219 protein-coding genes and 3 tRNA genes (1 of these 222 only partly in view) are annotated in these 227,762 nt (G+C 59.2%); 108 read left to right on the top strand and 114 right to left on the bottom strand.

The window, feature by feature from the left end:
• Positions 1 to 512: 512 nt before the first annotated feature.
• On the top strand, positions 513 to 1,289 hold the full coding sequence (locus HUO14_RS01385; protein WP_176278096.1) for an SDR family oxidoreductase: 777 nt from the start codon (positions 513 to 515) through the stop codon (positions 1,287 to 1,289).
• A 49-nt stretch (positions 1,290 to 1,338) separates the two neighbouring features.
• Here the strand turns inward: HUO14_RS01385 and HUO14_RS01380 are convergent, their stop codons facing one another.
• Entirely contained in the window at positions 1,339 to 2,226 is an 888-nt protein-coding gene (locus tag HUO14_RS01380) for a DMT family transporter (protein ID WP_176278095.1), read from the bottom strand.
• Between the two features lie 271 nt (positions 2,227 to 2,497).
• Between HUO14_RS01380 and HUO14_RS01375 the strand changes: the two genes are divergently transcribed.
• Entirely contained in the window at positions 2,498 to 4,021 is a 1,524-nt protein-coding gene (locus tag HUO14_RS01375; RefSeq protein ID WP_176278094.1) for a fumarate hydratase, read from the top strand.
• 161 nt (positions 4,022 to 4,182) lie between these two features.
• On the opposite strand, the gene HUO14_RS01370 is transcribed toward HUO14_RS01375, so the two are convergent.
• Both HUO14_RS01370 and HUO14_RS01365 read right to left on the bottom strand, forming a co-directional pair.
• Positions 4,183 to 4,407, bottom strand: a complete 225-nt coding sequence (locus HUO14_RS01370; protein ID WP_176278093.1) for a hypothetical protein — start codon at positions 4,405 to 4,407, stop codon at positions 4,183 to 4,185.
• Positions 4,408 to 4,503: 96 nt separating this feature from the next.
• Positions 4,504 to 6,711, bottom strand: a complete 2,208-nt coding sequence (locus tag HUO14_RS01365) for an EAL domain-containing protein (RefSeq protein WP_176278092.1) — start codon at positions 6,709 to 6,711, stop codon at positions 4,504 to 4,506.
• 280 nt (positions 6,712 to 6,991) lie between these two features.
• On the opposite strand from HUO14_RS01365, the gene HUO14_RS01360 reads away from it, so the two are divergent.
• From HUO14_RS01360 to HUO14_RS01330, 7 genes are all read left to right on the top strand, one after another.
• Positions 6,992 to 7,261, top strand: a complete 270-nt coding sequence (locus HUO14_RS01360; protein WP_176278091.1) for a hypothetical protein — start codon at positions 6,992 to 6,994, stop codon at positions 7,259 to 7,261.
• Positions 7,262 to 7,400: 139 nt separating this feature from the next.
• A complete protein-coding gene (locus tag HUO14_RS01355) occupies positions 7,401 to 9,506 on the top strand; it encodes a TonB-dependent receptor plug domain-containing protein (RefSeq protein WP_176278090.1) in 2,106 nt (701 codons plus the stop codon).
• Between the two features lie 64 nt (positions 9,507 to 9,570).
• Positions 9,571 to 11,379: an ABCB family ABC transporter ATP-binding protein/permease gene (locus HUO14_RS01350; protein ID WP_176278089.1), complete on the top strand. Its 1,809-nt coding sequence runs from the start codon at positions 9,571 to 9,573 to the stop codon at positions 11,377 to 11,379.
• Between the two features lie 79 nt (positions 11,380 to 11,458).
• Positions 11,459 to 13,237, top strand: a complete 1,779-nt coding sequence (gene recQ / locus HUO14_RS01345; protein ID WP_176278088.1) for a DNA helicase RecQ — start codon at positions 11,459 to 11,461, stop codon at positions 13,235 to 13,237.
• A gap of 104 nt (positions 13,238 to 13,341) precedes the next feature.
• Entirely contained in the window at positions 13,342 to 13,767 is a 426-nt protein-coding gene (locus tag HUO14_RS01340) for a protein tyrosine phosphatase family protein (protein ID WP_176278087.1), read from the top strand.
• 47 nt (positions 13,768 to 13,814) lie between these two features.
• Entirely contained in the window at positions 13,815 to 14,780 is a 966-nt protein-coding gene (locus HUO14_RS01335) for a sterol desaturase family protein (RefSeq protein ID WP_176278086.1), read from the top strand.
• Entirely contained in the window at positions 14,714 to 16,300 is a 1,587-nt protein-coding gene (locus tag HUO14_RS01330) for a GMC family oxidoreductase (RefSeq protein ID WP_176278085.1), read from the top strand. The genes HUO14_RS01335 and HUO14_RS01330 overlap by 67 nt, the downstream gene beginning before the upstream one ends.
• A gap of 187 nt (positions 16,301 to 16,487) precedes the next feature.
• Here the strand turns inward: HUO14_RS01330 and HUO14_RS01325 are convergent, their stop codons facing one another.
• From HUO14_RS01325 to HUO14_RS01270, 12 genes are all read right to left on the bottom strand, one after another.
• A complete protein-coding gene (locus HUO14_RS01325) occupies positions 16,488 to 17,798 on the bottom strand; it encodes an ammonium transporter family protein (RefSeq protein WP_176278084.1) in 1,311 nt (436 codons plus the stop codon).
• Positions 17,799 to 17,814: 16 nt separating this feature from the next.
• Positions 17,815 to 18,153: a P-II family nitrogen regulator gene (locus tag HUO14_RS01320; RefSeq protein WP_176278083.1), complete on the bottom strand. Its 339-nt coding sequence runs from the start codon at positions 18,151 to 18,153 to the stop codon at positions 17,815 to 17,817.
• A gap of 142 nt (positions 18,154 to 18,295) precedes the next feature.
• Positions 18,296 to 19,126, bottom strand: coding sequence for a patatin-like phospholipase family protein (locus tag HUO14_RS16355; RefSeq protein ID WP_176278082.1), 831 nt, complete (start codon positions 19,124 to 19,126; stop codon positions 18,296 to 18,298).
• Positions 19,123 to 19,335 carry a putative signal transducing protein gene (locus tag HUO14_RS01310; protein WP_176278081.1) on the bottom strand — a complete coding sequence of 71 codons (213 nt, stop codon included), beginning with the start codon at positions 19,333 to 19,335 and terminating at the stop codon, positions 19,123 to 19,125. Before HUO14_RS01310 ends, HUO14_RS16355 begins: the two co-directional genes overlap by 4 nt.
• A 6-nt stretch (positions 19,336 to 19,341) precedes the next feature.
• The gene (locus HUO14_RS01305) at positions 19,342 to 19,896 is read right to left on the bottom strand and encodes a pyridoxamine 5'-phosphate oxidase family protein (protein ID WP_176278080.1); all 555 of its coding nucleotides are present in this window, start codon (positions 19,894 to 19,896) and stop codon (positions 19,342 to 19,344) included.
• 13 nt (positions 19,897 to 19,909) lie between these two features.
• Positions 19,910 to 20,416 (bottom strand): CPBP family glutamic-type intramembrane protease, encoded by a 507-nt coding sequence (locus tag HUO14_RS01300; RefSeq protein ID WP_176278079.1) that lies wholly within the window; start codon positions 20,414 to 20,416, stop codon positions 19,910 to 19,912.
• A gap of 5 nt (positions 20,417 to 20,421) precedes the next feature.
• Complete coding sequence (locus HUO14_RS01295; RefSeq protein WP_217907878.1) at positions 20,422 to 20,955, bottom strand: DUF924 family protein; 534 nt, start codon at positions 20,953 to 20,955, stop codon at positions 20,422 to 20,424.
• Between the two features lie 36 nt (positions 20,956 to 20,991).
• Positions 20,992 to 22,419 carry a metalloprotease TldD gene (gene tldD / locus HUO14_RS01290; RefSeq protein WP_176278078.1) on the bottom strand — a complete coding sequence of 476 codons (1,428 nt, stop codon included), beginning with the start codon at positions 22,417 to 22,419 and terminating at the stop codon, positions 20,992 to 20,994.
• Positions 22,420 to 22,467: 48 nt separating this feature from the next.
• Entirely contained in the window at positions 22,468 to 22,677 is a 210-nt protein-coding gene (locus HUO14_RS01285; protein ID WP_176278077.1) for a zinc-finger domain-containing protein, read from the bottom strand.
• A gap of 47 nt (positions 22,678 to 22,724) precedes the next feature.
• Positions 22,725 to 23,273: a DUF4402 domain-containing protein gene (locus HUO14_RS01280; RefSeq protein ID WP_176278076.1), complete on the bottom strand. Its 549-nt coding sequence runs from the start codon at positions 23,271 to 23,273 to the stop codon at positions 22,725 to 22,727.
• 86 nt (positions 23,274 to 23,359) lie between these two features.
• The gene (locus tag HUO14_RS01275; RefSeq protein WP_176278075.1) at positions 23,360 to 23,875 is read right to left on the bottom strand and encodes a DUF4402 domain-containing protein; all 516 of its coding nucleotides are present in this window, start codon (positions 23,873 to 23,875) and stop codon (positions 23,360 to 23,362) included.
• A gap of 151 nt (positions 23,876 to 24,026) precedes the next feature.
• Complete coding sequence (locus tag HUO14_RS01270) at positions 24,027 to 24,545, bottom strand: DUF4402 domain-containing protein (RefSeq protein ID WP_176278074.1); 519 nt, start codon at positions 24,543 to 24,545, stop codon at positions 24,027 to 24,029.
• A gap of 168 nt (positions 24,546 to 24,713) precedes the next feature.
• Between HUO14_RS01270 and HUO14_RS01265 the strand changes: the two genes are divergently transcribed.
• Together HUO14_RS01265 and nadB are read left to right on the top strand one after the other, a co-directional pair.
• The gene (locus HUO14_RS01265; RefSeq protein WP_176278073.1) at positions 24,714 to 25,652 is read left to right on the top strand and encodes an ABC transporter ATP-binding protein; all 939 of its coding nucleotides are present in this window, start codon (positions 24,714 to 24,716) and stop codon (positions 25,650 to 25,652) included.
• Positions 25,649 to 27,241: an L-aspartate oxidase gene (gene nadB / locus HUO14_RS01260; RefSeq protein ID WP_176278072.1), complete on the top strand. Its 1,593-nt coding sequence runs from the start codon at positions 25,649 to 25,651 to the stop codon at positions 27,239 to 27,241. The genes HUO14_RS01265 and nadB overlap by 4 nt, the downstream gene beginning before the upstream one ends.
• 122 nt (positions 27,242 to 27,363) lie before the next feature.
• On the opposite strand, the gene HUO14_RS01255 is transcribed toward nadB, so the two are convergent.
• On the bottom strand, positions 27,364 to 29,568 hold the full coding sequence (locus HUO14_RS01255; RefSeq protein ID WP_176278071.1) for a penicillin acylase family protein: 2,205 nt from the start codon (positions 29,566 to 29,568) through the stop codon (positions 27,364 to 27,366).
• Between the two features lie 149 nt (positions 29,569 to 29,717).
• Here HUO14_RS01255 and clpB point away from each other — a divergent pair, with 149 nt between their 5' ends.
• Together clpB and HUO14_RS01245 are read left to right on the top strand one after the other, a co-directional pair.
• Positions 29,718 to 32,312, top strand: coding sequence for an ATP-dependent chaperone ClpB (clpB, locus tag HUO14_RS01250; RefSeq protein WP_176278070.1), 2,595 nt, complete (start codon positions 29,718 to 29,720; stop codon positions 32,310 to 32,312).
• Between the two features lie 37 nt (positions 32,313 to 32,349).
• Positions 32,350 to 33,396, top strand: a complete 1,047-nt coding sequence (locus HUO14_RS01245; RefSeq protein ID WP_176278069.1) for a hypothetical protein — start codon at positions 32,350 to 32,352, stop codon at positions 33,394 to 33,396.
• A gap of 16 nt (positions 33,397 to 33,412) precedes the next feature.
• On the opposite strand, the gene HUO14_RS01240 is transcribed toward HUO14_RS01245, so the two are convergent.
• The 3 genes from HUO14_RS01240 to HUO14_RS01230 form a co-directional block, all read right to left on the bottom strand.
• A complete protein-coding gene (locus HUO14_RS01240) occupies positions 33,413 to 33,742 on the bottom strand; it encodes a hypothetical protein (protein ID WP_176278068.1) in 330 nt (109 codons plus the stop codon).
• Positions 33,743 to 33,795: 53 nt separating this feature from the next.
• Entirely contained in the window at positions 33,796 to 34,107 is a 312-nt protein-coding gene (locus tag HUO14_RS01235; RefSeq protein WP_176278067.1) for a hypothetical protein, read from the bottom strand.
• A 252-nt stretch (positions 34,108 to 34,359) separates the two neighbouring features.
• Positions 34,360 to 37,341: a TonB-dependent receptor domain-containing protein gene (locus HUO14_RS01230; protein WP_176278066.1), complete on the bottom strand. Its 2,982-nt coding sequence runs from the start codon at positions 37,339 to 37,341 to the stop codon at positions 34,360 to 34,362.
• A gap of 354 nt (positions 37,342 to 37,695) precedes the next feature.
• On the opposite strand from HUO14_RS01230, the gene HUO14_RS01225 reads away from it, so the two are divergent.
• Positions 37,696 to 38,268 carry a hypothetical protein gene (locus HUO14_RS01225; protein WP_176278065.1) on the top strand — a complete coding sequence of 191 codons (573 nt, stop codon included), beginning with the start codon at positions 37,696 to 37,698 and terminating at the stop codon, positions 38,266 to 38,268.
• A gap of 19 nt (positions 38,269 to 38,287) precedes the next feature.
• Here HUO14_RS01225 and HUO14_RS01220 read toward each other — a convergent pair whose 3' ends face one another.
• The 3 genes from HUO14_RS01220 to xseA form a co-directional block, all read right to left on the bottom strand.
• Positions 38,288 to 39,148 carry a M23 family metallopeptidase gene (locus HUO14_RS01220; protein ID WP_246255132.1) on the bottom strand — a complete coding sequence of 287 codons (861 nt, stop codon included), beginning with the start codon at positions 39,146 to 39,148 and terminating at the stop codon, positions 38,288 to 38,290.
• 8 nt (positions 39,149 to 39,156) lie between these two features.
• Complete coding sequence (locus HUO14_RS01215) at positions 39,157 to 39,366, bottom strand: DUF2093 domain-containing protein (protein WP_176278064.1); 210 nt, start codon at positions 39,364 to 39,366, stop codon at positions 39,157 to 39,159.
• Between the two features lie 82 nt (positions 39,367 to 39,448).
• Positions 39,449 to 40,915, bottom strand: a complete 1,467-nt coding sequence (gene xseA, locus HUO14_RS01210) for an exodeoxyribonuclease VII large subunit (protein ID WP_176278063.1) — start codon at positions 40,913 to 40,915, stop codon at positions 39,449 to 39,451.
• Between xseA and purD the strand changes: the two genes are divergently transcribed.
• Positions 40,914 to 42,194: a phosphoribosylamine--glycine ligase gene (gene purD, locus HUO14_RS01205; protein WP_176278062.1), complete on the top strand. Its 1,281-nt coding sequence runs from the start codon at positions 40,914 to 40,916 to the stop codon at positions 42,192 to 42,194. The genes xseA and purD overlap by 2 nt on opposite strands.
• Positions 42,195 to 42,734: 540 nt before the next feature.
• Here the strand turns inward: purD and HUO14_RS01200 are convergent.
• From HUO14_RS01200 to HUO14_RS01190, 3 genes are all read right to left on the bottom strand, one after another.
• Complete coding sequence (locus HUO14_RS01200) at positions 42,735 to 43,838, bottom strand: PepSY-associated TM helix domain-containing protein (RefSeq protein ID WP_176278061.1); 1,104 nt, start codon at positions 43,836 to 43,838, stop codon at positions 42,735 to 42,737.
• Positions 43,838 to 45,889, bottom strand: a complete 2,052-nt coding sequence (locus HUO14_RS01195; protein ID WP_176278060.1) for a TonB-dependent receptor — start codon at positions 45,887 to 45,889, stop codon at positions 43,838 to 43,840. Before HUO14_RS01195 ends, HUO14_RS01200 begins: the two co-directional genes overlap by 1 nt.
• 143 nt (positions 45,890 to 46,032) lie before the next feature.
• Complete coding sequence (locus HUO14_RS01190; RefSeq protein ID WP_176278059.1) at positions 46,033 to 46,434, bottom strand: DUF2946 family protein; 402 nt, start codon at positions 46,432 to 46,434, stop codon at positions 46,033 to 46,035.
• A gap of 182 nt (positions 46,435 to 46,616) precedes the next feature.
• On the opposite strand from HUO14_RS01190, the gene HUO14_RS01185 reads away from it, so the two are divergent.
• Positions 46,617 to 47,903 (top strand): OmpP1/FadL family transporter, encoded by a 1,287-nt coding sequence (locus HUO14_RS01185; RefSeq protein WP_246255122.1) that lies wholly within the window; start codon positions 46,617 to 46,619, stop codon positions 47,901 to 47,903.
• 31 nt (positions 47,904 to 47,934) lie between these two features.
• Here HUO14_RS01185 and HUO14_RS01180 read toward each other — a convergent pair whose 3' ends face one another.
• Entirely contained in the window at positions 47,935 to 49,125 is a 1,191-nt protein-coding gene (locus HUO14_RS01180; protein ID WP_176278058.1) for a potassium/proton antiporter, read from the bottom strand.
• A gap of 185 nt (positions 49,126 to 49,310) precedes the next feature.
• Here HUO14_RS01180 and HUO14_RS01175 point away from each other — a divergent pair, with 185 nt between their 5' ends.
• On the top strand, positions 49,311 to 50,549 hold the full coding sequence (locus tag HUO14_RS01175; RefSeq protein ID WP_176278057.1) for a mechanosensitive ion channel family protein: 1,239 nt from the start codon (positions 49,311 to 49,313) through the stop codon (positions 50,547 to 50,549).
• A 13-nt stretch (positions 50,550 to 50,562) separates the two neighbouring features.
• On the opposite strand, the gene HUO14_RS01170 is transcribed toward HUO14_RS01175, so the two are convergent.
• On the bottom strand, positions 50,563 to 52,044 hold the full coding sequence (locus HUO14_RS01170; protein ID WP_246255121.1) for a UdgX family uracil-DNA binding protein: 1,482 nt from the start codon (positions 52,042 to 52,044) through the stop codon (positions 50,563 to 50,565).
• A 5-nt stretch (positions 52,045 to 52,049) separates the two neighbouring features.
• Positions 52,050 to 53,291: a putative DNA modification/repair radical SAM protein gene (locus tag HUO14_RS01165; protein ID WP_176278056.1), complete on the bottom strand. Its 1,242-nt coding sequence runs from the start codon at positions 53,289 to 53,291 to the stop codon at positions 52,050 to 52,052.
• Positions 53,292 to 53,466: 175 nt separating this feature from the next.
• Here HUO14_RS01165 and HUO14_RS01160 point away from each other — a divergent pair, with 175 nt between their 5' ends.
• Together HUO14_RS01160 and HUO14_RS01155 are read left to right on the top strand one after the other, a co-directional pair.
• The gene (locus HUO14_RS01160; RefSeq protein WP_176278055.1) at positions 53,467 to 54,693 is read left to right on the top strand and encodes a BtaA family protein; all 1,227 of its coding nucleotides are present in this window, start codon (positions 53,467 to 53,469) and stop codon (positions 54,691 to 54,693) included.
• Between the two features lie 5 nt (positions 54,694 to 54,698).
• Positions 54,699 to 55,400: a class I SAM-dependent methyltransferase gene (locus tag HUO14_RS01155; RefSeq protein ID WP_217907877.1), complete on the top strand. Its 702-nt coding sequence runs from the start codon at positions 54,699 to 54,701 to the stop codon at positions 55,398 to 55,400.
• A gap of 6 nt (positions 55,401 to 55,406) precedes the next feature.
• On the opposite strand, the gene HUO14_RS01150 is transcribed toward HUO14_RS01155, so the two are convergent.
• Positions 55,407 to 56,855 (bottom strand): M20/M25/M40 family metallo-hydrolase, encoded by a 1,449-nt coding sequence (locus HUO14_RS01150; RefSeq protein WP_343046037.1) that lies wholly within the window; start codon positions 56,853 to 56,855, stop codon positions 55,407 to 55,409.
• A 227-nt stretch (positions 56,856 to 57,082) separates the two neighbouring features.
• Between HUO14_RS01150 and HUO14_RS01145 the strand changes: the two genes are divergently transcribed.
• From HUO14_RS01145 to HUO14_RS01135, 3 genes are all read left to right on the top strand, one after another.
• Entirely contained in the window at positions 57,083 to 58,834 is a 1,752-nt protein-coding gene (locus HUO14_RS01145) for a vWA domain-containing protein (RefSeq protein ID WP_176278054.1), read from the top strand.
• 207 nt (positions 58,835 to 59,041) lie between these two features.
• Positions 59,042 to 59,803, top strand: coding sequence for an OmpA family protein (locus HUO14_RS01140; protein ID WP_176278053.1), 762 nt, complete (start codon positions 59,042 to 59,044; stop codon positions 59,801 to 59,803).
• Positions 59,804 to 59,952: 149 nt separating this feature from the next.
• Positions 59,953 to 60,546, top strand: coding sequence for a hypothetical protein (locus HUO14_RS01135; RefSeq protein ID WP_176278052.1), 594 nt, complete (start codon positions 59,953 to 59,955; stop codon positions 60,544 to 60,546).
• A gap of 13 nt (positions 60,547 to 60,559) precedes the next feature.
• On the opposite strand, the gene HUO14_RS01130 is transcribed toward HUO14_RS01135, so the two are convergent.
• A complete protein-coding gene (locus HUO14_RS01130) occupies positions 60,560 to 61,876 on the bottom strand; it encodes a hemolysin family protein (RefSeq protein WP_176278051.1) in 1,317 nt (438 codons plus the stop codon).
• A gap of 155 nt (positions 61,877 to 62,031) precedes the next feature.
• Between HUO14_RS01130 and HUO14_RS01125 the strand changes: the two genes are divergently transcribed.
• Both HUO14_RS01125 and HUO14_RS01120 read left to right on the top strand, forming a co-directional pair.
• Positions 62,032 to 62,706 carry a YiaD family glycine zipper/OmpA-like lipoprotein gene (locus HUO14_RS01125; protein ID WP_176278050.1) on the top strand — a complete coding sequence of 225 codons (675 nt, stop codon included), beginning with the start codon at positions 62,032 to 62,034 and terminating at the stop codon, positions 62,704 to 62,706.
• 72 nt (positions 62,707 to 62,778) lie between these two features.
• Positions 62,779 to 63,546, top strand: a complete 768-nt coding sequence (locus tag HUO14_RS01120; RefSeq protein ID WP_176278049.1) for an SDR family NAD(P)-dependent oxidoreductase — start codon at positions 62,779 to 62,781, stop codon at positions 63,544 to 63,546.
• A 9-nt stretch (positions 63,547 to 63,555) separates the two neighbouring features.
• Here HUO14_RS01120 and HUO14_RS01115 read toward each other — a convergent pair whose 3' ends face one another.
• Positions 63,556 to 64,788 (bottom strand): UbiH/UbiF/VisC/COQ6 family ubiquinone biosynthesis hydroxylase, encoded by a 1,233-nt coding sequence (locus HUO14_RS01115; RefSeq protein ID WP_176278048.1) that lies wholly within the window; start codon positions 64,786 to 64,788, stop codon positions 63,556 to 63,558.
• Between the two features lie 172 nt (positions 64,789 to 64,960).
• Between HUO14_RS01115 and HUO14_RS01110 the strand changes: the two genes are divergently transcribed.
• The 5 genes from HUO14_RS01110 to HUO14_RS01090 all read left to right on the top strand — a co-directional run bounded on the left by HUO14_RS01110 (position 64,961) and on the right by HUO14_RS01090 (position 70,660).
• Positions 64,961 to 67,270 carry a DNA translocase FtsK gene (locus HUO14_RS01110; RefSeq protein ID WP_176278047.1) on the top strand — a complete coding sequence of 770 codons (2,310 nt, stop codon included), beginning with the start codon at positions 64,961 to 64,963 and terminating at the stop codon, positions 67,268 to 67,270.
• Between the two features lie 94 nt (positions 67,271 to 67,364).
• On the top strand, positions 67,365 to 67,994 hold the full coding sequence (locus tag HUO14_RS01105) for a LolA family protein (protein WP_176278046.1): 630 nt from the start codon (positions 67,365 to 67,367) through the stop codon (positions 67,992 to 67,994).
• Positions 67,995 to 68,285: 291 nt separating this feature from the next.
• Positions 68,286 to 69,080: an exodeoxyribonuclease III gene (gene xth / locus HUO14_RS01100; RefSeq protein WP_176278045.1), complete on the top strand. Its 795-nt coding sequence runs from the start codon at positions 68,286 to 68,288 to the stop codon at positions 69,078 to 69,080.
• Positions 69,077 to 70,156 carry a GTP cyclohydrolase II gene (gene ribA, locus HUO14_RS01095; RefSeq protein WP_217907876.1) on the top strand — a complete coding sequence of 360 codons (1,080 nt, stop codon included), beginning with the start codon at positions 69,077 to 69,079 and terminating at the stop codon, positions 70,154 to 70,156. Before xth ends, ribA begins: the two co-directional genes overlap by 4 nt.
• Before the next feature lie 42 nt (positions 70,157 to 70,198).
• The gene (locus HUO14_RS01090) at positions 70,199 to 70,660 is read left to right on the top strand and encodes a DUF3237 domain-containing protein (protein WP_176278044.1); all 462 of its coding nucleotides are present in this window, start codon (positions 70,199 to 70,201) and stop codon (positions 70,658 to 70,660) included.
• Here the strand turns inward: HUO14_RS01090 and HUO14_RS01085 are convergent.
• Both HUO14_RS01085 and HUO14_RS16350 read right to left on the bottom strand, forming a co-directional pair.
• Entirely contained in the window at positions 70,636 to 70,797 is a 162-nt protein-coding gene (locus tag HUO14_RS01085) for a hypothetical protein (RefSeq protein ID WP_176278043.1), read from the bottom strand. The two genes, HUO14_RS01090 and HUO14_RS01085, sit on opposite strands and share 25 nt — an antisense overlap.
• On the bottom strand, positions 70,781 to 70,903 hold the full coding sequence (locus HUO14_RS16350; RefSeq protein ID WP_281365369.1) for a hypothetical protein: 123 nt from the start codon (positions 70,901 to 70,903) through the stop codon (positions 70,781 to 70,783). Before HUO14_RS16350 ends, HUO14_RS01085 begins: the two co-directional genes overlap by 17 nt.
• Before the next feature lie 97 nt (positions 70,904 to 71,000).
• Between HUO14_RS16350 and HUO14_RS01080 the strand changes: the two genes are divergently transcribed.
• Positions 71,001 to 71,486: a DUF2165 family protein gene (locus tag HUO14_RS01080; protein ID WP_176278042.1), complete on the top strand. Its 486-nt coding sequence runs from the start codon at positions 71,001 to 71,003 to the stop codon at positions 71,484 to 71,486.
• A gap of 252 nt (positions 71,487 to 71,738) precedes the next feature.
• On the opposite strand, the gene ssb is transcribed toward HUO14_RS01080, so the two are convergent.
• From ssb to HUO14_RS01060, 4 genes are all read right to left on the bottom strand, one after another.
• Positions 71,739 to 72,266 carry a single-stranded DNA-binding protein gene (gene ssb / locus HUO14_RS01075; protein WP_176278041.1) on the bottom strand — a complete coding sequence of 176 codons (528 nt, stop codon included), beginning with the start codon at positions 72,264 to 72,266 and terminating at the stop codon, positions 71,739 to 71,741.
• Positions 72,267 to 72,312: 46 nt separating this feature from the next.
• Positions 72,313 to 74,172: a ferrous iron transporter B gene (feoB, locus tag HUO14_RS01070; protein WP_176278040.1), complete on the bottom strand. Its 1,860-nt coding sequence runs from the start codon at positions 74,170 to 74,172 to the stop codon at positions 72,313 to 72,315.
• Positions 74,173 to 74,175: 3 nt separating this feature from the next.
• Positions 74,176 to 74,445 carry a FeoA family protein gene (locus tag HUO14_RS01065; protein WP_176278039.1) on the bottom strand — a complete coding sequence of 90 codons (270 nt, stop codon included), beginning with the start codon at positions 74,443 to 74,445 and terminating at the stop codon, positions 74,176 to 74,178.
• A gap of 120 nt (positions 74,446 to 74,565) precedes the next feature.
• Positions 74,566 to 75,231, bottom strand: a complete 666-nt coding sequence (locus HUO14_RS01060) for a COQ9 family protein (protein ID WP_176278038.1) — start codon at positions 75,229 to 75,231, stop codon at positions 74,566 to 74,568.
• 130 nt (positions 75,232 to 75,361) lie between these two features.
• On the opposite strand from HUO14_RS01060, the gene HUO14_RS01055 reads away from it, so the two are divergent.
• A complete protein-coding gene (locus tag HUO14_RS01055; protein ID WP_176278037.1) occupies positions 75,362 to 76,462 on the top strand; it encodes an alkene reductase in 1,101 nt (366 codons plus the stop codon).
• Positions 76,463 to 76,477: 15 nt separating this feature from the next.
• Here HUO14_RS01055 and HUO14_RS01050 read toward each other — a convergent pair whose 3' ends face one another.
• Together HUO14_RS01050 and HUO14_RS01045 are read right to left on the bottom strand one after the other, a co-directional pair.
• Entirely contained in the window at positions 76,478 to 76,933 is a 456-nt protein-coding gene (locus HUO14_RS01050; RefSeq protein ID WP_176278036.1) for a DUF1465 family protein, read from the bottom strand.
• Positions 76,934 to 77,091: 158 nt separating this feature from the next.
• Positions 77,092 to 77,289 (bottom strand): YdcH family protein, encoded by a 198-nt coding sequence (locus HUO14_RS01045; protein ID WP_176278711.1) that lies wholly within the window; start codon positions 77,287 to 77,289, stop codon positions 77,092 to 77,094.
• Positions 77,290 to 77,392: 103 nt separating this feature from the next.
• On the opposite strand from HUO14_RS01045, the gene HUO14_RS16455 reads away from it, so the two are divergent.
• The 6 genes from HUO14_RS16455 to ftsH all read left to right on the top strand — a co-directional run bounded on the left by HUO14_RS16455 (position 77,393) and on the right by ftsH (position 85,105).
• Positions 77,393 to 77,641 (top strand): YdcH family protein, encoded by a 249-nt coding sequence (locus HUO14_RS16455; protein ID WP_335645984.1) that lies wholly within the window; start codon positions 77,393 to 77,395, stop codon positions 77,639 to 77,641.
• Positions 77,642 to 77,744: 103 nt separating this feature from the next.
• Positions 77,745 to 80,027, top strand: coding sequence for a phosphoenolpyruvate--protein phosphotransferase (ptsP, locus tag HUO14_RS01035; protein ID WP_176278035.1), 2,283 nt, complete (start codon positions 77,745 to 77,747; stop codon positions 80,025 to 80,027).
• Positions 80,028 to 80,200: 173 nt separating this feature from the next.
• Positions 80,201 to 81,031 (top strand): RodZ domain-containing protein, encoded by an 831-nt coding sequence (locus HUO14_RS01030; protein ID WP_176278034.1) that lies wholly within the window; start codon positions 80,201 to 80,203, stop codon positions 81,029 to 81,031.
• A 133-nt stretch (positions 81,032 to 81,164) separates the two neighbouring features.
• Positions 81,165 to 82,028, top strand: coding sequence for a tetratricopeptide repeat protein (locus HUO14_RS01025; RefSeq protein WP_176278033.1), 864 nt, complete (start codon positions 81,165 to 81,167; stop codon positions 82,026 to 82,028).
• Positions 82,029 to 82,031: 3 nt separating this feature from the next.
• A complete protein-coding gene (tilS, locus tag HUO14_RS01020) occupies positions 82,032 to 82,985 on the top strand; it encodes a tRNA lysidine(34) synthetase TilS (RefSeq protein ID WP_176278032.1) in 954 nt (317 codons plus the stop codon).
• Between the two features lie 167 nt (positions 82,986 to 83,152).
• On the top strand, positions 83,153 to 85,105 hold the full coding sequence (gene ftsH, locus HUO14_RS01015) for an ATP-dependent zinc metalloprotease FtsH (RefSeq protein ID WP_176278031.1): 1,953 nt from the start codon (positions 83,153 to 83,155) through the stop codon (positions 85,103 to 85,105).
• 128 nt (positions 85,106 to 85,233) lie between these two features.
• Here the strand turns inward: ftsH and rpoZ are convergent, their stop codons facing one another.
• The gene (rpoZ, locus tag HUO14_RS01010) at positions 85,234 to 85,581 is read right to left on the bottom strand and encodes a DNA-directed RNA polymerase subunit omega (protein ID WP_176278030.1); all 348 of its coding nucleotides are present in this window, start codon (positions 85,579 to 85,581) and stop codon (positions 85,234 to 85,236) included.
• A gap of 160 nt (positions 85,582 to 85,741) precedes the next feature.
• Here rpoZ and HUO14_RS01005 point away from each other — a divergent pair, with 160 nt between their 5' ends.
• Complete coding sequence (locus tag HUO14_RS01005; protein ID WP_176278029.1) at positions 85,742 to 86,953, top strand: phospholipase D-like domain-containing protein; 1,212 nt, start codon at positions 85,742 to 85,744, stop codon at positions 86,951 to 86,953.
• A gap of 158 nt (positions 86,954 to 87,111) precedes the next feature.
• A complete protein-coding gene (locus HUO14_RS01000) occupies positions 87,112 to 88,200 on the top strand; it encodes a serine hydrolase (protein WP_176278028.1) in 1,089 nt (362 codons plus the stop codon).
• Positions 88,201 to 88,203: 3 nt separating this feature from the next.
• On the opposite strand, the gene HUO14_RS00995 is transcribed toward HUO14_RS01000, so the two are convergent.
• Together HUO14_RS00995 and HUO14_RS00990 are read right to left on the bottom strand one after the other, a co-directional pair.
• Complete coding sequence (locus HUO14_RS00995; protein ID WP_176278027.1) at positions 88,204 to 88,398, bottom strand: hypothetical protein; 195 nt, start codon at positions 88,396 to 88,398, stop codon at positions 88,204 to 88,206.
• Between the two features lie 89 nt (positions 88,399 to 88,487).
• Positions 88,488 to 88,757, bottom strand: a complete 270-nt coding sequence (locus HUO14_RS00990) for a circumsporozoite protein (protein ID WP_176278026.1) — start codon at positions 88,755 to 88,757, stop codon at positions 88,488 to 88,490.
• 233 nt (positions 88,758 to 88,990) lie between these two features.
• Between HUO14_RS00990 and HUO14_RS00985 the strand changes: the two genes are divergently transcribed.
• The 5 genes from HUO14_RS00985 to HUO14_RS00965 all read left to right on the top strand — a co-directional run bounded on the left by HUO14_RS00985 (position 88,991) and on the right by HUO14_RS00965 (position 95,791).
• Complete coding sequence (locus tag HUO14_RS00985; RefSeq protein ID WP_176278709.1) at positions 88,991 to 90,010, top strand: ArsR/SmtB family transcription factor; 1,020 nt, start codon at positions 88,991 to 88,993, stop codon at positions 90,008 to 90,010.
• A complete protein-coding gene (gene metF / locus HUO14_RS00980) occupies positions 90,007 to 90,963 on the top strand; it encodes a methylenetetrahydrofolate reductase (RefSeq protein WP_246255119.1) in 957 nt (318 codons plus the stop codon). The genes HUO14_RS00985 and metF overlap by 4 nt, the downstream gene beginning before the upstream one ends.
• Positions 90,960 to 92,009, top strand: coding sequence for a homocysteine S-methyltransferase family protein (locus HUO14_RS00975; RefSeq protein WP_176278025.1), 1,050 nt, complete (start codon positions 90,960 to 90,962; stop codon positions 92,007 to 92,009). The genes metF and HUO14_RS00975 overlap by 4 nt, the downstream gene beginning before the upstream one ends.
• Positions 92,010 to 92,096: 87 nt before the next feature.
• Complete coding sequence (metH, locus tag HUO14_RS00970; RefSeq protein WP_176278024.1) at positions 92,097 to 94,712, top strand: methionine synthase; 2,616 nt, start codon at positions 92,097 to 92,099, stop codon at positions 94,710 to 94,712.
• A gap of 134 nt (positions 94,713 to 94,846) precedes the next feature.
• Entirely contained in the window at positions 94,847 to 95,791 is a 945-nt protein-coding gene (locus HUO14_RS00965) for a right-handed parallel beta-helix repeat-containing protein (protein WP_246255117.1), read from the top strand.
• 15 nt (positions 95,792 to 95,806) lie between these two features.
• On the opposite strand, the gene HUO14_RS00960 is transcribed toward HUO14_RS00965, so the two are convergent.
• Positions 95,807 to 97,480, bottom strand: coding sequence for an alkaline phosphatase family protein (locus HUO14_RS00960; protein WP_343046036.1), 1,674 nt, complete (start codon positions 97,478 to 97,480; stop codon positions 95,807 to 95,809).
• 84 nt (positions 97,481 to 97,564) lie between these two features.
• Between HUO14_RS00960 and HUO14_RS00955 the strand changes: the two genes are divergently transcribed.
• Both HUO14_RS00955 and HUO14_RS00950 read left to right on the top strand, forming a co-directional pair.
• Positions 97,565 to 99,655 (top strand): protein-disulfide reductase DsbD family protein, encoded by a 2,091-nt coding sequence (locus tag HUO14_RS00955; protein WP_176278022.1) that lies wholly within the window; start codon positions 97,565 to 97,567, stop codon positions 99,653 to 99,655.
• A gap of 42 nt (positions 99,656 to 99,697) precedes the next feature.
• Complete coding sequence (locus HUO14_RS00950; protein WP_343046035.1) at positions 99,698 to 100,312, top strand: redoxin domain-containing protein; 615 nt, start codon at positions 99,698 to 99,700, stop codon at positions 100,310 to 100,312.
• Between the two features lie 632 nt (positions 100,313 to 100,944).
• Here HUO14_RS00950 and HUO14_RS00945 read toward each other — a convergent pair.
• The 4 genes from HUO14_RS00945 to uvrB all read right to left on the bottom strand — a co-directional run bounded on the left by HUO14_RS00945 (position 100,945) and on the right by uvrB (position 104,756).
• Positions 100,945 to 101,742, bottom strand: a complete 798-nt coding sequence (locus tag HUO14_RS00945) for a class I SAM-dependent methyltransferase (protein WP_176278021.1) — start codon at positions 101,740 to 101,742, stop codon at positions 100,945 to 100,947.
• Between the two features lie 121 nt (positions 101,743 to 101,863).
• Complete coding sequence (locus tag HUO14_RS00940; protein ID WP_246255115.1) at positions 101,864 to 102,145, bottom strand: HigA family addiction module antitoxin; 282 nt, start codon at positions 102,143 to 102,145, stop codon at positions 101,864 to 101,866.
• A 7-nt stretch (positions 102,146 to 102,152) separates the two neighbouring features.
• Entirely contained in the window at positions 102,153 to 102,440 is a 288-nt protein-coding gene (locus tag HUO14_RS00935; protein WP_176278019.1) for a type II toxin-antitoxin system RelE/ParE family toxin, read from the bottom strand.
• A gap of 141 nt (positions 102,441 to 102,581) precedes the next feature.
• A complete protein-coding gene (uvrB, locus tag HUO14_RS00930; protein WP_176278018.1) occupies positions 102,582 to 104,756 on the bottom strand; it encodes an excinuclease ABC subunit UvrB in 2,175 nt (724 codons plus the stop codon).
• 140 nt (positions 104,757 to 104,896) lie between these two features.
• Here uvrB and HUO14_RS00925 point away from each other — a divergent pair, with 140 nt between their 5' ends.
• From HUO14_RS00925 to pal, 10 genes are all read left to right on the top strand, one after another.
• Positions 104,897 to 105,439, top strand: coding sequence for a DUF3617 family protein (locus HUO14_RS00925; protein ID WP_176278017.1), 543 nt, complete (start codon positions 104,897 to 104,899; stop codon positions 105,437 to 105,439).
• Positions 105,440 to 105,632: 193 nt separating this feature from the next.
• The gene (locus tag HUO14_RS00920; protein ID WP_176278016.1) at positions 105,633 to 106,025 is read left to right on the top strand and encodes a VOC family protein; all 393 of its coding nucleotides are present in this window, start codon (positions 105,633 to 105,635) and stop codon (positions 106,023 to 106,025) included.
• Positions 106,026 to 106,049: 24 nt separating this feature from the next.
• Positions 106,050 to 107,393 (top strand): amidohydrolase, encoded by a 1,344-nt coding sequence (locus HUO14_RS00915; protein ID WP_176278015.1) that lies wholly within the window; start codon positions 106,050 to 106,052, stop codon positions 107,391 to 107,393.
• Positions 107,394 to 107,395: 2 nt separating this feature from the next.
• Positions 107,396 to 107,743, top strand: coding sequence for a TraR/DksA family transcriptional regulator (locus HUO14_RS16205; RefSeq protein ID WP_343046034.1), 348 nt, complete (start codon positions 107,396 to 107,398; stop codon positions 107,741 to 107,743).
• A gap of 194 nt (positions 107,744 to 107,937) precedes the next feature.
• Positions 107,938 to 108,402: a YbgC/FadM family acyl-CoA thioesterase gene (locus HUO14_RS00905; RefSeq protein ID WP_176278014.1), complete on the top strand. Its 465-nt coding sequence runs from the start codon at positions 107,938 to 107,940 to the stop codon at positions 108,400 to 108,402.
• Between the two features lie 64 nt (positions 108,403 to 108,466).
• The gene (tolQ, locus tag HUO14_RS00900; protein WP_176278704.1) at positions 108,467 to 109,114 is read left to right on the top strand and encodes a protein TolQ; all 648 of its coding nucleotides are present in this window, start codon (positions 108,467 to 108,469) and stop codon (positions 109,112 to 109,114) included.
• Positions 109,115 to 109,116: 2 nt separating this feature from the next.
• Complete coding sequence (gene tolR / locus HUO14_RS00895) at positions 109,117 to 109,569, top strand: protein TolR (RefSeq protein ID WP_176278013.1); 453 nt, start codon at positions 109,117 to 109,119, stop codon at positions 109,567 to 109,569.
• 15 nt (positions 109,570 to 109,584) lie between these two features.
• Positions 109,585 to 110,415 (top strand): cell envelope biogenesis protein TolA, encoded by an 831-nt coding sequence (locus HUO14_RS00890; RefSeq protein ID WP_176278012.1) that lies wholly within the window; start codon positions 109,585 to 109,587, stop codon positions 110,413 to 110,415.
• A gap of 10 nt (positions 110,416 to 110,425) precedes the next feature.
• The gene (gene tolB / locus HUO14_RS00885; RefSeq protein WP_176278011.1) at positions 110,426 to 111,766 is read left to right on the top strand and encodes a Tol-Pal system beta propeller repeat protein TolB; all 1,341 of its coding nucleotides are present in this window, start codon (positions 110,426 to 110,428) and stop codon (positions 111,764 to 111,766) included.
• A gap of 75 nt (positions 111,767 to 111,841) precedes the next feature.
• On the top strand, positions 111,842 to 112,345 hold the full coding sequence (gene pal / locus HUO14_RS00880; RefSeq protein WP_343046054.1) for a peptidoglycan-associated lipoprotein Pal: 504 nt from the start codon (positions 111,842 to 111,844) through the stop codon (positions 112,343 to 112,345).
• A 76-nt stretch (positions 112,346 to 112,421) separates the two neighbouring features.
• Here the strand turns inward: pal and HUO14_RS00875 are convergent, their stop codons facing one another.
• The 3 genes from HUO14_RS00875 to HUO14_RS00865 form a co-directional block, all read right to left on the bottom strand.
• Entirely contained in the window at positions 112,422 to 112,718 is a 297-nt protein-coding gene (locus HUO14_RS00875) for a hypothetical protein (protein WP_176278009.1), read from the bottom strand.
• Between the two features lie 51 nt (positions 112,719 to 112,769).
• On the bottom strand, positions 112,770 to 115,679 hold the full coding sequence (locus HUO14_RS00870; protein ID WP_176278008.1) for a M16 family metallopeptidase: 2,910 nt from the start codon (positions 115,677 to 115,679) through the stop codon (positions 112,770 to 112,772).
• Between the two features lie 112 nt (positions 115,680 to 115,791).
• Positions 115,792 to 116,388: a class I SAM-dependent methyltransferase gene (locus HUO14_RS00865; RefSeq protein ID WP_176278703.1), complete on the bottom strand. Its 597-nt coding sequence runs from the start codon at positions 116,386 to 116,388 to the stop codon at positions 115,792 to 115,794.
• Between the two features lie 135 nt (positions 116,389 to 116,523).
• Between HUO14_RS00865 and HUO14_RS00860 the strand changes: the two genes are divergently transcribed.
• Together HUO14_RS00860 and HUO14_RS00855 are read left to right on the top strand one after the other, a co-directional pair.
• Entirely contained in the window at positions 116,524 to 116,844 is a 321-nt protein-coding gene (locus HUO14_RS00860) for an antibiotic biosynthesis monooxygenase family protein (RefSeq protein WP_176278007.1), read from the top strand.
• A gap of 17 nt (positions 116,845 to 116,861) precedes the next feature.
• Positions 116,862 to 118,229 (top strand): MFS transporter, encoded by a 1,368-nt coding sequence (locus HUO14_RS00855; protein WP_246255113.1) that lies wholly within the window; start codon positions 116,862 to 116,864, stop codon positions 118,227 to 118,229.
• 10 nt (positions 118,230 to 118,239) lie between these two features.
• Here the strand turns inward: HUO14_RS00855 and HUO14_RS00850 are convergent, their stop codons facing one another.
• Complete coding sequence (locus tag HUO14_RS00850) at positions 118,240 to 120,567, bottom strand: CDC48 family AAA ATPase (protein WP_343046033.1); 2,328 nt, start codon at positions 120,565 to 120,567, stop codon at positions 118,240 to 118,242.
• A gap of 345 nt (positions 120,568 to 120,912) precedes the next feature.
• On the opposite strand from HUO14_RS00850, the gene HUO14_RS00845 reads away from it, so the two are divergent.
• Positions 120,913 to 121,791: a LysR substrate-binding domain-containing protein gene (locus tag HUO14_RS00845; protein WP_176278700.1), complete on the top strand. Its 879-nt coding sequence runs from the start codon at positions 120,913 to 120,915 to the stop codon at positions 121,789 to 121,791.
• An 18-nt stretch (positions 121,792 to 121,809) separates the two neighbouring features.
• Here HUO14_RS00845 and HUO14_RS00840 read toward each other — a convergent pair whose 3' ends face one another.
• Positions 121,810 to 122,373 carry a carboxymuconolactone decarboxylase family protein gene (locus HUO14_RS00840; protein ID WP_176278006.1) on the bottom strand — a complete coding sequence of 188 codons (564 nt, stop codon included), beginning with the start codon at positions 122,371 to 122,373 and terminating at the stop codon, positions 121,810 to 121,812.
• Between the two features lie 10 nt (positions 122,374 to 122,383).
• Positions 122,384 to 122,833: a peptidylprolyl isomerase gene (locus tag HUO14_RS00835; RefSeq protein WP_176278005.1), complete on the bottom strand. Its 450-nt coding sequence runs from the start codon at positions 122,831 to 122,833 to the stop codon at positions 122,384 to 122,386.
• Between the two features lie 162 nt (positions 122,834 to 122,995).
• Between HUO14_RS00835 and mgtE the strand changes: the two genes are divergently transcribed.
• Together mgtE and HUO14_RS00825 are read left to right on the top strand one after the other, a co-directional pair.
• Positions 122,996 to 124,405: a magnesium transporter gene (gene mgtE, locus HUO14_RS00830; RefSeq protein ID WP_176278004.1), complete on the top strand. Its 1,410-nt coding sequence runs from the start codon at positions 122,996 to 122,998 to the stop codon at positions 124,403 to 124,405.
• A gap of 8 nt (positions 124,406 to 124,413) precedes the next feature.
• A complete protein-coding gene (locus HUO14_RS00825) occupies positions 124,414 to 124,929 on the top strand; it encodes a GNAT family N-acetyltransferase (protein WP_176278003.1) in 516 nt (171 codons plus the stop codon).
• Positions 124,930 to 124,980: 51 nt separating this feature from the next.
• Here the strand turns inward: HUO14_RS00825 and HUO14_RS00820 are convergent, their stop codons facing one another.
• Positions 124,981 to 125,397 (bottom strand): hypothetical protein, encoded by a 417-nt coding sequence (locus HUO14_RS00820; protein ID WP_176278002.1) that lies wholly within the window; start codon positions 125,395 to 125,397, stop codon positions 124,981 to 124,983.
• A gap of 155 nt (positions 125,398 to 125,552) precedes the next feature.
• On the opposite strand from HUO14_RS00820, the gene HUO14_RS00815 reads away from it, so the two are divergent.
• Positions 125,553 to 125,966: a DUF1489 family protein gene (locus tag HUO14_RS00815; RefSeq protein ID WP_176278699.1), complete on the top strand. Its 414-nt coding sequence runs from the start codon at positions 125,553 to 125,555 to the stop codon at positions 125,964 to 125,966.
• On the opposite strand, the gene HUO14_RS00810 is transcribed toward HUO14_RS00815, so the two are convergent.
• From HUO14_RS00810 to HUO14_RS00795, 4 genes are read right to left on the bottom strand one after another with little or no spacing between them, the layout of a single operon-like run.
• On the bottom strand, positions 125,963 to 126,985 hold the full coding sequence (locus HUO14_RS00810; protein WP_176278001.1) for a glutathione S-transferase N-terminal domain-containing protein: 1,023 nt from the start codon (positions 126,983 to 126,985) through the stop codon (positions 125,963 to 125,965). The two genes, HUO14_RS00815 and HUO14_RS00810, sit on opposite strands and share 4 nt — an antisense overlap.
• 1 nt (position 126,986) lies before the next feature.
• Positions 126,987 to 127,892 carry an NAD(+) diphosphatase gene (gene nudC, locus HUO14_RS00805; RefSeq protein WP_176278000.1) on the bottom strand — a complete coding sequence of 302 codons (906 nt, stop codon included), beginning with the start codon at positions 127,890 to 127,892 and terminating at the stop codon, positions 126,987 to 126,989.
• Between the two features lie 56 nt (positions 127,893 to 127,948).
• On the bottom strand, positions 127,949 to 129,292 hold the full coding sequence (locus HUO14_RS00800) for a serine hydrolase domain-containing protein (protein ID WP_176277999.1): 1,344 nt from the start codon (positions 129,290 to 129,292) through the stop codon (positions 127,949 to 127,951).
• On the bottom strand, positions 129,289 to 130,356 hold the full coding sequence (locus tag HUO14_RS00795) for an A/G-specific adenine glycosylase (protein WP_176277998.1): 1,068 nt from the start codon (positions 130,354 to 130,356) through the stop codon (positions 129,289 to 129,291). The genes HUO14_RS00800 and HUO14_RS00795 overlap by 4 nt, the downstream gene beginning before the upstream one ends.
• Before the next feature lie 27 nt (positions 130,357 to 130,383).
• Between HUO14_RS00795 and HUO14_RS00790 the strand changes: the two genes are divergently transcribed.
• The 4 genes from HUO14_RS00790 to smc all read left to right on the top strand — a co-directional run bounded on the left by HUO14_RS00790 (position 130,384) and on the right by smc (position 136,033).
• Positions 130,384 to 131,067, top strand: coding sequence for a DUF721 domain-containing protein (locus HUO14_RS00790; protein ID WP_176277997.1), 684 nt, complete (start codon positions 130,384 to 130,386; stop codon positions 131,065 to 131,067).
• Positions 131,064 to 131,747 carry a DsbA family protein gene (locus HUO14_RS00785; RefSeq protein ID WP_176277996.1) on the top strand — a complete coding sequence of 228 codons (684 nt, stop codon included), beginning with the start codon at positions 131,064 to 131,066 and terminating at the stop codon, positions 131,745 to 131,747. Before HUO14_RS00790 ends, HUO14_RS00785 begins: the two co-directional genes overlap by 4 nt.
• 32 nt (positions 131,748 to 131,779) lie before the next feature.
• Positions 131,780 to 132,523, top strand: coding sequence for a thioredoxin domain-containing protein (locus HUO14_RS00780; RefSeq protein ID WP_176277995.1), 744 nt, complete (start codon positions 131,780 to 131,782; stop codon positions 132,521 to 132,523).
• 72 nt (positions 132,524 to 132,595) lie between these two features.
• Positions 132,596 to 136,033, top strand: coding sequence for a chromosome segregation protein SMC (gene smc, locus HUO14_RS00775; RefSeq protein ID WP_176277994.1), 3,438 nt, complete (start codon positions 132,596 to 132,598; stop codon positions 136,031 to 136,033).
• 64 nt (positions 136,034 to 136,097) lie between these two features.
• On the opposite strand, the gene soxR is transcribed toward smc, so the two are convergent.
• A complete protein-coding gene (soxR, locus tag HUO14_RS00770; RefSeq protein WP_176277993.1) occupies positions 136,098 to 136,541 on the bottom strand; it encodes a redox-sensitive transcriptional activator SoxR in 444 nt (147 codons plus the stop codon).
• A gap of 311 nt (positions 136,542 to 136,852) precedes the next feature.
• On the opposite strand from soxR, the gene HUO14_RS00765 reads away from it, so the two are divergent.
• Complete coding sequence (locus HUO14_RS00765) at positions 136,853 to 137,254, top strand: VOC family protein (protein WP_176277992.1); 402 nt, start codon at positions 136,853 to 136,855, stop codon at positions 137,252 to 137,254.
• Positions 137,251 to 137,631 carry a VOC family protein gene (locus HUO14_RS00760; RefSeq protein WP_176277991.1) on the top strand — a complete coding sequence of 127 codons (381 nt, stop codon included), beginning with the start codon at positions 137,251 to 137,253 and terminating at the stop codon, positions 137,629 to 137,631. The genes HUO14_RS00765 and HUO14_RS00760 overlap by 4 nt, the downstream gene beginning before the upstream one ends.
• Before the next feature lie 122 nt (positions 137,632 to 137,753).
• On the opposite strand, the gene HUO14_RS00755 is transcribed toward HUO14_RS00760, so the two are convergent.
• The 3 genes from HUO14_RS00755 to ubiA all read right to left on the bottom strand — a co-directional run bounded on the left by HUO14_RS00755 (position 137,754) and on the right by ubiA (position 141,060).
• The gene (locus HUO14_RS00755; RefSeq protein WP_176277990.1) at positions 137,754 to 138,887 is read right to left on the bottom strand and encodes an MDR/zinc-dependent alcohol dehydrogenase-like family protein; all 1,134 of its coding nucleotides are present in this window, start codon (positions 138,885 to 138,887) and stop codon (positions 137,754 to 137,756) included.
• A 143-nt stretch (positions 138,888 to 139,030) separates the two neighbouring features.
• Positions 139,031 to 140,047 (bottom strand): aldo/keto reductase, encoded by a 1,017-nt coding sequence (locus HUO14_RS00750; RefSeq protein ID WP_176277989.1) that lies wholly within the window; start codon positions 140,045 to 140,047, stop codon positions 139,031 to 139,033.
• Between the two features lie 95 nt (positions 140,048 to 140,142).
• On the bottom strand, positions 140,143 to 141,060 hold the full coding sequence (gene ubiA / locus HUO14_RS00745) for a 4-hydroxybenzoate octaprenyltransferase (RefSeq protein WP_176277988.1): 918 nt from the start codon (positions 141,058 to 141,060) through the stop codon (positions 140,143 to 140,145).
• Positions 141,061 to 141,223: 163 nt separating this feature from the next.
• Between ubiA and HUO14_RS00740 the strand changes: the two genes are divergently transcribed.
• A complete protein-coding gene (locus tag HUO14_RS00740) occupies positions 141,224 to 141,985 on the top strand; it encodes a 16S rRNA (uracil(1498)-N(3))-methyltransferase (RefSeq protein WP_176277987.1) in 762 nt (253 codons plus the stop codon).
• 181 nt (positions 141,986 to 142,166) lie between these two features.
• Positions 142,167 to 144,128 (top strand): DUF11 domain-containing protein, encoded by a 1,962-nt coding sequence (locus tag HUO14_RS00735; protein WP_246255256.1) that lies wholly within the window; start codon positions 142,167 to 142,169, stop codon positions 144,126 to 144,128.
• On the opposite strand, the gene HUO14_RS00730 is transcribed toward HUO14_RS00735, so the two are convergent.
• From HUO14_RS00730 to HUO14_RS00705, 6 genes are all read right to left on the bottom strand, one after another.
• On the bottom strand, positions 144,125 to 144,580 hold the full coding sequence (locus HUO14_RS00730; protein WP_176278698.1) for a YaiI/YqxD family protein: 456 nt from the start codon (positions 144,578 to 144,580) through the stop codon (positions 144,125 to 144,127). The genes HUO14_RS00735 and HUO14_RS00730 overlap by 4 nt on opposite strands.
• Positions 144,581 to 144,600: 20 nt before the next feature.
• The gene (locus tag HUO14_RS00725) at positions 144,601 to 146,574 is read right to left on the bottom strand and encodes a DEAD/DEAH box helicase (RefSeq protein WP_176277985.1); all 1,974 of its coding nucleotides are present in this window, start codon (positions 146,572 to 146,574) and stop codon (positions 144,601 to 144,603) included.
• Positions 146,575 to 146,673: 99 nt separating this feature from the next.
• The gene (locus HUO14_RS00720) at positions 146,674 to 147,858 is read right to left on the bottom strand and encodes a BaiN/RdsA family NAD(P)/FAD-dependent oxidoreductase (RefSeq protein WP_176277984.1); all 1,185 of its coding nucleotides are present in this window, start codon (positions 147,856 to 147,858) and stop codon (positions 146,674 to 146,676) included.
• 3 nt (positions 147,859 to 147,861) lie between these two features.
• Positions 147,862 to 148,143, bottom strand: a complete 282-nt coding sequence (locus tag HUO14_RS00715) for a GIY-YIG nuclease family protein (protein ID WP_217907873.1) — start codon at positions 148,141 to 148,143, stop codon at positions 147,862 to 147,864.
• Between the two features lie 85 nt (positions 148,144 to 148,228).
• A tRNA-Ala gene (locus HUO14_RS00710) sits at positions 148,229 to 148,304 on the bottom strand.
• A 51-nt stretch (positions 148,305 to 148,355) separates the two neighbouring features.
• Complete coding sequence (locus HUO14_RS00705; protein WP_176277983.1) at positions 148,356 to 148,682, bottom strand: TIGR02300 family protein; 327 nt, start codon at positions 148,680 to 148,682, stop codon at positions 148,356 to 148,358.
• A gap of 185 nt (positions 148,683 to 148,867) precedes the next feature.
• Between HUO14_RS00705 and aroA the strand changes: the two genes are divergently transcribed.
• From aroA to HUO14_RS00675, 6 genes are all read left to right on the top strand, one after another.
• Positions 148,868 to 150,214, top strand: coding sequence for a 3-phosphoshikimate 1-carboxyvinyltransferase (gene aroA / locus HUO14_RS00700; protein WP_176277982.1), 1,347 nt, complete (start codon positions 148,868 to 148,870; stop codon positions 150,212 to 150,214).
• The gene (locus tag HUO14_RS00695; RefSeq protein WP_176277981.1) at positions 150,214 to 150,474 is read left to right on the top strand and encodes a CBU_0592 family membrane protein; all 261 of its coding nucleotides are present in this window, start codon (positions 150,214 to 150,216) and stop codon (positions 150,472 to 150,474) included. Before aroA ends, HUO14_RS00695 begins: the two co-directional genes overlap by 1 nt.
• Entirely contained in the window at positions 150,471 to 151,115 is a 645-nt protein-coding gene (gene cmk / locus HUO14_RS00690; RefSeq protein ID WP_176277980.1) for a (d)CMP kinase, read from the top strand. Before HUO14_RS00695 ends, cmk begins: the two co-directional genes overlap by 4 nt.
• Positions 151,116 to 151,323: 208 nt before the next feature.
• The gene (gene rpsA / locus HUO14_RS00685; RefSeq protein WP_176277979.1) at positions 151,324 to 153,027 is read left to right on the top strand and encodes a 30S ribosomal protein S1; all 1,704 of its coding nucleotides are present in this window, start codon (positions 151,324 to 151,326) and stop codon (positions 153,025 to 153,027) included.
• 229 nt (positions 153,028 to 153,256) lie between these two features.
• Positions 153,257 to 153,538: an integration host factor subunit beta gene (locus HUO14_RS00680; protein WP_176277978.1), complete on the top strand. Its 282-nt coding sequence runs from the start codon at positions 153,257 to 153,259 to the stop codon at positions 153,536 to 153,538.
• A 96-nt stretch (positions 153,539 to 153,634) separates the two neighbouring features.
• A tRNA-Leu gene (locus tag HUO14_RS00675) sits at positions 153,635 to 153,721 on the top strand.
• A 62-nt stretch (positions 153,722 to 153,783) separates the two neighbouring features.
• On the opposite strand, the gene HUO14_RS00670 is transcribed toward HUO14_RS00675, so the two are convergent.
• Positions 153,784 to 154,965 carry an acyl-CoA dehydrogenase family protein gene (locus HUO14_RS00670; RefSeq protein ID WP_176277977.1) on the bottom strand — a complete coding sequence of 394 codons (1,182 nt, stop codon included), beginning with the start codon at positions 154,963 to 154,965 and terminating at the stop codon, positions 153,784 to 153,786.
• A 78-nt stretch (positions 154,966 to 155,043) separates the two neighbouring features.
• Here HUO14_RS00670 and HUO14_RS00665 point away from each other — a divergent pair, with 78 nt between their 5' ends.
• From HUO14_RS00665 to HUO14_RS00655, 3 genes are read left to right on the top strand one after another with little or no spacing between them, the layout of a single operon-like run.
• On the top strand, positions 155,044 to 156,585 hold the full coding sequence (locus HUO14_RS00665; RefSeq protein WP_176277976.1) for a peptide ABC transporter substrate-binding protein: 1,542 nt from the start codon (positions 155,044 to 155,046) through the stop codon (positions 156,583 to 156,585).
• Positions 156,585 to 158,069 carry an ABC transporter substrate-binding protein gene (locus HUO14_RS00660; RefSeq protein ID WP_176277975.1) on the top strand — a complete coding sequence of 495 codons (1,485 nt, stop codon included), beginning with the start codon at positions 156,585 to 156,587 and terminating at the stop codon, positions 158,067 to 158,069. Before HUO14_RS00665 ends, HUO14_RS00660 begins: the two co-directional genes overlap by 1 nt.
• A gap of 31 nt (positions 158,070 to 158,100) precedes the next feature.
• Positions 158,101 to 158,523 carry a DUF4112 domain-containing protein gene (locus HUO14_RS00655; RefSeq protein WP_176277974.1) on the top strand — a complete coding sequence of 141 codons (423 nt, stop codon included), beginning with the start codon at positions 158,101 to 158,103 and terminating at the stop codon, positions 158,521 to 158,523.
• Between the two features lie 89 nt (positions 158,524 to 158,612).
• Here HUO14_RS00655 and HUO14_RS00650 read toward each other — a convergent pair whose 3' ends face one another.
• The 3 genes from HUO14_RS00650 to HUO14_RS00640 form a co-directional block, all read right to left on the bottom strand.
• The gene (locus HUO14_RS00650) at positions 158,613 to 159,302 is read right to left on the bottom strand and encodes a ribonuclease T2 family protein (RefSeq protein WP_176278696.1); all 690 of its coding nucleotides are present in this window, start codon (positions 159,300 to 159,302) and stop codon (positions 158,613 to 158,615) included.
• Between the two features lie 97 nt (positions 159,303 to 159,399).
• Positions 159,400 to 160,260: a carboxylating nicotinate-nucleotide diphosphorylase gene (gene nadC / locus HUO14_RS00645; protein ID WP_176277973.1), complete on the bottom strand. Its 861-nt coding sequence runs from the start codon at positions 160,258 to 160,260 to the stop codon at positions 159,400 to 159,402.
• On the bottom strand, positions 160,244 to 161,587 hold the full coding sequence (locus HUO14_RS00640) for a DUF2254 domain-containing protein (RefSeq protein ID WP_176277972.1): 1,344 nt from the start codon (positions 161,585 to 161,587) through the stop codon (positions 160,244 to 160,246). Before HUO14_RS00640 ends, nadC begins: the two co-directional genes overlap by 17 nt.
• A 164-nt stretch (positions 161,588 to 161,751) precedes the next feature.
• Between HUO14_RS00640 and HUO14_RS00635 the strand changes: the two genes are divergently transcribed.
• Positions 161,752 to 162,036, top strand: a complete 285-nt coding sequence (locus HUO14_RS00635; protein WP_176277971.1) for a BrnT family toxin — start codon at positions 161,752 to 161,754, stop codon at positions 162,034 to 162,036.
• A complete protein-coding gene (locus HUO14_RS00630) occupies positions 161,993 to 162,277 on the top strand; it encodes a helix-turn-helix domain-containing protein (RefSeq protein ID WP_176277970.1) in 285 nt (94 codons plus the stop codon). Before HUO14_RS00635 ends, HUO14_RS00630 begins: the two co-directional genes overlap by 44 nt.
• 169 nt (positions 162,278 to 162,446) lie before the next feature.
• Here the strand turns inward: HUO14_RS00630 and nadA are convergent, their stop codons facing one another.
• From nadA to leuC, 14 genes are all read right to left on the bottom strand, one after another.
• Positions 162,447 to 163,460, bottom strand: a complete 1,014-nt coding sequence (gene nadA, locus HUO14_RS00625; protein WP_176277969.1) for a quinolinate synthase NadA — start codon at positions 163,458 to 163,460, stop codon at positions 162,447 to 162,449.
• Positions 163,461 to 163,582: 122 nt separating this feature from the next.
• Positions 163,583 to 164,329 carry an adenylate cyclase gene (locus HUO14_RS00620; protein WP_176277968.1) on the bottom strand — a complete coding sequence of 249 codons (747 nt, stop codon included), beginning with the start codon at positions 164,327 to 164,329 and terminating at the stop codon, positions 163,583 to 163,585.
• Positions 164,330 to 164,436: 107 nt separating this feature from the next.
• Positions 164,437 to 165,528, bottom strand: coding sequence for a Kelch repeat-containing protein (locus tag HUO14_RS00615; protein WP_176277967.1), 1,092 nt, complete (start codon positions 165,526 to 165,528; stop codon positions 164,437 to 164,439).
• Entirely contained in the window at positions 165,525 to 166,241 is a 717-nt protein-coding gene (locus HUO14_RS00610; RefSeq protein ID WP_176277966.1) for a DUF4230 domain-containing protein, read from the bottom strand. Before HUO14_RS00610 ends, HUO14_RS00615 begins: the two co-directional genes overlap by 4 nt.
• Positions 166,238 to 167,110, bottom strand: a complete 873-nt coding sequence (locus HUO14_RS00605; protein ID WP_176277965.1) for an MBL fold metallo-hydrolase — start codon at positions 167,108 to 167,110, stop codon at positions 166,238 to 166,240. The genes HUO14_RS00610 and HUO14_RS00605 overlap by 4 nt, the downstream gene beginning before the upstream one ends.
• 100 nt (positions 167,111 to 167,210) lie before the next feature.
• Positions 167,211 to 169,049, bottom strand: coding sequence for a M56 family metallopeptidase (locus tag HUO14_RS00600; RefSeq protein WP_176277964.1), 1,839 nt, complete (start codon positions 169,047 to 169,049; stop codon positions 167,211 to 167,213).
• Positions 169,046 to 169,414, bottom strand: a complete 369-nt coding sequence (locus tag HUO14_RS00595; RefSeq protein WP_176277963.1) for a BlaI/MecI/CopY family transcriptional regulator — start codon at positions 169,412 to 169,414, stop codon at positions 169,046 to 169,048. The genes HUO14_RS00600 and HUO14_RS00595 overlap by 4 nt, the downstream gene beginning before the upstream one ends.
• A 425-nt stretch (positions 169,415 to 169,839) precedes the next feature.
• Complete coding sequence (grxD, locus tag HUO14_RS00590) at positions 169,840 to 170,172, bottom strand: Grx4 family monothiol glutaredoxin (RefSeq protein ID WP_176277962.1); 333 nt, start codon at positions 170,170 to 170,172, stop codon at positions 169,840 to 169,842.
• 10 nt (positions 170,173 to 170,182) lie between these two features.
• Entirely contained in the window at positions 170,183 to 170,416 is a 234-nt protein-coding gene (locus HUO14_RS00585; protein ID WP_176277961.1) for a BolA/IbaG family iron-sulfur metabolism protein, read from the bottom strand.
• 4 nt (positions 170,417 to 170,420) lie between these two features.
• A complete protein-coding gene (locus HUO14_RS00580; RefSeq protein WP_176278695.1) occupies positions 170,421 to 170,747 on the bottom strand; it encodes a DUF1476 domain-containing protein in 327 nt (108 codons plus the stop codon).
• 70 nt (positions 170,748 to 170,817) lie between these two features.
• The gene (locus HUO14_RS00575) at positions 170,818 to 171,819 is read right to left on the bottom strand and encodes an NADPH:quinone oxidoreductase family protein (protein WP_176277960.1); all 1,002 of its coding nucleotides are present in this window, start codon (positions 171,817 to 171,819) and stop codon (positions 170,818 to 170,820) included.
• Between the two features lie 30 nt (positions 171,820 to 171,849).
• Entirely contained in the window at positions 171,850 to 172,443 is a 594-nt protein-coding gene (gene leuD / locus HUO14_RS00570) for a 3-isopropylmalate dehydratase small subunit (protein ID WP_176277959.1), read from the bottom strand.
• 2 nt (positions 172,444 to 172,445) lie between these two features.
• Positions 172,446 to 172,700: a hypothetical protein gene (locus HUO14_RS00565; protein WP_176277859.1), complete on the bottom strand. Its 255-nt coding sequence runs from the start codon at positions 172,698 to 172,700 to the stop codon at positions 172,446 to 172,448.
• 9 nt (positions 172,701 to 172,709) lie between these two features.
• Positions 172,710 to 174,140, bottom strand: a complete 1,431-nt coding sequence (gene leuC / locus HUO14_RS00560) for a 3-isopropylmalate dehydratase large subunit (protein ID WP_176277958.1) — start codon at positions 174,138 to 174,140, stop codon at positions 172,710 to 172,712.
• Between the two features lie 102 nt (positions 174,141 to 174,242).
• Between leuC and HUO14_RS00555 the strand changes: the two genes are divergently transcribed.
• Positions 174,243 to 174,758 (top strand): sterol desaturase family protein, encoded by a 516-nt coding sequence (locus HUO14_RS00555; protein WP_176278694.1) that lies wholly within the window; start codon positions 174,243 to 174,245, stop codon positions 174,756 to 174,758.
• Here the strand turns inward: HUO14_RS00555 and HUO14_RS00550 are convergent.
• The 4 genes from HUO14_RS00550 to HUO14_RS00535 form a co-directional block, all read right to left on the bottom strand.
• Positions 174,755 to 175,621 carry a DMT family transporter gene (locus tag HUO14_RS00550; RefSeq protein ID WP_176277957.1) on the bottom strand — a complete coding sequence of 289 codons (867 nt, stop codon included), beginning with the start codon at positions 175,619 to 175,621 and terminating at the stop codon, positions 174,755 to 174,757. The two genes, HUO14_RS00555 and HUO14_RS00550, sit on opposite strands and share 4 nt — an antisense overlap.
• Before the next feature lie 5 nt (positions 175,622 to 175,626).
• Positions 175,627 to 176,259: a glutathione S-transferase family protein gene (locus HUO14_RS00545; RefSeq protein ID WP_176277956.1), complete on the bottom strand. Its 633-nt coding sequence runs from the start codon at positions 176,257 to 176,259 to the stop codon at positions 175,627 to 175,629.
• A 206-nt stretch (positions 176,260 to 176,465) separates the two neighbouring features.
• A complete protein-coding gene (locus HUO14_RS00540; RefSeq protein WP_176277955.1) occupies positions 176,466 to 177,953 on the bottom strand; it encodes a SulP family inorganic anion transporter in 1,488 nt (495 codons plus the stop codon).
• Between the two features lie 270 nt (positions 177,954 to 178,223).
• Positions 178,224 to 178,907: a glutathione S-transferase family protein gene (locus tag HUO14_RS00535; protein WP_176277954.1), complete on the bottom strand. Its 684-nt coding sequence runs from the start codon at positions 178,905 to 178,907 to the stop codon at positions 178,224 to 178,226.
• Between the two features lie 80 nt (positions 178,908 to 178,987).
• On the opposite strand from HUO14_RS00535, the gene HUO14_RS00530 reads away from it, so the two are divergent.
• Positions 178,988 to 180,385 carry an alkaline phosphatase PhoX gene (locus tag HUO14_RS00530; protein WP_176277953.1) on the top strand — a complete coding sequence of 466 codons (1,398 nt, stop codon included), beginning with the start codon at positions 178,988 to 178,990 and terminating at the stop codon, positions 180,383 to 180,385.
• 12 nt (positions 180,386 to 180,397) lie between these two features.
• Here the strand turns inward: HUO14_RS00530 and HUO14_RS00525 are convergent, their stop codons facing one another.
• A complete protein-coding gene (locus tag HUO14_RS00525; RefSeq protein ID WP_176277952.1) occupies positions 180,398 to 181,384 on the bottom strand; it encodes an NAD-dependent epimerase/dehydratase family protein in 987 nt (328 codons plus the stop codon).
• A complete protein-coding gene (locus tag HUO14_RS00520; RefSeq protein WP_176277951.1) occupies positions 181,384 to 182,547 on the bottom strand; it encodes an isovaleryl-CoA dehydrogenase in 1,164 nt (387 codons plus the stop codon). Before HUO14_RS00520 ends, HUO14_RS00525 begins: the two co-directional genes overlap by 1 nt.
• A 93-nt stretch (positions 182,548 to 182,640) precedes the next feature.
• Between HUO14_RS00520 and HUO14_RS00515 the strand changes: the two genes are divergently transcribed.
• Positions 182,641 to 183,678, top strand: a complete 1,038-nt coding sequence (locus HUO14_RS00515) for a quinone-dependent dihydroorotate dehydrogenase (protein ID WP_176278693.1) — start codon at positions 182,641 to 182,643, stop codon at positions 183,676 to 183,678.
• A 14-nt stretch (positions 183,679 to 183,692) separates the two neighbouring features.
• Here HUO14_RS00515 and HUO14_RS00510 read toward each other — a convergent pair whose 3' ends face one another.
• On the bottom strand, positions 183,693 to 185,444 hold the full coding sequence (locus tag HUO14_RS00510) for a gamma-glutamyltransferase family protein (RefSeq protein WP_176277950.1): 1,752 nt from the start codon (positions 185,442 to 185,444) through the stop codon (positions 183,693 to 183,695).
• 243 nt (positions 185,445 to 185,687) lie between these two features.
• Here HUO14_RS00510 and HUO14_RS00505 point away from each other — a divergent pair, with 243 nt between their 5' ends.
• The 5 genes from HUO14_RS00505 to HUO14_RS00485 all read left to right on the top strand — a co-directional run bounded on the left by HUO14_RS00505 (position 185,688) and on the right by HUO14_RS00485 (position 189,808).
• On the top strand, positions 185,688 to 187,445 hold the full coding sequence (locus HUO14_RS00505) for an AMP-dependent synthetase/ligase (RefSeq protein ID WP_176278692.1): 1,758 nt from the start codon (positions 185,688 to 185,690) through the stop codon (positions 187,443 to 187,445).
• Positions 187,446 to 187,535: 90 nt separating this feature from the next.
• Positions 187,536 to 187,982, top strand: coding sequence for a hypothetical protein (locus HUO14_RS00500; RefSeq protein ID WP_176277949.1), 447 nt, complete (start codon positions 187,536 to 187,538; stop codon positions 187,980 to 187,982).
• A 423-nt stretch (positions 187,983 to 188,405) separates the two neighbouring features.
• Positions 188,406 to 189,113: an extensin-like domain-containing protein gene (locus HUO14_RS00495; RefSeq protein ID WP_343046032.1), complete on the top strand. Its 708-nt coding sequence runs from the start codon at positions 188,406 to 188,408 to the stop codon at positions 189,111 to 189,113.
• 29 nt (positions 189,114 to 189,142) lie between these two features.
• On the top strand, positions 189,143 to 189,457 hold the full coding sequence (locus HUO14_RS00490) for an antibiotic biosynthesis monooxygenase family protein (protein WP_176277948.1): 315 nt from the start codon (positions 189,143 to 189,145) through the stop codon (positions 189,455 to 189,457).
• A gap of 93 nt (positions 189,458 to 189,550) precedes the next feature.
• Complete coding sequence (locus HUO14_RS00485; RefSeq protein ID WP_176277947.1) at positions 189,551 to 189,808, top strand: DUF2171 domain-containing protein; 258 nt, start codon at positions 189,551 to 189,553, stop codon at positions 189,806 to 189,808.
• A gap of 105 nt (positions 189,809 to 189,913) precedes the next feature.
• Here the strand turns inward: HUO14_RS00485 and HUO14_RS00480 are convergent, their stop codons facing one another.
• The gene (locus HUO14_RS00480; RefSeq protein WP_176277946.1) at positions 189,914 to 190,324 is read right to left on the bottom strand and encodes a hypothetical protein; all 411 of its coding nucleotides are present in this window, start codon (positions 190,322 to 190,324) and stop codon (positions 189,914 to 189,916) included.
• Between the two features lie 84 nt (positions 190,325 to 190,408).
• Positions 190,409 to 191,131, bottom strand: a complete 723-nt coding sequence (gene gloB / locus HUO14_RS00475) for a hydroxyacylglutathione hydrolase (protein WP_176277945.1) — start codon at positions 191,129 to 191,131, stop codon at positions 190,409 to 190,411.
• A 199-nt stretch (positions 191,132 to 191,330) separates the two neighbouring features.
• Here gloB and HUO14_RS00470 point away from each other — a divergent pair, with 199 nt between their 5' ends.
• A complete protein-coding gene (locus HUO14_RS00470; protein WP_176277944.1) occupies positions 191,331 to 192,968 on the top strand; it encodes a sensor domain-containing diguanylate cyclase in 1,638 nt (545 codons plus the stop codon).
• A gap of 13 nt (positions 192,969 to 192,981) precedes the next feature.
• Here HUO14_RS00470 and HUO14_RS00465 read toward each other — a convergent pair whose 3' ends face one another.
• Positions 192,982 to 193,401 (bottom strand): VOC family protein, encoded by a 420-nt coding sequence (locus tag HUO14_RS00465; RefSeq protein ID WP_176278690.1) that lies wholly within the window; start codon positions 193,399 to 193,401, stop codon positions 192,982 to 192,984.
• Between the two features lie 133 nt (positions 193,402 to 193,534).
• Here HUO14_RS00465 and HUO14_RS00460 point away from each other — a divergent pair, with 133 nt between their 5' ends.
• The gene (locus tag HUO14_RS00460; protein ID WP_176277943.1) at positions 193,535 to 194,254 is read left to right on the top strand and encodes an SIMPL domain-containing protein; all 720 of its coding nucleotides are present in this window, start codon (positions 193,535 to 193,537) and stop codon (positions 194,252 to 194,254) included.
• A 55-nt stretch (positions 194,255 to 194,309) separates the two neighbouring features.
• Here the strand turns inward: HUO14_RS00460 and HUO14_RS00455 are convergent, their stop codons facing one another.
• The 6 genes from HUO14_RS00455 to HUO14_RS00430 all read right to left on the bottom strand — a co-directional run bounded on the left by HUO14_RS00455 (position 194,310) and on the right by HUO14_RS00430 (position 199,024).
• Complete coding sequence (locus HUO14_RS00455) at positions 194,310 to 195,758, bottom strand: peroxidase family protein (RefSeq protein ID WP_176277942.1); 1,449 nt, start codon at positions 195,756 to 195,758, stop codon at positions 194,310 to 194,312.
• Between the two features lie 296 nt (positions 195,759 to 196,054).
• On the bottom strand, positions 196,055 to 196,885 hold the full coding sequence (locus HUO14_RS00450; protein ID WP_176277941.1) for a tetratricopeptide repeat protein: 831 nt from the start codon (positions 196,883 to 196,885) through the stop codon (positions 196,055 to 196,057).
• 40 nt (positions 196,886 to 196,925) lie between these two features.
• Positions 196,926 to 197,672 (bottom strand): alpha/beta hydrolase, encoded by a 747-nt coding sequence (locus tag HUO14_RS00445; RefSeq protein WP_176277940.1) that lies wholly within the window; start codon positions 197,670 to 197,672, stop codon positions 196,926 to 196,928.
• Between the two features lie 158 nt (positions 197,673 to 197,830).
• Positions 197,831 to 198,178: a hypothetical protein gene (locus tag HUO14_RS00440; protein WP_176277939.1), complete on the bottom strand. Its 348-nt coding sequence runs from the start codon at positions 198,176 to 198,178 to the stop codon at positions 197,831 to 197,833.
• A gap of 52 nt (positions 198,179 to 198,230) precedes the next feature.
• The gene (locus HUO14_RS00435) at positions 198,231 to 198,422 is read right to left on the bottom strand and encodes a helix-turn-helix transcriptional regulator (RefSeq protein ID WP_176277938.1); all 192 of its coding nucleotides are present in this window, start codon (positions 198,420 to 198,422) and stop codon (positions 198,231 to 198,233) included.
• Entirely contained in the window at positions 198,419 to 199,024 is a 606-nt protein-coding gene (locus HUO14_RS00430; protein WP_176277937.1) for a hypothetical protein, read from the bottom strand. Before HUO14_RS00430 ends, HUO14_RS00435 begins: the two co-directional genes overlap by 4 nt.
• Positions 199,025 to 199,421: 397 nt before the next feature.
• On the opposite strand from HUO14_RS00430, the gene thrS reads away from it, so the two are divergent.
• Together thrS and infC are read left to right on the top strand one after the other, a co-directional pair.
• Positions 199,422 to 201,425, top strand: a complete 2,004-nt coding sequence (gene thrS, locus HUO14_RS00425; protein ID WP_176277936.1) for a threonine--tRNA ligase — start codon at positions 199,422 to 199,424, stop codon at positions 201,423 to 201,425.
• Positions 201,426 to 201,564: 139 nt separating this feature from the next.
• Positions 201,565 to 202,104, top strand: coding sequence for a translation initiation factor IF-3 (gene infC, locus HUO14_RS00420; RefSeq protein WP_176278689.1), 540 nt, complete (start codon positions 201,565 to 201,567; stop codon positions 202,102 to 202,104).
• 256 nt (positions 202,105 to 202,360) lie between these two features.
• Here infC and msrA read toward each other — a convergent pair whose 3' ends face one another.
• The 5 genes from msrA to HUO14_RS00395 form a co-directional block, all read right to left on the bottom strand.
• Complete coding sequence (msrA, locus tag HUO14_RS00415; RefSeq protein ID WP_176277935.1) at positions 202,361 to 203,071, bottom strand: peptide-methionine (S)-S-oxide reductase MsrA; 711 nt, start codon at positions 203,069 to 203,071, stop codon at positions 202,361 to 202,363.
• 33 nt (positions 203,072 to 203,104) lie between these two features.
• The gene (locus HUO14_RS00410; RefSeq protein ID WP_176277934.1) at positions 203,105 to 203,263 is read right to left on the bottom strand and encodes a hypothetical protein; all 159 of its coding nucleotides are present in this window, start codon (positions 203,261 to 203,263) and stop codon (positions 203,105 to 203,107) included.
• Positions 203,264 to 203,679: 416 nt separating this feature from the next.
• Positions 203,680 to 204,882, bottom strand: coding sequence for a pyridoxal phosphate-dependent aminotransferase (locus HUO14_RS00405; protein WP_176277933.1), 1,203 nt, complete (start codon positions 204,880 to 204,882; stop codon positions 203,680 to 203,682).
• Positions 204,883 to 204,955: 73 nt separating this feature from the next.
• Positions 204,956 to 205,258: an alkylphosphonate utilization protein gene (locus HUO14_RS00400; protein WP_176277932.1), complete on the bottom strand. Its 303-nt coding sequence runs from the start codon at positions 205,256 to 205,258 to the stop codon at positions 204,956 to 204,958.
• Positions 205,258 to 206,532, bottom strand: coding sequence for an O-acetylhomoserine aminocarboxypropyltransferase (locus HUO14_RS00395; RefSeq protein ID WP_176277931.1), 1,275 nt, complete (start codon positions 206,530 to 206,532; stop codon positions 205,258 to 205,260). Before HUO14_RS00395 ends, HUO14_RS00400 begins: the two co-directional genes overlap by 1 nt.
• Before the next feature lie 174 nt (positions 206,533 to 206,706).
• Between HUO14_RS00395 and HUO14_RS00390 the strand changes: the two genes are divergently transcribed.
• From HUO14_RS00390 to HUO14_RS00375, 4 genes are all read left to right on the top strand, one after another.
• Positions 206,707 to 206,979 (top strand): hypothetical protein, encoded by a 273-nt coding sequence (locus HUO14_RS00390; protein WP_176277930.1) that lies wholly within the window; start codon positions 206,707 to 206,709, stop codon positions 206,977 to 206,979.
• Between the two features lie 104 nt (positions 206,980 to 207,083).
• Positions 207,084 to 207,578 (top strand): pyridoxamine 5'-phosphate oxidase family protein, encoded by a 495-nt coding sequence (locus HUO14_RS00385; RefSeq protein WP_246255105.1) that lies wholly within the window; start codon positions 207,084 to 207,086, stop codon positions 207,576 to 207,578.
• Between the two features lie 168 nt (positions 207,579 to 207,746).
• On the top strand, positions 207,747 to 208,232 hold the full coding sequence (locus HUO14_RS00380) for an MgtC/SapB family protein (protein ID WP_176277929.1): 486 nt from the start codon (positions 207,747 to 207,749) through the stop codon (positions 208,230 to 208,232).
• 46 nt (positions 208,233 to 208,278) lie between these two features.
• Complete coding sequence (locus HUO14_RS00375; RefSeq protein ID WP_176277928.1) at positions 208,279 to 208,470, top strand: DUF3008 family protein; 192 nt, start codon at positions 208,279 to 208,281, stop codon at positions 208,468 to 208,470.
• Positions 208,471 to 208,562: 92 nt separating this feature from the next.
• Here the strand turns inward: HUO14_RS00375 and HUO14_RS00370 are convergent, their stop codons facing one another.
• On the bottom strand, positions 208,563 to 208,928 hold the full coding sequence (locus HUO14_RS00370; RefSeq protein WP_176277927.1) for a PRC-barrel domain-containing protein: 366 nt from the start codon (positions 208,926 to 208,928) through the stop codon (positions 208,563 to 208,565).
• 302 nt (positions 208,929 to 209,230) lie between these two features.
• Positions 209,231 to 210,253, bottom strand: a complete 1,023-nt coding sequence (locus HUO14_RS00365) for a DNA topoisomerase IB (protein ID WP_217907872.1) — start codon at positions 210,251 to 210,253, stop codon at positions 209,231 to 209,233.
• 409 nt (positions 210,254 to 210,662) lie between these two features.
• Here HUO14_RS00365 and HUO14_RS00360 point away from each other — a divergent pair, with 409 nt between their 5' ends.
• Positions 210,663 to 211,679, top strand: coding sequence for an NADP-dependent oxidoreductase (locus HUO14_RS00360; protein ID WP_176277926.1), 1,017 nt, complete (start codon positions 210,663 to 210,665; stop codon positions 211,677 to 211,679).
• A gap of 263 nt (positions 211,680 to 211,942) precedes the next feature.
• Positions 211,943 to 212,257 carry a hypothetical protein gene (locus tag HUO14_RS00355; RefSeq protein ID WP_176277925.1) on the top strand — a complete coding sequence of 105 codons (315 nt, stop codon included), beginning with the start codon at positions 211,943 to 211,945 and terminating at the stop codon, positions 212,255 to 212,257.
• A 33-nt stretch (positions 212,258 to 212,290) separates the two neighbouring features.
• Here the strand turns inward: HUO14_RS00355 and pabB are convergent, their stop codons facing one another.
• Positions 212,291 to 214,135 carry an aminodeoxychorismate synthase component I gene (gene pabB, locus HUO14_RS00350; RefSeq protein WP_176277924.1) on the bottom strand — a complete coding sequence of 615 codons (1,845 nt, stop codon included), beginning with the start codon at positions 214,133 to 214,135 and terminating at the stop codon, positions 212,291 to 212,293.
• A gap of 71 nt (positions 214,136 to 214,206) precedes the next feature.
• On the opposite strand from pabB, the gene HUO14_RS00345 reads away from it, so the two are divergent.
• The 5 genes from HUO14_RS00345 (at position 214,207) to HUO14_RS00325 (ending at position 220,284) form a co-directional block, all read left to right on the top strand.
• Positions 214,207 to 216,153 carry a S9 family peptidase gene (locus tag HUO14_RS00345; RefSeq protein ID WP_176277923.1) on the top strand — a complete coding sequence of 649 codons (1,947 nt, stop codon included), beginning with the start codon at positions 214,207 to 214,209 and terminating at the stop codon, positions 216,151 to 216,153.
• Between the two features lie 2 nt (positions 216,154 to 216,155).
• Positions 216,156 to 218,840, top strand: a complete 2,685-nt coding sequence (locus HUO14_RS00340; RefSeq protein WP_176277922.1) for a DUF2339 domain-containing protein — start codon at positions 216,156 to 216,158, stop codon at positions 218,838 to 218,840.
• Positions 218,841 to 218,842: 2 nt separating this feature from the next.
• Entirely contained in the window at positions 218,843 to 219,268 is a 426-nt protein-coding gene (locus HUO14_RS00335) for a helix-turn-helix domain-containing protein (protein ID WP_246255247.1), read from the top strand.
• Positions 219,269 to 219,361: 93 nt separating this feature from the next.
• On the top strand, positions 219,362 to 219,892 hold the full coding sequence (locus tag HUO14_RS00330) for a DUF4199 domain-containing protein (protein ID WP_176277921.1): 531 nt from the start codon (positions 219,362 to 219,364) through the stop codon (positions 219,890 to 219,892).
• A 23-nt stretch (positions 219,893 to 219,915) separates the two neighbouring features.
• Positions 219,916 to 220,284, top strand: coding sequence for a VOC family protein (locus tag HUO14_RS00325; protein ID WP_176277920.1), 369 nt, complete (start codon positions 219,916 to 219,918; stop codon positions 220,282 to 220,284).
• Here the strand turns inward: HUO14_RS00325 and HUO14_RS00320 are convergent.
• From HUO14_RS00320 to HUO14_RS00305, 4 genes are all read right to left on the bottom strand, one after another.
• On the bottom strand, positions 220,281 to 220,973 hold the full coding sequence (locus tag HUO14_RS00320) for a crotonase/enoyl-CoA hydratase family protein (protein ID WP_176277919.1): 693 nt from the start codon (positions 220,971 to 220,973) through the stop codon (positions 220,281 to 220,283). The two genes, HUO14_RS00325 and HUO14_RS00320, sit on opposite strands and share 4 nt — an antisense overlap.
• 143 nt (positions 220,974 to 221,116) lie before the next feature.
• The gene (locus HUO14_RS00315) at positions 221,117 to 222,238 is read right to left on the bottom strand and encodes a kynureninase/PvdN C-terminal domain-containing protein (protein WP_176277918.1); all 1,122 of its coding nucleotides are present in this window, start codon (positions 222,236 to 222,238) and stop codon (positions 221,117 to 221,119) included.
• Positions 222,235 to 223,032, bottom strand: coding sequence for a tryptophan 2,3-dioxygenase (locus tag HUO14_RS00310; protein ID WP_176277917.1), 798 nt, complete (start codon positions 223,030 to 223,032; stop codon positions 222,235 to 222,237). The genes HUO14_RS00315 and HUO14_RS00310 overlap by 4 nt, the downstream gene beginning before the upstream one ends.
• A gap of 256 nt (positions 223,033 to 223,288) precedes the next feature.
• Positions 223,289 to 223,362, bottom strand: a tRNA-Cys gene (locus tag HUO14_RS00305).
• Positions 223,363 to 223,639: 277 nt separating this feature from the next.
• On the opposite strand from HUO14_RS00305, the gene HUO14_RS00300 reads away from it, so the two are divergent.
• The 4 genes from HUO14_RS00300 to HUO14_RS00285 all read left to right on the top strand — a co-directional run.
• Positions 223,640 to 224,293, top strand: a complete 654-nt coding sequence (locus HUO14_RS00300) for a protein-L-isoaspartate O-methyltransferase family protein (RefSeq protein WP_176277916.1) — start codon at positions 223,640 to 223,642, stop codon at positions 224,291 to 224,293.
• A 54-nt stretch (positions 224,294 to 224,347) separates the two neighbouring features.
• Entirely contained in the window at positions 224,348 to 225,778 is a 1,431-nt protein-coding gene (locus HUO14_RS00295) for a TolC family outer membrane protein (protein WP_246255103.1), read from the top strand.
• Between the two features lie 56 nt (positions 225,779 to 225,834).
• A complete protein-coding gene (locus tag HUO14_RS00290; RefSeq protein ID WP_176277914.1) occupies positions 225,835 to 226,320 on the top strand; it encodes a DUF2497 domain-containing protein in 486 nt (161 codons plus the stop codon).
• 150 nt (positions 226,321 to 226,470) lie between these two features.
• Positions 226,471 to 227,762, top strand: partial view of a S9 family peptidase gene (locus HUO14_RS00285; protein ID WP_246255101.1) — the 5' portion only. 718 nt of this gene lie beyond the right edge of the window; 1,292 of the gene's 2,010 nt are visible here — the first part of the coding sequence; it begins with the start codon at positions 226,471 to 226,473; its stop codon lies off the right edge, out of view.

Genomic DNA, 227,762 nt, shown 5'->3' with positions numbered 1-227,762 from the left:
CGGGATTTTTTTCGGGCGTTTGTTCCTGTCTTGTTCGACTCGGGCCGAAGCTCTAATCCTAACAGTTATATCACCCGGGTGGGCATTTATTTTCGTGCCCGAAACCCCTTAAATATGGTTGCATTTGGCACAAAGGGAGCTGTCCACCGAGTCGGTGTTGCTGACGACTAACACTATAAGTTGGTGTGCCCCCTCGGCCTAACCACAACCTATAGTGGCTGAATCGAGATTTTATGCAAGAGGGTAAATGACATTTTAACGACTCCGTTCGTCGTATAAATGAATCGCTTCGTCGAACGCCGATTCATGCTGCAGTGCAGCGACGCATGGACTTTCTAAGCGCGGAGCGAAGTGCAAGAGTCGATCGCAAAATTTACAAAAATAACTATCCACTGATTATACACAGGGGGGTCGCGATCAATTTTCTCCACCAGATATGGTGGTATCATTATCCGTAATATAAATTAGACAAGCTGTCTCGGCATCCCTCACAGATCAGATCGGCAATTATCATGGACCTGAAACTCGAAAACAAAACGGTGTTGGTTACAGCGGGTAGCAAAGGCATCGGTCTTGCCACCGCACTCGGTTTTCACAAGGAAGGCGCGCGGGTTGCGATTTGCGGACGTACCCGGGAGAATCTCGATACCGCCGCGGCGCTCATGCCCGGTTGCCACATTATCGCCGGTGATGTGTCGAACGCCGAGGACATTGAGCGGATTGTCGCTTCGGCCACGGAGACGTTGGGCGGCATCGACATATTGGTCAACAATGCCGGCGGCCCCCCGCCCGGCCTGTTTGTTGATCTAGACGATTCGGAATGGGCGAAAGCGGTGGAACTCACCTTGATGTCCGTCGTCCGGGCGACCCGCCTGGTCCTGCCGCATATGCAGGCGCAAAAATGGGGACGGATCGTCAATATATCCTCGTCCGGTGTGAAGCAGCCCGTGCCCGGCCTTACCCTCTCCAACAGCATCCGCATGGCGGTGCTTGGCTGGGCCAAGACGCTGGCCAATCAAGTCGGTCCGGACAATATTCTGGTCAATACCGTCTGCCCCGGCTCCACCAATACCGATCGCATTACGCAGATACTGGAGACCCGATCGGCGGCTTCCGGGAAATCTGTCGATGAACTCGCGCAAGCCATGGCTGCACAGATCCCGCTTCGACGGATTGGCGAGCCGGAGGAGGTTGCCAATCTTGCGGTGTTCCTCGGCTCCGAAGCAGCGAGCTATATCACAGGCACCGCCATTCAGGTGGACGGCGGCTCGGTTCAGAGTCTGAGCTAGATCTATTGCCCTTCGATTGCCTGCCGCCAGCGGCGATCTTCCGAGACCGCTATCGCTGCTCGCGATCGACAAGAAGCTCGGTGGCCGGCTTGCGGCGGAGGGCGACGATGAGCACGCCGCCGATCGCCAGCGCCGCGCCGATGCCCATGCGCAGGTCGAAATCGTCATTGGTAATCCACACCCCGAGAGCGATGGTTGCCAGCGGCGTGATCAGGGTAAGCGGCGCGAGAAGATTCGCCTCGTAATTGTTGATCAGATGATAATAAGCGGAATGCGCACCGACCGACACGATCAGCGCGGTGAACAGCACCGCGGCTGCGAGCGGCCATCCGGCTGCGGTGGCAGCGGGCCATTGTCCCTGCTCGAACAGGAGCGAGCATAATGTCAGGGAAATGACCGACACCAGACCGACCCAGGCCTGGAAGCGCAACGGCGTGACATCGGTCACCCGCTTCATCAGCACGGCACCGGCCGAACCTGCGAAGGCAGCGGCGGCGACAAACCACAGGCCGGCCGAAAGCGTGATGCCGGCCGGGCGCCAGATCACGATCAACACGCCGACCAGGGTCAGCCCGATCCCGATTCCGCGGCGCCAGTGGACCCGCTCGCCCAGCATCACCATCGAGAGCAGGATCGTGAACGGAACCCCCAGTTGCAATATGATCGCCGCCGCCGACGGCGAGGTTGTCTGCAGGCCGACGAACAGCAAGGCAAAATTCCCGCCGCCCATCAGCAGCCCGATCAATATGATCCGCCAGGCCGGGCGCGGCATCGGCAGAAGCCACGGGAACATCACCAGCGCCACCACCGCGAAACGGAGCGCTGCATAGAAGATAGGCGGAACCGCCCAGTCATCGACGATGATCTTGCTCAGAACATTGTTGGAGGCCCAGATCAGGCAGATTAATACGAGAAGCAGGAAGTCGCGCACGCGCATAATGGGTTCCTTGGACGAGTGATCGATTCTTCCTGGGTCCCGGTCCGTAACGCTTCATGCGGTTGGTCGCAATCGCGGCATCGATGAAACGGTCGATTATATTATGTGCCGACGAGCGCGGGCGGACGATATTTCGGGAACGGCGGATCGCGCCATCGAACCGGTACAACCTGCGCTAGCCGCCTGGCGCTGCGTCACAAAAACTTGCCCGGCCCGGCCATTTCGGTCAATAGACGGTCCGATCAACCATCGTCAGTTTTCCGGAGCCACTATGACCACCACCATCAAGACCGCCGACCTCGTCGAAAGCGTCGCCGATGCGCTGCAATTTATTTCCTATTATCACCCGATGGATTATATCCGGGCGCTCGGCAAAGCCTATGACGCCGAAAAATCGCCGGCGGCGAAAGATGCCATTGCGCAGATCCTGACCAATTCGAAAATGTGCGCCGAGGGCCACCGGCCGATCTGCCAGGATACGGGCATCGTCAATGTCTTCGTCAAATGGGGCATGGATTGCCGGCTCGATGACACGTCGCAATCGATGCAGGAAATTGTCGATGAAGGCGTGCGCCGGGCCTATCTCCACCCGGAGAACAAGCTGCGCGCCTCGATCCTCGCCGACCCCGCCTTCACCCGGCGCAATACCAAGGACAATACCCCTTCTGTACTGCATGTCGAAATGGTGCCCGGCGACAAGGTCTCTGTCGATGTCGCGGCCAAGGGTGGCGGATCGGAGAACAAGTCCAAGTTCAAGATGATGAACCCGAGCGACAATATCGTCGACTGGGTGCTGGAAATGATCCCGCAAATGGGCGCCGGCTGGTGTCCTCCTGGCATGCTCGGCATCGGTATCGGCGGCACCGCCGAACGCGCCGTACTGCTCGCCAAGCAAAGCCTGATGGATCCGATCGACATGGGCCAGCTCAAGGAGCGCGGCCCCCGCAACGATATCGAGGAAATGCGGATCGAGATTTTCGACAAGGTCAACGCGCTGGGCATTGGCGCACAGGGCCTGGGCGGGCTCTCCACCATTCTCGACGTGAAAATCAACGACTGGCCCTGCCACGCCGCTGGCAAGCCGGTCGCGATGATCCCGAATTGCGCGGCTACGCGCCACGCGCATTTCACTCTCGACGGCAGCGGCCCGGCCTATCTCGAAGCGCCGAAGCTCGACGAATGGCCGGACGTCAACTGGACCCCGTCGTCGGAAGCGAAACGCGTGCACCTCGACCAGCTCGATGCGGCCGAAGTGGCGACGTGGAAACATGGCGACCGGCTGCTGCTCAACGGCAAGATGTTGACCGGCCGCGACGCCGCGCACAAGAAGATCAAGGATATGCTGGAAGCCGGCGAGCAACTGCCGGTCGAGTTCAAGGGACGGGTTATCTATTATGTCGGTCCGGTCGATCCGGTCGGCGAGGAAGTGGTTGGCCCGGCCGGTCCGACTACCGCGACGAGGATGGACAAGTTCACCGACATGATGCTGGAACAGGGCCTGCTGGCGATGGTCGGCAAGGCCGAACGCGGGCTGGATACCGTCGGTTCGATCAAGAAGCACAAGAGCGCCTATCTGATGGCGGTCGGCGGCAGCGCCTATCTGGTGTCGCGCGCGATCAAGGGATCGAAGGTCGTCGGGTTTGAAGAGCTCGGCATGGAAGCGATCTACGAGTTCGAGGTGCAGGACATGCCGGTGACGGTGGCGGTCGATGCCGAAGGACAGAGCGTGCACCATCTCGCGCCGCTGGTTTGGCAGGAGAAGATCAAGCGGGAGGGACTGCTGGAAAAAGCCTGACATCGCCGGCGATGGGGCAAGGCGTGGAGCCATCCGGGATATCCGGATTATATCTGTTCAAAAAAACGTCACCCTGAATATGTGCAGGGCTTCAAAATCGAGTTGTTCGAGACGCGACCAGTGGGCATATTGCACCCCGGTCGCGTCTCGTCAGTACAGGTTTAAACCTCGTTACGCGTGGTGGTTGTCGTCGTTTGCGCAACCCCGCCGTCCGGCGATATGTCCCGCGTACGGGTCCGGCGGGTGGCGGACATCAGCCCAATTCCGGCCAGTATGATGACTCCCACTCCGATATAGGTCGGCGGTGCGCCCAGCAGAAATGCACCATAAGCGAGGCCGCCGATAAACACGACAAAGCCAATCATATAAATTGAAAAAGATGACATTGATGATACTCCTCTTGTAGCCAGCAAACGCGCAGATCGGATTAAGGTTGCTGCCTTGACAGTTTTTTGACAGGCCATGCTTTCCGCTGGCGCCGGTTACATGCCGCTAGCGGCGACCTGCATGAATTTGGGTTTACTGGACGGTCTGGAGGCGTCCTGGTGGACCGGATAATTTCCCGGCGGCAAGGCCGACACGGGCATGCCGGCAACGCACAGGTCGTAGGGCGATACCCGGTGACGGGTGCACAGGCCGCCAGCGCCATCGCTGACCAGCGGGGTTTCAAACTGGACGCCCAGCATGGCTTCCTTCGCGCGAGTCACGGTACAGACAACCAACTGGCCACCGCCAAGGTCGAGCACCAGTTGAGTTCCTAGCGGAACCCCGAGCATGCCTTCAAACCTGGCCCCGGATTTTGAAAGATCGCGCATCACCACCTCGTAGCGATGATCTTCGTGGATCGCGCCAATACGGCGGAACACTGTGCGCCGGTCCGGTCGGTAGCGTTCCGGCCCGTCCGGCTCGATCCGGAATTCCCCGCTACCGAGCTTTTCATCGACCTCCTCCAGCCGCAGCGCCTTGGAATAGATCCAGCCCTGAATATAGCGCGCGCCCTTTGAGCAGACGAGTTTGAACTGGTCGAAGGCCTCGACTCCCTCGACGGTGGTTTCCATCCCCAGCGCGTCCGAAAGGCTGACGATCGCGGCAATGATCTTGGCGCTATTCTTGTCCTTCTGGGTGCAGGAATCGACAAAGCTCTTGTCGACCTTGATCTTGTCAAACGGCGCCGAGCGCAGATAGCTGAGCGAGGAATAGCCGGTGCCGAAGTCGTCCAGCGCGAGCCGTACGCCCAATTCCTTGAGAATCCTGAACGTGTTGTCGATGGTTTCGCTGTCTCCCATGAAGACGCTTTCGGTCAGTTCGAGCTCCAGCCGTTCCGGCTCCAGACCGCTCGAGGCAAGCGCGTTCATCACGATATCGGGGAAACCGCTATTGGAAAATTGCACAACCGAGACATTAACCGCTACCCGGACCGATTTCGGCCAGTTCAACGCATCCTGGCAAGCCCGGCGCAACGCCCATTCGCCCAATTGGTTGATCAGGTTCAGTTCTTCCGCGATCGGAATGAATACATCGGGGCTGACCCCTCCCCGCTCCGGATGGACCCAGCGCATCAGTGCCTCGAACCCGACGATCATGTGATCATCGGTCCGGACGACCGGCTGGTAGTGAAGTTCGACCTGATCATTTGCCAGCGCGTCGCGCAGGTCCTCGACCAGAAGACGCCGTTCGTCCTCCTCATTCTTCAGACTGGCCGAATAGAAGCGGTACTGGCCACGACCGGAATTTTTTGCGGCATAGAGAGCGAGATCGGAGCTGCGAACCAGTGCGTCTTTCTCGACACCATCATAAGGCGCGATCGCGATGCCGATTGACGTTCCGATGGTCGCGCGCTTGTCATCGATGGGATAGGGTTGGGAGACGGTCTTGACGATTTTCTCGGCAAGCTCGCCTAATTTTCCGCGATCGTCCACGTCCGGCAGAATTACCTGAAATTCATCACCGCCCAGACGCCCGATTTCGGCATTTTCACCGATCACGCCGACCATCCGCTTGGCCACTTGCTTGAGCAGTTCGTCGCCGGCGGCATGGCCCATCGTATCATTGACCTGCTTGAAACGGTCGAGATCGAGCATCATGATCGCACAGCTGCGGTTGGCGGCCTTGAATGCAGCGAGCATCGCGGTGAGCCGGCTGTCCATTCGGTGGCGGTTGGCAAGCCCGGTCAGCGAGTCGAATTCCGCGGCACGCGAATCTTCCAGTTTTCGCTGATATTCAACCGTCACGTCTTTGGCATTGCCGCGATAACCCTGAAATTCCCCCGAATCATTGAATTTCGGGTGGCCGGAGATCAGCCACCAGGTCGGACGATCCTCGCGGCCGAGTGTTTGCGGAACCCGGCGGACAACGAGATCGGTGATCTTGCTGCGCTTGCTGAGGTGATATTTGAACGGGCGATCGGAATTCTCGTCCGGATTGTCGGGATCATTTTCAAACAGGCTGGTCAGCGGCACAGCGAGCAGATCGCTGATCGGCTTATTCAGATTTTCCGCTGCTTTTTCAGATAAATATACCAGATGACCGTCGGCATCCGTCGCCCATAGCCAGCTTATCCCCGCTTGCTCGAAATCATCAAGAATCTCGACCCTGCGGGCATAATCATTGGACCGGATAACCGACACAGCTTCGTGCTCCGCGCTCTTGGCGGAGTCACCGGAAAATGCATGCAAAAAATTACGAGCCACCTTAAGTCCCACGTTTCCAGAATTTGACAATCACCCGAAATGGTTAAATTGAATGTAACATGATGTCACATAATTGATATATTTTTGCTTACAGGCCGCGGGTGGGTGCCATTTTTCAATTTTCAGGCAGTGGCCGGAATAATCGTGGCCGAGTCGCATGCAAGCCGGCGGCAAGGATCGACATCTTGCAGCAAAGCCGATCCCGCGGTGGTTCCAATGGGAGGGGAGGATTATTTTCTGACCAAATGACAAAGTCGGCGAATGCGCCTATATTGCGGCCATGTACATATTCGTCATCTTCCTATGTGGTGTCGCCAATTTCGCGATGCACAAGGCCATGCTCGAGAGCAACCATCCGGTCATCGCGGAAGCACGCGGCAGCTTCCGCAAAATTCTCGGTCCTTATGGCAGCTATATGCTGGAGTTTTTCATGCTCGTCTCGGCGATGATCTTCGCCAATATGGGTATGCTGACCGCAGTGATTTTCTATTTCGTCTATACGCTCGCCAATTGCGCAGCGGCTTGGGTGCTCTTTTTTAACAAACATTAAGATTGAGTGGCTTAGCGACCGAAACGACCAATGTTGTTCATCCGACTACGGGCGTAGTTTATCGAAAGCCGGTATCGACTGCAACCAATCGCCCATAGCAGCGGCCATTCCAGAGCAATCCGATTTGGGGGGGAATATCTTGGACGACAGTTTACGGACCTTGGCCGGCATCGCCGTGAGTGCGTTGGCCGCCACGAACATTTTCCCTGTCGCAGCGCATGCCCAGACAGAAGCTGCATCGTCCTCCTCTTCCCTGCAACCGCGAACCGAGAACGGACGCCAGATATTTGACGCGACGCAATTTGCCCGCTTCAATCCCCGCACCGCACTAGATATCGTCAATCAGGTGCCCGGCTTTACCATCGACACCGGCGACGATGACGAGCGCGGGCTGGGCCAGGCAGATGAGAATGTCCTGATCAACGGCGCGCGGATCTCGGGCAAGAATAGTGATGCCTTCACCTTTCTCGGCCGGATTTCGGCGGCCAATGTCCTGCGGGTCGAAATTGTGGACGGGGCTACGCTCAGCATTTCCGGTCTCTCGGGACAGGTACTGAATCTGGTGACCAAAGCCGATGACTCAAATGGCTTGAGCGGCAATTTCAAATGGAAACCGCAATGGCGTCGCTCGGGCAACAACTGGTTCGCCGGAGAAGCCTCGATCAGCGGCAAGCTCGGCAAGGGCGACTTCACCCTGGCGATCGAGAATGACGCCGCGCGCAACGGTGTCGAGGGACCGGAGCAGGTCACCGACCGCTTTGGCAATCTGCTGTTCGAACGCGACGAGATTGCCCGCTATCGGCAAGACCAGCCCAAGCTGAGCGGATCCTATAACCGCACCAGCGAAGCGGGATCGATATTCAATGTCAACGCCGCCTACCAGATATTCCGGCGACGGGAATCCGTGGCGACCGATCGCACCCAGACCGGTCAGTCCGATATTTTCGAACTGTACGATAGCCGCGAGAATGAATGGAATGCGGAATTCAGCGCCGATTATGATTTCGCCCTTGGCGGCGGACGACTGAAGCTTATCGGCTTGCAGCGTTTTGAACATAGTCCGGTCAGCGACTTTTTTGGCCAGACATTTACCGATGGCGTTACGGCGCCGAACGGCAGCCGCTTTAATCGGGTGACCGACGAAGGCGAGTCGATATTCCGTGCCGAATATGGCTGGAAGACCAAGGGCGGTACCGACTGGGGTTTCAGCGTCGAGGGTGCCTATAATTTCCTCGACAATGAAGGCGCTCTGGCGGTGCTCGACAGCCAGGGCATATTCCAGCCTGTCGCCTTGACCAACGCCAATAGCAAAGTCACCGAATATCGCGGCGAATTCATCGGATCCTACGGGCGGCCCCTGCTGGAAAACCTGAGCCTTCAGGCGACTTTGGGCGGCGAATATAGCAAGATCAGCCAGAGCGGCGCAGCGGGCCAGAGCCGGTCTTTCGTTCGACCGAAGGGCTCGGTGTCGCTCGCCTGGAGACCGCAGGATGATCTCGACGTCAGCTTGAAGCTGGAACGGTCGGTCGGCCAGTTGAATTTCTTTGATTTTGTCGAATCCGTAGACGTGTCCCAGAACAACGGGAATGCAGGAAACCCGGAACTGGTGCCGCCGCAAAGCTGGCGCGCCGAACTGGAAGCGACCCAGAAGCTCGGTCCATGGGGATCGGTGACCGTCAATATCTATGGCGAGAAATTCAGCGACATTGTCGATTCCATACCGATCACGACAACCACCGAAGCCCGCGGCAATCTCGACAGCGCGACCAGCTACGGTGTGGAAATGGTGACCAGTATCTTGCTTGATCCGATCGGCTGGGCCGGAGCCAAGCTTGATTTTGAAGGAGAGGTCCGGAAGAGTTCGCTGAACGATCCTGTGACCGGCGTCTCCCGCCGGATCAATGATGACAAGATATTCACTTACGAGGCCAATTTCCGGCACGATGTCCCCGGCAGCAACTGGGCATGGGGTGCCGGTGTCGAAGATTTCCGCTATTCCAGATTTCTGCGCCTCGACCAGAGCAATCGCTTTCGCACCGGCGGTCCCTATAGCTGGATTTTCGTCGAGCATAAGGATGTGTTCGGACTCACCGTGCAAGCCAATCTGGGCAATCTTTTCGGGCGCAGCGAACAATTTACCCGAACGGTCTATGAAAACCGGCGCGACGGACCGATCGGCTTTGTCGAGGATCGCAGCCGCGAGTTTGGTCTGATTTATCGGCTGACCGTCAGCGGCAGCTTCTGAAGGCCCGCGCCTTTGGCGTTATAGCCGGATAGACTTTCGGCACTGCCCGCCCTACATCCGGCCCATGCCACCTGATTATGCCACCCAGGGTCAAATCGACCCGCCGATGATTCCTACGCTGAAGCGTTTCCTGCCCTATCTCTGGCCCAAGGGTGAACCGGGATTGCGGATGAGAATCATTGTCGCGGGATTTCTGGTGCTTTGTGCCAAGGCGGCAATCCTGACGATGCCGTTCCTGTACAAGGCGGTTATCGACGGCATGTCCGATGATGAACTTGGTACCGAACTGACCGTGTTGCTCGCGCTTGTTGCTACTTATGGACTGGCGCGGTTCGGACAGGTGTTGTTCGACAATCTCCGGAATATCGTATTCGAGAAAGTCGGCCAGCAGGCAGCCCGCCGTCTGGCAACCAATGTCTTCACCCATCTGCACAGCCTGTCGCTGCGCTTTCATCTCGGCCGTCGCACCGGCGAAGTCACCAAGATCATCGAGCGCGGAACCAAGAGCATTGATATCATGCTCTACTTTCTTCTGTTCAATATTGCGCCGACCGTCGTCGAGCTAACCGCAGTTCTGGTCATTTTCCAGATCAAATTCGGCTTCGGCCTGGTCGCCGCGACGATGGCGATGGTTGCCATCTATATCATCTTCACCCGCAAGGTGACCGACTGGCGCAACGCGCTGCGGGCGAAGATGAATGACATGGACACAAGGGTGATCGGCCGCTCGGTCGATGCCCTGCTCAATTACGAGACGGTCAAATATTTCACCGCCGAACGCCGCGAAAGCGAACGCTATGACAAGGCGATGCGCGACTGGGCGGCGGCTGCGGTAAAGTCGGAAAATTCGCTCGGCATGCTCAATATCGGCCAGTCGATCATCACCAACCTGACGATGATCGGCGCGATGGCGTTCAGCGTCTACGGCTGGCAGCAGGGCGACCTCACGGTCGGTGATCTGGTGCTGGTCAACGCGCTGCTGATGCAGCTGTTCCGGCCGCTCGACCTGCTCGGCATGGTCTATCGCACCATCTGTCAGGGCCTGGTCGACATGGATGCCATGTTCAAGCTGATCGACACCAAACAAGAGGTGGTCGACAAGCCGGGGGCAAAGCCGTTGCAGGTTTCCGATGGCACGGTGCGGTTCGAGAATGTCGTGTTCAACTATGACGATGATCGCAAGATATTGCACGGTCTCGATTTCGAGGTGCCGGCGGACGGGACGCTGGCCATCGTGGGGCCTTCGGGTGCCGGCAAGTCGACAATCGCGCGGCTGCTGTTCCGTTTCTATGATCCGCAGGACGGCCGGATATTGATTGACGGTCAGGACATAGCCGAAGTCACCCAGCACAGCCTGCGCGGCGCGATCGGGATCGTCCCGCAGGACAGCGTGCTGTTCAATGACAGTATCGGCTATAATATCGGCTATGGCCGCGAAGGCGCGACCCAGGCGGAGATCGAGGAAGCCGCGCGCGGCGCAGCACTCGACGGCTTTATCGCCAAGCTGCCGGACGGCTATGATACGCAGGTCGGCGAGCGGGGATTGAAATTGTCAGGCGGCGAGAAGCAGCGCGTCGCGATTGCCCGGACCTTGCTGAAAAACCCGCCAATCCTGATATTGGACGAAGCCACCTCGGCGCTCGACAGCCGCACCGAAGATGAAATCCAGGCGACGCTGGCCAAGATATCGGAACGCCGGACGACGCTGATCATCGCCCACCGGCTGTCGACGATCACCCATGCCGACGAGATCATCGTGCTCAACGAAGGCCGGATCGCCGAACGCGGCAGCCACCGGCAGTTGCTGGTCAAGCGGGGGCTATATGCCGACATGTGGAAGCGGCAGGCGGAGGACCAGCGGGAAAAGGCGTGACTTTTGGTGCGGATTACATTTTCGGTCATTTTTGCTTTTGCGGTTTCGCGCGGTGCCGTCTCTGGCTAGGGAATGAAATATGACCGAAGCCCTCCTTCCCCTGCTCAAATCGACATTCGGCTATTCCAGCTTTCGCGGCATGCAGGAACAGGTGATGGACCGGGTGATGGCGAAGCAGAATGTGCTCGCCGTCATGCCGACCGGTTCCGGCAAATCGCTTTGCTATCAGCTTCCCGCCATCGCCAACAAGGGCACGACGATCGTCATCTCACCGCTGATCGCGCTGATGCACGACCAGTTGCGCAGCGCCGAAGCGGTCGGGATCAGGGCGGCCACCCTCACCTCCGCCGATGACAATCGCGCCGAGACCATCGACCGTCTGAAGGCCGGCGAACTGGACCTGCTCTATGCCGCGCCGGAACGCGCGTCCCAGTCGCATTTTCGGGAATTGCTGGAACAGACCGACATTTCGCTCTTCGCCATCGACGAGGCACATTGCGTGTCCGAATGGGGTCATGATTTTCGCCCCGACTATCGGCTGCTCCGCCCGCTGCTCGACCATTTCGGCTCGGTGCCGCGGCTGGCGCTAACCGCCACCGCCGATGCGCATACCCGCGACGATATATTGGTGCAGTTGGGAATCGAGCAGGACGGCCTGATCCTCGCCGGCTTTGACCGTCCCAATATCCGCTACAGCATGAGCCCGCGCAGCGGTCTCGCACGACAGGTCGGCGATCTCGTCGATCGCATTCCCGGCCCCGGCATTGTCTATGCCCAGACCCGCGCGGCGACCGAGAAAATGGCCAGCCAGATCGCCGCCACCGGGCGCAGCGCGCGCGCCTATCATGCCGGTCTGCCACCGGAAGTGCGCCAGCAGAACCAGCATGATTTCGTCGCATCGGAAGATATGGTGATGGTCGCGACGATCGCCTTTGGCATGGGCATCGACAAGCCGGATGTCCGCTTCGTCGCCCATGCCGGCCTGCCCAAGTCGATCGAGGCTTATTATCAGGAGACCGGTCGTGCCGGCCGCGACGGTGATCCGGCCGAGGCGCATATGTTCTGGGGTGCGGAAGATTTCGCCAGGGCAAGGCAGCGGCTGGGCGAAATCGACGAGACCCGGCTGGAGAGCGAGCGGACAAGGCTCGCTGCATTGGGCGGCCTGGTCGAAACGCCGGGTTGCCGCCGTGCGATTCTCCTTCGTCATTTTGGCGAGAACCCGCCGGAGCAATGCGGCAATTGCGACAATTGTCTGAACGCTCCTGAAACCCGCAACGTCACGGAACTGGCGCGCAAATTTCTGTCCGCCGTCTATCGCACCGGACAGAGTTTCGGCGTCACCCATCTCGAAGCGGTGCTGACCGGTCGGCAGGACGAGAAGGTTCGCTCGCGCGGCCATGACCAGCTTTCGGTTTTCGACATTGTCGGGGAAGAGGAAGCCGCGCTGATCAAACCGGTATCGCGGTCGCTGTTGCTGCGCGATGCGCTGCGCAACACCGACCATGGCGGCCTGATGTTCGGACCCGAGGCGCGGAAGATACTGAAAGGCGAGCAGGAGATCGCGATTGTCGAACCGCCAAAGCGCATGTCGCGGAAACGGCGCGGCAGCAGCGCCTCTCCCAATCCGTTTGGCGATCCGCTGTTCGAAGCGCTCCGCAAGAAACGCATGGAACTGGCCAAGGAACTGGGCGTGCCGCCTTATGTGATCTTCCACGACAGCGTGCTGCGTGATATGACCGGCCTGAAACCGGACAGCCTGTCGGCGCTCAGCGAACTTCCCGGCGTCGGCGCAGCGAAACTGGAGAAGCATGGCGACGCGTTTCTGGCGGTAATCCGCGAAGTGACCGAAGCAGCGTGAATCGATATATGAAAATCATCCCCGTTCTATTACTTATTGCCATGACCGGCTGTAGCGCGGCAACCGCAACCGACAGCAATGTTCCGACAGAGGAGACCCAAATCATGTTCCGCAAAATCAACGACAATATCAGCGTGTCACCGCAAATCACCCTCGAGGATATCGCAGCAGCCAAGGCCGAAGGCGTCACCCTGATCATCAACAACCGCCCCGACGGAGAAGATCCTTCTGCTCCCCAGAGCGCAGATATCGAAGCGGCTGCGCGGGACGAGGGCCTGAAATATATCGCGATTCCGATTACCCATAGCGGGTTTTCGGGACCGCAGGTCGATGCCATGATCGCAGCCCTCGCCGATGGCGACAAGATTCTCGCTTATTGCCGGTCGGGTACGCGCTCCACATTGCTCTGGTCGCTGGCGCAGGCGAAACAGGGCGTCTCGCCAGATGAGATCGCGCGGCTGGCGGGCAATGCCGGCTATGACATCACGCCGGTTCGGGCGATGGTGGATGCGCTCGCAGCAGGACAGTAATCACGACAGCTAGACAGCCACTAACATTTATGTAAGTAGTCGCGGTCATGGAGAATCTACCCTCCCCTACTGACTGGGCTGTCCCCTTTTTCATCATCACGGTGGCGATGGAATGGGTGTGGAGCCGCAAGAACAAGAATATCCGTTACGAAACGAAGGACGCCTTCACTTCGCTGGCGCTGGGAACCGGCAGCGTGTTCGCGGGCATCCTGACTGGCGGCTTTGTTCTGGCACTGAGCCTTTGGGTCTACGAGCACCGTATTTACGATATTCAGGTGGGATGGCCAAACGCGCTCTGGATTGTGCCACTGGCCTTCCTGCTCGACGATTTTACCTATTACTGGTTCCACCGCACAGCACATCGGGTCAGATGGTTCTGGGCCTCGCATGTCGTTCACCACAGCAGCCAACATTATAATCTCTCGACAGCGTTGCGGCAGACCTGGACCGGCTTTTTTGCGCTCAGCTTCATCTTTTCGATGCCGCTCTTTTACCTCGGTATTCCGCCAGCGCTGATATTCTTTCTTTCCGGCCTCAATCTGATCTATCAATATTGGATCCACACCGAGGCGATCGACAAGATGCCGCGCTGGTTCGAGGCTGTGATGAACACGCCGTCGCACCACCGGGTCCATCATGCGACCAACCCGCGCTATCTCGACCGCAATTATGCCGGGGTTTTCATCATCTGGGACAAGATGTTCGGTACTTTTGAACCGGAGACCGATGAGGAGAATATCCAATATGGCATCGTCAAGAATCTGGGCAGCTTCAATCTGCTGTGGGCCGCCTTCCATGAATGGATTGGTATTGCGAAGGATTTGTGGAGCGCTCCGTGGCGCTACAAGATCAACTATCTGATAAAACCGCCCGGGTGGAGCCATGACGGCTCCCGTGAAAGCAGCGAGACCATAAAGGCACGCTGGGCAGAGCAGGAGAGAGAGATATGGCAGAATTTGACTTCATCGTCATCGGCGGCGGTTCCGCCGGCAGTGCAGTCGCAGGACGGCTGAGCGAAGACCCGAACCGCACCATCTGCCTGATCGAAGCGGGCGGGCGCAATGATAATTTTCTTGTCAAGACACCCGGATTACTGCCGTTTTTGCCAAAGAATTCCAACTGGCAGTTTGAAACGATCCCGCAAAAAGGCCTGAACGGCCGCACCGGTTATCAGCCGCGCGGACGCGGGCTCGGTGGGTCCAGCGCGATCAACGCGATGGTCTATATCCGCGGCAATAAATGGGATTATGACAATTGGGCGGCGATGGGCTGCACCGGCTGGTCCCATGACGAGGTCCTGCCCTATTTCAAAAAGTCCGAAGGCAATGAACGCGGCGGAGATGACTATCATGGCGGCGATGGCCCGTTGTCCGTGTCGGACCAGAAATGGCCGAACCCCGGGAGCGTCGCCTTTGTCGAAGCGGCGCGCAATCTGCAGCTTCCCATTCTCGATGATTTCAATGGCGAAAAGCAGGAAGGTATCGGCATATACCAAGTGACGCAGAAAGACGGGGAACGCTGGTCGGCGGCGCGCGCCTATGTCGAACCCGCGCGCTCCCGTCCCAATCTGACGATCAAGACCGATTCCCTGGTCGAAAAACTGGTCATTCAAGAAGGTCGCGTAACCGGCGTAAAGATCAAACGCGGTTCGGGCAGCGAGACTATTTCTGCCCGCGGAGCAGTAGTCCTGTCCGCCGGAGCCTTCGGAACGCCCCACATTCTCCAGCTATCCGGAATCGGTCCGGCTGCGCATCTCAAGGGCAAGGGCGTCGACGTGATCGTCGACAAGGCCGAAGTTGGCGAGAATCTCAAAGATCATATCGACTTTGTGTCCGGCTATCAGACCGAATCCACCGAACTGATCGGCGATTCGCTCGCCGGCACATGGCGCATGGGCAAAGCGGTTATCGAACACCGGATGAAGCGCACCGGGATCATGACCTCCCCCTATGCCGAAGCGGGCGGTTTCTGGAGCAGCGGACCGGAAGTCCCGGCACCCGACATCCAGTATCATTTCGTCCCGGCCATGCTCGAGGATCATGGCCGCGAAAAGGTCAAGGGTCACGGCTTCAGCTGTCACGCCTGCGTGCTTCGACCGCACAGCAAGGGCACGGTCAGACTGAACACTGACGATCCGCAAGCGCCGCCTGCCATCGATCCGAATTTCCTCGATGATGACCGGGATATCGCGACACTGCGCAAGGGCGTGCGGCATATGAAGCGGATATTGGAAACGCCACCGCTAACCGAATTTTCGCCAACCGACCGGCATCCGATAGATATCAACAATGATGCAGAGCTCGACAAGCTGATCCGGGACCGCGCCGACACCGTCTATCATCCCGTCGGCACCTGCCGCATGGGTGGAGATGATGCGGCAGTTGTTGATTCCCGGCTGAAATTCCGTGGACTGGAAGGTCTCTATATTGCCGATGCGTCGATCATGCCGGAAATCATCAGCGGCAATACCAACGCCCCCAGCATCATGATCGGCGAGCGGGCGGCGGAATTTATCAAGGCTGATTTCGGCTAGAGTCGTCCACAATAAGTCACGAAACGCAGCGCGCGGGGGCAATCTGGTCCAGTCAAGCTGCCGCTTCTTCTAGATAAAAAAAAGGCCGGGATGCTTTCGCATCTCCGGCCTTGAAGTTGTTTGTTCGCAGGAGGAACAAGGTGAGGCGCCGACCCGATTTGGGAGAGGATGGCCGGCGCCAAACTGGTTAGCCTTTGGCAAACTCCGGATAGGCTTCGACGCCCACTTCGGAGATATCCATTCCGAGCATTTCCTGCTCTTCGGTCGGACGGACACCAAGGGTGAATTTCAGAGCAAACCAGACGATCGAGCTGGTGACCAGCACGAACACGCCGGTTGCGACAACACCGGTCAGCTGCGCCGTGAACGGCACTTCGGTGTTGGTCAGAGGAACGATCAGCGTGCCCCAGATACCGGCCAGAAGGTGGACCGGAATGGCGCCGACAACATCGTCGATCTTCAGCTTGTCGAGCATGGGAACCGCGAAGACCACGATCGCACCGCCGATACCGCCAATAAGCAAGGCATAGGGTACGGATGGTGTGAGCGGCTCTGCCGTAATCGAGACCAGGCCAGCCAATGCGCCGTTGAGAGCCATCGTGACGTCGATCTTCTTGTAGATGAGCTGCGTCAGGACGATCGCGACTACCACACCGCCAGCTGCGGCCATGTTGGTGTTCACGAAGATCTTGGAAACGTCGCTGACATCACCGATCGTGCCCATTGCAAGCTGCGATGCGCCGTTGAAGCCGAACCAGCCGAGCCACAGGATGAACGTACCCAGGGTAGCGAGCGGGATGCTCGAACCGGGCATGACCGTGATCTTGCCGTCGACATAGCGACCCAGACGGGGGCCGATGATCAAGGCACCGGCGAGAGCCGCCCAGCCACCTGTCGAGTGAACCAGCGTGGAACCGGCAAAGTCACTGAAGCCCATGGCATCGAGCCAGCCTGCACCCCATTCCCAGCTCACGATGACAGGATAGATGAACCCGGTCAGCACGAACACGAAGATGAAGAACGGAATGACTTTCACGCGTTCTGCAACGGTGCCGGAAACAATCGACGCCGTGGTTGCGCAGAATACCATCTGGAAGAACCAGTCTGACGCCACCGAATAGCCGGTGTCGACATCTGCTTCACCAACCCCCTGCATGGAATAGGGGAAGTCGGCGATACCGATGAAGCCGCCCTCGAAACCCGGATAGGCAATCGAATAGCCGATGACCCAGAACATGATACCGGCAATCGAATAGAGGCCGATATTCTTCAGACATTGCATCGATACGTTCTTGGAACGCACCAGGCCGGCTTCGAGCATGGCGAAGCCGGCGGCCATCCACATGACGAGGAACCCGCCAAGCAGGAACAACAGGGTGTTGAAGATATAGGCTGTATTGGCACTGGGGTCGGCCACTTCAGCCGCCTCCTGTGCCAGCGCGGGCGCGGCCGCAGCCATTACCGCCAGCCCTGCGGAAATTGTTAGAAATTTTCTCATTATCATGCTTCCCCGATTAAATTGCTGTGTCGCCGGTTTCGCCGGTGCGAATGCGGACGGCGCCTTCGAGACCGATCGTGAAGATCTTGCCGTCGCCGATCGATTCCGTCCCGGCAGCGGCTTGAATGGCCTCGACCGCCTGGGCAGCGACGGCGCTGCTGCACGCCACTTCGATTTTCAGTTTCGGCACCATGTTCGTGGTATATTCAGCACCGCGATAGACTTCCGTCTGGCCCTTCTGCCGACCGAAGCCCTTGACCTCGGTTACGGTCATGCCGGACACACCGACACCGGTCAGAGCTTCACGAACATCGTCGAGCTTGAACGGTTTGATTATGGCTATGATAAATTTCATTACGCCCCCTATGGTTGTTGCATAGGAACACATCGCAAGGCGCGTGCCAGAATCTCAAAGTGCCGGATTCAAAGGATTTTTACAAAAGGCGCCTGTTCATAAACGAGTAACTTTTGTGCATTGCAGCACAAATGCACAATAATTAGGCAGGCCGCTCGGCCAATCTGGCCAAAATTTGCGGGATGACTTTCTCGGTCTCGCGGCGGCCGATGGCGATCAGTTCGTCGGCGCGGGTGAAGTTCTGGATGTCGATATGGCCGACCGGCGGAGACATCGCAAAATCGGGCGGGTCGAGCGCCAGGGAATAGCGACCCAGATTGCGCAGGGAGAGGCCGACCGATGCCTTGACGATGGCGAGGCTATTGGGTTCCTTGCCTACGTTTTCGGCAATACCGGCGGCGATCGCGCGGTTGATGAAGTCGTCCTGCAGGTTGACCGACAGACACAGGGCATCGGGCGCGAGTTCGCGGGCCGGCGACACCGGAACCGGCAGGGCGGCACCGCCGTCGACGAGCAGCCGGCCATCATGCTCGACCGGCTTGAATATGCCCGGCAGCGACATTGAGGCGCGGATGGCCGGCACCAGCTTGCCCGCTTTCATCACGATCGTATCACCGGTGCGCAGGTCGGCCGCAACCGCGGCAATCGGAAACGGCAGGTCTTCGAAATCAAGCTCGCCGAACTCGACCCCCAGCTCTTTTTCGATATTGCGCGCACCCATAACGGCCCCGCGCTTGAAATGGGGGTCCATGAATCGCAGCATGTTGCGGAAATTGACGTTGCGAGCCATGTCCTCGAGATAGTCGAGCTTGCCAACCGCATAGCTGGCGCCGGTGATTGCCCCGATCGAGGTGCCCGCGATCGCCGCAATTTCCAGCGGCGATTCATCGATCGCGCGCAGCACGCCGATATGGGTCCAGCCCAGACCAGCGCCACCGCCGAGCGCGAGCGAAATTTTTCCGGCTCCGCTCACAGCGACACATCCTCGGCCAATATTGCCCTTGCTTCAGCCAGATCTTCGGCCAGCACCATCACCCGGGCGGGCAGCGCGATACCCGCGCCTTCGACCAGATTGACGCCGCTGTCGAAGCAGACCGCGCCGATTCCGGCAGCGCCAAGCCGACCACGGATGATCTCCGCTTCGACGCCATGCATATGTCGGGACAATTCCACGAGGCTCATGGCCGGTTATCCGCCAAAATAGCGGTCCGTTGCCCGGGTCGGCAGGCCGTCGATACTTTTCGTCCGTCCCGCGCTTTTGTCGACCCAGGCTTCCGGATCGGCCTGCCGGTGATATTTGACCAGAGTGTGGCGCTCCGCTTTCAACTCCATCTGCGGCACACCCCAGCCACAGCTGGTCTGGATACTGTCCAGCCTGATGTCGAAAATCTGGCGCGTACCGGGTAGAATATCGAAATGGGCCGAAATCTCTTCCCAGCCTTCATCCTGGGGCAATACCGGTTGCCCGGTTCCATAGAGACGCAAGATCAGGGCGGGATTGGCAAAATTGTTGAACATGATCGTCAACCGGCCATCGGCAAGCAGGTGGGCGTGGGTTTCATTGCCCGAACCGCCCAGATCGAGATAGCCCACACGATCGGGGCCGAGCACTCGAAAGGCATCATAGCCCTTGGGTGAAAGATTGATCCGGCCGTCCTTGGCCGCTGTCGCGACACAGAACATCGGCTGTTTGGCGATGAAAGCGATATGATCGTCGTTCAGGGCGTCGAAAAAGTCCGCCATGGTTGATCCCCGTTCAGTAAAATGGACCGCCGAAAACCAGCTTCCACAGCAACACCAATATCCAGTGGATCGCAATAACCGGCCACAGTGATTGTGACACGATCCGGATGTGGGTCAATATAATGCCCAATATGAACGTAGCAAACAGAAACGAGGGCTGCAGGAAGATTGCTGACCATGGTGGCCCGAAGGTCAGCGCCTGCACCGGATGCCAGAGCATGAACAAAAAGGCGGAGAGCCAGCTGCCCCAGCGCTGCGAGAATGTCGCGAGCCAGGACAGCAGGACACCGCGAAAGACAAGCTCTTCGACGAGGGCGGGGACGAAAAGCAGAATGACCGCGGCGATCAGGGCTGACTGGATGTCGTTCACCGGATCAAGGCGGAGCCAGCCGCCCAGAAATCCGCATGTCGCAATAATCGCAGCGGTCGGGAGAGCAATGCCGAACGCGGCTTTCCAGCGACCGGCGGCCGGCCAGGTTTGCAGCGCTCGCCACGTCTGTCTGATTGCTGCGCCCAGCATATTGCCTACCAGCGCGCCCCGGCGTCGATTGCATCCTGCTCTCCGGGCCGGAATTGCCGTCCGAGAATCTTGTTACGGTGCGGGAAGCGACCGAATTCGGCGATCACGTCACGATGCTCGTTGGCAAATTTCTGATTGCTGCCGAGCCTCGTGAACAGCGTGACAGACTTGTTCTGCAGCTGGATATCCTCGGCATGCATGAAGGGCATATAGAGAAATGCGCGCTGCTCCTCGGGCAGCTTTTCGTCCAATTCCAGATCAACCGCCCGTTCGGCGATTTGCTGGGCCAGATGGTCGGTAGAAAATGCATCGGCACTATCGCGGAACATATTGCGGGGAAACTGGTCGAACAGGATGGTTGCCGCAAGTGCGGTCTCGGGCGCGGTCAGGAAATCATCGACGGTCCTGGATTTCTGTTCTTCCCACAGCTCGAAGAAGCGCTCCGTGATCAACTCGTCGGTCGCATCATTCTTGTTCCACCAGTCCTTGGAGTCAAGTTCATCGAACCAGAAGCGCAATATCTCGTCAGTCCAGGTCAATAGGATTTTCCCGATTTTGCCATATTATGCCAGCGCTTACGCCGTGCCTCCGACCGTCAAGCTATCGACCAGCAAGGTTGGCTGACCAACACCAGCCGGCACGGACTGTCCGCCCTTGCCGCACATGCCGATGCCTTCGTCGAGCGCCATGTCATTGCCGATACCCGAAACCTTGGTCAGCACGGTCGGGCCATCGCCGATCAGCGTTGCGCCCTTGATGGGTGCACCCAGCTTGCCGTTCTCGATCTTGTATGCCTCGGTGCAGGAGAAGACGAATTTGCCGGAGACGATATCAACCTGTCCGCCGCCGAAGCTTTTGGCATAGATGCCGTTCTTGACCCGGCTCATCAATTCGTCAGGATCGTCCTTGCCGCCGCGCATGAAGGTGTTGGTCATTCTCGGCATCGGAGCGTGGGCATAGTTTTCGCGGCGCCCGTTGCCGGTCGCGGGGACGCCCATCAGACGGGCGTTGAGCCGGTCCTGCATATAGCATTTCAATATGCCGTCCTCGATCAGGACATTTTCCTGCGTCGGCGTGCCTTCGTCGTCGATGCTCAGCGAGCCGCGCCGTTCCTTGATCGAGCCATCGTCGACCACGGTTACGCCAGATGCCGCCACGCGCTGGCCGATCTTGCCGGAAAAAGCGCTGGTGCCCTTGCGATTGAAATCGCCTTCGAGGCCATGGCCGATCGCTTCGTGGAGAATGATGCCGGGCCAGCCGGGGCCGAGCAATACGGTCTGTTCGCCTGCCGGCGCATCGACGCTTTCCAGATTGACCAGAGCCTGCGCCAGCGCTTCGTCGACAGCGCGGTTCCAGCGCGCCTCCTCGAACAGATCGTCGTAGAGATAACGCCCGCCCATGCCGAAGCTGCCGCTTTCCCGGCGGCCATTCTGCTCGGCGACGATCGAGACATTGAGCCGCACCAGAGGCCGCACATCGGTGGCGACAAAGCCGTCGGGACGGACGATTTCAATCACGCTCCAGCTACCGGACAGACCGACCGAAACCTGGGATACGCGGGGATCGCGTGCTCGCGCCGCAGCATCAATCTGCTGGCAGAGCGCGACCTTCTTGGCAAAGGGTATGGCCTCGAGAGGATTGGCTTCGCCGTAAAGATGGCGGTTATTGCCGCGCGGGGGCGGGGCTTTCTCGCCTTTGGCAGGATCGAGCAGTTGCAGCGTCTGCGCAGCGCGTTTGATCGCTGCCTCGCTGATTTCATTGCTGTGGGAAAAACCGGTCATTTCACCCGAGACGCCGCGCAGGCCAAAACCGCTGTCGGTACTGTAATCGGCGGTCTTCAGACGGCCATCGTCAAAGCCGAAACTCTCCATCGCGCTATATTGCAGATAGAGTTCACCATCGTCACAGGCGGAAAGGCTGCCCGCAACCAGCGCTTTGGCGCGTTCGGGGTCAAGACCATCGGGGCGATACAGGAACGAGCGGGGATCAAGGTTTTTTATCATTCTATGCATATAGAAATGAATTGGGGGCCTTGCACCCCCTATGTCGGATTAATCTTCGGCCTGGGCCAGAGCGCCGTCTGCGGGTCCACCGGTCAATACGAATCGCCGGTCGCAATATCCACAGTCGACATAGCCTTTTTCGTCAATCTCCAGCCAGACACGCGGATGGCCGAGCGCTGCGCCGCCGGGGATATCCGTGGCGCCATCGCAAGCATTGCGTTTCTTGGCCGTTCTGACAATTTCGGGAGCGTCTATCATGAAAGTGCGATTAGCAATGGAACGACCATCGCGCAATCCTGCAAATATCAGTAATAGTTCATCGTTATCGGGAAGGTCGCTTCGTACACCCCGGATTGCTGGCTGGGTCCCACGTCCAGCGTGGCACCAATACGAAGCGTAATCACATCGGTACTGGAAATACGGAACAGGCCGGGAAAGAATGTCGGCGTCAGATTGTCGGTCTGCAGCGTCAGACTGCGCATGGTCATTGCGGCACCTCCACCGATACGGTTGAGTATATAGGTGCCGGCGCCCGAAGTGATATACACGAACCGGTTGCGCGAACCATAGCCCTGGAATTCGGCGTTGCTCACCGTTCCGCCTGCAGCGACAACCGATCCGGTAACGGTGCGGACACCGGTCGTGCTAACGACAGCGGTCCCGCCGGTCAGGCCGGGAATAAGATTGCCGAAATTGAGATCATCGACGGGAACCAGAGACAGCGGGCTAACGACCACAGCGTCCGCCTCGGCAGTACCGGTTTGCGCAAGGACGACCGGTGCACTTGTCAGAGCGACGAGCACGATTAACAGGCCGCCTATGACGCGCGGTAGGATTTGATCTCTGGTCTTCACAAAAACTGCCCTAAATCGAAAGCTGAAAGTTTGCATTGATGGCTATGGTTAATTTTCCGGTAACCCGATCAAGGACCTGAAGCCGGTCATTGATAATCGATATTGATGTCGAATGTACCCACATACGCGCCTCCCGCCTGATTGGCACCGATGGTGAGTCGTCCCCCGAGCCTGTATTCGACGGTCCCGGCGGCATTCAGAAACCGGTTCCTGGTGCCGTTGCCGCCATCCAGCCGGAACTGGTCGACCTGCATGGTTTCGGTGCCTCCGACGCGGGTCAGATTGATCTGGTTCTGGCTGACCGTCATCCGGACCCTCTCCAGCGGCGTTCCATAGGCCGAGAACGAAGCTGCGCTATGCGTTCCGCCGAGCGAGACGGCGTTTCCGCCCGTCTGGGTAAGAGCGTCATTGTCCGGATTGATAGTGAACCGGCTCTGAGTCGTTCCTGCGGCGAAATTCCCGAAATGCAGGTCGGCGTTTTTGGTGATGTTGACACCCTGGTTGATCGTCGTGCGCGTTTGACTGTTGCCGGATGCGGCGTCCGCATTTGCCGGAAAAAGGCAGGCAAGCGCCAGAGCCGGCAAAATGGCTATGTTTCGCATTGAGCCCCGTCCGGCCCGTGTTTGATAATTGCTAAGTCCCACCGAAATCCCGATACAGAAGGAATGAGTAGATACGATTGAATAATATGGTTAAATCAGCGTTAACCAACACCGCATGCGGGCACAAAATCTATCCGAAGTTAACCCGGAATTAGAGGTAATTGACCGTCACCACAAAACTGCCTTCATATTGGCCGGGCTCCTGCGCCGCGCCCACGGTCAATCGACCGCCCACCCTGAAATTACCGATGGTGGCGAAAAGCGGTATCAGGCGAATAGATGCACCGTTGAGCGTAAAATTGTCCACGAGCATCGTTTCCGAACCGCCGTTACGGGTCAGGGTCGTCGAGGCCGGCACACTGATCTGATAGTAAAGCAGCGGACGGGCCGATACCTCAAACTGTGCCGCAGATACGGTGCCGCCAAATGCAGTGGCATTGCCGGTCTGGATCGACCGGGCGTCGGTGGAAGGATTGACCACGACAGTGGAAACCGTGCTGCCCGCGATTATGTCGCCGAATTGGAGGTCTTGCAGTCTTTGCACCGAACTGGGTTGGGTAATGTCGGCCACCGCATCACCTGTTGCCGTCTGCGCGTATGAAGGACTCGCAGCCGCACACCCGACTATCGCCAGCGCACCACCTGACAGTTTCCGCGAAACTAAACGCATGTTTGACTTCCCTATTCTGGTCAATAGATCTGCACCTATGCGATCAATAGCTGTCAGAAATACGAAGATTATCCGTTAAATTTTGATTAACATGCTGAATTTACATGTTTTTTCATTCGTTGACAACGGAGGTTTGCGCAGCGCGGGCAAAGGGGCTATGCGACGAAAATGACTGACGCAGCAATATCGATCCAGAATCTTTCCAAAACCTACGCCGACGGAAAACAGGCGCTCGATGACATTAGTTTCGATGTTCCTCGCGGCTCCATCTTCGGCCTTCTGGGTCCCAATGGCGCGGGCAAGTCCACGCTGATCAACATATTGTCCGGAATGGTGCGCAAAACCGGCGGCCACGCCAATATCTGGGGCTTTGATATTGATGACAGCCCTCGCAACGCCAAGGCGTCGATCGGGATCGTGCCGCAGGAGATCATTTTCGATCCCTTTTTCACTCCTTTTGAATCCCTCGAGGTTCAAGCTGGCCTATATGGCGTTTCGAAAGCCAAGCGCCGGACGATGGAATTGCTCGAGGCCGTGCATCTCGGGGACAAGGCCAACGCCTATGCCCGTACGCTGTCCGGCGGAATGAAGCGGCGGCTGCTGGTCGCCAAGGCAATGGTCCACTCGCCTCCGATCCTGGTGCTCGACGAACCGACGGCGGGTGTCGATATCGATCTACGGCAACAGCTGTGGGAATATGTCATCGAACTGAACAAGGCCGGGGTCACAATCGTGCTGACCACCCATTATCTCGAGGAAGCGGAGAATCTGTGCGAGCGGATCGCGATTATCAATCACGGCAAGCTGATCGCCAACAAGCCGACATCGGAACTGGTCGACATGGCGCGCGAGAAGCTGGTCGAGCTGACGCTGGACCGCGATATCAGCGAAGCGGCGGATGCGGTCTCCTTTGCCAATGATCTGTTCGAGAAAGCCGAAATTATCGGCCCGCGTACGGTGGCGGTCACCTATAACAAGGACCGGACCAATGCCGGTGGGGTGATGGCGGCGGTACAGGAACGCGGCTTTGCGATCGTCGATGTCACGACACGAGAAGCTGATCTGGAAGATGTGTTTCTCAACCTTACCCGCGCAAAAGCAGCGTGAGCCACGACGTCATCATCGTCGGGTCCGGCGCGGCCGGACTGAGCGCAGCGATCACGCTGGCCCGCACCCACAAGGTGCTGGTACTGGCCAAGGGCGAGCTGACCGGTGGTTCCACCGCCTGGGCGCAGGGCGGGATTGCCGCGGTGCTCGATGCTGGCGACACGTTTGAAAATCACATCAACGATACGATGATCGCCGGTGCCGGTCTCAATCGCCGCGAAACGGTTGAATTTGTTGTTGAAAATGCACCGGCGGCGATTGCGCGGCTGGAAGATATGGGCGTGCCGTTCAACAAGGAAGCGGAAGTCCTCCACCTTACCCGCGAGGGCGGACACAGCCACCGCCGGATCGTCCATGTCGACGATGCCACCGGCTGGGCGGTACAGGAAGCGTTGCAGAATACCGCTGCGGCGCACCCCAATATCACGCTGCGGCCGCATATGGTGGCGATTGACCTGATCGTCGATCGGCATGCCGAAACACCGACCGGCGCGAAAAATGTCTGGGGCGTCTATGCGCTCGACAATGAAACCGGCCATGTCGAGACATTGACCTCGCGCGCGACGATCATGGCCAGCGGCGGCGCTGGCCGGACCTATCTTTTCTCCACCGCGCCGCGCGGTGCGACCGGCGATGGCATCGCCATGGCCTGGCGGGCGGGGGCGCGGGTTTCCAATATGGAAATGATGCAGTTCCACCCGACCTGCCTCTATAATCTCGAGGTCAAGAATTTCCTGATCACCGAAGCGGTGCGCGGCGAAGGCGGGCATCTGAAATTGCCAGACGATGCCGGTGACGAAGCCGGCGACCGGTTCATGCAGCGCTTCGATCCGGAGCGTATGGAACTGGCCCCGCGCGATATTGTCGCGCGCGCCAATGACCATGAAATCAAGCGGCTCGGGCTGGATTATGTTCATCTCGACATCTCCCACCGCGATCCGGAATTCGTGAAGGGTCATTTCCCAAATATCTATGACAAGCTGATCGGGCTGGGCATCAACATGACGACCGGACCGATCCCGGTCGTGCCGGCGCAGCATTACACCTGTGGCGGAATCCTGATTGATCTGGCGGGGCGTACTGACCTGCCTGGCCTCTACGCCGCGGGCGAGTCGAGCGAAAGCGGCCTGCACGGCGCCAACCGCCTGGCCTCCAACAGCCTGCTCGAATGTTTCGTCTTCGGCGACGCTGCGGCGCGCGATATTGCCGAACATTGGGATGACCTCCCTGCCCCGCCCGCGATCCGGCCCTGGGACGAAAGCCGCGTCACCGACAGCGACGAAGAAGTGGTGATCAAGCAGACCTGGACCGAGATCCGGCGCTTCATGTGGAATTATGTCGGCATCGTCCGCACCACCAAACGGCTCGAACGCGCCCAGAACCGCATCAACCTGCTCCGCGAGGAGGTCGAGGAATATTACAGCAATTTCCGCGTGACGCAGGATCTGATCGAATTGCGCAATTTGATCGAGGTCGCCGACCTGATCGTCAAATCAGCGCTGTCGCGGAAGGAAAGCCGGGGATTGCACTATATTACCGATTATCCGGAACTGGCGGATGAGGCGGTGGATACGGTGCTGGTGCCCTAGGTGACGTGTTTGCGGCCCGGGCTCCGCATCGAGTGCGAAACACAATTCTCACTATAGGAAGCGCCTGCAATAATGTGCTCCGCGCTTGACGCGGAGCCCTGTGGGCCAGGCGTGCCGGTTGATCAGTTCCCCCGCACCACCTTTTCGCTTTTCTTGTGCTTCTCCAGATCCTTTGGATCAAACCACACCGGCTTCAGCTTCTTGTCGACAAACAATTGCATCTGGTCGGTATAATGTTTTGACTCCGGTCGCGTCGTGGCAGCGCCGAAGGGCTGGATCGAGCGCGAATAGACCTTGCCGTCCTTGGCCCATTCCATGAACATGATGAAGCTGTCGCCGTGGCGAACGCTTAGTCGCCCGTCTTCATCGATATCCCACAGGGTCGAGGCGCGGATCGTGTCGTTGCCACCGTCAACCGGCAGATCGACATCGCCCTGCCGCATCCGCAGCACATTCAACATCGGCGGATCGATCCTGTCAAAATATTGCTTCAGATGGTCGACCGTTTCTTCCAGTATCTGGCGCGGGTCCGGCATTTTCCCGCGGTTATAATGCGACTTGTTGGCCGGGCGCAAAACCATCAGCGCCAGCGCATCGGCAGCGCCCTTGCCATCAAGATTCCAGTCCCACTGGGCGAGCAGTTGCTGCGCCTTGAGCAGTTTCGCACTGTCTTTCAGATCGAGCGCGGCAATCCTGTCCAGCCAGTCCTTCGCATAGCCGGCCTTTTCATAGCCGGTATCATATTTGATCGCCCATAATTCGGCGTCGGTGATCTTGCCGTCGGCATTGGCGCGTTCCAGCAGGGCGATCGAGCGGCGCGACCGGTTGGTTTCGTCACTCTCGACGCCGAGCAGCGGCGAGAAATTGTCCGGTTTGAGTTCATCGCCCGGACCCGCCGCGATATAAGGCGTGTTATTGGCATTCATGACATAGCCGGAAGCCGGATTGACCAGCGCGGGCACGCGCGTGAACGGCAATGCCCCTTGCCACAGAGTTGCAGATGTATCGCCGGGCAGCACCGTCCGCCAGTCATGGCCCTCGGGCCGGTCGGGGAACATCGCGTTGTAGTACATCCCGATATTGCCCTCGGCATCGGCATAGATGAAATTGGTCGCCGGGACGCCCTGCCCCGCCATCGCCGCCTGCCATTCGTCGAAATTACTCGCCTTGTTGATCCGGTAATATTGGGTCAGCATGTCGAGCTGGTCGATACCGGCATAGCGAAGCGCATAGGCGCCGCTGTCGTTGATGATCACCGGCCCGTGGATCGAGCGATAGGCGACCTGCGGATAGGGAATGACGAAGGGACCGAACTTGATCTTCAGCCAGACGCGCTTTTTCTCCAGCGGTTTCCATCCACCGTCGAAGCGGTAGGCGTCTTTGCTGTTGTTCAGCGTGAGCTTGTAGATATCGACCAGATCGGGCCGGTTGACCGTGTTGGTCCAGCCAAGATATTTATTATGCCCCAGAAACGGAAACGGCGATCCCGGGAAATTGGCCCCGGCAAAGTCCCAACCTTCGTCGCTGTGCACGACCAGCTCGTACCAGGCGACATTGCCGCGCAGAGGCTGGTGCGAATTGGAGATCAGGCGGGTCTTGCCCTCGGGAGAGAGTTCCGGCGCGATTGCATAAGCATTGGAGCCGTTCTCGTCCGGATCAGGGCCAACCGGCGTGACTGTTTTATCGTCGATGATCTTGTCAGGACTCAGTGGATGGACGGACTTTTTCTCCTGTTCGCCGGACAGGCGCGGTCCGCCTTCGCGCGGCAGCGGTTTGTTCTGCACCAGCGCTTCTATCGGATTGTTGATTCCGAAGAAAAAAGGCGAACGCAGCACGAAACCTGCGGCTATATCCTGGTCATTGACCGGGAATAATTTGGCCAGTTTGACTTCTTCCGGATGATCCGCGGCATAAGCATTGAGACCGGACGCATATCCGGCGAGCACGGCGCGGACGTCCGTCGGAAGATCAGCATATTTGCGAGTCACCGTGCCGCGCACATCCATCAAGGCAGCAATATAGTCGATCGGCGCGCTCTCTGACCCGTTGAGCGTCGCCATCCGGCCCCGCGTCATCGCGGTCACTTCCTGCAGCGTCGAAAAATCGTCCTCGGAATGCGCATAGGCAACGCCATAAGCGACATCGGCGTCGGTCTTGCCGAAGATATGCGGAACACCAAATTCATCGCGGACGATCCGGGCCTCGTAGGAACCATCGGCTGGCGCTGCAGCAGTTTCGACGCTCAGCGGTTCCCAGACCGCCAGCCCGATTCCCGCCAGCACAAGAAATACCAGCAACCCGAGGCCCGCCCGTTTAAGTGTTTTCACGTATTTTATCCTCCCGGGCAGCGACTTAAGCTGCGCTTATTTTCACGCTTACCATATATCTCCGACGGAAAAAGTCATCAATATGGTTGTGTTGCACGACTACAACACCATATTTATGACAAGAGACCGAGATTGAACAGGATGAACCAATGAACCTTGAGAAATTCACCGACCGCGCCAAAGGGTTTTTGCAATCGGCACAGACCGTAGCCATCCGGATGAATCACCAGCAGATAACTGCCGGCCATATCGCCAAGGCGCTGCTCGAAGACGATCAGGGCATGGCGGCGGGACTGATCACCAAGGCAGGCGGCGATGCCAAGACGGCGCATCGGGAAATCGATGCGGTTCTGGACAAGATTCCTGCGGTATCCGGCGGCGGTGCGCAGCAGACGCCGGGTCTCAACAATGACGCGGTGCGGATGCTCGATCAGGCAGAGCAGATCGCGGAGAAGGCCGGCGACAGCTATGTCACGGTTGAGCGGCTGTTGCTCGCGCTGCTATTGTCGAAAGACACCCCGGCGGGCAAGGCGCTGCAATCCTCCGGCGTAACGCCCGAAGCGCTGAACAGCGCGATCAACGAATTGCGCGGTGGACGCACGGCGGACAGCGCCTCGGCCGAAGAGAGCTATGAGGCGATGAAAAAATATACCCGCGACCTGACCCAGGCCGCGCGCGACGGCAAGCTCGATCCGGTCATCGGTCGCGACGAGGAAATCCGGCGCACGATCCAGATATTGGCGCGCCGGACCAAGAACAATCCGGTCCTGATCGGTGAACCCGGGGTCGGCAAGACCGCCATCGCAGAAGGCATGGCGCTGCGCATTGCAAACGGTGATGTACCCGACAGCCTGAAGGACCGCCGCCTGATGTCGCTGGACATGGGCTCGCTGATCGCCGGCGCGAAATATCGCGGCGAGTTTGAAGAGCGGCTCAAGAGCGTGCTTGACGATGTGCGCGGGGCAGAGGGCGAAATCATCCTGTTCATCGACGAGATGCACACATTGATCGGCGCGGGCGCTTCGGAAGGCTCCATGGACGCTTCCAACCTGCTCAAGCCGGCACTGGCGCGGGGTGAACTCCACTGTATCGGGGCAACCACGCTCAATGAATATCAGAAATATGTCGAGAAAGATGCCGCGCTGCAAAGACGGTTCCAGCCTGTCTTCATCGGCGAACCGACCGTCGAAGACACGATCTCGATCCTCCGGGGGTTGAAGGAGAAATACGAACTGCACCACGGGGTGCGGATTACCGATGGCGCTCTGGTCAGCGCGGCGACTCTCTCGAACCGTTATATTTCGGACCGTTTCCTGCCCGACAAAGCCATTGATCTGATGGACGAGGCGGCTTCGCGCATCCGTATGGAAGTGGAATCCAAGCCGGAAGAAATCGAGAATCTTGACCGCCGGATCATCCAGCTCAAGATCGAGCGCGAGGCCCTGTCCAAGGAAAGCGACGATGCCTCCAAGGGACGTCTGGAAACGCTGACGAAAGAACTGGCCGAACTCGAGCAGCAATCCGCCGAACTGACCACCCGCTGGCAGGGCGAAAAGGACAAGATCCACGCGGAATCGCATCTCAAGGAGCAACTGGACCAGGCCCGGCTTGAACTGGAACAGGCCGAGCGGGCGGGCGATCTCGCGAAGGCCGGAGAATTGAGCTACGGCACCATTCCCAAGCTCGTAAAGGCGCTCGAAGAAGCTGCCGGTGCGAGCGAAGGCGCGATGCTGCGCGAGGAAGTCGTGTCGGAAGATATTGCTGCCGTGGTTTCGAAATGGACCGGAATCCCGGTCGACAAGATGCTCGAGGGCGAACGCGAGAAGCTGCTGGCCATGGAAGAGCTGATCGGCAAGCGGGTGATCGGGCAGAAGGACGCAATCTCGGCAGTATCTGCCGCCGTGCGCCGCAGCCGCGCCGGCCTGCAGGATCCCAACCGGCCACTGGGCAGCTTCCTGTTCCTCGGCCCCACCGGCGTCGGCAAGACCGAACTGACCAAGGCGCTGGCCGGTTTCCTGTTCGACGACGATCAGGCGATGGTCCGGATCGACATGTCCGAATTCATGGAAAAGCACAGCGTCTCACGGCTGATCGGCGCGCCTCCCGGCTATGTCGGTTACGACGAAGGCGGCGTGCTGACCGAAGCGGTTCGCCGGCGCCCCTATCAGGTGATCCTGTTCGACGAGGTCGAAAAGGCGCATGGCGACGTGTTCAACGTGCTGCTGCAGGTGCTCGACGACGGTCGTCTGACCGACGGCCAGGGCCGTGTGGTGGATTTCTCCAACACGCTGATCATCCTGACCTCCAATCTCGGCAGCCAATATATGGCGAACATGAAGGACGGCGAAACGGTCAAGGATGTCGAGCCGCAGGTGATGGAAGTCGTTCGCGCCCATTTCCGGCCCGAATTCCTCAACCGGCTGGACGAGATCATATTGTTCCACCGGCTGGCCGAAGAACATATGGCGCCGATTGTCGATATTCAGGTCCTGCGGGTGCAGAAACTGCTCAAGGACAGGAAAATCGAACTGGACCTGACCGACGCGGCGCGGCGCTGGCTGGGACGGGTCGGCTATGATCCGGTCTACGGCGCACGGCCGCTGAAGCGGGCGATCCAGAAATATCTGCAGGACCCGCTCGCAGACCTGATCCTGCGCGGTGACGTGCCGGATAACAGTACGGTCAGAATTGACGAAGGCGACGGTGGGCTGAAGATGGAGCGGGTTGCGACGGATGCAGCTTAGGCTTGCGCAATCCGCTCCTGACAGGCAGATAGCGTCGATGAGTTTAGCCGCGAGACAAGCCGAAATCTTAAGCGATGCGGATTATCTTCCGCATCGCTATGACGAGGTCGCCGACGCCTTCCGCTTTGTCCATGTCCCGCGCGATGTGCACCGCAATTGCACATTCATCACCGACGAGCATTTGCCCAATGTGGACCAATACGAACTAATCAGGCGAGCGGATATCGCGGACATAAAACTGACGACCGCGCCGGTCCATTTCATTTTCCATTCCGCTTATTGCTGTTCCACGATGATGGCGCGAGCTTTCGACATTCCCGGTGTGTCGATGGGCCTGAAAGAGCCGGTCATACTCAACGACATGATCGGCTGGCGGAGACGCGGTGCGGACAGCCAGAAGCTGGCGACCGTGCTTGACAAGTCACTCGGGCTTCTCTCCCGGCCGATGGGCGAAGACCAGGCGGTAATCGTCAAGCCGTCCAATATCTGCACGCCGCTGGCTATTCCAGCGCTTAGATTACGCTTGGAATCCAGAGCATTATTATTATATGCGCCGCTGAAATCCTATTTGCAGTCAATCGTAAAAAAGGAAATGTGGGGCCGTATATGGGTTCGTGACGTGCTGCTGGGAACCTTGAAGGATGGCTATGCGCTTGGCGGCTTTTCGCCCGAAGAGCTGTTGCAACTCACCGATCTGCAAGTCGCGGCTATTGGATGGCTCTCGCAACATGCCGCCTTTGCCAAGATACTCACTACGATTGGCGACGAGCGTGTAAAGACGCTGGACAGCGACAGTTTCTTGGCCAGGCAGCCCGAAACCATGACGGCGCTTGATGCCCTATTTGGTCTCGGGATGGACGAAGCAACCATAATGAAGAGTGTGAACGGCCCCGCATTCAAAAGTCACTCGAAGCTCGATCAGGCGAAAACAGGTGAAATCTTCGACGCTCAAACACGACAGAAAGAACAAAATCGAATGGCAGAGCTACACGGTGCCGAAATCGACATGGTTGTCCAGTGGGGAAAAGCAGTGGCAGAAAGCCAGCAAATAGACTTTGATCTGAATTCCAAGCTATTGAACTAGAATTCACATTTTCTTCTTAATTGCTGCCGCCTTCACCAACCTGCATATCTTCGACAAACTGCCTGGAATCACGGGCCCCAGCTTTAACATATTCAGCCCATTCGGCGTTGGTCATGCAAATCCGGCGTTTCCGGGCAAGCGAGCCGATGATTGGCTCTGACCGGCAACGGACATAATCCGGATGACGGCGGTCGGTGATTTTTTTCGGTTTCTTTGGTTTGTTTGTTTCTTTCGTGTCGGTCGAAGTTGCATCAGAAGATTCGGAATTTGAAGCCCCCAGTTCCTCGGCGGCGACGGGCGCGGCAAGCAAAAAAGTTGCCGACAGTGCGATGATACCTAATTTCATTGTGATTCCTCTATGATCGCAAAAGGTTGTTTCGATTGTATTGGAAAATTGCATCATTGTGCGTTTTGATCAATCCCAACCTGCATATCCTCGACAAATTGCTTCGAGTCTCTCGAGCCAGCTTTTACATATTCGGCCCATTCTGCATTGGTCATGCAGATTCGGCGTTTGCGTGCCAGAGAGCCGATGATTGGCTCAGACCGGCAGCGGACGTAATCCGGGTGACGTCGGTCGGTAATCTTCTGCGGCGCTTTCGACTTGGACTCGATATTGTCACTCTTTGTGGCGTACGCCGATAAGGTGGGTACGACAAAGGCAATCGCGATCAGGGCGCCTGCAGCCACGGTTTGAACAAGAATTTTCATAACGCCTCCGTAAATATCGGAAAATGTACAGTCAAACTGCCGCCAGTCTCGGCTTATTGCAATGTAAAGCTAGCCTAACTGTTGTCAACCACACGGGTTTGATAAAGGCTCATTGGACTACTGAGCTTCACAAGGAACTCCCTGCTTGCAGATGCTCTATTCTTAACATGCAGAGAGCAAAAGCTCAACGATACAAAGAAAAAGGGCGGACCAATTGGCCCGCCCTCTTTTGTTCAATTCTAATCGCTGGGATCAGAAAGTGAATTTCACGCTCGCGCCATAACGACGGCCCAGAGCGTCATAAGACGATGGATAGACGTTACCGGAGTTGTACGACGTAGAACCGATGTCCGAACCAACCAGCTTTGGCTTGTTGTTCAGCAGATTCTGCGCTGTCAGAGTGAACAATACATTTTCACTAACATCCCACTGGAACGACAGATCAAAATAATGCTCAGCCGGGATGGTTGTGAACTCAGGATTTACTACGCATCCACCAGGATCCGCACCGAGTGCATCAGGGCAACCAGCTGGATCAGCAAGAGCAGCAGCGATTTCTGCGTTATTCACTGCAGGCTCGTACTGCAGCGCGCTCAGGTAGCGCCAGCGCAATGACAGCGTGTAGTCTTCGTCAAATGTCATCGACGTACGCTGCGAGAAGGCGAATTCCGACTGAGGCGAACCACAGTTAACGGAGTAGAAGCCAACGCAATCACGATCCAAACCGGTAGCCGTTGCCTGGAACGTATTCTTGTTGGTCCAGGTACCGTCGAATGACAGGCTGAGGCTGATCATGTCGCTGAGGTCCGTGTTGTACCGCATGCTCAGATCGATACCATCGGTGGCGATACGGCCCAGATTGCTCTGTTGCAGGATCAGGCCTCTGGTCGTCGACGGATCACCGTCAAGGCCACCCGTAGCAGGGTTACGCGAGATGAATGTCGGACCACAGGCTGGGTTCGTAGCCGATGGAGCCAAGAAACATGCATCGACAGCATCGCCAACCGTTGGCGAAGATACAGCGCCGGTCACTTTGATGTTGAAATAGTCAACGGTCAGAGCGAAGCCCGGAATTGCGTCTGGCTGGAATGCCGTACCAACGGTCCATGTTTTTGCCGTTTCCGTTCCCAGATTCGGGTTGCCACCAGTGGTGATGTTAATCTGACCAGCGGCTGGCTGAAGCAGTGTACCCGCCTGGATCGCGGCAGCACCGGTGCTTCCGGCTGGAACCTGAAGCAAACAAGCTGCGAGCAGATTTCCGGTTGGAGCAGTTGGACCGGCACAAGGATCGGAACCCAGGTTGCTCAGACCAGTGGAAACCGGTGCGAACAGTTCACCGATATTCGGTGCGCGCGAAGAACGCTGATAGTTGCCACGGAAGGTCAGACCAGGAATAACTTCCCAGCTACCGCCAGCTTTCCAGGTGAATTCCGTACCCGCAGTGGAGTAATCGGAATAACGAGCACCGAGATCGACGGTCAGGCTTTCTGCGAAAGATTCACCTTCGAATACCGGAATGCTAACTTCGCCAAAAGCGTCATACACATCGTAGGAACCGAAAATGTCCGGAGCAGCACCACCGGCACCAACAACGGCACCCGGTGTTTTCGAAGCATCATCAGAAACGCGCGAAGCGGTAAATGAACGATACTCGCCACCGACTGCGAACTGGATAGGTGTTTCGGAAATGCCGAAGCCGAGGTCACCGGTAACCGAAGCGTTAACCGTTGCGATCGAAGTTTTCGTGATAACCTGCTGTGTCAAGCCGGACACGTAATCAATCGCAGCCTGTGAACCCAGGTCGCCTTCAAGACCGAAAAGGTTGATCGGTGCACAACCGTCGTTGCCCGAAATACACGTACCATCGGGCAGAACATACAAAGCATCATCGAGACGCGAACGGCGGAAGAAGCCGGTCTGGGTCTGAATGCGTTCGCTTTCACCATATGTACCCGAAACATCATAGCTGATGTTGTCGGTGATCGCGCCACGAGCACCTACAACCATGTTGAACAGGGTCGAGGTGTAGATCGAGTCACGGGTACCGGCTTCGATCGAACGACGACGGACCTGGGTGTTGATGTTCACGAAATCAGGGTTTGCCGAACCATCAGCCAAGGTTGGACCAAATTGCGTATTTCTGCCAGCGGTACATTGAGCAGCAGTCAAGCCAAGACCCGCACAGAACTGATTGGCAATGCCATCCGGAATGGTTGGGTTGTTCAGGTTGATATCGTAGTTGTTGAAAAACGAGCCGCCAGGAGCGATAATCGTCGACACGGTCTGCTTGGAGAAAGCAGCCTGAGAGTAAACTTCGACATTCTCGTTGATTTCATAACGTGCGGAGCTGAAAATATTGAACCGCTCGAATGGCGTCTGGAAAATGTTGAATGGGTTGAAGTTGAATGGACGATCAAAAACGCCGCTCAGAACTGTCTGTCCGTCTGGAGCAATCTGACCAAAGCCGCCCGGGATGGGGCCAACGATAACAGCAGGAATGGCGTTCGAAGAACCGCCGGCATCGCCGGTGTAAGAACTGATGTTGTTTTCACCGAATGAGCGATCGCCCTGATATACAGCATCCTGATCCTGATAACCAACGCTCAGAACAACATTACCACGGCCATCATCGAAGTTGGCACCAATGGTCATGTCAGCGCGGAACACGTTGCCGTCGCCTTCTTCTGTGATCTGCTCGGACAGGTTGATTTCAACGCCAGCAAAGTCGCGCTTGGTGATGAAGTTAACAACGCCGGAGATTGCGTCCGCACCATAAGTGGTCGTAGCACCACCGGTCAAAACGTCGGTACGCTCGATAACAGCCAATGGGATGCTGTTAAGGTCGACGCGGCCGGTTGTGTCGGCAGGAACGAAGCGACGTCCGTCGAGAAGAACCAGGTTACGCTGCGAACCGATACCACGAAGGTTAACGAAGGACGAGCCGCCGTTGCCGTTGTTGACCGCAGAGCCGGTTGATGGAATTGCCGATGGCAGTTCACGAAGGAACTGTTCAGCAGTGTTGGTCTGACGCAATTCCAGTTCTTCGGAAGTTACAACGCCAACTGGGCTCGAAAGCTCCAGATTTGGATTGCTGATGCGCGAACCCGTAACAACGATGACGCTTTCAGCGGTCTCGGCTGCTTCCTGGTCTTGCGCAAATGCAGGCGTAGAAACCATAGCGAGTCCGAGCACCATAGGTGCAACGGATGCCTTCAGGTTTGAATATTTTCTCATGTAATCCAGTCCCTTATTCTGGAGAGGTTGACCATTATGGCCGATCCCCGGTTGTTGATCGATGGCAATCAGCGCGCCCCAAACGCACGGATTCGACCACCGAGTTGGAGGTCAATTGCAACAAGGCTTGTGGCCTGTAAAGCTTCTGTTCAGGGAAAAGGGCAGTTTTTGTAGAGATTGTAACTATTTTGTCACAGTGTCATGGCCGCCAAAATTGGGGATAATTATCATGTTTGGTGGCCCTACACTTGCAGCACAGTCGGCTCACCCCGTTCGTTCAACAATGAATTGCCTCGCGTAGCGCGATTGCTTATGTAAAAAGAAATCTGAAGTCGGATAACGGGAAAATTCAGCATGGTTGGTTCAAAATGGCTCGTCGCAAGCTTGATTTCAGCGACTATAACAGTGGCGGCAGGCATCACTAGTGCCCCGGCATCTGCTCAGGAGGTCGATCGCAGAAAAGCGCTAACGGCACCGCCAACTGTCTATACCGAACTGGTGGCTTGCAAGGACGTCGCCGATCCGACCGCTCGTCTGGCCTGCTACGATGAAAAGGTGACAACTCTGCAGACGGCCCAATCCTCCAACCAGGTGGTTATCGCCGATCGCGAACAAGTGCGCGAAGCGCGGCGTGGACTGTTCGGACTGACACTGCCAAGGATCAAGCTGTTCGACGGTGAAGGCGATGAAGGCGAGCAAATCGAGTCAATTGAAGGGATTATCAAGTCTGCGCGAACGATTCGCAGCGGCAAATGGCTGATCCAGCTGGAAGAGGGAGCGGTTTGGCAGCAGACCGAGCCTCCCCGCAGCACAATGCGCAGGCCAAAGGCAGGCGATTCGATCACGATCGAACGTGCGGCTTTGGGCAGCTATCTGGCCAAGGTGAATGAAGGCCGAGGCTTCAAAGTCAAACGGGTTACGAATTAAAAGCCGGAACCTTCCATAGCTAGTCCATCGCCCCGGTCAGCAGGATCGGGTCGATCCTCGCCTGATTCCACTTCATCGACCAGTGCAGATGCGGCCCGGTGGCGCTACCGGTTGAGCCGATGCGGCCGATGGGCTGGCCGCGCTTGACGACCTCCCCGGCTTCCACCAGGATTTCCGAACTGTGCAGAAACGCGCTGTTGAGACCCATGCCGTGGTCAATCATCAGCAGATTGCCTTCGAGCGTGAACGGGCTACTCGCCGCCAGTGTCACGACGCCGTCGGCGGGCGCGACATAATAAGTGCCGTTGGCGGCGGCGATATCGATCCCGCTGTGATAACTGCCCGGCGAGCCGTTATAGATGCGTTGATTACCGAACATGCCGGAAATTCTGCCCTTGACCGGCCAGATGAAATTCTGACGCCAGCCGGCGCTGTCGCTCTTGACGCTGCGCGCCGCGTTGATCTGCGCCAATTCCGGTGCGCGGCGGCGCTTGAAGGACTCGCTGGCGGTGCGTCCGCCGCGATTGAGGCTGACATGTTCAATCTGCCATTTGCGCGGAGCGATATTGATGAACTTGCGGACCGTCTGTCCGTTGCCCAGCGTGGCAACCAGATGCGCTGCCTGTCCGGCGTCGCGATTGAACGCGATAATGAACTTGCCATCCTCGTCGACGGGAACCGGGTCGCCATCGAAAGACAGGCTGGCGGTGCCTGCGGGCGCGTCGCCGATCATCACGCCGCCCTGGATCGCTTCACCGCTAAAGCCGAATTTTACCGCCTCGCGAAATGCCGACTGTTCGGTGTCATTGGCTTCGGCATATACAATTGCTGCCGGGACGGCGGTAGCCGCCATCGTCAAAGCGCCGAGAACGATTTTCAACCGTCGTCTCACCGCTCATCTTCCGGCAGATGAGCGTGCGCCGAGATTTGTGCAGTGGCATAAGGCTCCTGCTTTTCGACGCTCCAGTAACGCAGCTCGTCGAGCGGGATAGCCTCGCCGGTCACCGCGCAGAGAACATGGTCGCCCGAAGAAAGCGGACGAAAGCCGTTCGGCATATAATGCAGCTTTGCCACCTTGTTGCGATTGGACATTAACATAGGACGTTTATACTCCCTGAATCCTTTACCTGCGATTTACGGTCATGATTACCGAGGCCGGCCAATCCTAACGCAATTGCCCCTAGAATAAATCCTTCTGCCTGTCATCCGGCGCTTTTTTGACTCGGCTCGCCGATGGTGGGGCAGGCTTTGGCCTGGCTGGCGCCTTGTCCGTGACCGTCGCGCCAACGACTCCGTCCTGGAAATGCAGATCGAGATCGCCGGCCTTTATCGCGGCGGCGCGGTTGGCGATCAGCCTGCCATCCGGTCCCGATACCCTGGCATAGCCGCGCTTGAGCGGACCGTCGGGAGAGACCTGCTGCGCCAGGCGCCACAGCGCGTCGAGCCGCTGCTGCGCGTCCGCTAGGGGCCGCTGCACAAGACTGACCGGCAGGTCCAGCCGCCGGAACTGCTCCTGCGAGCGGGCCAGCCGCTGCTTCAATATCGAGGGCCGCAAGGCCCCCGCGCTATTGGCGAAGCGGCTGCGGGCGTGGGCGATATTCTGGCTCATGCCATATTTCATCCGCTCGGACGTCTCGTCGACCCGCTGCTGGTGCGGGCGGAGCAGATCGGTCAGCGCCGGCATCAGGCGGCGCTGCGCCTCCAGCCGCTCCTGCGCCGTGTTCAGACTGCGTTGCACGCTGCGCGCCATCCGCGCCTTGCCCTCGGACAGGGTTGCCAGCCATTCCGCGCGGACCGGTACCGCCATTTCGGCGGCAGCGGTCGGCGTTGGTGCGCGCAGGTCGGCGGCGAAATCGCAAAGCGTTGTATCGGTCTCGTGCCCCACGGCCGAGATAATCGGGATCGAACAATCCGCCACCGCGCGGACCACTGCCTCCTCATTGAAGCTCCACAGGTCCTCGATCGAACCGCCACCGCGGGCGACGATCACCAGATCGGGCCGGGCGACCGGGCCGTCCGGGGCCATCTCGGAGAAGCCGCGAATGGCGTGGGATATCTGCTTCGCCGCGCCCTCGCCCTGGACCAGCACCGGCCAGACGATGACATGGCTGGGGCAGCGGTCGGCGAGGCGGTGGAGGATATCGCGGATCACCGAGCCGGTCGGCGATGTGACCACGCCGATGGTTTTGGGCAGGAAGGGAATCGGTTTCTTGCGGTCCTGATCAAACAGCCCTTCACCGAGCAGCTTGGCCTTGAGCTTCTCGAACAGGGCCATCAGCGCGCCCTCGCCCGCCAGTTCCATCTTGTCGATCACGACCTGATATTTCGAACGGCCGGGATAGGTGGTGAGCTTGCCCGAGACGACGACCTCGATGCCATCCTCGGGCCGGAACGGCAGCCGTCCGGCATTGCCCTTCCACATCACCCCGTCGATCACCGCCTTGTCATCCTTCAGCGCGAGATAGACATGGCCCGACGCCGCCCGCTTGAAGCCCGAGATTTCGCCCCGGATCCGGACATAACCGAAGCGATCCTCGACCACCCGCTTGAGCGCGCCGGAAATTTCCGAAACGCTGAGCGGCGGGGCGTTGTCACCCTGCCCGCTCTCGGCTAGGAGCTTCGCGTCTAATGAGAGGGAATCGTCCATGAATATCCTGTTGATTGGCTCCGGTGGCCGCGAACATGCCTTGGCCTGGAAGCTGGCGCAATCCCCTTCTCTCGAGAAATTCTACGCGACACCGGGAAATCCGGGCATCGCGCAACATGCCGGACCGGTGACGCTGGACATCGCCGATCATGACGCGGTTGTCCGCTTCTGCCAGAGCAAGCGCATCGATCTGGTCGTCGTCGGTCCCGAAGCGCCGCTGGTCGACGGTCTGGGCAACAGCCTGCGCGCCGCCGACATAGCGGTGTTCGGTCCCGACAAGGCAGCCGCCCAGCTAGAGGGCTCCAAGGGCTTCACCAAGGACCTGTGCAGCCGCGCCAATATCCCGACCGCCGGCTATGTCCGGACCAGCAGCGCCGCCGACGCGCTCAAGGCGCTCGACGGCTTCTCCATTCCCGTCGTGATCAAGGCCGATGGTCTGGCCGCCGGTAAAGGCGTGATCATCGCCGAGACCCGCGAAGAAGCCGAGGCCGCGATCACCGACATGTTTGGCGGCGGCTTTGGCGCAGCCGGCGCGGAAGTGGTGATCGAGGAATTTCTGACCGGCGAGGAAGCCAGTTTCTTCGCGATCACCGACGGCAAGTCGGTCGTCCCCTTCGGCACCGCGCAGGATCACAAGCGCGTCGGCGAAGGCGATACTGGCCCGAACACCGGCGGCATGGGCGCCTACAGCCCCGCCCCTGTCCTCACCGCCGCCCTGCAACAGCAGGTGATGGACGAGATCATCCAGCCGACCGTCGACACATTGGCCGCCGAGGGCACGCCCTATAGCGGCGTGCTGTTCGCCGGGCTAATGCTGACCGAAACCGGCCCGCAGCTGATCGAATATAACGCCCGCTTCGGTGACCCGGAATGCCAGGTGCTGATGATGCGGCTGGAAAGCGATCTCGCCAAGCTGCTGATGCGCACCGCCAAGGGCGACCTCGCCCAGACCAGCGCCCCGGTCTTTGCCCCCGAAACCGCGCTCACCGTGGTTATGGCCGCCAAGGGCTATCCTGCGACACCGGAAAAAGGCGGCAAGATCCAGAATCTGGCGCGAGCCGAACGGGAGGGCGCCAAGATATTTCACGCCGGTACCACCGAGGTGGACGGCGCACTGGTTGCCAGCGGCGGTCGCGTGCTCAACGTCACCGCGCTGGGCGACAGCGCCACCGAGGCGCAGGCCAAGGCTTATGCCGCGGTCGACCAGATTGATTTCGAGAGCGGCTTTTGCCGCCGCGACATCGGTTGGCGCGAGGTTGCGCGGGAAGCGGGCCACTAGGCTTTCTCGTAGGTCTGGCGCGCCAAAGTTTGTCAAAGTTGGGGCCAATAACAGTATTTGGTAACCGTTTGCCGAGAGCAAGTTTATGGGACTCGCACGAAGACACGAAGGCACGAAGAGATTGCGCTTTGTGGCTTCGTGTCTTCGTGCGAGCCCGACATTTTTGCGGCGCGCCGTGAACTTTACACAAACATCCGCTTTTATTTTCTGTAATCTTTGCCCCCAGGCCGCAAAATTCCAGCATTTGTAGGAAACCAACCGGTCATCGAGTGTAATCTTCCAGATTGCCGCCGAAACCGGTCCGTTTGGAACACGCACCCCGCCGCCAGCGCCGCGATCCTATCCAGATTGTCAAAGAGCCCGTCCCGCCCATGGCGCGGAGCGGGTTCGATCATACCGGATTGAGTCAGATGTAGGACAGCATTTTCCCACCTTCTCCCGTGAGGGAGAAGGATACGAAGCCTTATCTGAAGGATTAGGCGAAGTTGGATGAGGGCGTTCCGCTGGTGGGGTACCTTGCCACTACGGTCCGGCAAACCCTCACCCTTGCCGCCTTGATCGCCAGCGCAGTACCCCGGTTACGAACAATATGCTCGGCAACAATCCGCACAGCGCGACCAATATTCGTCCCGTCAGGCCGCCGGCCGACCCGTCGTGCAGCGGGTGCAGCCAGTTGTTGATCTTGCTGCCGGTCCGGGCCTGTCGCGCGTCGTGGATCGCCACTACCTTGGCGCTGCCGCTGTCCACCCAGACATAGCTGTGCGGGAAGCGAAAGCTGGGGTCGCCGGGGACCTGCATGCGCAGGCGGAAATGGCCGCCCTGTTCCGGTGGTGTTTCGATCCAGGCGAGGCGGGCTTGCGGCAGGGCCGCGCGGCCAGCACGCACGATATGGACGACGCTGACCGGCTGTACGGATGGGGTTGAGGCGGAATGAACATGGGGCATCGGGTCGACCGGCAATCCGATCGAGGCGAGCACCGTGTCGCTTTCCTCCGGCAGCGCCAGCATGATCCCGGTCACCGTCAGGATCAGCAGAAACACCAGGCCGGACAGTCCGGTAAGCTTGTGCCAATCCCGCAGGCTGCGGTGCGGATGGGCGCCGGGTTTGAGCCGCAGTGCCTTTCGCCAGGAACCTTTGGGCCACCAGGCCCATATACCGCTGAGCAACAGCGCGAGCAGGACGAAGCCCAGCCAGCCGAGCACGGTACCGCCGGTCTCCCCGAGCAACAGCCGGTAATGCAGATCATAGATGAAGGTCACCGCATATTCGCCCCAATAGTCGCGGCGCAGTAGCTGCGAGCCATCGGGGGAAAGCCAGACCATCATCGGCCGGAAATCATGGCCGGCCCGCTCCGGTGGATTATAATAGCGCGCGGGGATCGCGCCGGGCTTGCCGGTCACTTCAAACCGCCACGGTCCCTGTTTTTCCGGATAGGCCTGACGAACCGTGTTCAGCGCGCGGTCCCAGTCGGGCGCGCCGGCCTCCACCCGGATATCCGGATGCAGCAAAGCATCCAGTTCCGGGTAGAAGGTGAGGACCGAACCGGTCAGGCCGAGCAAGACCAGCAGGCCGCCGATGCCCAGCCCCAACCACAGATGGAGCGCGCGCACCGCGCGGCGCAGCCGGTCTCCTCTGATCTGCATCAGAAGCGCAGCCGGGCGCTGGCGGTGACGTTGCGGCCATTGGCCGGGCTGTGCAGCGTCTGCGAACCGTCCCACCAGACATATTCATAATAGCTGTCGCCCAGGTTCTTGACCGTCAGACCGAGTTCGACATTCTGGTTCAGCCGATAGGCGATGCTGGCGTCGAATATGTTCAGATCACCCCATTTGCCCTCCGCATTGGCGGTGGTGAGATAGTAAGAGGATTGCCCGCGCCCGGTCAGCGACAGGGTGAGCGGCTCCAGCGGAGAATATTCGATACCGCCGGACCAGAGCCAGCGCGGCGTGTGGTTGATTTCGTTGCCGGCCAGTTCCGGCGTCGCCGGCGATGGCACCGATATAACGGCCTTCTGCCAGGACAATGCGCCCCACAAAGACAGGTCCGCCATCGGCTTGACGCGCAACTGCACATCGACGCCATTGCGGTCGGTGCCGCCGACATTCTCGAAATCGCCCAGCGGATCGTTGAGCTTGCGGGCGATTTCTCCGGTGGCGCTCTGCTCCCAATAAGCGACACGCGCCTCTACCCTGTCACCCAGTTGATATTTTGCGCCCAGTTCCCAGCCGCTGTTGATCGACGGGGCCAGATCGATCTGGCGCGGCGGGATCAGATAGGCTCCGGACCCCAAACCAATCTGGAAGGTCTTGCCCCAGTTGCCATAGAGGGTGACACCATCGCTCGGGAAAATGGCCACCGACAGTTTCGGCTGGTCGATGCTGCCATAATCATTGATCGGCGCGGACGTATCGCTGAGCAAATTGTTGAAATCGCCGCCGACCCAGTCGATCCGGTAGGCGGGCGTGATTCGCAGCCAGTTCGCCGGTTCGATGATCGCCTGGACATAGGCGCCGCCGACCGAAAGGTCGAACTGCTGGTCGCGGGTCTGGCTGGTCGGCACGCGTTCGACCGAAAGCCAGCGGGCCGAGCGATTGTCCTGCCATTCGATATTGCCGCCTGCCTCCAGCATCAATGCTACGCCGGACAGATCGCCATGCCAGTGGAGCGCGGTGGAGACACCATATTGGTCTTCCTGCGTCAGGCGGCGCTGCTGCGAGGCTCCGGCGGAGAATTTGACAAAACGATCGTCGCGGAAGCGGTTGTAATAGGCCATGTTCGACCAGTCGAGCCGGTCGGACAGGGCGGCATCGAGCGTCAGCGCATATTGTTGCAGACCGCGGGAATCGCCGTCGGACTCGTTATAGTCGTTGGTCATGCGCGGGTTGGAACGGCTATCGGCGAAAGTCAGATAGCCGGGCTCTTCCGCGTCCGCATCATAATAGCGCGCGATGGCGCTCAGCTTGACGTTTTCGCCCAGCGCCAGCCCCCATTTGCCGGACAGGCTGAACCGCTGGCTGTCGCTATGATCGCGATAGCCGTCGCTCTCGCGATAGGCGATCTGGTAATTTTGCGTGATATTGCCGCTTTCCAGTCCGGCGACCAGCTGCCCTTCGAAACTGTCGTAACTGCCGACCGAACCGCGCGCGTCGACATAGGTGCCGCCGGAGCGGGTGATGATATTGGCGCTGCCGGCAATGGCATGCAGGCCATAGCGCGGGTCGGAGGTGCCGCGGACCACCTCGATAACGGCAATGTTCAGCGGAAAGGCCATATCGATATAGGGCATATTGCCGTCGTTGCTGTTCGAGGGGATGCCGTCGATCAGCAGCTTGACCGCGTTGATATTGCCCTCGCCATTGAAGCCGCGCATCGAAAATTTGCCGCTGGTCGTGCCCTGGTTAAAGTCGGTCACCAATATGCCCGGCATCCGGCCGATCAGTTCGTAGACATTGTCGACATCGGCGTTCTGCGCAATGTCACCGCCGAGCCGGTCGACCGAAGTCAGGACATTGTCGGTGCTGCCCGCCATGCCGCGTGCGGTCACGACGATTTCACCGACCGAGAAGCTGGTGTCAGGTTTGTTTGTGGCGGGCGTAGAGGCGTCGCTGCTCTCTCCTGATACTTCGGCCAGAGCGGGGACGGCATTGACGGCAAAAAGGAGGCCTGCGGCCAGCGCAGGATAGGAAATCTTCATTATGGGTATCCGATATTGATGGGTTCAAACATGATATTGCGGTTCGAACGCAGCCGGATCGGGCTAGATGAATGGCGCATGGCGATACGGACCTTGCCGGTCCGCCACCGTTTTTGCGCATTGGATTTTGCCGAGTAGCTGCGTCAGGCAGCCAGCGGTGGCCCTCTGGAGGGCGGGCGCAGGCGTGCCGTATCGCTTGCCCCGGACGATATCTGCGGCGCGAATGCGAGCGCCAGAACAAAAGCGATGGCCGAGGCGAGCAGCGCCAGGTCCACGCCAGCAACCGCGCTTTTCGCCAGTCCGGTATAAGGGCAATCATTGTTGCCCTTTTCATGCTCCGCGCCGGTAGACCCTTTCATCGGGACCGATATCTCTCGCGTGAGCTGTTCGCCGGTGGAATCAGAGCAGATGACAACGGTCAGCACCATATTGTCGCTCGTCACCATATAGCCAGCCGGAACCAGCAGCTTGAACAGCAATGCGGCGGCGAGCAGACAGGCTGCCAGCGTACCGTTGTTGCGGATCAGGGTGCGGATCGAATCCATCGGCGCCTGTTAATTGTTTCGCTCCGGCTTGTCATCAGCGAAGACATGCTGCGTCGCCAAGCTCAGCTACGTCGCCCGCAACCTTTCCTAACTTGCTGCGCGCGGGTCGGGATCGCTAGGGACGCGCTCCGGCGAACACCCTCTCCCACCCCGCCGGTACATCAACAGAAAGTCGTATCGTCATGTCCCGTTTCCTTGTCCCTGCCGCCAATCGCCAGGCCCTTTCGCTGGCCGCTATCCTGCTCGCCGGTGCGGCGCTTTGCATGCCGGGCACCGCGCAGGCGACCGACGGCTATTTCCTCAATGGGGTCGGTGCCAAGGCCAAGGGTGCGGGGGGCGTGGCGATTGCCATGCCGCAGGACGCTTTCTCGATCGCCAGCAACCCGGCATCCGCGACCGCCATCGAGCACCGGCTGGATGTCGGTTTCGAGGTCTTCATCCCCGATCGCGGGTCCGAGATTATCGGCAATCAGGCGGGGCTCGACGGGGTCTATTCCGGCAATGATGCCAATCCCTTTATTTTGCCGGAATTCGCCTATGTCAGGCCTTTGTCCGATACGGTTTCGGTCGGCCTTGCGGTCAACGGCAATGGCGGCATGAACACCGCCTACAAGACCAACCCGTTCGCCAGCTTCGGTGCCACCGGACCGGCCGGCGTGAACCTGCGGCAGATTTCGATCGCGCCGACCATCGCCGTGGAATTTGCCGAGGGGCAGAGCCTTGGCCTTTCACCGCATTTCGTCGTCCAAAGCTTTGAAGCCACAGGTATCCAGCCATTCGCAGCCAATTCGCAGGATCCTGCCAATTTCTCCAATCGCGGCGAGGACTGGGCCTTTGGTGCCGGATTTCGTGTCGGCTATCTCGGCAGTTTTGGTGACAATGTCCGCGTCGGGGCTTTCTATCAGTCGGAGGTCTGGACCACCGAATTCGACCGCTATGCCGGATTGTTCGCGGAACAGGGCGGGTTCAACATGCCGGCGTCCTGGGGCGCGGGCGTCTCGGTCGACGCGACGCCGCGGCTGACCCTGGGCGCGGATTTCAAGCATATCGAATATTCGGGCGTCAATTCGGTCGGCAACCCGATTTCGTCTTTGCTTCAGGGCGTCCCGTTCGGCGCGGACAACGGCCCCGGCTTCGGCTGGGACGATATCGATGTCTGGAAGGTCGGCGCGGTCTATCAGGCCAGCGACAAGCTGACCCTGCGCGCAGGCTATGGCCGTTCCGACAACCCGGTCCCGCAGTCGGAAACATTGCTCAATATATTGGCGCCCGGCGTGGTCCGCGATCACTACACCGTCGGAGCGACGCACAAACTATCGGAGAAATTCGAGATCACCGGCTATGCCATGCGCGCGCCGCGCCAGACGGTCAATGGTTCCGGATCAATCCCGGCCCCCTTTGGCGGCGGCGAGGCGAATATCCGGCTTGCCGAAACCGCGATCGGATTTTCGCTGGGCTTCGGTTTCTAGGCCGGCCTTGAACGCTTCAGGCGTCAGATAGTCAGCTTCTGACGCCGAGACGGTCCGCTGCCCATTTTATCGTCGGTCCCTGGATGACGCTGGACAGCAGCACGACGAAGAAGACGACATTGAAGATCGCGAAGGCACCCGGCACGCCGGCAACCATCGGGAATGTCGCAAGCACGATGGGCACTGCGCCGCGCAGACCGGCCCAGGACACGAACAGCTTCGATCGCCAGTCGAACTGGCGGAAAGGTGCGAGGCAGATGAAAACGCTGAGCGGTCGGGCGACGAACATCAGGATGAAAGTGATGGAAAGCCCTGGAACGATGACAGGTCCGAGGTTGGAGGGCGTGACCAGCAGTCCAAGAGTGAAGAACATCACCACCTGCGAGAGCCAGGCCATTCCGTCCTGAAAGCCGGACACGGTTGCTTTGGCGGCATAGGTCCTGTTACCGGCAACGATGCCGGCGACATAGCTGGCGAGAAAACCGTTCCCGGCAAGCACTTCGGCAAGACCGAAGGCGATCAGCGCGGCTGCAATCGAGATGACAAAAGCCAGGCCGCCCTGTTGATAGCCGCCGCGTTTGAGAATTTCGGGCATTCCGAAGCCGACACCGACACCGACGATAGCGCCCATCACCATCTGGATGGCAAAATCGGGCGCAAGCTGCAGGGGAGACGCCGTGGGACTTTCGATCAGGAACAGCGCCGCGCCGACAAGAAAGATTGCCATCGGATCGTTGGACCCGGATTCGGTTTCGATCAGCGCCGGGACATCGCCGTGAAGATCGAGACCGGAGGAACGCAGGACGGCAAATACCGCTGCAGCATCGGTCGATGCGATAACCGCACCCAGCAATGCACCCTGCAGCGGACCGAAACCCAGAATGAAAATCGCGGAAAGTGCGACGATGCCGGCGCTGACCAGAACGCCGATGGTGGCGAGCAGCAAGGCCGGGGCCGCCATCCGCCGAACGTCGCGCCAATCGGTGTCCATGCCACCGGAGAACAGGATGAACAGCAGGCAGGCTATGCCAATCCCCTGGGTCAGTTCGAAATTTTCAAAATAGAAGCCGCCCGGCCCCTCGACCCCGGCCAATATGCCGAGACCGATAAATCCGACCAGCGCCGGAAATCCGAAGCGGCTGGACAAGGTTCCGGCGAGAACGGTGGCGAGGAGGATGACACCCAATATGAGCAAGGTCATTTCGGTGTTGAAGAAAGCCATATAACTCCTGACCATCGGGGGGGGGTGTTGAGCAACACTTAATAGCAAGCGGAGTGGCATGTCGAGAGGTGAAAAACCCTGAGTCGCCGGAGTTGACACTGCCGGTGCCGCCGGTCATAATTCGTCCTCGCCTCACATCCCCCGAAAACGGAGACAGAGCCCGCCATCCGTGCGGGCATGACGCCATGCAGCAATTTCAGAGCGAAAGCCTATCCATCATAGATAGCATTCCCTTCCTTCCCAACCTCGCGCCCTCAGGCCAAACGCTTGTCGGCATCTGCATCCTCCTTGCCATTGCGTGGGTCGCCAATTTCATCATCAAGCATATCGTGCTGCGCATCGTTACGCGCTGGATGCCCTATGACGACATCACGCCGGTTCCGGTCGCGGCACGACTGGCCAATATCGTTCCGGCGCTTATCATCTCGAACGGCGTTGGTGCGGTTCCCCATTTGCCAGCACCGGTAATCACTCTGATCAGCAATGTGGTGTCCGCCTCGATCATCCTGTTCATCGCGATGGCGCTGAGCAAGGCGCTCACCCTTGCCAACGACATATACGAGCATCGACCAAGTTCTGCGACACGGCCGATCAAGGGCTATATTCAGCTGCTCAAGATCATCCTCTATGTCAGCGCGACGATCCTGATCATCTCCGCGCTGATGGATGAATCGCCCCTGCTGCTCCTGTCAGGCCTCGGTGCGATGGCAGCGGTAATCCTTCTGGTGTTCAAGGACACGCTGCTGTCGCTGGTTGCGTCCGTTCAACTCACGTCTAACGACATGCTGCGGGTCGGCGACTGGATCGAGATGCCGGCGCTCAACGCCGACGGCGATGTCATCGATATTGCCCTGCACACCGTCAAGGTGCAGAACTGGGACAAGACGATCACCACCATTCCCACGCATCGCCTGATCTCGGAGAGCTTCAAGAACTGGCGCGGCATGTCCGAAGCGGGCGGCAGGCGGATCAAGCGGTCGATCTTCATCGACCAAAATGGCATCCGTTTTCTGACGCGCGAGGAAAAGGACGGGTTTCGACGCTTTCAGCTGCTCGACGAATATCTCGGCCACAAGCAAGCCGAACTGGGCGAATGGAACGCCCCGATCGAGAAAGCCGGACGCGACGAGGTCAACGCCCGCCGGGTCACCAATATCGGCACCTTTCGCGCCTATGTCGTCGAATATCTGCGCGCCAACAGCCATATTACCGGCGGGATGACGCTGCTGGTACGCCAGCTTGATCCGACGGCTCAAGGGCTGCCAGTAGAGATTTACTGCTTCACCAACACGACCGACTGGAATGAATATGAAGATATCCAGTCGGATATTTTCGATCATATGCTCGCGATCCTGCCCGAATTCGGGCTGCGCCTCTTTCAGGCACCGAGCGGCCTCGATCTGCAGCGCGGGCTGGCCGCGTAAAAGTGAACGGACATCATCGCGATGTCCGCTCCTGACGCACGAATTGGTTCGCCAGCTGCAGATCGCGGACGAATTTGGCATATTCGACCTGACGGCCCTGCTCGTCGGGGATGCGCAGCAGATAGGACGGATGCACGGTGATCAGGATCGAGCGGCCGTCGGCGCCGGATAATATCTCGCCGCGATGGCGGGAGATTTTCACCGGCTTTCCGGTCAGGCTGCGGGCGGCAGTTGCGCCCAGTGCGACGACCAGCCTGGGATCGACCAGCCGTATCTCCTGTTCGATCCACCAGCGATAGTAGTTGATCTCGCCGACGTTCGGCGTTTCGTGGAGCCGCCGCTTGCCCCGCTGCGTATATTTGAAGCGTTTTACCGCGTTGGTCAGGAATGTCTGCTGCCGGTCGATCCCGGTTTCCTCGAAGACCCGGTCGAGCAACTGGCCGGCCGGCCCGACGAAGGGCCTGCCCTCCCTGTCCTCCTGATCGCCGGGCTGTTCGCCGATGATCATGAGATCGGCGTGGTCGGGGCCGATTCCGCGCACCAGCCGGTCGGAGAATTTCTCCATCGGCGCGTCGGTCTGCTGTTCGAGCAGCGTGTAAAGCTGGTCCAGCGAGGTCGGCAAATTGGCGGCCGGTTTGTCCATCCTGTCCTCGAATAACATATCCTCCTGCCCGCGCGCCACCATCGCCTCGACCCGCGTCCCGGCCTGTTCCAGCAGCGAGGGGATCAGTTCGGCTTCGGGCAGGTTTTTCCAGTATTTCATCGGCATTTCGGACTTCATCGCGCCGATCTTGACCCGGGCGGGGTTGAAGATATTGGCGTAGTAAGTCCGCCATTCCGCCTCGATCACATCCTCTTGCGGCACGTCATCCTTGCAGCCACCGGGCCCGACCGAGAGCTTTTGTCCGTCCCAGGCGATGCTGGCGCCGGGGGTGACGATCAGCCAGTCCATGCCGGTGAAGCGGTTGCGAAAAAAGGGCGCGACCGCTTGGGTGATATGATGGTCCGGTTCGAACCAGGCGACAAATTGCTCGCGGCCTGCGCTGTCACCGATTTTACGGAAGCGGACGAAAGCGTGCATCTTGTGGATGTCGCGGCGGATCGCCTTGGCGTGGCGGTTGAGTTTGAGCATATCCGGGTCGGCAGGATTGCGGTGCAGACCGGGAATCGATTGCGCGCGATAGAGGATGCGATAGGCCAGATCGAAACGGTCCTCGTTGCTGTGCAGCAGCGCGGTGTTGATCAGCGACAGCAGCGTTTTTGATATGCGGACAGGAGGCGCGATCGGATCGCTGCCTTGTTCCGGAAAGATCGCGGATGGTGACAGATCCAGTTCGCCTGCCTCCCGCCGCCCCTCGACCGTCCAGGTCACCTGCTCCGGCGCGATGCCTGCCTGCAACAGCCGCCGCGCATGGTCGCGCCAGCCGTCCCGGTCGACTTCGCTGGCCAGCGTGATCCGGTACGCGCCCTGAATAGGAGCAGTCATCATGTTCATGGCCGTCAGGCCCCAAACAGGCTGAGCTGCTCGGGAGGCGGCTTCAGCCGGTCGTAGAGATTGAGGGAATCCAGCTGCTTGCCGGGGTGCCAGTCAGCGGTGGTGATGAACGGCAAAATCTTCTTCACCGACTGGCAAATGCGTTCGAGGTCGGCCAGCCGCAGGGCGGTAAAGCGGCGGGCCTGCAATATCTTGCCCACGCCCTTGCCGCCCAGCCCGGGAATGCGCAGCAGGCTTTCCTTGTCGGCCAGATTGATATTGACCGGAAAGCCTGCGCGGTTTTGCAGCGCCCATGCGAGTTTCGGATCAATGGTCAGGTCGAGCTGGCCAGCCGAACCGCCCTCCATGATTTCCGCGACGGAAAAGCCGTAGAAACGCAGCAGCCAGTCGGCCTGATAGAGGCGGTGCTCGCGCAACAGGGGCGGCGCCTGCACCGGCAGGTTGCTGCTGGCGTCGGGGATCGGGCTGAAGGCCGAATAATAGACGCGCTTCAGGCCATAGCTGCCATAGAGCCCGTTGCTGGTGGTCAGGATCTTGGCATCGTCGGATGCGTCGGCGCCTATGATCATCTGGGTGCTGTGGCCGCCCGGCGCGAACAGCGGCGCCTTGCGCGAGCTTTTGCGCTCCGCCTTGGCCTCGCGCACCTTTTTGCCGAGATTGTCCATGGTGCGGCGGATCAGCTTGCCGTCCTTTTCCGGTGCCAGCCGGGCGATCGATTCATCGTCGGGCAGTTCGATGTTGATCGACAGACGATCGGCATATTGGCCCGCCTGCCTGAGCAGTTCCGGATCCGCTTCGGGAATGGTTTTGAGATGGATATAGCCACCGAACTTGTGCACCTCCCGCAGGCGACGGGCGACCTCGACCAGTTGCTCCATCGTATAGTCCGGACTGCGGATGATGCCGGAGGAAAGGAACAGCCCCTCGATATAATTGCGCTTGTAGAAATCCAGCGTGAGATCGACAATTTCCTGCACCGTGAACGCGGCGCGCCGGACGTTGCTGGACGAGCGGTTGATGCAATAGAGACAGTCGAACATGCAATAGTTGGTCATCAGGATTTTCAGCAGCGAGATACAGCGGCCGTCCGGCGCATAGCTGTGGCAGATGCCCATGCCGCCGGTCGAGCCGATGCCCCCCGATTTAGCGGAATTGCGCTTGACCGAGCCGCTCGAGGCACAGGACGCATCATATTTCGCGGCGTCCGCGAGAATCGCCAGTTTATCGGAGCGGGAAATTTTTGACATGGCCTGTCCTAATCCATGTTCCCGTTTTGTTCAATAGCATGGATTAGGATTTTCGCCGAATGTCGGGCGCCCTTAAATCCCGCTCCGCCGTCTCAATCCTGTCACACGCCGGTCACGCGGCGGTCATTGCATCGGGCTAAATGCCCATCATGATCCAGACGATTGGAGAGGCTTCATGAGCGCACAAGCGGGTTTCGTCAAACAGTCCACCATATTGAACGATGCGATATTGCAGAACCGGGCGAGCAAGGCCGGGCTGCTCGAGCGGGCCTTCTCGCTCGCCTTTCGCGGGCTGGTCTATCCGCAAATCTGGGAAGATCCGGTTGCCGACATGGAGGCGCTGGACATCCGGCCGGATCACCATATCGTCACCATTGCCAGCGGCGGATGCAACGCCCTGTCCTATCTGCGCGCCAATCCGGCGAAGATCACTGCCGTCGATCTCAATGCCGCCCATATCGCGCTCAACCGGCTGAAATCGGTGGCGGCACAGCAATTGGACAGCCACGAGGATTTCTTCCGCTTTTTCGGTCGGGCCGATCACAAGGAAAATCTTGCTGTCTATCGCGACCGGCTACGACCGCATCTCGACGAAGCCAGCCGCAAATATTGGGACGGACGCGACCATTTCGGACGCCGGCGGATCAACGGTTTTGCCAAGGGTTTCTATCGCAAGGGCCTGCTCGGCAATTTTATCGGGCTGGTGCATATATTGGGGCGGCTCGGCGGCGCGAAGCCGTCGCTGATGATGGCGGCGCGGACGCGCGAGGAACAGATTGAATTGTTCGAACGGCATATCGGGCCGCTGTTCGGCAAGAAGCTGATGCGTTTCCTCTGTTCCAACCCGATGGCGCTGTTCGGCCTCGGCATTCCGCCGGCACAATATCGGGCGCTGGCCGGTGACCGCCATATGGCCGACGTGCTGTGCGAGCGGACCCGCAAACTGGCCTGCGATTTTCCGCTGGTCGACAATTATTTCGCGCAGCAGGCCTTTGGCCGCGCCTATCAGAGCGCCGAACCGGGATCGGTGCCGCCCTATCTGGAAGCAGCGAGTTTCGACTGGCTGGGCGAGCGCAGCCAGAAGCTGGACATCCGCCATCAGAATTTCATCGATTTTCTCGCCAGCCAGGATGCCGGTTCGCTGGATCGCTATATATTGCTCGACGCGCAGGACTGGATGACCGACCAGCAGCTCAACCGGCTGTGGAGCGAAATCGACCGGACCGCCAAGCCGCGCGCGCGGGTGCTGTTCCGGACCGCTGCGGAAGAGACCTTGCTCCCGGGCCGGGTGACCAACGAACTGCTTTCCGCCTGGGATTATGATGCTGAGCTGTCACAGGCGCTGACCCGCAAGGACCGCTCGGCCATTTATGGCGCGATGCATCTGTACCGGCTGAAATGAGCCTGATGGACGATATTTTGCGCAAGCGGGCCAGCGATCGCCACGCGAAGCTGATGGATCGTGTCTACCGCAGCCAGAGCGGTATCTACGATCTGACCCGCAAATATTATCTGCTGGGCCGCGACCAGTTGATCGAAGAACTGAACCCGCCGCCGAGGGGCCGGGTGCTGGAGATCGGCTGCGGCACCGCGCGCAATCTGGTTCGCGCAGCGAAGGTATGGCCGGACGCGGAATTCTACGGCTTTGATATCAGCTCGGAAATGCTGAAGGTGGCGCGCAAGAATCTGGCGCAGAGCGGGCAGAAGGACCGGATCACCCTGTTCCACGGCGATGCCGAAAATCCGGCGCTGGCGATGCCGCGAGAGGCCCGCACGTTCGACCGGATTTTCCTGTCTTTCTGCCTGTCGATGATCCCCGACTGGCAGGGCGCGATCCGGCAGGCAGTGGCGCTGCTGGCGCCGGGCGGAGAATTGCACATTGTCGATTTCGGCCAGTCCGAGCAATTGCCCGCCCCGTTTCGCTCGCTATTGCAGCGCTGGCTGGCCGTGTTTCATGTCGAACCGCGCAAGCATCTGCACCGCTTTCTGACCGAACTGGACTGCGAGATCGGAACAAGTAGCGAATTTGTCCCGCAATATCGGGGCTATAGCTGGCGTTTCGTGATCCGCCCGCCCGGAGCCAGTAGGCCGATCAAGGAAGAAACCTAGGCCGCGTCATTCGGCCAGTTTCTTCAATATCCAGTACCAATGATCGAGGCCGCCGTAGAAAGACGCGACCGGCAGCCGCTCGTTCAGCCCGTGGGCGTACATGTCGGAGGCCTTCATCGCGGCACCGGAAATCGCCACCGTGTCATAGCCGAGGGTGCGGTAGTGCATGCCGTCGGTGCCGCCGGATTCCATATAGGGCAAGATGGTCAGTCCGGGATATCGCTTGTCGATACTGTAACGCACCGCCGCTTTGACATCGTCGCGCAGCTTTGATTCGGGACTTTCGGTTACATCGCTCGCCAGCTTGAAACGGACATTGTCATTGCCGATGATCTCTTTCAGATTCGCCTCGGTCGCAGCAGCGCCGACGCCCGGAAATATCCGGCAATTGACCGTGGCCGTGGCCGATTGCGGCAAGGCATTTTCCGCGTGCCCCGCCTGCAACATCGTTGCGACACAGGTGGTTCCGAGCGTACCCACCGACTCCGGATCGGCCTGCAGCGTCGCGATTGCCGAAGCGTCCGACGGGTCTGCCGCAAAACGCAGCATCGCCTGCCCCAGTTCTCCGGGGGTCAGTTTGCCGGCCGTGGCGAAATAGCTTCGGGTCAAATCCGTCGCCTGCACCGGAAATTTATAGGCGGCAATTTTCTCCAGCGCGTCGGCCAGTTCGTAAATCGCATTGTCCGCACGCGGGCGGGAAGAATGTCCGCCCGGGTTGGTCACGGTCAGTTCATAGGTGGCATAGGTCTTTTCCGCAGATTGCACCTGAAACGCGACCGGTGTGCCGTCCTCGGCCAGCGCAACGCCACCGGCATCGCTGTTCAGGATGAAGGCGGGGTCGATATTCTTCGCGACATATTCCGCCTGAGCGCGGGTCGACACCATGCCGGTCTCCTCGTCCCCCGAAAAGACCAGCACCAGATCGCGCGACGGCTGCCAGCCCTCGGCCTTGAGCCGGAGGAAAGTCGAGGTCAGATTGGTGATGCCATATTTATTGTCCATCGTGGCGCGGCCGAAGAAATAGCCGTCCTCTTCGGTCAGGGAGAATGGCGGGCGCACCCAGTCCTTGGCCAGCGCATCGACCACGTCCATGTGGCCGAGCAGGACAATCGGCTTGGCGGTGCTGCCGGGCCGGGCGCGATAGGTGACCATCAGCCCCTGGGTTTTCTCGCCTTCGCTGTCATAGTCGGTGACGCTGATGTCAGCATCGGAGAAACCGGCCTTTTTGAATCGGTCGACGAGATAGGACACCATTGCCGGAACCTGTTGCTGACCGCGCGCCGTCCGGAAGGCGATAATATCGCGGTAAATGTCCCGCGCCATTTGCTCGTGCGCTGTCAACGGCACCTTGTCCTGCGCCAGCGCTGGCTGGGCAGACAAAGCGCCCGCCACCAGTGCAAGTGCCATCCGGCCAGACCATTTTTGCGCCATTTTCCGAACTTTATATGCAGTCACAATCGACTCCCCCAAAAAATCACATCCTATCTGATGGACAAGATGTGTAAACCATTCTGTTTATGTCGGTTTGAAGGACAATGTCGCGCACCACAGCCGAGAGCTTGCCACGCGTTTTCCCGTCCAGATCAGCCTCGCGATGAATGTAACATCATATCATGCGTTCATTTTCCAGTCAGACACGATCTGCCAGCCTTGCAAACGGGTCGGAGCATAGGAGGGAAACAATGCGCCATTTCAATTTTTCAGGAAAAAGCCTGTCGATACTCGCGGTTGCCGGACTTGCACTGACGTCCGCTTCGCCGTCACTCGACGCGCGCTCGATCGCCCGTCCGGCCCCGCCCCATCCGGTGAACTGCTCCATCTTCTCGCGGATCAACGATCATCGCTATAACAACCAACGGCCCGGCGCTCTACGCGCCTCGCCCCCCACGGCACCACCGCCGCCGCCGCCACCGCCGCCATCATCGCAAATCGTGACGACCGGCAAGGCCGTGGCCAGTGGTGCGATAGCCGCCGAACGCAGCACGGCACCTTATCCATATCCTCGTCCCCTGCCCTTGCCTTATCCCCAGCCGCAGGACCGCGAACGCTATGACGGCAAGGATGTCGCCAGCATCAAGCGGGTTGCGGATGAACCGGTGTCCACCTTTGCCGTCGACGTCGATACCGGCAGCTATTCCAACGTCCGCCGGTTTCTCAATGACGGCCAGATGCCGCCGGAAGCAGCCGTCCGGACCGAGGAAATGATCAACTATTTCCGCTATGATTATCCCAGACCGCAAGACCGGGCGACTCCGTTCAGCGTGTCGACCGATATCTCGACCACCCCTTGGAACGAAACCAGCCGCTTGCTGAGAATCGGCCTGCGTGGCTATGACGTGGACAGCGACGAACGGCCGCGCGCCAATCTGGTGTTTCTGGTCGACGTGTCGGGTTCGATGAACAGCCGCGACAAGCTGCCGCTGGTCAAATCAACCCTGACCGCGCTGGCGAGCGAGCTGCGCAGCGATGACCGGGTTTCGATCGTGGTCTATTCCGGCACGGTCGGGCTGCTGCTCGCGCCGACATCGAACAAGGATCATGTCAAACAGGCGGTGGACTGCCTTTCGGCCAGCGGATCGACCGCGGGCGGCGATGCGCTCAAGCTGGCTTATTCGACCGCTCGCGACAATTTCCTCGATGGCGGCATCAACCGGATCATCATGGCCACCGATGGCGATTTCAATGTCGGTACGTCGAATACGGACGAGCTGAAGAAATATGTCGCGAAACAGCGCGAAAGCGGCGTGACTTTGACCATGCTCGGCTATGGCAGCGGCAATATCCGCGACGAGCTGATGGAGGGTATCGCCAATGTCGGCAACGGCAATTATGCCTATGTCGACAGCGCGATGGAGGCCCGCAAAGTGCTGGGTTCCGAGCTCAGCTCGACCCTGTTCACCATCGCCAAGGATGTCAAAATCCAGATCGAGTTCAATCCGGCGCATGTGAAGGAATATCGCCTGATCGGCTATGAAAACCGCCTGCTCGCCGAAGAGGATTTTGCCAATGACCGGATCGACGCCGGCGATATCGGTGCCGGTCATCAGGTGACCGCGCTTTACGAAGTGATGCCGACCGATGCGGCCGGCTGGCTACCCGAGCGGCGCTATCCGGCCAACCGGGCGGTTGAACGGCAACCGGATTTGCGCGGCGAAATGGCGCAGGTCAAGCTGCGCTACAAATTGCCCGACGAGGACAGGTCGCGGCTGATCACCCGGTCGATCGCTTCACGGGACTTGCGCTCGGCAAGCCGTCCCGCCGGGGACATGGCCTTTGCGGTGGCGGTAGCAGCCTTTGGCCAGAAACTGCGCGGGGACAAATATCTCGGCGACTATGATTTCGGAAATATCGGAACGCTCAGCGGCAATGGCGGGGATTACTGGCGTCAGGAATTCCGCAAGCTTAACGACCTGGCGGATAGCCACAGCAGCTGAAAAAAAAAGCCGGAGCCGGAGGAGTAACGCGGCATTATTACGGAAATTAACCTAATTTGGTAACCTTTTGTATCATATAGGCACAGCTTCTACGGGAAAGCCGCCGGGTGGTGGCGGGTCCGAACTGGACTCGCGTTGCATTATCCGCCATTTTGCTCAATCGTTTTTGAGTATGGCATTGGGCCGAAACAGGGACTGAGGTTATCTATGGATTTTGGAGGCAAGATTTTGGTCGGAGCGGCGGCGACGGTCGCCCTGGGGCTGGTTGGCCATATATTATCGGGCGAGAGCTTCATTTCCGATCTGGAAAAACAGGCGCAGACCGAACTGGCCGCGCGGGGGCTGAGTGATGCCATGGTCACCCTTGGCCGCGCTCCGCTCTCCCGCAGCGCCATTCTTGATGGCGACCTCGCGGACGATGCCAAGCAGGAAGCCGTGAATGTGGTCGCCGCGATACCGGGCATATCCGGCGCAAGCTGGCTGGGTCAGGAACAGGTCGAACCTGAAGCATCCGAGCAAAGCGGTACAACTGCGGCAAAATCGGATGCTGATGGCAAAATCGCCCAATGTCAGGACGGTGTCGACAAGATTATCGAGACAAGAAAAATCAGCTTTCGCTCCGGCAGCGCTTATGTATCACCCGATTCCAACCAGATACTCGACACGCTGGCAAAGGCTCTCAAGTCTTGCGACGGGCTGTCGATAGCGGTGGAAGGCCATACCGACGACAATGGCGACAAGGCCGTCAACAAGGTCATGTCCCAGGAACGGGCCGACCGGATCAAGGCCGGTCTGGTCGACCGCGGGATTTCCGCCGACCTGATTACCGCGACCGGCTATGGCTCAACCCGGCCGCGCGCAAAGGGCAGCGACGAGGCGGCTGATGCCCAGAACCGGCGGATAGAATTCCGCATCGGATCTGCGAACGCTGCGCCGAAAATTGATGCCAAAGCGCAACAGGGAGAATGAACCATGCCACTTTTGCTTGAAAATCTGTTGCTCCTTCTGATTACTTTTGCAATTGGCCTCGCGATCGGCTGGTTTATCTGGGGCCGCAGCACCGAAGAATATTAGCCGACCACGGCAATGGTCCGGATTCACAATGGGGTTTTGATAAGATGATTACGCTGATTACCGCCAATTGGCTGCTTTACGTGATTGCATTGTTCATCGGCATAGCCACGGCTTTCTGGGCATGGGCCGCGTCCGGTGGAGAAGCCTCCGTCGACAAATTCGATGCCGAGGACGGTCTTCTGGAGAAAGCCGGTCAGCCGGTTCAGCCAGCAGAACCCACGCCAGCGCCTGCTCCGCCAGCTGCCCCTGCGCCTGAGCCTGCCAAACCGGCAGCAGCGCCCGCCAAGGTTGCCGCAGCGCCAGTCGTCACCACCCCGAAACCGACCATCAAACCGGTCGCCAAGCCGGAACCGGTACCGGCCCCTGCTGGTCAGCCGAGCATTCCTGCGGCGGTCGGTGAACCGGACAATCTGCGTCTGATCAAGGGCGTTGGACCAAAGCTGAACACGCTGCTCAACAATCTTGGCGTCACCCGGTTCGACCAGATCGCCGGATGGAAAGAAGCGGAAATCATCGAGGTCGACCAATATCTCGAAAACTTCGCCGGACGGATTACCAGAGACGCGTGGATCGATCAGGCCAAATATCTGGCCAAGGATGATATCGCCGGTTTCGAAAAGAAATACGGCAAGCTCTGACGACCGATACCGGTCAGTCGATGTCGGGATTGCCGGCCCGGACGATCAGCTTGTCGATCTTGCGACCGTCCATGTCGACAATCTCGAATATCCAGTCCTGATCCTCGAAGGTCTCGCCTTCTTCCGGCAGGTGGCGCAGTTGCGACAGCGCATGACCAGCGACCGTTGCATAGTCGCGATCTTCCGATAGCCTGATCCCCAACCGCTCGGCCAGCGCATCAATCGCCATCGCGCCGGATACGAGATAGCTGCCATCGGCGCGCTCGATCAGGCTGCGCTGGGTGCGTTCGTCGCGGTCCGAGACAAATTCGCCGGCAATCGAACTGAGCAGGTCATTGGGCGTCACAATGCCTTCAAAATGGCCATATTCGTCGTGGACAAGCACCATCGGGACTTCTGCTTCCCTGAGAATGTCCAGCGCGTCGAGCGCATCAAGCTGATCGGGTACCTTTTCCAGCGGGCGCATCAGTTTGCGCAGATCGAGCCGTTCGCCGCCCAGTTGCGCGGCCACAATATCGCGCGCCTGAACCACACCGCAAATGTCGTCGACCGAATCTTCCGCCACCGGGAACCGGCTGTGCGGCGATCCGATCAGCACACGGTGAATTTCCCCGGTCGTCGCATCAATGTCGAGCCAGTCAACCTCGGTCCGCGGCGTCATCACTTCGCGGATCGGACGGTCGGCCATCCGCACGACACCGGCCATGACGGCGCGCTCATGCTCTTCGATCACGCCGGAACGCGTAGCTTCGGCAAACACCATCTGCAATTCATCGGCGGTGACATGGCTGGTTTCGTCGCGCTTCATCCCCAGCATCCGGAAGATCAGCGCGCTGCTGTTGTCGAGCAGCCAGACCAGCGGCGCCGAGACCCGGGCCAGCAAGGCCATCGGCGGGGCCATGATGATCGCGATCCGCTCTGCCGAACGCAGGGCGATCTGCTTGGGAACCAGCTCGCCGATCACCAGCGAGGCATATGTGGTCAGGCCGATCACGAGCACGAAGCCGACGGTGCCCGACAGATCGGCACCCATGCCCAACAGCTGCAACCGCTCTGCCGTCGGACCACCAAGGCTTGCACCGGAAAAAGCGCCGGCGACAATGCCGATCAGGGTTATCCCGATTTGCACGGTCGACAGGAACTTGCCGGGATCGCTGGCCAGCCGCAGCGCGGTCTTGGCACCGCGATTGCCCTGGTCGGCGAGGCTGTGCAGATTCGCCTTGCGTGCAGAGACAATCGCCAGTTCCGACATGGCAAATATGCCATTGATCAGCACCAGCAGAATAATGATCGCGACGTCAAACCAGGGAAAGGGTGTCATATTGTCCATTGAAAGGGCGAAATGCCATAAGCCCTTTAGCAGCAAGTTTTACAAAATCTCAAGTTTGCTGTCAGTCGTTGTTCATTTACCCGTCGGTAGATGGAACCTTATGGTCGGCGGGGCGTTATCTTGACCGAACAGATATATCGAAGAGGGAACATAAAATGCGGATAAACAGATCAATAATCGCGGCGGCTTCACTGAGTGCTCTGGCACTGACAAGCGGCTGCGTCACCAACCCTGAAACCGGCAACCGGACCATTTCAAAGGCCGCCATCGGCGGCATCGGCGGCGTTGTCGGCGGTTATCTGCTCGGCGACATATTGGGCGGAAAAAATGACCGTACCGCCAAGATTGTCGGTGCCGGCCTCGGCGGCCTCGCGGGCGCGGGCATTGGTATTTACATGGACGAGCAGGAAAAGAAATTGCGCGAGCAAACCGCTGGCACCGGGATCGACGTCACCCGTGACGGCGACAATCTGATCCTCAACATGCCTTCCAACGTGACCTTCGGGGTCGACAGCAGCGCGATCAGCCCCACGTTCCAGACCACATTGAGCAATGTTGCCGACACGCTTTCCCGCTACGAGAAAAGCTATGTCGACGTGCTCGGCCACACCGACAGCACCGGCAGCGACGCCTATAACCAGTCGCTTTCCGAACGTCGGGCCGAATCAGTTGCCAACTTCCTCACCAACAGCGGCGTCCAGCGCGCCCGTCTGGCGACAAGAGGCTATGGCGAGAGCCAGCCGATCGCCAGCAACAGCACGGAAGAAGGCCGCGCGGCCAACCGCCGGGTCGAAATCAAGATCGTTCCGATCGAACAGTCCGATCTTTAGAATAATATAGCGCTTGCGCTAAACCATTGATTACGGGCATCCTCTTCAAAAATCAGAAGAGGATGCCCGTTCATGACCACAGTCAATTTCTCCCTCGACCTCAGCGGTCGCACCGCGCTTGTAACCGGTGCGTCCAGCGGCCTGGGGGCCCGTTTCGCCAAAATACTGGCAAAATGCGGTGCAAAAGTCGCCTGCACGGCTCGTCGCAAGGACAAGCTGGATGCGCTCGTCGCCCAGATTCGCGAGGAGGGCGGCGAGGCGGAAGCCTTCGCGCTCGACGTTAGCGATGCGGCCCAGCTTCAGGCCATCGTGCCGACCGTTGCCGAGGCGCTCGGTCAACCCGACATATTGATCAACAATGCCGGAATGGTCGATGCCGAACGCGCTACACGGATGTCACTCGAGCTGATCGATGATGTCTTCGACACCAATCTGCGCAGTGTTTTCATACTCTCGAACGAATTTGCCCGGCCGCTGATCGACAAGAAAATGCCGGGGCGGATCGTCAACATCTCGTCCATCGCCGCGACCCAATATGATGGTCACGGCGCCGCGCTCTACTCGACGACCAAGGCCGAGGTTGTCCGGGTGACGGAAACGCTGGCGGTCGAATGGTCAAAATTCCACATCAATGTAAACGCCATCGCACCGGGAGCCTTTGAAACCGAAATGCTCGATGGCATGCTCAGTCGCATGGGTGACTTTTCCGTCCATTTCCCGCGCAAACGGCTCGGCCAGCCGGAGCAGATGGACAGTACATTGCTGTTTCTGGTGTCACCGTCTTCGGATGCGGTAACCGGAACCGTGATCAAGATCGATGACGGTCAGGGTCCGCGCTAGGCCCTGGCTCTAGACCAGTTCGCCCTTGAGCAGTCTGGGCAGGTCGCCGGTTTCGCCCTTTGCCTCGGCCATGAACTGCGCCTTGAGCGGCGGGATGCGCTGGACCAGTCCGATGCCCATTCGCCGGATTTTTGAAGATGTTTCCCCTGGCAGGCCGAACAGCCGCGTCAGCAGATCGGTCGCCGCCGACACCATCATATTGTCGAGACTGCGCCAGCGGTCATAGCGCGCGAGAATCTGGGAATCGCCCAGATCGAGCCCGGTTCGCGCGCCCTCGACCAGACATTCGGTCAGCGCGGCAACGTCGCGCAACCCGAGGTTAAGCCCCTGTCCCGCGATCGGATGGATACCGTGTCCCGCGTCCCCGATCAGCACCAGCCGGTCGGCGGTGAGATGGGAGCTGTGGTGGAAACCCAGAGGATAGGTCTGGCGGTCGGTGAGCAGTTCAAGCTCGCCGAGAAAGCCGCCGGTTTTCTTCATCATTTCCGCGACGAATGCCCGCTTGTTGATCTTGGCAAAGGCGGGACCGTCTTTTCGCGACACCGTCCAGACGACCGCCGAACGGTGCTTGCCATCGGCGTCATCAAGCATCGGCAGAATCGCGAACGGACCAGACGGAAAGAATAGTTCATAGGCGGTGTTGCCATGCGGCTTTTCGTGAGCGATCTTGCAGACAATCGCGCTGTGATCATATTGCCAGTGGGCCATGATGATCCCGGCTTCCTCGCGCATCCGGCTACCCCGGCCATCGGCGGCGATCAGCAATGGTGCAGACAGCTGCTCGCCATTGTCGAGCGCGATGTCGACGCGATGTTCCTGACGATCACAGCTTGCCACCTGCGTCGACAGATGCAGATCGATACCGTCATCGGCCTGTGCGGCCTCGAACAAGAGCCGGCGCAAGACCGCATTCTCGACCATGATGCCCATCGGACCTTCGCCCTCGCCCGGGACAAAATCCAGGGTGCCGGGCTTCAGCCCGTCGTTGACCAATATTTTGTCGATATTGCAGCCATGGGGCCGCAGCTTGTCGGTCAGGCCGATCGCGTCAAACATGTTCCAGCTGGCGCTGTTGATCGCCGAAACCCGCGCATCATTCTGCGGGTTCAGCAAATCATCCGGCTCGGCGCGGTCGATGATGGCGACGCGGAGACCGTGAGCGGCCAGGGTCAGCGCCTGGGTCAGGCCGATCATGCCCGCCCCCAATATGATGATATCGCTATTTCGAGAATCAGATCCCATCGAGACGCCTTTCCGAGCCATGATATGCGATATAGGTAGGCATCGATGGTCTGGAAAGAAAGGCAAATCCGGTAAAATAACGCCAAGAAACTTGACGGCGAGTCCCCGATTCGCGCAAAGGAGCGTTTCGTTAACGCGCGCCTTCGGCTGGGGTGACGCACGGGAGTATATGATGGCGGATAAAGCCAATGAAGCGAACTGGCGCGAGATCATGCGCCTCAGCCTGTTGCGTAGCGGGGCCCTGATCGGCGCGGTCGCGATCGGGCTGGCAAGCATATTCCTGTTCCTCGCGCTGGTCAGCTATTCGCCCAGCGATCCGGCCTTCAATACGGCGGCGGCCAGCGTCGACCACAACTGGATGGGCATTTCCGGCTCCTATATCGCCGACCTCTTGCTGTCGCTGATCGGTTTGCCCGTCATCCTGTTCCTGCCGCTGATGCTGATACTCGCCAATCGACTGTGGCGGGACATTCCGCAGCCTGGCTGGAAGCAGCAACTGCTGTGGTGCCTGCTCGCGGCTTTGCTGGTCGGATTCAGCCTTGCCTTGTGGTTTCCCGAGCCCGCGATGGAATTGCCCGCGGGACTGGGCGGACTGGCGGGCATGCTGCTGGCCAACGGGACCAGCGCCGGCCTGAATGCCTTCTCTGCCAGCTGGAGCGGTCTGGTCTCCGGCCTGTTGATCGCGCTTACCCTGTCCGGTGGCCTGGTCCTCGGATATTTGAGCCTGCGGCTCGACAAGCCATTATTCTCGGGAACATCCCTGAAGATGCCTACGGTCAAAAATCCGTTCGTCCAGAAAGACGAGGGGCTGGTAATCGAACCGGATCGTTCGGCCGCGGTCAAGGCCAAGAAAGACCCGGCGCCGCGCAAGGAGGTCAAGCCCGACAACCGGCCACCGCCCGAAATCAGCGACCGTGCCCTGCCCCCGAAAAGGGCCGGTGCCAACAAGGCCAAGCAAGGCGATTTCTTCGGTCCTTATGTGCTGCCGTCGCTCGACCTGCTGTCCCCGGCGCCCGAGCAGAATAACAATGTGATCGACAAGGCCGGTCTCGAGCGTAACGCCCGGCTGCTGGAATCGGTGCTTGACGATTTTCACGTCAAGGGCACGATTAACGCGGTCCGCCCCGGCCCCGTGGTGACCATGTACGAACTGGAACCGGCCCCCGGTATCAAGGCAAGCCGCGTCATCCAGCTGGCCGAAGATATCGCCCGCAACATGTCTGCGCTCTCCGCGCGCGTCGCCGCTATCCCCGGTCGCACGGTCATGGGCATAGAATTGCCCAACGCCAATCGCGAGATGGTGGTGCTGCACGAGATGGTCGGCAGCGACAGCTTCGCCGAACAGACCGGCAAGCTGCCGATCATCTTGGGCAAGAACATCTCCGGCGATCCGGTCATCGCCGATCTCGCGCCGATGCCGCATCTGCTCGTCGCCGGTACCACCGGTTCGGGTAAATCCGTCGGACTCAACTGCATGATCCTGTCGCTGCTCTACCGGCTCACGCCCGACGAGTGCAAGATGATCATGATCGATCCGAAGATGCTCGAACTCAGCACCTATGACGATATCCCGCATCTCTTGTCGCCGGTCGTCACCGAACCGGCCAAGGCGATCCGCGCGCTGAAATGGGCGGTCGAGCAGATGGAAGAACGCTACCGGATGATGTCGTCGATATCGGTTCGCAATCTTGCCAATTACAACGAGAAGGTGAAGGCCGCCAAGGCCAAGGGGCAACCGCTCGGCCGCCGCGTCCAGACCGGCTATGATCCCGAAACATCGCGCCCGATTTACGAGGAAGAACAGCTCGACTTCGAAGTGCTGCCGCAGATCGTGATCATCGTCGACGAGCTTGCCGACCTGATGATGACCGCCGGCAAGGAAGTCGAATTCCTGATCCAGCGTCTGGCGCAAAAGGCGCGGGCGGCGGGCATTCACCTGATCATGGCGACGCAGCGGCCATCGGTTGATGTCATCACCGGCGTGATCAAGGCCAACCTGCCGACCCGGATCAGCTTCCACGTCACCTCGAAAATCGATTCCCGCACCATTCTCGGCGAACAGGGCGCGGAGCAATTGCTCGGCAAGGGCGACATGCTCTATATGCCCGGCGGCAAGCAGCTGACCCGGGTCCACGGACCGTTCGTCTCCGATGACGAAGTCCGGCGGGTGGCCGACCACTGGCGTTCGCAGGGCGCGCCTTCCTATATCCAGGCGGTGACCGAAGAGCCGGAAGACGGCAGCTTTGCCCTCGATGGCGCCGACCTCAGCGACAACAAGGAAGACCGGCAATATACGCAGGCCTGCCAGATCGTCTTCGAGAGCCAGAAAGTATCGACCAGCTGGCTGCAGCGGCAATTGCGGATCGGCTATAATACCGCCGCCCGGATCATCGACCGGATGGAGGAAGATGAATTTATCAGCGCGCCCAACCATATCGGTCGCCGCGAAGTGCTGCGCGATCAACATGGCCAGCCGCTCTAGGGGCGGGGCCCGGTCTGTTTGCTGACGAAATGATTAAGCCATTGTTCAATCGCCACTGGCTAGGCGGATATCTGGATTATCTGGAGTTTTCGTAATGTTGAAATATGGTTTCGCCTTGATCGCTGCGCCGCTGGCCCTGACAGCAAGCCTGCCCGCCACCGCGCAGCAAAGCCCCGCCGACAGTCTGTCAAAAATATCGAACCATCTCCGTTCGATGTCGACGATGACTGCAAATTTCAGCCAGACCGACCGCAGCGGGCAATTGCTGACCGGGACGTTGACGCTGAAACAGCCCGGGAAAATTCGCTTCCAATATCAGAAAGATGCCAATCTGCTGATCGTCGGAGACGGAAAAGCGCTGACGCTGATCGATTATGAAGTGAATCAGGTCCAGCGCTGGCCGATCAGCAACAGCCCGCTCGCGGCGCTGCTCAACCCCGAACGCGACCTGTCGAAATATGGCAAGATCGTCCCGACTCGCAATCCCAACGTGCTGAGCGTCGAGGTCAACGACCCCAAGCGTCCGGAATATGGCGTTATCACTATGGTATTCAGCAAAAAAGCGGGCGCGCCCGGCGGTCTGGCGCTCGATGGCTGGGTATCGCTAGACTCGAAAAACAACCGGACATCGATCCGCCTTTCGAACCAGAAATTCGGCGTACCGGTATCTAATAGCAACTTCAACTGGACCGATCCGCGGAAAAAAAGTCGCGGCAAGCGATGAAGCGAGGCGGGGTGCCGATCAGCAGAAACTGATATTTGTTTCGTTCATATTCGCGACAGAATGACAGGCCTATAACCGGATACAGGATGAGAAGAGACGGTCAGGTCTTCCCCCTGTTACCTGACCAAAAATGTCTCAACCCATCCAACTGCGTGACGAACGCGAGTTAGCCCCCACCTCCTTAATGCCCCCGGAGGTGGGGGTTTTACTTTTCCCGCCCAGTGAAATTACTAGCGAGCCCGATTGCCTTTGGGCTTGGGTTTCTTTGCGAGCGTGGCTATCAGGCTCGGCATGAGCGATACCCTTAAAATTGTAAGCTGGAACATTAACAGCATCCGCGCCCGTCTCGACATCGTCGAACGCTTTCTGACCGAAGAAGCACCCGACATATTGTGCCTGCAGGAAACCAAGGTTCGCAATGACCAATTCCCCGAGGGAATGTTCCGGCGCCTTGGCTATAATCACATGATCCTCCACGGTCAGCCCATGCATCATGGCGTGGCGATCATCAGCCGCGTGCCGCTGCACAAGGACGAACGCTTTGACTGGCAGAATAACGGCGAGGCGCGCCATGTTGGCGCAGTGCTGCAAAACGGCGTGCGCATCGAGAATGTCTATATCCCAGCAGGCGGCGAAGTCGCCGACCGGATCATCAATCCCAAATTTGGCCAGAAGCTCGATTTCTTCGGGCGGATGACCGAATGGTCGGCCAATCTCAAGGAACCGACGATCCTGATGGGCGATTTCAACGTCGCGCCGCTGCCCTCCGACGTGTGGAGCCACAAGGCGCTGCTCAAGGTTGTCAGCCACACCCAGATCGAGATCGACCATCTTTATGCGATGCGCGATGCGCACGGCTGGGTCGACGTCGGTCGCAAGCTGATCCCGGATCCCGAGCGGCTGTTCACCTGGTGGAGCTATCGCGCCAAGGACTGGCGCGCATCCGACAAGGGCCGCCGGCTCGACCATGTCTGGGTCAGTCCGGAACTCGGCGACAAGGCGGTCAGCCATTCGGTTCTCGAAGACGCGCGCAGCTGGGGCAAGCCATCGGATCACGCGCCGCTGATCACGGAATTCGAATTTTGAACACAGTGCCTCTCGACGGGGCCGACAAGGCAGCAGCCCGCCGGGCGGCACGCGCCATCGATGCGCTGCGCCGGGGCTGGCCGATCGGCGTGGAAGCGGGTGGCGAGCGCCTGAACCTGCTGCCGGTCGAGACCGCTGATCTGGAGGCAGCCCTGCCCTCCTCCGGAACGATATCGCTGATCATCTCCGCCAGCCGCGCGGCGACGCTGAAACTGCTCAACCAGTTTGCCGCCGCCGACCCGAACCTGCCGATCCAGATCAGCCTGCCCGCGCCGCTAACGGCGGCCGAGATTATCGCCATCGTCGATCCGGTGCTCGACATGCGCTACCCGATGAAGGGTCCTTTCCGCAGCGAAGCGCTGTCCAACGCGCCGGCCGCCACCGCAGCGATGGACCTCGCCCGCCACGGCGGCCTGCTGCCTGCTTTCGTGCTTGTCGACAGCGCCGAAGATATTACCCGGGCCGAGGATGCTGCTGCTTTTGCTGACGCCGACGCGCTGATCATCAGCGCCCATGCCAGGCTGCCCGTCGCGGCCAATAGCGAAGCACATATCTATGGCTTCCGCAGCGATGCCGATGCCACCGACCATATCGCGCTGGTGGTCGGCAAGCGCGACAGCAGCACGCCGATCGTACGCCTGCACAGCGAATGCCTGACCGGAGATGTGCTCGGCAGCCTGAAATGCGACTGCGGGCCGCAACTCCACGCCGCGCTCGAGCAAATGAGTGAAGCGACCTGGGGGGTTCTTCTCTACCTGCGGCAGGAGGGGCGCGGGATCGGCCTGATCAACAAGCTGCGTGCCTATGCGTTGCAGGATCAGGGCTTTGACACGGTCGATGCCAACCAGCGGCTGGGCTTTGCCATCGATGCGCGGGATTTCTCCATCGCGGCACGGATGCTGGATCTGCTCAACGTGCCGAAGATCAAATTGCTGACCAACAATCCGGAGAAAGTGGAAGGGTTGGAAGCATGTGGCGTGACCGTGGAAGAACGGCTGCCGGTCAAGATCGCCGCCAATCCGCACAATGAATTTTACCTCGATACCAAGCGCGACCGGACCGGGCACAAGCTTTAGCGATCCGCACGATCCGGCCAGAACAGAAGCGGAGACATTTCCATGACCGAGCTCAAGCACAAGCATCTCATGACATTGACCCTGTCGGTCGATTTTGCCGGCATGATGGTGATCGGCCAGACGCCCGCCGGATTGCGCCGCATTGCTCCGGTTACCGGCGGAAGCTTCTCTGGCGAACGGTTGAACGGCAAAGTGCTGCCCGGTGCCGACTGGGTGATCAACCGGCCCGACGGTGTCATGGAAATCGATGTCCGTTTGCCGCTCCAGACCGATGACGGGGCGATGATCTATCTGACCTATCAGGGTCGGTTTCTGGCCGAGCCGGACGTCATGGCGCGCTTTGCCAAGGGCGCAGTCCTGAAGCCGGAAGAATATTCGCTGGCGGTTACCGCAAAGTTTGAGGCCGGCGCAGAGCAATATCTCTGGCTCAACGATGTTGTGGCGGTTGGAACCGGCGAGCAGACGGCGGACGGCCCGGTCTATTCCTTTTTCGAGATCGGTTGAGCGGTTACCAGACGATAGCCGACGTCGAGATTGTCCATTTCCATCAGATGGCCATGGCGCGCCTGCCAGTCACCGGAAGCAATATCCTGTTCCAGCCTCGCCAAAGCGTCGGCGATATTGTCAAAGATTGCGGTCATCGCGATAGCCTAGCGCCGGGCGCCATTCGTCGCCAGCCTGTTCCGATATCGCGGCCAAGGTAGCAGACAGAAAGCGTATCGCATGCGCCGACAGTCCTGCCGCCATGGACAGATATTCTCAGAACCCAGAGTGATCTGGCAAGCAAAGCTGCTTCAATTGATGATCGTTAAAGGATATAGAGTGCGGGAGGGGGGACTGTGATATGTTACGCATGCTGAAAATCCTGCTGATCGTGAGCGTCGCCAGCTGGGGGTTGCTGGGTGTCTTTAACAATATTCTCGACTGGGGCGGCACAACGGGAGCCGTGGGCGCCACAACGTCGATGGCAACCTTTGAAGGCGGCGCAGACAATTGGCGCGCCACGTCCAATCCGGCCCTTATCCTTGCTGGCGCTCTGTTCATTGTGTTTCTCAAATCATCCAGCGCGATTTTGTGTCTGACCGGGGCGTGGCAGATGTGGATCGCGCGCGCAGGTGATGCTGCGGCCTTTGCGAAGGCGAAGACCCTGGCCCTTGCCGGCTGTGCGGTCGCGATATTGATGCTGTTTGCCGGATGGATCGTCATCGCGGACACATGGTTTGAACTGTGGCGGTCCGAGGTCCTGCGTGAAGCGGCGCTCGACTCCGCCTTCCGCTATTGCGGGATGATCGGCCTGATTGCGCTGTTTGTCGGGATGCACGACGAGTAGGATGGCCGCATGCAGCGTCCGGAGTAACGTCCAGCGCATCGGTCCCATTCTATTGAAATGCCCCTACCGTTTCCATCTGCCTGTGGTCATTTCGCCGCGAGGCTCCGGCAGAACAGCTCTGCCCGCAATGTGACATTGGCTTCGGCATTGCGACTGGTCGCGGGAAGAACGGATAACCGGATAGCGAAAAGCCGGCAACATCCGCATTCGGGACATCGCCGGCTTGTCAGCAACCTGAGTAATGCGAGAAACCTAGAACGGAACGTCGTCGTCCAGATCGCTGTCAAAGGCGCCGCCGCCCTGACCGCCGCCCGAGCCGCCGCCGGTCTGGCCCCAGCTGTCATTGCCACCGCCGCCGGAAGGCGCGCCGCCGCCCTGACCGCCGCCCCAGCCGTCATTCGAGCCACCGCCCTGACCGCCGCCGCCCGGCTTGCTGTCGAGCATTTCCATTTTCGCGTCAAAGCCCTGCAGGACGACATCGGTCGAATAGCGGTCATTGCCGGACTGGTCCTGCCATTTGCGGGTTTGCAGCTTGCCTTCGAGATAGACCTTGCTGCCCTTGCGGAGATATCGTTCGGCAACGCCGGCGAGGCCTTCGTTATAGATCGAGATATTGTGCCACTCGGTCTTTTCCTTGCGTTCGCCGGTCTGCTTGTCTTTCCAGCTTTCCGATGTCGCGACGCTGAAATTGCAGACTTTTCCGCCGTTGGCGAAGGTCCGCACTTCCGGATCCTTGCCCAGATTGCCTACGATGATGACTTTGTTGATGCCGCCGGCCATTTCAAATTCCCCAAAAATATTACGTGATTATCGATTCTTGGGAACTCTATAGACCGAGGGCGACAGCACTCCAATATGTAATACCGGCTGCGACATAGGCGAGCGCAAAAAGATAGGCGAGCATGAACATCGGCCACTTCCAGCCGTTGGTTTCGCGCTTGGTCACGGCAATGGTCGAGATGCATTGCGGCGCAAAGACGAACCAGGCGAGAAAAGCGAGAGCCGTCGGCAGCGACCAGCGGCTTTGCAGGCGCTCGGTCAGCGATTTGGCCTCTGCCTCTTCGTCCGGCGCGTCGATCGCGTAAGTGGTGGCCAAAGCCGCAACCGCGACCTCGCGAGCCGCCATTGCCGGGATCAGGGCCAGTGCGATATCGCGATTGAAGCCAATGGGTTCGACCGCCGGGGTGATGACGTTGGCGATCCGTCCGGCGACACTATAGTCCACCTGGCTCATTCCGCTGTCTTCCGGCACTTTCGGAAAAGTGAGCAGCAGCCACAGGACCACGGTGGCGGCAAAGATGATCGTTCCCGCCCGGCGCATGAAAATCCAGGCGCGCTGCCACAGGCCGATCAACACGTCCTTCATTCTGGGCAGCTGATATTTCGGCATTTCCATCAGAAAGCCGCTATTCGGACCCTTGGTCACGGTCGAGCGCAGTACCAGCGCAACGATCATCGCGCCGACAATGCCGAACACATAGAGTCCGAACAATACCAGACCCTGCAACCCGATGCCCGGCCCGACGACGGTTGGCGGAATGAACGCGCCGATGATGATCGCATAGACCGGAAGCCGCGCCGAACAGGTCATCAGAGGCGCCACCAATATCGTGGTCAGCCGGTCTCCGGGATCGGAGATACTGCGCGTCGCCATGATGCCTGGAATGGCGCAGGCGAAAGAGGAAAGCAGCGGAATGAAGCTGCGGCCGGACAGGCCGACGCTGGCCATCATGCGGTCCATGATGAAGGCAGCGCGGGTCATGTAACCGCTGGCTTCGAGCAGCAGGATGAACAGAAACAGGATCAAAATCTGCGGGAGGAACACGACAACCGACCCGACGCCGGCGATCGCCCCTTCGATAATGAAATCGCGCAGAAAGCCCGGTGCCATGTTGGATTCGACGGTGCCCGCAACCCATTCGCTGGCGCTCTCGATCAGGCCGATCGGCGCCTCCGACCAGGCAAAAACCGCCTGAAACATGACGAACAAAATCGCGAACAGGATCAACGGGCCGGCAAAGGGATGCAGGAACAGGCTGTCCGCCCGCTCCGACCAGCGCCGGCCAGCGGTTTCGGAGATGATCACCTGATTGGCGATCAGCTTGGCCTGTTTGCGCAAGCCGTGATCGCGTGTCTTGCTGACCACCGGCTGGGGTGCGCTGTCTTTTTGCAGGAGGCGGTTTTCCAGCGCCGCCGACAATTCTTCGAGCCCGCGCCGGCGCACCGCTACGGTCGGGACAACCGGGACACCCAGGGCTTCGGAAAGTTTTGCAGGGTCAAGGGTCAGACCGTCGCGTTCCGCGAGATCCATCATGTTGAGCGCCACGACCACCGGCTGGCCCAGCGCGATGACTTCGAGCGCGAAGCGCAAATGATTGTCGAGATTGGCCGCATCGAGCACGATGATGATCGCGTCGGGTTTGCGCTCCCCCTGTTGCAGCCCGGTGATGACGTTGCGGGTTACTTCCTCGTCGGGACTGGTCGGATCGAGACTGTAGCTGCCCGGCAAGTCGACCAGCTCGGCCGGCCGGCCGTCGGCAAAGGCGAAATGACCGGATTTGCGTTCAACCGTAACGCCGGGATAATTGGCGATCTTCTGCCGCGCTCCGGTGAGGGCGTTGAACAGGGCGCTTTTGCCCGAATTGGGGTTGCCCGCGAGGGCAATGAGAGGAGCAGATTGGGTCATGGATCAGGCGGGGATCGTTACCGGTATCAATGCAACCGATATCGCCTGCGCATGCGACTTGCGCACCGCGATCATCATCCGTCCGACTTTCAGCGCAATCGGGTCGTTCAAGCCAAACATTCCCTTGTGGAGTTTTTCGACCGCGATGCCTTCATCGATGCCCAGCGCCCGCAGACGACGGCCTTCGCTTTCGGAGATGGCAGCCCAGTCGATCGCCACGATTTCAGCATTTTGCTTCAGTGACAGCTGGTCCAGGGTTGTGGCTATTGACATATATCGCAACTCGATTTTACTAATTGCGACTGATTATCATTATTGATTTATCTTGGCGAGTCTTTTTCTGGGTTTTGCGCTCTGCAGGAGCCGCTGCAAATTCCGGCCAGCCGGCTTTTGTCACGCGCCGCGATAGCGCAGCCGCCCGACAAAGCGCGCCATGCTGAAACCGTCACCACCCCGGCCGGTGACCCTGGCCTTGACCTTTTCGAACTGCATGACATTTTCGATCCTGCGATCCAGAAACGCGCGGGTCTCGGAATAGCCCTCGCTTTCATCATCCAGAAACACGCTGATCGTGCTGCCATAGACGCCGGACAACAGGGTGCGCTTGGTATAATGGTTATAGTCGGTCGCGGTGTCGCCGGCGAGCCGCCACATCTTGTCGGCCGCGCGCCAGCCCATTTTTGCGGCCTTGCGCAGATGGGGCGGAGCCGCCAGGATCGCCAGAGCCCGCCGCAACCCTTCGCGATCGGATTCAAGCGCCTCCAGCCGCGCCTCGACCAGCGCCTTGATCCGCTCCCGTATTTTCATTCCTGCGAGTTCTTCGGCGCTATATTTCGCTGCCATTTTCGCATCAATCGCCTGAAACCAGGCATCGATCATGTCGACCGGACCATCGTTAAACGCGAGTCTTGCGAGATCAGGATCAACCCCGGCCTGTTCCGCTGCCGCCAGCACTGCCGTCTCGTTCCAGCCGTCAAATGCTGCCTGCGCGGCCAGCCCGCCAGCGAGGAAGGACCGGACCTCGTCCAGGGTCGGATCTTCGGGAAGCGATACGGGCATGACAGTTCCTTTGAAATCAGAGCTTTCAATATAGACAGAAATTGCTTGGTTTCAAACCATTGCATTTGAACCACGTGCATCTTAACTGTCTGATTAACAATTCATGCCTCTTGCTTCAGGGAATTCCATCTTGACCACATTATTCGATCCCATCACCGTCGGCGCCATTATATCCTCCAACCGGATGTTCATGGCCCCCCTGACCCGCTGCCGCGCGACCATGGAACATGTTCCGACACCGATCATGGGCGAATATTATGCCCAGCGCGCCGGCGCCGGCGTGATCATCTCCGAAGCCACCGGAATCAGCCAGCAAGGCCTCGGCACGCCATTCGCGCCCGGCATCTGGACCGACGAGCAGACCGAAGCGTGGAAGCCGGTCATCGAGCGGGTCCACAAGGCCGGTGGCAAGATCATCTGCCAGTTGTGGCACATGGGCCGGATCGTCCACCCCGATTTCCTCGGCGGCGAGAAGCCGGTCTCGGCTTCCGCCACGACCGCGCCGGGCAGCGTCCGCACCTATCAGGGCAAACGGGATTATGAAGAAGCCCGCCCGCTCGAAGTATCGGAAATCCCGGGCCTGCTCGACGATTATCAAAAGGCGGCAGAAAATGCCAAGAAGGCCGGATTTGACGGTGTGCAGCTGCACGCCGCCAACGGATATCTGATTGACCAGTTCATCCGGTCCGGCACCAATTTGCGGACCGACGAATATGGCGGACCGATCGAGAACCGTATCCGGCTGCTCGGCGAAGTCACCCAGCGGCTGGTCGACGTCTGGGGCAGCGACCGGGTTGCCGTGCGCCTGTCCCCCAATGGCGATTCCCAGGGCGCCGATGACGCGACTCCGGTGGAAACCTTTACCGCAGCGGCAAAATTGCTCGACCAGATCGGCATCGCCTTTCTCGAACTGCGCGAGCCGCCTGCCCACGGCACCTATGGCAATACCGATATTCCGCCGGTCAGCCCCGATATCCGGCCGGTTTTCAAAGGCCCGCTGGTGCTCAACAGCGACTATTTCTATGACAATGCAACAGCGGCTCTGGCCGACGGCAAGGCCGATGCGATCAGCTTTGGCCGGACGTTCATGACCAACCCCGATCTGCCCGAACGCTTCCGCGCAGGCGCCGATCTCAACCCGATCGACTTCACCCCGACCTGGTACAGCCAGGGGCCAGAAGGATATATCGATTATCCGGCAATGGAAGAAAAAGAGACGGCTTCGGCCTGATCGGCCAAGCCCGGATCAGAAGCTGCTTTGCAGTCGGCGGAACATGTCCTGGACCGCCGACTCAGCTTCCATTTCACGCTGCAGCCGCGACGACAGACGTTGCAGGCGCTGGAACAATTCCTCGCTGGCCATGATGATCTGGCGGGCTTCCTGCGGAAAGCGGTCGGCCATCGGCTGGTCGGTCGCCGGCGCATAGCCGAGCGCGCGATCATGGTTCCACATTTCGCCTTCGGTCAATTCGCCGCTGTGCAAGGCTTTCTGGTTTAGCAGCCAGGCGATGCAATGCATCAGTCTCGTGGTCACTTTCAGCGACTCACAGGAAAAGGACACGGCCAGATTGACGTCATCATCACATTCTTCGTTGAAGCGGCCCGATTCAAAATAGGAACGCGCTTCGTCCGCGAGCACCATCGCTTCGGTATAAAGTGCGTCCAGCAATTTCTGCGTTAGGAGTGATTGACGATCTGCCATATTTGCCCAGTAGCAGAAAATTCGCGATGTTGGACAGGTTAAATCGGGCTCGAGACCGACGCGAATAGGCCTGTTCCAAACTGATACGCAGACGTCACGGGGATTAACTGGTGGACAGCGATGGTTAACGATTCACCATCCCGCGCAATTGCGCGGGATCAGGCTATGATGTCGGGAATGAGCTGATTCTCGAGCAGAATGATCCGGTCGCGCAATTGCAATTTTCTTTTCTTCAGACGGGCTACCCGGAGCTGATCCGGATTGCCGGCATCGACCAGCGCGGCAATGGCTTCATCGAGATCGCGATGTTCAACTTTCAGCAGTTCAAGCCGCAATTGCAACTCTTCATCGCTCATACCCATTATGGTTCAATCTCACCCCTTGCGCCACTGCAACAATTTTGCAATCTTGCTTCTATTGACGGTTCATGTCGAAACCAAGACAATAAAACCGTCAACCATGACCGCCAGCAGATTTTGGCGGCTGCAGCATGAAAGGAAGCGTTCGTCCTCTTTCAATTTCAAAATCAACAGTTTTGAGGAGATCTTAATGGATAAGAATCACATGTCAGCATTGCGCACCAAGCACGAAGCACTGGACCGCAAGATCAATGAAGAAGAAACACGACCGCTTCCCGACACGATTCGAATCCACAGTCTCAAAAAAGAGAAGCTTCGGCTGAAAGAAGAATTGCTGGATTCAGCCTGATTCCCTGACATCGTTCGAACCTGGTGGCCAGACCGGATTCATTCTCACCAACAGGCCGCTTTTCGATATCGCGCTTCGCGGGCCTTTCTGCTAGGCGAACGTCATGCCCGCAACCGATCCCGCCAGTACCAAGACCGCTCGCAATATCCTGACAGGGTTGCGGGCGATCATGGCATCACGCGGAAATGCCCAGAAAAAATTGAACAAGGTGGTCGATACGATCGCAGAGGCGGTGAGCAGCGAAGTCTGTTCCATCTATTTGCGGCGGGACGGCGTATTGGAGCTGTTCGCCACCCGCGGCCTGAACGCCGAAGCGGTTCACGTGACCAAATTGGCGATGGGCGAAGGCCTCACCGGCTATATTGCCAAGAATGTCGAGACGCTGAATCTCGACGAGGCGGCAAGCCACCCGGATTTCCAGTACCGGCCGGAAACCGGCGAGGAAAAATTTCACAGCTTTGCCGGCGTGCCGATCATCCGCAACCAGCAGGCGATCGGCGTCCTGTGCGCCCAGCATGTCGAACCGCGCCGCTATTCCGAAGTCGAGATCGAAGCGTTTCAGACCGCGGCGATGGTATTGTCGGAACTGATCAGCAGCGCAGATTTCGTCGATGACAATATCGCGGGAGAAGCCGCGACACTCGACAATGGTGCCAATCGCCTCAGCGGCCTGCAACTGGTCAAGGGCAAGGCCAGCGGCCACGCTGTCTTTCATCAGCCGCGCGTAAAAATCGAGCATACGGTGGCGGAAGATACCGAGGCGGAACGGCATCGCGTCTATTCCGCATTCGACAAGATGCGCGCCCAGATCGACCAGATGACCAGTCAAGCGGAATTCGGGGTCGGCGGCGAGCATGAGGAAGTGCTCGAGACCTACAAGATGTTCGCCTATGACGAAGGCTGGAGCCGGCGGATCAACGAAGCGATCGACAGCGGCCTGACCGCCGAAGCCGCAATCGAAAGGGTGCAGCAGCATACACGGATGCGGATGCGGCAGATCGACGATCCGCTGCTCGCCGAGCGGATGCACGATCTCGAAGATCTCGCCAACCGGCTGTTGCGCACCGTATCCGGCCAGATGGGCACCGCAGCCAAAATGGGTTTGCGCGAGGACACGATCCTGATCGCCCGCAATCTCGGCCCGGCAGAATTGCTCGAATATGACCGACGCAAGTTGAAGGGTGTGGTTCTCGAGGAAGGCTCGCTGACCGCTCATGTCACGATCATTGCCCGCGCGATGGGCATCCCGATCCTCGGACAGGTCAAGAATATCCGGCAAGTGGTCCGGGAGGACGATCATCTGTTGCTCAATGTTGATGACAATGTCGTGTTCGTCCGGCCCGGACCATCGGTTGAGGAGGCGTTCGAGGCGCAGCTGGAGCTCAGCCAGAAAAAGCGCGCGGCCTATTCCGAACTGCGCGACAAGGAAGCGGTGACCAAGGATGGCGTGCGGATCACCGTCAATATCAACGCCGGCCTGCGGGATGATCTGGCGCTGCTCAATCTCACCGGCGCCGACGGCATCGGGCTGTTCCGGACCGAATTCCAGTTTCTCGTCGCGGCGACCATGCCGGGTCGAACCGCCCAGACCCGTTTCTATCGCGATGTGCTGGATGCCGCAGGTGACAAGCCGGTGATATTCCGCACCGTCGATATCGGCGGTGACAAGCCCCTGCCCTATTTTCAGGCCAGTCAGTCCAAGGAAGACAATCCGGCGATGGGCTGGCGCGCCATCCGCATCGGGCTTGAACGCGATGCCCTGATGAAAGTGCAAGCTCGGGCCCTGATCGAGGCAGCCGCGGGACGGAAGCTGAACGTCATGTTCCCGATGGTTGCGGAACCATGGGAATTTGATGAAGCAAAGGCGGTATTCGAAACCCAGCGCGAATATCTGCGCGGCCAGAAGAAGATGCTGCCGTCGCAAATCCGCTATGGCGCGATGCTCGAGGTTCCGGCGCTGGCCGAATGCCTCGATCTGATGGCAGACCGGCTCGACTTCCTGTCGATCGGCACCAATGACCTGACCCAGTTCCTGTTCGCCGCCGACCGGAGCAATCCGAGACTGGCCGAACGGTTTGACTGGATGAGTCCGGCAATCCTCCGATTCATCCACCGCGTGTCCGGCGATGCCGAACGGCTGGGGATATCGCTCGGCGTGTGCGGAGAAATGGGCGGGCGCCCTCTTGATGCTCTGGCGCTATTGGGGCTGGGCGTTCGCAACCTGTCGATCACGCCGGCTTCGGTTGGCCCGATCAAGGCGATGGTGCGTTCCCTGGATCTCGGCCAAGCGAGGCAGGAGATACAAACCATATTGAAGGAAGCCCCGGCGGAACCGAGAATATGTCTGGAACAATGGGCAAACAAGCATCAGGTCGACCTGGGCTGATCGCCGATCAGACGTTTGGACGCCAAAGCTGCGACCAAATCGTAGAAAATCGTAAAATGCGATACACCGACCATGATAGCCATTGACTTTTGCCGTCCAAACTGGCTTTTTTCTAGGAATATCCGGGGGCGTGCGAAAAGGGTCGCAAGATGATCCGGCCAAGGGAGTAATGAGTGGCCGAAGAAACCAAAGACGACGAGAATGTCGAACCGCATCTGCAAAGCACCGGCGCATTATTGCGTCAGGCGCGCGAGCAGAAAGATATGTCGCTGGAAGAGATTGCCAAGAAAACCAGAATTCCCCAGCGCCATCTCGCGGCGCTCGAAAGCGGCGACTTTGGTGCTCTTCCCGGACGAACCTACACGATCGGTTTTGCCAAATCTTTCGCCAGATCGGTCGGGCTGAGCGACGCGTCGATCGGCACCCAGTTGCGCGAGGAAATGGAAGAACAGGGTCACGGGGCCTATCAACCCGAAATGAGCGGCTATGCTCCGGCCAATCCCTCCAGCATTCCCCCGCGCTATCTGGCGTGGACCGCTGCCGGGATCGGAATATTCGTACTCGTCGGCTATCTGGTCTGGCGCACATTGATTCTCAATCCGGGCGAGATAACCGAAGTTGCAGATAGCGGCACGGCAGCCGAAGCCGGACCGGCAAACAGCGATCCACAGACCATCGAGAGCAGCGGCACCACGCCGTCCAGCGACGGAACCGTGGTCCTGACCGCAACCGAGACGGTGTGGATGAAGATTTATGACGCCGAGGGCAAACGCCTGTTCGAAAACCAGATGACGGCCGGTGAAACTTTCACGGTTCCCGCCGATGCCAATGAACCCCAGATTTTGACCGGACGCCCCGATGCACTGACCGTCACCATCGACGGCCAGGTAGTCCCGCAGCTCGGCACCGCCGAGCGGACCATCAAGGATGTCGGGGTCAGCGCAGCAGCATTGCTTGCACGGGGAGAAGCCAGCAATCCGGCGGACGACGTTCCAGCGGAATAGGATTTTCATCGGGGCTCACATGGACCGGAAACAGGGCGTCGGGCGATCAGGTTCAGGCAACTGCGCGAGATAATATTCTTTACTTTTTAGCACGGTATATGGTTAATATACGGTATATTCAGCGGAGGCTTCGATGAAGACATTCGGTATTACATTATTGCTCGCCAGCCTGGCGATCAGCACGCCGGCGTCGGCTCAGAGCGCGAATACGGACAAGCGCGTGGACCGGCTCGAACAGGAGATGCGCGCGGTTCAGCGCAAGGTTTTCCAGGGTGGCTCAACCCGCTATTTCGAACCCGAAATCACCGGCGACAGCGACCCGGCATCGCCCATTACGACCAACACGACGTCGGCCGTCACCGATCTGATCGCGCGGGTCGACGCGCTGGAAGCCAGTCTTGCCAATCTTACCGGCCAGGTCGAGCAAAACGGATTTCGGCTGAAGAAAATCGAGGACAAGCTGGCCGCTGCCGACATGCAGTCCGAGCAGAGCACAACCGCTTCCACGGCTACAGCCGCCGGTTCGGCCCCCAAGGCGGCGCCAGAAGCTGCGCCAGATCCCGAGCGGGTCGTCGGCGTTGCGGCGATCGTCATGCCGGAGACCGGCGATGCTGCCGAAGATTCCTATATTTACGGCTACCGCCTGTGGGAGGCCAAATTCTACCCCGAAGCCCAGGCCCAGCTGAAGAAAGCCGCAGAGGATCACTCCACCCATCGGCGGGCCAGTTTCGCCCAGAACCTGCTCGGTCGCGCCTATCTCGACGACGGCAAGCCAGCCCTGGCATCGGTCGCTTTGTACGAAAATTATCAGAAGAGGCCTCGCGGCGAACGCGCGCCGGACAGCCTCTATTTTCTGAGCACCGCTCTGGTACAGCTGAAGAAGAAAGACGACGCCTGCCGGGTATTGGCAGAATTGCAGGATGTCTATCCCGAGGTTGCCAGTGGTCGCCTTGCTGACCGGATAACATCGGGCAAGGCCGCCGCCAACTGCAAGTAGCTCATGGACAAGGATATCGCCTCGCTGAACAGGGATTTCGCGGAGGCTTTGTTCCGGCTGGTTCCCGCGTTCACGACCAATGACGAAAAATTGGGGCTGGCCGTCTCGGGCGGTCCCGACAGTCTCGCCTTGCTGTTGCTGTCCGCCGAGGCCTTTCCCGGTCGCATTGCCGCAGCGACCGTCGATCACGGCTTGCGCCCCGCGTCCACCGCAGAGGCCGAATTTGTCGCTTCGCTTTGTCGCGAGCGCGGCATTCCCCATGCCATCCTCCGGCCGGTTGTTCCGATCCGCGGCAGCATCCAGAGCGCCGCACGACGCGCGCGCTACGGGCTCCTGCACGACTGGATGAAGACCCAGGATATCCACTGGCTGGCAACCGCTCATCACGCCGATGACCAGCTGGAGACCATGATCATGCGGATATTGCGCGGCAGCGGTATCGACGGGATGTCGGGCATCCGGGAGAAAAGGGGCCATATCATCCGGCCCCTGCTCCATTTTCAGAAATCGGCACTGGAAGCCTATGTCGCCGCTCAGGGCATCGACGCGGTCGACGATCCTTCCAATCGCGATCAGGGTTTTGACCGGGTGCGGGTGCGCAACGCGCTAAAGGACCTGGAAGGCTTTGACACAAGTCTCGCCAGCCAGAGCGCGAGCGCATTGGGCGCCGCGCGCGAGGCGATCGAATGGCAGGTCGAACAGCTTGCCCGCGACCATGTCGAACCGACGGATAGCGGGTGCTTGCTGGGCAAGACCGCATTTCCGCACGAGATTCAACGGCGTCTGCTGCTCCATTGCCTGCATAGCTGCGAACCCGCACTGTCCCCTCGCGGTCAGCAGATTGACCAGACGATCGCCGCGCTAGAACGCGGCGAAACCATCACCCTGGGCAATGTCCTGTGCCGGGGCGGAGAGCGCTGGACTTTCCAGACCGCGCCCAGGCGGCGGACCAGCTAAATCGGATGGGGCCCCATTGTCCTGCGACGGGTCAATCACTCTGATCGGGAAAAACATTGCCGTTCATATTGTCATCCGCAGTAAAAGGACTATCTTTAGGGGAATGACAAGGCTGCGGCTTGGTACCCATCATCCGCTGCCATAACGATTACAGGACATGATGCGCAATGAATGACGAACAGGATCCGAAAGAAAACCCGTGGATGAAGAGCATGTTCATCTGGGCTGGCGTCATCGTAGCGCTGCTGCTCACCGTATCGATGTTCGGTGCCGGCGCCTCCAGCGACGCGGGATCGGCGATCAGCTATTCCTCGTTCCGCAACAAGGTTGAAGAAGGTAGCGTCAAAAGCGTTGCCATCGCCCCGGACAAGATCACCGGCGAACTCACCAATGGCGACACATTCTCTACCACCCCGGTTGGCAGCGATCCGTCGCTGGTCACCCTTCTGGATGAAAAGGGCGTCGAATATAGCGGCAAGGCACAGGAACAGGCCAGCATCTGGCAGATCATTCTCGTCCAGTCCCTGCCCTTCCTGCTGATCATCGGCATCGCCTTTTTCGTGCTGCGCCAGATGCAGAAAGGCAGCGGCTCGGGCGCCATGGGCTTTGGCAAGTCAAAGGCCAAGCTTCTCACGGAAAAGCAAGGCAAGGTCACTTTTCAGGATGTTGCCGGCATTGATGAAGCGCGCGAAGAGCTGGAAGAGATTGTCGAATTTCTGAAAAATCCCGGTCGCTTTGCCAAGCTTGGCGGCCAGATACCGAAAGGCGCGCTGCTGGTCGGTTCGCCCGGTACCGGTAAAACCCTGCTGGCCCGCGCTATCGCTGGCGAAGCAGGCGTTCCGTTCTTCTCGATCTCGGGTTCCGATTTTGTCGAAATGTTTGTCGGCGTCGGCGCCAGCCGTGTCCGCGACATGTTCGAACAGGCCAAGAAGAACGCGCCTTGCATCGTCTTCATCGACGAAATCGACGCGGTTGGTCGCCATCGTGGCGCCGGTCTCGGCAATGGCAATGACGAACGCGAACAGACGCTGAACCAGCTGCTGGTCGAAATGGACGGTTTCGAGGCCAATGAAGGTATCATCATCATCGCCGCGACCAACCGTCCCGACGTGCTCGACCCTGCCCTGCTCCGTCCGGGCCGCTTTGACCGTCAGGTGGTCGTGCCGCGTCCCGATATTGAAGGCCGCGAGAAGATTTTGGCTGTCCACATGAAGAAAGTGCCGCTGGCACCCGATGTCGACGCGCGCACCATTGCACGCGGAACACCCGGCTTCTCCGGCGCCGATCTGGCCAATCTGGTCAACGAGGCCGCCCTGATGGCTGCCCGCCGTGGCAAGCGGATGGTCGCGATGAGCGAGTTCGAGGATGCCAAGGACAAGGTCATGATGGGCACCGAGCGCAAGTCGATGGTGATGACCGAAGACGAGAAGAAGATGACCGCCTATCACGAAGCGGGTCATGCTCTGGTCTCCGTGCACGAGCCGGCTTCCGATCCGATCCACAAGGCGACGATCATCCCGCGCGGTCGTGCGCTGGGCATGGTGATGCGCCTGCCGGAACGCGACAATTACAGCTACCACCGCGACAAGATGCACGCCAATCTGGCGGTATCGATGGGCGGACGCGTCGCCGAGGAAATCATCTTCGGCTATGACAAGGTGTCATCCGGCGCTTCCGGCGACATCCAGTACGCGACCAAGCTGGCCCGCGACATGGTTACCCAGTGGGGCATGTCGGACCTGATGGGACCATTGCAATATGAAGAGGAACAGGGCGAAACCTTCCTCGGCTATTCGCAATCCCAGCGCGTCCACATGTCGGACGAGACCGCGAAGAAGATCGATCTCGAGATCCGCAAGCTGATCGACGACAGCTACGACCGTGCCAAGCATGTGCTGACCACGAACGAGAAGCAGTTGCACGCGCTGGCCAATGCCTTGCTCGAATATGAGACGCTGTCTGGGGACGATATCGACGAACTGGTCAAGACCGGCAAACTGGCCCGTCCGAACGGGGAAGTTGTCAAACCTGCCGCCGTGCCGACGGTCGGCGGAAGCATCCCCAAAGCCGGACGAAAGAAAAAGGGCCCGTTTGGCGACCCCAAACCACAAGGCGCCTAGGGTAACGGGACCAGGTCCCGCTTCCTGCAGCAGAACAAGAAAAGGCCGCTCGGAATATTCCGGCGGCCTTTTCTTTTGTCTGGAATATTCTTTTGTCTGGAATAGTCTCGCGCGGTAACGCGGATCGCTTAGCGGCGACCATAGTCTCCGGCAACACCGGCACTGCGTGGCGGTGCGGCGGCGGTCAGACGAAGCGCTTCAGCCGACTGGCTGATCGAACCGATTTCATCCGGCGTGTCATCATCGTCGATGAGAACCTTCTGCAGCGACTGGATCAGGCTTTCTTCCAGATCCTTCGGCTTGATGGTTTCTTCGGCGATTTCGCGCAGCGCCACAACCGGGTTTTTATCGCGATCGCGGTCGACAGTCAGCTCTTCGCCGCCTGAAATCTCACGTGCGCGCTGGGCAGCAAACAACACCAGATCAAACCGGTTTGTTACTTTATCGACGCAATCTTCAACGGTAACGCGAGCCATAAGCCGCTCCTGATTCTGCAAAATTGTGGAAAAGAGGCCTGCATCTAGGGAAATGGGCGGGATTTGTCAACAAAACTGGTGCGGCTCAGAGATTGGCGGGCAAACTAATTGCAATCTAATGGTTTGTCGCTGCACCGGCGATAATCTATGCCTCGAGGTCATGGAAATTCCCACTGGAAATAACCCGATATCCTATGCCGATCCACCCCAATGGTGTGAAGTCGGAGGCAACCGGCTGCGGCTCGTCCGCGTCCCGTCGGTCCGTCTCGCCGCACTGATCGACCTGCTCGAAAGCGCGCAGAACAGCCTCAAACTGTTCTTCTACATGTTTGAAGACGACCGCACCGGCAGGCAGATACTCGACATATTGGTTGCGGCCTGTGACCGGGGCGTGAAGGTCGAGATGATGATCGACAGTTTCGGCTCCAACGGCGCTCCGCGCAAGTTTTTTGCGCCGCTGATCGAGGCCGGCGGCAAGTTCAAGGTCTTCAGTCCGAATTTCTCGTCGAGCTATTTTGTCCGCAATCATCAGAAAATGATCATTGCCGACGACGGTTGCGCCCTGATCGGCGGATTCAACATCGCCGACGAATATTTCAGCGTCCATCGGCAGAATGAGACCGGCGATTCGACCGACGACAGCTGGGAGGATCTCGGTCTGGAGATCGCGGGACCCGAGGTTCGGAACCTGGCCAATTATTATCGTCTTTTGTCCGACTGGGTCTATCGGGACAATGGCAATATCCGGTCTCTGCAAAAAATGGTCCGCGACTGGGAAGCCGGCGACGGCCAGTTCCGCTGGCTGCTGGGCGGACCGAGCAATCGCCTGAGCCGCTGGGCACGAGCGATCAAGAACGATCTGGAAAATGCCCGCAGGCTCGATCTGGTCTCTGCCTATTTTTCACCGGGACAGGGCCTGTTGCGCCGCATCGCGAAAATATCGAAACGGGGAGGAAAAATCCGGATCATATTGCCGGGCGAAACCGACAATGCCGCGACGATCGGGGCCAGCAGGCTGCTATATGGCTATCTGTTGAAGCGCCATGCCCGCATTTTCGAATATCAGCCGCGACGACTTCACACGAAACTGGTGATCGTCGATGATGCGGTTTACGTCGGATCGGCGAATTTCGACCTCCGCAGCCTGTTCATCAATGTCGAGATCATGTTGCGGATCGAAGATGCCGGCTTTGCCCGTCACGCGAGCGGCGTCATCGACGCGTTGCACGAGGATTCGCAAGCGATCACCCCGGACCTGCACAAATCGCGCCGGTCCTTTCTCAATCGCTTGCGCTGGATAATATCCTATTTTTTCGTCAACACGCTGGATTACAGCGTCACCCGGCGACTCAATTTCGGTATCAAGAAATAGCGCTTCCTGTTTCAGGGCCGAGTGCAATCCGGGCGCGGTTCAGCATTTTGTCGCAGGTGGAGAATCATTCACCGCAATCCGCCGTTATGCCCCTGTTAAGACCGGTTCACCTAGTTATTAGGGCCTATGAAAATCCAACAGCAGGGAATTGACCGCATATGATCCAGTTTCGGTATATATTCGCAATGCTGCTGACCATAAGCCTGTCCGCCTGTGCGTCGGGGTCAAACCGGCCGGTGGTCCAGCAGAAGGGCACGCCGCCAATATATCAAAATCCTGCCCCTGCCGACACTCCAATCACCCGGAGCACGCGGGAGCGCCCCAATCCGGCGCTGGTCCGCGAAATCGCCGACCTGTGGCGCAGCTTTCCCGGCAAGACCGGCATCGCGGTCAAGCGGATCGATGGCGAATGGGAATTCGGGCATCGCATGGACGAATATTTCCCGCAACAGAGCGTCTCCAAGCTCTGGGTCGCGATGACCTTGCTCGACAAGATCGACAAGGGCCAGGCCTCGCTGTCGGACCCGATCCGCATCGGCAAAGAGGATCTGACTGTATTCTACCAGCCGATGGCGGCTGAGGTCGAGCGCGAAGGCGCCGTGGTGAAGACCGTCTATACGCTGCTCGACAAGGCGCTCGCAAGCAGCGACAATACCGCGAACGACGCTCTGCTCAACCACGCAGGCGGTCCCGACGCCGTCCGCAAATTCTTTGCCAAACATGATCTTGGAAAAATACGCTTCGGTCCGGGTGAACGGCTGCTGCAGAGCGGCATCGCCGGCGTGGAGTGGAAACAGAACCTCTCCTATCGGCGGACATTCTACACGGCCCGCGCCAATGTACCGGTCGAGCGGCGACGCCAGGCGCTCGAAGCCTATCTCGCCGACCCGGTTGACGGTGCCAGCCCGCAAGCGATTGCGCGCGCGCTGGACAAGCTCGCGCGTGGCGAACTGCTGTCGGAAAATTCGACGCGGTTGCTGCAATCGATATTGAGCCGCACGCGGAGCGGACCGAACCGCCTGAAGGCCGGGGTCCCCTCGGACTGGGAGTTTCTGCACAAGACCGGGACCGGACAGGTGCTGGGTGCGGTCTCAACCGGTTATAATGATATCGGTATCATGACCGCGCCGGATGGCACGCGCTATGCCGTGGTTGTGATGCTGGGCGACACGACCGCCTCAATCCCCGAACGTATGCGTCTGATGCAGTCGGTGACCAGAGCCGTCGCCCGCTACCATCCCGGCTAGCGACTAATCGGTCGCGGCGGGGAGCGTTTCCGGGTTTTCGATCGACTCCGGTGGCAGGTTGCGCTCGTCGAGCATTTCTGCCGCTTCATCCAGCGCCTTGGCCTCGCCGACGGTTACACCGCCGGGACCGGGATCATTTTGCGCGGGACCGCAGGCGACCAGTCCGGTCAGAATCAAGGCAGATAGGAAGCTTCTCATGCGCTCCTCATAAAGCCAATCCGGACCGAACCAAAGACAAAAAAAAGGGCCACCCGGAGGCAGCCCTTTTTCTTAAAAATCCGAAAAGCTTATTCAGCAGCTTTGTCTGCAGCAGCTTCTACTTCTGCAACAGCAGCGTCAGCAGCGGCATCAACTTCTGCAGTTGCTTCAGCAGCAGCATCGCCCATGGCGTCGGCTGCGCCTTCAGCGGCATCCATTGCATCGTCAGCAGCTTCTTCAGCAGTTGCTTCCGTGCCTTCTACGACTTCTTCGGTGCCGGTTTCAGCATTGTCTGCGCCAGAGCAAGCAGCCAGGCCAAGTGCAGCGGCCAAAACGAATGATGTTGTAACTTTTTTCATTGGGGTAAACCTTTTTATATTCCTCAAAAAACCAAGCAGGACCTGAAGTTGTTTCCTCCATTGACCTACGGGGCGTGTGTGTAGCGATATGGCAGTGCGAACGCAACGAAGAACGTTTGTGACAATATGATGACCGGGAATTTTGACGGGAATGCGGGTCTCAAACAAATCCGAAACCCAGAAAATCTAGCCGATTGACCAGATATAAAGATTTCTTTATATACCTGTCCACGATGGATCATATTTTGAACATTTTTAGAGCACTTGCCGACCCGACGCGGTTGCGAATCGTGCTGTTATTGCAGAAAATGGAACTGGCAGTCGGCGAACTCGCACAGATTCTGGATCAAAGCCAGCCCCGGATATCACGCCATATCAGGATATTGGATGAAGCCGGACTGGCAGAGCGGCGCAAGGAAGGAAGCTGGGTTTTCCTGAAACCGGGACCGGCGTCCGAACTGGAAATATTGGGACGCATTTTCCGATCCGACAAGATCGCGAAGTCGGAGCAGGCGATGCAGGACCAGGCGCAACTGTCATCGGTCCGCAAGGCACGTGCCGAGATGGCCGAGCGCTATTTCGCAGCGCATGCCGAAGAATGGGACGCGATCCGGTCGCTGCACCTGCCCGAAGCCGAAGTCGAGCGTGCGATGATCGCCCTGATGCGGGATGCGCAACTTGGCAAGATGCTGGATATCGGGACCGGAACCGGGCGAATGGTGGAATTGTTCGGACCGGCGGCCCAATCGGTCATAGCCCTCGACAAAAGTCCCGAGATGCTGCGGCTGGCGCGGGCGAAGCTGCTCGAGAGCGAAGCCGGTGACGGATTGAAGCTGGTGCAGAAGACCGATCTGAAGCAAGGCGATTTCAACCAGCTGCCGGTCGCCAATTGCGCGGTCGATAGCGTCATTCTGCATCAGGTGTTGCATTATGCACAGCATCCGGAGGCGGTACTGGCGGAAGTATCCCGTGTGCTGAAATCCAACGGGATCGTGCTCATCGCCGATTTTGCCGCTCACGACCGGGAAGATCTGCGCACCGAACATGCCCACGCGCGCCTCGGCTTCAGCGACGACAGCATGAAGCGCTGGCTTACCGCATCCAAGCTGGAGCTGGTGCAGACCCGGACGCTGGACGGCGGCGAACTAACGGTAAAAATATGGGTGGCGAGAAAACCGGCGATCACCAGCCTGCACCCCGATTCCGACCCATTGATCTCCCAAAACACAAATCTGAAAAGAGCAGCATCATGAGCAACCCGACCCGGCCGATGGCCCTCAGCGAGCTGGAAGAGGCCAAACGGGCGCTTGATGTTCCGCTCTTTGCCGGATTGAGCGGAGATGCCGATGTCTCCTTTGAATTTTTCCCGCCCAAATCGGAAAAGATGGAAAAGACCCTGTGGGACAGCGTGGTCACGCTCGAGCCGCTCAACCCACGCTTCGTTTCCGTAACTTACGGGGCCGGTGGAACCACCCGCGAACGCACCCATGCGACGGTGGCGCGAATTGCCAAGGAAACCAATATCCCGGCTGCGGCACATCTGACCTGCGTCGACGCTAGCAAGGACGAGATTGCGGAAGTCGCCAGAGCTTATTGGGAAGCCGGCGTCCGGCACATTGTGGCATTGCGCGGCGATCCACCTGCGGAAGGACAGACTTTTGAGCCCCATCCGCAAGGATATGCCAGCGCCGCGGAACTGGTAAAGGGTCTGACCGACATCGCCCCGTTCGAAATATCGGTCGCCGCCTATCCGGAGACCCATCCGGAAGCCGACTGCCCGCAAGCCGACCTCGACAATCTCAAACGCAAGCTGGATGCCGGAGCAAGCCGGGCGATCACGCAGTTCTTCTTTACCGCAGAGGCCTTCTTCCGCTTTCGCGATGCTGCGGCCGCAGCCGGTATCGACGCCGAGCTGGTGCCCGGCATTCTGCCGGTTTCCAACGTCGCCCAGACCCGCAAATTTGCAGGCATGTGCGGCGCCGAAATTCCGCCGTGGATGAATGACCTGTTCGAGGGTCTGGATGACCATCCTTCGGCGCGGCAATTGATCGCCGCCACGGTGGCAGCGGAATTGTGCCGCAAGTTATATGCCGGTGGCGTTCGCCAGTTTCATTTTTACACGCTCAACCGGGCCGAGCTGAGCTATGCCATTTGCCATTTGCTCGGCAAGCGTCCCGGTGGCGGTCGACAGGAGAAAGCAGCATGACCAGCGCACGCGAACAATTGCAGAAACTGGCTGCGGAACGCATCCTCGTATTTGATGGCGGCTATGGCACCGCGATCCAGAATTACCGGCTTGGCGAAGAGGATTATCGCGGCAGTCTGGACCTGACCGATGACCAGAAGGGCAATAACGACCTGCTCAGCCTGACCCGTCCGGATATTATCGAAGCCATTCACACGGCCTATCTCGAAGCGGGCGCCGATATTGTCGAAACCAATACGTTCAGCTCGACCGAGATCAGCCAGGCCGATTATGGCTGCGAGCATCTTGTTCGCGAACTGAATGTGAAATCGGCAGAAATTGCGCGGGCGGCTTGCGACAAGGCAGAAGCCAGGGATGGACGCCCCCGCTTTGTCGCCGGATCAATCGGTCCGACCAACAAGACCTTGTCGCTGTCACCCGACGTCAACGATCCCGGCTTTCGCGAGATTGACTATGATTTTCTCAAGGGCGTCTACCGCGCGCAATGCGATGCCCTGCTCGAAGGCGGGGTCGACTTTCTGCTGATCGAAACCATATTCGACACGCTCAACGCCAAATGCGCCGGGATGGCGGCGATGGAAGCGGTAGAGGCAAGCGGGCGGGACGTGCCGCTGATGATATCGATGACGCTGACCGACCTGTCAGGCCGCAATCTGTCTGGCCATACGGTCGAGGCCTTCTGGCACGCGGTGCGGCATCTGAAACCGCTGACCATCGGTCTCAACTGTTCCTTCGGCGCCGACCAGCTCCGCCCGCATCTGGCGATGCTGTCGAAAGAGGCGGATACGCTGATCATGGCCTACCCCAATGCCGGTCTGCCCAATGATCTCGGCGAATATGACGAAATGCCGCAAGAAACGGCAGAATTGATCGGTGACTGGCTGAAAGATGGTCTGGTCAATATCGTCGGTGGCTGCTGTGGCACGACGCCGGAGCATATTGCTGCGATTGCCAGGGCCGTGGCCGATCAGGAACCGCGCAAGATACCGAGCATATCCGTCCACACCCGCCTGTCTGGGCTGGAACCGTTCAACATGGCGGCATAGACGCCCGGCACCCGCAGCGCAGCGGACCGAACAGACTGTTAATTGCTTCCCGGCTTCGGGCGAGACCAACGGATGACATCACGAATTATGAACCAACCCTCTTCCACCAATTTCGTCAATATCGGCGAACGCACCAATGTTACCGGCTCTGCCCGCTTCAAGAAGCTGATCCTCAACGACGATTACGAAGCCGCGGTCGAGGTCGCCCGCCAGCAGGTCGAGAATGGCGCACAGGTGATCGATATCAACATGGACGAAGGCCTGCTCGACGCACATCACGCGATGACCACCTTTCTCAAGCTGATTTCCGCCGAGCCCGATATCGCGCGGGTGCCGGTGATGATCGACAGCAGCAAATGGTCGGTGATCGAGGCAGGCCTGAAATGCGTCTCCGGCAAGCCGATCGTCAACAGCATCTCGATGAAGGAAGGCGAGGAAGAATTCCTGAGCCACGCGCGCAAATGCATGGCTTATGGCGCCGCCGTCGTGGTCATGGCCTTTGATGAGACCGGACAGGCGGACACCAAAGACCGCAAGGTCGAGATTTGCGAACGCGCCTACAAGCTGCTGACCGGGATATGTTTTCCGCCGGAAGATATTATCTTCGACCCCAATGTCTTTGCCATTGCCACTGGCATTGACGAGCATCGCCGCTATGGCATCGATTTCATCGAGGCCACCCGCGAAATCAGGAAACGCTGCCCGCATGTCCATATCTCCGGCGGTCTGTCTAATCTGTCGTTCAGCTTCCGCGGCAACGAGCCGGTGCGCAAGGCAATGCACAGCGTCTTTCTCTATCACGCAATTCCTGCGGGCATGGACATGGCGATCGTCAACGCCGGCCAGCTGGATATTTATGACGATATCGACCCGGAACTGCGCGAGCTTTGCGAGGATGTCATATTCGACCGCCGCGACGATGCGACCGACCGGCTGATCACGCTGGCCGAGAAATTCCGCGGCACAGATGAAGTGGCGGAAAAGGCTGCAGCGGAATGGCGCGGCTATGAAGTGCACAAGCGGCTCGAACATGCGCTCGTCAAGGGCATCGACGCGCATATCATCGAAGATACCGAGGAAATGCGTCTGGCCGTCAAGGCACGCGAAGGCCGTCCGATCGAGGTGATCGAGGGCCCGCTGATGGACGGCATGAACGTCGTCGGCGACCTGTTCGGGTCGGGCAAGATGTTCCTGCCGCAGGTGGTGAAATCCGCCCGCGTGATGAAGAAAGCGGTCGCCCATCTCTTCCCCTATATCGAGGCCGAGAAGGACGAAAATGCCAAGGGCAAGGGCAAGATCATCATGGCCACGGTCAAGGGAGATGTGCACGATATCGGCAAGAATATCGTCGGCGTGGTGCTGCAGTGCAACGGCTTTGAAGTCATTGATCTCGGCGTGATGGTCGCCTGGACCGACATATTGAAGGCCGCGAATGAAAATGACGCGGATATTATCGGTCTGTCCGGGCTGATCACCCCGTCGCTCGACGAGATGGTGACCGTGGCGGAAGAAATGGAGCGGGCGAAAATGACCATGCCGCTGCTGATCGGCGGCGCGACCACGTCCAAAACCCATACCGCGCTGCGCATCGAACCCGCCTATAGCGGCCCGACCATCTATGTGCTCGATGCGAGCCGCGCTGTCGGCGTCGCGTCGCAACTGGTCAGCGACACCCAGGCGGAAGGCTTTATCGCCAAAACCCGGGAGGATTACGAGCAGGTCCGGATCGCCCGCGCTGGCAAGACCGGGAAAAAGCTGGCGTCGCTGGAAGAGGCGCGCGCCAATTCCGCCGTGGTCGACATGAGCCTTAAGGCTCCGGCTCCGGCCAAGCCGGGATTGCACGTCTATGAGGACTGGGACCTTGCCGAGCTACGCGACTATATCGACTGGACACCGTTTTTCCGGGCGTGGGAACTGGCCGGCAATTATCCAGCCATATTGACCGACAAGATTGTCGGCGAGAGCGCGACCGACCTGTTCCGCGATGCGCAGGCAATGCTCGACCAGATCATCGAGGAAAAATGGCTGACAGCTAAAGGTGTGGCCGGACTGTGGCGGGCGCGACGGGAGAATGATGATATTCTCGTTTCGCCGGACAACGCAGAATATAGCTTGCCGATGCTGCGGCAGCAGGTGGTCAAGCGCGGCGGCAAGGCGAATAATTGTCTGGCCGACTTCATCGATACCGAGGACGACTGGATCGGCGGCTTCGCCGTCACCGCCGGCCACGGCATCGAGGAACATGTCCAGCGGTTCGAGATGGACAAGGATGACTATAACAGCATTCTCTTAAAAGCGCTTGCCGACCGTTTTGCCGAAGCCTTTGCCGAACGCATGCACGAACATGTCCGCAAGGATCTCTGGGGCTATGCTGCCGACGAGAATTTGAACAATCAGGATCTGATCCGCGAAAAATATCAAGGCATCCGCCCTGCCCCCGGCTATCCGGCCTGCCCCGACCATAGTCTCAAGCCGATCCTGTTCGACATGCTGGACGCTACGGCCAACACCGGCATCGAGCTGACCAGCGGTTTTGCCATGACGCCAACGGCCGCGGTGTCGGGTTTCTATTTCGCCCATCCGCAGGCCGATTATTTCGGGGTCGCGCGGATCGGCGAGGATCAGGTGGAGGATTATGCCAACCGGCGCGATGCCTCGATCGATCAGGCACGGCAATGGCTGCGCCCAAATCTGAACGAATAGACGGACTGAATTAACCGTTTAACTTCTCTCGCTCAGCCTGAATTCATCTGGGACAGGCCAAGTATTGATATTGTTTGATATCGCGGCTGGCGGTAATGAAACTGCTATACTCCCCCCGAGTCAGGATGACCGAAATGAAGCTCAAGACCCCGTTGATCGCAGCAATGCTCTCACTCTCGCTTGCCGGAACCACCGCGCAGGCCCAGCGGAGCGGTGCGTTCAAGGTTGTCGAGACCGGGCAGACCTTTGGCCGATTGTCGGACGCGGTCGCAGCGATCGGCGGCAATAATGGCACTATCGTCATCGCGCCCGGCGCATATGGCGATTGCGCGGTCCAGACCGCAGGCCGGATCACCTACAAAGCTTCCGTACCAGGCCAGACCATTTTTGACGGCGGCATCTGCGAAGGCAAGGCATCGCTCGTCCTGCGCGGAAAAGCCGCGACGATCGACGGGATCATATTCCAGAACCAGGGCGTAGCCGATGGCAATGGCGCCGGGATTCGGATCGAGCGTGGCGATCTCTATGTTTACAACGCGATGTTCCGCAACGCCGAACAGGGCATATTGAGCGCCGATGATCGCAGCGCCGAAATCGTCATCGACCGGTCAACCTTCCAGCGTCTGGGACGCTGCGATCGCGGCCTGTCCTGTGCCCACAGCCTCTATATCGGCGGATTCGGTTCGCTCAAGGTGACCAACAGCCGTTTCGAAAAAGGCAGCGGTGGCCATTATGTCAAGAGCCGCGCACCCAGGGCGACGATCAACAACAACAGTTTTGACGACACCCAGGGCCGCACCACCAATTATATGATCGACCTGCCAGCCGGCGCCACCGGCGTGATCAGCGGCAATGTCTTTGTCCAGGGCCAGAACAAGGAAAACTGGAGCGCCTTCATCGCCATCGCCGCCGAAGGCAAAGACAATAGCTCCGCCGGCCTCAACATCCACAGCAACAGCGCGTCGCTCGCCAGGGGCGTCAAGCGCAACACCTGGTTCGTGGCAGACTGGAGCGGCGATCAGCTGCGCATTGCCAACAACAGTCTCGGTCAGGGACTGACCCGCTACCAGCGGCGCTAGGGTCAGGCCGCTAGTTCATTCGCAGCTATTGGCCGGACCACCATCGAGATCGAGACATTTTCCATCGGTTTCCTCCGCCGGAATATCGACGCCGATGAGCGCGCCGAGCGTCGGGGCGATATCCACGGTCATCACCGACAGAGGCTGTTCAAAATGCCGGATGCCTTCCCGCCAGAACAGCATCGGGACGCGGCGGTCATAATCCCAGGGGCTACCGTGGGTGGCGACATATCCGCGCGCGGTTGTCGCGATCGGGGTGATCGCCTTTTTGAGCAGCACGACAAAGTCGCCGGACCGGTCAGGGTGAAACGATGCGCGGGCGCGCTGCAGCATGGTCCATTGCTCGGGCGCTTCGCGCGAGATTTCGGTGGCCAATATCTCGTCGTGATCGAGCACCATTTCTACCTGAGGATGGGCCGCGATCAGCGCCATCGCGCTTTTCTTGACTGCAGCCCGCTGGCCTTCGGATAAATCCAGACTGATATAATAATCGCCAAACGGTCCGTCGGCATGAAGGACGGGCTTTTCGCTATCGAGGTTCAATTGCTTGGCAACCGCCGCGCCGATCGTCTTGGCATTGAGTTCGCTGTCGACCCGCTGCGCCATCGGTACGCCCTGAAGCTGCATCCGCTCCGGCAGGTCGAGACCGCCATGATCGGCGGTCAGCATGACGACATAATCGATGTTCTGACTGTCCAGGACGTTGAAAAAGTCGCCGATGGACTGGTCGAGTGCGCTCATCTGGATGCACATTTCGAGACCGGCGGTACCGAAAGCGTGGCCAATATAGTCGGTTGCGGCCAGGCTGATCGACAGAATATCGGTGGCCTCTCCCTGACCCAGCTTGTGGTCATTCACCAATGTCGTTGCCGCGGTAAGAACCGCAGCGTCAAAATCGGGCGATCCGCGGAAGATTTGCGCAGCGCCGTCGGGCCGCTGGAATGCGTAATCGCCAACGGATTTGTCATCGCCATGCGCGATTTTTGCGTTGCGCGCCTCGCAATGGGCGGGAACCGCATAGGCCGGACGGGCCTTGTTGATTGTTTCACCGATGTTCTTGTTCAGCGCGGTCATCGAAGAGGACATGCCACGACCGACTAACGTGGTGAAACCGTTGCCTTTCCACCAGTAGATTTCGTCGACATCCTTGCCGCCCATCATCAAGGCGGAGCGATCCTTGCCGGCCACCGCAACATTGCGCGATTTCGGCGAGACTTTCTTGAGCCGCTCGCCCAGCGTCGGGACCAGAAGATGCCATGATGATGCAACATAATCGCCCTGGGTCGCCGCCGTGATATCGCCGAAGCTGGTGCCCTCGATCCGCTCGTCCTCGGCGCAATAGACGGTCTTGTCATCCCGCTTGATCGACAGGTCGATCCAGTTGTTGGCGATGATCCCGGCCCGTCCCGAATGGACGCCCGTCATGATCGTCGAATGGCCGGGACAGGTTTCGGTCGCCGCGTGGGACTGATAGCCGGAGGGGAACACCACGCCGCTCGCCAGACGTTTCAGACCGCCGGTGAAACTGTTGCGATATTCGGCGAACAGATCGGCGGATAACTGGTCGACGGAAATGGCGACCACCAGCTTTGGACTGGCTTCATCTGCTGCTATATGATCTTCGGCATTTGCGGCGCCGGAAAATGTGATAAGCGTGGCAAGAGCTGTAACAATGATCGATTTTTGCACGAATGGTCCTCACTGATGAAAGCGGCTATGATATGCTGTCTAGCGATAGCCTAAATGCGATTAAACAGGAAATGGTGCGTTTTGATGACATTTGATTTTCGGATCTTGGCAATAATACTGGCGTTCACCGCGGTGGTCTTCGCTCCCACGGCCGAAGCACAGGTCCGGATGGGCAATGGCGAACTGAACGTACCCGCTACGATGGTTGCCGAATCGCAGAGGGTGAAGCCGGGCCAGAACGTGACCATCGCCTTCGTCATGGAACCCAAGCCGACCTGGCACGGATATTGGGAAAACCCTGGCGACGCGGGCATCGGCATGAGCTTTGACTGGACCCTGCCTGCAGGGGTGACTGCGGGCAAAGCCCAGTTTCAGGTCCCCGACAGGCTGCTGATCTCCGGCATCATGAACTATGTCTACAAGGGCGATTATGCGGTGTTGGTCAATCTGACCCTTTCCGACAGGGTCCAGCCCGGACCATTGCCGATTTCGGTCAAATCGGAATGGCTGTCCTGCACCGACGAAATCTGCGTGCCCGAGCAGGATGAAATGTCGATCACCTTGCAGGTCGTAGGCAGGGACGCAGAGATCGTGCTCGACAAAAGGTTCGACGGCTTTCGCGCCGCCCTGCCCCGGCCCTTGGGCAGCGAAGCCAGCTTTGCCATCACCGACGATCTGTTCCGGCTGTCGATTCCGCTGCCCGCCGGTGTCGCGCTCGATACCCCCTATTTCTTCATCCACAACGACGGCATCGTCGACTATGCCGCGCCGCAGAAGTTCAGCCGGGACGGAGATCGCCTGATCCTCGAGACCCAGGCGCGCGGCGACGGCCTCGACATGATCAGCGGCGTGCTCAAAATCGGCGATGACATGGGCCTGTCGTTCACCGCGACCAGGGGCGAGGTCGCGATGACCGGCGTGCCGCTTCGGGCCGAAGACGGCCCAAAGGACCAGAATCTGGCTTCCTTGCTGTTTCTGGCGCTGGGCGGCGCGATAGTCGGTGGCCTGCTGCTCAATCTGATGCCCTGTGTTTTCCCGATTCTCAGCCTGAAAGCGATCAGTCTCGCCAAGGCGGGCGGCAATGAAGCCGTCGTTCGGCGCGATGCGCTCGCCTATACCGCCGGCGTCGTGCTGGTTGCGACATCGCTCGGTGCCATCCTGCTCGGCCTGCGCGCCAGCGGCGCTGCTGTCGGCTGGGCATTCCAGCTGCAAGACCCGCGGATCATCTTTGTCCTGCTCGCGCTGGTCACCGCGATAGGTTTCAATCTGGCCGGCATGTTCGAACTGCCCAATGTCAATTTCGGCAACAAGCTGGCCCAGAAAGACGGGGCAGCCGGTTCGTTCTGGACCGGCGCGCTCGCCGCCTTTGTCGCTACGCCCTGCACCGGCCCGTTCATGGCAGCCGCACTCGGCGCCACCATCATCCTGCCACCGGTCGCGGCATTGGTCATCTTTGCAGGCCTGGGCGTCGGCCTTGCCTTGCCGTTCCTGCTGATCGCATTCGTACCGGCGATCCGCAGTCGATTGCCCAAGCCTGGACCCTGGCTGGACGGTTTCCGCAAAGCGATGGCGGTCCCGATGTTCCTCACCAGCATCGGCCTGATCTGGTTGCTCGGCCGTCAGATCGGCACCGATGCGCTGGGCCTGTCGCTGATATTCCTGCTGCTGGTTGCCCTGATCCTGTGGTGGTTTGGCGGCGCGCAGATGAAGGGTTCGTCCCGCGGAGCGCTGACCAGCGCGGCAATGGTCGCCGCAATATTGGGCGGCATCATCGCCCTGCCCGGTGAAGCGGCGATGGACAGCCAGAAGCTGGCCGGCAATTCTGCGGCGACCCTGCCAAGCGAACCGTTTAGCGAGGCGCGCCTTTCCGAATTGCGCGCATCCGATCAACCGGTATTCGCCTATTTCACAGCCGACTGGTGCATAACCTGCAAAGCCAATGAGGCCGCCGCAATCCAGCGGACCGAGACCGCTGATGCCTTTGCCGCGGCCCAGGTCGCTGTCCTGATGGGCGACTGGACCCGCCCCGACCCGGCGATCAGCCAGTTTCTCGAAAAACACGGTCGCGCCGGCGTCCCGCTCTACCTCTATTATGCTCCCGGCCAGGAGCCGGTGATCTTGCCGCAAATCCTGACCGTGGCGACGCTGACCGAACTGGTGGGCAAGGCGGCGTGATATCTGTCGATTGATCAATTCCCCAATGAACGGAGACTATAAGTGCGAAATTTTCCAGCCATAGCAACTGCAACAATCACCGCCATCGCACTGGCCAGCCCGCTGGCGGCAGCCCAGAGAACCGGCGCCACGGCGCAGGATTTCAAGCTCACCGATGTGAACGGCAAAACCGTCCAGCTTTCAGAATTCCGTGGCAAGACGGTCGTACTCGAATGGCACAATCCCGGCTGCCCGTTCGTCAGCAAACATTATAACAGCGGCAATATGCAGATGACCCAGAAGGCGGCGCGAGCACAGGGTGCGGTCTGGCTTACGATCAATAGCGGCGCCAAGGGCAAACAGGGACATATGACCGGCGCGGAAGCCAAGGCCCTGATCGCCAAACAGAATATCCGGTCGAGCAATTATCTGTTCGATAGCAAAGGTCTGGTCGGCAAAGCCTATGGCGCCAAGACCACCCCCCATATGTATATCATCGATGCTGCGGGAACATTGGTCTATCAGGGCGGGATTGACGACAAGCCGACCGCCAATCCGGCCGACATCAAGATTGCGCGCAATCATGTCCTCGAGGCGCTGGACGAGATCAAGACCGGCAAAAAAATCAGCACTGCCTATTCGCGGCCTTATGGCTGCTCGGTCAAATACGCGTCATGATGGAGCGGATGGCTGGTGTCTGAAACAATTGCAGGACTGGCACGCCAACCTTACGCGCGCGCCAGCCCTGCACCCCGGAGTCCGGGGATAGCGCGTCGACGGCAGACGAACCCCTCGAAGCCGCCGTCAACAGGCCCCCTGACCCAACGAAAAAACGATCAAACCCGGCACTGATGCCAAGGATCGGGAGACAGATCCGATACGCAACCGGGTTCTGCCTCCCGCCTTTGTTCCGACAGCGTGCGACCCTAACCAAAGGCGCCGCCGGTCAAACTCTTCCTTAGCCGCAAATCGGCCTGCGCCGATTACGGAAGGATATTCATGCTTTTTGATGCTGACCTCGATCAATTCCGGCTCACCGGAATTTCGCTGCAGGGTCAGTGCTTATCAATGCAAACTGTATAGCGGCGCTTTAGACAACGCGACCTGAACAGTCTTGTAAACAATCGTAACAAATCATATCCTATTGAAATATTATTACTTTTAGGCGCAATAAACGGATAATTCGAGGGCGTACGATTCCTGCGGCGCGACGGCCCCATTTGCCGCAAACGGAAATCTCTTATTTTCCATATAGTTAGGAAAAAACTTGATTCGCGCCGGAAATCCGGCGGAAATGATGAGCCGGTGGACTAGCCCGGCTTGCGGAACCGCATCACGAAACGATCGGTTTTCCCGCGCACAGCCGGATCAAATACATTTTTGTCGAGATCATCATCGGGATTGGCGAACATCTGGCTTTCCCCATCCAGCACGAAGCCGGCGGCGAGAAAATCAGACCGAACCGTTGCCGGATCGATGCGATGGCTTTTCTCGACCACGGCGCGCGTGTCGCCGGATGGTCCGGCATGGTCGATAACCGCAACCACACCACCGGGCTTCATCCCCGCATGAAGATTGGCCAGCACCACAGCCGGATCCATTTTCTCAAATTTGAACTTCTCGCTCTGCCAGTAAAAGTCATGATAGATCAGGTGCAACATGGCAAAATCTATGCTGTTCGGGGCCGGCTTGTAATCCGGCAATTGCGACGGCACCATGGTCACATTGGGCTGTCGGTCGATGACTGCGGCCCATTTTTCCCTGGACTGTTCGCTGGAAACAAATTGCGGCGGATTGACCGCGACAACCGATCCTTGCGGACCAACCGCGCGACCGAGTATCTCGCTATAATAGCCGCCACCGGCGAAAAAATCGAGCACGACATCACCGGTTTCAAGCCCCATGAAGTCCAGCACTTCGGCAGGCTTGCGGCTTTCGTCGAGGGTGACATCCGCCTCTCCCCGTCCCGAAGCGGTCACGGCGGCGTCGAAATCCGGCCCGGCGGCAGCAGCGGTCGCCATCGAGGTGACGGACGCGGGTCCTGCCCAGACCGGAGCAGAAAATGCCAAGGCAGAGCCTGCCAATGTCAGAAGGATGGACGCACGCATGATGTTTCTCCCCAAATATTGGCCGACAATATGAACCGGTCGCACGCGGCGCACAAGCGGTGGGGATGTGATTGGTCTGTTTCGGACCGCCTTTGGTCGAAACTGCGGTTAACAGCGACCGTCAGGCAGCGCGTTTGCTGATCTTGTCAAGCTCGGCCCCGCTGTTTCGGCGAACTTCCTCAAGATCAAAATCAATCTGCAAGCCGAGGAAAAATCCCTCGGAGATACCGAAATAACGAGACAGTCGAAGATCGACATTGGCATCAACCGAATGCTGACAGGCAAGTATGGCGCTAAGCTGGCTCAGGTCCAGACCAGCCCCTTCAGCCACTTCTTCCATCGGTATTTCGCTACCAATCAGATAATCGTCGCGCAGGATATCGCCCGGATGAACATTGTCCAAACGGTCCTTATCCCCTGTGATAGTCCTCGATCCGGACATTATGCGCGTCTCCATTCGACCAGTTGAACGTCACACGCCACTGATCATTGATACGCACACTATAGCGCAAAGGTGTATATCCCTTCAACTGTTCAAAGCGATTGCCGCCCGGGATGCGCAAATCTGTTAGTTTCGCAGTCCTGTTGATCTGTCGCAGTTTTCGACGCGCAACATTCTGGATATCCGAAGGCAGCATACGGCTGCGTTCGCCGCTCCATATTTTTTCCGTTTCGGAATCGGCGAATGAGTGAATCATTGTGCGCCTGTCATTGCAAACATGTTATGATTTCAAACATATCGCATTCCATCGGCGCCCGTCCACACCATGTAGGCTTTTTGCACAAAATTTGGGCGCACATTGCTGATGTCAGTTGCAGAGCGCGCGTACAGCATCACATCACTTCCGCTGCGTCTTGCCATAGCCCATCTTGCGCGTCCCCGGGCGCCCTTCGGTTGATCGACCCTTGGGTTGCGCGACCTGCAGGTCGGCGGGCAAGCCCAGTTCTTCCGCCTCGAGCTTGCGGATTTCGTCGCGCAGGCGGCCTGCGGTTTCGAACTCCAGGTCGGCCGCCGCATCGCGCATCTGCTTTTCGAGACTTTCGATATGGGCGCGCAGATTGTGGCCGACCAGATGCTTGCCGTCGTCATTGACCGCTCCGGTGACCATATCCTTGGCCGTGGCATGAGCGACGATGTCACCGATATTCTTCTTGATCGATTGCGGGGTGATCCCGTGCTCGAGATTATATTCGACCTGCTTCTCGCGGCGACGGTCGGTCTCGCTGATTGCGCGCTCCATTGATCCGGTCATTCGGTCGGCATAGAGAATGACCCGACCATCGATATTGCGTGCCGCGCGACCAATGGTCTGGATCAGCGACGTTTCGCTGCGCAGGAATCCTTCCTTGTCGGCGTCCAGTATCGCGACCAGCCCGCATTCCGGGATATCCAGCCCTTCGCGCAACAGGTTGATACCGATCAGCACATCATAGACGCCCAGCCGGAGATCGCGGATCAGTTCGATCCGTTCCAGCGTCTCGACGTCGCTGTGCATGTAGCGAACCTTGATCCCCGCTTCGTGCATGAATTCGGTCAGATCTTCCGCCATCCGCTTGGTCAGCGTTGTAATCAGGGTGCGATAGCCCTGTGCTGTCACCTTGCGACATTCGTTGATTACATCGTCGACCTGGTCTTCGACCGGCTTGATCTCTACCGGCGGGTCGATCAGCCCGGTGGGGCGAATGACCTGTTCGGAGAACACGCCACCGGTCTGCTCCATCTCCCATTTGCCCGGCGTCGCCGAAACGCTGACCGTCTGCGGCCGCATCGCGTCCCATTCGTTGAAACGCAGCGGACGGTTGTCGATACAGCTGGACAGGCGGAAGCCATATTCGGCAAGGTTGATCTTGCGGCGGTGATCGCCCTTCGACATCGCGCCGATTTGCGGGACCGTCTGGTGGCTTTCATCGACGAACAGCAAAGCATTGTCCGGCAGATATTCGAACAGGGTCGGTGGCGGTTCGCCCGGCAGGCGTCCGGTCAGAAAGCGCGAGTAATTTTCGATCCCCGCGCAACTGCCGGTCGCGGCGATCATCTCGAGATCGAAATTGGTTCTTTGTTCCAGCCGCTGATGCTCGATCAGCTTGCCTTCCGCTTCCAGCTCCTTCAGCCTTTCGGAAAGCTCGAATTTGATCGCTTCCATCGCCTGCTTCATCGTCGGGCCCGGGGTGACATGGTGCGAATTGGCATAGACCCGCACCTTGTTCAGGCTGGCGCCCTTCTTCCCGGTCAGCGGATCGAATTCGACAATCTCCTCGATCTCGTCGCCAAAAAAGCTGATACGCCAGGCCATGTCCTCGTAGTGGGAGGGGAATATCTCGAGATTGTCCCCCCGCACCCGGAAATTGCCGCGGGCAAACGCCATGTCATTGCGCTTGTACTGCAGCGCCACCAGCTTGCGGATGATGTCCCGCTGGTCGACCGACTGTTCTTTCGTGAGATCGAAGATCATCGCCGAATAGGTCTCGACCGAACCGATACCATAGAGACAGGACACCGAAGCGACGATGATCACGTCATCGCGCTCGAGCAAGGAACGGGTGGCGCTGTGCCGCATTCGGTCGATCGCCTCGTTTACCGAGCTTTCCTTCTCGATATAGGTATCCGACCGCGCGACATAGGCTTCGGGCTGGTAATAATCATAATAAGAGACGAAATATTCAACCGCATTGTCGGGAAAGAAATTCTTGAACTCTCCGTAAAGCTGTGCCGCCAGAATCTTGTTCGGCGCCAGGATCAGGGCGGGCCGCTGCAGCTCTTCGATGATCTTGGCCATGGTAAAGGTCTTGCCCGATCCGGTCACCCCGAGCAGCACCTGATCGCGCTCCTCGTCTCGCATCCCGGCGACAAGTTCCTCGATCGCTGCGGGCTGGTCGCCCGCTGGCTCGAAATCGCTGGCCAGCTTGAACGGCCTGCCGCCTTCCGATTTGGCAGGGCGATTGGGCTTGTGGGGAACAAAATCATCGCCGGTTTCCGGTTCCGCCAGGCCTCGTCTGATTACCAATTCTGTCATAGCGCGGATATGGAACAAAAAGGGTCCAATGTCATCCCCGTTGTGGAATTTTCCGGCCGCGACGTGCAAGGCAAATTTACATCTGTCGTCCGGCGGTTTATGTTACGCGTTGGGAGCACCAACATTGAGGGAATATTCTCGTGAAAAAATTATTAGCAACAGTGGCTGTACTCGGCCTCGTGGCAGGCTGTTCCGACAAGGGCGCTGACCAGGACGGTGACGGCAAGATCACCCCCGACGAAGTGGCCAAGGAAATGAACAAGGTGACGCTTGAGCCAGGCGAATGGGAAAATAGTGTAGAAATCGTCGACGTGAAAATCGATGGGCTGCCGGATGGCATGCCGGCCGGAGCTCTGGACAGCATGAAGGGCAAGGTGACGACTTCGAAATCCTGCATCACCAAGGAACAGGCCGAGAACCCCGGCGCAGAATTTTTTGCAGCGCAGGAAGAAACCAATTGCGAAGTCAAGAAATTCAACATGAGCGGCGGAGCGGTTTCCTCGGAAATGGCCTGCAACAATATGGGCGGCGGTCCGGGCAACATGACCATGACCATGGATGGCCAATATGGGCCGAGCAACTATGAGATGACCATGGACATGACCGGCGGTGCCGGAGGCATGAAGATGAATATTGCTGCCAAGAGCAACGGCAAGCGGATCGGCGACTGTCCGGCAGGCTAGTCCCGACTTAATTGAAATGATCAAGATCAAGGCAGGAGCGTTTCGCTTCTGCCTTTTTTTTTGCGCCCGATCTCCATATCCGCTCGGCGCCGTCGCAGCATGACCCTGCAGGTCATTGCATCTGCGCCTGCGACTGATAGATTTTAATTCGAGACCGAATCGATCAACCCGATTGATCATCAGGAGAAGAATCATGATTGGATATGTAACGCTCGGCACCAATGATCTCGACAAGGCGCGCGCTTATTATGACGCGCTGCTCGGCGAGCTTGGCGCGAAACGACTGATGGAGCTCGAAGAGAACGGCTTCACCCTTTACGGCGTCGACATGACCACGCCCTCGATCGCAATCACCGCGCCGTATAACGGGCAAGCGGCGCAGCCGGGCAACGGCAATATGGTCGCGCTGCAGATGCAGGAACGCGGCCAGGTCGACAGCTTCTATAAAAAGGGCATCGAACTCGGGGGCAGCGACGAAGGCGCACCCGGATTGCGCGGTGATGACGGCCCGATGGCCTTTTACGCTGCCTATTTTCGCGATCCGGACGGCAACAAGCTTTGCGCATTTCGTGTCGGTCCTGCATAGGAAGAAAAAAACAGGGAGAGAAATATGAAGCATCTTTTGGCTCTGGCCGCGACAAGCGCCTTGATCTGGACGGCACCGCTCGCGGCGCAGAACAGTTCGACATCGCCCGATCTGGCAGCGGCGATCGCAGCGGATTATGACAAGGAGCTGGAAGCCCTGTTTATCGATTTTCACAAGAACCCCGAACTATCCTACAAGGAAACCCGTACCGCCGCGATCATCGCGAAAAAATGGCGCGACGCGGGCTTCACCGTGACCGAGAAAGTCGGCGGCACCGGCGTGGTTGCGGTGATGAAAAACGGTGCAGGCCCGACCCTGATGCTGCGCGCCGATATGGACGGCCTGCCGCTGGTCGAGGATAGCGGGCTCGACTATATGTCGACCGCGAAACAGATCAGTATCGACGGCGAGGAAAAGCCGGTCATGCATGCCTGCGGCCATGACGTGCATATCACTTCGCTGATCGGCACCGCGCGGCAGATGTCGGCAATGAAGAACCAGTGGTCGGGCACATTGGTGCTGGTCGCCCAGCCGGCCGAGGAACGGATCGGCGGGGCCAAGCTGATGCTGGACGACGGGCTCTACAGCCGTTTCCCCAAGCCCGATTTCGCCATGGCCTTCCACGTTTCCGCTGACACCCCGACCGGCAAGCTGGCGATCGGCGAAGGCATCGAAAGCAGCTCTTCCGACAGCGTCGATATCATTGTCCACGGGGTTGGCGCCCATGGCGCTTCGCCACATCGCGGCAAGGATCCGATCGTGATGGGCGCAGAAATCATCATGGCGCTGCAGACCATCGTCAGCCGCGAAATCGCTCCGCTCAAGCCGGCGGTGATAACCGTCGGTTCGTTCCACAGCGGGTTCAAGCATAATATCATTTCCGACAAGGCGACCATGCAACTTACGGTCCGCTCGGATGACGAGGACACGCGGGCGAAATTGCTCGAAGGGATCAAGCGGATCGCCACCAATGTCGGCCGGATGAACGGCCTGCCGGATGACAAATTACCCGAAGTGCTGGTGTCGCACGAATCGACTCCGGCCAATTATAATGACGCCGCCATGACCAAACGGGTGAAAGGCGTTTTCGCGGCTCGCTTCGGTGAAGAGGTGTTCGACAACAAGCCGCGCGAAGGCATGGGCGCAGAGGATTTTGCCTATTTCGTCGCCCCCAATACCGATGTCCCGGGCGTCTATTTCGCGGTTGGCGGCACCCCGCAAGCCGATTTTGATCGTGAGGCATCCGGCGGTGCTCCGGTGCCGTCCCATCACTCGCCCTTTTTCAAAATCGCTCCGCGCGAATCCGTGACATTGGGAACCGAGGCAATGACGGCAGCGGCGCTGGATTATCTCAATCCGCAAAAATAATCGTGGCGGAGGACCTTTCACCGGAGCAAATCAAAGCGCTGCACGCCAGCCTGATCGAGAAGCAGGCGGAGCTGAAGGCGCTCGATCTGGAAGCGGCAAGCTGGCGCACGACGGTTGAGCTGGACCAGCAAAGCGTCGGCCGGCTTTCCCGCATGGACGCAATGCAGCAGCAGGAAATGGCCCAGGCCGAAGCCCGGCGGCGGACAAGTGATATCGCCCGGATTGAAATGGCTTTGAAACGGATCGAGCAGGGCGAATATGGCTGGTGCGCGGAATGCGGGGAGCCGATTGCCTTTCGCCGCCTGGAAATCGATCCGGCGGCGGCATTGTGCATTGGCTGCGCGCGCTGATTGAAGCTGTGTCCGGCATGCTCAAGTGGATACTCGAAACCGTTGCACGAGTTCCCGAAAAGCCAGGGCCTGAAACCTGATATCAGGACCGCTAAGGGCCACGCCGGTTCAATCGAGTCATATTTGCGCCCAGTGAACCGTCGCTACGCTTTTCGCTCTTTCCCGCTGCCTTACATCGCTCTAATGTAAGGTCCATGGAAATCCCCGCCGATATCAAGCCGCATGACGGACGCTTTGTCGACGGGAAGCATTATTTCGCCTGCCGCGTCTATTTCGAGGACACCGACTTTTCCGGTATCGTCTATCATGCCAATTATCTGCGCTATATGGAGCGCGCCCGTTCGGACATGCTGCGCCAGCTCGATATGGACCAGAATGCAGCCTTTGATAGCGGTGAAGGCGTCTACGCCGTCGTCGACCTGACGATGAAATATCTGTCCCCGGCCAAGCTTGACGATGACCTGGTGGTCATCAGCACGGTCGAAACCTTGCGCGCCGCCAGCGTGATCATCGAGCAGAAGATCATGCGCGGCGCGGACCAGATTACGTCAGCCTCTGTTCACGCAGCGTTTCTTACTCCTGCCGGACGCCCGAGGCGGCAACCGAAAGCGTGGACAAAGGCATTCGCCAGCGTCATGGACCAGACTGATACGAAATGAAGGATATCAAATCTTGCTAGACCAACTTTCCGTCGGAGCGACTACTGGCAGCTTCTCTCCATTCATGTTGTTCATGGAAGCCGATATCGTCGTCAAGACGGTGATGATCGGGCTGCTGCTGGCCAGCATCTGGACATGGACGATCATCGTCAGCTTTGGCATGAACATCGCGCAGATCACGCGCAAATCCGACCGGTTCGAACGGGCGTTTTCCAAGACCGAGAATATCGACAAGTTTTTTGATGAACATGGCCAGTCCAACCTGCCCAGCGCCAAGGTACTGGCCGCCGGAGTCAAGGAATGGCGCCGTTCGACCGCAAAGGGCCCCGTCGACCGCGAAGGCACCAGGCAGCGGCTGGCCACTGCAATGAACGCGACAATTGCACACGAAGTGGATCGCATTGCCGACCGGCTCAATTTCCTTGCAACCGTCGGCAGTGTCGCCCCGTTTGTCGGTCTGTTCGGCACGGTCTGGGGCATCATGCGGAGTTTCTCGGCGATTGCCGCAGAACAGAACAGCTCGCTCGCGGTGGTTGCCCCCGGCATTGCCGAGGCCCTGTTCGCGACGGCAATCGGACTGTTTGCCGCGATCCCCGCGGTTATCGCCTATAACCGCTTCTCCCACCGCCTCAACAAGCTGGAAGCCCGGATGGGCCGCTTTGCCGACGGTTTCCACGCCACGCTGAGCCGCGAGCTGGAAATCGGGAACTGAGCATGGGCATGAACATGGGATCCGGAATTGGCAGGCGCGGCGGCAGCCGGGGCCGCGCACCGATGGCCGAGATCAACGTCACGCCGTTCGTGGATGTGATGCTGGTGCTGCTGATCATCTTCATGGTGACGGCGCCGCTGCTGGTGACCGGCGTGCCCGTCGACCTGCCGGAAAGCCGCGCCAATGCGCTCGAGCAGGAACAGGAGCCGGTCCAGATTTCAATCGATACCGAGGGCCGCGTCTTTGTCGATGACGAAGAACTCAGCCGGGGCGCTCTCGAAAGCAGATTGCGGGATATCGCCGCCGAACAGGACCCGGAAGACCCGCGCCAGATCATGCTGCGCGGCGACAAGACGCTCGATTACGGCTTGATCATGGGCGTGATGGGCGAACTCAACCGGGCTGGGCTGAGCCGGGTTTCGCTGGTCACAACAGGTTCATCCGAGACACCTTAATGGTGGACCGCTGATATGGAACGTGCTGAGAAAATTGGCTTGGGAATAGCTGCTGCCGGTCACGTCGCGCTGTTTGGCGTGTTGTCGCTGAGCGTCCTCAGCTCGACCAATGACGCGTTTCGCAACAAGCCGATCGAGGTGATGATTGCCGACGAAGTCGGCCTAGAAAGCGCTGCTCCCGATCCTGCAAAAATCACCCCGGCGACCAGCGTCGCGCCGGAACTCGGCGCGCCCGAAGAGAGCAGCTTTGTGACGCCGGAACCATTGCCGGAACCGCCAAAAGCCGAAGCCCGGCCGAAACCGGCACCAGCCCCCACATCCCGCGAGCCACGCCGACGCCCGGACAAACCGTCCAGCAGCACCGCCAGGTCCGATCCCAAACCGGCGGCGAAACCAGCCGCGAAGCCGGCTCCCAAGGCCGAACCGAAGCCCGCAGCCAAGCCACGGGGATCGCGACTGGGGGATGATTTCCTTAAAGGGGTGACCGACGCTTCCTCTGTCAGTCGCAACCAGAATATTGCGGCGGAAAAAGCCTCGCCCGCCGCGGTCGCCTCGCTCGAACGCGAGCTGTACCGGCTGATCAAGCAGAAATGGCGTCCTCCGTCGGGCGCGGATGCCGAACTTTTGCGCACCAAGGTTACCGCGCGGCTGGACAGCAATGGCCGGATCGTCGGCACGCCGACCGCGACCACCACCGGCATCACCCCGAGCAACCGGTCGCAGGTCGACATCCATCAGGAACGGGCCATTGCCGCGGTCCAGCTTGCCGCGCCGTTCACGACATTCCCGGAAAAATATTATGACGAATGGAAGGTTATCGAACCTGTCCTCTATCTTGGCGTCTAGGAGACCATATATGCAATCGCCCGCCCTCTATATTCGATCATTGATCCTTGCTGTCATCGCCAGCGTCGGACTCACGGCAACCGCCCACGCGCAGTTGACGGTCGACGTCGACAATAGCGGAGCGGAGGAGCTGGTGATCGCGGTGCCAGGCTTGCCGACACAGCAGAATATCGACACTCCGGCTGGCAACACCAGCGAACTGGGCGGAAAGATCAGCGATGTTATCGTCACCGACCTGCGGTCCAGCGGATTGTTCAAGCCGGTGGGACGCAATCAGGTGCGCGGAATCAGCTTTTCCGAAGTGACCGCGCCGCAATTCCCCTATTGGAGCGGCACCAATGCCTCGGCATTGATCCAGGGTTTCGTCAAAGCCAATCCCGACGGCAAATTGACCGTCGGCTGCTATCTCTATGATGTCGCGCTGGAAACCGAACTTACCCGGAACGGGTTTGTCGTCGAACCGCGGGATTGGCGGCGGGCCGCGCATAAATGCGCCGACGCCATCTATTCCCGGCTGAGCGGTGAATCGCCGTTTTTCGACAGCCGCATCGCCTATATCGCCGAAACCGGTCCAAAGGGTAACCGGACCAAGCGGCTTGCTATCATGGACAGCGACGGCGCCAATCACCGGTTCATTACCAATGGTCAGGCCACCGCGCTGACACCGCGCTTCTCGCCGGACTATAAGAGCATCGTCTATCTGAGCTTTCTCGACGGCAACCCGCGGATCTACATCTATGATATCGGGACCGGCCAGCAGCGCCTGATCACCCAGAGTACCAACCCGACCTTCGCGCCGCGCTGGTCTCCGGACGGCAAATGGATTCTCTATTCCATGGCGATTGCCGGCAATACCGATATCTATAAAGTATCGACATCCGGCGGCGCCAATCCGCAACGGCTGACCTTCTCTCCCGGCATCGATATCGGTGGCAGCTTCTCGCCCGATGGCGGACGGATTGTGTTCGAAAGTGACCGTTCGGGCAGCCAGCAACTATATGTGATGGACTCCAACGGCGGCAACGAACACCGGATCAGCTTTGGTGGCGGTCGTTTTGCAACCCCGGAATGGAGCCCGCGCGGCGACCTGATCGCCTTCACCAAAATCGCCGGCAATTTTCGTATCGGCGTCATGACGCCAAGCGGCGGCGGCGAGCGCCTGCTGACCAATAGCTGGCAGGACGAAGCACCGACATGGGCACCGAACGGGCGCGTGATCCAGTTTTTCCGCACGACCCGGGGAAGCGGTGGCACCGGCATCTGGCAAGTCGACCTGACGGGCAGGAATGAACGGGAATTGCCAACCCCGGTCAATGGTTCGGATCCGGCCTGGGGACCTTTGCTGCCATAAATTAGAAACGCGACAAGTCACTGGAAAATGGCTATAACTGCCCCAAGGGCTAAACTTGATAGGAGCAATATGATGATAAAATATGCGACCCCCCTCCTGATTACCGCCACTCTGGTATTGGCCGGTTGTGCCAAGAAAGCGCCGGAAGTACTGCCTCCGGCGCCGGTGGACACCTATACGCCGACTCAACCTGTCGACCAGGGGCCCGGCTATGCTGCCGGTTCGCAGGGTGATTTTCTGGCCAACACGATGTCCGACCGAATCCTGTTCGATACAGACAAGTTCAATGTCGATCAGCGCGATCAGGCGATTTTGCAGAGTCAGGCCCAGTGGCTGGCGCGCAATCCCAACGCGCGGATCACGATCGAAGGCCATGCCGACGAACGCGGTACCCGCGACTATAATCTTGCGCTCGGCGAACGCCGTGCCAATGCCGCGAAAAACTACCTCGCTTCGCTCGGGGTCAGCCCGTCGCGGATGACCACGGTTAGCTATGGCAAGGAACGGCCGAAAGCTCTGGGCTCGAACGAAAGCGCCTGGGCACAGAACCGCCGCGCGGTGAGTATTGTTGTTCGCTAGACCGGCCTGACAGCAGAGACAAAAAAAGGGCCGCTACCTGATCAGGTAGCGGCCCTTTTTTTAAATATCCGGTCGATTATTTCTTGGTGCCGGTCATCGCCATTTCACCAAAAGCGCCCGCTTTTACCGATCCGACGAGTTCGCCGTCGGTGATGATCGCATCGCCTTCAAGCTTCATTGGCATGGGAACGGTCATATTCATTTCCCAGGTGATGTGATTGCCGTCGACCTTGCCGTTTTCGACATCCATCGATCCCATTGCGCCGGCATTGTTGCCGGTGAACGTGTCACCGTCGGTGACGATGGTGAATTCCGACGTCTGGTCTCCCATCGGGGATTTCGTCACACAAGCATAAGTTCCATCAATAGACATTCCATTCTCCTTTTAATGTCAAAGCCCTAATTCGTGCCAGACGGCCGATCACTAATCATTGCCTGCCGAATCATCCGAACTGCCCTCACTATTAACAGCAGTGTCACTAGCTTCATAGCCGCGATATTCGACGGGCATATCAAGCGCATCCAGCTGGGCCTTGATCTTGTCGACATCGCCGACGATGACCCAGGTGAATTTGTCCGGGTCGACCGCTTCGGCCATCGCCTTGTTCACATCTTCTGTGGTCAGAGCCTTATATTTGTCCGCGACGGTTTCGGCATAGTTGGAGGGCCGTCCGAGCATCACGTCGCCCTGCATCTGCCCCAATATGCTCGGAGTACGCTCGAACTGGCCGGGCAATTCGCGGACATTGCCGTTGACCGTGCGTTCCAGTTCCGCTGCCGTCACACCCTTGTCACCCAGGAAACTGCGGACCTGTGCGTCAATCGCGGCAACAGCGGGGCCGGTCTGGTTGGTCTGGACCGGCGCGCGCATCGTGTAGAATACGCGGTCTTCGCCGCGCACGACGCTGTTGCGCGTGCCGTAGCTCCAGCCCTTGGTTTCACGCAGATCCATGTTGATCCGCGAAAGGAAGTTGCCGCCCAATATTTCGTTGGCTGCGTTGAGCGTCAGCAAATCGTCCGAACCCTTGTACGGGAGCACCTGCCCGGCCAATATCATCGATTGCGGTGAGTTGGGACGGTGAACGACGACGATTCTGCCCTCTCCGTCCGGAATGGCGGCATCGAAATTTTTCGCCGGAGCGGCCTTGCCCTCGCCCTTCCACTTGCCGAAGCGCATCTCGAGCTTGTCGACCAGCTGCTGCTTGTCAATCTTGCCCGCGGCAAAGATGGTTGCCTTGGCCGGATGCATCCATTGCCCATGAAAGGCCGACAGATCATCGCGGGTGATCGACGAGACGGTTTCCTTGATGCCGTTGCCGGACAGGCCGCGGCCATAAGGATGTTCGGAACCGAAGATCAGCGGCGGCAATGTGTTGCTGGCGATGCTCAGGGGATCGCTTTCCTCGCGGTCGATCGCGGTCAGCTGCCGGACCCGGATGCGTTCGATATCATCGGCGTTGAACGCCGGATTTTTGACAATGTCCGCCATCAGGTCGAGCGACGCATCGAGATTGGGATTGACCGCGCTGAGGTCGACATCGGTGCGGTCGCGACCACCGCCGATGCTGATATTGGCTCCCAGCCGTTCCTGCTGTTCGGCAATTTCGACCGATGTCAGGCTTGTGGTACCTTCTTCCAGTATCGCAGTCACGAAATTCTGCAGCCCGAGCTTGTCGGCAGAATCCGCGCTGGCCCCGGCATTGAAGGACAGGGTCACACGGGTCATCGGCACCGCGTCACGATGGGCAAAATAGACCTTGATGCCGTTGGACAGGGTCGCGGTCTCGACATCGGGGAAATCGACGTTGGGAATGTCACCCACGGGAGGCAATTGCGAACGGTCCGGGGCCGTCACGGTGCCGGCTTCGCCATTCTGCATATAAAAGGCAGGAGCAGTCAGGACGCCGGTCCGCTCGCCGATGCCGGCGCCGACTTCCTGATATTCTTCGCGTTCGCCCGGGACCACCGTGATGCCAAGCACCGGACGGGTCAGCCATTTCTGCATCGCCGCCTTGACCGCTGCCGGTGTCGTCGATGCCAGTCGGCCGAGTTCCTTCTTATAATGCTCGGGGTCGTCCGAATAGAGTTCGCCCTGGGCCAGGGCCACGGCCTTGCCGCTGAATCCGCCAACCTGTTCCAGACCGGCGATCCGCGCCGCGGCATCGCGCGTCGCGACCCGCTGCACTTCATCCTGAGTCGGTCCGTTGGCGATAAAGTCGGCAATGATTTCATCGAGCCGCTTGGCGACGGCGTCGGCGTCTTCACCCGGCTTTACGTCAGCGGTAATTTCCACCAGGCTGCCATGTACGAACGGAAGCACATAAGCGGTAACCGAGACCGCGTTTTTCTCTTCGCGCACCATGATATTGTCGAGCCGCGAACTGGCGAGACCGCCGAGCACGGTCATGCCGACATCAAGCGGCGTATAGTCGGGGTCGTTCAGACCCGGCACCACCCAGTTGCGATAGATGCGCGTGGTCGCGACCTTGTCCTTCATCACCTCGTAGATCGGGGCCTCCAGCGTCGGCAGTTCCGGGCTGAGCTCCGGAATAGGCTTGCCCTTCGGAATCGCGCCAAACCACTTCTGGACCTTTGCCTTTGCGGTAGCGGCATCAATGTCGCCGGCCAGCACGAGGATCGAATTGTTCGGCCCGTAATGATCGGTGAACCATTGCTTCATGTCGTCGAGCGACGCGGCTTCGAGATCTTCCAGCGAACCGATCGTGTCATGCCCGTAGGGATGGTCCGCGGGAAACAGCAATTCGGTCTGGCGATAGCCGACCAGTCCATAGGGACGATTGTCGCCCTGGCGCTTTTCATTCGATACAACACCGATCTGGTTGTCGAGCTTCTCCTGCGTCACCGCGCCGAGCAGATGGCCCATCCGGTCGCTTTCAAGAAACAGCGCGACGTCGAGCGCGGAGGTCGGGACGGTCTGGAAATAATTGGTCCGGTCGAGCCAGGTCGTGCCGTTGAGATCGGTTGCGCCAATCTGCCGCAGCGGATCGAAAAAATCGCCCGGGGCATTTTCCGATCCGTTGAACATGATATGTTCGAACAGATGGGCATAGCCGGTCTTGCCCTCTGGCTCGTGTGCTGACCCGACGCCATACCAGATCGATACCGCGACCACCGGAGCCTTGCGATCGGTATGAACAAGAACCTTCAGTCCGTTGTCGAGGGTGAATTCTTCATAGGGAATATCAACCGCGTCGACCAGTTCGCTCACCGGTGCCGGCTTGGGCGACTTGTGATGCTCTGCCAGCGCAGGAGCGGCTATCGTCAAGGCGGTGGTGGACAGAGCCAGTAACAGGGAGCGGGACAAACGGGACATCGGGATAATCCTCTTCAATCAAAATGCAGATAATATATTGTCAGACATGAAGGTAAATGGAGGCTCGCCGGCCATTGGCTTCGACGAACGACATTCAGCCATCGACCAATGGCTATTTGGCTTTCCACCCCCAGAACAGATGACAGGGCAGCACGTTCCAGAACGAATAGCCATTGTCGATATGGTCAAAATGCGGTTCCATGAAGGCACGCGCCTTTTTGACAAATTGATAGACCAGAAACGCGCCACCCGGTCGGAGCGCCGCATGGGTTTCGCTGGCAATTTTGGGGCCGAGCTGATCGGGCAATGTCGAAAATGGCAGGCCGGACAGGATATAATCGGCTTTTTCGTGGCCAAGGTCGCGGATGATCTGCTGCACATCGGCGGCAGAGCCGTGGATCGGGTAAAAGCGGCTGTCGCAGATCGCCTTGCCGAGATAATCGATGAAATCGGGATTGAGATCAATCACGATCAGCATCGCATCGGGCTTCATCCGCTCGAGCACCGGACGGCAGAATGTACCGACCCCCGGTCCATATTCGACGAACAGATCGCATTCCTCCCACTTGACGGGCTCGAGCATTTTTTTGATCGTGATGTCGGAAGACGGCATGATCGATCCAACCATCACCGGGTGTTTCAGGAACCCCTTGAAGAAAACACCCCAGGGTCCGAGACGCCGCTCGACGCGCGACTTGATGCGATCCATCAACTTTGTTTTGGCGATACTATTAGACAACTCTATCCTCCGGTGTCCGATCAAACTGTCTTATTAGGGCGTTACAGCACTGCTGACAAATATATTACGGGTTGCCCGTTGCAACCGACCGTCTAAAAGCGGCTGATGCAGCTTTATCCCGAAACCTCGATTGCAGTCATATTCTGCGCACAGCGGACCGGCGTTGATGAGGACGGCTATCAGGCAGCGGCGGCGGCAATGAGCGAACTGGTCGCCAGACAACCCGGCTATCTCGGGGACGATCACGCGAGGTCCGGCGATGGCCTGGGGATCACGATCAGCTACTGGCAGGACGACGCCAGCGCCAAGGCATGGCGCGACCACCCGGAACATGTGGTTATCCGCGAACGGGGACGCGGCAGATGGTATAGCCAATATACGCTCCATGTCGCCCGTGTCGAGCGCGGCTATGACTGGCAGAAATAGCGCGGCATAGGAACGATATGGCTGATTCTCCCGACATTGAACCGCTGAGCCCGAAGGCCGCTGCCATTCCCGACGCCAAACCGATCGACAGCACGCGGATGGCGGTGCTGTTTTCGGTCATGCTGGTCACGGCATCGGGCAACACGGCGATGCAATCGATTCTCCCGACGATCGGGACGCAACTGGGGATTCCCGATTTCTGGGTCAGCGCGGCTTTCAGCTGGTCCGCTTTGCTCTGGGTATACACCGCGCCAAAATGGGCGCGCCAATCCGACCATCGTGGTCGCAAGGCCCTGATGCGACTGGGCATGATCGGCTTTACGACCTCCTTCGCGCTTGCGGGAATGGCCCTATATCTGGGACTTCTTGGCTGGTACAGCGCGCTTTGGACCTTCATCCTGTTCGCCTTTTTCCGCAGCCTATATGGTGGTCTCGGGTCGGCTGCCCCGCCCGCGGTGCAGGCCTATGTCGCAGCCCGGACCGCGCGGGCCAACCGGACCAAGGCCCTGTCGCTGATCGCGTCATCCTTCGGTCTCGGCACGATTGTCGGCCCGGCTGTCGCGCCGTTGCTGATCATCCCCTTCCTCGGGCTTTCCAGTCCGATGTTCGCCTTTGCCGCCATCGGCATATTGGTGATGATCGCGCTGGCTCTGAAACTGCCCAATGACAATCCCGGCTACAAGGCACGTGGCGTGGTTACGTCCGAACCCTATAGCTCTGCGCCCTCGTCCAATAGTCTGAAAGATGACGATGACGACAACCAGAATGACGAGCCGGCAAGCCTGCCACCCCGTCTGCGCTGGGGCGACGAGCGCATCAAGCCCTGGCTGATCACCGGCATTTTGGGCGGAAATGCCCATGCACTGATATTGGGCGTCATCGGCTATCTCGTGCTCGACCGGCTCGGCCTGCGCGCAGATCCGGAAATGGGGATCAGAATGACCGGTCTGGTACTGATGGCTGGTGCAGCGGCGACCCTGCTCGCCCAATGGGGGCTGATCCCGTTGCTGCAAATGGGGCCGCGCATCTCGATCTTGTGGGGCATGATCCTCGGCGCACTGGGTTGCCTGATCATCGGGCTGTCGCATGATCTATACGGCATCATCAGCGGATTTGCGGTCGCGTCGCTGGGCTTTGGCCTGTTCCGACCCGGCTTTACCGCCGGCGCATCGCTCGCGGTCAAGCGGTCAGAGCAGAATGGCGTCGCCGGAATTGTTGCTTCGGTGAACGGCATGGCCTTCATCGCCTCGCCGGCGATAGGCGTCCTGCTGTACACCTATGCCGGACCGCTGCCGTTCTGGCTGGCGACAACCGTTTGCGTTTTCCTGTTCGGCTGGGGCTTCAAGACCCTGGAGCTCGATGACCGGATGACCACCGAACGCTAGGACCCTGCCTTCAATGCTTGCTGTCCTTGATCGGCGTCAACATTCCCGGTGACACGAAGCCGATCGGCTCGACGCTCATCGCGTTCTGCTTCAGCTGTGATTCCATCTTGGAATATTCTTCCTCCATTTCCGGGGTCACCGACGCGCGACTGTCTTCCAGCGCCTTCTCGAAATGCTTCATCTGGACGGTTTCGACCAGGCCACCGAACTCGCGCAGTGCGTGCAGCCCTGCCCGGCGGACCAGGTCCTCCAGATCGGCGCCCGAATAGCGATCGGTGCGCTCGGCCATTTCGTCGAGATCGACATCCTTGGCCATCGGCATTTTTGACGTGTGGATCGCCAATATGCGGCGGCGGCCGTCCTTGCCGGGAACCGACACATAGACCAGTTCGTCGAACCGGCCGGGCCGCAGCAGTGCCGGATCGACCAGACCGGGACGGTTGGTTGCGCCGATCAGGATGACCGACTGCATTTCCTCCAGCCCGTCCATCTCGGCGAGGATGGTATTGACCACCCGCTCGGTAACCTGGGAATCGCCCATGCCCCGCCCCCGTGCCGGCACCAGACTGTCGATCTCGTCGATGAACAGGATCGTCGGCGCCACCTGCCGCGCCCGGGCAAAAAGACGGGCAATCTGTTGCTCGCTCTCGCCATGCCATTTGGACAGCAGGTCGCTCGATTTGGTGGCGATGAAATTGGCTTCGGCTTCGCGGGCAACGGCCTTGGCCAGCAAGGTCTTGCCGGTTCCCGGCGGGCCGTAAAGCAGAAATCCCTTGGCCGGCCGGATGCCCAGCCGGGTGAAGGCCTCGGGGTTTTTCATCGGCAGCTCTATACCCTCTTTCAGGCGCATCTGTGCGTCGTCGAGGCCGCCAATATCTTCCCAGCGGACGTCCGGTGCCTGAACCATCACTTCGCGCATCGCCGACGGCTGGACCCGTTTCAGCGCCTCGACAAAATCATGCCGGTGAACCACCAGTTCATCGAGCACTTCCGTGGGCACGGTTTCCGATTCCAGATCCAGCTTGGGCATGATCCGGCGGACAGCTTCGATCGCCGCTTCCCGGGTCAGCGCCGCCAGATCTGCTCCGACAAAGCCATAGGTTGTGCGCGCCAGTTCCTGCAGATCGACAGCCTTGTCGAGCGGCATGCCGCGGGTGTGGATGCCGAGTATCTCGCGCCGGCCGGCCACGTCCGGTACACCGACGATGATCTCGCGATCGAAACGGCCGGGACGGCGCAAGGCCTCGTCAATGGCTTCGGGCCGGTTGGTCGCCGCGATCACCACCAGATTGACCCGCGATTCGAGCCCGTCCATCAGGGTGAGCAATTGCGCCACCAGCCGCTTTTCGGCCTCGCCCTGTACCTGGCCGCGCTTGGGCGCGATCGAGTCAATTTCGTCGATGAACAGGATCGACGGCGCGGCCTTGGTTGCTGCCTCGAATATCTCGCGGAGCTTCTGTTCGGACTCGCCATAAGCCGAGCCCATGATTTCCGGACCGTTGATCAGGAAAAACTCGGCATCGCTTTCATTGGCGACTGCCCGCGCCAGCCGGGTCTTGCCGGTGCCCGGAGGGCCATGCAGCAGCACCCCGCGTGGCGGATCGACGCCAAGCCGGGTGAAGAGTTGCGGATAACGCAACGGCAGCTCGACCATCTCGCGCAGCTGGTCGATGGTGTCGTGCAGGCCGCCGATATCGTCATAGGTCACGTCGGCGCGGCGATGTTCGGTCGATTCTTCATATTCCGGCCGCAGTTCGACCTCGGTATTTTCGTCGATATGGACGATGCCCTTCGGCACGGTCGAAACAACATTGAGCCGGATCTGGGTAAGGGAAAAAGCCGGAGCTGCCAGCATTTGCCGCAACTGAGGCGGCATGTCGCTGCGATCGACCTGTTGCTGCCCGTGGGTCGCGACAAAGTCACCGGCCTTCAGCGGACGCCCCATGAAGCTGCGCTTGAGTCCGGTGCCATTGCCCTGCAGACGCAGGTCTTTCTGCGCGGGGGCGAAAACAACCTTCTTGGCCGGCTTGGATTCGACCTTCTGAATTTCGACAAAATCGCCCGCCCCGACGCCGGCATTGGCGCGTTGCAAGCCATCGAGCCGGACGAAATCGAGGCCTTCGTCTTCCGGATAGGGCAAGACCGCCCGGGCGGGAGTCGCCTGTTTGCCGATAATTTCGACAACATCGCCTTCCACCAGCCCCAATTTTACCAGATTGTCGCGAGAAAGCCGCGCCAGCCCGCGACCGCTATCTTCGGGTCTGGCGTTGGCAACTTGCAGTTTCAGCAGCTTGCTGTCGTCTTCGGGCTGGCCTTGACTCGGCTCTTGATCGGACACGGGGGGTATCTCCTCGGATATCATATTGGTTGTTACCAACAAGATAGGGATCACCCCGGCGATATGCGACTCTGATTTTCAAAAGGCGGGCACGATGGCGGCACTCGACCAAAAAAAAAGGCCAGTTCCGAGGAACTGGCCTATAAAAGTTTTTAGGAGAGGATGCCTGAAAGGCCCATTCTGAATGCACCGAATCCATTTATTGTGCAAGTGCGAAAAGAACATTGCATGTTGCAAAGTTTGCAACCTGTAATTACAGTTAGTGACTGTTTTCCACCCTTTTCTCAGATTCGTGTAAAATCTTGCATTGCACAAAGCTGATGAAGCAACGTGATTGGCCTTTCTATGCGGCGCTTGCCCCCTCTTCGTGCCCTCGAGGCGTTTACCCGGGTGGCTCGCCTGGGATCTTCCAAGGCTGCCGCAGCCGAATTGGCGCTGTCCGCCCCTGCCCTCAGCCGGCGAATCAAGTCGCTAGAAGACCATATCGGCAAGCCGTTGTTCGAACGACGCAACCAGTCGATGGTCTTGAACGACGATGGCAAGCTGTTGCTGGAAACCGTCTCGCCCGCGCTGGAGAATATAGCCGAAGCGGTGAACCAGATGACCGTTTCCGGCGGCGACATGCGCCTTCGGCTCGGAGTCCTGCCGCTGTTCGGAGCCACCCGTTTGCTGCCGAAGCTGAACGCCCTCAAGAAATTATATCCCAAATTGCACATCGACGTCGACACATCCGCCCATGCCGAGAATATTCTCGGCGACTCGGTCGATGCCGCGATCATCATCAGCGATAATGTCGACCCCAATCTCTATTCGGTCAAACTGGACAGCAACAAGGTTTACGCGATCGGTTCGGCGGAACTGACCAAGGGGCCGAATGCGATCAGAAGTCCCGAAGACCTGCAGAACCACAATATCCTGATTCACAGCAATATGACGCGGGCCTTTGACCAGTGGAAGAAGGCGGTCGGCCTGCCCGACCTGCAACCCGCCAATATCGACCATCTCGACAGCGGTCCGCTGATGCTGGAGGCGGCGGCGCAGGGCCTCGGTATAGCGATCATGCACGGTGGCCATTTTTCTGATGCCAATGATCCGCGGCTGGTGCGCTTGTTCGACCATGATGTCGACAGTCCCTACAGCTACTGGTTTGTCTGCCGCAAACGCGACAAGAAGAACCGCGCGGTGCGGGTTTTCCATGACTGGGTAATCAAAGCGGGACTCTAGGTTCGCACTTTCGCGGCTCTAGGCCGTGAGGTCGGGATCCAGCACAAGATCGTCGTCCAGCTGCACGCCGAAGCTGATGAGCAGCATCGATACCTGGCTATATTGACCGACAGTCATCACCAGATCCATGCGCTGTTTTTCCGTGAGGTGACTGAGCGCCGCCCAGGTCGCATCGGCAACATGACCGTCGCCGGTCAGTTCGTCGGTTGCGCGCAGCATTGCGCTTTCGATATCGGTCCAGCCCGGCGCGTCGGGTCCGGCCTTGATCCGCTCGATCTCTTCGTCGGTCAGACCGCAATCCTTGCCGATGCGGACATGCTGCGCCCATTCATAGCCCGACTTCCAGTTGAAACCGGTGCGCAATATGATGATCTCGCGCTCGCGGGCGGGCAGATCATTATGGTCGGAGAGGATATAGCCGCCCCACCACATGAACGCCTTATAGGCCTTTGGCGCCTTGATCAGCGTCCGGAAAATATTGAATATCTTTCCGGACCGGAAGCGCTCGCCCAGCATCGCCCGCTGCTCGGGTCCGAGTTCGGACTCTGCAAGCGGGGCGATCCTGGGTTTATCGAGACGCATTTCCGATATTTTAAGCCAGCGTGATCGACTTGATCGTGCCCGGCTTTACCGGTGGCTCGCCTTTTGGAAGTGCGTGAACCGCTTCCATGCCGGAGGTGACTTCGCCCCAGACGGTATATTGGCCGTCGAGGAAGCCGGCGTCGTCGAGGCAGATGAAAAACTGGCTGTTGGCGCTGTTCGGGTCCATCGTGCGGGCCATCGAGCACGTGCCCTCGACATGCGGTTCCTTGGAGAATTCCTGCGCGATATCGGGCTTGTCGCTGCCGGACATGCCGGTACCGGTCGGGTCGCCGCCCTGGGCCATGAAGCCGTCGATGACGCGGTGGAATACGACGCCGTCATAAAAGCCTTCGGATGCCAGCTCGGTGATCCGGGCAACATGGTTCGGCGCGAGGTCCGGGCGAAGCTTGATTTCGACATCGCCTGTGTCGAGGTGGAAAGTCATTTTTTCGTGCGCCATCTTGTCTGTTCCTTTTTGTTCATTGAATCAATCTTGGGGCGCATATAGGCGGCGTGGTTGGAAAAATCACCCTGCCTTGCGTAAAATGTCACAAATGATTGCAATTATACGGCCGCCACGACTAGTAAGCAGCCAAACGCGCATAGAAGGGGGAGCTTCGCGATGACCGAGATCAACGACACCCCGCATGACGAGATCATACGCGAGGATGTTCTCGACGATGACAACCGGCTGACCGACGAATTCGTCCGCTCGGTTTCCGACGCTGTATCGGATAATGATACGACGCTGGCGCAGGAACTCGTCAATCCGCTGCACAATGCCGACATTGCCGATCTGTTCGAACTGGTCGATTCGGACGAACGCGCGCCGCTGGCCGCCGCCCTGGGCGATCTGGTCAGCGCCGACGTCCTCGCCGAGATGAACGAGCATGTTCGCGAAGACCTGATGGATGCGCTCGACGCAAGCCAGATTGCCGACCTGACCGAGCAGCTCGACACCGATGACGCCGTCGCGATTATCGAGGATCTCGAGAAAGGCGAACAGCAGGCGGTCCTTGCCGAGCTCGATGCCGAAGACCGCGCCGCGATCGAAAGCGCCCTCACCTACGACGAGGAAACCGCCGGCCGGATAATGCAGCGCGAATTTGTCGCGGTGCCCGAACATATGATGGTCGGCGACCTGATCGACTATCTCCGCAAGAATGACGATCTGACCACCGAATTCTGGGAAATCTACGTTGTCGATCCGGCGTTCCGGCCGATTGGCACCTGCCAGCTCAGCTGGATTCTCAGAACCCCGCGCGACATTGCCATCGCCGACGTGATGAAGCGCGAGCAGTCGCTGATCCCGGTCAATATGGACCAGGAAGAGGTCGCGCTGCGCTTCCAGAAATATAATCTGATCTCGGCTGCGGTGATCAACGACGACGGCAGGCTGATCGGGATGATCACCGTCGATGACATTCTCCATATCGTCGAGGACGAGGCCAGCGAAGACGTGTTGCTGCTGTCCGGTGCCGGCGACGGCGACATCAACGAACCGATCCGCAATTCCTACATCGCCCGTGTGCGCTGGCTGATCGCCAATCTGGCGACGGCGCTGGTCGCCAGCTTTGTCATCGCGATATTCGGCGCGGCAATCGAGCAGATGGTGGCACTGGCAGTGCTCATGCCGATTGTCGCCTCGATCGGCGGCAATGCCGGAACCCAGACGATGGCGGTCTCGGTCCGCGCGCTGGCAATGAACGAACTGACCCGGTCCAACACCCGCCGGATTATCGGCCGGGAATTTCGCATAGCCCTGCTCAACGGCGCGACCATCGCCGTGCTGGTCGGACTGGGCACCGGTCTGGTCTTTGCAAATCCGATGCTTGGCGGCGTGATCGCGGTGGCTATGCTGATCAATATCGTTATCGCTGGCTTTGCCGGCATATTCGTGCCGGTGATGCTCGACCGGCTCGATCAGGATCCCGCGCTCGCCTCTTCGGTCTTTGTCACCATGATCACCGATACCATGGGCTTTCTCGCCTTCCTCGGCCTCGCCGTCGGTAGCGGCATGGTCAGCCTTTAGAGCGCGGAATGATCGAAACCGAACGCCTGTTGCTCCGTCCGCATCTGATCGAGGATTTCGAGGCCTGCTACGCCATGTGGCAGGACCCGGCTGTGGTGGAATTTATCAGCGGCAAGCCCGCCACCGAAGCCGAAGCATGGCTGCGGTTTCTCGGATATGTCGGGCGCTGGCAAGTCATGGACTTCGGCATATTCGCGCTGATCGAGAAATCATCAGGGCAATTTGTCGGAGAAGTGGGTTACAGCGACTTCCGCCGCGGACTGGGACCGGATTTCGACCGCTTCCCCGAAGCGGCCTGGATTCTGGCCGCAGCAGGACATGGCAAAGGCTATGCGCGGGAAGCGATGACAGCGGCGCAAGGCTGGCTGGACGAGAAGATCAGCCCCGAGAAAACCGTTTGCATTATCAGTCCCGAAAACGCCCCGTCGATCCGGCTGGCGGAAAGGCTCGGCTTTCGGACCACCGGCGATTCAGAATATCAGCAAAAGACGGCCAGGATGTTTGCACGGCCCAGACCAGCATAGCGACCGGAAGGCAGGGGTCATATGCCTTAGCAGCCCCCCGCCATGCGATCGTCATCCTCTCGTGCCGGAATAGGCCGCAACAAAGCCGCGCAGGTCATTGTAAATCCTCTCCCGCGCATCGCCGCCGATCATCTCGCAGCTCAGCCCATCAAATCCGGGCCGGTTTTCGCAAGCGGCAAGACGGATGGCCGCGATCAGCCAGATTTCGTCCGGGGTCGTGAGCGAGCAGCAAGGACGACCGATCTGAAACGGTTCGGGCCAGGCAAAGCCGATTGTTTCCGCGAGGATCATTATGCGCGTTGCCGCCCGGTTACCGCCCAGCCGGTCTGACAATTGGTCCCGGCAATCATAATCATTCTGGCTCGCCGCCACTGCCAGCCGAAAGGCAATGATCAGCCGCGCCTCGACCGATGGCAATGCCCTGATATCCGGCAACGGCATCGCCAGCTTTTCCAAAATCTCGACCAATTTCCGTCTCCTTGCTATCTGATTCCCCTCATAATATGATATTGATAATCATTTGCAATAATAAACTTGCATGATGGGCCGTCGACCCGGTTGATTTGCAGCGGCGGCACCGGAAGGCGCTTGACTAAACCGGTCGTCGCCCACAAATGTCATCCATGCCCCTGAACATGACGAAAATTGCCTATCGTAGCGAAAGCCCGGCGACGCTGCGGCACTGGCTGGAATCCCACAAGGATCACCCTGCCACCGATGGCGAAGCCCGGCTCACCACCCGCTATCTGCCCAAGCGGCACACGGAAATGGTCGGTGGGTCGCTCTACTGGATTCACGCCAAGAAAATCGTCGGCCGTTCACCGATCATCGGCTTCATGGACAATGGCGAGGGACGGCAGTGGATCAGGCTCGAACCGCGCCTGATTGCGGTCCAGCCAATCCCCAAACGCGCCCATCAGGGCTGGCGCTATCTCGAGGAAAAGGATGCTCCGGCAGATCTCGGAGACGGCGCGGAAGGCGCAGAGGAAATGCCCGCAGAGATGCTCGGCGAACTGGCCAGCCTCGGGCTGGTCTAGCCCGCCACGAACAAGGCTTCGCAGCCGGTTCCGGTCAGCAGCCTGTCGACCCGCGTTTGCGCATCGGCGGACAAGCCCTGATAAGCCTCCCGCAGCGCCGCCAGACATTTCGCCTGATAGGCAAAAACCGGTTGCTGCCACAATCGCCCGTCAATTTCGGTTTCGAAATCCTGTGCGCCGGAACCGGCGGCCGCCGCATTGGCGACCAGAAAAGGCGCGTAGGTCCGGCCGATTTCCGACAGCAGTCCCTGCAGCGACCCATATTGATCCTCGGCCAGCCAATCCCCGCCCTTGTGCCCGGACATATCCTCCATCCGGTCTATCCACCCTCTGACACGCTGGGCATATTTGGTGGTCAGCGCCATCGATGTCGGTTCGATCTGGGTAAGCTGGGTCAACTGCCCGTGGAGGGCGAAATCGCAGGAAGACGGCCGGCTCCCCAGAATGAAGCCCTGCTGCTGGATCAGCGTGTCGAGCAGGCCGAGCAAGCGGACATAGCTATCCTCGATCGTCCTGGCGGTGACCTTGTTCGATCCGACAACATAAAGCCGGTCGATCTGTCGCTTTGAAAATTGTGACGCCATGGCGGCGACCTGTTCATCCGGCAGATTGGGATTTGCCCAGTGGATCAGCAGTGGCGCAACATGCCCCGCATCATCCTCGAACGCCCAGCGAAAATGGAACATCGCCTTGGTCAGCCATTCATCGGCATAATCCTCGATCAACAAATCGATGAACCGCAGCGCTTCCTGATCAGGGATTACCGAACGGTCGGGATAGTCTTTCTCCAGCCGCCGGATGATCGGCGTGCTGTCCACCACGGCTTCGAGATTGCCCTCGCGATCGGGAAAAAAGAAAGTCGGCAGCAGTGCGACCTTGGGCCTGGGGTAGCCGGTCGGCGGCCCCATCGTACCGCCCCATATGACATTATGCGCGATGTGCCGGTAACGCAGAAGCGCCAGCATTTTCCGCGTATAAGGCGAACCCGGCGCACCAACCAGTTCGAGTCTGCCAGTCATATCAGGCCTTTCCATCCAGCCAGTGCTGAAGCAGATTCCGGGCAATTGCAAAAGGCGGCGGTGCGACGAACAGTGCATCCGGTTCGCCATTCATCGCCCCCTTGACCTCGTCGAGCGAGAACCAGGCCGCTTCTTCAATCTCTTCCTCGTCGAGGGTCAGCGTCGGGTCATCGGTCACGCTGGTGCATGCGATCATCAACGATGACGGGAATGGCCAGGGCTGGCTGGCGACATAGCGGACGTCGCGGACCTTGATCCCCGCCTCCTCGAACAGCTCGCGCTTCACGCAGCCTTCGATACTCTCACCCGGTTCCAAGAACCCGGCCAGCGCGGAAAAGCTCTTTGGCGGGAAGCGCGGCTGACGGCCCAGCAATACCTTGCCTTCGCATTCCGACAGCATGATCGCGACCGGATCGGTGCGCGGAAAATGCTCTGCGCCGCAGCCGTCATTTTCTTTATCGCACAGTCGGGCCCAGCCACCCTTGCGCGACTGGGTCGGCTTGCCGCATTGCGCACAGAATTTGTGGCGCGCGTGCCAGTCGACCAGGCTTCGGGCGGTCGCATAGATTGCCGCCTGTTCGGCGGGCAGATTGCCCAGCGTCTGCCACAGCGCCCGATTGGCCAGCGGACCGGCATCCCCTGCCCCGTTCAGCTCGGCGAAAAAGGGCGTGTCTTCCTCGATCCCGAGCAAGAGCAGATCATTGTCCGGCGACGCTTCATAGGCCGCCCCCCAGGCGAGATCACCAACATCGTCAAATACCGGGTTCAGGCCATCCAGCTTGAGCAGCTTCGCCCGCGGATTCATCATCGCGGCGCGCAACTTGTCGGGATTGACCCGCACCTGATCGGCGCGGTCGAGGGTTCCGCCGGCAAAGGTCGGCACTATGGTTTCTCTGGCTGTCAGCATCTTTACTCCGTCACAATTTTGCTATCACCCGCTCGCCGGACAGGGAGCGGTCCGGCTCACGGGCTGGTTTTACCGGTGTCGACCGGCGCGGAGCCGTCGAGATCCGCATAGACATATTTCGGGAAGTCCGACTGGAACGGATAGCTGTTCGACGGAATATATTGCGTATATCCGCCGGCGCGCAGACCGCGCTTGGTATCCACAAATGCCGCGGTTCCGGCAGCGCCGCCCCACCCGAACGTGCCCGCGGGACTGTCAATCGTCCCCAGACCGGAACGCCCGCCAGCGCCAAAGCCCTGTTTGGCAACCCAGGTCCCCGAGGTGTCTGCCGTTTCGGGCAAAAGGTTGGACATGCCGAGCTTCGCCGTCTCCGGCTCCATTATCCGGACATCGCCCAACGTGCCGAATCCCAGCAGCATTTGCAGGAACTTGTCATAATCCGCAGCCGACCCGACCAGTCCTGTGCTGCCGAACGCAAAGGGCGGCTTGTCAAGAAATATGCTGGTCGCGCCGGGATCGATCGGGATCAGCGCACCGGCAAATGGTGCGTAATTGTCGGCAAGATCCGCCGCACGCGCGGCCGGGACATGGTAGAACATGTCGTTCATGCCGAGGGGACCGAACATCCGTTCCTGAAGAAATTCGTCCAGCGGCTTGCCGGTGACTTTCTCGATCACCGCGCTCAACACATCGTGGCTGAGCGAATAGCTCCACTTCGTCCCCGGCTGGTAGACCAGAGGCATTGTCGCGAGCCGCTGCATGAAGGTCATGATATCGGGTGTCGGCGCACTCCGGTCGAAGCCCGGCAGCGGGCTGCGGCTGACACGACCGGGCGTCAGGCCGGCGTCCAGATAGGCTTTCTGAATAGGGCCCTTGGAGATGATCGTATAACCCAGACCGGCCGTATGGGTCAGCAGCTGGCGGATCGTGATCGGTCCCTTTGCAGCCACGGTATTCTCGATCGGTCCTTCCGGCTCGGTCAAGACCTGCATGTCCGCGAAGTCGGGAAAAATATCCGACAGCGGCTGGTCCATGGTGATCAGGCCATCCTCGATCAGCATCATCGTCGCCATGCCGGTCACCGGCTTGGTCTGCGAATACATCCGCCACAATGTGTTGCCATCGACCAGCTTGTCACCGCCAAGCTTGAGCGAACCTGCAGATATCACCTGTGGTGCCGCCTGACCGAATCCGATCATCGCGAGCATGCCCGCCACCTTCTTTTCCGCAACATATTGATTGATGACCTTGGTCAATCCGGGAAAGCTTGCTGCCATTTCCCGGGCAACGGCCATGCTTGGCATCGCGGCCATAAAAGCGCCGATGCCGATGCCGCCGAGCACGGACCGCCGGGAAAATTGAGAGCCGTGCGACGACGTCGCGAATTGTTCAGTTGTCATTTTTCTTCCTTCAGTTTCCAATCCACGGCCTTCGCGTAAAGCGTTGGCAGCCCGGCTTCCGCTATGTTGTCCAGCGGCCACCAGATATTATCACCTTTGTTAGTAACCATTTTTCCGTCCTGATAAACAGCCAAATCGACTTGGAGCGAAAAATGGGTGAAGCTGTGCTGAACAATATTGTCATGCACTTGCCACTCCCCGGCTATCGGTGGCGTCGCATGACCGTCATTGCCCGCCGCCCATCCGTCATCCGGCAGCCCGCGCATGCCGCCGAGCATCCCCTTTGGCGGTCGGGTCGCCAGCAATATCCGGTCCTGCTGTTCGATCCAGAAAAAGCGCGCCCGGCGCACCGGCTTGGCCTTTTTCGGCGGTTTGACCGGATAGCGCTCCATCTCGCCACCCGCAAAGGCTGCGCATTGTTTCTGTACCGGACAGATGCCGCATTTCGGACCTTTAGACGTGCAGATCGTCGCGCCCAGATCCATGCAGGCCTGAGCAAAGTCGCCGGCAGCGTGATCGGGCGTGATCGCATCCATCGCGCTGCGGATTTCAGCCTTGCCCTTTGGCAGCGGCGTATCGATCGCGAAGAGCCTGGCCACCAGCCGCTCGATATTGGCATCCACCACCACCGCGCGTTCGCCAAAGGCAATCGCCGCTATCGCCGCTGCGGTATAGGCACCCACACCCGGCAGCAGGAGCAGCTCAGACTCTTTCTGAGGAAAGATTCCATCCATTTTCTCAGTGACATATAACGCGCACTTGTAGAGATTCCGCGCCCGGGCATAATAGCCGAGCCCCGCCCAGGCGGCGAGCACGTCGGCTTCCTCGGCACGCGCCAGGTCCTGAACCGTCGGCCAGCGCCGGGTGAATTTCTCGAAATAGCTTTTGACCGCGCCGACCGTCGTCTGCTGGAGCATCACTTCCGACAGCCAGACATGATAGGGATCGGGCAAATTACCGCCCGGCGACGAGCGCCAGGGCAATATTCTGGCGTTATCCACATAATGTGCACCGATATTGGCAGATATTTTACGCGCTTTGGCGGAGAAACTATCGACGGCCATGGGCGTGCCATGCCATAAATGATCATAATGGCGAAGAAAATTGGCATAACCGGTGATGAAAAGGCGAATTCCGCCGGGAACGGCAAGCCTGCGCCCAAAAAAGCGCCGGTAAAGGCTCCCAAAAAGGCCAAAGCCAAAGCCTATCAGAAATACCAGCGTCCGCGCGGCGGGCCGGCGAAAAGCATCTCCGACCTGATGCCCGAAATCGGCCGCGCCGCCTTTCGCCGCTACGGTTTCATCCAGAGCTCCGTCGTCAGCCGCTGGGCGGAGATCGTCGGCGAACGCTATGCCGCGGTATCATTGCCCGAATCGATCCGCTTTCCGCGCGGAGAGAAGGAAGGCGGGACGCTCCACCTGCTGGTTTCCGGCGCCTATGCGACGATGATGCAGCATATCGCTCCGGATATCGTCACCCGGGTCAATCGCTTCTTCGGCTATGGCGCGGTCAGTCATATCCGATTCAGGCAGGGTACGATAACCCCCAAGGAAGATAAGGAAAAACGCGCAGTTCTGCCCCATTCGCTCAGACCCGCACCAATCCAGCTGGGCGAAAACCTCCGCGATATCGGTGATGCGGAATTGAACCGGGTGCTCGAATCGCTCGCATCGGCAGTTGCAAAGGCCGATGCGGACCTTAAGAACGATGCGCAGTTGAGCATCAAAGTCATCGGCAAGATCGGTGGCGGTGACAAGAAGAAGGACCAGACATGAAGTTGAGAAGCGCATATCTTGCTTCGGCACTGGCGGCAGCCACCGTGATCGCTGCACCGGCTTCGGCACAACAATCGGACCGGGTCACCCTGTCATCCATGGGCGGCCATGTCATGGGCAACCCGCTCGCCAAGCACAAGCTGACGGAATATATGAGCTACACCTGCAATCATTGCGCGGCTTTCGAAGCGGAATCCCATCAGCAGCTGAAGACGAATTTCATCAACAAGAACCATGTCAGCTTCGAAATTCGCAACCTGATTCTCAACCCGATCGATCTGACTGCCGCCATGCTGGCGCGCTGCGGTGGTCGCACCAGGTTTTTCGGCAATCACCACGCTCTGCTGGCACAGCAATCGACCTGGCTCAAGAAATTCCAGTCCGTCTCCCCCGAGGCGATGGCGACCATGAACGACGGCACCGTTCCCGAGCGGCTAAGGAAAATCGCCAGGGCCTCCGGCCTTGATGAATTGATGAAGGGTCGGGGCTATACCGCACCCCAGATCGACGCCTGCCTGTCCGACAAGGTGGAGCAGGACAAGATACTGGCGATGACAAAACACGCGACCGTAACACTGAAACTTACCGGGACGCCCAGCTTCACGCTCGGCGGCAAGCCTCTGGCGAAGGTTCACAGCTGGGGTGCGCTGCAACCCAAATTGGCAGTCCTTCCGCAATAATATTCGACCATCTCAGGAAACAGGAACAGATTATGCGTAAACTCAACTATTTTGCACCCGTGGCACTTGCCCTGGCGCTGACCGCATGTGGAGAATCGACCGATGGCGCAGCCGGCGCAAGTTCGTCGGCGACCGTCGAGGCTGTCGAAGCCCCTGCCGGACAGAAATGGTCCGAAACCGTCTCCAAGACCGAAGCAGGCGGCATCGTCATGGGCAATCCCGACGCGCCGCTCAAGCTGGTCGAATATATGTCGATCACCTGCTCTCACTGCAAGGATTTCGGAGAACAGGCGTTCGTGCCCTTGCGTGACAATTATGTCGATAGCGGCAAGGTAAGCTTTGAAATCCGTAATTTCGTCCGCGACCCGCTCGACCTTTCCGCCGCTCTGCTCTCGCGTTGCGGTGGCGAAGCGCCGTTTTTCCCGCTGACCGAACAGGCTCTGGGCTATCAGGCGACGATGTTTGAAAAAGCACAGGCGATCGGCGAAGCGACTTACAGCAATATCCTGCAATCCGATCCGAAGGTTCGCTTCGTTCGCCTTGCCGAACAGCTTGGCCTGATCTCCTTCTTCCAGCAGCGCGGTGTTTCGGAAGACCAGGCAAAGGCCTGCCTCGCCGACACGGCAGCGGCTGAAAAATTGATGAGCGACACTCAGAAAGGTGCCGAGGACTTCAACATCGAGGGTACGCCGACCTTCCTGCTCAACGGGCAGAAGATCGAAGGCACAAACTGGACCATGGTTGAAGCCAAATTGAAGGAAGCAGGCGCCCGGTAGGCGCTGAACCAATCGCAAGAGGGGGCGCGATTTGAAACTGCTCACTGATATCGCTTGCACGGGCCTGATCCCGTGCAAATAAAGAAGCTCAGACTTTCTGGCTTCAAAAGCTTTGTCGATCCGACCGAGCTGCGCATCGAAAAGGGGCTGACCGGCGTGGTCGGCCCCAACGGGTGCGGCAAATCCAATCTGCTCGAAGCCATCCGCTGGGTGATGGGCGAAAATAGCGCTAAATCTATGCGCGGTGCCGGCATGGAAGATGTGATCTTCGCCGGTACCCAGGACCGGCCCGAGCGGCAATTTGCAGAGGTTTCACTAACCGCCGAACGCGAGACCAACGACGTCTCATCGCTCCACGTCGGCGACAATGACAGCGAGCTGGAAATCGTCCGCCGGATCGAGCGCGGCTCCGGTTCCGCCTATCGCGCCAATGGCACCGATGTCCGGGCCAAGGATATCGCGCTGATCTTCGCCGACGCGGCGACCGGCGCGCACAGCCCTGCCCTCGTCAGCCAGGGCAAGATATCCAATATCATTTCCTCCAAACCGGAAGCGCGTCGGGAAATGCTGGAGGAAGCCGCCGGTATTTCCGGCCTCCACGTCCGGCGCCGGGACGCGGAACAGAAATTGCGCGCGGCGGAGAAGAATCTGGCCCGTCTCGATGATATTCTCGGCGACATGGAACAGCGCGCTGCCAATTTGCGGCGACAGGCCAAACAGGCGGAACGCTACCGCAAGCTGAGCGGTGAAATCACCACCGTTGAGGGGCGGCTGATCTACGCGCGCTGGAAAGAAGCCGCCGCAGCCGCCGATATCGCCAGAGCCGAAGCCGAAACCGCCGAGACCAGGGTCAGCGAAGCGCAAAGCGAGCAGCAAGCGGCTGTATCCGCACAGAATGACAGCGCCAAGGCGCTTGGCCTGCTGCGTTCCGAAGTACAGCGCGCACGGGAAGAAGCCAGCGAATCCAGCCACCGGCTGCTGACCCTGACCAACGAGCGCGACAATCTGAAATCGCGGCTGCTCGACCTGCAGGCACAGGCCCAGCGGATTCACGATGACAATGCCCGCGAAGACCAGCTGACCCGCGATGCGATGGAGGCGCTGGACCGTCTCGAGCAGGACGAGAAAAGGCTATCGACGGAATTGTCCGGCCTGACGAAGGAGCGCCCAGACCTCGAGCGGGCTGCCGAACGGTCCGAGCGGGCTGCGAGCGAAGCCGAGGTTGAACTCGCCAAGGCTGTCGCCGAGGAAGCCCGCATTCAGGCAGAGATAAAGGTCGCCAATGCAGCGGTCGACGCGGCGCAGGCGCGCCACGACCGGCTGGCGGTGGAACTGGGCCGCCTGAATGCCGAACGCGCCGAGATGGGCGATGAGGCAGAGTTGCAGGCCGCGCTAGCCGAAGCCATTGCGACCCGCGAAGCGGCTCAGGTGACGGCAGACGGCAGCGGCGGCAGGATTGCCTCACTCGAGGAACAACGGGTTCAGGCCACTGCAGCGCGCGATGCCGCGCAATCGGGCCTCGCAACGCTGAAAGCCGAACTGGCCGGACTGCGGTCGGAACATCACGCGCTGGATCGCGAGCTGTCGAAGGTCGAAAGCGCGCACAAGGCGATCGATCAGGTCAAGCCTGCACCGGGCTATGAACGGGCGCTGGCGGCGGCGCTGGGCGACGATCTGCTCGCCTCGGTCGGCGAAGACGGCGATCGCTACTGGGGCGGCGGCGATGTCGCCTCTTCCGGTTCACCACCCGAGGGTACAGAGACCTTGCTGGATCAGGTGCAGGCCCCGAGCGAATTGCACAATCGCCTGTCACAGATTTTTGTCGCCGATAGCGATGTCGGCCAGGCACTTGCGGTCGGCCAGCGTCTTGTAACCAAAGCAGGCGCGCTGCGCCGCTGGGACGGCTTTGTCGCTCGCGACGACGGCAATGCCAGCGCCGAGCGGTTGGTCCGCGCCAACCGGCTGCGCGAATTGCAGGATATGCTGGTCCCGGCCGAGGAAAAGGTCGCGGCGGCGGAAGCCGCCCTGGTTACGGGACGCGAAGCGATGGCGGCAATCGAGGTTCAACTCGGCGAAGCCCGCACCGCGCGGCGCGAAGCCGAGGAAGCGCTGCGGCAATCGCTGCGCGAAGCCGATCAGGCGGAAGAAGCGCTGGCCTGGCTGCAGAAACGCACCGCCAGCCTCGCCGAACGCGATGCCGCGCTGAAAGCGGAAAATGCCACCGCGCTTGCCGAGCTCCAAGCGGCGCAAAAGGAACGCGCCAGCCAACCCGATGGCGCGGAGCAGGAGCGCGCGCGAGCGGCCTTGCAGGACCAGCGCGACGCGGCACGGCAACAGGTTATGTCCGCCCAGGCTGCGCTCTCCGGCATCGACCAGAGGCTCGCGCAGGTGAAGGAACAGAAGGCCGTCGCCAGCGCGCAAATCCGTTCGTGGCAGGACCGCTCGGGCGAAGCCGAAGCGCGGATGAAGGAAATGGCCAAACGCGGCGCGCTGATCGAGACCGAGGTCGAAAGTCTGGCCGACCGACCGCGGGTGATCGAGGTCGAGGTCACCAGGCTGGAGGAACGGCAGGAAGCGCTCAACGCCAATGTGGTCGAGAAGGACGCGGCATTGCAGGCCGCCGAACTCGCCCAGCGCGACCATGAGGACCGGCTCAACCAGGCCAGCGAATTGCTCAGCCAGGCCCGCGAAACGCGCGCCGGAGCCAAGGCCCGCGCCGAAAACCAGGATCTGCGGCGGATGGAAATGGGCCGGATTTCTGCCGAGAAATTCGAATGCCCGGCGGTGGTATTGCCGAAGAAGCTCGAATTTGACGAGGATACGGTCGGCGAAGCATCGCAGGAGTCAGCCGAGCTCGAACGGCTTTCGCTCAGCCGCGAACGGATCGGCCCGGTCAATCTGGTCGCCGCCGACGAGCTGGCAGAGCTGGAAGGCGAATGGGAAGTCTCGACCAAAGAAAGCCAGGACCTGAACGAGGCGATCCACCAATTGCGCGGATCGATCGGCAGCCTCAACCGCGAAGGCCGCCAGCGCCTGCTCGCCGCCTTCGAGGAAGTCGACCAGCATTTCCAGCGGCTGTTCGCGACCCTGTTTGACGGCGGCAAAGCCCATCTCGAGCTGATCAACAGCGATGATCCGCTGGAAGCGGGTCTCGAGATCATGGCCCAGCCGCCGGGCAAGAAGCTGACCTCGCTGACCCTGTTATCGGGCGGCGAACAGGCATTGACCGCAGTCGCGCTGATCTTCGGCCTGTTCCTGACAAATCCCGCGCCGATCTGCGTCCTCGACGAGGTCGACGCGCCGCTCGACGATGCCAATATCGAGCGGTTCTGCGACCTTCTCGACAAGATGGTCGCCGAGACCAGCACCCGCTATCTGATCGTCACCCACAATGCCGTGACGATGAGCCGCATGCACCGCCTGTTCGGCGTTACGATGGTCGAGCGAGGGATTTCGCAGCTGGTGTCGGTCGATCTGAATGCTGCAGAAGAGTTGCTGGCGGCGGAGTGAAGGCAGCGTGCTAGCCGATAAACGCCCTGCGACAAGCTCAGGACTAACGGGATGACCGGTTCTATCAATCCCCCAAAACCAGTTGCGGCCCCGGCCCCTTCAGCCCCGCCCGGTCCTCCGGATTGTACAGCGCGCATTTCTTCAGGCTCAGGCAGCCACAACCGATACAACCGTCGAGCCGGTCGCGGGTCCGTTCCAGTTCCGCGATCCTCGCGTCAATCACCCCGCGCATCGCCTTGCTGATCCGGCTCCAGTCGGCCTGGGTCGGGGTGCGGCCATAGGGCAGAGCGGCGAGCTGCTTTTCAATCTCCCCGATCGTCAGCCCCAGTTGCTGGGCGATCAGGACAAAGCTCAGCCGGCGGATATCCGAGCGCAGAAACCGCCGCTGGCCACCAGCAGAACGGAACGGTTCGACCAGCCCCTTTTCCTCGTAGAAACGGATCGCCGAGACCGAGAGACCGGTGCGGGCGGCGAGATCACCGATGGTCAGCGCTTTGGTTTCGGGCATGTTAGTCTCCTTACTTTCCTCCCTGTGCGCAGCATGGGGAGGGGGACCGCGCGAAGCGTGGTGGAGGGGCATCGTGCCATCCTCACTGCGTTCGGCCCCTCCGTCATCCGCCTTCGCCAAGGCTTCGGCGGATGCCACCTCCCCATTGCTTCGCACGGGGAGGAAAATAATAGCTTGACCTCAACTTAGCTTGAGCTTGTACGAGTCGCAAGCATGGAGATTTGGCGGGCTCGGACAGCCACCTGCAGGGCGGCAAACATGCTTCCAATTCTTCCAATGAAATGATGCCTATATTGCGAGGAAGACAGAAAATGAAACTCAATCAGGTCACCGTGGGATGTGTGGATTATGACCAATCGGTGGCATTTTACCGCCAGCTTGGGCTCGCCCAGATCGTAGACTCTCCACCCCGCTACGCGCGGTTCGAGACACCGCCGGGCGAAACCTTCTCGATCCACACGGTGGAAAAGGTCGGAGCGCCGACAACCATAATCTACTTCGAATGTGACGATCTCGACCAGAAAGTCGCGGATCTGCAATCCGCCGGTCTCACCTTCGAAACAGAACCCACCGACCAGAACTGGGGCTGGCGCGAAGCACGGCTCCGCGATCCGGCCGGCAACCCGCTCTGCCTGTTTCACGGTGGCGACAACCGCCGCTTCCCGCCCTGGCGGATCGACAATTCAACAACGGAGAAAGGCAATGAAAAATGACCAACGGAAAACTGGAACACGCCAATATCACGGTCAGCGACCCGCAAAGGAGCGCCGACCTGCTGCGCGATCTGTTTGGATGGCATATCCGGTGGGAGGGGCCATCAATGTCGGCTGGCCACACGATCCACGTCGGCACGGATGATTCCTATATCGCACTTTACACCAACCCGGATGTCCAGGCTGCTGATCCCACGTTCAACAAGGGCGAGCCAATGAACCATATCGGCATAACCGTCGATGATCTGGATACGGTCGAGGCCAAGGTCGTCGCGGCCGGGCTGGAACCCTTCGGTCATGATGATTACGAGCCGGGACGGAGATTCTATTTCTTCGACTGGAACCACATCGAGTGGGAAGTGGTGAGCTACGGGTAGCGCCCTCGAAAACGAAAGCGCCCCTCTCCTTTCAAGGGAGAGGGGCGCCTAATATTCCGTATCGCGCGATGACGCTCAACAACCCGAAACCGGTTCAGGTGATTGCGTTGCCGCAGCGCGTATTACAGGCTAGGATTAACCAGCACCTTCTCGCCAGTCGCTTTCTTCTCGTAACCCTTGGCGATTTCCGGATCGATCATGTCCATCAGGCTGATCTCGCTCGAATAGTCGCTGTTGAAGATGCCGTTGCGCTCTTCGACGGTATACATGCGCATTTCCATCATCCGGTCGCGGCCGACCTTTTCGAGATGCGGGGTGAGCAACCAGCCGGCGACGCCCCAGTAGAGGCCGAGACCCCCGCCAAGGATAGTCTCGCTGGTGTCGAGGCGACCGTAGATATAGACCTGCTTGTTGACGGTCGAGCCATAGACGCTGAATTCCGCGCCACGTACGGCTGCTGCCTTTTCCATCGCTGTCAGGATATAGCTGGCCATCTTGCCGCCGCCGATGGCATCAAAGCCGAGCGTCGCACCGGTTTCTGCCAGAGCCGCAATCAGCTGCTCCATGAAATCGCCTTTGCTGCTGTCGATGACATGGGTCAGGCCGAGGTCAGTGAGGATTTTTTTCTGGGCGTCGGAGCGCACGATAGCGACCAGCGGAATATTGTCCTTGAGGCAAAGCTTGGCCAGCATCTGGCCAAGATTGGAAGCGGCAGCGGTGTGGACCAGTCCGGTGTGGCCTTCCGCATGCATGGTGTTGATGAAGCCCTGGGCGGTCATCGGATTGACGAACAGCGAAGCGCCTTCCTTCGCCGCAGCACCTTCGGGGAGTGGAACGCACGCCGCGGCCGGCATGACCCGGTGGGTGCGATACATTTCACCCCCGACGATGGTGACGGTCTTGCCCATCAACCCCTGCGCTGCATCGGATGCACCGGCTGCGACAACCGTGCCGGCGCCTTCATTGCCCGCAGCGAGCTTCTTGCCCGCACGGCCCTTGAAGAAAGGCTGCATCGCAGGTTCGACATCGGCAACCAGCGCTGGATGACCGTCAACGGTTTCGCTGCGCACGGTGTCCATGTTGGCGGCAGCGGTCAGCAAGCCGAGATCGGACGGGTTGATCGGAACCGCTTCCATCTGAACAACCACTTCATGGTCTTTGAGTTCCGGCACATCATAAGGCTCGATCGACAATATCGATTTGCCGTCTTCGGTGACGGTTGTGAACAGTTGCTTTGCGTCGGGAAATTGACTCATTAGAAATTCCTCTCTCGTGTGTTTCTATAAATTCTTGGTGGCGGTGAGTGCCCCCAATCTTGCAGTAATCTCGAAAAAACTCAGTCGCCGTTTTATCGATAATCTGTTTGCCAGTCTTAACCTCGTCAATCAAACCTCTTGAATCAACCCATCGGGTACATGATTTCCCGGCTGATCTTGTAGATCCGCTTCATCATCTCGGGGCTAAGTTCCAGATCGGCAGCAGCAAAGATTTCCGGCAGCTGGTCGGTGTGCGTTGCGCCGACAATGGTCGACGCGACAAAATCATGCTGCTTGGACCAGGCAGTCGCCAGCGTCACCGGGGCAACGCCCAGTTCCTCGGCAATCGCCATGAAACGCTTGGTCGATTCTTCCGACTTCGGATTGACGAACCGCTCCGCCATTTTCTTCTGTCGACCGCCCATATTCAAATAGGCTGAAAAACGCGCACCCTCGGGCATCGCGCCGTCATTATATTTGCCCGACAGAGCCCCGCCGGCGAGCGGAGAATAAGGGATCAGGCTGACGCCCTCCTGACGGCAGACCTGCGCCAGTTCATCCTCGAAGCGGCGGTTGTTCATGCTGAAATTATTCTGGATCGTGCAATAGCGGGCGACGCCCAGCCGCTCCGACGCCTCGAGCGATTTCATCAGGCCCCAGCTGGTTTCGTTCGAGCAGCCGATCGCGCGGATCTTGCCTTTGCGCATTTCCTCGTCGAGCACTTCCATGGTCTCGTCATAGGCGGTGCCGTGATCGGGCCAGTGAGTCTGGTAAAGATCGATATAGTCGGTCTGCAGCCGCTTGAGGCTGTCGTCGAGTGCCTTGACGATATTGTGGCGATCCATCGCTGTCATGCCCGCGCGCTGGGCCGATTCAATCCAGCCATGGCTTGGACCGGAGACCTTGGTGGCGATGATCAGGCTGTCGCGATCCTTGCCTTTCATCCAGCGGCCAACGATATTCTCGGTCTCCCCTGCCCATTCCCGTTTTGGCGGGACCGGATAATTTTCTGCGGTATCGAAGAAATTGATTCCGGCTTCAACCGATTCATCCATGATCCGGTGCGACATGGCTTCGTCGGCGCTGCTGCCGAAAGTCATCGTGCCCATGCAGATTTCGGATACATATATCGGGCTTCGGCCCAGACGGCGTTTCTTCATGCAAATGTCTCCGGGAGATAGGGTTTCGGATTAACTGTGCGGTTAAGGTCCATAGCTTGCATCGGTTGCGAAACGCAATCCAATTTCTCCGCCCCCTAGCCTGCCTGACCGAGAACCACGCAAGCAAGGAACATCAGCAGACCGGCGAAGCGGTTGGACCGGAACTTGGCGAGCGCATCGTCCCCGTCAGCGCTTTTCAGCGTCCCGACCTGCCACAAGAGGTGCAGTGCAATCGGAGCCAGAGCCGCGAGACCAAGCCATTGCGGACGCAACAGCCAGAAGGCCGACGCCCAGCTCGCCAGAGCGATCAGGTAGAAGACCAGCACCCCGGACCGGACATTCTCGCCCAGTCGCAATGCGCTCGATCGTATACCGACCATAGCGTCATCTTCTTTGTCCTGCAGCGCATAAATAGTGTCAAACCCGATCACCCAGAATATCGATCCGAAATAGAGCAGGCACATCGCCCAGTGGAATTGCGGATCAATCGCCAGCCAGCCGACCAGCGCCCCCCAGCTGAACACCATCCCCAGCCAGGCCTGCGGCCACCAGGTGATCCGCTTCATGAACGGGTAAGCGGCGACGAGAGCCAGACTGCCCAGCGCTACCAGCTTTGCCACCAGGTTGATCTGCAGCCAGACCAGCAGGCCGACAAGACACAAGAGTGCCAGCCAGACCCAAGCTGCTTTCAACGATGTGACGCCGCTGGCCAACGGCCGCGAGCGGGTTCGCTCGACTTGCTGGTCGAGATCGCGATCGACGATATCATTATAGACACAGCCCGCGCCGCGCATCGCGATTGATCCGAGCAACAGCCAGACCAGCAGGTCCCAGCGGTCAATCGCACCGCCAGCCAGCGCCACGCCCCAGGCGCAGGGCCAGAACAATAGCCACCAGCCGATCGGGCGGTCAAAGCGGGCGAGAAGGGCAAAGGGCCGGGCAGCCGCAGGCAGCAGGCCGATAATGCCCTTATGTTCGGAATCGGGGACGATCTGGTTGGACGGGTCGGACATGCTAGTCGCTTATCGCTATTTCCCTGGTTCGTCATCCTGAACTTGTTTCACGCGTCATCCTGAACTCGTTTCAGCACCTCCCTCTGACATGCGGATTCTTCCGAAAGAGATGCTGAATTAAATTCAGCATGACGAAAACGGAAGCTGGCGCTAAACAATATCCATGCCAGCCACACCCGCTTATCCCCCGCACAGCGCGCCGCGCCTTTATGTCGATGTCGAACTATCCGATGGCGCTGAAATCCGGCTGGACGGTGGCCATGCCCATTATCTGCTGAAAGTGATGCGGATCAGGCAGGGCGACCCGATCAAGCTGTTCGACAACCGCACCGGTGAATATCTTGCCCATGCAACCGCCTTGGGCAAACGCGACCTGATTCTGACAATCGATGGCAAGACCCGGGAACGGGAAGCGGTGCCCGATCTCTGGCTGTGCACGGCGCCGATCAAGAAGGATCGGTTTAACTGGATCGCGGAAAAGGCAACCGAACTGGGCGTGGCCCGAATCATTCCGGTCCAGACCGAGCGGACCCAGGGTCACGGTATCAAGGTCGAGAAACTCCGCGCCCATATGATCGAAGCCGCCGAGCAATGCGAGCGCACCGCCCTGCCCGAGCTTGATCCGCTGACGGGCCTGGCCGATATGCTCGAGCAATGGCCCGCAGACCGCCATCTCTTCTTTGCCGACGAGCGCATCCATCAAAGCGGTGAAGGCAGCTTCCGCAAGGCGCTGGTGGCCCATGACGGCCCGGCTGCCATCCTGATCGGCCCTGAAGGCGGTTTCTCCGACGCCGAGAATGCGATGATCCGCGCGCTCGACCGGTCGGTGGCGATATCGCTTGGCCCGAGAATCCTGCGAGCGGAAACCGCTGCCCTGGCGGCGGTCAGCCTGTGGATGGCGGGCCGCGGCGACTGGAACGACTGAAAACCCTTGGTTGGCACGGAATCGGCGACAAGGTTCCGATTTGTATAATCGTCTAAATTAACGTGGAGAAACCGAAATTTAACCAATTTTTCAGGGTATTCCTCTACCTATCTGGACCATGAAGTGGGGACAAGATTTTCCGGGACTGACCATCCCGAGGAATTTAGTCGCGGTGGGAAAGATGCTTTCCTGCCTCGTCTTGATTTGTGCTGCCCTATCCTTCTCCACGACCGTCAGGGCCCAGATCGTCACTCAATATACGATCAGCGAGCCCGGCGGCTCGAACGATATTGTCGCTGCACGCACTTGCGGAACCGGAACCGGTGGGACCGGAGGGTCGCCCCTGGTAAAGAATTTTTCGGTCGGCACCAATTTTACCGTTGCCGACGTCGATCTGGGTTTTCTCGCTTCCCATGCCTATCGCACAGATATCCAGGTCATTTTGCAATCCCCTGCAGGAACGCGCGCCATTCTGGTCGTTGGCACAACCTCGGGGGGAAACAATAATCTGAACGTCCGGCTGAGCGACGAGTTCAGCCCTGTGGTAAACAGCGGGACGCATGGTAACGACAGTTTAACCCCGACGCCGAACCCTCCAACCACGAGCTATGAGCGACAATATGCTCCCAACAACCCGTTGAGCGTATTCGACGGACAAAATTCGATCGGGACCTGGCGCATGGAAATCTGCGACATGTACCCGGCCGCCGACGACGGGAATTTTCTGAGAGCAGACTTGTGGCTGACTTCAGCACCGACCAATTTTGCCGACTTGTCGCTCGCCAAGACGGTCAGCAATGCGACCCCCGCGAACGGTGCCAATGTCACCTACACGCTCTCCCTCACCAACTCCGCCGCATCGAACCAGACCGCTGCAGCGACGGTCAATGACATGCTGCCGCTCGGCGTGACCTTCGTCAGCGCGTCCGGCTACGGAACCTATGACAGCGGCACGGGCATATGGACGGTGCCGTCGATTGCGCCCGGACAGACACGCGCCATCAGCATAACGGTCAACGTCACGGCGACATCGGGAGCCACGGTTACCAACACCGCCGAAGTCGCGTCATCCAATCGGGCTGATCCGGATTCATCGCCCAACAACGGCATTACCGGCGAAGATGACTACGCCAGCCGGTCTTTCACCGTATCGGGTTCGCGCACGGCAGGCATTCCGCCCAGCCTGACCAGCGTCTGTCCGGTGTCCAACCAGATATTGTTCGACTGGAACGGCAAGGCATGGGTGGGTGGTTCGACCAATAACAGCTATACGGTAGCCGGTATCGGTTCGATCAATTTCAACATCAGCAACACGGGCGGCACCTATGACGATGGCTCGCCCGCCGTGAACAGCAACAATTATGGCAGCCTCGCCAGTACCGAGCAGTCGCTTTACCAGAACCTGCAGTTCACCAATCAGACGCAGACGGCAACGACCCTGCTGACCCTGCCGACGGCGGTACCGGGGCTTCAGTTCACGGTTTTCGACATCGACTATGCCAATAATGATTTTTCCGACAAGCTGACGGTCGTCGGCAGGTTCAATGGTGCGACCGTTTATCCGACGCTCACCAACGGGGTCGCCAACTATGTCACCGGCAATGTCGCGATTGGTGATGCCGGATCCAATTCCAATTCGGCCAATGGCAATGTCGTGGTTACCTTTACCTCTCCTGTCGACCGGGTCGAAATCATCTATGGCAACCACACGACAGCACCGGCCGATCCGGACGGACAAGCCATTTCGATCCATGATATCAATTTCTGCCGTCCGGCGACCACCATGAGCGTCACCAAGATCAGCTCGATCATCAGCGACCCGGTCAACGGCACGACCAATCCCAAGCGTATCCCGGGCGCCATCGTCCAATATTGCATCCTGATCAGCAACAGCGGGTCGGCAAGCGCCGCTTCCATAGTCGCGACCGACAGCCTTGCCGGCGCCTTCACTTACACGCCGGGGACGATGAGGAGCGGCAGCAATTGCGGATCGGCGGCGACGGTGGAGGATGACAATGCTGCCGGCGCCGACGAAAGCGACCCCTATGGCGCGTCATTGGCCGGAACCACGCTCACCGCGACTGCAGCGACCCTGGGACCGGCGAGCAGCTTCGCGCTTACCTTTCGGGTCACAATAGACTAGCCGCGGCGCTTCAGCCGCACCAGTATTTCATCGAGTGACGACAGAAAGCGCGAGCGATCGGCTTTGCTGAATGGCGGCGGGCCGCCGATATTCTCTGTTCCTATGCCAGCGCGCAGATCGGCCATGATCGCGCGTGTCGCGACCGCTGCGCCAATAGAATCGGCGGTGAACGGCTTGCCGTTGGAACCGAGGACAGACGCCCCTGCCTTCACGCAGCGGTCGGCCAGCAATATGTCGGAGGTGACCACGATCGTGCGAGCCCCGGCGCGTTCGGCGACATAGTCGTCGGCAGCATCGAATGCATCGCTGACCACCACGCGGCTGAACAGCGGATGATCGGGCACCCGGAACGGGCTGTTGCTGACAATCACCACCGCCACCTGATGGCGGTCCGCCACCCGGTAAATTTCTTCCTTTACCGGGCAGGCGTCCGCATCAACCAATATCTGGATGGCAGTGGTCATCGTTTAATTCAGTCGGCTTTGGGTTCGCGGGACTTTCCGCCTTCAAACGGCCGCTTCCCGCGATGCGGCTTTTTGTCGCCACCGCCGAAATTGCCGCCGGAACCGGATTTGCGATCACCTTTGAAATCGGATTTCTTTTTGAAACCGCCGCCAAATTCGCGCTTTGGTCCGCTACCGTCAGAACCGCCTTCACCGTCGGGCTTGCGCTTCTGGTAAGGCTTGCCGCCACCACCCGGTTTGTCACCGAATTTCTTGTCGCCAAACTTGTTCTTGCCGAACTGCTTGCCGCCTCGCTTCTTGCTGGCGTTGCTATAGTCGCGCTGGCCACCACCGTCGCCGCGGCCGCCCTTGCGGTTGCGCTTGGCTTCGTCGCGTGGCTTGCCCTCGAACTGGGTGATCACGATATCATCGGTATCATCCCCGCCGGCTTCTCTTTTTTCCGCGATGGCGGCGGTAAATTTGTCCACCACCCGGCGCGGAATTTCGAACAATGTATCGTCGCCGTTGATCCGGATCGCACCGATTTCATTCTTGGTGATATGGCCCCGGCGACACAATACCGGCAATAGCCAGCGTGCGTCTGCCCGCTGATTGTGACCGACGTTCATCTTGAACCAGACCGTGTCTTCAAATCCCGGACGCGGACCGCCTGGCGCGGGTTGCGACTGGGCACCGCGATCGAGCATCTGCTCCGGCGCCGGCATTTTCGCGCGGTGCGACTGAACCAGCATCGCCGCGATTTCTTCCGGCGTTTTTTCCGCCATCAGGCGTTTCGCCAATGCCAGATCATCCTCGTCAATCTCGACCGGCTGCAGCAAGGTTTCGATCAGCCGCTCGGCGTCATTCTTGCGAATGTCGGCACGCGTCGGCGCATCTTTCCACTCGGCATTGATTTTCGCGCCGCGCAGCATGGATTCAACGCGCTTGCGCCGCTGGTAAGGCACGATGATAACCGCCGTACCCTTCTTGCCAGCCCGTCCGGTACGACCGGAGCGATGCTGCAATGTCTCGGCATCGCGCGGCATATCGACATGCACAACGAGGCTCAGGGTCGGCAAATCGAGGCCACGGGCGGCAACATCGGTTGCCACGCAGACCCGCGCGCGTTTGCTGCGCAGGGCTTGCATCGCCTGGTTGCGTTCGCTCTGCGTATGTTCACCGGACAGCGCCACGGCACTGAAACCGCGATCGACCAGGCTGGCGTGGAGACGGCGCACCGCTTCGCGCGTGGCGCAGAACAGCATCGCTGATTCCGCTTCATGGAAGCGCAGCAGGTTGACAACGGCATTCTCGGTGTCAGCCGGCGCAACGGTGATCGCCTGATAGGCAATGTCGCCATGGCCGCGGTCTTCGCCGACGGTAGAAATGCGCAGCGCGTCATTCTGATAGCGTTTTGCGAGGTTGATGATCGGTTTCGGAATGGTTGCCGAGAACAGCAAGGTCCGACGCTTTTCGCCGGTTGCATCGAGAATTTCTTCGAGATCTTCGCGGAAGCCCATGTCGAGCATTTCATCGGCCTCATCGAGAACCGCCGCCCGCAGGTTTTTGAGGTCGAGCGCGCCGCGTTCGAGATGGTCGCGCAGGCGGCCCGGTGTACCAACGATGACATGCGCACCGCGGCGCAGCGTACGCCGCTCCTTGGAAGCATCCATACCGCCAACGCAGGTCGCGATTTGCGCACCGGCAGGCTGATAGAGCCAGGTCAGTTCGCGACTCACCTGCAGAGCAAGTTCGCGAGTCGGCGCGATGACCAGAGCCAGCGGTTCGACCAGAAACGGGAAGCGCCCGTTGTCGTCGAGCAATTGCGGTGCCATCGCCAGACCAAAGGCGACGGTCTTGCCGGAGCCGGTCTGGGCAGACACGATAAGGTCGCGGCCATCCGCTTCGGGTTCCAGCACAGCGGCCTGAACCGGCGTGGGCTTGTCATATTCGTGCGCCGCAAGCGCTTCTGCGAGAAGCGGCGATAATTTCGAGAAAGGCATAATATCTGTATTCCGTGGCAAATGTGAAAGCCGCGCGGAACTGCCAGTCGCCTGCGGTTTATGAAGAATATGTTGTTATTAAACGGTCCGCGCTGGGGATCATATTGCCTTGCCGGCAGCATGGCCACTCGCCCAAGCCCATTGAAAATTATAGCCACCGAGCCAGCCGGTAACATCAACCGCTTCGCCAATAGCATATAAACCCGGCACTTGACCAGCTTCCATATTTTTGGACGAAATCTCCGCTGTACTTATCCCGCCAGCGGTGACTTCGGCCTTGGCAAAACCCTCGGTCCCGTTGGGCATGAAGCGCCAGTGGGACAGGCGGCGCGCCGCCTCGTCCAGCTTCTTGTCTGTGAGATTCCCCAGCTCTCCTTCGAGGGCGATCCGTTCGATCAGCGTCTCGGTCAGGCGGGTCGGCAAATGGGCGTTGATTGCCTTTTTCAGCGACAGGCGGGGCAATTGTTTCTTGGCCTGACTGAGCCAGTCACTCTGCAAATCGGGCAGAAAATCGATTTCGACCGATTCGCCATGCTGCCAATAGGATGAAATCTGGAGAATCGCCGGCCCCGACAAGCCCTTGTGGGTAAACAGAGCGGCTTCCCGAAATGCGGTTTTTCCGCAGCGCGCGGTCACGGGAGCGGATACGCCGGACAAGGACCGGAACAGGGTCTCTTCCCCGCCCAGGGTCAATGGCACCAGCGCTGGCCGCGGTTCGACTATCTTCAGCCCGAATTTGCGCGCCAGATCATAAGCGAATCCGGTCGCGCCCATTTTCGGGATCGAAGGACCGCCGGTGGCAATCACCAGGGACGGAGCGAAAGCGGTTTCTCCGCCATATTCCACCCGGTAGCGGCCATCGCTGTGACTGATATCGGTGATCGCCTTGCCAAAGGACATTGTGACGGCTTGTTCAGGACATTCCGCCAGCAACATATCGACAATCTGCCGCGCCGAGCCGTCGCAGAACAGCTGGCCCAGCGTTTTTTCGTGCCAGTCGATGCCATGGCGATCGACCAGCGCGATGAAATCGGCAGCCGTATAACGGCTCAAGGCCGATTTCGCGAAATGCCTGTTCTGCGACAAATAGCGATCGGGCGAAGTGCCAATATTGGTGAAATTGCAGCGCCCGCCGCCGGAAATCAGGATTTTCTTGCCCGGCTCGTCGGCATGATCGATCAGCAAAACATTCCGCCCGCGCTGGCCGGCCACGGCTGCACACATAAGCCCGGCGCCACCGGCTCCGAGTATGATTGCGTCATGATGGGTTGGGAGATTGGCCATGAATTATCGGAACTGCTTTCTCGCCAATGCTCTACCGGAGCCGGTTTTCAGATATTTTTCGAATGCCAATGCGGTTTCCTCGGAAACAAAATAGTGGAATGAAAGAAGCATCCAAGGTTTAAACTTGGCCGTATATCTGGATTTTCCAGCATTATGTTCAGCCAATCGGGCTTGAACATCGTTCGTCAAACCAGTGTAATACTGATCCGGAAATGCAACACTCTGGAGATAACATACATAGTGCATGCCGATACTGCCCTCCTTCGCCAAGGCTTCGGCGGGCAACCTACGCTCGTTCCGATTTCCAGACAATATTGCGCGGGAGAAGGAAATTAGTCTTCCAACCGTAGCTCGCAAAGCGAGCGAAGGTTGGTGGAGCCTAGCGGGATCGAACCGCTGACCTCTTCGCTGCCAGCGAAGCGCTCTCCCAGCTGAGCTAAGGCCCCCAATGGAAGAGCGCCTTTAATCCAGACGCCCTTCAAAAAGCAAATCAAAAATTACGTATCGTCAGGCTCGTCGTCGCCTTTGCCTTTGCTGACACCCAGATCATCGTCACCGCCGAGATCGACTTCATTGTCCGGGGACGGTTCATCATCGTCGATGTTGACGTCCAGATCATCATCGTCGACCGAATCCTCTTCCTTCTTCGCATCCTTCTTGGGCGCGGCTTCGAAAGGCATAGGCTGCTTGGATTTCAGAACGGCTTCGGGAACAAAGCTTTCCCCGCATTCAACGCAAGTTGCCGGGTCTTCTTTGCCCAGATCGTAAAAGCGCGTTCCACATTTCGGGCATGTGCGTTTTGTGCCCCATTCCGGTTTAACCATGGCTGGTGTCCAAATCCTGTCTAAATCAAGTCGTTGATTGGTTTAAGTCTCTACAGCGGCGATTCAAGTTTTATCTAAATCAGCCGCGAAATCCGGCGCGCCTTGCCATAGCTTTGCAGCGCTGTCAAAAGCCGTTTGATTTTCCTGCACGAATCATTTGTGCGTTCCGCAAACAAAGCTCTGTCATGACCAGCAACACTCCTCAGCCAGTAACGTTCAAGCCGTCTGGCCCGCTTTCGGGCAAAATTTCCGTGCCGGGCGACAAATCGATTTCGCACCGGGCGTTGATATTATCGACTCTGGCGATCGGCAAAAGCCGGATTACCGGACTGCTCGAAGGCGAAGATGTCCTGGCAACCGCCGATGCACTGCGGGCGATGGGGGCAAGGATCGAGAAAAAGGACGATGTCTGGACGGTTCACGGCGTCGGCGTCGGCGGCCTGATACAGCCGGAAAACGCGCTCGACATGGGCAATAGCGGGACATCGGCGCGATTGCTGATGGGGCTGGTTGCATCCCATGGGATCACCACCACCTTTACCGGCGATGCCAGCCTGTCGAAACGGCCGATGGGACGGATCATCGAACCGCTTTCCCGGATGGGCGCGGACATCCAGGCGCGCGAGACGTCGGATCATAAAGCCTGCATGCCGCTGACCGTCAGAGGTATTTGCCCGGCGATTCCGCTGGAATATCGCCTCCCGGTGGCCTCCGCACAGGTGAAGTCGGCAATATTGCTGGCCGGTCTCAACACCCCCGGCATTACCCGAATCATCGAACCGGTGCTGACCCGCGATCATAGCGAAACCATGCTCAGGGGATTTGGCGCGGACATCCAGGTCGAAACAGACGCCGATGATTGCCGGATCATATCCCTGACCGGCGAAGCGGAACTCAAGCCGCAAAAGATCAAGGTGCCGGGCGATCCTTCATCCGCCGCTTTCATGGTGGTTGCGGCATTGATTGTGCCCGGATCGGATATCGTCATCGAAAATGTCGGCATCAATCCGACGCGCACCGGCCTGTTCGACGTGTTGCGCGATATGGGCGGCGATATCCGCTTCGCGAAGAAGCGCACGGTCGGCGGCGAACCGGTCGCGGACATCCACGTCAGGCACAGCGCGCTCACCGGAATCGACGTGCCTGCAAAAATCGCGCCCAGCATGATCGACGAATTTCCGATATTGTTCATCGCCGCCGCGATGGCGAGCGGCCAGACCATCACCAGCGGCCTCCACGAATTGCGGGTCAAGGAATCCGACCGCCTGTCACAAATGGCAAAGGGTCTGGAGCTTCTCGGCGTGAAGCTGACCGAAAAAGAAGACGGCCTGACCATCGAGGGAAGCGGCGGAAAAACTTTGTCTGGCGGAAAAGCGAAGGCAATGATCGAGACCGCGCTGGACCATCGCATCGCGATGAGTTTCGCAATCGCCGGGCTGGCGACCAAGTCCGGCCTTGCAATCGATGACATCACCCCGACCCAGACCAGCTTTCCCGGGTTCGAAAATCTCCTCGCGACGCTCGCGTCCTGATGCTCGACGGATTTACAGCCAATGTGATCGGCATAGCGGGCAGCGTCATGATCGTTTCTGCTTATGCCTATAATGTCTACGCCCCCGCGGTGAACGCGTTCGTCTACAATGGCACAAACCTGCTCGGCGCGCTGTTGCTGACGATTTCGCTCATGGTGCATTTCAATCTGGCTTCGTTCCTGCTCGAAATGGTGTGGATCGCAATCGCTCTGGGCGGCCTATGGAAAGCCTTTCGCGACCGCGAGAGGCAGCAATCATGATTATCGCCGTGGATGGACCGACCGCCTCTGGGAAAGGCACGATCTCCAAGGAATTGGCGAAGCATTTCGCCCTGCCCTTTCTCGACACCGGACTGCTCTATCGCGCGGTCGGCTGGACCCTGAGGGAGCAAGGCGGCGATGCTGACAATGTCGCCGATGCATTGGCCGCTTGCGTGTTCGACGGCACCTTGCTCGACAATCCGGCGCTGCGCAGCGAAGTGATTGGCGGCCTGGCCAGCCGGGTCTCGGTCCATCCGGAGGTGAGGCAGGCGCTGGACAAACACCAGAAGGATTTTGCCTATCAAACCGCCGGCGCGGTTCTGGATGGCCGCGATATCGGCACCGTCATCGCGCCGGATGCCGATGTGAAACTATTCGTAACCGCCTCGTCCGAAGCGCGGGCCGTCAGACGTTTCGAGGAGATGAAGCGGCGCGGTGAACGGGTCAATTTTGATGACATATTGGCCGACATCCTGCAGCGCGACGAACGCGACCGGAATCGCGCCACTGCACCGCTCAAGCCCGCCGAAGATGCAGACTTGCTAGATACTACCAATTTGACTATAGACGCCGCCATTCAGCAGGCGATTGCCATGGTGAATGCGAAAACAAGCGGCCGGGACGGAACAGATCCAGCCTAGCAGACAAATGATGTGCAAGACGGGTTGGTAAGTTATCGCCCCGGCTTTGGCGCAGCTTTTGGTATTTGTGCTTGACTTCGCATCCATCAAATTTTGGCAGTTTTCTGAGGGATGCGGTGGTCGCATGAGGTGGCCGCGGCAATTTTGGTCCAAGACCGGCGGAACCAACCGCCTGGCCAGAAAAATTGACTATCAAGGAATAAACCATATGGCCTCAACGGCATTTCCAACCCGCGACGATTTCGCGGCAATGTTAAACGACTCACTCGGTGGCGAAGATCAGGGCTTTGAAGGCCGCGTCGTCAAAGGCACCGTAACCGGCATCGAAAACGACATGGCTGTCATCGATGTAGGATTGAAATCAGAAGGCCGTGTAGCGCTGCGCGAATTCGCCGCTCCCGGTCAAAAAGCCGATATTTCCATTGGCGACGAAGTCGAAGTCTATGTCGACCGTATCGAAAATGTAAACGGCGAAGCCATGCTGTCCCGCGATCGCGCCCGCCGCGAAGCAAGCTGGGACAAGCTTGAAAAAGAATATGACGAAGGCAATCGCGTTGAAGGCGTTATCTTCGGTCGCGTCAAAGGCGGCTTCACGGTCGACCTCGACGGCGCCGTAGCCTTCCTGCCCGGCAGCCAGGTCGACGTCCGCCCCGTGCGCGACGTGACCCCTCTGATGGACATCACCCAGCCTTTCCAGATCCTCAAGATGGATCGCAAGCGCGGCAATATCGTTGTTTCGCGTCGCGCCATTCTCGAAGAAACCCGCGCCGAACAGCGTTCCGGTCTCATCGAGTCGCTGGCTGAAGGTCAGGTTACCGAAGGCGTCGTCAAGAATATCACCGATTATGGTGCGTTCGTTGACCTCGGCGGCATCGACGGCCTGCTCCATGTTACCGATCTTTCCTATAAGCGGGTCAACCACCCGAACGAGATGATCAACATCGGCGACACGCTGAAGGTCCAGATCATCAAGATCAACAAGGACACGCAGCGTATCTCGCTTGGCATGAAACAGCTCGAGAGCGATCCATGGGATAGCGCTACCGAGAAATATGCGGTCGGCACGAAGCTTACCGGTTCGGTTACGAACATCACCGAATATGGTGCGTTCGTCGAACTGGAGCCAGGCATCGAAGGCCTTGTCCACGTTTCCGAAATGAGCTGGACCAAGAAGAACGTCCACCCGGGCAAGATCGTTTCGACCTCGCAGGAAGTCGAAGTCATCGTTCTCGAAGTCGATACCGAAAAGCGTCGCATCTCGCTTGGCCTCAAACAGGCCCAGTCCAATCCCTGGACCGACTTTGCGGATACGCACCCAGTGGGCAGCACCGTTGAAGGCGAAGTCAAGAACGCGACCGAATTCGGTCTGTTCATCGGCCTTGAAGGCGACGTCGACGGCATGGTTCACATGTCGGACATCGCTTGGGGCATTTCCGGCGAAGACGCGCTCAACCTCCATCACAAGGGTGAGCAGGTCAAAGCGATCGTTCTCGACATCGACGTCGACAAGGAACGTATCTCGCTCGGCATGAAGCAGCTTGAAAAAGGTGCGCCTGCCATGGGTGGTGCCGATACCGGCGGTCTCAAGAAGGGTTCGGTTGCAACCGTTACCGTTCTCGAAGTGCGCGACGGTGGCCTCGAAGTCCAGATGGGCGACGACGGTGCGACCGGCTTCATCAAGCGCAACGATCTGGGCCGCGACCGCGACGAACAGCGTCCGGACCGTTTCCAGGTTGGCCAGAAGCTCGACGCGATGATCACCGGCTTCGACCGTTCGAAGAAACCGAACTTCTCGATCAAGGCGCATCAGCTGGCGGAAGAGAAGCAGGCTGTGGAACAATTCGGTTCGACCGATTCCGGCGCGAGCCTCGGCGACATCCTCGGTGCCGCTCTGAAGAAAAAGGAAGAATAGTCCTTCCACCACACGACTATGTTTAGAAAAAGCCCACCTCTTTATCGGGGTGGGCTTTTTTCATTCCCGTGTCCCGTTTCACTACGAATCTACACACACCAGCCAAGGCCATTGAAAATAGACATGATTTCTGGCATCTATGGAGTCTGGATTATATCCAACTTTAAGATTCCAAGTGTCTTTCCAACGTGGATTCGCTTGATCTCACCAGAATCGGAAAGGCGCACCGATGATACGTTCTGAATTGTTAGAAAAGCTCGCTGAAGAAAATCCGGAATTGAAGCCGGACGAGATTGAAAAAATCGTCGACCTGTTTTTCAACCAGATCAGCCAGAAACTGGCCGAGGGCGGTCGCGTCGAACTGCGCGGTTTTGGCGCCTTCTCGACTCGCCAACGCAAACCGCGCATCGGTCGCAATCCGCGCACCGGGGAATCGGTAGAGGTTCCCGCCAAAAGAGTGCCCTATTTCAAACCCGGCAAGGAAATCCGCGAGCGTTTGAACAAGGACTGATCTCGACATTTTCTGAATATAATTTGCCAATCCACTTGACCACGCGCCCGCAATAATGCTTGTCGCTAGGTTCCAGCCGAGGCTGGACCTACCGGTGCGGACGTGGCGAAATGGTAGACGCAGCAGACTTAAAATCTGCTATCCGAAATGGGTGTGCGGGTTCGAGTCCCGCCGTCCGCACCAGTTTTAGCCGATCAGATGATCTTCCCCGCGAAACGGGGCAGATTCCGGCTTCCGGCCGGCCTTCAGAGCATCGCCATATCGCCCGGTTGATCCAGTAATATCCGCCCTGCCAGTTCGAACACCGCCGGAGCCGTGGCGATATGCTGGGTCGCGACATGGGCATCGCGGAAACGGCGTTGCAGGCTGCTGGTTGAATAGACCGCACTGCCGCCGCCCAATGTATAGGCAGTCTTGCAGATATCGGCAGAAATCTCGGTGGCATGAGCGCAGGCAAGGCGCAGATTGGCACGGCCTTTCGGAGATATTTCACCGTCGCCCTGGGCTTCCGACCAACATTCGCCGATCGCATTCTCCAGAAAGGCGAATGCACCGCCGAGATGGGCAGTCGCTCGCGCCAGGTCGACCTGTATGGTCGCCCGCTGGGCCATCGATCGTCCGCCGCCGGGGGTTTTCTTGTTGATAGCAATTGTCCTGATCTCCTCCAGCGCAGCCCGGGCGTTGCCGAGCGCAACCGCCGACACGCCGAGCGCGAGCAGGCCGAAGAGCGGGAACTTGTACAACGCCCCCGGATCGCTCGGCCGGTCACCGACGAAGGATACGCTGCGGTCCTTGGGAACTTTTATCCCTTCGACCGAGAAATCGCCCGAACCGGTACCCTTCAGGCCGGCCACATGCCAGCTGTCGATGAGAGATGCCTGCTGAGCCGGGAAGAACAGCATCCGGTGATAAGGCGCGCCATTGTCGAATTTCTGCAACTCGCCATCCTTGAAGATCATCGCGCCACCGCCAAGCCAGGAACAATTGGCCGAGCCGGAGCCCCATTGCCACTGACCGCTGAGCAGATAGTGATCTCCCTTGTCCTCAGCCTTGCCCATCGGAGCGAACACACCGCCGGTCACGACATCGTCCGCGCCGAAAATCTCGCGCGCAGCCGGTTCGGGCATATAGGCCGCACCCAAGGTCGAGGTCACCGCGATCATCACGCACCAGCCCGCGCTGGCGTCCGCCTCGGCAACCGTCGCGACAATTTTCAGAAAGTCGAGCGGCTCCAGCTCGAGCCCGCCGAGCGATGCCGGCTTGGAAAGATTGAATGCACCAGCTTCGGCCAGCTTTGCCGCCAGATCGGCGGGCAACCGGCGCGCCTGTTCGGTTTCTTCCGCACGCGCTGCGATCTCGGGCAACAGCGCCAGGATTTTGGGGCCAACCTCACCGAGGCTGGAAATATCATATTGTAGGCCGCTCATGCACAAATTCTCCTTGCCGACACTAGCAGCACATGAGTTCCGCTTTGTCGAGCCGGCAAAAGCATCTAGACAGAGGCAATGCGCTATTTCGCCATTCTCTGTACGATGCTGTTGCTGGTTTCCTGTAACCGCGAGCCGGCCATCGATACCGCGCCCGGCCCAGACCGGATCGTCCGCCTGTCCGATTCGGAGATCAAGGGACTCGACCCGCAGAAAGTCTCCGACCTGTCATCGCTCCGCTTTGCCGCCGACCAGTTCGAGGGCCTGACCCGCCTTGATGCCAGGGGAGAGGCAGAGCCGGGTCTGGCGCGGGACTGGCAGGTCTCGGCGGATGGCCTGACGTGGACTTTTGCGCTGCGCGAGAATCTGCGCTTTTCCGACGGCGCCGCTTTTGACGCAACCCTGTTTCCGACCCTGCTGCAGCGCTTGCGCGCGCCGGAAACCGCTGCCGCATCCGCAGCGCTGTTCGGCAACATCCAGTCCGTGGAGGCAGCCGGCGAGCAAAATGTCGTTGTCACTCTCGCCTCTCCCGATCCGTCCCTGCCGGCGTTGCTGACCCATCCGGCGATGGCGGCGCTTCCGCTCCACCGGATCGGGGCGGCGAGTGATCAATGGACGTCGGACCGGCCGATGGTCACCAGCGGCCCCTATCGTCTGGCGGGGTGGAAACTGAACGATCATGCCCGGCTCGAGCGCAATCCCGAGTGGCATGACGAACCGGCTCCCACCAAGACGATCATCTGGAAACCGATGGACGACAGCCTGTCCGCCATGCGCCTGTTCCTCTCCGGTGGCGCCGACATCGCCGCCGACTATCCGGCCAGCCGCCATCAGTGGCTCGAGGACAATCATCCTGCCGCTGCCCATAGCGTGCCCTATCTCGGCAGCTATTATTTTGCCTTCAACACCCGCAGCCCGCCCTTTGATGACCGCAAGGTCCGTATCGCCTTGTCGATGGCGGTCGAACGCGAATGGATCGCCGACAAGGTGATCGGCATCGGCAATATCCCGGCCTGGGGGCTGCTGCCGCCGGGACTGGCCGGTCCGGTATCTGCAAAGCCCGAGTGGGCGGACTGGTCACGGAAAAAGCGTCTGAGCGCCGCGCGCGCGTTGCTGGCTGAAGCAGGTTATAACCCGAACAACCCCTTGCGCTTCGAAATCCGGTTCAACAGTTCCGCCGAGCACCGCCGGGTTGCGGTCGCGATGGCGGCGATGTGGCAGCCGCTCGGCGTCGAGGCCAGCCTGTTCAACAGCGAAGCAGCGCTGCATTTTGCCGCGCTGCGCAGGCATGAATTCGCTTTGTCCCGCTCGGGCTGGATTGCCGACCTGCCGACTCCGGAAAATTTCCTGCTGGTGCATCAGCAAACCAACGGCGCCGGCAATTATTCCGGCTATGACAACCCGGCCTATGACGCGCTGCTGGCACAGGCGATTGCCGAGCCCGACCCGGCCAGACGCCAGATATTGATGCGTCGCGCAGAGGCATTGCTGATCGCCGACATGCCCATCCTGCCACTCTATTTCTACGTCACCCGCAGCCTCGTTGCCGAGCGCATAGCGGGATGGGAAGATAATATTTCCAATGTGCATCCCAGCCGCACTCTGCTTATAAGACCGTGATGAATTTCCGTTCGACATCATGGTTCAAAATTCTCCCGGCAACGCTGGCGGTCACGCTGCTGGGCTCCTGCGGTTTTGCCGGGGATGAAGATCAGGTAAGAGTCACGGTGATCGAAGACGGATCTGCCCGAATCAACCCGGTCGGGACCCGGCTCAACTTTGTGTCTTCGACCATGCGCGCGGCGATCGCCAAGGGGCTTGTCGGGCTGGACGAGCAAGGCCGGGTCGTCCCGGCGCTCGCCGCCCGGTGGATCGTGTCCGACGACGGGCTAAGCTATATATTTCGACTGTTCGACGCGAAATGGGACGATGGCCGGGAAATTACCGCCGAACGGGTCGCCCGCCTGCTGCGCGAGCGCTTTTCGGAACTGCGCAACAGCCGGTTGCAATATGATGTTTCGGAGGTTGAAGAAGTCTTGTCGATGACCGGAAGGGTCATCGAAATCAGGCTGGATTCACCCCACCCCAATTTTCTCCAATTGCTCGCCCAGCCGGAAATGGGCCTGTTCCGGGCTGGCCATGGCGCCGGGCCGATGCGCCTGCTCAGCGAAGAGGATGTCATCAAGCTCAGCCGCTTTGACGAACCCTCGGAGGAAGAACAAGACGCGGAAGAAGAGGATGACCGCTGGGTGTCCCTGCGCAGCGAACCGGCCGCGATCGCTATTGCCCGCTATCGGGCCGGTGCCGTGCAAGTGGTTCTGAACGGCAAATATCATCATCTCCCGCTGATCGGCGCAGCGGGCATCAGCAGCGGAGACATCAGGCTTGATCCCGTCGCCGGCCTGTTCGGGCTGCGGTTCATCCGCGCCGAGGGTTTCTGGGCGGTTCCCGAGAATCGCGAAATACTGGCAATGACGATCAATCGACCAGCACTGCTGACATCCTTTCCCGGCGTCAGCGCCTGGCAAAGCCGGCTCAAGATCATCCCCGAAGCGCTGGATGTCGATGGGATCAATACCTATCCCGACTGGGCCAGCATGACCATGCAGGACCGGATGGCCTACGCGAGGAATCATGTCAGCCGGTGGAAGGCGTCGGAAGGACCGGTCGCTCCGCTGGCCATCGCCCTGCCCGACGCGGCGGGTGCCGACATATTGTTCAAGCGCATCCAGTCGGATCTGAGACGGGTCGGACTGAATGCCCGAAAAGTCGAATTGAACCAGGCCGCCGACGTCCAGCTACTGGACGAGATTGCCCCCTATGACAGCCCGCAATGGTTTTTGAAGCAGCTGACCTGCATGGCAACCCCCGTCTGCCTGAACGATGCCGACACCCAGATCACCGAAGCCGAGGCCGCCACCAATCTGGAAATCAAGGCGCGACTCTATGCCGAGGTCGAGAATATGCTGGTCGACCATTATAATTTCATTCCGATCGCGGTTCCCATCCGCTGGTCGATCGCCCGCCAGGGCCAGCGCGGCTTTGCCGTCAACCCGCGCGGCTGGCATCCATTGAACCCGCTGGTCGGCATTCCTATATCCTGACTGTATTGCTTGCGCACAACAGAGAGATCAGATGGCCATTTCCGAAGAACAGTTGAAACGTCTCGCCGAACAATTGCCCGACGTCAGCCGCGATCCGCAGGCGGTGCGCAACCGCGTCGAGGCAATGGAAAAGGTGCTCGAACGGGCGTTCGTGATCCCCGGCATCAACCGGCCGATCGGCGTCGATTCAATCGTCGGACTGGTTCCGGTGGTCGGTGATATCGTTACCGCGCTGATGGGCGCCTATATCGTCTGGGAAGCCCGCAATCTCGGCATGTCGAAGATGCAACTGACCCGCATGGCAGCGAATGTCGGGATCGATACCGCGCTCGGCGCGATTCCGTTTGCCGGTGATGTGTTCGACTTTTTCTGGCGCTCGAACAGCAAGAATCTGAAGATCATCCGCAAGCATCTCGACAAGCATCATCCGGGGACTCGGACGATCGAGGGATGAGCCTTGTGCTCCGCACCTGATACGGAGCCCCGGCCGCACGCCCTTTTGTTGCCGGCAGAGCTCCGGGTCTTCGCCCGGAGCACAATAAATTACCCCCCGCGCCAGATTTTGACCGGCATATCGTTTTTCGCCGCCCGCATATAGGCAGGACAGCGTTGTGGCCGGAAACTCTTGCCAAGACAGAGCTTCACTTCCTGCAACCAGCCGCGCCGGTTGATCTTGAGCCGCAGCATATCGGGCTGCAGCCCTTCGTTCGCCGCCGCAAAAGCGTTGCGGAACTGCCCCGCCGTCAGCGGCTTGCGCGACAGCCGGTCCATATCCGGAAAGCGCACGGCGTCGAACATGATCCGCGATACCCGGAAATAGGTCTCCGGTCGCCTGGTCATGCAGGTCCCGTGCTTTGCCCATTCATGCGCCATCATCCTGGTCGACGGCATCATGCAGAAATTGCGGTTCACCACCGCTGGCGGCAGCGCCCGGGTCGGCGCGCAATATTGCGGATAGGCGGGCCCGCGCGTGTCGGGCCACAGGCCGTGAAGAATGAAGCCGAAACTGCCATCGTCACCGCTGCACTGCGTCTTGTCGCGGCGGCTGTCCTTGCGGGTGCGGCAATATTCCGGCGACCAGCTGAGCGCCAGCGTATAGCTGGTGACGGGCGTAGTACGGCGCGGTTCGGAAGCAGGCTTGCGCTCGGCGGGGGCACTGAGCCCGGATGGCGGACGGCATTGGTAGGATTGGGCCTGGGCGGGTGTTGCCGCTAATGCAAGCAATAGGAACATAGCCACTCGTCGCCCCAGCGAAGGCTGGGGCCCAGCACGAAGTTCGCGTACTTCGGACGATTGCCCTGGATCCCAGCCTTCGCTGGGATGACATTTCCTAAACCTGTTCAAAATCCAGCCCTATATCTGCCGCCGGTGCGCTCTGCGTCAAACGCCCCACCGAAATATAGTCCACCCCGGTCTCCGCCTTGTCGCGGATCGACTCCAGCGTCACCCCTCCGCTCGCCTCGGTCTTTACCCGTCCGCCGATCAGCGTCACTGCGCCGCGCAGCGTTGCCGGCTCCATATTGTCGAGCAGCAAATGGGTCGCTCCCGCCGCCAGTGCCGGTTCAATCTGGTCGACCCGGTCGACTTCGCAGATGATATTCTCGACGCCTGCATCCTTGGCGCGCCGCACGGCCTCGCCGACCGAACCAGCGACCGCAACATGATTATCCTTGATCATCGCCGCATCCCACAGGCCCATGCGGTGGTTCTGCGCCCCGCCCATCCGCGTTGCATATTTCTCCAGCACCCGCAGCCCCGGTATCGTCTTGCGCGTATCGAGCAAGGTGCAGCCCGTCCCGGCAATCCGCCGGACATATTCATTGGTCATGGTCGCGATACCGGTGAGATGCTGCACCGTGTTGAGCGCGCTGCGCTCCGCCGTCAGCATCGCCCGGCCCTTGCCCTTCAGCCGCATGATATCACTGCCCGCTGCGACCGCCTGCCCTTCTGCAACCAGCAGTTCAATCTCGACATCCGGGTCAAGATAACGGAAAAATGCTCTCGCAATCGGCAGCCCAGCAATCACCGCATCATGACGGCTGTCCATCACGCCGGAAAATATCGCATCGGCGGGAATGACGGCTTCGGAGGTCACGTCGCGGCCACCCTGTCCATAAGGCGCGCCCAGATCCTCGGTCAGCGTCGCCGCGACAAAGGCATCCAGATCGAAGTTTTCAAGCGAGAAGGGCATTGCTACTATTATCCATTACTTTGTTGAATTCGACCAGACTGGCTTCCAGTTCTTCCATCGAAGGACCGACCAGATGATAACGCGCCTGCCTCACCATCGTCTCGGCTTCTTCGCTGATCAGGCGCAAACGACGCTCCGACCGGCAGGATGTCGAGGCGGCAAACAGAGCGTGGATGAATTTGATCGCCGCCATCCGGTTGGTCGCAACACCGGACCGCATCGCGCCGAAGCTGCGCTCGACATAATGGCTGAAATCGTCGCTCAGCGGCTGCACCCGATCCCAGTCATAGTCTTCCTGCTCCGGTCCGCGATCAAGGTCGCGGCTGCCCAGTTCGGCCAGCGCAGCGCCCATCCAGTGCATCGCGGTGATCGCGGTGAACGGGTCGTTGATCCCCGGCGATAGCGCCCGCAGCGCGATCTCGACCAGTTCATCGATCAGATATTCCAGATCCTGGGTCGCCGTCCGCATGCCGCTGACGCTGAAACAGTCGGCGATTTTGGCGGAAATTTTGTCATCCGCTTCAATACCGGACAGTTCAACGATGGTGACATTGGGGTGGATGAAATCCCCGGTCCGGACCTTGATTGCGATCGTCGCTTCATGTTCGCGGGCCACCTCATCCAGCGTGTCGAAATCGATGATGTCGATATAGCCTTTGCCGGTCGCGATGATCGGCTCGCCCTGCGCCTGTTCCCGCGGCTCGCGCTCTTCGATCTCGCTCGGATAGCGGTCTTTTATGTCGCGGATCAGCCGCTTGCCGATGTCTTTCAATACCGTGTTGATCCGGATACTCGCGGGTATATGGTGGAGGAAATAGACCAGCACCGCGACCGCAAATATCGCCAGCACCATGGCCACCAGCAGCGACAATTGCGGAGTGAACCCAGGCAGGACCGAAGCCGAAGCATCGATGGCAGACGCGGCCCGTTCATCTTCGTCGCGCACAACACGGATAATCATCAACGCATAGACAAAAGTCCCGATAAAGGTCGCGAGGGACAGCTGGTTGCCCTTGTCCTCCATGAAATTTGTCAAAAGGCGCGGTCCGTAATTGCCGCTGGCATAGGCGACGGCGGCGATGGTGATCGAAAAGACGGTCGAGGCGACCCCGATCATCGAACCGGCAATCACGGTCAAGGTCGTGCGAGCGCCGTTGGGACGGCTGACATGCAGCCATTCATAGGTAGTGAACCAGTCCGCCGCCCCGTTGCGATCCAGATAGATGGTGAAAAAGGACAGGAAAAAGGCGATCGCCGAGAACAACGCCGGATAGAACCAGTAGCTGGCATTGATGGACAGCAGAGCGGAACGGATACGGGCAATCATCCGGGGACGCTAACCGATAACGCGTGGAGGGGGAAGCGGGAATGATTGCGCGAGCGAAGGAGGCAACTCGTTACCTTCGGACGAGCAGCAGGATTGGCCGAAACTGTCATGGCTTGCGAGCGATCAACAATTGTGGTAACTATGTGTTTCACTTATAAGAAGATGTGGACTTTGAATTTGATCCGGACAAGGATGCGATCAACCGGGTGAAGCATCGATTGCCGCTGTCTTTTGGACAACGGATTTTCGATGATCCTTTCTACACGATAACCGAAACAATTCGGCTTGAAGATGAGGAGCAACGCTTCAAACTGATCGGAGAAGTCGATGGCAAACTCTTCACGGCGATCCACACCTGGCGCGGTGAAATCATCAGGTTCATCTCGGTCCGGAGGAGTAACAGCAGTGAACAAAGAAACTACCATCGCGATACCGGCAGATCCGAATGATCCAGAAGACCGGGATGTCAGCGTGGCCGCGCTTGAACGCGCCAATATGGGCCGCTTCATTCGGGTACTGCGTTATGATCTCGGCCTGACGCAGGATGAATTTGCCAAGATCTACGGCATCCCGCTCGCCAATATCCGCCAATATGAAATTGGCCGTCACATGCCCCCGCCCGCGGTCCGCGCCTATCTCAAGGTAATCCGCGCCGAACCCGACGTGGTGAGGCGGGTGATGGCGGGGTGATTTGTCCCTCTCCCGTGCGGGAGAGGGTTGCGCAGACTTGGCAGCTTGCTGCCTAGTCGGAGCTGGGTGAGGGCGTACTTCGCTTCAGAGTGCAGAACACCCTCATCCAACTGCGCCTAATCCTGCGGACAAGGCTTCGTATCCTTCTCCCTCACGGGAGAAGGAAAAACTACCCCTCATGCGCCAGATCAGTCGGCCCCAAATCCCCCTGCCCGACCGTCGCGCTGGCCATTTCCATCATCTTGTCGATCGACTTGCGGGCCTGCAAGCGCAGTTCCTCGTCCATTTCGATGCGTGGCTCGAGATCGCGGAGCGCCACGTATAGCTTCTCCATCGTGTTCAGCGCCATATAGGGGCAGATATTACAATTGCAGTTGCCGTCCGCGCCGGGCGCGCCGATGAAATTCTTTTCCGGCACCGCTTTTTCCATCTGGTGGATGATATGCGGTTCGGTGGCGATGATGATCGTGTCGCCTTCAAATTCCTTGGCATATTTCAGGATCGCGCTGGTCGAGCCGACCATATCCGCATGATCCAGAATATAAGCCGGACATTCGGGATGCGCGGCAACCGGTGCGCCGGGATGCTGGGCCTGCAGTTTCAGCAACTCGGTCTCGCTGAACGCTTCGTGCACAATGCAGACGCCGGGCCAGAGCAGCATGTCGCGACCGGTTTTCTTGGCGATATAGCCGCCGAGATGCTTGTCCGGGCCAAAGATGATCTTCTGGTCGAGCGGAATCTGCGAGAGAATATGTTCCGCCGATGAACTGGTGACGATGATGTCGCTGAGCGCCTTCACCTCGGCCGAGCAGTTGATATAGGTCAGCGCGATATGGTCTGGATGCTCGTCGCGGAACGCCTTGAACTTGTCCGGCGGGCAGCTGTCCTCAAGCGAACAGCCGGCGTCCATGTCCGGCAGCACGACAATCTTCTCCGGCGAAAGGATTTTCGCGGTTTCGGCCATGAATTTGACGCCGCAGAAGGCAATCACGTCGGCATCGGTTTCCGCTGCCTTGCGCGACAGTTCGAGACTGTCACCGACGAAGTCAGCAATATCCTGGATTTCCGGCTTCTGGTAATAATGGGCAAGGATGATCGCGTTGCGTTCCTTGCGCAGCTTGTTGATTTCCTCGACAATGTCGACCCCGGCCAGGCTGCCGCCAATTCCACCACGTGCGTCCATTTTTCATTCCTCTGTCATGCGTGCCTGGTTCATATAGGAAGCGAAACGCCATTTGTCTTGTGCCGAACGCCCGTCTCCGCGTTAATTGCCGTAAATATTCGCAAAGAAACGGCCACCGGCCCCTAGCCGGACGCGGCGATCGAGTCGGCGAACTGCTGAAACGGCGAAAACAGGGACAGGCCGGTGATCACCACATGCACGGCGGTTACGATCACACCGCATGCCAGCGTTGCCGGATGGATCGCCCCCGAGATTTTCCGGTCATGCCGCGCCAGCACGGCCACGAACGCCAGCTGGATAATCAATATGATCCACTCGCCCCAGCCCCCGAGAAGCGGCATCGGCAGCAATCGGCCAAAGGCCGGTTCCAGCGCAATTATGGTGGCCCCGATCATGATCCGGCGATGCCACTGGGTTTGCCGCCGCAGCATGATCGCCCAGACCACCATGGCGGCAAAAACCAACAGTTCGACAAAGCTCAGGGCCAGAAAATAGCTATTGTCGAAAAAAGGTGGAAAGCGCTGTAGCCGAACCGCCATATAGCCGGTGTAAAGTCCGGTCGCGCATATCGTCAGCGCCAGTATGCCACCCAGCCAGCCAATCTTGCGGTGCAGGCCGATATTGCCGCGCTGGATCAAAAGATTCTGCGTGACCAGCAGGCCCAGCCAGGCCAGCATCAGCAGGCCGTGCAGATGCACCCAGATGGGCACAGCAGGCAAATCCACCATGCCCCGCGCGCTGAATTGGGCAAAGCCGAAGACAATGACCGCCGCCATGACGATCGAAAACCGGACAAAAAACTGCTGATCCTGCGCAAATCCCGTTCCCGGGCTTGATGCCGGTCTGCCTATATTATCTGTAACCCCCATGTTCGCAGCTCCTGAGAAAACTCCCTTGAAGCGACCCTGACCCCATCGGGATCGATCGAGAACATAGCGCCGATCACCTATAAATGTCCATCGCGGCGGCCGGCGGTTCAGGGACCGGCGCGAAACCTCGTGATCCGGTCGGTCACATTCTGCTCCGCATCCATGCCGCCGACGATATAATATTCCTGACCGACTTTTCCGAGCGCGCGATGATCCATGCTCGGTTCGGCCAGCCGGCCCAGTTCCTGCCACCGGTCGGTTTTGAGATCATAGGCAAAAAAGCCGCCGGACGGTTTTGCGGGCACGCCGTCATAGCCGATGCCGTCATAATTATACGGATTGTCGCCGCCACCTGCAAATATGATCCGTTTGCCGGCATTGTCGCCGATTGCGGCCATCCGGTAGCGGGCGCTGCCGGCGTGGCTGTTAACGCTGCGCCAGGCAATCTGGGTCGGGTTTTTCGGATCAATATCGCCGCGCCAGCTCAGCTTCGCCGCCACGAATTTGCGTTTGCCGTCGGCGAAGACCGACGCGACGCCGTCGCTGATGATCATGCTGTCGCCAGCGATCCCCCCAGCGTGGCCGAACACCGGCGTGCCCGGGAACGGGGTAGCCTCGGTCCAGGCCCCGGTCTGGGTGTCAAACAATTGCACGACGCTGACATTGCCCTCGTCATGCCAGCCGGAGACCAGATAGATGAACCGGTTCTGGTACGGCACGACAACCATATCATCGACCGGAGTCGGCATGTCCGCTTGCTGGGCGTAGGAACCGGTTGCCGGATCAAAGGCGAAAACCTCCGGTGTCGACACTTCGTCGCCGTTGGCAGCTACAGTATAACCGCCAAAAATATAGATTTTCCCCGCAACATTGACCGCCGCACTGGCCAGTCTTCCTTGCGGGACCGGCACCGGCGCGATCGCCTTGCACGCTTCGGTCGCGATCACGCAGGCAAAGGCCGCGTTGCTGGTATCGGTCCATGTCTTGCCCGCTTTCAGGCCGTTGAAACTGTAAAGGGTCGGGCCATCGGGACCGTCGGCGACCGCCACCGCATTGTTGCTGATCGGTTCCGGCAGGGCAAAGCCGAGAGTTTCGGAAACCGGCTCCGGCGTCGCGCTCTGCTCGCAGGCCGCCAGCGAGAAACCAAGAGCGATTACCACACCAAAGCGGACGCTCGCATTAATTGCTCCAAAAGTCATTGAGCCTCTCCTCCTGTTTTCTGCTGCTCTGCCAGAACATCCCTGATCGGTCGCGAATAATCCCACCGGTCTTCATAACGGCTACGCTCATAAGGGAAAAAGGCATCAATCTTCGCCTCGACGCCGGCGGCCTGCAGCGGCAGAGCGAAATTGTGGCGCACCGCGCGGCGCGCAGATTCCCGCGCCAGCCGCATCTGCAGCGGATTCCGGGCCTGCCTGGCAAGTTCCGCGACGCCCTTCTTGCGATTGGCCTGATCGAGGACCTTTTCGGCATCGGTCAGGGCGATCAATATGCCGCCATCATCATAAGTCTGGATCTGTTCGATATGGACCTCGGGCCGGGCGATCTCGATCGCGGGCATCTGGACATAGAATATATTGTCGCGCGCATCCCAGCGGACATCGTCCGCGCCGAGCTTGGCGAGATCGATTTCATAACGCACCGTGCCGGGCATGATCAGGGTCTTGCGCGCCGACAGCCCGAGCTTGCTCAATGTCGTGGTCACCGTGGCGTTGTAGCTGGCCGAAAATATCGTCAGCCGGTTCTGTTCCTGCAAATTGGTCAGGCTGGCATTGGCAATCGACACCGGATCGGGGCTGATGCTGCTTTCGACGCGGGAGAACAGCAGCCATGCGAGCGTTCCAAGCAGGATCAATATCCCGCTGACAATCACTACCGGAACCCACAGGCGCCGAGAGGGCTGTATATTCATTCAGCCATCGCCCAGACATCATCCGATAACGTCACCCGCCCCCGATTTTGCAGGTCGATCAGATGCGCGCGCACCGATTGCCCGGCGGCGCCGTTCAGACGCGGATCGAGGCCCTTGTACATTTGCGGCACCATATCGACGATCGCCGCGGAGCCCTGTTCCAGCAGCTTCAATATCTGCCGTTCACGTTGCTTGCGATGCCCCATCATTCCGCGCACCAGCTGCTGCGGATTGGTCACCTTCTTGCCATGGGCAGGATAATAGACCTTGTCCTCGCGCTCGTAGAGCTTCTGCAGGCTCGCCATATAGTCGGCCATATCGCCGTCGGGCGGGACAATGACGCTGGTCGACCAGGCCATGACATGGTCGCCGGTAAACATCGCGCCGGATTCCTGCACCGCCAGACAAAGATGATTGGACGTGTGGCCGGGAGTTGCCACCGCTTCGATGGTCCAGCCGTCGCCCGCTACCGTTTGGCCGTCGGCCAGCACCTGGTCGGGCCTATAGTCCTTGTCGAAACTCTCGTCCGCGCGCGGTCCGTCATCTGCCAGCACCAGCGGCGCGCAGCCGATGATCGGCGCGCCGGTGCGCGCAGCCAGCGGCGCGGCGGCGGGACTGTGGTCGCGATGGGTGTGGGTGCACATAATCGCCGTGATTTTGGCGTCGCCAACGGCCGCGATGATCGCGTCGATATGCTCGTCAATCGCCGGGCCCGGATCGATGATCGCGCGGTCGCTCCGGTTGCCGACGATATAGGTCTGGGTTCCGGTATAAGTATAGGGGCTGGGATTGCCGGCCAGCACGCGGGCGACAAGCGGCTCCATCTGTTCGCACAGACCGGTGGGATATTTCGAAGGGTCAAAGTCCATGGGATTGATGTGGCATATCCAGCCCATAAAACAACCATGAAAAAGGGCGGCCCGCAAAACGGACCGCCCCTATGCCCCCTCGGGAAGTGATCCAGAGACTTCAGGTCATCGACAGCTGTGCCTTCACTTTGGCGATGCTGCGGTCGAAATCCTTGATCTTCCTGGCGCGCTCGACCTTGTCAGACTTGCATTTTACCGCCTCGGCGCGACCCTTCTCCAAGCCGACCAACGCCTGTTTGAGCACAGCGGCCTGGTCGATCTTGACTTCAAATCCGCCACAACCTGCAACCACGGCCCAGGCCTGTCCGGCCAGACCATTTTCGCCGCCCATCGCGATCTGGCGATTCATCGCCACGCAATCGGGGCCCTTGATCTTGTTGCTGGTGGTGCGGGATACGGCGTTGCGGCTGCTATAGGATATCGACGACACGCGCGCTGTTGTCTGGCTTCCCTGACGTGCTTCCTGTTTGGCTTCCCATGCTTCCTGCCGGGCTTCGCGGGCCTCTTCCAAAGCTTCAAGCTGCGCTTCACGCGCTTCTTCCAGCGCTTCGCGGCGGACTTCCTCGGCTTCGCGCAAGGCTTCACGCACTTCCCGCTCAGCCTCCCGCAAGCCCTGTTCCATCTCTTTTCTGGCGAGAGCCAGTTCCCGTTCGACCTCGCGCATGGTCGATCCCATATGCTCGCGGTCGGTCTTGCTTTCGCGCAACGCCTTGTCCGCCGCGAGCCGCGATTTTTCGGCTTCCGCGACCATTTTGCGAACTTCCTTGTCGCTCAGCCGCTGGTCGGTCCGCAGGATTACCGTCCGGCCATTATGCTTCACCTTGTGAACATAATCGTTCGACAGGTCAGCGTCTTTGCGTCCGTTGAGCATCGTGATATTGACCGGATCATCATCGATTGCAGCAGCAGAAGGTGCCGATGGCTCTTCCGGAGCAAGTGGCGCTACCGGTGCAGCCGGGGCTAAAGGGGGTGTCGGTGCAAGCGGCACCGCGACATCGGCCGGATCGACCGCTTCGGCATAGGTGATCGTCGCGGTGAGCGGCAGGCTGATGACGGTTCCGGCGGCGACCAGACCGGCCCCCAGTCGACGGCGCAGCGTGGACTTCTCGGTTTGACCCAGCATTTTCAGTCTGCCCTTGATCTTGTCCTTCTGGTTCAACGGACTGGCAAGGCCGAGCCGGTGACCGCTGGCCGATTTGGCGATCGTCCGGCCGTAAACAGCACGGACGTCACGACCGCTCTGCTCCAGTACGCGCGCGTCGCAAGCCGTTTCCTGATCCTGCCGGAATGAAATCCAGGCAAACCACGCAACCGGATTGAACCAATGCAGGGACAATATCGTCAGCCCGACAAAATTGGCAGCCAGATCACCCGATTCATGATGGGCAATCTCGTGCTCCAGCGCCAGTTCGCGCTCGCGCGGCGCATAGTCGCGGAAGAAATGGGTCGGAACCGCAATATATTTTTCGAACACGCCAAAAGCCAAGGGGCCGCCAACGGCTGCGGTTTCGAGGATATTGATATTGCCATGGCGACCGATCAATCGTCCGTCGGCGACGATATCTTCGCGAAATTGCAGATAGGAGGCAAGCTTGCTGATGAACAGCAGACCAGCGCCACCAAGCCACAGGATCGTCGCGATCATCATCCAGTCGAGCGAGGCGAGTGCGCTGAAGGTGGTTGCCTGCGCCGGCGCTGCCGCGACCAGATCCGATCCGATCGCTGCCGGCATGAATGTGGCTGCGGGCTCGACTTCTGCGGGTGCCTCGAGAGTCAGCGTCGGCATGAACAGCCGCGCGAGCGGTAACAGCCACAGCAAATAGGCAATGCGCGCCCCAAAAAAATGGCCGACCGGTTTGCGGATCATCAGGACCAGCAGCATCAGCAGGGTCATCGAGAACATGGTATCCCAAATCCATTGGTTCAATTCGCCGCTCATTTTTTCAACTCCCTCAAAAGCTCCTCGATTTCGCGGATGTCATCGGCGCTCAGTTCATCGGCCTCGGCCAGATGGGCAACCAATGGCATGACTTTTCCCCCGAAAAGTCGGTCCACGAAATTCCGTGACACGCCGGTGAGATAATCATCCCGTTCCACCAGCGGAGAATATAGAAAGCGACGACCGTCGCGCTCGGTGCCGACCACCGCCTTTGCCGCCAGCCGGGACAATAATGTCTTTACCGTCTGAAGCGACCAGTCTTTCTGCTGAACCACCTGATCCGCCACTTCCGTCGCGGTCAGGGGCGCGCGTTTCCAGAGAACTTCCATGACCGCATGTTCTGCATCGCTAATGCGTTCGGTCATGATGTTTTTCCCTCCACGGATATCGTCAGTGACTACATCTGTAGTTTCATTGTCTACAAATGTAAACCGTCAAATCGATTTGCGATGTCGTTGGTGGACTGGGGGCGATTGTTTGTCGAAAAGCCGTCCGGTGTCGAAATCCCTTACAGTCCGGAGAATATTAACAGCGCTTAAACCATCCAAACCATTGAAATATAGTGGATTCAAGAAACTGGCACGCGCAATGCAACGTATCCTGTGTCTCTGACTTTTCACACAGACCCTCCTTTCAGGAGGTAGAAATGAGGGGGACGGCGTACTGGTCTCCGCGGTCCCCTCTCATTCCAGTTTCTACAAACCCTACCCAGAATCAAAACGGCTCGATCCTCCTAGATCGAGCCGTTTTTCTTTGTCTTGGTCTGTTGTGCGGAATAAACCGCCGAGGCTCAGGCCTCGGCTGGTGCGACCTTTTTCTCGGCCATCAATTCGCCCAGTTCGCCCGCTTCATACATTTCCATCATGATATCGCTGCCGCCGACAAATTCGCCTTTGACATATAGCTGCGGAATCGTCGGCCAATCGGAATATTCCTTGATGCCCTGGCGCACTTCCGGGTCCTGCAGCACGTCAAACGACTCGAACGCGACTCCGAGATGTTCCAGAATGGCTATGGCGCGGCTGGAAAAACCGCATTGCGGGAACAGCGGCGTGCCCTTCATGAACAGCACCACGTCGTTGCTTTTGACCACGGTTTCGATTTTTGCGTTAACGTCGCTCATAATTATTCTCCTAGTCGGGAACGGCCGTGGTGAGTTGCAGCGCGTGCAATTCACCACCCATTTTGCCCTTTAACGCAGCGTAAACTGCCTGATGCTGTTTGACCCGGTTCATCCCCGCAAAAGAGGCAGACGTGACCTTGGCGGCATAATGATCGCCATCACCGGCAAGGTCGGTAATTTCTACCACCGCGTCCGGGAAATCGGCCAATATCATCGCCTCGATATCTGCGCTTGCCATGGGCATCGGCCTAGCTGGCCTCTTCGATAAACTGACGCCGCGCTTCAACCATTTTTTCGGTCAGGGCGGTACGGATTGCCGAATCATCGATTTCGACGCCAGCGGAAGTCAGATCGCCGAGAAGCTTGCGAATGACGTCTTCATCACCCGCTTCTTCAAAATCAGCCGCAACGACCTCTTTCGCATAAGCGGCGGTTTCTTCCGCTGTCAGCGCCATTTTTTCGGCAGCCCACTGGCCCAGCAGACGATTGCGCCGCGCGGTAACCCTGAATTCCATTTCTTCATCACGCGCGAATTTCGTTTCAAACGCACGTTCACGATCATTAAAGTCTGTCATGGTTTTCCCTTGATCAATATGGTCATAAAAATAGGCATTACCGAGGCTTCCTGCAAGTGCGCGCGGGTAATCAGTCAGCGATCTTGACGACCAGTTTACCGATAGCGCCACGATCAGCCATCTTCTGAATGGCTTGACCGGCGTTTTCGAATGAAAATGTCTCCGACACACGCGGCTGGATCAGGCCCTGGTTCCAGAGCTTGAACAGCCGGTCGATATGCGCCCGGTTGCCCTTTGGATCGCGCGCCGCATAAGCGCCCCAGAACACGCCGCAGACATCGCAGGATTTCAGCAAGGTCAGATTGAGCGGCAATTTGGCAATGCCGGCCGGGAAACCGACCACCAGAAAGCGGCCTTCCCAGGCGATCGAACGGACGGCCGGTTCGCTATAGTCGCCGCCGACTGCATCATAGATGACATCCGCTCCGCCCGGACCGACAGCTGCCTTGAACTGGGCCGCCAGCGCCTTGGACTGGTCCTTGTCAAACGGTGCGCGCTCGTAAACCACGGTTTCATCAGCGCCTGCGGCTTTCGCAAAGGCAGCCTTTTCTTCGGATGATACGGCGGCAACAACGCGGGCGCCAAAGGCTTTGCCCAATTCGACAGCCGCGATACCGACGCCGCCCGAGGCACCGAGTACCAGCAGGGTTTCGCCTTCCTTGATATGGCCGCGATCGACGAGAGCGTGGATCGACGTGCCATAAGTCAGGATCAGCGCCGACGCATCTTCAAAACTGACGCTGTCGGGAATCTTGAACACGCCATTCTGGTCGACGGCGACCTTTTCGACCAGACCGCCATGGCCGGTTGTCGAAGCGACGCGGTCACCGACCTTGAGATCGGTAACGCCGTCGCCGACAGCGCTAACGACGCCGGACACTTCACCGCCCGGAGCGAAAGGCCGTGGTGGCTTGAACTGGTACATATCCTGAATGATCAGGACATCGGGATAGTTGATCGAGCAGGCTTTGACGTCGATAACGACTTGCCCCTTGCCCGCAACCGGATCGGCGACGTCCAGCATCTCCAGCGTGTCGGGTCCGCCTACTTTGGTTGACATCAAGGCCTTCATCTCATTTCCCCTCTGGAATATTATTGGATATTATGCTGCCACCGGCGTGAGCCAGGGTTTTGCAGAATCGCTGTTTTTCTCGTGCCGCTCTATGGCATCTGATTTCGCCATTGTCAGGTCTATTTCATCCAGCCCCTCGACCAGACACTGATGCCGGAACGGGTCCATCTCGAATGTAAAGCGGTCCTGAAACGGTGTGGTCACGCTCATGCTTTCCATGTCGATGGTGATCGGATCGGTCCTGGCGACCTCCATCAACCGGTCGATGGCTGCCTGCGGCACCGCAATCGCGAGCAGTCCGTTCTTGAAGGCATTGCCCGAGAAAATATCGGAGAAGCTTGGCGCGATGACCGCCGTGATACCGAGGTCGGCCAGCGCCCAGGCGGCATGCTCCCGGCTCGAACCACAGCCGAAATTATCGCCGGCGATCAAAATATTGGCGCCGGCATATTCGGGATCGTCGAATATATTGCCTTCCTCGGCGCGGATCGCTTCGAAAGCGCCCTCGCCCAGGCCTTCCCGCGATATGGTCTTCAGCCATTTGGCGGGGATGATGACGTCGGTATCGACATTTTTCTGACCGAAGGGGATGGCGCGACCTTCAACGCGAGTGACGGGTTTCATCTCTATTCTTCTTCGCCGTAATCGTCGCCGTCGTCATAATCCGGCTCGTTCTCATATTTCGGCAGCGGCTTGTCCTTGACCGGCTTGAAGTCATCATGTTTTTTCATCTGATGGCGTCCGGCATACATCAGAGCGGCCGCAATCGCGGCCGAGCCGATGGCGGCGCCGACCTTGGCACCCGTTGACCATTTCCCGGACCCGCCTGTTGCGGGAGCCGGCTTTTCAGACGATTTGTCATTCTTGTTGTCGTCGCTCATTTCAACCTCTTATCTTGTCAATTCACGTACGTCGGTGAGCCTGCCCGTCACCGCTGCAGCAGCAGCCATTGCGGGTGACATCAAATGTGTTCTAGCACCCGGCCCCTGCCGTCCAACAAAATTGCGATTGGAAGTGGATGCGCAACGTTCGCCTGCGGGGACCTTGTCCGGGTTCATGCCGAGACAGGCGGAACAGCCCGGCTCGCGCCATTCAAACCCGGCATCGGTAAATATCCGGTCGAGTCCTTCGGCCTCGGCCTGCGCCTTGACCAGACCCGAGCCAGGCACCACGATAGCCCATTTGACATTGTCGGCCTTCTTGCGCCCTTTCAGGATCGAAGCCGCAGCCCGCAGATCCTCGATCCGGCTGTTGGTGCAACTGCCGATGAAGATGTTTTCCACCGCGACATCGTGCAACGCCTGCCCCGCTTCCAGTCCCATATAGTCCAGCGACTTGCGCGCCGCATCCTGTTTGGAGGGATCGGCAAAGCTTTCCGGCGAAGGTACGGTTCCGCTTACCGGCACGACATCTTCCGGGCTGGTGCCCCAGGTCACGGTCGGGGCAACGTCAGCTGCGTTGATGGTCACGCTCTTGTCAAACACCGCGCCATCATCGGTTGGCAGCGTCTTCCAATAAGCCACCGCCGCGTCCCAGTCCGCGCCCTTGGGGGCCATCGGACGGCCCTCGAGATAGGCAAAAGTCTTGTCGTCCGGTGCGATCAGGCCGGCGCGTGCGCCCGCTTCGATCGACATGTTGGACACCGTCAGACGGCCCTCGATCGACATTTGCTCGAACACTTCACCACGATATTCGATGACATGGCCGGTGCCGCCAGCGGTACCGATCACCCCGATGATGTGGAGAATCAGGTCTTTCGGGCTGATGCCGGGGCCGAGCAGGCCATCCACACGAATTTCCATCGCTTTGGAGCGGGTGAGTTGCAGCGTTTGCGTCGCCAGCACATGCTCGACTTCGCTGGTGCCGATACCGAAGGCCAGAGCACCCAAAGCGCCGTGGGCTGCCGTATGGCTGTCACCACAGACCAGGGTCGTACCCGGCAGGGTAAAGCCCTGCTCCGGTCCGATAACATGGACAATGCCCTGATTGATGTCGCTGGCGCCGATATATTTGATGCCGAAAGCCGGCGCATTGGCTTCCAATGCTTCCAGCTGGGCCGCGCTCTGCGGATCGGCGATCGGGATATTGTTGCCCTTCGCATCGAGACGCGGGGTTGTCGGCAGATTGTGATCGGGTACCGCGAGCGTCAGATCCGGACGCCGCACCTTGCGGCCAGCGTTGCGCAGCCCCTCGAAAGCCTGCGGGCTGGTCACTTCATGGACCAGATGCCGGTCGATATAGATCAGCGCCGTGCCGTCGTCGCGCTGGTCGACAACATGGGCATCCCAGATTTTCTCGTACAGAGTCTTCGGTTGTTTCATAGCTTCCTGACAATCAATATGGGGTTTCGTTTAGCCGGATCAATCACTGGCGCAAGCTAGAATTGCCTTCAAATGCCAATCGAAAGCGCCTATCTTCGCCCTATGAGCATTTTTGCGATCCTGGCCACTATCCTTGCTTCCGTCATTGCGATGGAATGTGTTGCCTGGGCGAGCCACAAATATATCATGCACGGTTTCGGCTGGGGCTGGCACCGCGACCATCACGAACCGCATGACAAAAAGCTCGAGAAAAACGACCTTTACGGCATCGCCGGCGCGGTGATGAGCATCTCGATGTTCGCCATCGGCAGCCCCCTGATCATGGGTGCCAGCGCATGGGAGCCGGGCACATGGATCGGCCTCGGCATATTATTCTACGGCATCATCTACACGCTGATACACGATGGCCTGGTGCACCAGCGCTATTTCAAATATGTGCCAAAGCGCGGCTATGCCAAGCGGCTGGTGCAAGCCCACAAGCTGCATCATGCGACCGTCGGCAAGCAAGGCGGGGTCAGCTTCGGCTTCGTCTTCGCCCGCGATCCGGCGAAGCTGAAAGCGGAATTGAAGGTGCAGCGGGAGGCCGGGGTTGCGGTCGTGCGGGATGCGGTTGGCTAGGCTGCTTTCCGTCCCGCCGATGCCCAGATCGCCAAACCTATGCCGGCAAAAATAATCATCCCGCCGGTAATCATCCGCATGGTCAGGACTTCCCCGAGCAGAAGCACGCCACCAAGTCCTGCGATGGCCGGCACCGATAATTGCGATACCGCCGCTGTGGCGATCGAGATGCGCGCGAGCACGTGATACCAGAGGACGTAGCCCAGCGCCGAAGTGAAAGCACCGGAGATGACGGCCAGCAGCACCCCATGCCAGGTAATCGTGGATGTGACGGCAAACGGAACCAGCAACAGCGCCAACAGGCCGGCGCCGACAAAATATCTTGCGGTGGCCAATGGAAAATCAGCCACGCCTTTGCCCGCCCAGGTATAGAACCCCCAGGCAATTCCGGCGAAAGCCATCAACAACCCGCTCCACAGGGGAGGAGCTGTCGCACCGGGCGCGATCAGAACGACGAGTCCAGTCAGGGCGATCGCGGCACCCGCCAGCTGGCCCCTTGTCGGAATGATAGACCGGGTCAGACCGATCAGCTGGATGCTGATCTGACCCGCAGGAAACAGGATCAGCGCCCCCACCCCGGCATCGAGACTGATATAGGCAGCGGAAAAAGCACCCGCATAAGCGAACAGCGACATCGCGCCGACGCAGTCGCCCCGGCGCGGCAAGACTGCCTTGCCGTGCCGAACACCCAGAAACAGACCGAGGATCAGCGCGCCGGACAGCAGCCGGATGATCGTGAAGCTCGCCCAGTCAATCTGTCCGCCGACCAGAGCGGCGCGGTTGAGCAGCGAATTGCTGGCAAAGGCCGCCAGCACGACAAACAGCAATCCGGTCGATCGCCAGCCGCCGTGCCCGGACTCCATTGGGTTCAGCTGGGCCTGGTCATCAAGACCGGCCCGCCAAGCTCCACCGTCTTCTGATAGCCGGGCCGGGCGACCAGTGCGTCAAAATAGCGTTTGCAATTGGGACGGCTTTCCAGCTGGCCCAGCGCCGAACGGCCTTCGAGCATATAGTGGAGATTGATATCGGCACCGGTGAACTTGTCGGCGACGATGAAATCCTTGCCCTCCAGTTCGGCTTCCAGATGATCCATCAGCTTCTCGACTTCGGCATTGAGAAAACCGTTCATCACGTCCGGCAGCCCGCCGAGCATCGGTGCAATGCCGGTGATGATGAAGCTCATCCCCATCGTGCCCTCGGCAAAGTGCAGCCATTCGAGATATTTCGCCCGCTCCGGATGATCCGGCGCCACGCCGAGCGCGCCATCGCTATGCTTTTCGACCAGATATTCGATAATCGCGCCGGATTCGACCATGACATGGCCATCGACTTCGACCGTCGGCGCCTTGGCCAGCCGGTGCGCGTCCGCCAGTTCGGGCGGCGACCGCCGGGTCTTGGGATCACGTTGATAGCTGATCATCTCATATTCGATGCCGCCTTCCTCGCAGAGCCAGATAATGCGGGACGAGCGGGAATATCCGAGATGGTGCAGCTTGATCATATGGGGCTCCTTGAAAACTTTGGCGCTGATGTGCGGCAAAGGCGGGACGCGGTCAACCGAACATTATGCTCCGCACTTGATGCGGCGTTCTGTGACCAAATTAGTATCTTCAGCCTCCATGGCTCCGCATCAGGTGCGGAGCACAGCAACGCTTCACAATCAGTGCCCCTGCCAGCGCACGGGCACACACACCCCGGGGCGAACCGCTAGTGCCCGACGACGCCCAGACTCTCGAACGGCTTGTCATTCTCGCTATATTTCTCGACCAAGGTCGCGCTGGCCTGGTTCATGCCGATCAGCTCAACCGTCTTGCCCTCGTTTTTCAGCCGGTCAACAATCTTGTCGAGCATGCCGGTCGCGCTGATGTCCCAGAAATGGGCGTCGTGGACATCGATGATGACCTTGTCGATGCCTTCCTCGTTAAACTCCATCGCTTCGTACAGCATGTCGACCGAGCCGAAGAAAATCTGGCCGCCGAACACATAGCGATGGGTGGTAACCTCGACGAAATCCTGGATCGTGACCAGTTGCCGCACTTTCCAGGCAAAGAAGATGCCGGACAGCAGCACGCCGGTCAGGACGCCGATCGACAGATCATGCGTCGCCACGACCATGATCACGGTAGCGATCATCACGAAATTGGACGGCCAGGGATGGTGGGTAATTTCAGTGAAGCTCTTCCAGCGGAAAGTGCTGATCGAGACAAAGATCATCACCGCGACCAGCGCCGGCATCGGAATTTGCGCGACCCACTGGCCAAGCCCGACGATCAGCATCAGCAGCATGGCACCGGCGACAAAGGTCGACAGCCGCCGCCGGCCGCCGGACTTGATGTTGATCACCGACTGTCCGATCATCGCGCAGCCGCCCATGCCGCCGATCCAGCCGGTCACAAAATTGGCAATGCCCTGGCCATAGGTTTCGCGCTTCTTGTCGCTGCGGGTCTCGGTCATGTCGTCGACAATCGAGGCCGTCAGCAGCGATTCGAGCAGGCCGACCGCCGCCATCGCCAGCGCATAAGGCGCGATGATCTGCAGCGTTTCCCAGGTGATCGGCACCTGCGGGATATGCAGCCATGGCAGGCTGTCGGGCAGTTCGCCCATGTCGCCAACGGTGAACACATCGGCGCGGAAATACATGCTGACCCCGGCCAGCACGACGATCGCCGCCAGCGGCGACGGCACCAGGGTGGTGATCTTGGGTAGGCCATAGATGATCGCCAGTCCTGCCGCGATCATCGCATAGGTCTGCCAGGTAAAGGCCTCGCCGGTCATCTGCGGTATCTGCGCCATGAAGATCAGAATCGCCAGCGCGTTGACAAAGCCGGTTATCACCGAACGCGAGACAAAGCGCATCAGCAGGTCGAGCCGAAGCAGCGCCGCAATCGCCTGGAAAATCCCCATCAATATGGTCGCTGCGAACAAATATTCGACGCCATGGTCGCGCACCAGCGGCACCACCAGCACCGCCACCGCGGCGGTGGCCGCGCTGATCATCCCCGGCCGCCCGCCGACCAGCGATATGATCACCGCAATCGAGAAGCTGGCATAAAGCCCGACCCGCGGATCAACCCCGGCGATGATCGCGAAGCCGATGGCTTCCGGGATCAGCGCCAGCGCGACCACCAGGCCGGCCAGAAATTCGGTTTTCGGATTGGACAACCAGTCGCGCTGAAAATCGCTGTGAATCGCCATGGGCTGTCCTTCGTCAAGATCTGGGATATGCTGCGATGCAACATCGGAATGTTGCGCCTTTGCCGGAAGGGCGGGATTCAGTCAAGTTCAGAGACCTTGCTTGGCAACCAAACTGTGCCGCGCACGCGATGTGCAGCCCTGCCGCCGCAACGCCATCTCCAGCCTCCAGCGCTCCGCATCAAGTGCGGAGCACACAGTCGGTGGCGACCATTCTCCGTTCGTGGTGAGCCTGTCGAACCACGCCTGGCGACGAGAGGCTATTCTCCGGCCCTAACCCGCCCGATAATCCGCCGTCACCGTCGCCACCGCGGCAATTTCCTCCTCATGACCGATCTCGCGCTGCGTTTCGGCCAGCGCCTGCCCTTCCCATTGCTGCATCGCCGGATGAGCGATGACATGATCTACCCACGCGCGTCCTTTGGCCCCGATATCAAGATCGAAACTGCGCACCCGATAAGCGACCGGCGCATAATAGGCGTCGACAATCGTGAACCGCTCCCCCGCCAGCCACGGCCCGCCGAAATCATCCAGCCCCTGCGCGAACAGCTCGCCGATCCGCTCAATATTGCGCTGCAAGGCGGGCGCGATTTCGTGCAATTCGGCCCGCACACCGACATTCATCGGACAGATATTGCGCAACGGCGCGAAGCCACCGTGCATTTCCGCCGTGGCACAGCGCGCCCATGTCCGCGCCGCTTCCTCTTCCGGCCAGCAGCCCGGATGCCGCTCCGCCAGATATTCCATGATCGCCAGCGAATCCCAGATCGTCCGGTCTCCGTCCTTCAGACAGGGCACCTGACCATTGGGCGCAAATTCCCGGAACCGCTCGTAATTATCCTCCTCGAAATAGATGATCTGGTCGGCAAACGGGATATCCAGCGCCTTCATCAATATCCAGGGCCGCAGCGACCAGCTGGAATAATTGCGGTTGGCAGTGATCAGCGTGTATGTCATATTTCTGTTTTTTTCGGCCGTTAACGAGTGGCTACATTCGAACCGGATGACAATAACACCGAATTCAGGAAAATTGCACGATGACTTTATCCAGAAGAGATTTCATCCGCTCCGCTCAGGCCGTGGGCCTGTTCTACGCTTCCGTGTCGATCGCAGGATGCGCCCGCGCGCACAGCGCCAATCGCTCGTTCGCCCTGATTCCCGACCCCGCCAGGCGGCTCGATCTGCCCGAAGGCTTTTCCTATACAATGGTCAGCGAGGCCGGCGGGATGATGTCCGACGGCTTTTACCGTCCCGGCCGCCCCGACGGCATGGCCTGCTTCGCCCATCCCGATGATAGCGACAAATGCATATTGATGCGCAATCACGAAAATTGGAACAGCGTCCCGACCGGTAGTCCGTTCGGCAAGGGCAACGAACTGCTCGACCGGGTTTCCGAAAGCCAGCTCTACGACCGCAAGAAAGACGGCTCGCCCTTTTTCGGCGGCGTGAGCAAGGTGGTCTACGATCTGAAACATAAACGCATGGAGCGGGATTTCCTCGTGCTGACCGGCACCGCCGCCAATTGCGCCGGCGGACCGACCCCCTGGGGAAGCTGGCTCAGTTGTGAAGAGGAAATGCTCACCCCCGCAGAAGGCCCGGGCAAATATCACGGCTTCGTCTTCGAGACCCCGTCAGATGCCACCGGCCTGATTGACGCGATCCCGCTGAAAGCCATGGGCCGCTTCACGCATGAGGCCGCGTCGGTCGATCCGAAAACCGGCATCGTGTACATGACCGAAGACGCCCGCCACGGCCTGTTCTACCGGTTCATCCCGAACGTACCGGGCAAGTTGCAGGAAGGCGGCCGCCTGCAGGCGCTCGCGCTCAAGGGCAGGAAATCAGCCATCACCTCCAACTGGCCGAAAGACTGGGGCGGCAACGGGCCCGAAACATTTGTCGTCGGACAGGACCATGTCGCTGAATGGATTGACCTCAACGATGTCGAAGCCCCCGAAGGCGATCTCGCCCATCGCGGCCATGCCGCCGGCGCAGCCCGGTTCATGCGCGGCGAAGGACTGGATTACGCCGTGCGCATGGATGGCGAAACCGGCGATTTCTATTTCACCTGCACCGAAGGTGGCGCGGAGCGTGTCGGCCAGATCTGGCGCTACACGCCGGACGAAGGCGCAGAAGCGGGCGGCACGTTGCAGCTGTTCTTTGAATCGACCAGCGCCGATTCCCTCGACATGTGCGACAATCTGGTGGTCGCGCCGTGGAATGACATCATCCTCTGCGAAGACGGGCGCGGCGACCAATATCTCCGCGGTCTGACACCGGACGGCAAAATCTACGACATCGCCCGCAACGCGCACAAGGACCAGAGCGAATTCTGCGGCGCCTGCTTCTCGCCCGACGGCACGACGATGTTCGTCAATATCCAGCAGCCCGGATATACGGTTGCGATTACCGGGCCGTGGGAGACGTTGCGGGCCTGATATTTTCTTCTGTCAGCAAGGCACGCCGGCCGGTTCTTTCGGCGACACATAGGCAGGGTCATGGTGGAACGGCAGTTCCCTGCCCTGTTCCCCGCCCTGTTCCAATGCCGAAAGTATCGCCGCAAAATCGGTTTTGCAGCGAAAGCCGAGCAGGCGCTCCGCCTTGCCGGGATCATAGACACGCTCGATGATATCGGGAAGCACCCAGCCGCGCTTGCGGTAAATTCCTTCGGCCTGCGGATATTTCCCCGCAATGACCGCGCGCGCGTCACCTGCCAATTTGGTGCACTCCGCGCGCTCGAACGGAGGCGGTGCTGACAGGATGAATGTCTCGCAGCCGAGACCAGCGATATTCTCAAGCGCGGCAATATGCGCGTCGGCGGCATCCTCGACGGTCAGCCGCCGGTTCAGAAATTCATTCGCCTTGAGATTGGGACCGGAAGGTTTCTCCAGCGTGTCGTCATCCTCCGGGAAAAACCGTCCCGTTCGCAAAATCGCGACATCCATGCCGTGCAGCTTGCTGTACAAACGGCAGAGATGTTCTGCCGACAGCTTGGTCACGCCGTAAATATTGCGCGGCTTCAGCGGCCCGAAGTCTTCGTCCAGCCAGAACGCCTCCGCGGCACCACCGGATTTCCCGGCGCGCACCTGGTCGCTGATCATCAGCGAGGTGGTCGAGGTAAAGACAAAGCGTTCATGACCGGCCCGCGTCGCAGCCTCCAGCAGGTTCAATGTCCCCGCCACATTGACATCGACAAACGCCTGCGCCGGATAACGCACAATATCCGGCTTGTGCAGCGCACCGGCATGGATCACAGCTTCGATCCCCTGTTCCCGGAAAACGCGATCAACAAGGTGGGCATCAGCAACCGTTCCGACAATATCGGTCTGGGTTGCCGGCGCGACATCCAGCCCGATCACCGCGTGCCCATGCGCCTGCAATTTCGGGGCGAGAAACCGCCCGAGCCAACCCGAAGAACCGGTCAGCAGAATGCGCATCAGCCCGCCCCGATCAATTCCCGCCCGATCAGCATCCGGCGGATCTCATTGGTGCCAGCGCCGATATCGAGCAGCTTGCTGTCCCGCCAGTAACGCTCCACCGGCCAGTCCGTGGTGTAACCCGCACCGCCCAGCGCCTGGATCGACTCTTCCGCGACCCGCACGCTGTTCTCGCTCGCCAACATCACCGCGCCCGCCGCATCGAAGCGGGTGGTCTGCCCGGCATCGCAGGATTTGTTGACATTATAGACATAGCTGCGGGCGCTGTTCAGGCGGACATACATGTCGGCGATCTTGCCCTGCATCAGCTGAAACGTGCCGATCGGCTTGCCGAACTGCTTGCGCTCGCGAACATAGGGAATGACCGTGTCGAGACAGGCCTGCATCAGCCCGAGCGGGATCGCGGCCAGCACCGCGCGCTCGTAATCGAGGCCGGACATCAATACGCCGACGCCGCCGTTGAGCGGTCCCATGACATTTTCCTCCGGCACTTCGCAATCGTCGAATACCAGCTCCGCCGTCGGACTGCCCTTCATCCCCACCTTCTCGATCTTCTGGCCGATGGAGAAACCCTTCATGCCCTTTTCGATCAGGAAGGCAGTGATCCCGCCCGAACCCGCGTCGGGCCGGGTCTTGGCATAGACCACCAATGTGTCGGCATCGGTGCTGTTGGTGATCCAGAATTTGGTGCCGTTGAGCACATAACCGCCCTGCACCGCTTCGGCCTTGAGCTTCATTGATACGACATCTGAGCCGGCCCCGGCTTCCGACATCGCCAGCGCTCCGACATGCTCGCCCGAGATCAGCTTGGGCAGATATTTGGCCTTCTGCTCCGGACTGGCCCAGCGGCGGATCTGGTTGACGCACAGGTTGCTGTGCGCGCCATAGCTGAGGCCGAGCGCCGCGCTGCCGCGACTGACTTCCTCGACCGCGATCGCATGTTCCAGATAGCCGAGCCCAAGCCCGCCGTCTTCCTCGTCCACCGTGATTCCATGCAGCCCAAGATCACCCATTTGCGTCCACAGCTCGCGCGGGAACCAGTCTTCGCGGTCCATTTTCTGGGCCAGCGGCATGATCTTCTCTTCGGCAAAGCGGCGGGTGGTGTCGCGGATCTGGTCGGCCATTTCGCCGAGCTGAAAGTCAAATTGTGGAGTGGCAATCATCGTTCGTTCCTCAATAAATCTGCCCCGCTTTAGCAGATTGCAAAGCCGTTTCCAGTGCTTGCGCGCAACGTGGTCCAGTGCCATAGCGCGGCCATGCTCTACAATCTCGCAAAGCCCTTCATTTTCGCGCTCGAAGCCGAACGCGCGCACGGTCTCACCATCGCCGGCCTGAAGACCGTGCCAATGGGCCCTGCCCCCAAATCGGACCCGGTTCTCGCAACCTGTGTCGCCGGTCTCGACTTCGTCAACCCGATCGGCATGGCCCCCGGTTTCGACAAGAATGGCGAAGTGCCCGATGCGCTGATCCGCATGGGTTTCGGTTTTGCCGAGGTCGGCACGCTGACCCCGCTGCCACAGGCGGGCAATCCGAAGCCGCGCATATTCCGGCTGGTCGAGGACAAGGCGGTGATCAACCGGCTCGGCTTCAACAATCGCGGCCAGCAGGAAGCCCTGCCCCGCCTGAAAAAGATGCGCGGACGGATGGGCAAGGGTGTGCTCGGCATCAATATCGGCGCCAACAAGGACAGCGACGACCGGATCGCCGACTATGTCACCGGCGCGAAGAACATGGCCCCGCTGGCCGACTATCTGACCGTCAATATCAGCTCTCCCAACACGCCGGGCCTGCGCGCGCTGCAGGACAAGGGTGCGCTGGCCGAACTGCTCGCCGCGGTGATGGACGCGATGGGCAAATCGAAAACCCCGGTCTTCCTGAAAGTCGCCCCCGATCTCGAACCCGCTGATATCGACGATATTGTCGATGTCGCCATGGGCCAGAAGATCGCCGCGCTGATCATTTCCAACACCACCATCACCCGGCCCGACCTGAAGTCCGCCAACCGCACCGAAACCGGAGGCCTCTCCGGCGCGCCGCTGAAGGATCTGGCGCTGCAACGGCTGAAGGATTTTCGCAAGGCCAGTGGCGGCGAAATCCCGCTGATCGGCGTTGGCGGAATCGCGACGGCAGAAGACGCTTACGAACGCATCCGCGCCGGTGCGTCATTGGTCCAGCTCTACACCGCGATGATCTACGAAGGCCCGGCCATCGCCGCCGCGATGAACTGTCAGTTGGCCAAATTGGTCAAAAAGGACGGCTTTGCCAATATCGCCGAGGCTGTCGGAACGGCATAAAGCCTGTTGTTACGCTATTCTCCGGTTCCCACCAGCACCACGCCCTCGCGGCGCGGATCGTAGCCGCCATCGACCCTGCCATCGCGGATGATCACGGCATGCACGCCGCTATCCTCACCCTGCCCCGGCTTCAGATCGACACCGCGGGCTGCGAGCCCGTCGGCAACTCCCGGAGCGAACTTATCCAGTTCCCCGCCAAATCTGGAGCCTCGCGCCACCAGATTGGGCAGCGCCAGCGCCTCCTGCATCGACAGGTCCCAGTCGATCGCGCCAACCAGCGATTTCGCCACATAGGCAAGGATGCTGTTGCCGCCGGCTGATCCGATCGCCCCCGCAAACTTGCCGTCGCTGTCGAGCAATATGGTCGGCGTCATCGAAGAGCGCGGCCGCTTGCCCGGTGCCACCGCATTGGCGGCAGGACGACCGTTGTCGTCAACCGGGCTGAAAGAGAAATCGGTAAGCTGGTTGTTGAGGAAGAAACCGTCGACCATCCGGCCGCTGCCGAAGATCGATTCCACCGTCGTCGTGATCGACACCACATTGCCCTGCGCATCGCGGACGATGAAATGGGATGTCCCGGCGGGTTCTAATGTCTTATCCGCTGCCGCCAGCACCGCTCCGCGCGGGGTCCCCGCTTCCGGTGGAGAAGAAGCGGCACTTTCGCCGATCAAGGCCGCCCGCGAGGCGACATAGGCCGGTTCCAGCAGGCCCTGTACCGGAATCGACGCAAAAGCGGGGTCACCGATATATTGATCGCGGTCAGCATACATCAGCCGGCTCGCCTCGGCGAACAGGAACCAGGCCTGCGCGTCTTCCGGGCCGCGCGTGGCGATATCGGTTTTTTCCAGCATCGCCAGCAGTTGCAAAAGCGCCACGCCGCTCGACGGCGGCGGCGGCACGCAGACCAGATAGACGCGATAGGGGTTGCACAGCGCCTCGCGCTTGACCGGCTTGTAGCCTGCCAGATCGGCCATCGTCATCCGGCCTTCCAGCGGCGCGGCGCGGGTCTTGGCGACAATTTTCGCCGCCGTCGAGCCGCCATAAAGCGCCCCGGGACCATTGGCCGCCAGACGCCTCACGAAGTCTGCATATTCGGGATTTTTCAGCCGGTCACCGGTGGTCTTCCGCTCGCCATCGGCATCGGCAAAATAGGCCGTCGCGTCGGGCGTGCCCAGCTGCGGAAAGGCAATGCCGAGAAAACGGCCGAGACGCGGGCTGATGACAAATCCCTCTTCCGCCGTCCGCTCTGCCGCCGAAAACAGGCTGCTCCAGTCGAGCGCGCCATGTTCTGCGTGGACCATCGCCAGCATCGCCACCGCACCCGGCACGCCGGTCGCGCGCCCGCTGGTGACCGCTTCTCGATAGCCGAGCGGCTTGCCGTCCGGCCCGAGAAACATCGACGGACTGGCCTGCGCCGGCGCGGTTTCCCGGCCGTCATAAATGGTCAGCTTGCCCGACGCGCCGTCGAGATAGGTAAGGAACGCGCCGCCGCCGAGTCCGGAACTTTGCGGCTCGACCAGCGACAGCATCGCCTGCACCGCAATCGCCGCATCGATCGCGCTGCCGCCGCGTTTCAGGACATCCTGCCCGGCCTTGGCGGCCAGCGGATTGGCGGCGATCACGAAGGGCTCTGTCTCCTGAACCGCAGCCCGCGGCGTCGCAGCGGCTTCCGGTGGCGGCGCAGCGGCCGGTCCGGTCGCCATATTGGAGGTGCAGGAAGTGGTGAGTAGCGCTGCCACGGCAGCGACGAGACGGATCATTTTCATATGGCGGGCAGCTATAGACCAGGTCGAAAGGCGATGTCCATTCGCACGAGCGCCGGATAGCTTGTCCGCCCCCACGTCGCCGGATATCACCAAAATAATTGCCCGCCCGTTCGAACCGCGCTAGTCCGTTGCAGATAATCCGAGCCCGGCACGACCGGAGCATGAGAGAGGAAAAGTTGCGTGGTCACGAAAAGAGCAGAAAACCGCTATCTGGAAATAGACCAATATCAGAATCTGGTATCCATGTTCTTCGACCGCGCCAGCCAGGGCGGCGACAAGCCGTTTCTCAGCGCCAAGATCGACGGCGCGTGGCAGCCGATCAGCTGGGCCGAAGCCGCCCGTCAGGTCGCCGCCTTCGCCAAATCGCTCAAACGCATCGGTCTGAAAAAGGGCGACCGCGTGATGCTGGTCTCCGAAAACCGCCCCGAATGGTGTATCGCCGATCTCGGCATCATGGCCGCCGGCTGCATCACCGTGCCGACCTACACCACCAACACCGCCTCCGATCACCAGCATATTCTCGACAATAGCGGCGCCCACGCGGTCATCGTGTCCAACGCCAAGCTGGCACAGAATCTTCTTCCCTCGGTGATCGGCTCCTCCGACGCCAATATCATCATCGGCATATCCGATCTGCGCATCGGCCAGTCCGGTGATTTCGATCTCTACAGCTGGGAAAAGCTGACCCGGGGCAGCGACGAGGATGTTGCCGAGGTGACCGAGGAGGTCTCCGTGATCACCCGCGATCAGACCGCCTGCATCATCTACACCAGCGGCACCGGCGGCAAGCCGCGCGGCGTCATGCAGCATCACGGCGCGATCCTGCACAATACCAAGGGCCCAGCCGAGGTCATCGAAACCGACTTCGGCTGGGACGAGGAAGTCTTTCTCTCTTTCCTGCCCTTGAGCCACGCCTATGAACATAGTGCCGGCCAGTTCTTCCCGATCGGTCTCGGCGCGCAGATTTTCTATTCCGAAGGCCTCGAAAAGCTCGCCTCCAATATCGAGGAAGTCCGGCCGACGATCATGGTCGTGGTCCCGCGCCTGTTCGAGGTGCTGCGCGCCCGCCTTATCAAGACGGTCGAGAAACAGGGCAAGATGCCCAATTATCTGCTCGGCAAGGCGCTCGCCATCGGCAGCCGCGAAGCCGAAGGCAAGGGCCGCAAGCGCGACAAGCTGATGGACCTGTTCCTCGACAAGACCCTGCGCCCCAAGGTGCAGCAGCGCTTCGGCGGCCGGATCAAGGCGATGGTCTCCGGCGGCGCGCCGCTCAATCCGGAAATCGGCACCTTCTTCCAGTCGCTCGGCCTGACCCTGCTGCAGGGCTATGGCCAGACCGAATCCGGTCCGATCATCGCCTGCAACCGCCCGCGCACCGGCCTGAAGATGGATACGGTCGGCCCGCCTATGGTCGATACCGAGGTCAAGATTGCCGAGGACGGCGAAATCCTCGTCCGCGGCGAGCTGGTCATGCACGGCTACTGGCGCAACCAGGAAGAGACCGACAAGGTGCTCAAGGACGGCTGGCTGCACACCGGCGATATCGGCCATATCGACGAGGCCGGACGGGTCGCGATCACCGACCGCAAGAAGGACCTGATCGTCAACGACAAGGGCGACAATATCGCCCCGCAAAAGGTCGAGGGCATGCTCACCATCCAGCCGCAAATCCTCCAGGCCATGATCGCCGGCGACAAGCGCCCCTATATGGTCGGCCTGATCGTCCCTGACCCGGAATGGGCCCTCGAATGGTCACGCGAGCAAGGCATGGCCTATGATTTCATCAAGCTGCAAGCCAACCCGGCCTTCAAATCCGCGGTCGGCGAAGCGGTCGACCGGGTCAACAAGAACCTCTCGGTCGTCGAAAAAGTCCGCCGCTTCGAATTCGCCGACGAACCGTTCGCGATCGAGAATGAGGAGCTGACCCCGAGCATGAAGATCCGGCGGCATGTGATCCGGGAGCGGTATCAGGAGCGGTTGGACGGGTTGTATAAGAAGTAGAGGGAGGCTCCAACGATCGGAAAGAAACAAAATGTCTGCCACAGTATAGCGAATGGCTGAAATTCGAATCAAAACGAAGGACCGTTAGAATTGATCAAGCCAAGCATCGCGACAGACGAGGAGATTCTTGGCGAACATCTGCCGTACGAGTTTTGGATGCTTCGACAGACATATGAAAAATTGCGGTCGCCTCCAGCCGATATGGTGCTACGCAACGCACTAATCGAGTCTTTCTGCATCCATGCGCGACTGCTGCTCGAATTCTTCGAAAACAAGCAAGGCAGGCACGCCAAAGATTATACTGGCGGAAGCTATCAGGCGACCCATTTAGCAAACCTCACAAGAGCTGAGAGGGACAAGCTTAATACTCAAATTGCGCACATGACAGGCCAACGCACAGTCGATTCATCCAAGAAGATAGGCCATGCTCTGAGGGTGAAATTAATCACCGCTTTGGAACGAGAAGCAATCGAATTCAAAAATCGGCTTTCCGCAGAGTTCACGGAAATGTTCAAATGGCCTCCTGCGGATGATTAGAAAGCTTACGGGATACACCAATCCCCTCTCCCTCAAGGGAGAGGGTTGTGCAGACTTGGCAGCTTGCTGGCTAGTCGGAGCTGGGTGAGGGTTTAGCGGACCTCGCGCATATCCGTTAGTCCTGAGCTTGTCGAAGGGCGCCCATCGACGAGAGGCGTGGTTCGACAGGCCCACCACTATCGGATAATCACCAGCGGAACACCCTCATCCAACTGCGCCTAGCCGCCTTCGCCGAGGCTTCGGATAAGGCTTCGTATCCTTCTCCCTCACGGGAGAAGGTGAACAACCCCTTCGCGGCTTCGTGTCTTCGTGCGAGTCCCATAAACGCACTATCCCGGCGACCCCCGCCGCCGGGGAACTTTTCCCACCTGCGACCGTTGCATAAACAAGTCCCCAAACCCCGCACGCGCTGCACAAGGATCAGTGACCATCTCCTTCCGCACCATCCTTCTCGTCATCCTCCTCGCGCTGCTGCTGCGCGGCTACGAGTGGATCAGCCACGACCACCGCATGCCCTGGACACCGCTGACGCTGGCCGATCCGGTCGGGCCGTTCACCACCCGCAAGATCGACGCGCTCGCCGACGACACGCCGCAGTGCCACGGCCTGCTCGAGGCCGCGTCGATAGGCTATTCCACCCTGCCCCCGGTCAGCGCCGGGCCGAATTGCGGCTATGCCAATGGCGTCACGCTGACCCGCGACCAGCCGCGATCCATCGCCTACAGCCCCGCCGCGAAGACAAGCTGCCCGATGGCGGCCAGTCTGGTGCTGTGGGAAAAGCAGATCGTCAAAGCCGCGGCCCGCGAGCATCTCGGCACCACGGTCGCGCAGATCATCACCTATGGCAGCTACAGCTGCCGCCGGATCGGCGGCGGGGAAAGCGGCAATTTCAGCGAACATGCCACCGCCAACGCAATCGACATCGCCGCCTTCCGCCTCGCCGACGGGCGCAGCGTCTCGGTCGCCGGCCACTGGAATGCGGATGATGAACGATCGCGCTTTCTCAAGGCGGTCCGCGACGGCGCCTGCGATATTTTCGCAACCACCCTGTCGCCGGATTATAACAAGGCGCACGCCGACCATCTGCATTTCGACCAGGCCCGGCGCGGCGGCTACCAATATTGCCGCTAGCAACCGGCAAGCATAGAGGAGAAGAAACCATGTTCGTTGCAGCCTATTGGTGGAAAGTCCATCCCGGCAAGGAAGAGCAGTTCCGCACCGCCTGGCGGCGCGGCACAGCGCTGATCCGCGAAAAATACGGCAGCCTCGGCTCCCGCCTCCACCGCGACAAGGAGGGCCGCTTCATCGGCGTCGCCGAATGGCCGGACGAGGCGACCTGGCAAAAGGCCTTTGACGCCAAAATGGCCTATGACGACCCGGACACCCGCGCCGCCTTTGTCGACGCGATCGCCGATACCGCCGACGAGCCGCTGCTGCTGATGGAGGTGACCGACGACCTGCTCGATCGCGACTAGCGCCCTTCCCTCGTTTCTTCTTCCGCTTTTTCCGGAACAGGATCGCCTCCCGCACGTTGGTTGACCAGAAACGAAACAGAAAAGGAAATCGACATGTTTGATAAAAGCCAGATCAGGGAACATATGGAAGTCGTCGGCGCGGACGGCGTGCACGTCGGCACCGTCGACCATCTCGACGACAGCGGCGAGCGGATCAAGCTGACCAAGCATGACAGCCCGCAGACCGAGGGCGGCAAAGGCGCCTTCCATCATTATCTGCCGATCGAACTGGTCGCCGAGGCAGAGGGCGACCAGCTGCGCCTCTCCGCCACCGGCGAAAATGCGGTAAACATGTTTGAAGAAGCCCAATAGGTCCGAACCGCCAATTCGATCAAACGCCCCGGCCCGCACATGCGGAGTCGGGGCTTTTGCCTTGCAGATGCGGGCGTCTATTCCACCCCGGTCGGCTGGTTAAATTCAGTCCGCGTCCTTGGTATAGGGCACGAATTCACCAAAGGAGCAGCTGCCCATGGTGATGCCGCTGTGATTATCGACCAGCCTGATGATCTCGCCCTTGCATAGCGAGGATGTCGGGCGGCTGTAGACCAATATATTGCGGTCCGCGTTGCGGCAGCCGCCATAGGGCATGTTGACATAGATGGTGCGGGCGTTCCGGCTCGATCCGAAGATCAATATATCGTCGCTGATAACCGTCATGTTGCGCTGGTCATTGCCGTTGATGCAGGATCTGGGCTCACCGGCCGTTCGCCCCTCGAGGCGCTTGTCGAGCATTGTCTGCTGTTTTTCGGTGAGCTCGATCTTTTCCTCGCTCATCGCGGGTGCGGCAAAAAGCATCACCGCGGGAATCGTCAAAAGCAATTTTCTCATCACCTGTCTCCTCTATCCAGCCCCCGTCAGCCAGTCATATAACATGAATGCGACTGAACCGGGGATGAAATGCGGGGGGCGGCGCTAGAAATTGTCTTTCGCGGTCCGCCGCTCGCCCAGTTCCGCCGCCGATTTCGCCCGCATGAACGGGTTGGTGGCGCGCTCCAGCCGGATCGTCGTTGGCACCGTCGCCTCGCCGCGTGCGCGCAGCGTCAGCACCTCGGCCATCCGCTCCTTCAGCGCGAGATTGTCCGGCTCCGCGACCAGCGCATATTCGCCATTGGCCTGGGTATATTCGTGGGCGCAGTATATCCTGGTGGCGTCGGGCAGCGCCTCGAGCTTGCGCATATTATTGTACATCTGCTCCGCCGTCCCCTCGAACAGCCGCCCGCAACCCATGGCGAACAGCGTATCGCCGACGAAGGCGACCTTTTCCGAAGGGATGTGGAAGGCAATATGGCCGGCGGTGTGCGCCGGTACGTCGATCACCTCCGCAACCACATTGCCCAGCCGGACCGTGTCGCCTTCCCGGACCATCGTGTCGAGCGTCGGGATACGTTCCTTCTCGGCTTCCGGGCCGGTGATATGGCAGCCGGTCGCTTCCTTGATCGCGGCATTGCCGCCGGTATGGTCGGGATGCCAGTGGGTGTTCCAGATCTGGGTGATGGTCCAGCCGCGCTTTTCCGCCTCGGCCAGCACCGGTTCGGCGACCGCCGGATCGACGACCATCGTCTCCTGCGATTCCGGTTCATGGACCAGCCAGACATAATTGTCGGACAATACGGGAATTCTGATAATTTCAAGCATGACGGTCAAATTACTCTGCAAATCCAGAACTGTCGATGGTTAACCTCAAAATAACACTTCACTCCTATCAAAATCCATTCGGTTGCAGAGCCTTTTGAGAGAGGGACGTCTATTGCGCTTGTTGATTGCATTTCTTGTATATTTCTGTCTCTGCTCCCCGGCTCACGCCGAAGCGCCGGCGGTAAACAGCATATGCACGTTGAGCAGCGCCAAAGACACGTCCTTGCCGACATTGCTGGAGGCTGGCCAGCCCTTCGACTGTTCAAAGAATAACGGGACCATCACGAGTCCCCGCGCATGGGTCAGACTGCCTTTCGACGCCGACACAATCGAGCCCGGTACGGTGGAAGTCCAGGGAGAGAACAACGGTCTTACGACGATGCAGGTCCATGCGGTTCTCGACGATGGCACGATATTGTCATCCTATTTTTCAGAGCAGGCCGTGATCGACAGCTGGCGGCCAAAAGGTCGATACGGGCTTGCCGTGCCGGGAACAGAAAAGCCCGGGACCCGAAACCGTGTCGAGCAAGTCTATGTGACGATCGACAATCCGCGCACGCTCAACTCGGTGTCGGTTATCGAACTGGCATCCAGGCAGAAATGGGATGACCTGAAACTCCCGCTCTCGGTGATGTTTGCGGTTTTGTGCGGCATGGCGATCATGCCGCTGATCTATAATCTGTTCTTCTACGGAGCGCTGCGTTACAGTTTCATGCTCTGGCACAGCCTGATGATCGGTGCGACCGTCGCCTATACGTTCAGCTCTTCCGGCCTGATCTTCATCGCCTTTCCCGAGACCAGCCTGACCACCAAGATGCTGTTCAATCACTGGACCCTCGCGGCCGGTTTTGCAGCCGGCGGCTTTTTCCTCGTCCGCTTCGTCGAACGGGGCAAAATTGCACCCTGGCTTCGGGCCGTCATATTGATAGGCGCCCTTTTGCCGCTGCTCGTCACGGCGTTCGTCATGCAGATCGACGGGGGCCACAGCATCCACGCACGCGCTTATTATCACGCGTCATTCCTGCCCGCCTTTTGCATGGTATTATATACAATGGGCCATGCATTGCGCCGGGGCAGCAACGCGATCTGGTTTCAGATCGCAGGCTGGACACCGATCATCATTTTCGGACTGGACCGGGTCGCACGCGGCATGGATTTATACGTCGGCTGGGCGGTGCTCGACTATGGCCTTTATTTCGCGCTGGTACTGGAAACCATCATTCTCGCGCTCGGGGTTGCCAATCGGATTCTCCGCCTGCGCCAGCAGAATGAGAGCATATTGCGCAAACAGGTCGAACTGACCCTGCTCGCCGACACCGACGGATTGACGATGATGAGCAACCGCCGTGCCTTCGAAAGGGAATATGAGCATAACCAGCACGAGCACCGCTACAGTCATCTTGCGATTATCGACATTGATTTTTTCAAACGGGTCAATGACCTTTACGGCCACGAGATCGGCGACGAGGTCTTGCGGGTCGTCGGCAAAGAGCTGGATTCGACGTACCATTTCGCCGCGCGGATCGGCGGCGAGGAATTCACCCTGCTGATGCGCAATGACAATCGCCACGACCGGAGAAAATATCCTGCGAACGAGCTGACCGAAATCTGCCAGGCGCTGATCAAGGCGGTGCGCGAACGGGTACCGGAGATACAGGAGCCGGTCACATTCTCGGTTGGCGTTGCCGAAATTGCCCGGCGCGCCACGTTGCGCAGCGTCATGGCGACCGCCGACCGGCGCCTCTATGATGCCAAGAATAATGGCCGCAACCAGGTCGTGTGGATCGATATTTCGCAGGCCACTCCGTCACAGCGACCCGGCAAGGCCGCGATCTAGCGACCGACAGGTCCTACCACTCGCCGATATTTTCCATGCTCGCCCAGGGTTCCTGGACCGCGAGCCGATCACCCTTTTGCAGCAGCTCGACCGAGATATTGTCCGGCGATCGCACAAAGGCCATGTGGCCATCGCGCGGCGGCCGGTTGATTGTCACACCGGCATCCATCAGCTTTTGGCACAAGGCGTAAATGTCATCGACCGCATAAGCGAGATGGCCGAAATTGCGGCCACCGCCATATTGCTCGTCCGGACTGCCGTCTTCGGCCGGCCAGTTATAGGTCAGCTCGACCTCGGCAATATCCTTCTCGCCGGGAGCGGCAAGAAAGATCAGTGTGAAGCGGCCTTGCTCGCTGTCATAGCGACGGACTTCTTCAAGGCCGAGCAGTTCGAAAAATGCAACGCTGGCGTCCGGATCGCTGACCCTGAGCATGCTGTGCAGATATTTTATGGCCAAGGCTATTCTCCATTCATCGCTATTCAGAAACGGTTCATCGCAGATATCGCAAGTTCGAACCGGGTCGTTTCATCCAGCCTAAGCGGCTTTTGAACTGAGGGAAAGAGTGATGAGCGAGAATTTTATCGAGAGCAGGAACAAGGTCTGGCTGGCGAGCGCGGGCCTGCTGACGGTCGGGCTGATCATCGGCGGCTATCTGCTGGGTGATGGCCTGTTGCGGGCGAAAATGGCGGATCGCAGTGTCACCGTGCGCGGCCTGGCCGAGCGCGAAGTGACCGCCGACCTCGCCACTTGGACCATTGCCTATAGCGCGCAGTCGACCGACCTGCAGAGCGCCCAGACCGATATTGACCGCGACACCGATGCGATCACCGCCTTTTTCAAGGAGCTGGGCTTCCAGGCCGACGCGCTCAAACCAACCGGGGCCAACGTCAACCAGTATAGTTCCAACGGCGTCCCGCAATATACCATCCGCCAGCGGCTCAGCCTGCGCACCAATGATATCGACAAGGCACAGGCCGCTGTCGCTCGCCAGTTCGATCTGGTCCGCCGCGGCGTCGTCCTCGAGGACGGTTCGGGGATGAGCTACACCTTCACCAAACTGGACGAAATCAAGCCCGAAATGGTCGCTGCTGCCACCAAGGATGCCCGCAAGTCTGCCGAACAATTTGCCGAAGACAGCGGCACCGATGTCGGAGGGATCAAATCCGCCACCCAGGGCTATTTCAGCATCAACAGCCGCGACGGCGATGCCGGTGGCTATGGCGTGACCGATACGCCGTATAAAAAGGTCCGGGTGGTGACGACAGTGAACTTCTATCTTGATTGAAAGCGGGGTGCAAACCGATCCGGCGACTGGCCCGGATCGGCTCGCATCGCCACTGTTAGAAGGTCAGCAGCGACAGCAGGTCATTGACGGTGCCGAGCGGATGCTCTTCGTTAGCCGGCGACCATTGGCGGTTTGATCCTAGATAAGAGCCATCATCAAGCTCGAGCAGCCCGATAATGGTCTCCGCCACTATCCGCCCGCCAACTGGGCCGAGGCCCTCACCCTGGACAAAGGTTCCGGGAGAAACCTCCTGACCGATCGCGCTGGCTTCCGCCAAGATATACAACCACAAAGGCGTCCCGGCATCGAGACTGGCGGGAGGCGAGGCAGAAGATGCCAGCGCTTTGGCAACATCGGAAACCTGTTCGATTTCAGTATCCGGCCGTTCGCAGGCTTCCGCGATATTTTCACCAGAGGGCAGCCGAAAGGCCTGACCGCGCAGGAAGTTCCGGGTTGCGAGCGATTTTTCACCATTGGTTACAAAGGGTAGATTCAGCAAATCCTTCGCCATTTTGACATCGAGCTTGTCTGCACGGTCGACGGTCGGATCAGTCAGGTCGAGCACTTGCGGCCATTGCACCACGGCATCTGCGTCGCCCAAGGCCGCAAACCCTTCGCCAAGCGTGGGCCCGAAAACCTCGAGCGCCGGTTTCCCAGCCTGAATCTGGATGCGCTGCGGAATCATCGAATGGCCGAACCGGTATGCCGCGACCGAAAATTCGACCGGAATGAAAGGGTCGGCTCCATAATGCTCGCCAAAATGACAATCTTCCGGCCGATAGATGAAGCGGCCATTGCCAAAAATATCGTCAAGCAGCGGTTTCCCCACCAGGGCCCGCAGATAGTCGTTCACCACAACCCACTGGTAATGCCAGGTGGTCACCCTCCGGGCCTCCTCAAAAAGATGGGCTGCTTCAATACCGGCACCGTCAAGATGATCCACAACCTTGTTGTGGAAGCGGATGATACCCAGTTGCAATTGCGAGATAATCCGGTTTTCATCGTTGCGCGGATCGCCAATGACCGCGCGATAATCCGGTGATCGCAAAAGATCCTCTGCTTGGAAGGTCGTTGCGCTCGGCATATCAGCACCGGTGAGCAGCTTGGCTCCGTTAAACTCCGGTCGGTCGTGGTAATACATGAAGGGAGAACCTTCCGGCCCGTCGCCGTAGATGCAATCGAGATCCAGAGTCGGCGTCCGGAAATTGGTCGTCAGTTCGGGCCGGTCCAGTCGTGCGAAGCTGCTGGTCAGGTCCAGTGTAATATCATGATCGACGAACTGGCCGAAAAAGATATGTGCTACGGGAATATGGTCTGTCTTCTCGGCAGCGCCGGTTGATTTCATAGGGCCGTCTCGTGCACCGATCGCCGCCAGCGCATTGGGGTCGATATAGAGAGGGGGAAGGTCACCAAACATTCGCCCAAAGCGGTCACTCCTGTTGGTGCCGCTGGTGCAAAGGGCCGGTAGCCCCTTGAATTCTTTCATTCCATGATGAGTTGCCATTGATTTCGCTCCATTTACTTTGAGTTTTGACCCGCCATTGTTGGTCTAGGTCCTGGAGCGACCCGACTAAATTCTATCCCATTGCTCCTGTTGCCGTCAATCGACAACCGCGACTTTCACCCTATGGCGCTGGAGAAAAAGGCCAATTTTTTGAGCCATTGACCTGTTGTAACAGGATTGTGCCGATCGCTGTCGCCTGACATCGCGAGCCGTGCCGCGACGAAAATGGTACGTCACAAGACAGTGCCAAGCCGTATTTTATCCTCGAAGCCGCCGCCTTGGCACCGGCTGGATTTTCATTCCGCCATGCTGTCTTCGAGCTGTGCCAGATAGCGGGTTGCCGCCTTGGCTGCCGGACTGTCGGGTCCAAATTTGACCGCCTGCTGCCAGCTGCCCTTCGCGTTCACCAAGTCACCGGCTTCATAGGCAATGTTCCCCGCCTCGAGCGCGATGGCCGGATCGGTGGTCACCAGCCGTGCCGCCGTCGCGATATCGGTTTTGGCCTGTGCAAGATCGCCCATCCGGCGCGCCAATGTCGCGGACAGCAACCAGCCGAGCGGATCTTCCGGCACCAGCTGGTGGACCAGAGCAAATTGCCGCTTCGCCTCGTCATATTGATTCAAGGCGACGTGGACGCGCGCCATGTCGAGATGGACTTCGCCTTTCAGCAATCCGTCCAGCGTATCCTGCTCCAGCGCAGTGGCCAGATATTTGAGGGCGGCCTGCTCGTCATTCCCGGCGAATGCGGCATTACCGGCCTGCGACCAGAAAATCGCGGCGCGTTCGTCGCCCGCCGCTTGCGCGCCATCCGCGGCCTGAACGAATTCGGCAACCGCCTTTGCCCAGTCTTCCTGTCCGGCATAGGCAAAGCCGAGGCAATTGCGCGCCAGATAGCCGCCGCCTTCGATCTGCCATTTGTTGGCGACGAGCAAGCCGTTGGCCGGATCGTCAGCCGCCTGGTCGAGACATTGTTCAAAGCGGATATCGGTCGCTGTTTTCGCTACCGGCGCGGCAGCTTCGACGGGCTGTTCGTTCTTGGGTTTCGAAGGCAGCAGCACGGGGTCGATCGGCGAACCATAAGGGGTAACCGATTGCATCAACAGGGGCAGGAGCAAGGATGAAATCATGGGAATATCCGTTACAAGGCTTGGGTTGACCGGACCGGGCTCACCCCAGACGCGACAGAATATCAATCAGCAGGGCAATATCCTGATCCCGCGACAAGCGGTGATCGCCGTCCTTTACCAGATGGACCTGCACATCATCTGAACGGATTTTCTTCGCCGTCTCGAGACTATATTCCCACGGCACATCCATGTCCTTCTGGCCATGCAGCAGCCGCACCGCACCGTCGAAAGCAATTTCCTTGTGGAGCAACCGGTTGCTGTCACCCGACTGCCAGAATGTCCGGGTCGTGACATAGGGTTCGTCGGAATATTCGCTGTCTTCCTCCAGCTTGCCGTCGCGCAGGATCGTCATTTTCTGCTCCTGGGTAAAGCCCCAGTCGGTGAAGTCCGGCGCGGCGGCGATGCCGATCAGATGCTTGACCCGCATCGGACGCGACAGCGCCACCAGCAACATCAGCCAGCCACCCATCGACGAACCGACCAGGGTGATCGACCCCGAAGTCACCTTGTCGATCAGGAACAGCACATCATCGCGCCAGTCGATAAGGCTCTGATCCTCGAACTCGCCACCGCTCGCGCCGCAGCCGGCATAGTCGAGCCGCAGCATCGCCCTGCCCTGCTGCTTCGCCCAGGCATCGACCGCAAGCGCCTTGCCGCCTTCCATGTCCGACATATAGCCGGGCAGGAATACGATAGTGGTCCCCTTCACGCCCGGTTTCGCCGGAGTGTAGCAATAAGCCAGCGAAGGTCCGCCGGGACGGTCGAGATAGAGAATGTCGTCTTCCATAGATTTTTCCGTATAGGTTTGCCGCGCGAAGGCGGGGATTCATCTCCCGCCCTATAATCAAAAAATAGCGGATGAGAAGGTGCGCCGGCTGGCCGCTTGTGCGGACATCAACCAGTCAGCCCTGGCTTTGCAGCACGGGGCTGACACATGCCCGCGCTTTAGCGCGCGGCAAAATAGACAATCGCCAGACATAGAAAGGCAATGATCAGCATGCCGATATTGGATATCGCCGGCTTTTTGACCTTGGGCAGCATTGCCGTCAGCTCGGCTGGAATATCACCCCTGAACCCCAGCTTCCATTTCGGCCGCGCCTTAATACCGTCATCGAGACCGAAGACATGGGACTCGCCTTGCTTGCCGAGATAGACCAGATCGCCGAAGAAATAGGCTTCGCTGCGCCATTGCTGTTCATACAGCGCAAAGGATTTGCCGATCACCTCGATCCGCACCCGGCGCTTCAGCGCGTTATCGCCATCCACCAGCCAGATATTTGCTACATCAGACATTTACGGAGCTTAAAACAACATGGGCGCCAGTGCATCACAATTTTTCCGTCGATCAGTCGCGCTGGAATATCTCCTCGATCGGCATTTCGAAAAGGTCAGCGATCCGGAATGCCAGCGGCAGCGACGGATCATATTTGCCGGTTTCGATCGCGTTGACGCTCTGCCGGGAAACCTTGAGCCGTTCGGCGAGATCAGCCTGCGACCAGTCGCGCTCGGCGCGGAGAACCTTGAGGCGGTTTTTCATCCCCGCCTCCACTGGAACAGACTGGCCACGCCCAGGCCAGCGCACCAGACCACAAAAGCGAAATAGACCGGTATGTGGGGTACAAGATCATATTGTTCAAAAAAGCCGTAAACCGTGATGATCACCATCATGAATCCGGTAGCGATCAGGAATTTCTGCGTCTCGCGCATCCGGATATATTCGTCCTGTTCTTCCAGCAAATATCGCCCGATCGCCCCTATGAATCCGAGAACTCCGAGCGCGGGAACAAGGGCAACGACAAAGGCAAGAATCCCGGTCACCGCGTAATGATCAAACAGAAACTCTGCAAAAAAAACACCGGCGACGTAAATGACCATGACCAGCATCATGCGTTTGAGGTAACGGGAAGACGCTGTCGTTGCCGCCCGGTTGACCTCCATCAGCCGCATCATTGACCAGCCGGCCGCGAGTAGCAGGATGACGTTTACAACGGCAATCAGTCCGCGTTGCCAATCGGGCGGTGATTGGGTGAGCACAAAGACCATGGAAAGCGCCAGACAGAGGATTGATGCCATGCCGAACAGCTTTAGCCGCCCGCCCCAGACGGCTGTTTGTTTTTCACCTTCATTTCCATTGATCATGGCAATCTCCCTCCGTTCATGACAGAAATAACGAGGCTCTCGGCCGTGCTGCCGCCGTTCACATAGCCCCCAGAAACAGGATCACCAGTGCCGCCCACATGGCGATATTTTCATTGGGCGTCATCGCCCGGCCCCAGCAGCGTTTCGATTTCATGATCTTCCTCCATCAAGCGACATGGACATTATGTCATGTCTACTTGACTTATTTGCGCGATTCGCGCGCAAATGTCAAGTGAACATGACATAATGAATATGACACTTTCCACATAAGTTCTGCGATCTCCCTGATTTGGTTGACTTGAAACCGCAAAAGTCTAAGTCCAATCCACCCTTGTAAGGACTGCAGAACGCCCTTCCTTGGCCCCAACTTTGACAAACTTTGAGATGACCTGAGCCCATGACCGAGATGATCACAATCACCCTTCCCGACGGCAGCGCGCGTGAAGTGGCCATGGGCACTACCCCCGCACAGATTGCCGCCGACATCGGACCGGGCCTTGCCAAAGCCGCGCTGGCCGCGAAGATTGACGGCGAGCTGCGCGATATCATGCGGCCGCTGACGGAAGACACGGAACTGGCGCTGGTCACCTCCCGCGACGAGGAAGACGCGCTGGAACTGGCCCGCCATGACTATGCCCATATCCTGGCAGAGGCGGTGCAGAATCTCTTCCCCGGCACGCAGATCACCTTTGGCCCGTCGACCGACGACGGCTTTTACTATGACTTCGCGCCCGCCGGCGACCCGTTCACCGACGAGGATCTGCCGAAGATCGAGGAAGAAATGCAGCGGATCATCGCCGCCGACAAGCCGCTTCGCCGCGAAGTCTGGCAGCGCGACGATCTGATCGCCCGCTGGCAGAAGGATGGCGAGACGTTCAAGGCCGAATGGGCTGCAGAGCTGCCCGAGGGCGACGAGATCACGGTCTACTGGTCCGGAAACGACTGGATGGACATGTGCCGCGGCCCGCATCTCGCCTCGACCGGCAAGCTCGATCCCAAGGCGTTCAAGCTGATGCGCGTGTCTGGTGCCTATTGGCGCGGCGACCAGCGCAACCCGCAACTGTCACGCATCTACGGCACCGGCTGGCTCAACAAGAAACAGCTGGGTGCCCATCTCGTCCGGCTCGAGGAAGCGGCCAAGCGCGACCACCGCAAACTCGGCCAGGAAATGGATCTCTACCATATCCAGTCCGAAGCGCAGGGCAGCATTTTCTGGCATCCCAAGGGCTATGTGATCTGGCAGGCGCTCGAGCAATATATGCGCCGCCGCCAGATCGAGGCCGACTATGAAGAGGTCAAGACGCCGCAGCTGATGGACGTGCGCCAATGGGAGCAATCTGGCCACTGGGGCAAATATAGCGAGAATATGTTCGCCGTGCCCGACGAGGTTCCCGATGCCGAGAGCGACGGCCCCGTTGTCACCGGCACGTCCGACATGATGGCGATCAAGCCGATGAACTGTCCGGCCCATGTTCTGGTCTTTCGCCAGGGCATCAAGAGCTATCGCGACCTTCCGATCCGCATGGCCGAATTCGGCTGCTGCCATCGCAACGAGCCACATGGCGCGCTGCACGGATTGATGCGGGTGCGGCAATTCACGCAGGATGACGCGCATATATTCTGCACCAGGGAACAATTGATCGAGGAAGTTGGCCTGTTCTGCGACATGCTCGACCGCTGCTACCGCGATCTCGGCTTCGAAAATTACGCGATCAAATTGGCGCTCCGCCCCGACAAGCGCATCGGCAGCGACGAAATGTGGGACTGGTCGGAACAGTCCCTGCGCGACGCCGTCGTGGCGACCGGGCGTGACACCGAAGAATATGGCTGGGAAGAATTGCCCGGCGAAGGTGCCTTTTATGCGCCCAAGCTCGAATTCCACCTGACCGACGCAATCGGTCGGACCTGGCAGGTCGGCACGATCCAGACCGATACGGTACTGCCGGAACGTCTCGACGCGACCTATGTCGGCGAGGATGGCGAACGCCACCAGCCGATCATGCTGCACCGCGCGATTCTCGGCTCCTTCGAACGGTTTATCGGCATTCTCATCGAACATTATGCCGGCAAGCTGCCGCTCTGGCTCGCGCCGACTCAAGCTGTGGTCGCTACGATCGTGACCGACGCCAATCCTTATGCCGAGCAGGTGGTTGAAAGACTGAAAGCCGCCGGCATCCGGGTCGAGGCGGATCTGCGCAACGAAAAGATCAACTACAAGGTGCGCGAACATTCGGTCGGAAAAGTCCCGAATATCCTCGTGGTTGGCATGCGCGAAGCGGAAGAGGGCAAGGTTGCGCTGCGTCGGCTCGGCCAGAAGGACCAGGAATTCCTGACCCTTGACGAGGTCGTGGCCATGTTGAAGAACGAAGCACTGCCGCCGGACTTGAAATCGGTCGCATGACGACCATATGAGCAGGGAAGCTGTGGCATTCTCACCACAATCCTGATGGCTAATATCTCTTTCGCCATCAAGAAGGCTTTATTCGTGTAAACTTTGCGGCTAATGAGCCACCATAGACAACCACTCAGGAGTATTTAACATAGCTGCACCACCTCGTCGCCCCACGCCGCCTGTAAAAGGTGGCCCGCGCTTCAATGATCTGATCAATTCCGACACCGTCAGAGTTATCGACGACAAGGGTGAAAACCTTGGCGTGATGAACACGAGGGAAGCGATCGAGCGAGCAGCAGAAGTTGGCCTCGACCTGGTCGAGGTTTCTCCGAACGCGCAGCCACCGGTTGCAAAATATCTCGACGTCGGCAAATTCAAATATGAGGCCCAGAAAAAGGCCAATGCCGCGCGCAAGACGCAGAAGGTTCAGGACGTCAAGGAAATCAAGATGCGTCCGAATATCGACGATCATGATTATAACGTCAAAATGCGCAACGTGAACAAGTTCATCGACAATGGCGACAAGGTCAAGGTGACCCTGCGCTTCCGCGGTCGTGAAATGTCACACCAGCAACTCGGCATGGCATTGCTCGTGCGGGTGCAGGAAGACATGAAGGAAACCGCGAAGGTTGAAGCTTATCCGAAGCTCGAAGGCCGTCAGATGCTGATGGTACTCAGCCCGAAATAATCCAAACAGGCCCTCGGCGACGAGGGCCTTTTTTTTTGCCGGCTTGCCGCTTCAGCAGAGCCCGGGCCCTTGCTCAGTCGGGCTGGCTCCGCGCCATCCACAACATGCCGACACCCACGAGCAACGCCGCACATGCGATCATGATTTCAAATTCGTGGTTTACCATCATCGATACCCCTGTTTATCGCCTCGTGGCACCAGATTAACAGGCGAAAGCTAACGTCCTCTTAAACCATTTGCATGATATGCGCGCTTTTCAGCCGACCGGCTTGGCCCGATATTGCTGCGGGAAATGGCGCTTCAGATTGGCAATCTTGGGCTTGTCCCAACGCACGATATAGCCCTGGCGGGGGTTTTTCTGGATGAAATCCTGATGATAGGACTCGGCCGGATAAAAGGCCTTGTAAGCTTCAACCTTGGTCACGATCGGGCGCTTCCAATAGCGCCCCTTGTCCAGCTGCGCGATATAGGCACGAGCGGCTTTTGCTTGCTGCGCATTGACCGGCACCAGCGCGCTGCGATAATGTTTGCCGCGATCGGGGCCTTGGGCGTTGAGCATGGTCGGATCGGCGATCACCGAAAAGAATATCTGCATCAGCTCGCCATAGCTGATCTGGCTGGGGTCATAGACCACTCGCACTGCTTCGGCGTGATCGGTCAGGCCTGCGCTGACCAGCTTGTAGGATGCGCTGCGTTTGGTGCCGCCATGATAGCCGGACGAGGCACTGACGACGCCTTTCGTATGTTCAAACACGCCTTCGACACCCCAGAAGCAGCCGCCGGCAAATATCGCCACGGCACGCTTTCCTGATTCCTCAGCGTCGACACGAGGCTTGGGAATGATCGTTGCCTTCTCGGCTGCTTGGGCTTCGCCAACGAACGCGCGATTCGCGCCCTGATCAGCAGGCAGCGCTGTCTGCACGCCGGCCCATATCGCTCCAACGCAGGCGATACTGACGCCAAACATGATTGTTCTGGAGAGAAACGGCCCCATCATTGTCTAACCGATCAGCTGCGAAGCCGAGCTAACCGTCGACGACAGGTTCTGACCGAGGTCAGGCCGCTGCTCGGCAGGTTGCATGAAAAACAATACCAATGCACCGGCGATAAAGCCGCCGCCGAGGCTGTAGGTCAAATCGGATTTGAATATTTTCATCATTGTCTGTTCCTTGGGGGCCATCAACTGTTCGAACCATCCCGCCTGTAGGTTACATCCATTAATATAGTTTTCCTGTCCCCGCTGTGAACCTGATCACATGGGCATATTCAGTTTGGCCGCGCGAAGATTTTCTATCGGAGGGGTGTTTACCGTGTCTCGCGGCAGTTCGCTGCGCGAACGCCTCCGACGGGGCGTTTTTATTCGAACCTCAAGCGCCGGGCGCGGACATCCGTCCGCTTGGCTATCCTCGCATAAGCTCGGACGCGCGGTCGCGCTTGCCTCCGCTTCGCGTCGGTTCGGCGCTCACACTCACAGTTAGTTTCCGACCGAGGCGCGGCCGAGGCAAGGCCGACCGGCCGCCGCGCCTTATGGCGCGAAAGCCAAGCGGACGGATGTCCGCGCCCGGCGCCTGAGGCCTAGGTTAAAGCAACGCAGGCCCGCTGGATCCGCGTGCAGGCCTCGGTCAATATCTCTTCCGAAGTCGCATAGCTGATCCGGAAAGCGGGCGAGAGGCCGAAGGCCGCTCCGTGCACCGCAGCAACCTGCGCTTCTTCCAGAAAATAGGCGATCAGATCTTCATCCGTCTTGATGACCGCGCCCTTGGGTGTCGTCTTGCCCATCAGCTCGCTGGCATCGGGATAGACGTAAAAGGCACCTTCCGGAGTCGGGCATTGCAGACCCGGCGTGTCATTGATCATCGACACGACCAGATCGCGACGCTTTTCGAAAGCGGCGCTGCGATCGACCAGGAAATCCTGCGGGCCATTGAGCGCAGCAACCGCTGCGGCCTGCGAAATCGAGCAAGGATTGGACGTCGATTGCGACTGCAACTTGGCCATCGCCTTGATCAGCCATTCCGGGCCACCGGCATAGCCGATTCGCCAGCCGGTCATCGCATAAGCCTTGGACACGCCGTTAACCGTCAGGGTGCGGTCAAACAGCTCCGGACAGACCTGCGCGATCGTCGAGAAAGCAAAATCGGCATACCAGATATGCTCGTACATATCGTCGGTCATCACCATCACCTGCTCGTGCGGCAATATGACGGCGCCCAGCGCCTTCAGTTCCTCGGCGCTATAGGCTGCGCCGCTCGGGTTGGACGGGGAGTTCAACAGCACCCATTTGGTCTTGGGCGTGATCGCAGCTTCCAGCTGTTTCGGCGTGATCTTGTAGTTCTGATCCGCACCCGCTTCGATGAACACCGGCGTGCCACCGGCGAAATTGACGATATCGGGATAGCTGACCCAATAAGGCGCGGGGATGATCACCTCGTCACCCGGGTCCAGAGTGGCGACCAGCGCGTTGAACAATGTATGCTTGCCACCGCCGTTGGCGCAAACCTGCTTGGTGGTGTAGGTCAGGCCATTGTCGCGGGCGAACTTGTCGACGATCGCCTGCTTCAGCGCCGCCGTGCCATCAACCGTGGTGTAATTGGTATCACCATCGCGGATCGCCTGGATCGCGGCTTCCTTGACAAAATCCGGCGTGTCGAAATCGGGTTCGCCAGCGGACAGACCAATCACATCGATGCCCTGCGCTTTCAATTCGGTGACCTTGGCGGTCATCGCGAGCGTGGCAGAGGGTTGGATACGTCCGAGTGCTTTGGAGATCATGGTCATGGGAGGTCCTGTCGCAAGGAATAAGCGAGACTGCCTAATATCATTGTTGCTGCACTGCAACAGGGAGAATCGGTCAGGTGCGTTTTTTCACAAACTCCGCCCGCAGCACCAGCCCCTTGATCCCGTCGTGTCGGCAATCGATCTCCTGCGCGTCTCCGGTCAGGCGGATCGACTTGATCAAGGTTCCGCGTTTCAGCGTCTGTCCCGCGCCCTTGACCTTGAGATCCTTGGTCAGCGTGACGGCATCGCCATCGGCGAGCAGATTGCCGACCGCATCAACGACTTCCGGTCCGGCCGCTTGCACTGCCGCATCTTCCGGACTCAGCCATTCGCCACTCTCTTCATCATAGACATAGTCGCCTGCACCCTCGCTCATCACAAGGATTCCAGCGCCTGCTGCATATCGGCGATAATATCGTCGATATGCTCGATCCCTACAGAGATACGCACCACATCCGGCCCGGCGCCAGCAGCGACAAGTTCCTCGCCGGACAACTGGCTGTGGGTGGTCGAGGCGGGGTGGATGATCAGCGATCTCGTGTCGCCGATATTGGCGAGATGACTGAACAGTTTGACAGCCGACACCAGCTTGGTGCCCGCTTCAAATCCGCCCTTCAGGCCGAAAGTGAACACCGCGCCGCCCTTGCCGCCGAGATATTTCTGCGCCAGCGCGTGATAATCGCTGTCCGGCAGCCCGGCATAGGACACCCAGCTGACCTCGTCGCGACCCTGCAGCCACTCAGCCATTTTCAGCGCATTTTCACAATGCCGCTCCATCCGCAGCGCCAGCGTTTCCATGCCGGTCAATATCTGGAAGGCGTTAAACGGGGCCAGCGCCGGTCCGAGATCGCGCAGGGACAGGGCGCGCGCCGCGAGGATGAAAGCCAGCTCGCCAAAGGCATCGGTAAACACCTTGCCGTGATAGGACGGGTTGGGCTGGTTGAGGAACGCGTATTTTTCGCTCTTGGTCCAGTCGAACTTGCCACTGTCGATGATCAGGCCACCGATGCTGTTGCCATGGCCGCCGAGAAATTTGGTGCCGCTTTCCACGACGATATCCGCGCCATGTTCGATCGGGCGGCAGAGCATCGGCGAGGCCATCGTATTGTCGACCACCAGCGGGATGCCTGCTTCATGGGCGATATCGGCAATCGCCGCGATATCCTGGACAACGCCGCCGGGATTGGCGAGACTCTCGATAAACACGCAGCGCGTATCATCGGTGATCGCGCCCCTGACCTCGTCCATATTGTCGGCGTCGACGAACGTAACATTCCAGCCGAACTTCTTAACCGAATGGGCGAGCTGGTTGAGCGAGCCGCCGTAGAGTTTCTTCGCCGCAACAATATGCGCGCCCGGGTCCATCAGGACGTGGAAGACGATGATTTGCGCGGCATGGCCCGAAGCCACTGCGAGGGCCGCGATGCCGCCCTCCATCGCCGCAATCTTGCCTTCCAGCGCGCCGTTGGTCGGGTTCATGATCCAGGTATAGATATTGCCGAACGCATCGAGATTGAACAGGTCGGCAGCATGCTCGACATCATCGAAAACATAGGACGCCGTCTGGTAGATCGGCGTGATCCGCGCGTTGGTTGTCGGATCGGGTTCGGTGCCGGCATGTACAGCCATGGTTTCGAGATGATCGGTCATGATGCGTCCTTGTGCAAAGAAGTAAGCAGCGTGCCTAATATCAATGCGCCCTCACCGCAACCAAGCTTATCATCGGGGTCGGGCTTTCAGTGACGCGGAACCAAAGGCCGCTCCCGCCGTTGCATCCCCATTAGCGCCGAAAACCCGCGCACCGACACGAAGGAAAGCAATATCATGGACCTCATCGATATATTGCGCTGGACTGCCAGCATCAGCGGCATGGTCGCCGCCGTACTGGTTTCGCTCAACGCCGGCGCCCGGATCACCGGCATCGGCTTCATCATATTTTCCGGCTCGTCGATAGTCTGGATTGCCGCCTCGCTGATCGACGGTAACAACCCGCTGGCGGTCCAGAATCTGGTACTGTTCGGGATCAATATTTTCGGGATCTATCGCTATCTGCTGCGCAAGCCCAAGGGCGGTGGCAACGCGAGCGAGGCTGGCTGATCCGGCATCGGTTATCCCATAATCCGTCGGGCCTCTCTCCGTTTTCCGTGCAACCTTTTTCGTCCTGTGCGTTGGTTTAGCAATAGTCAAAAAGGAGAAAGACCATGAGCGACGCCGATATGAAACACAGCACCAACCCCGACGAAATCCGCGAGGAATTCTGGGAATCGATCGCCGACAGCCCGTTTGTGATGATCGCGCTCGACAACAGCCGCCAGCACAGCATCCCGATGCGCGCGCAGCTCGACAAGGACGCCAACAGCGCGATCTGGTTCTACACCTCGCGCGACAACCGGCTGGCCAAGGGCGGCCCGGCGATGATGCAATATGCGTCCAAGGGACACGACCTGTTCGCCTGCGTATCTGGCAACCTCACCGAGGAAACCGACCCGGCGATCATCGACAAGCACTGGAGCAAGCCGGTCGAGGCCTGGTATGAACATGGCCGTCAGGACCCGAGCCTGCTGATGCTGCGCCTCGATCTCGGCAACGCGGAAATCTGGGAAGCCGATCCTGGCATCACCGGTCTGTTCAAGATGATGACCGGCATGACGATGAAGGGCGACGAAATGGGCGACCACGCCCGGGTCCCGCTATAGGGATCAGCGCCATCTGACAGCAGTCCGCGGGGGTCGCAGAAGAACGGAACGCAGCGAACGCCGGCATCACAGGCCGGACCAGATCTCGCTTCGCTCCCGCCTTCCGCGGTCCCCGCTTTTTCTCGTGGAGCCACTGCAACAAATCCCTCGCCGGCGCGTTTCTTTGCCATGACGGATATATTTGCCGGGCCCGATACAATATCGTGGGCGGAGGCGCTGTGGCGCTTGGGCGCAGCGACCCTGCTGCCCTTTCTGATCGGCCTCGAGCGGTTCATCCGCCGCAAGCCGATCGACTTCCGGCCCTTCGTGATCATCTCGATCGCTGCCTGCGCACTGGCGATCGGCGCGATGGAACTGCTCGAATCGACCAGCGATCCGCAGAGCGACATCGACCCCAGCCGCGTCTTCGAGGGCGTGATCACCGGCATCGGCTTTCTCGGCGCCGGCGCGATGTTTCGCGAGGGCAGCTTTGTCCAGGGCGCCGGCTCTGCCGCGTCGATCTGGGCGGCGGGCGCCATCGGCCTGATCTGCGGTTTCGGCGAAATCTGGCTGGCCGCGATCATAACCGCCGTCATCCTCACCGTCCTGATCACCAGCGCGCCCTTCACCGCCCACTGGGACCCGGGCGAAGAAAGCGGAAAGCCGCCGTCCTGATCCAGCCAGTCCCCTAACCACCACCAGCAAGCAAAGGAGAAACATCATGCCAGCCCAATCCAAAGCCCAGCAACGCGCCGCCGGCGCGGCCCTGTCCGCCAAGCGCGGCGAGACCAAGGTCGGCGACCTCAAGGGCGCGTCGAAGGACATGTATGACAGCATGACCGAAGAGGAGCTGGAAGATTATGCCAGCACCGATCACGACGGTCTGCCCGATAAAGTCGAAGACGACGATTAACTGCCGGTCGCGCGAACAACGCGGACAAAAAGAAGCCGGACGAAATCGCTTTCGCCCGGCTTTTTGTTTTTGGCGCAACCGCCGAGAGGCGCTTACCAGTAGGGGTTCACCGTCCAGTAGCTATAGACGCTCGACTGATAGTCGCGGTCATAGACCCGGTTCGGCTCGTTGCTGTCGAAGCGCGGCGCGTCCATCAGCTGCTCCTTGGTCACATCGATCCGGTAGCCGTCGAGCTCGGTGTCATAATCCAGCTTCGACCACGGAATGCTGTGCTTCTCGTCGCCGATGCCGAGAAAACCGCCAGCGGAAATCACCACATCGGTCACGTTGCCGCCGCGCTTGTCGATCAGAACCTTGTCGACCGAACCGATCTTGCCCTTGTCCGGGCCATAGACGGTCGTTCCGTCAACACGGTCGCTGGCGATGACACTGTGGTTTTTTTCATCCTGTAACATCATTTTTCTCTCCTCTAGGTTTCAGGGCCCCTTGCTGTCGGGGATAGCCCCACGGCGGCCCGTAAAGGGAGGGGGAGGGCCGATGCCATGTGGCTACACGGAATCTACCGACGACCCCGCCGATCGTTCCGTAAAATGTCGGGATTTTTGCACGGGTGGCCGGAGGAGAGCAATGACCGGCTCGCCCAGCTTCGTCATCCCGGCGAAGGCCGGGATCCAAACCAATTGGCGGCGAACGAAAGCAAGACCGGGTTAGGTCCCGGCCTAGGCTGGGACGACGATCTAAATAGCCGCGAAAGCTACCCTCAAGGCCCCCCGCCAATCAACCCGACAAAGCGGTTCTCGCCCACCCGCAACCCGGTGATTTGCGCGGCCTGCCCCTCAAGCATCGCGATCCGCTCGTCCGCCGCCAGGTCGATCAGCTCGAACACCGCCGGATGGACGTAGCTCTTGCGGCATATCGCCGGCGTGTTGCGCAGGGCGGCAGCGGCGGCTTCGCAGGCCTGTTTGATCGTCGGCTTGTCCTCCGCCGCGATCGCGTCGAGCGCGGCGACGCTGCCGTGCCAGGTGCGGAACATCTTGGCGCTCAGGCTGTCCATCCCGGACACCATTTTCAACCAGTCGTTGACATCACCGCTGTCGAGCGGATGCACCTCCCCGTCCGCGCCGACATATTGGAACAGGCGCTTGCCGGGCAGATCGTCGATCTGCTCCAATATCTTCTGCAGCCGCGCATCGCGCAGGCTGCAGCTCACTCTTTTGCCACCCTTGGCGCGATAGCGCAGCCGCAGCCGGTCCTCCTCATAAAGAACATTGCCGCCATCGAGCGTCGTCGCCCCCTTGCTCACCCGCGAGCTGCCGCCGACCCGGATCGCGGTCCGGTCGATCAGCCGCACCAGCGCCGCAAGCGCCACCTCCTTGCCCGGCCCTTCATCGGTCGCGCCATCGGGCCGGAGCAGCGCGTTCACCTTGCGCCGGATCCGAGGCAGCACCGTGGCAAATTCCGCCAGTTGATCGAACTTCTGCCGGTCGCGAAACACCCGCCAGTCATCATGATAGCGATATTGCTTGCGCGCCGCATCATCATAGCCGGTCGCCTGGATATGGCCATTGGCCTTCGGACAAATCCAAACATGCTTATAGGCCGGCGGCACCCCCAGCGCCTTGATCCGCGCCAGTTCGACGCTGCATTTCAGATGACTTCTGTCGGGCAGAAAATATTGAAACCCCCGCCCCCGCCGTACCCGCGAGATGCCCGGCTCTTCGTCGCTGGTGTACACAAGGCTGGGAATACGGAATTCGGTCCCGTTTTGGCTAAGCTGAATCAAGGCCGTGGTCCTGTGGGGGCGGTTCGGAGTGCGCCGATAGCGGCGTGAGTGACCCTGTGCGGGTTTTGCTGGACGCGGGCGCGGGCAGGGTTTTGAGGAAGATTGACCATGATCGGAAAACTCGGTCCGCGATGATCGATTCCCGGTTTGATGTTGAATATTGCGTCGCTAGATCATGGGGGATGAAACAAGCGCAGCCTTCCCGTTTTGACAAAAATTGCAAACGTGAAACCTTTCTCAAGTCACTGACCGCAATCGGGTGGTTAGCTGGCATTAACAGCTGCGATTTCTAATCGCGGCTTTTGCCGGCGCGATATTGGTTGTCTTGAAGTAGATCGCGCGGAAAGTTGGTGCATTTCGCAAATAGCCGCTAGAACAGCGAATAAACGAAACCAAAAAGGACATTGATATGCGTGCATGGGCCCTGAAGAGTCGTCCCGCCGGTACCCCGGTGGCTGATAATTTCCAGATGATAGAGGCACCGGATGCCCCGATTGGCGAAGGCGAATTTCGCATCGCAAATAGCTGGCTGTCGGTGGACCCCTATATGCGCGGTCGGATGAATGACGTAAAAAGCTATGCGCCCCCGTTCGGCATCGGTGAAGCAATGACCGGCGGCGCGGTCGGCACGGTGACCGAAAGCAACAACGCCGATTATCCGGTCGGATGCAAAGTGCTCCATATGGCGGGTTGGCGCGACACTGCCGTCGCTGGCGGCAGCAACCCTCCGATAGGCGGAATGCCACCGGTGAAGCTTCCCGATCTCGATGTTGCCGATCAGCACTGGCTGTCCATCATCGGCATGCCCGGAGGCACCGCCTGGTTCGGTTTGCTGAACGTCGGTGCGGCCAAAGAAGGCGAAACCGTTTTCGTATCGGCCGCGGCTGGCGCGGTTGGCTCAACCGTGACCCAGATCGCCAAGGCCAAGGGCATGACCGTAATCGGGTCAGCCGGTGGCGCGGATAAATGCGCCTGGGTTAAAGAAATCGGCGCGGATGCTTGCATCGACTACAAGGCCGGTCCGGTATTGCCGCAATTGCGCGCAGCACTGAAAAGCCTCGGTAAATCCGGCGTTGATGTCTATTTTGACAATGTCGGCGGCGAACATCTCGATGCGGCGCTCGCCTGCGCCAACGAACGCGCCCGCGTGGCGATTTGCGGGATGATTGACGTTTACAACGATCAAAAGCCGCAATCGATGCAATATCTGACCATGATCATTGGCCTGCGCATAAAGATCGAAGGCTTCCTCTATCCCGACTTCGCCGCGCAAGTGCCCGAATTCAACGCCGGTATGGCGGAGTTGATCGCATCGGGCGCGGTCAAGGGCCGCGAGACGGTGATGGAGGGGCTGGAAAAAGCACCGGACGCGTTCATCGGACTGTTTGCCGGCGCCAACACGGGCAAGATGCTGGTTAAGGTTTAGGGTTCCGGTGAAAGTAGCTTCTGAATTCCGGTGACAATTGCAATATTCCCTATTCATTGAATGGGGGCATTTAATATATTGTCACCGGAATTACAGCTAGCTTCGGCTTCGGGAAGCAACTGGTGATCGGTACGACGGGAGATTATAGGGTGTTACAATTCGATCAAATGCCCGGAAACAGGTAAAGAAGATTACAGATGATGCTGAAAACCCCGAACGACGGCGGTCGATATCAAACCCCTCAAACTCGGAACTTGCGCCGAATGATTCTCGTAATGGCGACGGGATTGTCAGTGATGGGAAACGCGGCGGAGAATTCCACGCAAATGGACCGTGCACCTGCTGACGCGACACGTCCCGATCACCAATTGCCACCGGGTCAGATTTCCGAGGAAGAACGCCGCGCTTTGTTGAGACTCAAAAAAGCGCTTCGGGAGAAAGATGACAGAACCCCGTCAGAGCGTTGCGTGGACGAGGAAATCGAACGGCTTGACCGCCCGCCCAGCGATCTCGAATGGCGGGTGATCGATCTTAAATGCCGCGAGGTCGGTGGACCGTCGGTTGTGCCGGAAGATTGACAGCAGTTTGACAGAGTTAACAGTGTCAGTGCTCTAACTAGCTATCTCCGCAAGCACCAACCCTCTCACACTATTTCCCACAAAAAACCCGCCAGCCAGATCCGCCGCAGTCAAATCCCCCTCGACCGCCTGTCCGCTTGCGATCAATTCCGCGCGCAGCACCCCCGGCAGCACGCCGCGTTCCAGTTTCGGCGTCAACAACACCCCGTCACGCTCGACGAACACATTCCAGATCGCGCCCTCGGTGACGAAACCCTCGCCATCGACGAAGATCGGGTGGACGCCCTCGCCTAACCCCTCGACTGCATAGACCCGCCGATCGCTGGTCTTGTGGTGCAGGCGGAAATCCTGTGGTTCGACCTGCATCGGTACCAGCTGGCATTTTACGGGGCCGTCTTGCGGTTCCGGCATGGGTTTCAGCTCGATCGCCAGCGCGCCGGACTGGCCGAGGTGCAGGCGGACCATGGCGGGGCTTTCCTGGTGAAAGGTGATCGCCTGGATCGCGTTGCGCGCGGCGTGGCGGTCGAATTCGAATTGCAGGGTGGCGGCGCTGGTCTTCATCCGCTCGAGATGCGCTTCCAGCCGGGCGATGCCGCGCGCCGGATCAAAGGCCATGGTCTCGATCAGGTCGACATGATGGCCTCCTCCGACATTGGCCCCGACATTGCCCCCTGCATTGACATCCACTTTCGCAAATCTCCCCTTGGCGAGACATTCCCGCCACTCGTCTTCCCCGTCCGAGTCCGCCACTATGCCAGAGCCGAGGCCGATGGAAAGCCTTTCTTTGCCCTCCTGCAAGAAGAGGGTGCGGATCGCGACATTGAAGGCGGCGTCGGAGCGGCCCTGCGCGTCCGCCGCGTCGATCCGGCCGACCGAGCCGCAGTAAATGCCGCGCGGACCGTGCTCGCCGGCCGCGCCGTCGGCGGCGCTTTCCAGCTCGTCGATAATCTCCATCGCGCGGATTTTCGGAGCGCCGGTGATCGATCCGCAGGGGAAAATCTGCCGGATCACGTCGACCGCGTCGAAGCCGTCTTTTAGCTGCGCACTGACGGTCGAGGTCATCTGGTGGATGGTCGGATAGCTTTCGATCTGGAACAGATGCGGCACCGCGACGCTGCCGCGCCGGGCCACCCGCGACAGGTCGTTGCGCAGCAGGTCGACGATCATCAGATTCTCCGCCCGCTGTTTCGGGTCGCCATGCAATTGCGCCTGCACCTTGGCGTCGGCTTCGGGGTCAGCCACGCGGGCGGCGGTGCCCTTCATCGGCTTGGCGGTGAGCCGCCCGTCCTTCAGCGCGAAGAAGAGTTCCGGCGAGAAGGACAGCATCCAGTTGGTCCCGTCATGGACCACGCCGCCATAGCCGGCCTGCGCGCGGTCGCGGATCGCGGCATAAAGTGCCAAAGGATGCCCGGAAAAGTCCATTTCTGCCCGGAAAGTGTGATTGGCCTGATAGATATCGCCGGAAAGGATATAATTTTGCACCTTTTCGAACGCCGCCTCATAAGCCTCGCGGGAAATCACCGGTTCGAGCCGCCCCAGCCAAGCCCCGTTGCGGTCGGGCAGCGCCTCGGCCACCGCATCGGGTGTTAGCTCTTTGTAATCGTTAAATATTCCGAACCAGGCCAGCGGCGCAGGCAAATCCGCCGGCATTTTGCCCTGCAACCGCCCTTCCAGCGCCAGCCCCGCCTCATAGGACAGATAGCCCGCCACATGCTGCCCCGCCAATCGCGCCCGCGTCAGGGCGGCAAAACATGCTTCCAATTCTTCCATTTTGTCGGCCCGGATGATGTCCACCGGGTCCCGGTAAAGTCGCGCTGGCGCTGCATCAGAGGCCCGGGCATCGTCGAGCAGGACAAAGGGAGAATTTCCATCGAACATCAACCACCCCTAATTGCTTTTCACACCATTCGTCCATAAGCTTGGCGAAAGAAACATCGGGGGCTTGAGGAATGCGTTTTGGACCGGCTTGGCAGATTGGCCTTATATTATCGCTATTTGCCGCTATGCCAGCAGAGGCAGAAACGGGTGACATCACCCCTCGCCCGGCCGCGCTGGTCGCTGACCAGGTCCCGGACATTCCGCTGGAAATCGTCGACCAGACCCGCCCCTATATGGAATATCGCACCGCCAGTTTCGTCGACTGGGACCCGAAGCGCAAGGCGATGCTGATCTCCACCCGCTTCGCCGAAACCCGCCAGCTGCACCGCGTTGCCGCTCCAATGGGACAGCGCGAGCAACTGACCTTCGCCAGCGAACCGGTCAGCAGCGCCCGCTATGCACCCGACGGTTCGGCGCTGCTGTTCCAGAAAGACAGCGGCGGCAACGAGGTCCATCAGATTTTCGCGCTGGAGAACGGCCAGCCAAAATTGCTCACCGACGGCCAGAGCCGCAACAGCCTGGGTCCCTGGTCGAGCAGCGGCAAATTGCTCGCCTTCGGCTCGAACAAACGCACCGGTCGTTATAACGACATCTACCTGATGAATCCGGCGAATCCGGAAGGCGCAAAGATGCTGATCGCCTCGACCGGAGGCGGCTGGTTTCCGATCGATTTTTCCCCGGATGACAAACAATTGCTCGTGTTCAACTATGTTTCGGTCACCGACAACCAGCTCTATCTGATCGACATCGCCGGCGGCGTCTCCCGCAAACTGACGGACAGCAGCAATCCGGTCGCCTATGAAGGTCTGCAATTCGCCCCGGACGGCAGGCTCTGGGCGGCATCGGACGATGGCAGCGACGTCAAGCGGCTGGGCGTCGTCAATCTCGAAACTTCCCTGTTCGAACCGGTGGTCGACGAGAAAATCTGGGACATCACCGATTTCGACATCAGCCCGGACGGTCGCTGGATCGCCTTCGAGGTCAATCAGGCGGGGCGTTCGCTGCTCAAATTCTACGACATGAAAAGCGGCAAGGTCCGCACCGCAGACGGGCTTCCGGCCGGCGTGGTCAGCGGTGCCAAATTCTCTCCCTGGGGCGAGCTGGGACTGACGCTGAACAGCAACCAGACCGGCACCGATGCCTATAGTATAAACCCCGACACATTGGCGGTCACCCGCTGGACCAGGAGCGAAACCGGCGGACTCGATGCCGCCGACAATGTTGCGCCCGAACTGGTCGAGATCGAGAGCTTCGACGGCGAAAAAATGTCGGGTTTTCTCTATCGACCCGATCCTTCCCGGCACAAAGGGAGGCGGCCGCTGATCATCAATATTCACGGCGGTCCCGAAGGTCAGGCGACACCGCGTTTTCTGGGCCGCGACAATCATCTGATCAACGAGCTGGGCATCGCGATCTTCTACCCCAATGTCCGCGGCTCGACCGGCTTTGGCAAAAGATTTGTCTCGCTCGACAACGGCCCCTGGCGGCGCGAGGATAGCGTGCTCGATATCGGTGCGTTTCTCGACCATTTGCGCAAGGACAAGCGGATAGACCGCAAACGGATCGCAGTCACGGGCGGCAGCTATGGCGGCTATATGACGCTCGCTTCGATGCTGCACTATGGCAGCAAGTTGAAAGCCGGACTGGAAATCGTCGGCATCTCCAATTTCGTCACTTTTCTGGAAAACACCGAAGCCTATCGCCGCGATCTGAGGCGCGTGGAATATGGCGACGAACGCGTCCCCGAACAGCGTGCAAAACTGGAGGAAATCAGCCCGCTGCTCCGCGCCAGCGAGATCAAAATACCGCTGATGGTTGTCACTGGCGCCAATGATCCCCGCGTCCCGGCGAGCGAAGCCGACCAGATCATCGCTGCCGTCCGCGCCAATGGACGTCCCGCCTGGCATCTGCTGGCGGAGAATGAGGGTCACGGGTTCCGCAAGAAGGCCAATGCCGATTATCAATTCTGGGCGAGCCTGATTTTCTGGCAGAAATATCTCCTCAATGGGGCGAAATAGTCGTGCTATTTCTGCTATTTTGCGGATTCATCGTCCTGGCTGTGCTGATTTTCGATAGCCGGAAAAATATCCGGCTTCTCCGTACCCAGATCGAGAATCTGGAACATAGTCTGGAGATTGCGACCCGCAGCGACGATTTGGCGGCTGCTGCCAATCGCAGGGCGCAGCCCGCACCGGCTACCATTCGCGCCAAACGCTCCGAACCGGCCGAAAGCATCGCTGCGCCGCCCACCGATGAGCCAATTCCAGAACCTGTGGCGCGCGAAGCAGCCGCGGAAGCACGGACCAGCGAAGCGAGCCGGCCCGCGGTTAGTGCGAGCAAGCGGTTCGAAGACCTGATTGGCGGCAAGCTGCCGATATGGATAGGCGGCGTTGCGCTGGTATTTGCCGGTTTCTTTCTGGTTCGTTTCTCGATCGAGGCGGGCCTGTTTGGCCCCGCTGCTCGCTGCCTCACCGCCGCGATGTTCGGCCTGCTGCTTATCGGGCTTGCCGAATTTGGCAACCGGATTCCGCGCTTTGGCGCCATTTTCACCGATGATCTACGCATCGGTCATAGTATCGCAGGAGCCGGTATCGCGGTGCTTTATGCGACCCTGTACATGGCAAGCGAACTATACGGGCTGTTCGGACTGACCGCATCTCTGGTGGGCGTTATCGCCGTCACCATATTGGCCTTCATCCTGTCCCGGAAACATGGTCCACCGACAGCCATCATGGGGTTGCTCGGCGGTTTCGCGGCGCCTTATGTTGCTGGACTGGGTCCTGAATCGGTTGCGCCGCTGGTCATTTACCTGGGAGTGTTTACCGCAGGCCTGTTCGGTCTCGCCATCCATCGCGGCTGGGCCTGGTTGGCGCTGCTCGCAACCGGCGGCAGCGTGATCTGGACCTCGGCATTATTGTTCATGGACATAGCCGAAGACAGCTCGATCGTCGGACTGTTCATCATGCTACTGGCAATCGGTGGCGTATTGACGCTGTCCCGTACCGGCCAGAATTACGGTTTGCCGAAATCAGCCATACGGAGCATTCCACTGGTCGCTGGACTGGTCCAGCTCATCATGCTTGCGCCTCTGATTCAATTTTCGCCGGTCAGCTGGCTGTTTTTTGCCGTGCTCGCGGTTTTTGCAATTGCCCTTGGCTGGCGCGACGAGGAGATGACACCGGCAGCGGCGGGCGCCTTGGGACTGGCATTCGCAATGGTGGGTGCGGCGCTGTCGGACTATGGACCGGATCATGGCGACCTGCTTCCGGCGATCGGATTTGCGATACTTTTCGGCCTCGCCGGACACATCTTTGCGCTGCGGGAAAAAAGCGGCAGGATGTGGGGACTCATCGGTCTGGCCGCCCCGGTCGGGATGCTGGTTCTGACGGCACTGCTCGGCCGGTTTGACTGGAGCGAGAATATCTGGGGAGCAGTCTGCTCCGTTGTTGCGGCCACCGCGGCGATCATGGCCTGGCGCACGCATCTGATAATGAAATCACCCGTCATGCCGCTGGCAAGCGCGATCACCGCGATTTTGCTTGCCGCTGCCTTGTGGCTGTGGACCCCGGACAGGTTGGCCGCGATAATTCCGGTAGCCGTGGCATTCGGACTGGCGGCCTGGGCGCGTCATTGTGACAACAGGACATTGGCGCTGCAAACCTTTGCAGCAGCCATGACAGGCGGCTTGATAGCGGCCGTTCTTTCTGTTGAAATGATCAGCGCCTTATTCGCGTCGCTGGCCGGCGAGACCGATTTATACAGCTATCTGCCGGCTGTCGGCCCGATGATTGTCAAATTGCTGATCCCGTCTTTTGCTCTTGTCGCGCTCGCCGGTATATTCGGTGGGACACTGGACAAACGCTCCTCAGCGGCCATCGCAGCTGCGGGGGTGATAGGCACAGGCAGCTTTGCCTATCTGTTGCTCAAGCAGATATTGGCGATCGGTCCCATCGACCAGTTCATGCAATTTGGCTTTGCCGAACGAATCACATTTACCCATTTGCTGGCGCTGGCCGGATGGCTGTTGCTGCGCCGGACCTGGCCTGCGGACTGGGCCGACGCAGCGACGAAACTGGGGTGGGCACTGGTAGGAGTGGCGCTGTTCCGTTTTGTCTATTTCGATCTGATGCTGCTCAGCCCGACCAGCGTTTACCAAGCCGTGGGACCTGCGCCGTTCGCCAATCTCGCGACCCTGCATTATTTCGGTACGGCCATTTGGCTATGGTTGTTTGCCAGTTCGGCGGCGTCTGGTGACCGCGCAAACAAATGGGTTCGTCCGCTCGAAATAGGCAGCCTGCTCACAACCATCGCAGCCGTCTTGGTGACCGTCCGGCAGGCTGTACACGGCACGAATTTGGCGACAGTGATGATATCTGCCAGTGATCCCGACGATCTGATGAACATCGACAGATTTGGATATACTACCACAGAAACATATCTGTACAGCGCCGGTCTTCTGCTTCTCGCGATAGCCTGGCTGGCACGCGGAATCCAGACGTCCAATGCTATGCTCCGGATCGCGGGACTTTTGCTGCTGACACTGGTCACATTCAAGGTTTTCCTTGTTGATGCGGCGCAACTGGAAGGCGTTCTGCGTATTCTGTCCTTCCTCGGCCTCGGTATCGCACTCATCGGAATTGGCTGGATCTACGGCAAGATCATGAGGCGGGAAGCCCATGTCGAAGACGAGGCGAGCGTGGCTTGACCATGTCGCGCCCGATGATCCGGATTGTCATTATCTATGCGCTGCTGTTGGCCTGCGCTGCCTTCGCGCTGGAGTGGCTGCAATATCAATATTTCGCCAAGGCCTATTCGGTCGAACTCTATGTGGTCCTGATCGCGCTGGGCTTTGCCTCGCTCGGCATCTGGGTGGGGCACAGGTTGACCGCGAAAAAGCCGCGCGGCCCGTTTGAGCAGAATAGCGCCGCGCTCAAATCACTGGGCATATCGGGGCGGGAGTTGGAAGTGCTCGAGGCGCTGGCCGACGGCCAATCCAACAAGGAGATCGGAAGGACACTCGATATCTCGCCCAATACGGTCAAAACCCACATCTCCCGGCTCTACGAAAAATTACAGGTCAGTGGCCGTGTCCGGGCGATCGAGGAAGCAAGGTCCCTGCATCTGATACCGTGATATATAGGGGTGATATGGACCAAATCACCCGTCCGGGTGATTTGCAAGCGCCTATGCAGGTGCCATAACCAACGCATTAACGGAGGGAATATCATGCAGAAAATTGCCCTAACCTATGGAGTGCTTTCCGGATCCATCGTCATTCTGACGATGATCCTGGGACTGATGGTCAGCGACGGAGGCAGCTTTCTGTCGTCGGAGCTGTTCGGCTATCTGATCATGCTGGTCGCGTTGTCGATGATATTCATCGGCATCAAGCGCTATCGCGATCAGGAACGGGGCGGAGTGATCCGGTTTCTGCCTGCATTCGCCATGGGGCTCGCTATCGCGGTGATCGCGGGGATCATATATACGCTGGTATGGGAGCTATATTCGATGAGCAACGGCTACGCCTTTATCGACAGCTATGTGAACAGCGCGATCGAGGCGAAGAAAGCAGCTGGTCTTTCGGCGGAAAAGCTGGCGGAGGAGATCGCGACTCTGGAAGAGATGCGATCCGATTACGGCAAAATCTATATCCGTATGCCAATGACATTTCTGGAGATTTTCCCGGTCGGCCTGATCATCGCCATCCTGTCGGCAGCGGTTTTGCAAAATCCGAAAATCCTGCCGGTACGGCAATAAGCGTTACTATGGGGAGAAAGACAATGAAACTCGGAGCCTTTTCGATCAGTCTGTCAGTCAAGGATATCGCTGCTTCCAGAGCCTTTTATGAAAAGCTGGGGTTTGTTCAATTCGGCGGCGATCAGGACCAGAAATGGCTGATCCTGAAAAACGGTGAGACGCTGATCGGCCTGTTCGAGGGCATGTTTCCCAAGAATATGCTGACCTTCAATCCAGGATGGGATCAGGATGGCCAGAATCTCGATGATTTCGATGATGTCCGCGATATTCAGAAATCATTGCTGGCAGCGGGAGTGAATCTCGACAGCAAGGCTGATGACGGCGAGGGTCCGGCCAGCATCATGGTCACCGACCCCGACGGCAATCCGATCCTGATCGACCAGCACCGCTAGGCCAATTTGCGCAGATTCGGGTGATTGCCGATGCTTGCCCGGATCGCATCGAGCGCCGGTTTGCGCATCGCCGATTTCTGATAGGCATAGGCATGGCCCGGCAGCTTGGCGAGTTGCCCCGCAATCGCGGTCGCCTGCCCGATGACCTTGTCCGGCTCGACCAGCATATCCAGATATCCCGCCTCGACCGCGCCTTTCGGGTCATAGATGAACGCCTGGATCATCGCCCGGGTCTGGTGCAGCGGACTGAGCCGGTCGCGCGCCAGCTCGACCGCAAATACCGGGAGCGTCATGCCGGTAATCGATTCATTCGCACCCAGCTTGAAATCGCCCGCCGCACCAATCCGCGTGTCGCAGGCCATCAGGAGAAACACGCCCATGGCGATCGCATGCCCGTTGCAAGCCCCGACAACCGGCATTGGTCCGCCGTAGAGACGAAGCACCAGCTCTGACGCCCGATCGAGCAGACGAACAGAATCCTCACGCGTAAACCCACTCATCATGCCGAGATCAAAGCCGCCGGAAAAACGGCCTTCGCGGCCAGTCAGAACGATCGCCTTGGCGTCAGCCTCGGCCTTGTCCAGCGCTTCATTGAGCGCGATCATCAGATCGAAATTGACGGCATTGGCTTTGCCATCGTCCATGGTGATCAGGGCAACATCATTCTGGATATCGACGGAAATGCTCATTGTCTGTCCTTTTCAACGCGGCTTTTAATTGTTCAGTTAAGCCTATTGCCAGAATCCATCAGGTCAACGGAAAAATCAGCGACAAAGGTCCCGAAATCTGCTGAATAAGAGCATGAGGTCGACAGTCCGTAGCGGCAAATCGTTCAGACCAGTTGCCCAATAATTTTCAGCAAACGCTCCACATCCTCCCGATCATGATAAAGGGCGAAGCCAATCCGCAAAACATCACCACGGACATCGGTCACGACATTCTGCTCGGCCAGCCTGTCATGGAGTGCTGACGCTGTTTCGCCCCGAAAAGCGAGAAAGCGCGCGTGTTGCTCGTCGCCAAGCGGGTTGAGCAATCCAAAGCCCGGCAACGGGTCAATGTCCAGAAACTGCGCCTGCAGGCTCGCAACATGATCTGAAATCAACGCCGTTGTCAGACCTTCGCTATCCAGCATGTTCTGCACCCCGTTAAAGCGGTAAAGACCGGATGGATCAAATGTACTGCCCAGAAACCGCCGTCCGTCCGGCGCATAACCGACCTCTCCGGGGGCTAGGGCGAGATCGTCGAATGCGGCATACCAGCCGGTCACGACGGGCCGTTCGGCATAGCCCGGAGGCGCGTGCAGAAAACAGGCCCCTTCCCCCGCCATCGCATATTTATAACCGCCCGAGAGGTAAAACACCCGATCGGCGATTTGCGACAGATCGGTCTCGATCGCCATGAAGCCGTGATAGCCGTCGATCACCACCCAGGGGCCCTCGGGACGGGCCAGCGCCGCCAGCTCGTCCAGCGCGGAGATGATAGTGCCGGAATTGAACAACACCTGGCTGACAAATATCAGATCGAAGTCAGCAGATCGGGCGCTATCGAGCAGATCATCAGGCGACACCGTCTGCAAGACGACCTCTCCCGCCTCGACCCAGCGCTCCATTTGCCGGCGGAAGCTGTGAAATTCGCCGTCGGTTGCCAGCACCCGAACCGGTCGCCCTGGAATGGCTGAAAATATGCGGACGATAAAATCATGGGTGTTGGGTGCAAAGCTCAGTGTTGCGGGATCGGGCAATTTCAGTTCATCAGCTACATGTTGCTGCGCCTCGGACCAGACTGGTCCCATGATCTTGTCCCATTTGTGATCCGCCAGCGCCGCCGCGTCCTGCCACGCCGCCACATGGCCGTCATGGCTCGCGTCGGGCCAGAGATGCTGGCTGTGCGCGGCAAAATGCAAACGATCCGGATTGGCCGCAAGAGATCTGGAGAACAGATGTTTCCAGCTCATAACTGGGTACGCAGCGACCAAAGCTCCGGAAAGGCGCGCTTGCCCACCGTGCTCTGCAAATAGGAAACACCCGCAGTTCCGCCCGTACCCATTTTGCCGCCGATGATCCGCTCGACCGTCAGCACATGCTTGTGCCGCCAGGTCGCCATCGCATCGTCCAGATCAACCAGCTTCTCGGCCAGCTGGTAGAGCTCCCAATATTTTTCGGGATTGCGATAGACTTCCAGAAAAGCCGCCTCGACCTGTTCGGATGGTTGATGGGATTGCGCAAAATCACGATCCAGCAGATCCGGAGCAATATCAAAGCCGGCCCGCGCCAGCGCGGCGATGGCATCATCCCAGATGCTCGACTGGTCGAGCGCCGCCTGCATCGCCGCCTGTGCTTCGGGGCGATCGTCCTGATATTTCAGAAAAGCCTTGTCCTTGAGGCCGAGCATATATTCCACCGTCCGGAACTGGTCGGATTGGAAACCGGAACTCGGTCCCAAGACATGACGGAACCGCGTATAGTCGCTGGGCGTCATTGTCGACAGCACGTCCCAGCTCAGTGTCATAACCGCTTGGATACGACTGACCCGCGCCAGCGCCTTATAGGCTGGCACAAGCGCATCCGCCGCTATCTGCTGCTTCGCGAAGCGCATCTCGCGGATGATCTGCTTGAGCCAGAGTTCTTTTGTCTGATGGATGACAATGAACAGCATCTCGTCGTCCAGATCCGATCGGGGATGCTGCGCATCGAGCAATGTGTCGAGCGCCAGATAGCGCGCATAGGTCATCGTATTTTCATCGGTCATGCGCGATTGTAACGCGGGCAGGTTGCTATGGGAAGATAGCCAATGGCGATATCCGTGGAATGAGGATCATCCCCGCGTGAACGCTGTCGGGAACAACCGGTGCCAAATAATCATGCTTCACGATAACTGGTCAGACGCGTGCTGGCTGGCGCAGGCAATGCGTAACGGAACGGCGTTACCGAATGGGTGGCACCGCACAACAGAGCCTGTCCTGGCAATCAGATGCTCGCACTGTGTCTGGGGAGAATGATCTCTCTGGAGGCCCGACCCGGAATCGAACCGGGGTGCGCGGATTTGCAATCCGCTGCGTCACCACTCCGCCATCGGGCCGGAGAGAGGGCGCGAATTGCTTCGCTTTGCAGGGAAAGTCAACCCAAAGTTGCGTCCTGCGTTATCAGCCCCGGTTTTGGTAATATATTTTCATGTTGCCGATCGGTCTGGGCGGCCCGTTTGTCGAGTAAAAGACGCGATCGGCATAAATTAGCCGGATTCCATCTTGGCGCACGTGCCAACCCCCGCTAGAAGCGACAAATCTCCACCATAGTGTATTGTGTAAATAATACAGGCATGGCATGGACGGAATGTTATTCATTGGGAGGATCGACTCTTGGGTCAGGAAAATTTCAAGCAGATGCGCAAGGCCATGGTTGTCAGCCAGTTGCGCACCACCGACGTTAGCGATCCCCGCGTCATTGCGGCCATGAGCCACATCGCCCGCGAAAATTTTGTTCCCGCTGCTCAGCGCAGCTTCGCTTATGCCGACCGCGGTGTGCAGATCGGCGAAGGCCGGGCCTTGAATCCGCCGCTCACCACCGGACGGCTGTTGAATGTGGCGCATGTGACCAAGGACGACAATGTCCTGCTAATCGGCGCTGCCACGGGCTATACGGCGGCGGTGCTCGCACAGCTCGGCGGCTCTGTGACGGCAGTCGAAGCCAATGCAAAACTGGCGGCTGCAGCGCAAAAGAATCTGGCTGACGTGACCGGGGTAAAGATCGAGACCGGTGAGCATGCGGCTGGCTGGGCCAAATCTGCACCATATAGCGTGATCGTTGTCGACGGACTGGTGGAAGAGATCCCACAGAGCCTGGTTGACCAGCTCGCACCGGACGGACGCATTGTGGCTGCGGTGATGAACGATGGCGTGTCCCGCCTTGCCTTGGGCCGCACCGCCGGGAATAATGTCGGCTATCAATATTTTGCCGATTGCGGAGCCTGCCCTCTACCCGGCTTTGAAAAAACCAAAAGCTTCAATTTTTAGGCCGTTCGGGAGAATGAACAGATGAATAGACGGCGCCTTCTCATTGGAACGGCCATGCTGGCGATGCTATCGGCACCGGTCCAGGCCGATACGCTGCGCGATGCTTTGGTAGCCGCCTATCAAACCAACCCCACCCTCTCCGGCGCACGTGCCGCCCAGCGAGCGACCGACGAAAATGTCGCCATAGCCAAAGCCGACGGTCGACCGAGCGCTACCAGCGATTTTGGCTTTCAGGAAAATTTTATCCGCAGCGCCAATAGCTTTACCGCGCCATTGCGCCAATCCACAGCTGGCGGATCGATCACCGTGCCCATCTATTCCGGCGGTGCCGTAAAAAATGCCGTGCAGGCTGCCAGAACAAGAGTGGAAGCCGGGCAATTCGATCTCCGCGCTACCGAGGCGAGTATCTTCAGCAACGTCGTCGCTACCTATATGGACGTCATTCGTGACACGGCGATCGTCAAGCTGAACCGGGCCAATGTCGGCGTCCTCTCGGTCAATCTGGAAGCGACCAGCGACCGGTTCGAAATCGGCGACCTGACCCGAACCGACGTCGCGCAATCGGAATCGAGGCTTGAAATAGCGAAAAGCGATCTCGAAACCGTGCGCGCCAGGCTGATCGCCAGCAAAGAAAATTATATCGCGCTTGTCGGCAATGAACCCGGCGATCTCGAGCCCCCTCCGCCGCTGCCGAATTTGCCGGAAACACCGGATCAGGCCGTTGACCTTGCCCTGACGTTTAACCCGGATTTGCTCGCCGCCAAAGAACGTAGCGAAGCCGCCGAATTTGACATAAAAACAGCCCGGTCGGCCAATAAGCCGACGGTTTCGACTTACGCCCAGGGACGTTATCTGAATTATCACGGAACGCTTGGCGGCAATATAGCCGGCTCGACATTCGTGCAGGAACAGTCAACTGCCGAAGTTGGCGTCAGAGCGACCATGCCAATCTATCAGGGCGGGCGCCCTGCCGCACAAATTCGTCAGGCGCAGGCCCGTTCCGGTCAAGCTTATGAACAGCTGATCGCAGTAGAACGTGATGTGATTTCGCAGACTCGGGCCGCCTATTCAAGTTGGCGCGCATCCGAGCAGGTCATCCAGTCCTCGGAGCGGGCCGTGGCGGCTGCAAGCCTTTCGCTGGAGGGTGTGCGCGCGGAAAATTCCGTCGGTAACCGGACCATATTGGACATATTGAACGCCGAACAGGAATTACTCAACGCGCAGGTACAGTTGGTGACTGCACGTCGCAACGCCTATGTCGCAGGCTTTTCCTTGCTCGCCGCGATGGGGCGGGCGGAAGCGCGTGACCTCGGCCTGGAAGGCGGCCCGCTTTATGATCCGGCGGTCAATTACGACCGGGTCGATGATATGTTCTATGACTATCAGAGCGAACCTAATCCGGAACCGCAAGCGACCAGAACCGTTGACAGTCAGCCGCAAAAAGCGGAGATAGAGCCTCTGCCTGAAATACCGACACGCCGTTAGACCGGATGGCGTTGATGGGTTCCGGTGGTCGAGTATGAGCTTTGGGGGTTTCGCAAATGGCTGAACAAAACAGGGAATCGTCGATGGAAGAAATTCTCTCGTCGATCAAACGCATCATCGCCGAAGACAAGGCTATCGATGATGATCGCCCCCAGCAACGCCGGAAAACCTCCCAGAAGCCGGCTCTGCAAGCCGTCCCGGACGTGAAGCCTGCGACCACGATCGAAGAAGTACTCGAGCTGACCAACGAACTGCCGGACCATGGCAATCGAACCGCACAGGGTGTGTTTGGAGACCGCCGCAAGGAAGAGCGGCTGATCGACGACAACAAGCTTGATAGCATGCGTCAGTCGCTGTCGGCGCTGGTCGAGAAAGAGGCAATGGAACGTCACGCGCCTCAACATCAATCCGGAGGCACATCGCTGGAAGACTTGACCCGCGAATTGATGCGACCACTCATCAAGCAATGGCTGGATCATAATCTGCCTGAACTTGTCGAAGAAATGGTATCGCGCGAAATCAAGCGGCTGAGCGAGAAATAGGATTCCGAGCCTCAGCCAATTGCTCTAATCCCAATTGCCTTGTCGAATAGCCGTGCTAAACTGTCGGCCATGACAAAATTTTCCAAAATATCAACCGCCGCTCTCCTCGTGACAGCACTGACAGTCCCAACATTTGCGTCGGCGCGACCGATGACCGTGGAAGATCTTGCCACGTTGAAACGCATGGGTTCGGTCGCCGTTTCTCCGGACGAGAAATGGGCCGTCTATGACGTCACCGAAACCGAACCGGAGAGTTACGAACGATCCAGCGCGCTCTATCTCCTCGACCTGAACACACCCGATGCAGTGCCGTCCCGGATCGCAGATCAGGCTGGCAAAAGCGAACATAGTCCCGCTTATGCGCCGGATGGCAGCCTATATTATCTCAGCGACGCCAGCGGCTCCGAGCAGCTTTGGCATGCTGTTATTGCGCCGGGGGGTAATGTCGGTCAATCGGTGCAAGCGAGTGATTTAAAGGCCGACATCTCCGGTTTCAAAATATCGCACAGTGGAGACAAGATTGCGCTCTGGGGTGATATTGCGAGGGACTGCCCGACGTTCGGCTGCGAAGACAACGGTAACAAGGCAGAACCCGGCCCCGGAACCGGTCGCGAATATGACGAGCTGTTCATCCGCCACTGGTCGAGCTGGGAAACGCCCGGCAATTACAGCCGGATTTTCGCCTTTGACCTGGCAGACGGAAAAGTCGCGGGCGACGGCACCGCGCTAGATGGTGATCTCGTGGGTGACAGCCCATCCAAACCATTCGGTGGCGGAGAAGAAATCACCTGGGTCCCGGGCGAGGATGGCGTCTTCTTCACCCTCAGAACCGCTGACCGGAACGAACCGAAGTCAACCAATCTCGATATTTACGGCGCGATGGTCAATGGCAAGGAAACCGTCAATTTCACAGGCCAGAACAAGGCCACCGACACGCTGCCCGCATTTTCGTCGGACGGAGAATGGCTGGCCTGGGCAGCTATGGAGCGGCCAGGTTATGAGGCCGATCGTCTGGTCGTAAAGCTACGCAAGCAGGGCAGCAACGAGGAAGAGGCGATTGCGCTGACGAAAGACTGGGACCGCTCGGTCGGCTCGATCGTCTGGACGCCGGACAACAAACATCTCATCGTTACCGCTCAGGAAGTGCTCGATCACCCCGCATTCGCGGTTGAAGTCGAAACGGGCAGAGTCACGCGCCTGACACCGGGCGGCAATGTCAGCTCGACCATTCCGCTGCAGGACGGTTCGCTGATTTACACCATGAACAGCCTGCAGGCGCCTACCGACCTGTATCGCCGTTCGGCAGACGGCACGATCACAAAGCTGACCAATATCAATGGCCCCGAACTGGCCAAGATCGACAAGGTCGATATCCAGCGGTTCGATTTTGCCGGCGCGGACGGCGAGCAGGTCTGGGGGCAGATCATCAAACCCCAAGGCGC

It is taken from the genome of Parasphingorhabdus flavimaris, assembly GCF_013371215.1.
GTDB classification, from domain to species: domain Bacteria; phylum Pseudomonadota; class Alphaproteobacteria; order Sphingomonadales; family Sphingomonadaceae; genus Parasphingorhabdus; species Parasphingorhabdus flavimaris.
The sequence above is the reverse complement of the archived record's forward strand: the minus strand, read 5'-3'. Positions and strand labels throughout refer to the sequence as shown.

What these genes read in the sequence shown, in the direction of transcription:
- HUO14_RS00445 (WP_176277940.1), bottom strand. Translation starts at nt 197,672, where the DNA reads ATGGAAGACGACATTCTCTATCTCGACCGTCCCGGCGGACCTTCGCTG.
- HUO14_RS00315 (WP_176277918.1), bottom strand. Translation starts at nt 222,238, where the DNA reads ATGAGCTGGAAACATCTGTTCTCCAGATCTCTTGCGGCCAATCCGGAT.
- HUO14_RS00760 (WP_176277991.1), top strand. Translation starts at nt 137,251, where the DNA reads ATGACCAACGGAAAACTGGAACACGCCAATATCACGGTCAGCGACCCG.
- HUO14_RS00720 (WP_176277984.1), bottom strand. Translation starts at nt 147,858, where the DNA reads ATGGCCAATCTCCCAACCCATCATGACGCAATCATACTCGGAGCCGGT.
- HUO14_RS00875 (WP_176278009.1), bottom strand. Translation starts at nt 112,718, where the DNA reads ATGTCTATTGATGGAACTTATGCTTGTGTGACGAAATCCCCGATGGGA.
- HUO14_RS00330 (WP_176277921.1), top strand. Translation starts at nt 219,362, where the DNA reads ATGCAGAAAATTGCCCTAACCTATGGAGTGCTTTCCGGATCCATCGTC.
- HUO14_RS00740 (WP_176277987.1), top strand. Translation starts at nt 141,224, where the DNA reads ATGCCAGCCACACCCGCTTATCCCCCGCACAGCGCGCCGCGCCTTTAT.
- ftsH (WP_176278031.1), top strand. Translation starts at nt 83,153, where the DNA reads ATGAATGACGAACAGGATCCGAAAGAAAACCCGTGGATGAAGAGCATG.
- HUO14_RS00355 (WP_176277925.1), top strand. Translation starts at nt 211,943, where the DNA reads ATGATTCTCGTAATGGCGACGGGATTGTCAGTGATGGGAAACGCGGCG.
- HUO14_RS00845 (WP_176278700.1), top strand. Translation starts at nt 120,913, where the DNA reads ATGCGGCGCTTGCCCCCTCTTCGTGCCCTCGAGGCGTTTACCCGGGTG.
- HUO14_RS00695 (WP_176277981.1), top strand. Translation starts at nt 150,214, where the DNA reads ATGCTCGACGGATTTACAGCCAATGTGATCGGCATAGCGGGCAGCGTC.
- HUO14_RS00595 (WP_176277963.1), bottom strand. Translation starts at nt 169,414, where the DNA reads ATGACCGAACGCATTAGCGATGCAGAACATGCGGTCATGGAAGTTCTC.
- pabB (WP_176277924.1), bottom strand. Translation starts at nt 214,135, where the DNA reads ATGTTCGATGGAAATTCTCCCTTTGTCCTGCTCGACGATGCCCGGGCC.
- HUO14_RS00295 (WP_246255103.1), top strand. Translation starts at nt 224,348, where the DNA reads ATGCTGGCGATGCTATCGGCACCGGTCCAGGCCGATACGCTGCGCGAT.
- HUO14_RS00935 (WP_176278019.1), bottom strand. Translation starts at nt 102,440, where the DNA reads ATGATTCACTCATTCGCCGATTCCGAAACGGAAAAAATATGGAGCGGC.
- HUO14_RS00380 (WP_176277929.1), top strand. Translation starts at nt 207,747, where the DNA reads ATGACGGATATATTTGCCGGGCCCGATACAATATCGTGGGCGGAGGCG.
- HUO14_RS00455 (WP_176277942.1), bottom strand. Translation starts at nt 195,758, where the DNA reads ATGGCAACTCATCATGGAATGAAAGAATTCAAGGGGCTACCGGCCCTT.
- HUO14_RS00585 (WP_176277961.1), bottom strand. Translation starts at nt 170,416, where the DNA reads ATGCCCATGGCAAGCGCAGATATCGAGGCGATGATATTGGCCGATTTC.
- cmk (WP_176277980.1), top strand. Translation starts at nt 150,471, where the DNA reads ATGATTATCGCCGTGGATGGACCGACCGCCTCTGGGAAAGGCACGATC.
- tolQ (WP_176278704.1), top strand. Translation starts at nt 108,467, where the DNA reads ATGTTGTTCATGGAAGCCGATATCGTCGTCAAGACGGTGATGATCGGG.
- thrS (WP_176277936.1), top strand. Translation starts at nt 199,422, where the DNA reads ATGACCGAGATGATCACAATCACCCTTCCCGACGGCAGCGCGCGTGAA.
- HUO14_RS01225 (WP_176278065.1), top strand. Translation starts at nt 37,696, where the DNA reads ATGGTTGGTTCAAAATGGCTCGTCGCAAGCTTGATTTCAGCGACTATA.
- HUO14_RS00480 (WP_176277946.1), bottom strand. Translation starts at nt 190,324, where the DNA reads ATGAGAAAATTGCTTTTGACGATTCCCGCGGTGATGCTTTTTGCCGCA.
- HUO14_RS00920 (WP_176278016.1), top strand. Translation starts at nt 105,633, where the DNA reads ATGATTGGATATGTAACGCTCGGCACCAATGATCTCGACAAGGCGCGC.
- HUO14_RS00515 (WP_176278693.1), top strand. Translation starts at nt 182,641, where the DNA reads ATGCTCTACAATCTCGCAAAGCCCTTCATTTTCGCGCTCGAAGCCGAA.
- leuC (WP_176277958.1), bottom strand. Translation starts at nt 174,140, where the DNA reads ATGAAACAACCGAAGACTCTGTACGAGAAAATCTGGGATGCCCATGTT.
- HUO14_RS01085 (WP_176278043.1), bottom strand. Translation starts at nt 70,797, where the DNA reads ATGACCGCAATCTTTGACAATATCGCCGACGCTTTGGCGAGGCTGGAA.
- HUO14_RS00310 (WP_176277917.1), bottom strand. Translation starts at nt 223,032, where the DNA reads ATGACCGATGAAAATACGATGACCTATGCGCGCTATCTGGCGCTCGAC.
- metF (WP_246255119.1), top strand. Translation starts at nt 90,007, where the DNA reads ATGAGCAACCCGACCCGGCCGATGGCCCTCAGCGAGCTGGAAGAGGCC.
- HUO14_RS00785 (WP_176277996.1), top strand. Translation starts at nt 131,064, where the DNA reads ATGAAGTTGAGAAGCGCATATCTTGCTTCGGCACTGGCGGCAGCCACC.
- HUO14_RS00890 (WP_176278012.1), top strand. Translation starts at nt 109,585, where the DNA reads ATGGAACGTGCTGAGAAAATTGGCTTGGGAATAGCTGCTGCCGGTCAC.
- HUO14_RS01000 (WP_176278028.1), top strand. Translation starts at nt 87,112, where the DNA reads ATGATCCAGTTTCGGTATATATTCGCAATGCTGCTGACCATAAGCCTG.
- HUO14_RS00580 (WP_176278695.1), bottom strand. Translation starts at nt 170,747, where the DNA reads ATGACAGACTTTAATGATCGTGAACGTGCGTTTGAAACGAAATTCGCG.
- HUO14_RS01080 (WP_176278042.1), top strand. Translation starts at nt 71,001, where the DNA reads ATGTTACGCATGCTGAAAATCCTGCTGATCGTGAGCGTCGCCAGCTGG.
- HUO14_RS01090 (WP_176278044.1), top strand. Translation starts at nt 70,199, where the DNA reads ATGACCGAGCTCAAGCACAAGCATCTCATGACATTGACCCTGTCGGTC.
- leuD (WP_176277959.1), bottom strand. Translation starts at nt 172,443, where the DNA reads ATGAAACCCGTCACTCGCGTTGAAGGTCGCGCCATCCCCTTCGGTCAG.
- HUO14_RS01180 (WP_176278058.1), bottom strand. Translation starts at nt 49,125, where the DNA reads ATGGCTTTCTTCAACACCGAAATGACCTTGCTCATATTGGGTGTCATC.
- HUO14_RS00995 (WP_176278027.1), bottom strand. Translation starts at nt 88,398, where the DNA reads ATGAGAAGCTTCCTATCTGCCTTGATTCTGACCGGACTGGTCGCCTGC.
- HUO14_RS01335 (WP_176278086.1), top strand. Translation starts at nt 13,815, where the DNA reads ATGGAGAATCTACCCTCCCCTACTGACTGGGCTGTCCCCTTTTTCATC.
- HUO14_RS01145 (WP_176278054.1), top strand. Translation starts at nt 57,083, where the DNA reads ATGCGCCATTTCAATTTTTCAGGAAAAAGCCTGTCGATACTCGCGGTT.
- clpB (WP_176278070.1), top strand. Translation starts at nt 29,718, where the DNA reads ATGAACCTTGAGAAATTCACCGACCGCGCCAAAGGGTTTTTGCAATCG.
- HUO14_RS00375 (WP_176277928.1), top strand. Translation starts at nt 208,279, where the DNA reads ATGCCAGCCCAATCCAAAGCCCAGCAACGCGCCGCCGGCGCGGCCCTG.
- HUO14_RS00430 (WP_176277937.1), bottom strand. Translation starts at nt 199,024, where the DNA reads ATGATCAATGGAAATGAAGGTGAAAAACAAACAGCCGTCTGGGGCGGG.
- uvrB (WP_176278018.1), bottom strand. Translation starts at nt 104,756, where the DNA reads ATGACAGAATTGGTAATCAGACGAGGCCTGGCGGAACCGGAAACCGGC.
- HUO14_RS01060 (WP_176278038.1), bottom strand. Translation starts at nt 75,231, where the DNA reads ATGCCCGTATCGCTTCCCGAAGATCCGACCCTGGACGAGGTCCGGTCC.
- HUO14_RS00975 (WP_176278025.1), top strand. Translation starts at nt 90,960, where the DNA reads ATGACCAGCGCACGCGAACAATTGCAGAAACTGGCTGCGGAACGCATC.
- tolR (WP_176278013.1), top strand. Translation starts at nt 109,117, where the DNA reads ATGGGCATGAACATGGGATCCGGAATTGGCAGGCGCGGCGGCAGCCGG.
- HUO14_RS00835 (WP_176278005.1), bottom strand. Translation starts at nt 122,833, where the DNA reads ATGGCGCACGAAAAAATGACTTTCCACCTCGACACAGGCGATGTCGAA.
- HUO14_RS00620 (WP_176277968.1), bottom strand. Translation starts at nt 164,329, where the DNA reads ATGGGGGTTACAGATAATATAGGCAGACCGGCATCAAGCCCGGGAACG.
- HUO14_RS00400 (WP_176277932.1), bottom strand. Translation starts at nt 205,258, where the DNA reads ATGAGCGAGGGTGCAGGCGACTATGTCTATGATGAAGAGAGTGGCGAA.
- HUO14_RS01340 (WP_176278087.1), top strand. Translation starts at nt 13,342, where the DNA reads ATGTTCCGCAAAATCAACGACAATATCAGCGTGTCACCGCAAATCACC.
- HUO14_RS01140 (WP_176278053.1), top strand. Translation starts at nt 59,042, where the DNA reads ATGGATTTTGGAGGCAAGATTTTGGTCGGAGCGGCGGCGACGGTCGCC.
- HUO14_RS01185 (WP_246255122.1), top strand. Translation starts at nt 46,617, where the DNA reads ATGTCCCGTTTCCTTGTCCCTGCCGCCAATCGCCAGGCCCTTTCGCTG.
- rpoZ (WP_176278030.1), bottom strand. Translation starts at nt 85,581, where the DNA reads ATGGCTCGCGTTACCGTTGAAGATTGCGTCGATAAAGTAACAAACCGG.
- xth (WP_176278045.1), top strand. Translation starts at nt 68,286, where the DNA reads ATGAGCGATACCCTTAAAATTGTAAGCTGGAACATTAACAGCATCCGC.
- HUO14_RS01200 (WP_176278061.1), bottom strand. Translation starts at nt 43,838, where the DNA reads ATGCAGATCAGAGGAGACCGGCTGCGCCGCGCGGTGCGCGCGCTCCAT.
- HUO14_RS01360 (WP_176278091.1), top strand. Translation starts at nt 6,992, where the DNA reads ATGTACATATTCGTCATCTTCCTATGTGGTGTCGCCAATTTCGCGATG.
- HUO14_RS00510 (WP_176277950.1), bottom strand. Translation starts at nt 185,444, where the DNA reads ATGAAAATGATCCGTCTCGTCGCTGCCGTGGCAGCGCTACTCACCACT.
- HUO14_RS01265 (WP_176278073.1), top strand. Translation starts at nt 24,714, where the DNA reads ATGACTGACGCAGCAATATCGATCCAGAATCTTTCCAAAACCTACGCC.
- HUO14_RS00750 (WP_176277989.1), bottom strand. Translation starts at nt 140,047, where the DNA reads ATGAAGAAACGCCGTCTGGGCCGAAGCCCGATATATGTATCCGAAATC.
- gloB (WP_176277945.1), bottom strand. Translation starts at nt 191,131, where the DNA reads ATGCTTGAAATTATCAGAATTCCCGTATTGTCCGACAATTATGTCTGG.
- HUO14_RS00545 (WP_176277956.1), bottom strand. Translation starts at nt 176,259, where the DNA reads ATGATCAAGCTGCACCATCTCGGATATTCCCGCTCGTCCCGCATTATC.
- HUO14_RS00345 (WP_176277923.1), top strand. Translation starts at nt 214,207, where the DNA reads ATGCGTTTTGGACCGGCTTGGCAGATTGGCCTTATATTATCGCTATTT.
- tilS (WP_176278032.1), top strand. Translation starts at nt 82,032, where the DNA reads ATGGACAAGGATATCGCCTCGCTGAACAGGGATTTCGCGGAGGCTTTG.
- HUO14_RS00660 (WP_176277975.1), top strand. Translation starts at nt 156,585, where the DNA reads ATGAATTTCCGTTCGACATCATGGTTCAAAATTCTCCCGGCAACGCTG.
- HUO14_RS16350 (WP_281365369.1), bottom strand. Translation starts at nt 70,903, where the DNA reads ATGGCGGCAGGACTGTCGGCGCATGCGATACGCTTTCTGTCTGCTACC.
- HUO14_RS01195 (WP_176278060.1), bottom strand. Translation starts at nt 45,889, where the DNA reads ATGAAGATTTCCTATCCTGCGCTGGCCGCAGGCCTCCTTTTTGCCGTC.
- HUO14_RS00965 (WP_246255117.1), top strand. Translation starts at nt 94,847, where the DNA reads ATGAAGCTCAAGACCCCGTTGATCGCAGCAATGCTCTCACTCTCGCTT.
- HUO14_RS01230 (WP_176278066.1), bottom strand. Translation starts at nt 37,341, where the DNA reads ATGAGAAAATATTCAAACCTGAAGGCATCCGTTGCACCTATGGTGCTC.
- HUO14_RS00370 (WP_176277927.1), bottom strand. Translation starts at nt 208,928, where the DNA reads ATGATGTTACAGGATGAAAAAAACCACAGTGTCATCGCCAGCGACCGT.
- recQ (WP_176278088.1), top strand. Translation starts at nt 11,459, where the DNA reads ATGACCGAAGCCCTCCTTCCCCTGCTCAAATCGACATTCGGCTATTCC.
- HUO14_RS01385 (WP_176278096.1), top strand. Translation starts at nt 513, where the DNA reads ATGGACCTGAAACTCGAAAACAAAACGGTGTTGGTTACAGCGGGTAGC.
- HUO14_RS00870 (WP_176278008.1), bottom strand. Translation starts at nt 115,679, where the DNA reads ATGTCCCGTTTGTCCCGCTCCCTGTTACTGGCTCTGTCCACCACCGCC.
- HUO14_RS00990 (WP_176278026.1), bottom strand. Translation starts at nt 88,757, where the DNA reads ATGAAAAAAGTTACAACATCATTCGTTTTGGCCGCTGCACTTGGCCTG.
- HUO14_RS00540 (WP_176277955.1), bottom strand. Translation starts at nt 177,953, where the DNA reads ATGGCGATTCACAGCGATTTTCAGCGCGACTGGTTGTCCAATCCGAAA.
- nadA (WP_176277969.1), bottom strand. Translation starts at nt 163,460, where the DNA reads ATGGACGCACGTGGTGGAATTGGCGGCAGCCTGGCCGGGGTCGACATT.
- HUO14_RS01275 (WP_176278075.1), bottom strand. Translation starts at nt 23,875, where the DNA reads ATGCGAAACATAGCCATTTTGCCGGCTCTGGCGCTTGCCTGCCTTTTT.
- HUO14_RS01375 (WP_176278094.1), top strand. Translation starts at nt 2,498, where the DNA reads ATGACCACCACCATCAAGACCGCCGACCTCGTCGAAAGCGTCGCCGAT.
- HUO14_RS00575 (WP_176277960.1), bottom strand. Translation starts at nt 171,819, where the DNA reads ATGAAGGCCTTGATGTCAACCAAAGTAGGCGGACCCGACACGCTGGAG.
- nadC (WP_176277973.1), bottom strand. Translation starts at nt 160,260, where the DNA reads ATGCCCTTCTCGCTTGAAAACTTCGATCTGGATGCCTTTGTCGCGGCG.
- HUO14_RS01305 (WP_176278080.1), bottom strand. Translation starts at nt 19,896, where the DNA reads ATGGCGGACTTTTTCGACGCCCTGAACGACGATCATATCGCTTTCATC.
- HUO14_RS01245 (WP_176278069.1), top strand. Translation starts at nt 32,350, where the DNA reads ATGAGTTTAGCCGCGAGACAAGCCGAAATCTTAAGCGATGCGGATTAT.
- HUO14_RS00670 (WP_176277977.1), bottom strand. Translation starts at nt 154,965, where the DNA reads ATGAGCGGCCTACAATATGATATTTCCAGCCTCGGTGAGGTTGGCCCC.
- HUO14_RS00525 (WP_176277952.1), bottom strand. Translation starts at nt 181,384, where the DNA reads ATGCGCATTCTGCTGACCGGTTCTTCGGGTTGGCTCGGGCGGTTTCTC.
- HUO14_RS00790 (WP_176277997.1), top strand. Translation starts at nt 130,384, where the DNA reads ATGGCGAAGAAAATTGGCATAACCGGTGATGAAAAGGCGAATTCCGCC.
- HUO14_RS01350 (WP_176278089.1), top strand. Translation starts at nt 9,571, where the DNA reads ATGCCACCTGATTATGCCACCCAGGGTCAAATCGACCCGCCGATGATT.
- HUO14_RS00600 (WP_176277964.1), bottom strand. Translation starts at nt 169,049, where the DNA reads ATGAGCGGCGAATTGAACCAATGGATTTGGGATACCATGTTCTCGATG.
- HUO14_RS00485 (WP_176277947.1), top strand. Translation starts at nt 189,551, where the DNA reads ATGTTTGATAAAAGCCAGATCAGGGAACATATGGAAGTCGTCGGCGCG.
- HUO14_RS01125 (WP_176278050.1), top strand. Translation starts at nt 62,032, where the DNA reads ATGCGGATAAACAGATCAATAATCGCGGCGGCTTCACTGAGTGCTCTG.
- HUO14_RS01045 (WP_176278711.1), bottom strand. Translation starts at nt 77,289, where the DNA reads ATGAGCGATGAAGAGTTGCAATTGCGGCTTGAACTGCTGAAAGTTGAA.
- aroA (WP_176277982.1), top strand. Translation starts at nt 148,868, where the DNA reads ATGACCAGCAACACTCCTCAGCCAGTAACGTTCAAGCCGTCTGGCCCG.
- ssb (WP_176278041.1), bottom strand. Translation starts at nt 72,266, where the DNA reads ATGGCCGGCGGCATCAACAAAGTCATCATCGTAGGCAATCTGGGCAAG.
- HUO14_RS00335 (WP_246255247.1), top strand. Translation starts at nt 218,843, where the DNA reads ATGTCGCGCCCGATGATCCGGATTGTCATTATCTATGCGCTGCTGTTG.
- tldD (WP_176278078.1), bottom strand. Translation starts at nt 22,419, where the DNA reads ATGATAAAAAACCTTGATCCCCGCTCGTTCCTGTATCGCCCCGATGGT.
- HUO14_RS01170 (WP_246255121.1), bottom strand. Translation starts at nt 52,044, where the DNA reads ATGAACATGATGACTGCTCCTATTCAGGGCGCGTACCGGATCACGCTG.
- HUO14_RS00465 (WP_176278690.1), bottom strand. Translation starts at nt 193,401, where the DNA reads ATGCTCAGGGTCAGCGATCCGGACGCCAGCGTTGCATTTTTCGAACTG.
- HUO14_RS00615 (WP_176277967.1), bottom strand. Translation starts at nt 165,528, where the DNA reads ATGACTTTTGGAGCAATTAATGCGAGCGTCCGCTTTGGTGTGGTAATC.
- soxR (WP_176277993.1), bottom strand. Translation starts at nt 136,541, where the DNA reads ATGCCCGAAACCAAAGCGCTGACCATCGGTGATCTCGCCGCCCGCACC.
- HUO14_RS00550 (WP_176277957.1), bottom strand. Translation starts at nt 175,621, where the DNA reads ATGGAGTCCGGGCACGGCGGCTGGCGATCGACCGGATTGCTGTTTGTC.
- HUO14_RS00460 (WP_176277943.1), top strand. Translation starts at nt 193,535, where the DNA reads ATGAGCGAGAATTTTATCGAGAGCAGGAACAAGGTCTGGCTGGCGAGC.
- rpsA (WP_176277979.1), top strand. Translation starts at nt 151,324, where the DNA reads ATGGCCTCAACGGCATTTCCAACCCGCGACGATTTCGCGGCAATGTTA.
- HUO14_RS01380 (WP_176278095.1), bottom strand. Translation starts at nt 2,226, where the DNA reads ATGCGCGTGCGCGACTTCCTGCTTCTCGTATTAATCTGCCTGATCTGG.
- HUO14_RS01110 (WP_176278047.1), top strand. Translation starts at nt 64,961, where the DNA reads ATGGCGGATAAAGCCAATGAAGCGAACTGGCGCGAGATCATGCGCCTC.
- HUO14_RS00810 (WP_176278001.1), bottom strand. Translation starts at nt 126,985, where the DNA reads ATGACTGGCAGACTCGAACTGGTTGGTGCGCCGGGTTCGCCTTATACG.
- tolB (WP_176278011.1), top strand. Translation starts at nt 110,426, where the DNA reads ATGCAATCGCCCGCCCTCTATATTCGATCATTGATCCTTGCTGTCATC.
- HUO14_RS00640 (WP_176277972.1), bottom strand. Translation starts at nt 161,587, where the DNA reads ATGATTGCCCGTATCCGTTCCGCTCTGCTGTCCATCAATGCCAGCTAC.
- HUO14_RS01165 (WP_176278056.1), bottom strand. Translation starts at nt 53,291, where the DNA reads ATGTCAAAAATTTCCCGCTCCGATAAACTGGCGATTCTCGCGGACGCC.
- HUO14_RS00390 (WP_176277930.1), top strand. Translation starts at nt 206,707, where the DNA reads ATGGACCTCATCGATATATTGCGCTGGACTGCCAGCATCAGCGGCATG.
- HUO14_RS01270 (WP_176278074.1), bottom strand. Translation starts at nt 24,545, where the DNA reads ATGCGTTTAGTTTCGCGGAAACTGTCAGGTGGTGCGCTGGCGATAGTC.
- HUO14_RS00800 (WP_176277999.1), bottom strand. Translation starts at nt 129,292, where the DNA reads ATGACAACTGAACAATTCGCGACGTCGTCGCACGGCTCTCAATTTTCC.
- mgtE (WP_176278004.1), top strand. Translation starts at nt 122,996, where the DNA reads ATGACCGAGATCAACGACACCCCGCATGACGAGATCATACGCGAGGAT.
- HUO14_RS00735 (WP_246255256.1), top strand. Translation starts at nt 142,167, where the DNA reads ATGCTTTCCTGCCTCGTCTTGATTTGTGCTGCCCTATCCTTCTCCACG.
- HUO14_RS00815 (WP_176278699.1), top strand. Translation starts at nt 125,553, where the DNA reads ATGCCCCTGAACATGACGAAAATTGCCTATCGTAGCGAAAGCCCGGCG.
- HUO14_RS01285 (WP_176278077.1), bottom strand. Translation starts at nt 22,677, where the DNA reads ATGATAGACGCTCCCGAAATTGTCAGAACGGCCAAGAAACGCAATGCT.
- HUO14_RS00610 (WP_176277966.1), bottom strand. Translation starts at nt 166,241, where the DNA reads ATGAATATACAGCCCTCTCGGCGCCTGTGGGTTCCGGTAGTGATTGTC.
- xseA (WP_176278063.1), bottom strand. Translation starts at nt 40,915, where the DNA reads ATGGACGATTCCCTCTCATTAGACGCGAAGCTCCTAGCCGAGAGCGGG.
- HUO14_RS00855 (WP_246255113.1), top strand. Translation starts at nt 116,862, where the DNA reads ATGGCTGATTCTCCCGACATTGAACCGCTGAGCCCGAAGGCCGCTGCC.
- HUO14_RS01300 (WP_176278079.1), bottom strand. Translation starts at nt 20,416, where the DNA reads ATGCTGGGCGCAGCAATCAGACAGACGTGGCGAGCGCTGCAAACCTGG.
- metH (WP_176278024.1), top strand. Translation starts at nt 92,097, where the DNA reads ATGAACCAACCCTCTTCCACCAATTTCGTCAATATCGGCGAACGCACC.
- HUO14_RS00725 (WP_176277985.1), bottom strand. Translation starts at nt 146,574, where the DNA reads ATGCCTTTCTCGAAATTATCGCCGCTTCTCGCAGAAGCGCTTGCGGCG.
- HUO14_RS00905 (WP_176278014.1), top strand. Translation starts at nt 107,938, where the DNA reads ATGGAAATCCCCGCCGATATCAAGCCGCATGACGGACGCTTTGTCGAC.
- HUO14_RS01370 (WP_176278093.1), bottom strand. Translation starts at nt 4,407, where the DNA reads ATGTCATCTTTTTCAATTTATATGATTGGCTTTGTCGTGTTTATCGGC.
- HUO14_RS01325 (WP_176278084.1), bottom strand. Translation starts at nt 17,798, where the DNA reads ATGAGAAAATTTCTAACAATTTCCGCAGGGCTGGCGGTAATGGCTGCG.
- HUO14_RS00860 (WP_176278007.1), top strand. Translation starts at nt 116,524, where the DNA reads ATGCAGCTTTATCCCGAAACCTCGATTGCAGTCATATTCTGCGCACAG.
- HUO14_RS00765 (WP_176277992.1), top strand. Translation starts at nt 136,853, where the DNA reads ATGAAACTCAATCAGGTCACCGTGGGATGTGTGGATTATGACCAATCG.
- HUO14_RS00650 (WP_176278696.1), bottom strand. Translation starts at nt 159,302, where the DNA reads ATGTTCCTATTGCTTGCATTAGCGGCAACACCCGCCCAGGCCCAATCC.
- HUO14_RS01240 (WP_176278068.1), bottom strand. Translation starts at nt 33,742, where the DNA reads ATGAAATTAGGTATCATCGCACTGTCGGCAACTTTTTTGCTTGCCGCG.
- HUO14_RS00655 (WP_176277974.1), top strand. Translation starts at nt 158,101, where the DNA reads ATGGCCATTTCCGAAGAACAGTTGAAACGTCTCGCCGAACAATTGCCC.
- msrA (WP_176277935.1), bottom strand. Translation starts at nt 203,071, where the DNA reads ATGTTTGGCGTCAGTATCGCCTGCGTTGGAGCGATATGGGCCGGCGTG.
- HUO14_RS01175 (WP_176278057.1), top strand. Translation starts at nt 49,311, where the DNA reads ATGCAGCAATTTCAGAGCGAAAGCCTATCCATCATAGATAGCATTCCC.
- purD (WP_176278062.1), top strand. Translation starts at nt 40,914, where the DNA reads ATGAATATCCTGTTGATTGGCTCCGGTGGCCGCGAACATGCCTTGGCC.
- HUO14_RS00945 (WP_176278021.1), bottom strand. Translation starts at nt 101,742, where the DNA reads ATGCGTGCGTCCATCCTTCTGACATTGGCAGGCTCTGCCTTGGCATTT.
- HUO14_RS00985 (WP_176278709.1), top strand. Translation starts at nt 88,991, where the DNA reads ATGGATCATATTTTGAACATTTTTAGAGCACTTGCCGACCCGACGCGG.
- HUO14_RS00680 (WP_176277978.1), top strand. Translation starts at nt 153,257, where the DNA reads ATGATACGTTCTGAATTGTTAGAAAAGCTCGCTGAAGAAAATCCGGAA.
- HUO14_RS00780 (WP_176277995.1), top strand. Translation starts at nt 131,780, where the DNA reads ATGCGTAAACTCAACTATTTTGCACCCGTGGCACTTGCCCTGGCGCTG.
- HUO14_RS01005 (WP_176278029.1), top strand. Translation starts at nt 85,742, where the DNA reads ATGGAAATTCCCACTGGAAATAACCCGATATCCTATGCCGATCCACCC.
- HUO14_RS16455 (WP_335645984.1), top strand. Translation starts at nt 77,393, where the DNA reads ATGACCGCCAGCAGATTTTGGCGGCTGCAGCATGAAAGGAAGCGTTCG.
- ubiA (WP_176277988.1), bottom strand. Translation starts at nt 141,060, where the DNA reads ATGTCCGACCCGTCCAACCAGATCGTCCCCGATTCCGAACATAAGGGC.
- HUO14_RS00440 (WP_176277939.1), bottom strand. Translation starts at nt 198,178, where the DNA reads ATGTCTGATGTAGCAAATATCTGGCTGGTGGATGGCGATAACGCGCTG.
- HUO14_RS01130 (WP_176278051.1), bottom strand. Translation starts at nt 61,876, where the DNA reads ATGGACAATATGACACCCTTTCCCTGGTTTGACGTCGCGATCATTATT.
- HUO14_RS01050 (WP_176278036.1), bottom strand. Translation starts at nt 76,933, where the DNA reads ATGGCAGATCGTCAATCACTCCTAACGCAGAAATTGCTGGACGCACTT.
- HUO14_RS01105 (WP_176278046.1), top strand. Translation starts at nt 67,365, where the DNA reads ATGTTGAAATATGGTTTCGCCTTGATCGCTGCGCCGCTGGCCCTGACA.
- HUO14_RS01330 (WP_176278085.1), top strand. Translation starts at nt 14,714, where the DNA reads ATGGCAGAATTTGACTTCATCGTCATCGGCGGCGGTTCCGCCGGCAGT.
- HUO14_RS01115 (WP_176278048.1), bottom strand. Translation starts at nt 64,788, where the DNA reads ATGGGATCTGATTCTCGAAATAGCGATATCATCATATTGGGGGCGGGC.
- HUO14_RS01310 (WP_176278081.1), bottom strand. Translation starts at nt 19,335, where the DNA reads ATGAGCCTCGTGGAATTGTCCCGACATATGCATGGCGTCGAAGCGGAG.
- HUO14_RS00360 (WP_176277926.1), top strand. Translation starts at nt 210,663, where the DNA reads ATGCGTGCATGGGCCCTGAAGAGTCGTCCCGCCGGTACCCCGGTGGCT.
- HUO14_RS00755 (WP_176277990.1), bottom strand. Translation starts at nt 138,887, where the DNA reads ATGAGTCAATTTCCCGACGCAAAGCAACTGTTCACAACCGTCACCGAA.
- HUO14_RS00705 (WP_176277983.1), bottom strand. Translation starts at nt 148,682, where the DNA reads ATGGTTAAACCGGAATGGGGCACAAAACGCACATGCCCGAAATGTGGA.
- HUO14_RS01215 (WP_176278064.1), bottom strand. Translation starts at nt 39,366, where the DNA reads ATGTTAATGTCCAATCGCAACAAGGTGGCAAAGCTGCATTATATGCCG.
- HUO14_RS00490 (WP_176277948.1), top strand. Translation starts at nt 189,143, where the DNA reads ATGTTCGTTGCAGCCTATTGGTGGAAAGTCCATCCCGGCAAGGAAGAG.
- HUO14_RS00840 (WP_176278006.1), bottom strand. Translation starts at nt 122,373, where the DNA reads ATGCGTCTCGATAAACCCAGGATCGCCCCGCTTGCAGAGTCCGAACTC.
- HUO14_RS01160 (WP_176278055.1), top strand. Translation starts at nt 53,467, where the DNA reads ATGAGCGCACAAGCGGGTTTCGTCAAACAGTCCACCATATTGAACGAT.
- feoB (WP_176278040.1), bottom strand. Translation starts at nt 74,172, where the DNA reads ATGACCCAATCTGCTCCTCTCATTGCCCTCGCGGGCAACCCCAATTCG.
- HUO14_RS01135 (WP_176278052.1), top strand. Translation starts at nt 59,953, where the DNA reads ATGATTACGCTGATTACCGCCAATTGGCTGCTTTACGTGATTGCATTG.
- HUO14_RS00325 (WP_176277920.1), top strand. Translation starts at nt 219,916, where the DNA reads ATGAAACTCGGAGCCTTTTCGATCAGTCTGTCAGTCAAGGATATCGCT.
- HUO14_RS00825 (WP_176278003.1), top strand. Translation starts at nt 124,414, where the DNA reads ATGATCGAAACCGAACGCCTGTTGCTCCGTCCGCATCTGATCGAGGAT.
- HUO14_RS00410 (WP_176277934.1), bottom strand. Translation starts at nt 203,263, where the DNA reads ATGATGAAAATATTCAAATCCGATTTGACCTACAGCCTCGGCGGCGGC.
- HUO14_RS01190 (WP_176278059.1), bottom strand. Translation starts at nt 46,434, where the DNA reads ATGGATTCGATCCGCACCCTGATCCGCAACAACGGTACGCTGGCAGCC.
- HUO14_RS00795 (WP_176277998.1), bottom strand. Translation starts at nt 130,356, where the DNA reads ATGGCCGTCGATAGTTTCTCCGCCAAAGCGCGTAAAATATCTGCCAAT.
- HUO14_RS01235 (WP_176278067.1), bottom strand. Translation starts at nt 34,107, where the DNA reads ATGAAAATTCTTGTTCAAACCGTGGCTGCAGGCGCCCTGATCGCGATT.
- HUO14_RS00520 (WP_176277951.1), bottom strand. Translation starts at nt 182,547, where the DNA reads ATGATTGCCACTCCACAATTTGACTTTCAGCTCGGCGAAATGGCCGAC.
- HUO14_RS00865 (WP_176278703.1), bottom strand. Translation starts at nt 116,388, where the DNA reads ATGGATCGCATCAAGTCGCGCGTCGAGCGGCGTCTCGGACCCTGGGGT.
- grxD (WP_176277962.1), bottom strand. Translation starts at nt 170,172, where the DNA reads ATGAGCGACGTTAACGCAAAAATCGAAACCGTGGTCAAAAGCAACGAC.
- HUO14_RS01320 (WP_176278083.1), bottom strand. Translation starts at nt 18,153, where the DNA reads ATGAAATTTATCATAGCCATAATCAAACCGTTCAAGCTCGACGATGTT.
- HUO14_RS00385 (WP_246255105.1), top strand. Translation starts at nt 207,084, where the DNA reads ATGAGCGACGCCGATATGAAACACAGCACCAACCCCGACGAAATCCGC.
- HUO14_RS00955 (WP_176278022.1), top strand. Translation starts at nt 97,565, where the DNA reads ATGACATTTGATTTTCGGATCTTGGCAATAATACTGGCGTTCACCGCG.
- HUO14_RS00555 (WP_176278694.1), top strand. Translation starts at nt 174,243, where the DNA reads ATGAGCATTTTTGCGATCCTGGCCACTATCCTTGCTTCCGTCATTGCG.
- HUO14_RS00290 (WP_176277914.1), top strand. Translation starts at nt 225,835, where the DNA reads ATGGCTGAACAAAACAGGGAATCGTCGATGGAAGAAATTCTCTCGTCG.
- HUO14_RS00505 (WP_176278692.1), top strand. Translation starts at nt 185,688, where the DNA reads ATGTTCTTCGACCGCGCCAGCCAGGGCGGCGACAAGCCGTTTCTCAGC.
- HUO14_RS00395 (WP_176277931.1), bottom strand. Translation starts at nt 206,532, where the DNA reads ATGACCGATCATCTCGAAACCATGGCTGTACATGCCGGCACCGAACCC.
- HUO14_RS00535 (WP_176277954.1), bottom strand. Translation starts at nt 178,907, where the DNA reads ATGACATACACGCTGATCACTGCCAACCGCAATTATTCCAGCTGGTCG.
- HUO14_RS01155 (WP_217907877.1), top strand. Translation starts at nt 54,699, where the DNA reads ATGGACGATATTTTGCGCAAGCGGGCCAGCGATCGCCACGCGAAGCTG.
- ptsP (WP_176278035.1), top strand. Translation starts at nt 77,745, where the DNA reads ATGCCCGCAACCGATCCCGCCAGTACCAAGACCGCTCGCAATATCCTG.
- HUO14_RS00320 (WP_176277919.1), bottom strand. Translation starts at nt 220,973, where the DNA reads ATGAGCATTTCCGTCGATATCCAGAATGATGTTGCCCTGATCACCATG.
- HUO14_RS00605 (WP_176277965.1), bottom strand. Translation starts at nt 167,110, where the DNA reads ATGGACTTTGACCCTTCGAAATATCCCACCGGTCTGTGCGAACAGATG.
- HUO14_RS01120 (WP_176278049.1), top strand. Translation starts at nt 62,779, where the DNA reads ATGACCACAGTCAATTTCTCCCTCGACCTCAGCGGTCGCACCGCGCTT.
- HUO14_RS00565 (WP_176277859.1), bottom strand. Translation starts at nt 172,700, where the DNA reads ATGAGCGACGACAACAAGAATGACAAATCGTCTGAAAAGCCGGCTCCC.
- HUO14_RS00435 (WP_176277938.1), bottom strand. Translation starts at nt 198,422, where the DNA reads ATGAAAAACCGCCTCAAGGTTCTCCGCGCCGAGCGCGACTGGTCGCAG.
- HUO14_RS00450 (WP_176277941.1), bottom strand. Translation starts at nt 196,885, where the DNA reads ATGATTTCATCCTTGCTCCTGCCCCTGTTGATGCAATCGGTTACCCCT.
- HUO14_RS00530 (WP_176277953.1), top strand. Translation starts at nt 178,988, where the DNA reads ATGACTTTATCCAGAAGAGATTTCATCCGCTCCGCTCAGGCCGTGGGC.
- HUO14_RS01025 (WP_176278033.1), top strand. Translation starts at nt 81,165, where the DNA reads ATGAAGACATTCGGTATTACATTATTGCTCGCCAGCCTGGCGATCAGC.
- nudC (WP_176278000.1), bottom strand. Translation starts at nt 127,892, where the DNA reads ATGCTGACAGCCAGAGAAACCATAGTGCCGACCTTTGCCGGCGGAACC.
- HUO14_RS00915 (WP_176278015.1), top strand. Translation starts at nt 106,050, where the DNA reads ATGAAGCATCTTTTGGCTCTGGCCGCGACAAGCGCCTTGATCTGGACG.
- HUO14_RS01065 (WP_176278039.1), bottom strand. Translation starts at nt 74,445, where the DNA reads ATGTCAATAGCCACAACCCTGGACCAGCTGTCACTGAAGCAAAATGCT.
- HUO14_RS00665 (WP_176277976.1), top strand. Translation starts at nt 155,044, where the DNA reads ATGCGCTATTTCGCCATTCTCTGTACGATGCTGTTGCTGGTTTCCTGT.
- HUO14_RS00405 (WP_176277933.1), bottom strand. Translation starts at nt 204,882, where the DNA reads ATGACCATGATCTCCAAAGCACTCGGACGTATCCAACCCTCTGCCACG.